Genomic DNA, 226,408 nt, shown 5'->3' on the forward strand with positions numbered 1-226,408 from the left:
GCCGGTCCGGGTGGCCTTGCGCTCGCGTGCGGGCCGCGCGTAGCGTGCACGGGTACCTCGTCGCGAGCAGCGATGTCGGAGCGGCCACCTCACCGGCCGACCTGGCGGCTCGCGGACACGGGGGCTCCCCGCACGGAAGACGGTCCTTTGCGCATCAGCACCGGTACTGCGTCCACGACGCAGACGCTGCCCTCGCACTGACGACCCCCGTGCCCGCCCCCTGAGGGCGAGGTCGGCGCTCCCCTCACCCGGGAGCGCGGTGGTCGGCGTGCGCCGACACCGACACCGGGAGCACCATGCCCTCCACCTCTTTCACCCCGTCCATCGTCCTCACCGACTGCTCGTTCGCCTGGCCCGACGGCGCGGTCGTCCTCGACCGGGTCACCACCGCCTTCGGGCGCGGCCGCACCGGACTCGTCGGAGCCAACGGCGCCGGCAAGTCCACGCTCGTCCGGCTCGTCACCGGCGACCTCCTCCCCACGAGGGGGACCGTCTCGACCACGGGCGCGGTCGACCTGCTGCCGCAGCGCCTCCGTCGCGGGCCGGACGACACCGTCGCCGACCTGCTCGGGGTCCGCGGACGGCTCGACGCCCTGCACGCGATCCTCGGCGGCGACGCCGATCCGCGGCACTTCGACGCGCTCGAGGACGACTGGGACCTCGAGGCCCGGGCGGTCGCCGCGCTGCACGAGGTCGGTCTCGACCTCGACGATCTCCGGCGCCCCGTCGCGACGCTCTCGGGCGGTCAGGCGGTCCTCACCGCCGTGACGGGCGTGCGCCTGCGCGATCGGCCGATCGCCGTGCTCGACGAGCCCACCAACGACCTCGACCGGCGCTCGCGCGGGCTGCTGCTCGACCTCGTCGACCGCTGGCGCGGCACGCTCGTCGTCGTCAGCCACGACCGCGAGCTGCTCGAGCACGTCGACGAGATCGCCGAGCTGCGGGGCGGCGCGCTGCGCACCTCCGGGGGCACGTGGTCGGCTTTCGAGGAGCGCCTCGCCCTCGAGCACGCCGCGGCCGAGCGCGACCTGCGCGACGCCGACCAGGTGCTGCGCGCCGAGAAGCGGCAGCGCATCGAGGCCGAGACCACCATCGCTCGCCGCGCGAAGGCGGGGGCGCGATCGGCGGAGTCGATGCCGAAGATCCTCGCGAACGCCCGGAAGAACAGGGCCGAGGCGACCGCGGGGCGCCTGCGCTCCGGTCACGGAGAGGCGGAGGCGCGCGCCCGCGAGCGCGTCGACGCCGCCTCGCGCGCGGTGCGCGACGACGACGCGGTCCGGGTCGAGCTGCCCGATCCGGGGCTGCCCGCCGGCCGGCGCCTCGCCGAGCTCACGGTGCGCGGGCGCACGACCGTGCTGCAGGGGCCCGAGAGGGTCGCGCTCGTCGGCGCCAACGGCAGCGGGAAGACGACACTGCTCGAGCAGCTGGTCGGCGCTCGGGAGGCGCGCCCACATCCGATCGACGGCACGCGCGCGACCGCGCTGACCGAGCGCATCGGCTGGCTCCCGCAGCGCCGCGACGGGCTGCTCGACGACGACCGCACGGTGCTCGAGCACGTCGCCCGAGCGGCACCCGCCGTGCCCACCGGCGAGCTGCGCAACGCCCTCGCCCGACTCCTCGTGCGGGGCGCGATCGTCGATCGGCGGGCGGCGACGCTCTCGGGAGGCGAGCGCTTCCGGGTGGCTCTCGCCGGCCTGGTGCTCGCGCACCCCGCTCCGCAGCTGCTCGTGCTCGACGAGCCGACCAACGACCTCGACATGGCCACGACCGACCACCTCGTCGACGTGCTCGCCGCCTGGCGGGGCGCTCTCATGGTCGTGAGCCATGACGAGGCGTTCCTGGACCGCCTGGGTCTGCACGCCCGCGTGACGCTCGACCCCGGGTGACGCCTCCGGAACGCCCTCAACTCCTGCGGAGTGAAGGGGGCAGGACCCTGACCGCGTCAGCCCGAGTGGTGCCGCCCGATCGGCAGCACCAGCGGGGTGCGCGAGACCGGGTCCTCGATCACGCGCGACTCCATCCCGAAGACGGCGCGCACCGTCTCGGGCGTCACCACCTCGGCCGGGGTCCCGGAGGCGTACAGCGCGCCGTCGCGCACCGCGAACAGGTGGTCGGCGTAGCGCGCGGCGAGGTTCAGATCGTGCAGGACGATCACGATGGTGGTGCCCCGCGAGCGGTTGAGGTCGGTCAGCAGGTCGAGCACCTCGATCTGGTGCGAGACGTCGAGGTAGGTCGTCGGCTCGTCCAGCAGCAGCACGTCGGTGCGCTGCGCGAGCGCCATCGCGATCCAGACCCGCTGCCGCTGGCCGCCCGAGAGCTCGTCGACCGGCCGGTCCGCGATCTCGAGGGTGCCCGTCGCGCGCAGGGCGTCCTCGACCACGGCGTCGTCGTCGGCGGAGGCGCCCCGGCCGAACCAGCCGCGGTGCGGGTAGCGGCCGCGCGCGACCAGATCCGACACCGCGATCCCCTCGGGCGCGATCGGGGTCTGCGGCAGCAGCCCCACCTGCTGGGCGACCTGACGGGTCGGGAGGCGGTGGATCGCCTGGCCGTCGAGCAGCACGGCTCCCTCGCGCGGCGTGATCAGCCGCGCCATCGCCCGCAGCAGCGTCGACTTGCCGCACGCGTTCGCGCCGACGATGACGCTGATCGCGCCGGTCGGCACGGTCAGCGAGAGCCCGTCGACCACCACCCGCTCGTCGTAGGCGAGGGTGACGGCGTCGACCGCCAGGCTGCGGTGGGTGCCGGCGGGGGCCGCTCGGGGTGCGGTGGGTGCGGTCACAGGGAGCCTCCGGTGCGGTTGCGGCGGGCGAGGAGCCAGAGCAGGAACGGCGCGCCGATGGCGCCCGTGACCACTCCGACGGGGAAGCGGGCGCCGCTGAAGACGAGCCCGGCGACGTACTGCGCGACGAGGTCGGCCGCGAGCACGACGACCACGCCGACGAGGGCGGAGGGGACCAGCAGCGATCGTGCGTCGGGCACGATGCGCCGGGCGATCGGCCCCGAGACGAAGGCGACGAACGCGATCGGCCCGGTGGTGGCGGTCGCGACCGAGACCAGTCCGACTCCGACCGCGAGCAGCGCCAGGCGGCTGCGGCGCACGTCGATGCCGAGCGCGGTCGCCGTCTCGTCGCCGAGCTGCAGCACCGACAGCCGGCCCGCGAGCAGCAGTGCGAGCGGCACGAGCACGAGCATCGAGACCGCGAGTGCGGGCACCCCGTCCCACAGCGCCGTGTTGAGGCTCCCGGTCAGCCAGCGCAGCGACTCCTGGACGTCCTCGAAGTCGGCGCGGGTCTGCACGAACGCGATGACGCTCTGGAACATGGCGGCGACGCCGATCCCGATCAGGATCAGCCGCGCGCCGACGACTCCGCCGTGATCGGCCAGGGAGGCGATCAGCAGCGCCGTCGCGAGGCCGGCGGCGACCGCGATCACCGACACCGTCGTGCCCGAGAGGCCGAAGAAGGCGATGGCGACCACGGCCGCCGCGCTCGCGCCCGAGGTGATGCCGATGATGTCGGGGCTGGCGAGGGCGTTGCGCAGCATCGTCTGGAAGATCACGCCGCCCATCCCGAAGCCGACGCCGACGAGGGCGGCGGTGATCGTCCGCGGCAGGCGCAGGGTCCCGACGGTGAAGGAGGCTCCCGGCACGGTCTCGCCGAGCAGCACGCGCAGCACGTCGAGCGGCGAGTAGACGGTGTTGCCGACGGTGAGCGACACCACGACGAGCACGAGGGCCACGAGCGCGAGCGTCGCGCATCCGATGACCGTGCGGCGCAGCCGCTGCCGGCGCCCGGCGACGATGCCGGGGGTCACGGCGCTCACAGGGCCCGCACCTTCGAGCGGCGCACGATCGCGATGAGCACGGGCGCGCCGATCAGCGCGGTGATGATGCCCACCTCGACATCGCTGGGGCGGGCGACGACGCGGCCGAGGACGTCGGCGACGAGCAGCAGCAGCGCGCCGAGCAGGGCCGAGAAGGGGAGGAGCCAGGCGTGCGAGGGTCCGGTCACGCGGCGCGCGAGGTGCGGGACGATCAGGCCGATGAAGCCGATCGGCCCCGCGACGGCCGTGGCCGCTCCGCAGAGCAGCACCGCGGCGATGCCCGCGACCAGGCGGATGCGGCCGACGCGGCGACCGAGCCCGGTCGCCAGGTCGTCGCCGAGCGCGAGGGCGTCGAGGCCGCGCGCGCTGCCGAGAGCGAGCACCGCGCCCACGGCCAGGAACGGCAGCACCTGGAGGATCCCGGTGGTCTCGGCGCCGCCGACACCGCCGACCTGCCAGAAGCGGAAGCGGTTCAGCGTCGCGTCCTGCGTCAGCAGCACGGCCGTGAGGAGGGAGGTGAGCGCGGCGGCCGTCGCGGCGCCGGCCAGAGCGAGCTTCAGCGGAGTCGCGCCCTCGCGACCCAGGGAGGCGACCGCGTAGACGAACGCGCCGGCCGCAGCCGCGCCGACGAAGGCGAGCCAGATGAACTGCGGGAGCGTCGTCGCTCCGACCGTCGCGATGCCGAGGACGACCGCCATCGAGGCGCCCGCGTTGAGCCCCAGGATCCCCGGATCGGCCAGCGGATTGCGCGTCATCCCCTGCATCACCGCGCCGGCGAGGCCGAGGGAGGCGCCCACCAGCAGCGCGAGCACCGTGCGCGGCACGCGGCCCTGCACCGCCGCGTCGGCGATCGAGTCGGGATCGGGGGCGGTCAGCGCCGGCCAGATCTCGCCCAGCGGGATCTCGCGCGAGCCGTACACGAGCGAGAGGACCATCGCGACGGCCAGCGCCGCGATCACGACGACGAGCGCGAGCGCTCTCGTGCGACCGGCGCCCCGCCCGCGAGTGTCGTCGGAGGCGGGGCGCCGGAGGGGCGTGGAGGTGCCGGCGCTCACGACACCTTGTCGGCGGCGGTGGCGAGGCCCGCGGTGTACTCGTCGAGCACCCACGGGATGCTGAGCAGGTTGGGCGACGAGGTCGCCATCGCCTCGGAGGAGTCGTCGGTCAGCACGTAGACCGAGCCGCGCGCGACGGCGGGGATCTTCGAGAGCAGCGGGTCGGCCTGGAGCGCGGCGAGAGTGGTGTCGTCGCCGTAGACGATGAGCACGTCGGCGTCGAGCTGGTCGGCGTTCTCGGAGCTGAGGGTGCCGCTGAACGCCTCGGAGTCGCCGGTGAGGTCGACGACGCTCGGCGCGAGCTCGAGCCCCAGGTCCTCGACGAACTTCACCCGCGCGTCGTTGGCGGTGTAGTAGGTGAACGAGCTGGCGTCGGTGGGGTCGTACCAGCCGTAGGTGAAGCTCTTGCCGGCGAGCGAGGGGTGCTCGGCGACCGCGGCCTCGATGTCGGCCTCGACGTCGGCGACCTTCGCCTCCGCCTCGTCCTCGAGTCCGAGCGCGGCTCCGTCGAGCTTCGCCGAGTCCTGCCAGGTCGTGCCCCAGGCCAGGCCCGGGTAGGCGACGGTCGGCGCGATCTGCGACAGCGTGTCGTAGTCCTCCTGCGTGATGCCGGAGTAGGCGCCGAGGATCACCGACGGGGTGAGGTCCGAGATGGCCTCGTAGGGGATGCCGTCGGTCTCGTCGAAGAGCGCGGGAGTCTCGTCGCCGGCCGCGTCGAGCGCCTCCTTCGTCCAGGCGAGCAGGCCGTCGCCGTCCTCGTCGCCGTAGGAGGCGCGGGTGAAGCCGACCGGGGTCACGCCGAGCGCGAGGGCGACGTCCTGGTTGGTCCAGCTGATCGCGACGACGCGGTCGGCCGACTCGACGGTGGTCTCGCCGAACGCGTGCTCGACGGTGACGGGGAAGGCGTTGCCGCCGGTGGTGGCGGCGTCGGTCGCACCGGCGTCGGCGCCTCCGGAGCAGGCCGTGAGCAGCAGGGCGGTGAGGCCGAGCGCGGCGGCGGCGGAGAGGCGGAGGGGGGTGCGGGAGGAGGGCACTGGCGATCCTTCGGAGGGGGGACAGGGTTGCGAAGGTTAACCTAACCTAACTTCCTGGACGCGCTCAAGATCAGGCGAGCCTTACCCGCCTCGAGCCTCCAGGAGTTGTCGTACTCGGTGGTCGAGTGCGACAACTCCTGGACTCTCGAACGCGGCAGGGCGCCGCGGCGCGTCAGAGGGCGCGCAGCGCGAGCCGGGGGTGCTGCACAGGAGGGTCACGCCGGGCGTCAGCGGGGCGTGTTCAGGAGGCGGTACCTCCGTTCGCGCTCGAGCAGGTCGGCGCGCTCGCGGCGGAGCGCGGCGACGTCGGCGTGCGTGAGGGGGCGGCGGCGGTCGCGCCGGCTCCACGCCACCAGCGCGACTCCGAGGCGGAGGGCGAGGCGGTCGAGGAGGTCGGTGGTGCGGCGTCGAGGTCGGGCGAGGGTGCTCGCTCCGAGTGCGGTGTTCACGAGGAACTCCTTCTGGCAGGGCGCGCGGGCGCGCCGAAGAGCGCCGGGGTCGGCGCGACGAGGAGCGCGCTCAGAGCGCGCGGAGGCACCGCCGAGGAGGCGGCGCGGAGGACCGGCGAGGGTCCGGAACGGGACGACGGTCCGCGCGGCGAGGCCGCTGGACCGGGAGCTTCTTCGGCGCCGTCACCGTCTGAGCGATGACGAGCGGGAGGCTCGACCGGTCAGTCGGAGAGGGCGCCGGAGAAGCCGGCGGTGGTGAGGTGCGCGATGTGCTCCATGGCCTGGCTCCTTTCGTAGAACGGCTCCGACGACCGTAGCGGCCCGCGAGCTCGTCTGACAAGAGCCGCTTCGGATCGTGGCGGGCTCCTCCGTGCGGGGTCAGGCGCCGCGCTCATCTCCCGGGCCGTCGGCGGCCTCGTGCACGACCTCGTTCGCGAGGGGCGACTCCGGGCCCATCGACCGCTCGAGCTCGTGGGCGAGGGAGGCGAGCTCGGCACCGCCCGCCATCAGGCTCGTCAGCTCGCCGAGGCTGATCTCGCTCTTCTCGAAGTCGCCGAGGCTGGTGCCGCGGTTCAGGAGCAGGAAGCGGTCGCCGACCGGGTAGGCGTGGTGCGGGTTGTGCGTGATGAAGACGACTCCGAGCCCCTGGTCGCGCGAGCGGGCGATGTACTTCAGCACCACGCCGGACTGCTTGACGCCGAGGGCGGCGGTCGGCTCGTCGAGGATGAGCACCCGTGCACCGAAGTGGACCGCCCGGGCGATGGCGACGCACTGGCGCTCGCCGCCCGAGAGGGTGCCGATGGGCTGATCGACGTCGCGCAGGTCGATCCCCATGTCCGCCAGCTCGTTCCGCGTGATGTCGCGCATCGCCTTCACGTCGAGCCTGCGCAGCGGTCCGATCCCCTTCGTGATCTCGGAGCCGAGGAAGAAGTTGCGCCAGACCGGCATCAGCGGCACGACCGCGAGGTCCTGGTAGACCGTCGCGATCCCCGCCTGCAGCGCCGCGCGCGGCGAGGAGAAGGCGACCGGCTCGCCGTCGAGCAGCAGCAGGCCCTCGGAGGGAGCGTGCGCGCCGGCGAGCACCTTGATGAAGGTCGACTTCCCCGCCCCGTTGTCGCCGAGCACGCAGGTGACCTGTCCCGCCTTGACCGTCGTCGACACTCCGGAGAGAGCGTCGACGGCTCCGTAGCTCTTGCCGATGTCGCGGACCTCGATGATCGTCGTGCCGACGGGGGTGCGGGGCGCGGCCGGTCGCCCTGCCGCAGGCCCGCTCGTCGTGTCGGTGCTCATCGCCGGCCTCCTGCCCGTGTCCGGACGAAGTTGTTCAGCAGCACGGCCGCGAGCAGCATGCCGCCGAGGACGGTACGCAGCCAGTCGGTGTCCCACCCCGCGAAGGTGATGCCCTGGAAGACCATGCCGTAGATCAGCGCGCCGAGGGCCGCGCCGATCGCGGAGCCGTAGCCGCCGGTCATCAGGCAGCCGCCGACGACCGCGCAGATGATGTAGATGAACTCCTGGCCGACGCCGGTGTTCGCCTGCACCGTGGAGGTGCGGAAGAGCGAGATCATGCCGACCAGCCACGCGGCGCCGGCGGTGCCCATGAAGAGGCCGATCTTGGTCTTCAGCACGGGCACGCCGATCTGGCGCGCGGAGGTGAGGGCGCCGCCGACGGCGAAGATCCAGTTGCCGGCGCGGGTGCGCAGCAGGATCCAGGTGGCGACGGCCGTGACGACGAACCACCAGAGCACCGAGACGTAGAAGGTGCCGCTGCCGATCGCGAGCGACGAGCCGAACAGCGGCTGGATGCTGTCGTAGGCGGGCACCTTCGTCATGCCCTGGATGGCGACCTGGCCGGTGATGATCTTGGTGACCGCGAGGTCGATGCCGGCGAGGGCGAAGAAGGTGCCGAGGGTCACGATGAAGCTGGGGAGTCCCGTCTTCATCACCAGGACGCCGTTCAGGGCGCCCACTCCGAGGCAGGCGACCAGCGAGACGACGACGGCGACCCAGATGCTGAGCCCGTAGTGGGTGGTCAGGACGCCGACGATCAGGGCCGAGAATCCCGTCATCACTCCGGCCGAGAGGTCGAACTCCCCGCCGATCATCAGCATCGCGACGGCGACGGCCATGACGCCGAAGGTCGAGGCCGACTCGAGCCACACTCCGGCTCCGGCGAGGCTCAGGAACTGCGGCGTGGAGAGCGAGAAGAACACCAGCACGGCGAGGGCCGCGACGAGCGCACCCGTCTCGGGGCGCGCCAGGATCGTGCGGAGCGGACGTCTCTCGAGGCGTGGCCTCGGCGCGATCGTCGCGACGTCTGTGGTCGCCAACAGTGACTCCTCAGGGGAAGGGAGGCGCCGGTGCGCTCGTCGAGCACACCGGCGCCGGGGACTTCTAGCGGGTGCCGTTCGCGGCGAACTCGGCGACCGCCGCCGCGTTCTCCTTCGTGACGAAGGCGGGACCGGAGTACACGGGCTGACCGCCTCCGATGACGTTGCCGTTGGTGCTGTAGAGCGAGAGCGCCGTGATGCCCAGGAAGCCCTGGACGTAGGGCTGCTGGTCGACCGCGAAGACGATCGAGCCGTCCTCGATCGCGCTGACCACGTCCTCCGAGAGGTCGAACGTGCCGACCCGGGCGGAGCTGCCCGACTCCGAGACCGCGCCGACGGCGTCGATCGCGTACTGGCCGCCGAGGGTGAGGACGCCGTCGATGGAGGGGTCGGACTGCAGCTTCGACTTGATCGTCGCCTTCACCTCGGCGTCGTTCGTGCCGTCGACCTGGAGGTTCGACATCGTGCCGCCGAAGGTCGAGGCGGCCGCGTCGCAGCGCTCCTCGAGACCGACGTTGCCCGCCTCCTGGATGACGCAGAGCGCCTTCGTGGCGCCCGCCTCGGCGAGCTTCGTCCCGACCGCCTCGCCGGCGACCGTCTCGCTCTGGCCGATGTGGGTGAGGGCGCCGAACTCTGCGGAGCGCTCGATGCCCGAGTTGATCGTGACCACGGGGATGCCCGCGGCGACGGCCTTCTCGACGCTGTCCTTCACTCCGTCGGGGTTGGCCATCGAGACCACGATCCCGTCGACGCCCTGGGCGACCGCGTTGTCGATCAGCTGCGACTGCCTGGCGGGGTCGGGATCGGCGGTGTAGGTGACGGTCGCTCCGACGTCGGCGCCGGCCGCCTCGGCGCCCGACTTCACGCGGTCCCAGAAGGCGTCGCCCGGTCCGGAGTGGGTGACGACCGCGTACGTGAAGTCACCGCCGGTGGTGGCGGCGGGCTCCTGGCCGGTCCCCGTGCATCCGCTCATCAGGAGTGCGGCCGCGGCGGTGACGCCGAGCCAGGCGAGGAATCGCTTCTTCATGGAGTGTCCCTTCGATGCGGATGCCGTCGTCGATCCTCACATGCGAAGACGGATCACGACGCACTCGGAAGGGAGACGGTGGCGTTCTCCGGGCACTCGGGCGCCCCCTCGTCCAGCAGAGGAGGGCCCCCGTGTCGCCCGCGAGCGACGCCCGCCGTCAGCGCGGCGTGTACCGCACCGGCGGGAACGCCGCCCGCACCAGGGCGCGCAGCGACTCGAGCGACCCCGTCGCCAGGCCCTGCGCCCGGGCCTGCACCAGGATGTTGCCGATCGCCGTCGCCTCGACCGGGCCGGCCAGCACGGTCAGCCCGGTGCGGTCGGCCGTCAGCTGGCAGAGCAGCTCGTTCTGCGAGCCGCCGCCGACGACGTGCACCGCGCTGATCCGCGTGCCCGAGAGCGCGGCGGCCTGCTCGAGCGTCGTCGCGTACGCCTCGGCCAGCGACTCGAGGATCGAGCGCACGAACTCCGCCCGGGTGCGCGGCTGGGCGAGACCGCGCTCGACGCACCACTCCACGATGCGGCCGGGGATGTTGCCGGGCGGCGTGAAGCGCTCGTCGGCCGCGTCGAAGGTCGTGATCGGCCCGCGGATCGCGGCGGCCTCGGCGAGCAGCGACGTCAGGTCGATCCGCTCGCCCGTCTGCTTCTCCCAGGTGCGGATCGACTCCGACAGGAGCCAGAGACCCGACACGTTCTTCAGGAAGCGGACGCGCCCGTCGACGCCGCCCTCGTTGGTGAAGTTGGCGGCCCGACCCTCCAGCGAGACCACCGGCTTCTCGAGTTCGACGCCGACGAGCGACCAGGTCCCGCTCGAGATGTACGCGATGTCGTCGTCGGTCGACGGCACCGCGACGACGGCCGAGGCCGTGTCGTGGGAGCCGACGGCGACGACTCCGAGCCGCGCGGGGGCGCCGAGCTCGGCGGCGACCGCGGGCAGCAGCGGGCCGAGCGCGGAGCCCGGCTCGATCAGCGGCGCGAGGATCTCGTGCGGAAGGTCGAGGCGCGCGAGGAGCTCGTCGTCCCACGCGCGGGTGTCGGGGCGCAGCAGCCCCGTGGTCGAGGCGTTCGTGATCTCGGTCGCGGCCACGCCGGTCAGCCAGTAGCCGATCAGGTCCGGGATCAGCAGGGCGCGATCGGCGAGGGCGAGCGTCTCGCGCTCTGCCGCGAACTGGAACAGCGTGTTGAACGGGAGGTGCTGGAGTCCGTTGCGCCGGTACAGCTCGTCGGCGCCGATGCGGGCGTGCACGTCGGCGACTCCGCGCGCGGTGCGCTCGTCGCGGTAGTGGTACGGCGTGCCGAGCATCCGGCCCTCGCGCAGCAGCGCGTAGTCGACGGCCCAGGAGTCGACGCCGATCGAGACGACGTCGGGCTCCTCGCGCAGGGCGTCGGCGAGGCGGGCGCTCAAGGACCGGTACAGCTCGAGGACGTTCCAGTGCAGGCCCGAGGCCGACGCCTCCGTCACGCGCACCGGCTGGTTCGGGAACCGGGCGATGTGGCGCATCCGCAGCTCGTCGCGCCCGACGTAGCCGAGGATCACCCGGCCGCTGGTCGCGCCGAGGTCGACGGCGGCGACGGCCTTCATCGGAGGAGCCTTCCGGTGTCGGTCATCGCAGGAACGCGGCCGCGACGCCAGCATCGACGGGAACGTGGAGTCCCGTGGTGTGCGAGAAGTCGGACGTGCAGAGGGCGAACACCGCGTTGGCCACGTTCTCGGGGACGACCTCGCGCTTGAGGATGGTGCGCTGGGCGTAGAACCTGCCCAGGTCCTCCTCCTCGATGCCGTAGGTCTTGGCGCGGTTCGCGCCCCAGCCCGACGCGAAGATCCCGGAGCCGCGCACCACGCCGTCGGGGTTGATCCCGTTGACCTTGATGCCGAACTCGCCGAGCTCGGCCGCGAGCAGGCGGACCTGGTGCGCCTGGTCGGCCTTCGTCGCCGAGTAGGCGATGTTGTTGGGGCCGGCGAACACCGAGTTCTTCGACGAGATGTAGATGATGTCGCCGCCGAGCCCTTGATCGACGAGGACCCGGGCGGCCGCCTTCGAGACGAGGAACGAGCCCTTCGCCATCACGTTGTGCTGCAGGTCCCAGTCGGCCTCCGTGGTGTCGAACAGCGACTTCGAGAGCGAGAGACCGGCGTTGTTGACGACCAGGTCGAGCCCGCCGAAGGCGAGCACGGTGGCATCGACCGCGGCCTGCACGGCGGCCTCGTCCGAGACGTTCGCGGCGATGCCCACCGCGACGTCCGTCGAGCCGAGCTCGGCCGCGGCGGCCCGCGCCTTCGCGAGGTCGAGGTCGGCGATGACGACGCAGGCGCCCTCGGCGGCGAGGCGGGTGGCGATGGCCTTGCCGATGCCCGAGGCGGCACCGGTCACGAGTGCGATGCGGGAGGCGAGCGGCTTCGGCTTCGGCATCCGCTGCAGCTTCGCCTCCTCGAGCGCCCAGTACTCGATGCGGAACTTCTCGGCCTCGTCGATCGGCGCGTAGGTCGAGATCGCCTCGGCGCCGCGCATCACGTTGATCGCGTTGACGTAGAACTCGCCGGCCACGCGAGCGGTCTGCTTGTTCGCGCCGTACGAGAACATGCCGACGCCGGGCACCAGCACGACCAGCGGATCGGCGCCGCGGATCGCGGGGCTCTCGGGAGTCGCGTGCGCGTCGTAGTAGGCCTGGTAGTCGGCGCGGTACGCCTCGTGCAGCGCGGGGAGGCGCTCGAGGATCTCGGCGACGGAGGCGGTGGCCGGCAGATCGACGAGGAGCGGCTTCACCTTGGTGCGGAGGAAGTGGTCGGGGCAGGAGGTGCCCAGCGCGGCGAGGCGCGGGTGCTCGGTGCTCGCGAGGAAGTCGAGGACCTCGGGCGAGTCGGTGTAGTGGCCGACCTGGGGCCGGTCGTGCGAGGCGATCGCGCGCAGGTGCGGAGCGAGGGCGGCGGCCTTGGCGCGGCGCTCCTGCTCGGGCAGGGCGGCGAAGCCCTCGAGCGGCGCGCCGAACGGCTCGGGGGCGCCGTGCTCGGCGATGTAGGCCGCCGCGGTCTCGATGATCCGCAGCGAGTTCGCCTCCGCCTCCTCGCTGGTGTCGCCCCACGCGGTGATGCCGTGGCCGCCGAGGATCGCCCCGATGACCCCGGGGTTCGCCTCCTTGATCGCGGCGATGTCGAGGCCGAGCTGGAAGCCGGGTCGGCGCCACGGGACCCAGGCGACGGTTCCGCCGAAGGCCTCGGCGGTGAGGCGCTCGCCGTCGGCGGCCGTCGCGAACGCGATGCCGGAGTCGGGGTGCAGGTGGTCGACGTGCGCCGCGTCGACGAGGCCGTGCATCGCGGTGTCGATCGAGGGGGCGGCTCCGCCCTTGCCGTGCAGTGTGTAGTCGAAGGCGGCGACCATCTCGTCCTCGCGCTCGAGGCCCGGGTAGACGTCGGCGAGCGCGCGGAGGCGGTCGAGCCGCAGCACGGCGAGGCCGGCCTCGGTGAGCGTGCCCAGGTCGCCTCCGGAGCCCTTGACCCAGAGGAGCTCGACGGGCTCACCCGTCACGGGGTCGGTCTCGACGCCCTTCGCGGAGGTGTTGCCGCCCGCGTAGTTCGTGTTCTTCGGGTCGGCGCCGAGGCGGTTCGAGCGGGCGATGAGCTCCGCGGCGGTCGAGGCCATGACTACTCCGTCTGTCTGATCGAAAATGTTAACTGTCACAGAAGCTAACAGGAGCGGCCGAGTGCGTCAACGGGCGTCCGGGCCGCTGGGGCGACGGATCAGCGCAGCTCGACCAGCCCGCGGAACGGCTCGAGGCGCTCGTCGGCGGGATCGAGCTCGGTGACCATCACGCTGATCGCCTCCCAGTCGAGCGCCCGCGCGAGTGCCGAGCGCTCGAGCTTCGACGAGTCGACCAGCAGCACCGTCTCGCTCGACGCGGCCACGAAGACCCGCTTGACCTGCGCCTCCTGCAGCGTGACCTCGCTGGTCCCGGCGGTCGAGACGGCGGAGGCGGAGGTGAAGAAGCGGTCGTAGTGCAGCTCGGCGGCACTCGCGCAGGCGAGCGGGCCGACGAAGCTGTCGGTCTCCTCCTCGAGCTCGCCGCCGATCAGGACGACGCGGCCGCGGGTGGCCCGGGCGCTGGCGTGGTTCTCGAGCGAGTTCGTGGCGATCAGCAGCCCCGGCGACTCCCGGGCGGCGCCGAGGAGGGTGCCCGTGGTCGAGGAGGCGTCGACCGCGATCGCCCCGGACGAGGGCACGAGCGCCACGCTCTTGCGGGCGATCTCGCGCTTCGCCGCGGCTCCGGCGGCGAGGCGCTCGGCGAAGGGGCGCGGGCGCAGCGCGGCGACGGCCCCGCCGCGGACCCGGCTGAGCCGGCCCTCCGCCTCGAGATCGGCGAGATCGCGGCGCACCGTCATGGTCGAGACGTCGAGCTCGGCGGCCGCGTCGTCGAGGCGGATGGCGCCGTCGCGCTCGAGGAGGCCGATCAGCCGAGCGCGCCGCTCCGCGGAGTCCACCGTGGCCATGCCGCTCCCGTCCGCCGGCGCTCGGGCGCCCGCGCCGTCGAGCGTACTGGCGGGGCGGCGGCCGCGCGGGTCGGCCCTCGTCGCGGAGGGCGGGGAGGACGAGCCTCCCCGCCACCGCGCTCACTCGCCCCAGGCGACCTCGAGGTCCATGACCCAGGTGACGCCGAAGCGGTCGCGGACCATGCCGTAGAGCGGCGACCAGGAGGCCGGCCCGAGCGGCACGACGACCGCGGCGCCCTCCGAGAGGGTCGCCCAGTAGCCCTGGAGCTCCTCGGCGTCGGTGCCGCGCACCGAGACGAACACCGGGATCGTGCCCGGCTCGTAGGGCGTGTGCGACGGCACGTCGTACGCCATCACGTGGAAGCCCGCCTCGGAGGCGACCTGGCCCCACATCAGCTGGTCCGCCTCCTCGGGCGCGGTGACGTTGTGCGCGTCGGCGTAGCTCAGCGCGTCGAGCCGGCCGCCGAAGACGGACTGGTAGAAGGCGAGCGCCTCGCGCGCCTGGCCGCGGAAGTTGAGGTGGGTCGTGGTGGTGATGCTCATGTCTGCTCCTCGAATCGCCGGGATCCGTTCCCGGTGAGACCGACTCTCGCCTCAGAAGAGGACAGTCGAGGTCCTCTTCTCGACATAGCATCGGGAGCATGATCCCGGCCTCCTCCCGCATGCTCCAGCTGCTCTCGCTCCTTCAGCTGCGCCGGGTCTGGCCGGGGGAGCTGCTCTCGGAGCGGCTCGGGATCACGCCGCGGACGGTGCGCCGCGATATCGACCGGCTGCGCGAGCTGGGGTACCGGATCCGCGCGATCAAGGGTCCCGACGGCGGCTACCGCCTCGAGGCCGGCTCCGAGCTGCCCCCGCTGCTGTTCGACGACGAGCAGGCGCTGGCGCTCGCGGCCGCGCTGCAGGCGGTGCCCGTCGCGGGGCTCGAGGAGGCGTCGGCGCGGGCCCTCGCGGCCGTGCGGCAGGTGCTGCCCGAGCGGCTCCGGCACCGGCTCGACGCCCTGCGCTTCACGACGGTGGCTCCGGAGGCGCCGGCCGTGGCTCCCGAGGTGCTCGTCGCGGTCACCGCGGCCGTGCGGGCGCGCGAGGTGCTGCGCTTCGACTACGGCTCGGCCGAGGCGCCGCGCCGCGTCGAACCGCACCACCTCGTGTCGCGCGAGGGCCGCTGGTACCTCGTCGGGTGGGACCTCGACCGGGAGGACTGGCGCGTGTTCCGCGTCGACCGGGTGGCGCCCCGGACTCCGCGGGGCGCGCGCTTCACGCGGCGTCGCGTGCCCGGAGGCGGCGTCGCGGCGTTCCTCGACGCCCGGTTCAAGGGCGGCGAGGCCGGCGGCGGCTGGCCGTGCCAGGGGACCGTGACGCTGCGGCTGCCCGTGAGCCGGGTCGAGCCCTTCGCGGGCGACGGGGCGGTCGAGGATCTCGGCGACGACGGCTGCCGTCTCTCGCTCGGGGCGTGGACCTGGGAGGCGCTCGCCGCGTCGTTCGGGCGGTTCGGCGGCGAGATGTCCGCGGCGGAGCCGGCCGAGCTCGCCGAGGCGTTCGGGGTGCTGGCCCGCCGGTTCGACGCGGCGGCCGCGGATCGATGAGGGTCTGAGGCTCCTCCACAGCCCGGATTCCGCGCCCGATCTCCCAAGCTCCATCCAGGCGTGGTCATACTCGGTTGGGACCGGGCGTACGGTTCCCACGCTGCCCTCGACGCAGCCCGCATCGCCCGCTCCGGCGACGGCACTCCGAGATCAGAAACGGGTCCCACCATGTCCTTCCGCACCCCCGGCTCCCGCCGCTCCCGCCGCTCCCTCCTCGCCGGCCTCGCCCTGGCGGGCACGATCCTGGCCGCTCCGGCAGCCGCCGCCGCCTACACGACGTCGTATCCGGAGGGAGGGACCTGGATCCACGGAGTGAGCAGCGGGACGGTGCTGTCGTCGTACCAGCACGGGTCGCGGTGGCACCGGGCCTCTGTCGACAACGGGACGGTGTACCGGTCGTCGTGCCGAGCGCCCTCCGGCACGGCTGCGGTCAGCGCGCCCGCGCGGCCGCTCCAGGTCGACTACGCCTACTACAGCTTCTGCTGAGCCGCCGTTCGTCGGTGGGTGGGGCTCAGGCCCCGCCCACCCCTGCAGCGGGGGAGAGCTGTGAGAAGCAGAAGTGTGGTTCTGGGGTACGTCCTCGCCGTCGTCCTCGCGGCCCTGCTCTCGGTGGTCTTCGTGCGCGCCTTCGACGCACGCGGGCCCGTCTGGAACGGCGGCTGGCAGTTGCGCGTGTCGGGTGAGGCCACTCCAGGACTCCGCGCCGACGAGCTCTACCGCCGGCTCGCGGCTCTGGTGGAGCACCGGGGGATCGACCTGGTCCGCTTCGTCGAGGACTCCGACCATCCGGCGACGGTGCGCCACCTCTTCGTCGCGGGCGACGGCGCTGCTGCCGAGCTGCTGCGCGACGGGTACGGCGCCGTGGACACCTCGCGGACGACCACCGTCGAGCCGCTGCTCGACCTCGGTTCGCTCGATCCTCGAGGGGCGTACCTCGTCGGTGGTGAACGCGACGATGCAGTGGCCGTGCTCGCGGTGATGGAGGCCGAGGGATGGTCGGGCGAGGTCTCGCCGTACGCCTCCGGGATCGACGTCGACACGTACCGGGAGTACGGAGACCTGATGCGGGTGCTCGGCGTCGCGCTCCTCGGGGTCGCCGTCCTGGTCGGCGCGGGCACCCTGCTCCGGAGCCGTGCGCACGGTGTGCAGCGCCTGCACGGCGCAGGATCGATCGGGATCCTCGTCGCGGAGTGGAGGCATCTCGCTCGGCCGGTGATCGCTCTGTCGGTCGGCGGCCTCGCGATGCTGGCGGGTCTGCTGAGCACTCTGAACGGGCTGGCCCAGCTGCCGACGATCGTCGGGCTCTTCGCGCGGCTGCTCGGGCTCCTCCTGCTCACGGCCGTCGTCGCGCACGTCCTGTCGATCGCGCTCACCGACGGCCGTCGAGTGATCGACCAGGTCAAGGGTGAGATCGACGGCTGGTGGGTCCTGGTCGGCGTCTACGCCGTGCGTGTCCCCGCCGTTCTGGTCCTGCTCGCCGTCGTCGCAGCGCTGGGGCAGAGCGCCCGTGTCGCCGACATCGAGAACCGGGGCCGCGAGTTCTGGAGAACGGCCGGCGATGCCGTCACGATCGGGATCCGCGGGTACGGGGGAGAGGACGACTACCGGGCCGCGATCCCGGGCTTCGCCGCTCTCATCGCGGCGGAGGCCTCTGCGGGGCACGTCGTCCTCGTCGAGCAGTCGATGGGGGAGGAGCGCGGTGTGCTCCTCGTCGACGAGGGGTACCTCCGCGCCGTCGAGGTGACGGACGGTGGCGGAGAGCGGATCACCGACGTCCCGGACGGCGCCGTCACCGTTCTGGAGCCCGAGGGCGTCCCGGTCGAGCGGAGCCGAGCAGCGGTCGCTGAGCTCCGTCAGTGGCAGGAGGTGCAATCGGCGGTCTCCCTGCCCTCCCCGGAGACCGTCGATCTTCCCGTCGACGAGCGCACGATCCCCGCCGGCCAGAAGCTCTTCACCTTCCGGACCAGCGACCACGACCCTCTCGCGACCGAGACGATGCTCGAGGATCCGATCGTGATCGTCCTGCCCTCGGTCTCGGTGATCGCCCCCTCGGAGCTCTTCTCAGCGCTCACCCGTGGCGCCGTCGTCTTCACCGATCCCGGGTCGGTCGCGGCGGCGATCGAGGACAGGGGGCTCTCCGAGGTCGTCGCCTTCATCACGCCCGTCGCCTACCAGGCGAACGAGCAGTATCAGCGAGCACTCGGCACCCACTCGATCAATCTGATCGGTCTCGCCGGGAGTGCGGTGGTCGTCCTGCTCACCGGACTCCTTGCGGCGATGGTGCTCGTCGAGAAGGACCGGCGACGTGCCTTCGTCCACCACTTCTCGGGGCTCGGACCGCTGTCCGCGCACCGGACGGGGCTCCTGCTCGAGGGGGTGCTGCTGGCGGCGACGCTCGTGCTCGCAGTCGCGCCGATGTGGTTCCGAGATCCGCGGGACGTGCAGACCGTCCTCGACCTCGGCACGGTCGACACCTCGACCTTCGTCATCGAGCAGACCGCGCTGGCGGTGACGGTGACCGTGCTCAGCGGCGCGCTCCTCGTCGCGTGCCTCGGGCTCGCGCACGTCCGCGCGGCCCGCTCGCGCTCCGTCGACTCCTGACCCCCGACCTCGAAAGGGACACCGTGATCCTCGCCACCGACCTGACCAAGGGCTACGGCCGGCGCTCGCTCTGGAGCGGACTCGACGTGACCGTCGCCTCCGGCAGCACTCTCGCGCTGACCGGAGCGAGCGGCAGCGGCAAATCGACGCTGCTCAACTGCCTCGGGCTGCTCGACGCCCCCGACTCCGGCTCGATCGAGGTCGACGGGGTGGAGATCACGCGGCTGCGCGCGGCCGGCCGGCGGCGCTTCCGGAGGCACAGGCTCGGCTACCTGTTCCAGAGCTACGCCCTCGTCGACACCGCCTCCGTCGAGCAGAACCTCGCGATCGCACTGGGGGAGCGGCGTGGCAGGGCGGGCCGGTTCGACGCCGCACTCGACCGGGTCGGCCTCGGCGGGCGGGGGCGCGAGCGGGTGTCGCGGCTCAGCGGAGGCGAGCAGCAGCGGGTCGCGCTCGCGCGCCTCCTCGTCAAGAGCCCGACCGTCGTCCTCGCCGACGAGCCGACCGGAGCCCTCGACTCCGAGAACGCCGCGACGGTGCTCGACGTGCTCACCGAGCTGGCCGGCCACGGCGCGAGCGTCGTCGTCGCCACCCACGACGACTCGATCGCGAGCTGGTGCGACGCCCGGCTCCACCTCTCGGAACCGGCGCCGGCGTGACTCGCGGGACGGGCGGCGGCGGAGTCGAGGGGTTGCCAAGGGGCCGCAGAAGGGATGGGCTGACAGGACGACAGAGAGAGGTGTCCCATGACGCAGACCTTCCCCGCGTGGTTGCGGGATCAGGAGAAGAGGGACGACGAGGTCGGCGAGTTCGCCCAGACCTTCGCCGGCCGCGACGACCTGCCCGAGCACGGCGGCCGCGCGATCTACGACGGCTACTTCGCGAGCGAGTCGGCCGAGGCGCAGAGCGGCCTCGACCGCGCCTGGATGGAGTTCCAGGCGCACCCCGAGCCGTCCGCGACGTCCGACGAGCCGGAGGGACTCCGATGAGCGACCAGACCCCCAGTCCCGTCGAGGACCCGCTGGACCAGCCGGACAAGCCCTCGCAGGCCGAGGGCGAGGACGAGCTCGACACCCCCGTCGAGGTCCTGCCCGCCGACGGGAAGCCGTCCAAGGCCGAGGGCTGATCCGCCCGCTGGTCGAGGAGCAGTGCCCGGTCCCGGCGGCTGCTCGATCAGCAGGACGGCCCCTCGACCGGGGGCGGCCGGTCGCACGCACCGCCCCCGGTCAGCGGCTCGCCGCCGCCATCAGCTCCCGCGCCTCGGTGCTCTCGGGGTAGAGCGCGAGGACGCGCTCGAGGTCGCGGCGGGCAGGGGCCCGGCGGCCGTCGGCCAGGTGCGTGCTCGCGCGCTCGAACAGCGCCTCGACGCGCAGCTCGACCGGGCGGGCCGTGGTCACGTTCGGCCGCACCACCTGGTCGAACGCGTCGAGCGAGCCCTCGATCAGTCCGAGCTCCCGCAGCGCGATCCCGCGCCGGATCAGCACTGCCGCCGACGCCGCATCGACGTTGACCACGGGCGCCGAGAACTGCGCCACGTCGCTCCATCTCCGCCGCGCCGAGTACAGCGCGGCGAGCGTCGACGCGGCGAGGGTCGACGGCTCGAGCGCCTCGACGGCGGCCGTCGCGCCCGAGGGGTCGTCGGCCGACGCCAGCTCGGCGTAGAGCAGCCGCAGCGCCGTCGCATCGAGCGGCACGTCGACGTCGAGCCCCGCGCTCAGGGGCAGGTGCGCCGTGAGCCCGATCCCGTACCGCCGGAGGAAGGGGTCGGCGGCCGGGTCGTAGCGCGTCCGCACGAGCCAGCCGGCCAACCGGATCGCGCGGTCGTCCTCGGGCCGCGCCAGCGCATCGCGGACGAGCTCGATGACGGCGGCCAGTCGCGAGCCCTCGGGGGAGGCCGCGGTCGCCTCGTGCAGCTCGGCCGCGGGTGCGCCGGTGCGGATCAGGCGGATCAGCGGCGCCTCCCACGGCTGCGCGAGCGCCGAGGGGCGCACGAGCCCCGGGCCGCTCGGCATGGTGAGGGCGGCCGAGAGGCGGGAGCGCGCTCGGCGGTGGGTCAGCGCCGGACCCACGACCGGGCGCAGACGTGCGCCCGAGAGGCTGCGGAACGCCCCGTCCTGCCGGAATCCGACTCCCACTGCACGTCCCCCTGCGCTCGACGGAGAGCACTGGAACGCCCCCCGAAAGCCCGAGTTTAGGGCTTCTCGACGCGCACTTCCCCCCGAAAGGGGCCCGAAAGTCCTGTGCCGTTCCGGGCGGCCGCCGCGGCCCTGCGTCAGACCGAGGTGTACCTCGACGAGTCCGCGGCGCTCCGCTCGACCGCGTCCAGCACCCGCTGCACCTGGAGCGCATCGCCGAACGACGGCGTCGGCTGCCGGCCCTCGGCGATCGCGGTGACGAGGTCGACCACCTGGTGGCTGAAGACGTGCTCGTAGCCGAGTCCGTGGCCGGTCGGCCACCAGTTGCCCGCGTACGGGTGCGAGGGCTCGGTGACCTGGATGCGCCGGAAGCCCTGCGCCTCCTCCGGATCGCGGCCGTCGTAGTACTCGAGCTCGTTCATGCGCTCGAAGTCGAACGCCACCGAGCCGTGCTCGCCGTTGATCTCGATGCGGTTGGCGTTCCGGCGGCCGAGCGCCACCCGCGTCGACTCGAAGACCCCGAGCGCCCCTCCGGCGAAGGTCGCGGTGAACGCGGCGGCGTCATCCACGGTCACCGGGCCGCGCTCGGCTCCCTCCTCGGCGCGACCGCCGAGGCCGGCCTGCTGAGCGAGCACCGGGCGATCGGTGACGAACGTCCGCAGCACCGCCGAGACTCCCGCGATGCTCTGCCCGGTGAGCCACTGCGCCGTGTCGATGCTGTGCGCACCGATGTCGCCGAGCGCGCCGGAGCCCGCCTTCTCCTTGTCGAGCCGCCAGGTCAGCGGGGCCTCGGAGGAGCTCAGCCAGTCCTGCAGGTACTGCGCGCGGACGTGCCGGATCTCGCCGAGCCGACCCTCCTCGACGAAGCGCTTCGCGAGGGCGAGGGCCGGCGTGCGGCGGTAGCTGAAGCCGCACATCGCGAAGGCCTCGGAGGCGTCGGCCGCCGCGGTCATCTCCTCCGCCTCCGGGACCGATCGCGCGAGCGGCTTCTCGCAGAGGACGTGCTTGCCGGCCGCGAGCGCCGCGATGGCGATCTCGGCGTGCTGGTCGCCGGGCGTGCAGATGTCGATGAGGTCGATGTCGTCGCGGGCGATCACCTCGCGCCAGTCGGTCGACGACTCCTCGGCGCCGAAGTTCTGAGCGGCGGCCGACGCCCGGCCCGCGTCGCGCCCGACGACGACGGCCAGCTGCGGCTGCAGCGGGAGCTCGAAGAAGCGCGGAGCGGTCCGCCAGGCCTGCGAGTGGGCGCGGCCCATGAAGGCGTGGCCGATCATCGCGACGCGAAGGCTCGTGGTCATGGTGGTTCTCCGTTCCTCAGGCGCCGGCGGGGACGAGTTCGCCCGTGGTCGTCTGCAGCGGCACGACCTCGGGTCGCTCGGCGGTGCTGACGAGGGTGACGACCGCCTTGTCGTCGCTCGAGCGCAGGATAGCGTCCATGATCTCGAGCACGTGCAGACCCAGGCGGCCGGAGGCGCGGTGCGGCCGGTCCTCCTCGATCGCCTCCGCGATGTCGGCGAGGCCCACTCCGCGGCCCGTGTCGATGTAGCCGGCGGAGTCGGGGACGCTCTGCCAGTCGCCGTCGCGCACGGCGACCTCGACCGCGTCCGAGAACATGTTGGGGTCCGGGACGGCGATGGTCCCCTCCGTGCCGTAGATCTCGAATTTCGGGGCCCGGCTCCTCCACACCTCGAAGCTGACGGTCACGGTCGTGGTGACGCCGTTCGCGTGCTCCAGCAGGGCGCTGATGTGCGTGTCGATCGTCACGGCGATCGGGGTGCCCGCTCGGGGGCCGGACTCGATCGTCCGGGGGCGCGTGGAGCGCGTCGCGAGGCCGGTGACGCGCGCGACGGGACCGAAGAAGTGCACGAGCGCGGTCAGGTAGTAGGGGCCCATGTCGAGCAGGGGACCGCCTCCGGGCTGGTAGTAGAACTCGGGCGCGGGGTGCCAGCGCTCGTGCCCGGGCGCCGTCCACTGCACCTGCGCGGCGATCGGGTCGCCGATCACTCCGGAGTCGAGCGTGCGGCGGGCGGTCTGGATCCCGGTGCCGAGGACGGTGTCGGGCGCGCTGCCGAAGCGGAGCCCCAGCCGCTCGGCGAGGTCGAGCATCGGGGCCGCCCCCGCCGGGTTCAGGCCGAGCGGCTTCTCGGCGAACACGTGCTTGCCGGCCTGGAGCGCGCGCGTGCCGATCTCGACGTGCGCCGCGGGGATCGTGAGGTTGAGCACCGCGTCGACCTCGGGGTCGGTGAGCAGCTCGTCGACCGAGAGGGCGCGCACGCCCTGCTCGGCGGCGACCTCGCGGGCGCGCTCGGTGTTCAGGTCCGCGACCGCGACGAGGCGCAGGCCCGGGAAGGTGGGGAAGTTGGCGAGGTACTGCTCGCTGATCTTCCCGACTCCGACGATTCCGACTCTCAGCGGGAGGCCCACAGCAGTCCCCTTTCGATGATGGTGCGGACGTTGGCGTCCTGGAGGATCTCGACGCGGTGTCCCGGGGTCGAGACGAAGATGCGGCCCTCGCCCCAGAGGCGGGTCCAGATCGCGGGCGAGGTGATCGGGCGGTGCCACGGGTCCCACGGACGGACCGCCTGGGTCGTGGTCGCGAGCACATCGTTGTAGTCGTCGTGCAGCACCCAGTACTGCTCGGTGGTCAGCTCGAAGTCGCCGATGCCCTGCGTGATCGGGTGCTCGGCGGCGGCCGGCGTCATCTCGATGGTGTGCGGCACGTAGTTGTCGGACTGCTCGCCGGTGCGCTCGTCGGGGTGCTTGCCCGGGTGCGAGGCGAATTGGCCGCCGATCAGCTGCAGGTAGTCGGAGTTGTTGCGGTAGGAGTCCGCGATGCCGCCGTGCCAGCCGGCGAGGCCGGTGCCGTTCTCGATCGCGGTGCGCAGCCCCACGAACTCGGGCCACTCGATCGAGGTCATGGTGTTCGACTGCACGATCAGGTCGACGGTGCGGAGGTACTCCTCGTCGGCGTAGACGGCGGTCGACTCCTCGACGCGCACCTCGAAGCCGTTGTCGGCGAGGAAGGGGAGGAAGAGCTCTGTGGCCTCGACGGGCTGGTGTCCGTCCCAGCCGCCGCGGACGACGAGCGCCCTCTTCGCGGGGGAGGTCGGAGTGGGGTCGGTCATCGTCGTCCTTGCTGTGCCGGGCGGATCGCTCCGCGTTCGTCCTCGAACTTGCGCAAGTCACACGGTCGGTGACGGCGCGTCCGCCTAGTCTGCCCCTCTGCGTGCGCGGCGGCAAGCGATCGAAGCATCGCCGACGTGTTCTAGTTGCGCAACTCTCTCTGAGCTACGGTGGGGGGATGGATGGCACCGACGCGACTCCCCGGCCCACGATGGCGCGCATCGCCGAGCTCGCCGCGACCAGTGTGCCGACCGTGTCGAAGGTCCTGAACGGCGGCACCGACGTGTCCGAGGCGACCCGGCTGCGCGTGATGGAGGCGGCTCACGAGCTCGGCTACCGGCGGCGGCCGAAGCTCCGCCCCGCGGTCGAGGATCCCCGGCTCGCGAGCATCGTCGACGTCGTCGTCGGCCATCTCGGCGGCAGCTGGATCGGCCCGGTCCTCGGCGGGATCGAGGAGGAGGCGTCGGCCGCGGGAGTGGACCTCGTCCTCACTCGCGCGCGCCAGGACGGCGACTGGGTGAGCCGGCTCCTGCGCCGCCCGTCCCTCGGCGCGATCGTCGTGCTGGTCGACGTCTCGCCCGCGCAGCTGCACCTGCTGACCACCGCCGACATCCCGGTCGTCGTCGTCGATCCGAGCACCCGGCCGCCGGCCGACGTCGCCAGCATCGGCGCCACGAACTGGGACGGCGGGCGGATGGCGGCCGAGCACCTCCTCGGCCGCGGCCACACCCGCATCGGGATCCTCGGCGGCGCGCGGAGCCAGCTCTACAGCAGCGCGCGGATCGACGGCTTCACCACCGCACTGCGCGCCGCGGGCATCGAGGGGGCGGGCGTCGCGTACTGCGACTGGGACCGCGAGCGGGCCCGCGCGGCCGCCGGGGCGATGCTGCGCGACTCCGCACCGCCGACCGCCTTCTTCGCCTGCTCGGACATCATGGCGCTCGGCGTCTACGAGGCGGCCGACGACGCGGGGCTCCGGATCCCGGCGGATCTGAGCGTGATCGGCTTCGACGACGTGCAGGAGTCGGCGTGGGCGACGCCGCCGATGACGACCGTGCAGCAGCCCATCGCCGAGATGGGCGCGGCGGCGTTCCGGATGCTGCACCAGGCGCACCGGGCGTCGCGGCCGCTGTCCTCGAGTGCGACGCGGCTGGAGCTCGAGACGCGTCTGATCGAGCGCGCGTCGGTGGCGGCGCCCCGGGCCTAGGGTCCGCCGGTGGTCAGGGCTGCGGCAGATGCGGCCGCAGCACCGCCTCGACGAGTCCGAGCTGCCGCGCCGGCTCGGTGACCGATCCGCGGGTCACCCACTCGACCTGCTGACCCGACGAGATCGACAGCAGCAGATCGACGACCGGCTCGAGGGGGGTGCCGGCCGCGAGCTCGCCCGCGGCGACGGCCTCGCGCAGCCGCTCGGCGATCGCGACGCGCCACTCCCCGTCCACGCTCGACACGGTGGAGGCGAGCGAGTCGATCACCGCGACCCGGCCCCAGAACGAGACGACGAGTCGCGCCTCCGCTCGGGTCACCGCGTCGAGCGGGAGGATCTCGGTCATCATCGCGCGCAGCGCCGCCAGGCCCGAGAGTCCGGCCGTGCGCTGGGCGATCCGCTCGTTCGTGCGGCGGAACACGACGTCGAACGCGCCTGAGAGCACGGCGTCGAAGTTCGGGAAGTAGTGCCAGAGCGAGCCGGTGGCGACGCCCAGCTCGGCGGCGATCGCGCGCGAGGTGGCCGCCTCGAGCCCGTCGCGATCGGCGATCCGCAGCAGGGCCTCGACGATCGCACGGCGTCGGGCGTCGTGGTCGACGATCTTCGGCATGACCCCATTGTCGGGGCGCGGAGGAGCAGGCCTCGCCGGTCGCCGACGTTAACGCGACCGTAATCAGACCGAAACGGTTATTGAGCGCTGGCTCAATAACGTTGCGCACGACGCTTCCCGATGCTCCTCCCGGGACGCGCCCCGCTCCTCCCGGCCCCTGTCCGCGCCGGTTCCGCTGCTCCTCCCTCAGCCCTGGAGGCTCCCATGGTCATGCCCGTCGACACCCTCGTCGCCGAACCCGTCCGCCTGCGCGGCTCGCTCGGACCCACCGCGATCGTCTTCATGGTGATCGCCGCCGCCGCCCCGCTCACCGTCGTCGCGGCGAGCCCGATCGGCATGGCGCTCACGAACGGCGGGGGAGTCCCCGCGAACTACCTGATCGCGGGCGTCGTCCTGCTGCTCTTCGCCGTCGGCTTCACGACGATGGCGCACCACATCAAGGACGCCGGCGCCTTCTACTCGTTCATCGGAGCGGGCCTCGGCCGGCTCGTCGGGAGCGGTGCCGCGTTCCTCGCCCTCTTCACCTACCTCGCGATCCAGACCGCGATCTACGCCTTCTTCGGCTTCTCGACCGCGGCGCTCCTCGACTCCCTCGGCCTCGGCGGGATGCCGTGGACGCTCTGGTCGGCGCTGGCGATCGCTGTGGTCGGACTGCTCGGGTACCGCGACATCGACCTCTCGGCGAAGGTGCTCGGCGTGCTGCTCGTGCTCGAGGTCCTCGTGATCGTGGTCCTCGCCGTCGCCGTCCTCGTCCGGGGCGGCAGCGGGACCGAGGGTGTCACGGTCGCCTCCTTCTCGCCCGCCGTCGTCCTCTCGGGCCCGGTCGGGCTCGGCGTGATGATGGCCTTCGGCGGCTACACCGGCTTCGAGTCGACGGCGATCTTCCGCGACGAGGCGCGCGACCCGAAGCGCACGATCCCGCGAGCGACCTACGCCGCGGTGATCGCGATCGGCGTCTTCTACACGCTCGCCACCTGGGCGCTCGTCGTCGCCTGGGGCACGGGCGGCCTCCAGGGGCTCGCGCTCGAGCACACCGGCGATCTGCTGCAGCTCACCGCGACCACCTACGTCGGCTCCTGGCTCGCCCAGGCGATCGCCGTGCTGCTGTGCACGAGCCTGCTCGCCTGCGTCATCTCGTTCCACAACGTGGTCAGCCGCTACCTGCACTCGCTGGGGCGCACCGGCCTCCTCCCCGCCGGTCTCGCCGGCACGCACGCGGCGCACGGGTCTCCGCACCGCGCCTCCGTGGTCGTGACCGTCGTCTCCGTCCTCCTCCTCGTCGTCTGGACCGCGAGCGGCTGGGACCCGCTGCTGCAGGTCTTCACCTGGATCTCCTCCGTCGGCGCGATCGGCATCATCCTGCTCTTCGTGCTGGCCTCGGTCGCGGTGATCGGCTTCTTCGCCCGCACCCGCCTCGACCGCCGCGCCTGGAACACGGTCGTCGCCCCCGTCCTCTCCCTGGTCGGCCTCGTCACCGTGCTCGTGCTCGCCGTCACGAACTTCCCGACCCTCACCGGTTCGACCGACCCGGTGCTCAACACCGCGCTCGCGGGCAGCGCCGTCGTCGCCTTCGCCGTCGGTCTCGCCGTCGCGCTCTGGGTGCGCCGCGCCCGGCCGGCGCGGTGGGCGCTCGTCCGCTTCGACTCCCGCGACGACTCCGCCGCCGATACCGCCGCCGACTCCGCCGCCGACTCCGCGCGGCCCTCCCGCTGACGTCGGTCTCCCGCCGACCCCTCCCGCCGACCCCTCCCTCCTTCCCTCCCTCTCACTCTGGAGCAGATGATGACCTCGACCACCGACACCGCCCTCGCCGTCTGGACGCCCGTTGCGACGCATCCGCTCGACGCCCTGCACCCGGCCGAGATCGACCGGTTCCGGGCGGCGCTCGACGCGGCGGGACTCGTCGGCGAGTCCACCCGCTTCGCCTCGGTGCTGCTCCGCGAGCCGCACAAGAGCGCCGTGCTCGCCTTCGCGCCCGGCGACGCCGTGCCGCGCGAGGTCACCGGTCTGGTCACCGACCTCGCCGCCGGCACCCTCACCCAGGTCGTCGTCGACCTCGTCTCGGGATCCGTCGCGGCCGACCGCCTCGACCCCGCCGTCACCGGCTGGGGGCCCTCGCTGAACGAGGACTTCCCCGCCGCCGACGCGCTGGTCAAGTCGGACCCGCGATGGGTCGACGCGCTGGCCCGCCGCGGAGTCACCGAGCTCGACCGCGTCCGCACCGTCCCGCTCTCGGCCGGGGTCTACGGCTACGAGGACGAGGTCGGCGTGCGCGTCTACCGGGTGCTCGCCTTCTGGCAGGAGTACCCGACGGACTCCGTCTGGGCGCACCCGATCGACGGAGTCGTCGCGCACGTCGACCTGTCGAACGGCCGCGTCCTCCGCGTGGTCGAGACCGACGTGATGCACGTGCCGCAGGAGTCGGGCGACTACCTCGACCCGGCCGTCCGGGGCCCGGAGCGGACGACGCTGAAGCCGATCAGCATCACGCAGCCGGAGGGCGTCTCGTTCGAGCTCGACGGCTCGGTGCTGCGCTGGCAGAACTGGGAGGTGCGGATCGGCTTCAACGGCCGGGAGGGGCTCACGCTGCACCAGCTCTCGTTCGAGGACCAGGGCCGCAAGCGCCCGATCATGTACCGCGGCTCGATCTCGGAGATGGTCGTGCCCTACGGAGACCCGACCCCCACCCACGCCTGGCAGAACTACTTCGACGTCGGCGAGTACCAGTTCGGCCGGCTCGCCAACTCGCTCGAGCTCGGCTGCGACTGCGTCGGCGAGATCAGCTACCTCGACGCGGTCGTGGTCGACGACCTCGGCGCGCCGACCACGATCCGCAACGCGATCTGCATCCACGAGGAGGACGCCGGGATCCTGTGGAAGCACACCGACGACTTCTCGGGCACCAGCGAGACCCGCCGCCAGCGCCGCCTCGTGATCTCGTTCTTCGTCACCGTGGGCAACTACGACTACGGCTTCTACTGGTACCTCTCGCTCGACGGCACCATCGAGCTGGAGAGCAAGGCCACCGGCATCGTCTTCGCCTCCGGCCACCCCGGCGGCGACTACCCGTACGCCTCCGAGCTCGCCCCCGGCCTCGGCGCACCGTTCCACCAGCACCTCTTCTCGGCCCGCCTCGACATGACGGTCGACGGAGTCGCGAACGCGGTCGACGAGATCGAGATCCAGCGGGTGCCGACCGGCCCCGGCAACCCGTGGGGCAACGCGCTCGGCCGCCGGGTCACCCCGCTGGACAGCGAGGCCCGGGCGCAGCGCCTCGCCGACAACGCGGTCGGGCGGGTCTGGAGCGTGCGCTCGACCGAGACGACCAACCGGATGGGGCACGCGCCGGCCTACGTGCTGCACCCCGAGGGCCGGCCCGTCCTCGCCGCGGCCGACGACTCCTCCGCCCGCGCGCGCGCCGGCTTCTCGGCGAAGCACCTGTGGGTGACGCAGTACGACCGCGACGAGATGTGGGCCGCGGGCACGATCGTGAACCAGAACCCGGGCGGCGCGGGCCTGCCCGCCTACGTGCAGGGAGACCGGCCCCTGATCGGCCAGGACCTCGTGCTGTGGCACACCTTCGGCCTCACGCACTTCCCGCGGCTCGAGGACTGGCCGATCATGCCCGTCGACACCGCTGGCTTCGTGCTCAAGCCCGACGGGTTCTTCGACCGCAACCCGACGCTCGACGTGCCGGCCGTGGTGGGATCGGCGCACTGCGCCCCGGAGCACCACGCCGGGCACGACGGTCACGGGCACGGCGGTCACGGGCATGACGGTCACGGGCACGGCGGAGACGCCGGCGCCCACGCCGCGGACTGACCCTGTGCCCCCGCTCCTGACCGCCGCGATGCTCGGGTCGACGCTGCTCGCCGCCTGCTGCACCGTCGCCGACCCGCACCGGCCGGGGCGCGCGCGGATGCGGATCGCGTCGCTCGTCATGCTCGCCGCGATGCTCGACGTCACCCTGATCGGCGCGGTGCTGCCGCTCGTCTGGGCGGTCGCGGTGATCGTCGCGGGAGTGTGGGCGGTGGCCGCCGAGCGGGGCGGCTCCCGGGCCGACGCCGGTCTGCGCGCGCACCGCGGAGTCGCGGCGATCACGATGGGCGCGCTGCTGGTCGGCCACTCGGGAGGCGGCTCCGGTCACGTGCACGCGGCGCTCGACGCGGGCCTCGTCCTCGTCGCGCTGGGCGGAGTCGTCGTGATCGGAGGCGTGCTGCTGACGGTGTCGCGGCTCGGCAGGCGCACCGGGCCGCGCGAGCGCCTCGTCGCCCTCGAGCCCGCACTGATGGCGCTCGCCGTCGGGGCGATGCTCGCGGCGTGAGGGCGGGGCGGCGCTCGAGATCAGGCGACCGTCAGCTCGACCACCGCGTCGGCCAGCCCCTCGGACGACACCCGCACCGTCACCGCGCCCGGCCCCGTGGGCCGCACGATCGCGAGCGCGCGCCCGTCGAACGTCGTCCGGGTCGTCGCGTCGAAGCGCTCGGTCGTCGCCGGCGCGCCGGTGCCGTAGCCCGCGAGCACGCCCGCTCCGTCGACCGCGACCGTGACGGCGCGGTCGTCGCCCGTGATCAGCACCCCGTTCTCGCCGCGCAGCTCGACGGCCACGAACGCGAGGTCCTCGTCGCCCGCGTCGAGCGCCGTGCGGTCGGCCGAGGCGACGAGCCGCGCGGCGCCGGTCGCCGTCCGCAGCGTCGATCGGCCGGTCTCGACGCCTCCGCGCAGGGCGACCGCCGTCAGCGCGCCCGGCCGGTACGTCGTCTCCAGGCTCGCCAGCATCGGCCGCACCCCGCCGACCGCCGCGCGCGCGACCTCGACGTCGTCCAGGAGCAGCACGACCTCGTCCGCATCCGCCGCCACCTCGACGGTCACCGGGGCGCCCTCCGATCCGGGCCAGGTCCACGAGGAGACGGAGTCGCTCCACGCCCACGGCGACTGCATCGTGATCGTGTCGCCGTGGTGCTCGGGGCGCAGCACCGCGATCGCGGGCTCCGCGCGCAGGCCCCAGACGATCTCGCGGTAGTACGAGACCGGGCGCCGGCTGCCGGTGATGTCGAGGTCTCCGCACCAGGCGGTGAGGTACGGGAACTCGCGCTCGAGGGCGCCGTTGGCCGCCGGGTCCTCGGCGTACGAGGTGGCGCCGATGCCGACCTCGCCGAGGTAGTCCCAGCCGGTCCAGGTGAAGTCGCCGATCACGTTCGGGTTCGCGAGCACCAGCGGCCACAGCTCGCCGATCCGCGAGGGGAAGGTCTCGGAGCCGACGATCACCCGGTGCGGGAACGCCTCCGCATCCGCCGCGTAGCGCCCGTCGGCGTAGTTCAGGCCGAGCACGTCGAGCACCGAGCTCGACTCAGCGGTGCGGCGGGTGACCGCGTCGGAGGAGCCGATCGCGCTCATCATGTCGGCGCCCGACTCGCCCATCAGCTCGTTGAGCCCCTGCTCGGCCCGGAGGATGTCGTCCAGCTCGTCGAGGACGGTCAGCGCCGCGTTCACCCCGTTCGTCACCGGCCGGGTCGGGTCGAGGGAGCGGACGTGCTCGGCGAGATCGCGGGCCTGGACGGCTCCGTGCGGGGTGCCGGCCTCGACGATCTCGTTGCCGATCGAGTACATGATCACGCTGGGGTGGTTGTAGTCCTTCGCGACCATCGACTCGAGGTCGGCCCGCCACCACTGCGCGAAGTCGAGCGCGTAGTCGTAGTCGGTCTTGCCGCGCGCCCACATGTCGAACGCCTCGTCCATCACGAGCATCCCGAGGCGGTCGCAGGCGTCGAGCATCGCCGGCGAGGCCGGGTTGTGCGCGGTCCGGAGGGCGTTGAACCCCGCCTCCTTGAGCAGCTCGATGCGCCGGTACTCCGCGCGCGCGATCGACGCCGCACCCAACGGGCCGTTGTCGCTGTGGAGGCAGGCGCCGCGCAGCAGCACCGGCTCGCCGTTGATCCGCAGCCCCTTGCGCGGGTCGACGGTCACCGTGCGGATCCCGTGGACCGTCGTGACCGCCTCCTCGCCGATCGTCGTCGTCGCGGTGTAGAGGTGCGGCGCGTCGACGCTCCAGAGCGCGGGCTGCTGCACGTAGAGGCGCTGGCGGACCACCGCGGTGCGACCGGGGGCGACGGTGACGGGCGTCCGGTCGCTCTCGACCGCGAGCGCTCCGGAGGCGAGGCTCGTCTCGACCGTGCGGTGCGCGGTGACGAGGCCGCGGTTGACCACGCTCGTGGCGACCTCGACGACGGCCTGGTCGTCCTCGACGCGCACCGTGGTGACCCGCACGCCGTCGGGCTCGATGTGCACGGCCTCGTCCACGTGCAGGAGCACCGGCCGGTGCAGCCCGGCGCCCGCGTACCAGCGCGTGTCCTGCCCCGAACGCACCTCGATCCGCAGGGTGTTGGCCGCCCCGAAGCGGAGGAACGGGGTCAGCTCGACGAAGAAGCGCGCGAAGCCGTCGGCCCGGTTGCCGACGAACTCGTCGTTGAGGAAGACCATCGCGTGCCGGAACGCGCCCTGGATCTCGAGCCGGACGACCCGGCCCTCCCACTCGGCGGGCGCCTCGAACGACTTGAGGTAGCTGAAGGCGCCGGCAGGGTAGTAGGCGGCGCTGCCTCCGCCGGGAACGCCGGCCGAGCGCTCGGCGTCGCGCAGGGCGTCGTGCGGGAGCGTGACCGCGACGGAGTCGCCGTCGGCGCCCGTTTGCGCGGCGGCGAACGGTCCGCGAGGGGCCCTGACCGTCCAGTCGGAGGTGAACGGGATGACGGTCATGGCGGATCCGATCGGGGTGCGGGGGTGGCGCGGCGACGAAACGGTTTCTCTGTGTTTCTGCGCTCTGGCAGCCTAGGTGCGGACGGGCGGAGCGGTCAACGACGCCGTTGTGAAACAGTTTCCTCCGCGGCGGGGGTCGGTCTCACGCCCGCAAGTGGCGCGTCTCGAGGCGCGCACCGGTCGTCAGCGCGTGCGGCCCCTCCGCGCGTCGTCCAGTGGCAGCACGACGTGCTCCTGCAGGTGCTGGTAGACGACGGAGGTGCGGACATCCGCGACCTCGCGGCGCTGGGTCAGCTCGTCGATGACGAAGGCGTACAGGTCGTCGTTGTCGCGGACGGCCACGTGGAGGATGAAGTCCTCGTTGCCGGCCGTCACGAACACGCCCACCGTCTCGGCGAGGCCGCCTACCCAGTCGCGGAACGACTCGATGACCTCGCGCGACGGCGGCCGGATGCGGACGGCGATCAGCGCCTGCACGCCGCGACCGATCGAGGCGAGATCGACCGACAGCGTCGCCCGGACGATGACGCCGCGCGCGCGGAGGCTCCTCGTGCGGTCGAGCGCGGTGGTCGGGCTGATCCCGCCGGCGGCGGCGAGGTCGCGGTTCGTCATCCGTGCATCCGACTGCAGAATGCGCAGAATCCGGATGTCGAGCTCGTCCAACGCGGCTCCGCGGGCGTTCCACTGGTCGTTCATACGGACATCCTGCGGTGCGGTTGCTGTGTCGCCTAGCTTTCGGTGCGCACGCCGCACGATTCGAGGAGACCCATGACCGAGCACGCCCACCCCGCCGTCGGCTTCGCGCCCGACGAGATCGACACCTCCGCACCGACGCGCGCCGCGCGGCTCAAGTGGGTCGTCGTCGTCGACGAGGCACTGCCCGCGGGTCGCGCCGTCAACGCCGCGATCTGCGTGAGCGCGGCGACCTCCGCGGGCGTCGCGGGGCTCCTCGGGCCGTCGACGCCCGACGCGTCCGGTGTGACGCACCCGGGCATCCCCTGGGTGGGCTGCACCGTGCTCGCGGCCGATGCGGCGACCCTCCGCGCGATCCGGGCGAAGGCAGTGGCGCACGACGGCACGTTCGTCGCCGACATGCCCGCCGAGGCGCAGGCCATCCGCGTGTACGACGACTACCGGTCCGTCGTGGCGACCATCGAGGAGTTCGACTACCTCGCCGTCAGCCTCGTCGGGCCGAAGAACCGCATCGCCAAGCTCGTGGACCGTCTGCCGCTGCTGCCGTAGGGGCGGTGTGCTTCCTCCACAGGTGCGTCTCGGGCGTGAGTCGTCCGGTTCCGGCGGTGGGGCCGGTCGGGGAGCGGTGATCCCTGCTTCGATTCCCGTATGGATGGAACAGGGTCGGTGGAGGCGCAGCTCGGCGCGGTCGAGTCGCTCACCGAGCTCGCCGCGCGTGCGGGCTTCTCCTCGGCGCAGCTGCTGTTCACGAGGGCCACGGCGCTCCACCTCGCGCGTCGCGCGGCGCTCGAGATCCCGGACGCGTTCGCGCGGGGCGGCCGCTACTCCCGCAGCGAGTCGCAGGAGCTGGTGGAGCGGTCGATCCGTGCAGAGCTGGCGGTCGGGCAGGGGATGACGGAGCGGATGGTGAAGCGGAACCTCGAGCTGGCGCGGCTCCTGTTCGAGGATCTGCCGCTCACGCGTGCCGCGCTCGCGGAGGGGCGGCTGCTGTGGGAGGCGGTCGAGGCCATCTGCGACACCGCCGCCACCCTGCCCGCCGAGGCACGCGGCGAGCTGGATGCGCGCGCGATCGAGGTCGCGCTCACGACGAACCCGGGCCAGCTGCGCCGGGCGGTCGCACGGATGCGCGACGAACTGCACGACGACCCCCTGGCCGCGCGGCACGCCCGCGCCCGCGCCGATCGCGCGGTCTGGGTCGGTCCGAGGATCGACGGCATGGCGACGCTGAGCGCGCTGCTCCCGGCGACCGTCGTGATGGGCGCCTACAGCCGTCTCGACCGCATCGCCCGGGCCCTCCGCGCGGGCGATCGCGACGGCGTCGGCACGGACGACGAGCGCACCGCGGACGAGCGCACGCTCAGCCAACTGCGCGCGGACGCCCTCGCCGATCTGCTCTGCGACGGCGACATCGCGGGCACCACCCCGGCCGGCGACGGCTCGGCGGCCGCTCCGACGTTCGTGCCGGGAGTGCGCGCCGAGGTGCGGTTGACGCTCGCGGCGAGCGCCGCCTCCGGAGCCGACGACGCTCCCGCCGACCTCGACGGCTACGGCTCCATCCCCGCCGACGTCGCGCGCGAACTGGTCGGAGTCGGTGCCTCCTTCACGCGCATCCTCACCGACCCCGACACCGGCCTCGTCGCCTCCGTGGGCCGCACCCACCGTGTCCCGCCGTCGCAGATGCGCCTCCACCTCCAGCTGCGGGACCAGACCTGCCGCTTCCCCGGGTGCACCCGGCCCGCGTCCTCCGCAGAGGCGGATCACACGATCGAGTGGCGCAACGGAGGCGAGACGGCCCTCGACAATCTGGCCTCGCTCTGCACGAGCCACCACCACGTCCGACACGGCGACCGCTGGACCTACGTCCTCCATCCCGACGGGACCGCCGACTGGACCACCCCGACCGGCCGACGCGCGACCACCCGACCGGTCGCGCTCCCCGGACGACCGCCCGCACCACCGCTGCTCGACGATCCACCGCCGCCGTTCTGACGCGCCCGCCCGGCCGAGCGCCCTGAACCCGACCCTTCTCGCCGGAGCATCCCCGTCAATTGATGATCGCGCCCCGCTCGTCGGCGCGTAGGGCCGCCAGCCGCTCGCGCCAGGAGCGCAGAGCCTCCGGAGTCAGCCGCGGCCAGTCGGTGATCTCACCGACGATGAGGAGGGGCTCGGTGCTGCGGTACGACCGGGTCGGGTTGCCCGGGAACTTCTTGTCGGTGACGTTCGGGTCGTCCTCGAACGCCCCGGTGGGCTCGACGGCGAAGACCCGCGGCTCCGCCTCGCCGGGCGCGAGCTCGGCGGCGAGACCCGCGCCGGCGACGACCGCGGTGAAGTAGACGTGGTTCATCACCACCTCGGGCCGGTAGTTCGAGCGGAAGCCGGCCGTGAGGAGATCGCCGATCCGCAGTCCGGCCCTGGTCCCGTGGAAGAACGGGCCGTCGTCGTGCGCTGCGCTCATGGCGACAGCGTAGGGCGGCGACTCCCGCGGGGCCGGCTCGAGATGTCGGGTGGGAGTCAGCTGCGGAAGACCGACCACTCCTTCGCGTCGTAGCGCACCGCTGTGCCCGCGACATCGAGGAGCCAGCCGTCGACGTCCCGCGCCTCCACCTGCCCGATCGCGACCTCCGTCACCCACCCGCTCCGGGTGTTGCGCCACCGGATCAGCTTCACGTGCCGCCCGAGCTCGTCCATCCGACCGTTCCTGTCCGCCATCTGCTCACTCTGCCCGGAGGCGGTGTCGCGAATGCGCTGTTGACAGCGACGGTCCCCGTCCGAAGGGTGTCTCCTACACTCGGACGATGCGCCACGGAATCGTCATCCTCCCGCAGGAGCCATGGACCAGCGCCCGCCGCAAGTGGCAGTCGGCGGAGGGCCTCGGCTTCGACCACGCGTGGACCTATGACCACCTGTCGTGGCGCTCGCTCGCCGACCAGGTCTGGCACGCGACCGTCCCGACGCTGACCGCGGCCGCCGTCGTCACCGAGACCATCCGCCTCGGCACGTTCGTGGCCTCGCCGAACTTCCGTCACCCGGTGCCGTTCGCGAAGGAGCTCGCGACCCTCGACGACATCTCCGGCGGCCGCTTCGTGCTCGGCGTCGGCTCGGGCGGCACCGGCTTCGACGCCGGCGTGCTCGGCCAGCCCGCGTACTCGCCGCGCGAGCGGCACGAGCGCTACGTGGAGTTCGTCTCCGCCATCGACGAGCTGCTGCGCCACGAGACCCCGGGATCCGGAGGCATCGACATCGACGGCGACTGGTTCACGGCCCGCGGCGCCCGGATGGTCGGCGAGCCGGCGCAGCGGCCGCGCCTGCCCTTCGTACTCGCCGCGAACGGCCCGAAGGGGCTCGCGCTGGTGGCCGAGCGCGCCCAGGGCTGGGTCACCACCGGACCCGAGGGGACGACGAGCGAGGAGTGGTGGTCGGCCGTCTCCGCCCTGGGCCGCCGCCTCGACGACGCACTCGAGGCGGTGGACCGCGACCCGCGCTCGCTCGAGCGCCACCTCTCCCTCGACTCCGGTCCGCACTTCTCGCTCGAGAGCGTCGCCCGCTTCGACGAGATGGCCGGGCGGGCCGAGGAGCTCGGCTTCACCGACGTGATCTCGCACTGGCCGCGCGCCGAGGGGATCTACGCGGGCGACGACGACGTGCTCTACGACGTCGCCTCGCGGTTCTAGCGCGATGCGGTTCCGCACCGTCGCGCGACCGGGCACCCTGATCGGTCTGGTCAGCGCGGCGGTGATCGCGCTGCTGTACCTCGCCTCCGTCGTCGGCTGGGCGAGTGACGGCCGCGCGCCGGCGTCAGGCTGGGTGGCGATCACGACCGCCGCGGTGGTCGGCGCGCTCGCGGGCGGAGTCGCCGTCGGCACTCAGCGCAGGCTCGGAGCACCGCGCGTCCTGGCGCCGCTCCTCGCGCCGGTGCTGGTCGCTCTGACCGCGGTCGCGGTCTCGATCGTCGCGATCCCGTTCGATCCCGACGGCACCGCTCGCCTGACCGTCGCCGTCGCGACTCCGTTCGGCATGGTGGCGGTCGCCGTCGCCACCGCCCTCGTCGCCGTCGGCTCCCGATGGCGCGCGATCGGGGCCGTCGCCGCGGCGATCGTCGCGGTCGCGCTGGTCACGGGCCTCGTCGCCGAGTAGTCGGGCTCAGCGCGCCCCGAACTCGCGCAGCTTCGCGATCAGGTCCTCGATCAGCCAGCGGGTGTCGAACGCCTCGCAGACGCGGATCGGGTGCGGGCCGGCGGTCGGCAGCAGGTCGCCGGAGGTCGAGAAGCGCGGGGCGGGGCGCGAGCGCCAGCGGCCGCCCGCCGGGTTCATCACCGCGCCGATCGCGGGGCTGTCGCCGAGCGAGCGGAAGTCGAGCGGACCGTAGTCGATGGTGTCGTTGAAGGCGATGAGCTGGTCGACGAGGTAGTCGGCGAGCGGGCTGGTCCCGCCGAGCCGGGTCCGCAGCTCCGCGTGGCCGATGCCGACCATCGAGTAGACCGGCATCGGGATCTGCCAGAGGGCGACTCCCGAGGCCATGACGACGTTCGCGGCCGCGACGTCGTTGATGAGGTTGAACTCGGGGTGGTACGACGGGATCTCGTCGTAGGGAGGGCCGCCGACCCAGACCACGACGACGTCGCGGGAGGCGATCGAGGGCTCCTCGAGGAGCGCCGAGGCCACGTCGGTCAGCGGGCCGAGCACCGCGATCCACAGGCGGCCGGCGTCGCGGAGGGCCTCGTCGACGATCAGGCGGGAGCCGTCGGAGGGGGCGGCCGTCCGCTCGTCGGGGAGCGGGTCGGCCGAGCCGTCGAGGACCGGCGCCGGGACTCCGGAGAGGCCCACCGTGCGATCGATCTCCCGGCGCGAGGCGTCGCGGCTGCCGGGGCCGCCGAAGTGGGCCGAGACGAGACCGCGGATGTCGAGGGTGGTGGTCAGCAGGGCCTGGACGATCGCGAACTGGTCGTCGGCCTCGTTGGCGGCATCGGTGCTGACGATCAGCCGGTGCGGCCGCGGCGGGGTCATGCCGACTCCCGCTGGACGAGGGTGGTGGCGAGGATCGGCTGGCGGTCGACCTCGCGGCCCTGCACGACGGCGAGCACCGTCTCGGCGGCGACGCGCCCCATGTCCTCGAGCGGCTGCCGGACGGTCGTGAGCGTCGGATCGGAGGTGGTCGCGACCACGACGTCGTCGAAGCCGACGACCGAGACGTCGGCGGGCACGCGGCGGCCCGACGCCTGCAGCACGCGGATCGCGCCGTTGGCCATCAGGTCGGAGGAGGCGAAGACGCCGTCGAGATCGGGGTGGCGCTGCAGGAGGCGCGCCATCGCGGCCGAGCCGCTCTCGAGGGTGAACTCGCCGTGCACGATCGGGCTGTGGTCGATGCCCAGCTCGGAGAGCTCGTCCCGCCAGCCCCGGATGCGGTCGCGCGCCGGCTCCATGTCGTGCGGGCCGGCGATGATGCCCAGGCGGCGCCGCCCCGCGTCGGCCAGGGCGCGCGCGGCCAGCCTGCCGCCTCCGTAGTTGTCGGAGTCGACGACGATCGCGTCGGGCGCGAGCGCGACGCGGGGGCGGCCGACCCAGGCGATCGGGACGGGGGAGTCGACGAGCGCCTGAGCGAGGTGCGTGATCTCGTGCTGCAGGATGATGATCGCTCCGTCGACCGCGCGCGAGCGCAGGAACTTGGGGATGCGGTCGCCGTCGTCGTGATCGGCGGGCAGGAGGACGGGCTGGACCTCGCCGGCGTAGAGCCCCTTGGCGGCGCCCTTCAGCACCGAGGTGAAGAACGTGCCGGTGAGGCTGTCGAGCTCGTTGAACGCGACGATGAGGGCGATCGCTCCCGCCCGGCCGCCGCGGAGCATCCGTGCGGCGCTGTTGGCCTCGTAGCCGAGCTGCTTGGCGGCGTGCTCGACCGCGGCCGACATCCGCACGTCGACGTTCGTGCCGCCCGCGAGAACGCGCGCGGCCGTGGCGCGTGAGACGCCCGCCGCCTGGGCGACGTCCACCAGCGTGGGTCGAGACATGCTGCTTCCTTCTGAACGAGGAGTGCGGGCGAGGCGCGGCGGGGCGCCGTGACCTCGATCTCCAGATTCCCACGGGGAGGACTCCCCGCGGGCCGATCGCGTCCGATTTGCGAAACTTCCCTTGAATACTAGGGGAGATCGATATCTCACGTCGCGGTAACGAGTCGCGTTCGTCGCTTGCATGCGGCTCTCGAGGCGGCTACGGTGGCGCCCAAGAGATCGTTCTCTAGGAGCCCCGGGCTCCGAGGAATTCCAGCAGATCCCCGATGAAGAGGACTTGTCGTGACACGCAGCCTGATGCCCGCAGCAGCTCCTCCGAGCGCACCGCGTCGCCCGCACGCAGCAGTCGACCTCTGATCCTCCGCGGAGTCGGCGCGAACCCGCACCGCCTCCGCCACCTCACCGGCCGGGACCACCCGCTCCCCGCTCCGAGGCCCTCCTCGTCGATCCGTCGATCGACCCGTATTTCCATGCCCCTCATCGCTTCCCGCTCGCTGCTGAGCGGGGCCGCACATCCCGATACATCAAGGAGACACTGCAGTGACGCACACGAACCTCTTCCAGCGCTCGGCCTTCACGCGCCGCGGATTCATCTCGGTCGCCGGTGGCACGCTCGCCGTCGCCACCCTCGCCGCATGCTCGGGCGGCGGCGGCTCGACGAGCGACGACCCGAACGCCGAGGTCGCCTTCTGGTCGTACACCGGCATCAACGCCAAGGACAACGTCGCCGAGTACCTCGCGAAGATGCCCGACGCGAAGGTCAAGCTGACCGAGGTCGGCAGCACCGTCGAGACGGCGACCGCCCTCACCGCCGCGCTCGCCGGCGGCAAGGTCCCCGACCTCGTCATGATCCAGAACGACGACCTGCCCCAGTTCGTCGCCAACCCGGGCAACTTCCTCGACCTCCGCACGCTCGGCGGCGACGACGTCGCCGACGCGTACCTCGACTGGGCTGCGTCCGCCGCGACCGCCGAGGACGGCTCCGTCGTCGCGATCCCGACCGACGTCGGCGGGCTCGGCTTCGCCTACCGCGCCGACCTCTTCGAGCAGGCCGGACTGCCGACCGATCCCGCCGAGGTCGCCGCGATGTGGAGCGACTGGGACGCCTTCATCGCCATGGGCGAGAAGTACACGGCCGCGACCGGCAAGCCGTTCGTCGACAACATCGAGACCAGCGTCTTCTTCTCGACCGTCAACCAGGTCTCCGAGAAGTACTACTCGCCCGACGGCGAGGTCGTCTACGACTCGAACCCGCAGGTCGAGGAGGCGTTCAAGGTCGCCGTCGACACCTACGACGCGGGCATCAGCGCCGGCATCGCCGCCTGGTCCTCCGGCTGGGCTCCCGGCCGCGCGAACGGCGCCTTCGCGGTGACCATCGCCCCGTCGTGGATCCTCTCGGGCATCAAGACCGACGCCCCCGACACCGCGGGCAACTGGCGCGTCGCGAGCGTCCCCGGAGTCGGCGGCAACTGGGGCGGCAGCGTCATCGCGATCCCCGCCCGCGCCGCGAACCCCGAGGCCGCCTGGCAGTACATCAAGACGATGATGTCGGCCGAGGGTCAGACCGACCACTTCTCGCAGTCGGGCACCTTCCCCGCCGCGAAGGACGCCGTGAGCAGCGACACCGTCCGCGCGTACACCGACCCCTTCTTCGGCGACTCGAAGATCGGCGAGGTCATGGCCACCTCGGTCGAGCAGTTCCCCTCCTTCTACAACGGCCCCGACACGACCGCCATCAACGGTGCGCTGCTCAACACGCTCGTCGAGCTGGAGTCGGGCAACGTCACCTCCGACAAGGCGTGGAGCACCGCGCTCGACACGGCCAAGCAGGCCATCGGCGGCTGATCGCCCCACCCACCCGAGTGGCCCGGCGCGACCAGCGCCGGGCCACCTCTTCGACGGAGGTTCCCCACGTGTCAACGGCGACAGCCACAGTCCGACCCGGGCAGCGCAAGCAGCCCAAGGCGCCGATCCAGAAGGCGATGCGGATCCGCAACTCGCTCTCGGAGCAGATCGCGCCCTACGCGTACATCGCGCCCTTCTTCCTCATCTTCATCGTCTTCGGGCTCTTCCCGCTCCTCTTCACGTTCTACGTGTCGCTGTTCGACTGGAACCCGATCGGCGAGCAGACGTTCGTCGGCTTCAAGAACTTCGAGATGCTCTTCCAGGACGGCCGCTTCTGGAACGCCCTGCTGAACACCTTCGGCATCTTCCTCATCTCGACGATCCCGCAGCTGCTCTTCGCGCTGTTCCTGGCGCACCTGCTGAATCACGCGCGACTGCGCTGGGCGAACTTCTTCCGCATGGCGCTGCTGGTGCCCTACATCACCTCCGTCGCCGCGACCGCGATCGTCTTCGCGCAGATCTTCGACAAGAACTTCGGGCTCATCAACTGGGTCCTGAGTCTGTTCGGGCTGCCGTCGGTCAACTTCCTCGCGACGAACTACGGCTCGTGGATCCTGATCTCGGCGATGGTCTTCTGGCGGTGGTTCGGCTACAACACGCTGCTCTACCTGGCCGGCCTGCAGTCGCTGCCGCGCGAGATGTTCGAGGCGGCCTCGGTCGACGGAGCGTCGAGCTGGCAGCAGTTCCGGCACCTCACGATCCCGGCGCTGCGCCCGATCATCGTCTTCACGGTGATCATGTCGACGATCGGCGGTCTGCAGATCTTCACGGAGCCGTTGCTCGCCTCCCCCGAATCGGGGCTCACCTGCGGGGCCGGGCGGCAGTGCCAGACCCTCGCGCTGTTCCTCTACGAGCAGGGCTTCAGCCAGTTCAAGTTCGGCTACGGCTCCGCGATCGGCGTGGTGCTCTTCGTGATCGTCGTCGTCGTCTCGCTGATCAACTTCTACCTCTCCACCCGTACCCGGAAGGCGGCCGTCTGATGTCCGATGTGATCGATCAGGCCGTTCCGCAGGCCCTCGCCCCGACGGTGTCCTCCGCGAAGCCGCCCCGGCGCCGCGGCAAGGGCGGCGGAGTCGGCTGGCCGTCGTACGTGTTCCTCGGCCTCGCCGTGGTCGTCTCGGTGTTCCCGCTCTACTACATGTTCGTCGTCGCGTCCGTGGGAGCCACGGCCGTCACGTCGATCCCGCCGCGCCTGTACCCGGGCACGAACTTCATGGCCGTCGCCGAGAAGGTCTTCGACACGGTGCCGTTCATCGCCTCGCTCGTGAACAGCGCGTTCGTGTCGCTCACGGTCGCCGTCCTCTCGGCGATCCTCTGCGCGATGGCGGGCTTCGCGTTCGCCAAGCTGCAGTTCCCCGGGCGCAACGTCCTGTTCCTCATCGTCCTGCTGACGATGACGGTGCCCGCGCAGCTCAGCGTGATCCCGCAGTACCTGATCGTGTCGTGGCTCGGCTGGGTCGACACGCTGCAGGCGATCATCGTGCCCGGGCTCGCGAGCGCCTTCGGCATCTTCTGGATGCGCCAGCACATGTCGACGACGGTCAGCGACGAGCTGATCCAGGCCGCGCGCATCGATGGTGCGAACTCGTGGCAGCTGTTCTGGCGGATCGCGTTCCCGGTCGTCCGGCCGGCCGCGTTCGTGCTGGGGCTGATCACCTTCACGGCGGTCTGGAACGACTTCATGTGGCCGTTCATCGTGCTGAAGTCGCCGGAGCTCTTCACCGTGCAGATCGCGCTCAAGCAGCTCCAGGCCAACCGCTCGATCGACGTCGCGCTGGCGATGGGCGGATCGTTCATGGCCACGCTGCCGCTGCTGATCGCCTTCTTCTTCGTCGGCCGCCGCATGGTGTCGGGGATCATGGACGGGGCGTTCAAGGGCTGATGCTGCACAACGCCGTCACCACGCCGCCCGGGAGCAGCCCGCCGGGGCTGGGGTGGCGGGACAGCACTCTGCCTCCGGCCGAGCGCGCCCGCCTGCTGACCCTCGAGCTGACGCTCGAGGAGAAGGCCGCCCAGCTCGGCTCGATCTGGCTCACCGACTCCGCCGACGACTTCGCCCCGAAGCTCGAGGGCGGGCCGGAGGTGGCCGCCGACCCGTTCGACGGCGGCCTCGGCCAGCTCACCCGGGTCTTCGGCACCGAGCCGGTCACGGTCGCGGAGGGGGTCCGCCGCCTCCGCGAGCTGCAGGAGCGGGTCGTCCGCTCCCAGCGGCTCGGGATCCCCGCGATCGCGCACGAGGAGTGCCTCACCGGCCTCGCGGCGTACGGCGCCACCGCGTTCCCGACTCCGCTGGCCTGGGCCGCGACGTTCGACGAGGACCTCGTCGGCGAGATGGCGGAGGCGATCGGCTCGGACATGCGCGCCCTCGGCATCCACCAGGGGCTCGCGCCGGTCGTCGACGTGGTGAAGGACTACCGCTGGGGCCGCGTCGAGGAGACGCTCGGCGAGGACCCGTACCTGGTGTCGCAGCTCGGCGCGGCCTACGTGGCCGGGCTCGAGGGCGCCGGGATCATCTCGACGCTCAAGCACTTCGCCGGCTACGCCGCCTCCCGCGGCGCCCGCAACCACGCTCCGGTGAGCATGGGGGCGCGCGAGTTCGCCGACACGGTGCTGCCTCCGTTCGAGGCGGCGCTGCGGCACGGGGGCGCACGCAGCGTCATGACGTCGTACACGGATGTCGACGGGGTGCCGAGCAGCTCGAACCGCCACCTGCTGACGGGCATCCTGCGCGAGCAGTGGGGTTTCGAGGGCACCGTGGTCGCCGACTACTGGGCCGTGCCGTTCCTGCACGCGATGCACCACGTCGCATCCGACACGGCCGACGCGGGGCGCCTCGCGCTGCGGGCGGGCCTCGACGTCGAGCTGCCGACGACGGCCGCGTACGGGCAGCTGCCGCGACTCGTCCGCGAGGGGGTCGTCGACGAGCGCGACCTCGACCGCTCCGTCGAGCGCCACCTCCGCCACAAGTTCGAGGCCGGGCTCCTCGACGGTGCGCCGCTCGTGCCCCCGGGCGCCGAGAGCGTCGACCTCGACAGCCCGCGCAACCGGGCGATCTCGGCGCGGCTGGCCGAGGAGTCGGTGGTGCTGCTGCGCGACGACGACGCCCTCGCGCTGCTCGCCTCCGGGACCGTCGCGGTCGTCGGGCCCGCGGCGGATCAGTTCCGGAGCCTCATCGGCTGCTACGCGTTCCCCAACCACGTGCTCTCCAAGCACCCCGGACACGATCTCGGGATCGAGATCCCGACCCTGCTCACGGCGCTCCGCCAGGAACTCGGCGAGGAGCGGGTGCGCTTCGCGGTCGGCGGCGCGATCACCTCCGACGACGCCTCGGCTCTGCCCGAGGCCCTCTCGGCGGTGCGCGGGAGCGATGTCGCCGTGGTCGTGGTGGGCGACATCGCCGGGCTCTTCGGCGACGGCACCTCGGGCGAGGGCTGCGACGCGGCCGACCTCCGGCTGCCGGGCTCGCAGGAGGCCCTCGTCGAGGCCGTGCTCGAGACGGGAGTGCCGACGATCCTGGTCGTGCTGTCGGGCCGGCCCTACGCCCTGGGCGCGTTCGACGCGGCGCGCGGCGTCGTGCAGGCGTTCTTCCCCGGAGCCGACGGAGCCGCGGCGGTCGCCGGCGTGCTCTCGGGCCGCGTCGCGCCGACGGGGCGGCTGCCGGTGCAGATCCCGCGCCACCCGTCCGCGTCCACGACCTACCTGCAGCCGTCGCTCGGGCGCTCGAACCCCGGCATCTCGGCGCTCGACACCACTCCTCTGCACCCGTTCGGCTTCGGGCTGACCCGCGGCGACATCGTCTACGAGTCGCTCGACGCGCCCGCGACGCTCAGCACCGAGGGGTCGCTCGACGCCGTGGTGACGATCCGCAACGACGCGGAGGCGAGCGTCGAGATCGTGCAGCTGTACATGACGTTCCCGTCGGCGCCGATCGTGCGCCCCGCCGCCCAGCTGCTGGGATACGCGCGCGTGAGAGTCGGCGCGGGCGAGCGGCTGAGCGTGCACTTCCACGTCGACGCCGCGCGACTGGCGGCGACGGGGGAGGACGGCGCGCTCGCCGTCGAGCCGGGACCGCTGCGGCTCGTCGCCGGAGCGTCGGCCGCCGACGCCGCGGCCACCGCCGACGTGCGCATCGTCGGCGATCGGCGTCCGCTCGCGGAACGCGCGCTGCGCACTCCGTGGTCGGTCGTCTCCGAGGGGACCGGGGACGACTGACGCGGCGCCCTCGGGGGAGGGGCTCGGGGGCGCGGCGCCGTGCGGTGCCGCGCCCCCGGTAGCGCCGTCCGGGCGGATCGCAAGGGCCCTGTGCGGCTCGGCGCGCTCACCTAGCGTGAGAAGCACCTCGCCCCGGCGAGGACCATCCTTCGAAGGAGAGACATGCCCGCACTGACCGATACCTTCACCCTGTCCAACGGCGTCGAGATCCCGAGGATCGGCTTCGGCACCTGGCAGATCGAGGACGGACCCGACGCCTACGACGCGGTCACCACGGCCCTCGCGACCGGCTACCGCCACCTCGACACCGCCCGCGGCTACGGCAACGAGGCCAGCGTCGCCCGCGCGCTCCGCGACAGCGGCGTGCCCCGCGACGAGGTCTTCATCACGACCAAGCTGCCCGCCGAGGTCAAGGACTACGAGGGCGCGAAGGCCAGCTTCGAGACGACGATGGCCGCACTCGAGCTCGACTACGTCGACCTCTACCTCATCCACGCGCCGTGGCCGTGGTCGGACATGGGATCGGACCACCGCGACGGCAACATCGCGGCGTGGAAGGCGATGGAGGAGATCTACGAGGCGGGCCGCTCGCGCGCGATCGGCGTCTCGAACTTCGCCGTCGCCGACCTCGAGTCGCTGACCGCCGCGACCGATGTCGTGCCGCACGCGAACCAGATCCGCTGGTTCGTCGGCAACACCCAGGACGAGACGACGGCGTACTGCCGCGAGCGCGGCATCCTCGTCGAGGGCTACTCGCCGCTCGCGACCGGCGGGCTCCTCGAGAACTCCGACATCGCCGGGATCGCCGCCGGCTACGGCAAGTCCGTCGCGCAGCTGTGCATCCGCTACCTGCTCGAGAAGGACGTGCTGCCGCTGCCGAAGTCGACGACGCCCTCGCGCATCGCCGAGAACGCCGACGTCGACTTCACCATCTCACCCGACGACCTCGCGGTCCTCGACGCCCTGGTCGACACGGAGTCCTGAGTCGGAGCTGCTCCACTCCGCAGAAGTTGTCGTACTCGGTGCTCGAGTACGACAACTTCTGCGTTGTGGGCGAGCGGAAGTGGTGAGGGATCAGGAGTCGAAGCGCAGGAGGCGCACGCCGTGGGGCTCCACCTCGAGGGGCACGGCGCCGTCGACGACGTCGAGGGGTGCGCCGCTCCAGACGTCGACCGGGGTGCCGGTCACGCCGAGGTCGGCGAGGTGCGCCCTCAGCGAGGTCCGGGCCGCGCCCAGCCAGAACACGGCGCGCCACTGCGTCGCGCCGCGGGACGCCGCCCAGACGACGAGATCGCCGTCACGCACGATCTCGCGGCTGGAGTCGCTGCCGAGCAGGGCGAGCACGTCGTCGTTCGTGAGCAGCGCGAGGGTGTCGTCCGGAGTGTCGGGCAGGTGACCGCCGAACATCAGTGGTGAGCGCATCAGGCACCAGAGCGTCATCAGCGTGCGCTGCTCGGCCGCGGTGAAGCGCGACAGCCGGTCCTCGCCGACGTGCGCGCGGATCCCGATGCGGCCGAGCGGCAGCATGTCGGCGTCGGCCCAGGCGCCGAGGCGCTGGTGCGGCGCCCAGCGCGCGGCCCGCTGGAACTGCTCGAGCAGCGCCGACCAGTCGTCCCAGAAGTCGTCCGAGATCCGCCAGAGCTGGGCGTTCGCGCGCAGCACCTCGAGGTTCTCGAGGGAGAGCTGCTTGCCGGGCGAGAGGCTCAGCGTCATCGGCCGCCCGGAGGCGTCGATCGCGCGCGAGATCGCGGCGATCTCGTCGGCCTGGATCGGCGGGTAGAGCACGTCGTCGAGCTTGATGAAGTCGACGCCCCAGGCGGCCAGCTGCGCCAGCACGGAGTCGTAGTACTCCTGCGCTCCCGGGGCGCTCATGTCGACGCCGTAGTTGTCGGGGTTCCAGGGGCAGACGTTCCCGCGGTCGGCGATGTCGGCGCAGGTCGCGTCGGAGCCGAGGATCGGGAGGCGCTCTTCGACCGCTCGCCGCGGCACGCCCCGCATCAGGTGCACCCCGAAGCGCAGGCCCAGCGCGTGCACGCGGGCGGCGAGCGCGGTGAAGCCGCCCTCGGCGGCCGACGGGAACCGGCCGACGGCGGGCTGCGGGCGGCCCCACGCGTCGAGCACCGGCTCCGACACCTCCTGGTAGTCGCTCATGCCGGGGTTCGGCTCGTACCACTGGATGTCGACGACGACCGTGTCCCAGCCGTGCGGCAGCAGGTGCTCGGCCAGGTACTCGGCGTTCGCGAGCACCTCGGCCTCGGTGACGGAGGCGCCGAAGCAGTCCCAGCTGTTCCAGCCCATCGGCGGGCGGAGCGCGGTGCGCACGCGGTCGGCCCTCATGCGGAGGCTCCCGGCGCTTCGCGGATCACGAGCGCGGCGATCGACCACGCCGGCACGTCGACCCGCAGCTCGTCCGTCCCGCTCAGCACGGACTCGACGCGGCGCAGCGGCGACGGCTCGAACGCGGCGCCCGCGAGGGGGTCGCCGCCCTCGAGCAGCACGGCGTCGGCGGCCAGCGGGCCGGCGAGTCCGGCGACGCGCGCCGACACCGCGGCGCCGCCTCCGTTGACGATCGTCACGACGGTCTCGGCACCCCGGGCGGTCGCCCCGACCGCCACCTCGCGGTACGGGCGGCGGTCGTCGACGTGGTCGTGCACCAGCACGCCGTCGTGCCGCACGGTGAGGCGGGAGCCGTCGCGCTCGATCTCGATGCGCCGCGGCACACCGGTCTGCACGCCCTCGAAGATGTACGGGCCGTCGACCTCGTCACCGAAGCCGTCGTCGCGTCGCGACAGGATCAGCGAGCGGTTGCGCCAGCTGCCGACGATCACCTCGTGGCTGGTGCCGGAGGCGGGGTCGCCGAGGACGACGTCGAAGCCCTCGACGCCGCCGCGGCGCGTGGCCGTGAAAGCGAGGGAGCGGGTCTCGGGCGGGATCGCGAGGAGCGCCTCCGGGTGCTCGTCGTCGACGACGACATCGGGCAGCGCGACGCCGTCGGCGACGATGCCGGTGAACGCGGTCCGCGCGCCGGGAGATCGCAGCACAGCGGGCCCGAGGCGCGGCTCGGGCTGCTCGCGCCTCGCGTCTCCCGAGACGCTCACCGGCAGCACCCGGTCGCCGCGGTGCGCCGCGAAGAGGGCGTGCACGTCGTAAGCCGCCGAGCCCATCACCTCGTCGTCGGTGAAGTAGACCAGGTCGGGTGTCCACTGGGTCTCGCCGACGCGGGCGAGCAGCGGCGCGTACGACGCCATCCGCACCACGTCGGAGTTGCGCTCGAGGCCGATCATGTAGCCCGCCTCGGCCATCGCCGAGCGCACCGTCGAGCCGCGCGCCGCCCACTCGCCGAGGTACACGGCGGGGCCGGTGCGGTCGGCGGAGTCGTAGCGCTCGTGGTTCTGCCAGTGCCAGCGCGGCGTGCGGTAGCCGTGCTCGTCGACGAGGTCGATGTCGAGGCGGCGGGCGATCTCCCAGCCGGCCTCGAAGTCGCGGCCGAACGGCCACGGACCGGCGGTGCCGATCAGCGCGACCTCGGGATGCGCCTCCTGGAGCGCCTGCGAGATCTGCTCGAACCGCTCGGTGAACTGCGCGTCGATCGTGTCCTCGTTGCCGACGCCGAGCATCCGCAGACCGAACGGAGCCGGGTGCCCCGCCGCCGCGCGCACGGCGCCCCAGCGGGAGTCGACGTCGCCGTTGGCGTACTCGACGAGGTCGAGCACGTCCTGCACGTACTGCGGCATGCGTCCGATCGGGATCGCCTGCGCGCCGCCCGGCGTGTTCTGGCAGCTGACTCCGGCTGCGACGATCGGCAGCGGAGTCGCGCCGAGCGCCTCGCAGAGCAGGAAGTACTCGTGGTACCCGATCGCCATCGACTGGTGGTAGCCCCAGGTGTTCGGCAGCGGGCGGCGCTGCTCGCGCGGGCCGACCGTGGTCTTCCAGTGGTACATGTTGTCGAGCCCGAAGCCGTGGACGAGGCAGCCGCCGGGGAAGCGGACGAACGCCGGCTTCAGCGCGCGGAGGGTCTCGACGAGGTCGGGGCGGAAGAGGACCGGCTCGCCGCTCGCGTCGAGCGGCCGCAGCTCGACGAGGTCGACGTCGACTCCGCTGCCCTCGAGCACGAGGGAGGTGCGGTGGGCGTCGGGGGCCTGCAGGTCGGCCTCGATCACGCGCCATTCGGCGGTGAGCGGCAGATCGACCGCTCCCGCGCCGTCGAGTCGCGCGGAGAGACGGCCCTCCACCGATGCCGCCCGGGCCCGGAGACGCAGGCGCAGCGTCGGTGACGGCACGGGCATCCCGTCGTCGTTGTAGCCGCGGTTGACGAGAACGGCGTCCTCGAGCCGCACGTGCGTGGCGTTGGCCGAGCTGACGCCGTCGGCACTGCGCACCCGCACCTCGCCGGCGTCCACCGACCACGCCGTCAGCGGTCCCCAGCCGGGGCGGTCGGCGGGCCCGGCCTCGAAGTCGCCGTTCTGCACGAGGTCGGCGTTGAGCCCGCCGTCGAGCGCGAAGTTGATGTCCTCGAGGAACAGGCCCCAGAGATCCGGGCTCACCTCGCGACCGGTCGGGGCGCCGACGACGATGTCGATCCCGCTCACGCCAGCACCAGCGAGATCGTCGCGAACGAGTGCGGAGGCAGCGTCACGCGCAGCCCCGTCGCGGTCGTCTCGAAGTCGTCGAACGGCACCGGGCTCACCTCGTCGGCCGCGCCGGGGCGGTTGTGCGCGTCGGGCCGATCGGCGCTGAGGAGGCGGCCGGTCGCGTCGGCGACCGAGCCGCCGCGGAAGTCGAGCGCGATCTCGAGCGGTGCGTCGAGGTCGACGTTCGTGAGCGAGACGAGCACCCGGCCGTCCTTCGTGCTCGCGGAGGCGGAGGCGACCGGGATCGCGCGGCCGTCGACCTCGTGGGTCGGGCCCGAGAGCGTCGTCGGCAGCACGGTGGCCTCGTGGTGCCCCTTGTTCATCTCGAAGACGTGATAGGTCGGCGTCCGCACCATCTCGCCTCCGTCGGGGTCGGTCAGCAGCATCGCCTGCAGCACGTTCACCGTCTGCGCGATGTTGGCCATCGACAGCCGGTCGGCGAAGGAGTGGAACACGTCGAAGTGCCAGGCCGCCACCATCGCGTCGCGGATCGTGTTCTGCTGGAAGAGGAAGCCCGGGTGCGTGCCCGGCTCCACGTCCCACCAGGTGCCCCACTCGTCGAGCACCATGCCGTACGTCTTCTCGGGGTCGTAGACGTCCATCACGGCCGCGTGCGAGCGGAGGAGCTCCTCGATGCCCTGCGCGGCGACGATCGTGCTCCAGTAGGTCTCGGCATCGAAGTCGGTCGCGCTGCCCTTCGCCGACCAGCTGCCGCCGATCGTGTAGTAGTGCACCGAGATCGACTCCCACGGCACGGACGAGAAGGGGTGCCCGCCGATCTCGGGGATCACCTGCATCAGCGTCTCGGTCCACGCGGTGTCGGCTCCGTCGGCCCCCGCGGCGATGCGGTGCAGCGGAGTGTCGTTGCCGCTCTGGCAGAAGGTGCCGAACTGCCGCGCGAGGTCGGCGTAGGCGCCGGCGCGCATGTTGCCGCCGCAGCCCCAGGTCTCGTTGCCGAGCCCCCAGTAGCGGACGGTCCACGGCTCCTCGCGGCCGTTCGCCCGGCGGAGGTCGGCCATCGGGCTCTTCCCCGCGCCGGTGAGGTACTCGACCCAGTCGGCCATCTCCTGCACCGTGCCCGAGCCGATGTTGCCCGAGATGTACGCGTCGGCGCCGAGCAGCTCGCACAGCGCCATGAACTCGTGGGTGCCGAAGGAGTTGTCCTCGGCGACCCCGCCCCAGAGGGTGTTGATGAGTCCGGGGCGCTCGTCGCGCGGGCCGATGCCGTTGGTCCAGTGGTAGCGGTCGGCGAAGCAGCCGCCCGGCCAGCGGAGGTTCGGGATGTCGAGGGCCTTCAGCGCCTCGACGACGTCGAGCCGGATGCCGCCGACGTTCGGCACCGGCGAGTCCTCGCCGACCCAGAAGCCGTCGTAGATGCAGCGCCCCAGGTGCTCGGCGAAGTGGCCGTAGAGGTGCTTGCTGATGGTGGCGCCGGGACGGTCGAGGTCGACGGTGACGGTGGTGTTCACGAAGGACTCCGGTGTGATCGTGGTGGGTGGTGCTCGGGTGTCGTCGGGCTCAGGGGTGTCGTCGGGCTCAGGCGGTGCGGACGAGGCGCAGGACGAGCGCGCGGTCGCCGTGGAACGTGGGCAGCTCGAGGCCGGCCTCGCGCAGGAGGCTCCCCGAGTACGCGGGCGCGTCGTCGCCGCTGTCGAGCGCGGCCGTGCGCTCGAGCCAGCGGGGGCTCAGCCAGCCGGGGCCGAGCGAGCCGGGCCGTGCCGCCTCGATGCGGTAGCGCGCCTCGGGCAGCAGACCGGGGAGGCGGAGGCGGCGCCGCGAGTCCGCGGACAGCGTGGGCGTCATCACGGTGTAGAGCGCCTCCGACCCGTCGACGGCGACGACCCCGCGCAGCGACGGCGCGTCGGGGTCGAGGTCGCCGTCGCCGACGACCCGGCCGGTGGCCAGGAGCGAGCGGTGCTCCTTGAACGACGCGATCCAGGAGGCGAGGACCGTCTCCTCCTCGCCCGTGAGCTCGCGGATGTCCCACTCGATGCCGAAGTGCCCGAGGAAGGCGACCGCGCAGCGCGTGTGCAGATCGCTGGTGCGCCCGGTGACCGAGGAGACCGCGGAGGCGACGTGCGAGCCGAGCATCTCGGGCGGCACCAGCAGGCCCGTCCAGCGCAGCATCCGCACGCGGTCGAGCGGGTCCTGGTTGTCGGAGGTGTGCACCCGGTCGGTGCGCTCGAGGATCCCGAGGTCGACGCGGCCGCCGCCCGAGGCGCAGCTCTCGATCTCGAGCTCGGGGTGCCGCTCGCGCAGCTCGTCGAGGAGCCGGTAGAGCGCGAGGGTCTGCTCGTGCACGGCCGGCGCCCCCGTCGCCGGGTGGCCGGCGTCGATGAGGTCGCGGTTGTGGTCCCACTTGAGGTAGGCCACGTCGAGGTCGGCGACGAGTCCGTCGAGAACGCCGAGGATGTGCGCGTACGCGTCGGGGTTCGTCAGGTCGAGCACCTGCTGGTGGCGCCAGCGCGCGGGCAGCTCGGAGGCGCGGGCGCGGAGGATCCAGTCGGGGTGCGCGCGGGCGAGGTCCGAGTCCTCGTTGATCATCTCGGGCTCGACCCAGAGGCCGAACTCCATGCCGAGCGAGCGCACGTGCTCGGCGAGGGGGCCGAGCCCGTCGGGCCAGGCGACCGGGTCGGGAGTCCAGTCGCCGAGCCCCTTCGTGTCGGAGTCGCGACCGAGGAACCAGCCGTCGTCGAGCACGTACCGCTCGACTCCGAGGGCCGCCGCGCGGTCGGCGAGCTCGGCGAGGGTCGCGAAGTCCTGGTCGAAGTACACCGCCTCCCACACGTTGAGCGTGACCGGGCGCGGACGGCGCGACGAGCGGGAGCGCTCGCGGAGGAACGAGTGGTAGCGGGCGGCGGCCGCGTCGAGCCCCGCGCCGAACGAGCCGTAGACCCAGGGCGACTCGTAGCTCTCGCCGGCCGCGAGCCGCACCTCGCCCGGCAGCAGCAGCTCGCCGCCGCGGAAGGCCAGGAGCCCGTCGGTGCGCTCGACGGCGTGCTCGTGGTCGCCTCCGATGCCGACGTGGCAGAGCCAGACCTCCCCGGAGCCCGCGTCGAACCCGGGGGTGCCGATCGCGACGACGGTGGTCGCGTCGAGTCCGGTCCGCCCCCGGCGCGAGCTGCGCGAGTGCGTGCCCGTGACGATCGGGTGCCGCTGCGGGATCTTCTCGGTGCCCCAGCGGCCCGAGAAGTCGAGCACCTCGCGGGCCCGGGTCGGGATCCGCAGCGCCGGGTCGACGCCGATGACCTCGAGTCGATCGCCGCCGTCGTTGCGCACCGAGACGCGCGTTCGGAGGAGTCCCGAGGCAGTGAGATCGATCTCTAGAATCACCCCGATTCCGTGCTCGGCATCGCTCGCCTCGACCACCGCCCGACCCCCGGGACGCTGCGCGACCGCCCCCTCGGCGAGGGGCGCTCCGTCGACCGAGACCGACGAGACGGACAGTCGCGGCGACCAGGCGGCGCCCGCGCGGTGCACTCGCAGACCCGGCAGTCCACCCCATCCGGAGGTGTGCTCCGGCAGCAGGGAGGGCTCGTAGGGCACGTCGGAAACGCCGTCAATCCCCGTGCGCACCGCCGTTCCCGCGTATTCGATGAGGTCGGCGTCGCTCGCGCGGAGGCTCGGGCCCCAGTGGGCGAGGACGGGCAGCGAGTCTCCTGTCTGGGTGAGGACGGCGGACACGTCGGCACTGACGAGATGGATCACCCGCGAAGAAGGCATACGCACATTCATACCGTCGATCCCCAGCTGAGTACAGTGAGAGATCGATCTCGATCAACGATGAGGAGCTCCCATGACGCTGACCCACCCGGCCCCCTCCGAGACCCGTCTCTCGCGCGGAGTCTTCGACGACCGGCGTCGGCTGAACCGCTCCTACCTGCTCTCGCTGACCGACGAGGGGCTGCTGCAGAACTTCCTCATCGAGGCCGGGATCGGCGACCAGGGCTGGCATCTGCACCCGTCCGAGGACAGCCGGGAGGCCCGCGGCCTCGACCGGCACTGGGGCTGGGAGACTCCCGGATCGCAGCTGCGCGGGCACTTCCTCGGCCATTGGCTCTCGGCCGCCGCCCGCGAGGTCGCGGTCACCGGCGACGCGCTGCTGCGCGCCCGGATCGACTCGGTGCTCGACGGCCTCGAGCGCTGCCAGGAGGAGAACGGCGGAGGCTGGATCTGGGCGATCCCGCGCGGCTACCTCGATCGCCTCGCCACCGGTCGCCCGATCTGGGCGCCGCAGTACGCGATGCACAAGCTGCTGATGGGGCTCGTCGACCTGCACCGCGACCTCGGCGACGAGCGCGCGCTGCGCATGGCCCGGGAGGCGACCACTCCGCTGCTCGAGTGGGTGCGGGGCTTCGACGACGCGCAGTTCCAGCGGATCCTCGAGGTCGAGACCGGCGGGATGCTCGAGGTCTGGGCCGATCTGCTCGAGGCGACCGGCGACCCCGTCTACTCGGAGCTGCTCGAGCGCTACTACCGCCGCTGGCTGTTCGACGGGCTCCTCGAGGGCCGCGACGTGCTGACGAACAAGCACGCCAACACCACGATCCCCGAGGTGCTCGGTGCCGCGCGCGCCCACGAGGTCACGGGCGAGGAGCGCTGGCGGAGGATCGTCGAGGCCTACTGGGAGCAGGCGGTCACCCTCCGCGGCACCTTCTGCACCGGCGGGCAGACCTCGGGCGAGATCTGGACGCCTCCGTTCGAGTTCGCCGCCCGCCGCGGCGAGAAGACGCAGGAGCACTGCGGCGTCTACAACATGATCCGCCTGGCCGACGTGCTGCTGCGCTGGACGGGCGACCTCGCCTACGCCGACTACATCGAGCTCAACCTCTACAACGGGATCCTCGCCCAGCAGAACCCGCGCACCGGCATGGTCGCCTACTTCCTCCCGCTCGAGGGCGGCGCACGCAAGAACTGGGGATCGCCGACCGAGGACTTCTGGTGCTGCCACGGCACCCTGGTGCAGGCGCACACCCGCCACTCCGGGCTGGTCTTCTACCGCGGAGGCGACACCGAGCTGGTCGTCGCCCAGCACATCGACGCGAGCACCCGCGTGCAGACCGCCGCCGGCGAGGCGAGGGTCCGGGTCGAGGTGCTCGACAACGCGGGCTACGTCGGACCCGACTCGAACGCGGGGGAGGCGGGAGACCTGCGGCGCCCCCGGGCGTCGCGGCTGCGCATCGAGGTCGAGGGCGCCCCGCTCACCGTCAGGGTGCGGGTGCCGGAGTGGACCGTCGGCGCACCGGCGCTCGCGGGCTCCGACGCGGCCTCGGTGGTCGACGGCGCTCTCGTCCTCGAGCACGCGGGCGGCGTGACCCGGGTCGACGCGGCGTTCGGCACCGAGGTGCGCGTCGTGCCGATCCCCGACGAGCCCGGCACGGTCGCCTTCGTGGAGGGGCCGGTGGTGCTCGCCGGCCTGGTCGACCACGAGGTGCAGCTGCGCGGCGAGGTCCAGTCCGCCTCCTCGCTGCTCGCCCCCGACAACGAGCGGCAGTGGACCCAGTGGCTCCGCGGCTACCGCACCGTCGGGCAGCCCTCGTCGATCAGGTTCCGGCCCGTGCACGAGATCGTCGACGAGCCGTTCTCGCTCTACTTCCCCGTCTCGACTCGCCCGTGAGGGGCGCCGTCCCGCGTTCGCGGCTCCTGCTGCCGATATTCGCGATGCTCGTGGGCTTCGGCCCGCTCACGATCGACCTGGTCCTGCCCTTCCTCCCGACGCTGCAGACCGATCTCGGCGTCTCGGTGGCGACCGCGCAGCTCGTCGTGACGGGGGCGACCTTCGGCTTCGCCGCCGGCCAGCTCGTCTCGGGGCCTCTGAGCGACGCGGTCGGGCGCAAGTGGCCGCTCGGAGTCTCGGCGGCGCTGCACATCGTGGCGAGCCTGGTCGCGGCGACGACGTCCGACACAGCGGTGCTGCTCTCGGCGCGCTTCGTGCAGGGGGCGGCGTGCACCGCGGCCGGAGTGGTCGTCACCGCGATCGTCCGCGACCTCTACAGCGGCAAGCGGCTGGTGACGATGCTCGCGAACCTCGCGGTGATCGTCTCGGTGTTCCCGATCCTGGTCCCGTCGGTCGGGGCGCAGCTGACCAAGATCATCGACTGGCGCGGGTCGTTCCTCGCCGTCGCCGTCTGGGGAGCGGTGGCGACCGCTGTGGCGCTCGTCGTGCTGCCCGAGACCCTGCCCCCGGAGCGGCGGCACCAGGGCGGCCTGATGCCGTCGCTGCGCAACTCCTTCGGGATGCTGCGCCGACCCCGCGTGATCGCGCTCGCCGCCGCGTCGGCCGCCGGCTGGTCGGTCGGCTTCGCCTACCTCGCGACCGCGCCCTTCCTCTACACGAACGTGTACGAGGTGGGCCCCGATCTCTACGGGCTCCTGTTCCTCGCCACGTCGCTCGTGACGATCGCCGTCGGGCAGACGACGGGCCGGGTGATCGTGCCGCGCTTCGGTCCGCGCTTCGCTATGATCGCCTCCGCGATCGTGACCGCCCTCGGCGCCGTGGTCGTCGCGGGGCTCGCCCTCGCCGGCACCCCGCCGCTGTTCGTCGTGGTCGGCGGGCTGACCTTCGCGCTCGCGGGCCGCTCGCTCGGCTACGCGCCGGTGCAGTACCTGTCGCTGCAGGGCCCGTCGAGCGAGGCGGGCAGCGTCACGGCGATCCTCGGCACGGTCAGCTTCACGGCCGCCGGGCTCGTCATGCCGGTGATGGGCGCGTACGCGGAGGTGTCGCTCCTGCCGTTCGCGATCCTCCTGGTCGTCGCGGCTCTGGTGGAGGGCGCGGTGGCGCTGCTGTTCCGCCCCGGATCGCGGCACTTCGACTCCGGTGGCACACGACTCGACGACGAGAGAGGCTGACATGGCCCCCCTGGCACTGCACTGCGGCGGATACACCCTGCTCTTCCGAGCGGGCGGCATCGAGGTCGAGGCGGGCGGGCGGATCCTCTACGCCAACCCCCGGCCGATGTTCGTGACGGTCAAGACGGCCTTCGCGGTCAGCGAGTTCTCGGACGGCGCGTACTCCGAGGTGGTCGAGACCGGAGGCGCGATCGAGGCCCGGGGCACGATGACCGTGCCGACGGGATCGGTCTTCGCGTTCACCGACGTCTACGAGGCGATCGGCGAGGGGGTGCGGGTGAGCCGCGCGGTCGAGGTGCTCGAGGAGGGGGACGACCTCGGCTTCTCGACCAAGGTGTCGCTGTCGATGCTCGAGTCCGACGCCGTGCGCGACTACGACTGCTTCGCGCCGGGCGTCCGCTACCGGCAGAACGAGTACGCGCCGGGGGAGGATCTCGACGCCGAGTACTTCTGGCGGAGGGAGACGCGCTACGGGCTCCCGCTGTTCGCGATGCAGAACCGGGCGTCCGGAGAGACGGCGACGCTCGCGCGCTGGGCGGCCGACGTGACGCTGCCGACCCCCGACGTCGTCTGGTCCGAGAACATCACCGATCCGCTCTGCACGGTCGGCGCGATCGGCATGAGCCGACCGCAGAGCAGGACGCTGAACTACCTCTACTACGGCTTCGGAGTGCGCAAGCAGCTCGACGTCCGCCCCGCCGGGCTCTCGATCGACTACGTCTACCCGGCGGCCGACGGGCAGCTGCCGCTCGACAACCCCTACGCGGGCCTCGACTACGACGAGGCGCCCCAGAGGTTCCAGCGGATGAACCACCCCGTGACGACCGGCTTCGTGCAGACGTACTCCGTCGCGCTCACCTTCGGCCGCTACGACGGCTTCGCGTCGATGATGCGCGAGGTCTGGCGGGAGGCGTACGCGCGCCTGCGCGACACCCTGTTCGAGGTCGACAACGAGCGCCACTACCGCCACGGGATGGAGATCCTGAACCGGTCGACCCGCGCCTACGGCGACTCCTGGGGCCTGCCCTTCGCCTGCCAGCTGCCCGACCTGGACGTCTCGAGCGTCTCGTTCCAGTTCGGCTTCGTGGGGCAGCAGCCGGGCATCGGCTACCAGCTGATCCGCTACGGCGACAGGGAGGGGGTGCCGGAGGCGTTCGAGAAGGGCGTGGGCGTGATCGACTTCTGGGCCCGGGAGGCGATGACGTCGTCGGGTCTGCCGCAGATGTGCTGGAACCCGACCCTCGGCGGCTTCGAGCCCTACCCCCACTACCTGCGGATGCTCGCGGACGGCGTGGAGGCGGTGCTCGACGCGTACCTCCACCTGCGGGCGACGGGCGACGAGCGGGCGGGCTGGCTCGAGTTCTGCCGGCGCGCGGCCGACTGGCTGGTGCGCGTCCAGAACGACGACGGGAGCTTCCACCGCGCGTACCACGCCGACAGCTCGGTCCGGATGGACTCGAGGTCGAACACGCCCAGCGTGATCCGGTTCCTGGTGCAGTTCCACCTGGTCTCGGGCGACGCGAGGTACCGGGAGGCGGCCATCCGCGCCGGCGAGTGGACGTTCGAGAACAGCCACCGCACCCTCGAGTACCGCGGCGGCACCTGCGACAACGCCGACGTCCAGGACAAGGAGGCGGGCATCTACGCCCTCTTCGGATTCCTCGCCCTCCACGATCTGACCGGCGAGGACCGCTGGCTCGAGGGGGCGACCCGCGCCGCCGACTACACCGAGACGTGGACGTACGCCTGGTCGTTCCCGGTGCGCACGATCTGGCCGAAGCACCCGTTCAACCGCTACTCGATCAGCGGCCAGAGCATCATCACGATCGGCGGCGGCGCCGACGTGTACATGGCCGCGTGCTCCTACTCCTACTACCGGCTGCACCTGCTCACCGGAGACGAGCACTACCTCGACTTCGCCGAGTTCATCCACAAGAACACGCGCCAGTCGACCGACGTCGACGGCAGCATCGGCTACGCGATGCCCGGCCTCGGGCACGAGAGCGGCGACTTCGCGAGCCAGACCCTGCAGAGCCAGTACCACTGGCTGCCCTGGTGCACCTTCGTCGAGGTCGATCCGTCGTCGCGGCTGCGCGACACCTTCGGCGGCTACGAGATCGCGGATGCGCAGCGCCTGCCACCCGAGGAGCGTGCGGCGCGGAACCGCATCTACGACACCTACGGGCGGGCCGGCTGAGCCCGCTCGGGGGCCGGGGGTGCTGCGGGCGCCGGCGCTGCGGTTCCCGCCGGGTCGGCGCCTCCTCGGGTCGCCGAATCGTCCCGTGAGGTCAGTGTGCCCGCAGCGCGTTCACGGGCAGCCGGCTCCCGGCGACCGAGTCGGCCGTATGCGGGAGAGGCTCCCGCCCGCCGGGCTCACCGAAGGGGTCATCGGGCAGTGCAGCGGGTTCGCGACGGAGCAGCCACAGCAGAAGTGCCTTCACTCGCTTCATCTCGGACTCCCTCGGGTCGGCGTTCTCCGACGGTAGCCGACCGTGAGCCCGATCCGGCCGGACGGGTGTGGGGATCGACGGGCGTGCCCCGCACCCGCCGTCACCGCTCGTCCCGGTCCTGTGTCTGCGGGAGCTCGCGCTCGTGCGCGTCGTGACCGTGACGCTCACGAGTGCCGCGGCTCCCACGGCGGCGATCGCCGCGACCACGAACGCCGCGGAGTAGCCGGCGGAGAGGGCGCCGCTGCTGATCGGATCGGGCTCCGCGGCACTGACGGCGACAGCCGTGGCCGTCAGGGCGGCCAGGCCGATCGCGGCGCCGACCTGCTGCGCGGTGTTGACGAGGGAGGAGGCGATGCCGACGACCTCGTGGGGCACCGCGCGCACGGCGGTGAGGGTGAGGACGAGGAAGCTGCCGCCGAGCCCGGCGGCGGTGAGGAGGAGGGCGGGGGCGATGTGGAGGAGGTAGCTGCTCTCCTGGCTGATCCGGGACAGCCAGAAGAGGCCCCCGGCGGCGACGAGCAGGCCTGCGCCGGCGAGGAGCCGGGAGGAGGCGCGCGAGGCGAGGGACGAGCCGACGGCGCTGCCCGCGATGATGCCGATGCTGAACGGGATGAAGGCGAGGCCGGTCCTGAGGGGGTCGTACCCGGCGAGGTTCTGGAGGAAGAGGGTGAGCAGGTAGAAGCCGCCCATGAGCCCGCCGCCGATCACGGCGGTCGCGACGTAGGATCCGGCGCGGTTGCGGTCGGCGAGGATCACGAGGGGGAGCATCGGCGCGCGCGCGAGCCTCTGTCGAGCGAGGAACACGAGGAGCACGACCGCGGCGAGGGCGAGAGCGGCGAGGGTGACGGGCGCGTCCACTCCGGCCTCCCCGGAGTGCGTGACGCCGAAGACGAGGGCGACGAGCCCGGTGGTCGCGGTCACCGCCCCGAGGACGTCGAGCCGGCCGCCCGCGCGACCGCTCTCGGTGAGGGTGCGGGTTCCGGCGAGGACGACGAGGCCGATCGGGAGGTTGACGAGGAACACGGACCGCCAGCCGAGCGTGCTGACGAGGACTCCTCCGAGCAGGAGGCCGCCCGTGATCCCGATGCCCGACACGGCCGCGTAGACCGCGAGCGCCTTGTCGCGCGCCGCGCCGGGGGAGTACGTCGTGGTGATGAGCGCGAGCAGATTCAGTGCGGCGAGCGCCGCCCCCACACCCTGCAGGGCGCGGGCGGCGATCAGTGCCTCCTGGGTTCCCGCGATCCCGGCGACGACCGACGACGCCGTGAAGAGGACGAGCCCGATGCGCAGGACCCGGCGCCGACCGGCGAGGTCGCCGAGCGTTCCGCCGAGCAGGAGCAGGCCTCCGAAGGCGAGGATGTAGGCGTTGATCACCCACGGCAGCGTGCTGCTGCGCATGCCGAGCTCGGCCTGGATGCTGGGCAGGGCGATGTTCGCGATCGTGTCGTCCAGGACCAGCATCAGCTGCGCGCTCGCGATGACGACCAGCGCGGCGCGGGCCCTCTTCGCGTCTGTCGGCGGGGTCGTGGTGGTCGTCATGGCGCTCCTCCGGGATCGGGGTGGTCTCTCTCCACCATACCCCCGGGGGGTATCCGACCGAGTGCGGGAGGAGGAGCGCGGTCAGCCGGGGAGGTCGGCGATCCCGAGCCCCGGCGCGTCGTCACGCCGCCCGCCCCGGAAGGTCACGAGAGGGGCCACATCCGCCCAGCCGAGGCTCTCGTAGAGCCGGCGCCCGCTGACGCTCGCCATGAGGAGGGCGGTCGTCGCGCCGGTCTCCGCAGCCCAGGCGCTGAGACCGGTCATCACGAGGCCGCCGAGGCCGCGGCGACGGAACGAGGGCATCGTCTCGATGCGGTCGAACACGACATCGCCTGCGCGCACCGCCGCCTGCCCGCGAGCGGCGAGCTCGCCCCGCACCTCGATGCGGGCGTGCGCGACCCGGCCGTCCACCTCGATGCGCACGCTCGCGGGCACCTCCGCGGGCACGATGCGCGTGGTCATCATGCCCTCGCCGCTCGTCACGGGATCGAGAGCCGCCACGGCGTCGCGGCTCTGCGCGTCGAGGTCTCCGACGAGAGTCAGCCACACGTCCGGCGCGGTCGTGGCGGCCACCAGACGGCGCAGCTCGGGGAGCGACGGCGCGACGCTGATGTACTCCCGCGAACGGGTCTCGGCCGCGACCTCGACGAGCCACCCGTCGCCGTCACGGCGCCGGAGCATCCGGCGGGAGTCGCACCATCCCTCGACCCACCGTCCTGCCAGAGCTCTCGTCACGACCATCCGGACACGGTAGCGGCAGGCTCGCCGCGCCCGGCCGCACCCTCTCGGAAGGGGTCGCCGCCGGCGCTGTCCAGCCCAGGCGACTCCCTGGAGGGCATCGGCATACTCGGAGGCGGCGACGATCTCGCCACCACCCCCGAGGAGAACCATGCGCACCGTCAACGCCTACGCCGCACCGTCCGCCACCGAGCCGCTCGTCAAGACCACCGTCGACCGCCGCGACGTCGGACCCCGCGATGTCTCGATCGACATCGCCTACTCCGGCGTCTGCCACTCCGACATCCACACCGTCCGCGGCGAGTGGGGCCCCATCCAGTACCCGCAGGTCGTCGGCCACGAGATCGTCGGCCGCGTCACCGAGATCGGCTCCGAGGTCACCAGGCACGCCGTCGGCGACCTCGTCGGCGTCGGCTGCATGGTCAACTCCTGCAAGCAGTGCGAGCAGTGCCTGGCCGGCCAGGAGCAGTACTGCCTCAAGGGCAACATCCAGACCTACGGCGGCACCGACCCGGCCGACGGCACCATCACGCAGGGCGGCTACTCCGAGGCCGTCGTCGTCGACGAGGACTTCGTGCTCCGCGTCCCGGAGTCGCTCGACATCGAGAAGGTCGCGCCGCTGCTCTGCGCCGGCATCACCACCTACTCGCCCCTGCGCCACTGGAACGCCGGCCCCGGCACGAAGGTCGCGGTCGTCGGCATGGGCGGCCTCGGCCACATGGCCGTGAAGATCGCGCACGCCATGGGCGCCGAGGTCACCGTGCTGTCGCAGACGCTCTCGAAGAAGGAGGACGGCCTCCGCCTCGGCGCCGACCGCTACTTCGCGACCAGCGACGAGTCGACCTTCGACGAGCTCGCGAGCTCGTTCGACCTGATCATCAACACCGTCTCGGCCAAGCTCGACATGTCGAAGTACATCGGGCTGCTCGCGATCGACGGCACGCTGGTCAACGTCGGCGCTCCGTCGGAGCCGCTCGAGATCCCCGCGTTCGCGCTCATCCCCGCGCGCCGCAGCTGGGCCGGCTCGATGATCGGCGGCATCGCCGAGACGCAGGAGATGCTCGACTTCTGCGCCGAGCACGGCATCCTGCCCGAGACCGAGCTCATCTCGGCCGACCGGATCAACGAGGCCTACGAGCGCGTGCTGAAGTCGGACGTGCGCTACCGCTTCGTCATCGACGCGGCCACCTTCGCCTGATCCGCCGGTACCGGCGCGCGCCCCGAGAGGGCGTGCACCGGGCCGCCCGGACTCCAGGAGTTGTCGCACTCGACCTCGACTGCGACAACTCCTGGAGTCTCGAGGCCCCCAGGCTCCCGGGCGTCACTCCTCCGGGTCGACCACGAGCCCGACGCCACCGCCACGGCGCTCGGGTTCGGCGACCGCGATCATCCGCCCCGAGGGCTCGACCTCGATGGCCGCCACCGCGCCGATCTCCGCGGCCGAGGTGAACGTGTCGCCCGAGGGCGTCAGCTGCTGCCCGAACGGGGCGAGGTCGTCGGCGTACGCCTCGATGAACGCGGGCTCGGCCGAGGTCGATGCCGTGTTGCGCTGCGATGCCCGGGGCGCCGCGACCGCCTCCGGGAGGGTCATCCCGAGGTCTATGCGGTTGACCAGCGTCTGCAGCACCGTCGTGATGATCGTGGCGCCTCCCGGCGATCCGACGACGAGCTTCACCTCGCCGCCGTCGAGCACGATCGTCGGAGACATCGACGAGCGCGGGCGCTTGCCCGGCTCGATCCGGTTCGGGTCGCCGTCGACGAACACCGTCGAGAAGTCGGTGAGCTCGTTGTTGAGGAGGAAGCCGCGCCCGGGCACGGTCATCGCCGATCCGCCGGTCTGCTCGATCGTCAGCGTGTAGGAGGCGGCGTTGCCCCACTTGTCGACGACGGAGAGGTGGGTGGTCGAGATGTTCTCGGTGTCGGGCTGCTCCTGGGCGACGGCGGTCGAGCAGGCGGATCCGTCGAGGGCACCCGCGGCGACCGGTCGCACGGAGGCCGTCGTCGGGTCGATCGTGCAGTCGCGGGAGTCGGCGAACTCCTGGCTGAGCAGCGTCTCGGTGGGCACGTCGGTGAAGGCCGGGTCGCCGACGAAGGCGCCGCGGTCGGCGAACGCGCGGGCCGAGGCCTCGAGGTAGAGGTGCAGCGCGCTGCCGGTCTCCTCCGCCCCGAGGTCGTGGTTCTCGAGGATGTTGAGCGCCTCGCCCACCGCGATCCCGCCCGAGGAGGAGGGGGCCATGCCGTAGACGTCGAGTCCGCGGTAGGAGACGCGGGTGGGCGCCTGCTCGAGGACGGAGTAGGCGGCGAGGTCGGCCTCGGTCAGGGAGCCGGCCGGTGCGGGGAGGGCGGAGCCGTCGACGATCCGCGGGTTCTGCACCGTGTCGGCGATCTCGGCGGCCAGCGGTCCCTCGTAGAACGCGCTCGGCCCGTGGAGCGCGATGCCGGCCAGGGTCTTCGCGAGATCGGGATTGCGGAAGGTGCTGCCGACCTTCGGCGCGTCCCCGCCGGGGAGGAACAGCTCGGCCGTGTCGGGGAACTCCTGGAACCGCTCGAGGTTGTCGAGCGTCTGGCTGCGGAAGGTCTCGTCGACCGGGAAGCCCGTCGCGGCGAGCGCGATGGACGGCGCCAGCACGACTCCGAGCGGCAGGGTGCCGAAGCGGTCGACCGCGGCGTCCCAGGTCGCGACCGTGCCGGGGACCCCGACCGCGACACCCGAGGACACGAGGTCGGGGGTGAAGGGATACGGGGCGCCCGTCGCCGGGTCGATGAACGCGTCCGAGGCGATGCCGGCCGGTGCGGTCTCGCGCCCGTCGATCGTGCTCACCGCCCCGGTGGCCGCATCGAAGTAGACGAAGTACCCGCCGCCGCCGATGCCGGCGCTGTAGGGCTCGGTCACGCCGAGGGCGGAGGCTGTGGCGACCGCGGCGTCCGCCGCGTTGCCGCCGCGCTTCAGGACCTCGAGCCCGACCCGGCTCGCGTACGCGTCGACCGACGAGACCGCGCCGCCGTCGCCGACCGAGGTCGAGGGCGAGACGACCGGACCGCCGAGCGCGCCGCGGATGTCCTCGGGCGAGAGGTTCGGGAGCCCGGGGATCGTCCTGTCGAGAGCGGTGGCGGGCGCGGCGCCCGCCACCCCGAGAGAGACGACCGCGACCAGCGCGAGCGCGATCCGTCGGAGACCTGATGTCGTGGCCATGGTGTTCCTCCATCGGAACTCGGTGTGGCGCGGAGCGGGTGTCCCCAATCTAGGGGCGTACTCGGTCTGCGGGCTACGGCACCGGGCGCTCCGAGCGGACCGCTCAGACCGCGGTGGGCTCGGCCGGTGCGGGCTCCTCCGTGGTGCGGGAGGCGGTGAGGGACAGCGAGCCGATCGTCGCGATCACGCCGACGAGGGCGGCGACGACCAGGTAGGCGATCCGCTCGCCCGCGAAGAAGCTCTGCACGAGGTCGGAGCTCCACGTGCCCGCCGGGAGGGTCTTCGTGACCAGGGCGGCGATGAGGGTGCCGACGACCGCCGTGCCGAGGCTGGTGCCGAGCTCCTGGGAGGTGTCGTTCAGGGCGGCGCCGATCGAGGTCCGGTTCTCGTCCATCGCCTCGACGAGGGCCACCGCGCAGATCGTCATGATCGTCCGCAGTCCGATCGTGAGGAGGACCATCATGGCGGCGATCGCGAGGTAGCCCTGGTCCACCGCCCAGGCCAGGCCGAGCAGTGCGCCCACCAGCAGCGCGGTGCCGACGAGGCAGGCGAGGCGGTGGCCGAGGCGGGCGGCGAGCTGCTCGGCGATCGGAGTCGCGGCGATCATCGTGACGATGACGGGCAGGTTCGCGAGGCCCGCCTGCATCGCGCTCCAGCCGTACGCGTACTGGAAGTGCAGGATCAGAGCGAACAGGACGCTGGCGAACGCGACGGAGGCGGCGAGCTGCGTGAGTGCGGCGCCGCGGACCGGCCCGGTGCGGAAGATCGCGAGGTCGATCATGGGCGATGCGGCGCGACGCTCCCGGAGGACGAATCCGGCGACGGCGGCGACCGCGCCCAGGGCGCACGCGATCGTGACGGGCGAGAGCCAGCCGGCCTCCACGCCGCTGGTGAGGGTGTAGCAGCCGAGCCCGATCGCGGCGACGGTGAGCACCGCGCCGGGCAGGTCGAGCCGCTCGGAGGTCAGGTCGGCGCGCCGGTCGGCCGGCACTCCGACCCGGACGCCGATCCAGGCGATCAGGGCGATGGGTGCGTTGACGACCAGGAGCCACTGCCAGCTGAACTGGCTGAGGACCGTGCCGCCGAGGATCGGGCCGAGGACGAACCCGGACATGCCGACGATCATGACGATCGTGATCGAGCGCATCCGCAGCTTCTCGTCGTCGAAGAGCCGGAAGATCAGCGACATCGTGACGGGGGCCATGGCCGCGGCGGCGCCGCCGAGCACTGCGCGCAGGGCGATGAGCTGGCCGATGTCGGAGACGAGGACGACGGCGAGGCTGATCAGGCCGAAGGCCGCGAGGCCGGACAGCAGGACGCGGCGCCGGCCGAACCGGTCGGCGGCCGACCCGGCGGTGAGCAGCAGGCCGCCGAAGGTGAGGGAGTAGGCGCCCGTCACCCACTGCAGCCCCGCCGTCCCGCTGTCCAGCGAGCGGCCGATCGTGGGCAGGGCGATCGAGAGCAGGGTGTTGTCGACCATCTCGACGAAGAAGGCCAGGCAGAGGGCGGCCAGCGGGAGGGCCGCGGCGCGCAGCGAGGTGTAGGCCGGAGCCTTGGCGGGGGTGATCGTGAGTGCGCTCATCGCGGACCTCTCTATCGAACACCGTACGACTATCGAACGACGTTCGTCAACATAGAACGGCGTTCGGTAAGATGCAAGACATGGCTGCAGATCGATCGAAGGAGACCGAGCGCCCGGGCCCCACCCGTGCCCGGGGTCGCCAGCGGGCGTCGCACTCGCTCGACACGGTGCTGGGGGAGGCCATCGCGATCCTCGACGAATCGGGCGAGCCTGCTCTGACCTTCCGCGCGCTGGCGGCGAGGCTCGGCGGCGGCGTGGCGAGCATCTACTGGTACGTCGCGAGCCGCGACGAGCTGCTCGACCGGGCGACCGAGGAGGTGATGGGCCGGGTCCTCGAGGACAGCGAAGCGCTCGTCCACGGGCCCGACCCGGTGGCCAACGTGCGCGCCCTCGCCCTCGCGCTGTTCGACGAGTTCGTCCGGCGGCCGTGGTTCGGCCAGTTCATGCTCCGCAACAACGGGCTGCAGCCCAACTCGATGGCGATGTACGAGCGGATCGGCCAGCAGCTCATGAGGCTGGACCTGACGCCGCGGCAGCGCTTCCACGCGGCGTCCTCGATCGTGAGCTACGTCGTCGGCGTCGCCATCGACCTCGCTCAGCCGCCGCCGCCGGAGTTCCTGGAGAGCGGGCTGGACCGGCTGGAGTTCCTGGCGGTGTTCGCGGACCGCTGGCGCGACCTCGACCCCGAGGCGTTCCCCTTCGCCCACCAGGTGGCCGACGAGATGGCCACGCACGACGACCTCGACGTGTTCCGCTCCGGCCTCGATCTGCTGCTGGACGGGCTGCGGCTGCAGGCGGGCCTCGGACCGGCCGGCTGGGTGGTGGCGGGCGACGCAGGAGAACCGGCGCCGACGGACGAGCGGACTGCGCGCGGGCCGTCCGCCTCCGCCTGAGGACTGCGAACAGAGAACTGCTCCCGGCCCTCGTGACGAGGACCGGGAGCAGCGCGACCGGATGAGGGGGGATCACCCGATGTCGCGGTCTTCACGGTAGGAGCGGGCCCTATGGTCCGCCCCTGCACGGTCTCGGTGACTCCCCTGGAGGCCGATCAGTGGTCGAGGGCGAGGTGGAGGGCGAGGAGCGATCTCCCGTAGTCGTTGCCGTTCGGGGTGCGTACATCGGAGTGGATGTGCTGCCGGGAGGGAGTGTCGGCGGCGCCCCAGCCCTGCCCGATGGGGCCCGGCGTCTCGCAGTCGAACTCGATCCAGACGACAGGGGTCGGCGTCGCGGGGCACGTTCTCGTGCGAGTGCCGGGCGGAGCCGGAGGAGGCGGGATCGGTCGGGGGAGTGGGTTCGCTGGTCATGGGACTCACTGTGGGATCGTGCTGCGGAGGGCGGCAAGACGCTCCGGGGCTTCCTTGCGGGCTTCTGGCCCGGCCCACAGGCAGGGCCTCCGGGCGCGCCGCGAGCCCCGATGCCGGGTCGCATCGGGGCGTCGGGCGCAGGGCGCTAGTGAGCGTCCACCCGCGTCGCGGCCGTCTGCTCTCCGTGCGGAGCGGTGGCTGCTCCGTCCGTTCCGGCAGGGGCGGGTTCGTCCGGTTCGGGGTCTCGGAGGTCGCGGGTCTCGGTGCGGAAGATCCGGATGCTCTGGCCGAGGCCGCGAGCGAGTTGGGGGAGCTTCCCTGCGCCGAAGAGCAGGATGATGACGGCCAGGACGATCAGGCCGTGCCAGCCCGTGATGTTGTGCAGCATGAGGGTTCCTTCTCTCCGATCAGTGGTCGAGGGCGAGGTGGAGGGCGAGCAGGGACTTGCCGTAGTCGTTGCCGTTGGGGGTCCGCACGTCGGAGTGGATGTGCTGCGCGGAGACGACGCCGTCCTCGGCGCCGTCTCCACGGCCGACGGGGCCGGGGGTCTCGAAGTCGAACTCGATCCAGATGACCGGCGACTGCACCCGGAAGTAGAAGAGGTCCTCGTCTCCGGTGCCGCCGACCCAGGCGAAGTAGGTCTCGTCGAGGTGCTCGTTCACCTCCGCCATCTTCACGGCGGCGTGTCCGTCGTCCATGTTGCCGACGAACCGGGCGATCAGCGCGATCACCGCCGCCTGGGACGCCGAGCCGAGGTCGGTGAGGACGACGCCCTCGTACGGCTGCACGAGGTTGTCCTTGAAGGCCTCGGCGACGTTGTCGTCGCCCGTCTTCGAGGAGCTCGTGATCGCCGTGCTCTGCTCGCTGCTCGAGAGGGTCTGGATCGTGGTGCGCGCCAGTGCCGTCTCCTCGGTGAAGATCGACACCCCCTCGTACTCGTGGTCGAGTCCGAAGTTCGCGTTCACCGGTTCGGAGCCCATGAACGTCGGAGTCATCACGACCTGGTCGCCGAGGACGAAGTAGTTGATGACGAGGTGGTGGCCGTCGATCTGCCACCCCCACGGATCCGTGCTCGAGGGGGTGCCCATGATCGTGAACCAGTACAGGCCCTCGTTGAACTGCGACTCCGACCCGATCAGGACGCCGGCGTACTCGTTGAGCTTCATGATGTTGCGGCTCGTCTCGAGTCCCTGAGCGCTCAGTCCGGCCTCGAGGATGGCCATCGCGGCGGTCTTCTGGTCGTCGGTCATGTCGCCGAGGCTGAGTCCCTGGCGGGTGTAGCCGTCGACGTTGCTCCACATCCGCCACTCGTCGGTCGTGTAGTCGGTCGGGTCGACGTCGAAGAGGACGGACGCCTTCTGATCGTCCGTCAGCGTCGCGAGCCAGGCCGTCGCTGCGGCGACGACCGCGTCGGTGCTGACGCCGGTCTCGTAGACGCTGAACAGGTCGGGGATCACGGTGCCGTCGGTGGTGAGGCCGACGAACTCCTCCGTGACCCCCTCGCTCATCCCGCCGGCGCCGCCCTCGCCACCGGCTCCCGGGGCGCCGCCCTGTCCGCCGGCGGACGCCGTCGAGGTGGCGGTGGTCGACCCGGTGCTGCAGGCGGCGAGCATCATCGAGAAGGCCGCGGCGCCGGTGGTGGCGAGCACGCCGGTCATGAACCTGCGGCGGTTGAGGCCGCGAGGGGAGTCAGCGCTGTAGAGGCGATGCCCGTCGGCGTCACGGGCGAGGACCTCGGCGTCGTCTGACGCGGACGGAGTGCGGGGGTGCGAATGACCGGGGCGGGGGGTGATGTCGTTCATGAGCACACTGTCCGATGCGCCCGACGGACCCGGCAAGAGACCATCGGAACCGCATCGAATCCTCATAGGAAGCACCAAGGAGACGCGGCCCACGGACCTCGGTCACGGTCATCGGAGGCCCACTGACCGCGCATAGACGGGTCATAGGAACGCTGGCGAGAGTGTGCGCATGAGAGTCAGCCCCACTCCTCCCGGTCTCGCCGTGCCGCTGCATCGCCGCCCGCTCGCCGCCCCGATCGCCGTGATCATCGGACTCCACCTCGTCGGCTGGGCGAGTCTGCTGCTGATCATCGCCCCCCAGCACCTGACCGTCGGCACCGATGCGTCCGGCACCCCCGTCCTCTTCGGTCTCGGGCTCGGCTTCGCGGCCTACGGTCTCGGCATGCGTCACGCGTTCGACGCCGACCACATCGCCGCGATCGACAACACCACCCGCCGCCTCGCCGGCGACGGCAAGCCGGCCGCCACCGTCGGCTTCTGGTTCTCCCTCGGCCACTCCAGCGTCGTCGTCATCCTCTGCGCCCTGCTCGCCCTGGGGGTGAAGAGCCTCAGCGGACAGCTCGATGACGAGGACTCGGCGCTGCACAGCGTCACCAGCGTCGTCGGCCCGACCGTGTCCGGGCTCTTCCTCATCCTCATCGCAGTGCTCAATCTCACCGCCGTCATCGGCATGGTGCGGATCGCTCGCCGACGTGCCGCGACTCCCCACGATCCCGAGAAGCTCGAGCAGCTGCTGCACAGGCGAGGCCTGCTCGCCCGCCTCGTGGACCGCACCGGCGCCGGCATCAGCAGCCCGCGGCGGATGTACCTCGTCGGATTCCTGTTCGGCCTCGGCTTCGACACCGCCACCGAGATCGGACTGCTCGTGCTCGCGGGCACCGCCAGCGCCTACGCGCTCCCCTGGTACGCCATCCTCACTCTGCCGATCCTGTTCACCGCCGGGATGTGCGCCCTCGACACGGCGCAGGGGATCATCATGCGCCGCGCGTACAACTGGGCGGGCGCCGTCCCCCGCCGCGCCCTCGTCTACAACGTCGCCGTCACCACGATCTCCCTCGTCATCGCCTTCGCGATCGGCATCGTCGAGCTCTCGAGCGTCGCGGCGGACCGGTTCTCGCTCGACGGCCCCGTCGGCTGGCTCGGGACCATCGATCTCAGCACCCTCGGCTTCGCCCTCACCGGCATCGTCCTCACCGCCTGGATCGGTCTCCTGCTCGCCCAGCGGGCCGACAGCCGTCGTCGCCGACGCTCGAGCGTCGCGACCGCCGCCGGCCACTGAGGCGATCGGCGGTCCGCCCCGTCAGCGGTGGGCGAGCAGGGCCCGCGCGGCGTGGGTGACCAGCTCGCGGTCCGTGGTGAGGACGAAGTCGTACTCGCCCTCGGCGTGCCGAGCGACGTCGACCTCGCGAGCGGTCAGGGCCGCCGCGTGGTCGGCGGTGAGCACGATCACGTCCCACTCGGCCGCGAGCCGGGCGTCGCGGTCGATCGTCCGGTGGAGCGCTCCGGCGGGCAGGCCGGAGGCGCCGCCGACCGTGAAGACGGTGAGCAGGCAGCCGCCCGCGGCGAGACGCTCGTAGCGGCGCCGCGTCCCCGGCGTCACGTTGGAGTCGTGCTGGAACGTCGCGAGGAGCACGGCGCTGTCGCCACCCGAGTGCGCGCGCTCCTCGAGGAAGGTGCTCACCTGGAGCAGGAGTGCGCGGTCCGCTCGCCGGGCCGGGAGGGCGGTGCTCACGATCTCGAACGGGGTCGCCGCGCGAGCGGAGGACGCCTGCGCCGAGCGCGCGATCCTGGCCCGCCACTCGAGTCGTTCAGCGGGGCTGGTGACGACCCGCGAGGCCGCCTCCGCGGACCCGGGACGGCCGTAGTGCCAGCCCTGCCCGAGGGTGGCGCCGAGGGCGCGGGCGATGAGCTCGTGCCGCTCGGTCTCGATGCCCTCGGCGAGCACGACGGTCTCGTTGCGGCTCGCGTAGTCGGCGACCGCTGTCATGATCCGGGCGGCGTGCACATCGGGCCGCTGCCGGATGAGGCCCATGTCGAGCTTGATCACATCGGGAGCGATCAGCGGCAGCAGCGCGAGCGTCGCGGGCTCCGCGCCGAGGTCGTCGACGGCGATGGCGTGTCCGTGCGCGCGCAGGCGCTCGATGGCGGAGAGCAGTCGGCCGGTGTCCTGCGCGAGCGCCCGCTCCGTGATCTCGATCGTGAGCGGCAGCCCGCTCGTGAGACCGGCCGGCAGCCGCTCGCGCCAGAGCGTCGGCGGCTCCACGTTGACGAACAGCTCGTGAGCGTCCCGGCCGCCCAGCCCGTCCGCTGCCACGACCGCGCGGCTGATGCACTGGTCGTCCATGATCTCGACGGCGCCGCGACGGTACGCGTCGGCGAAAGCGGAGTCGGGCGCGACCGGGCCGGCGGCGTCGGCGAAGCGCGACAGCGCCTCGTGCGCCACGACCCGGCCCGACGCGAGATCGACGATGGGCTGGAAATGCGTGTCGACGACATCGATCAACCCGACAACCATGGGACAAGTATCAGCGACACTCCGCCGGGTCGGGGCCACTGCACGGGATGGGGACGCCGGTGCGGAGGATGTCAGGCTGCCGCCAGGCTGGTCCGGACCGGAATCACTCGTCCGACAGGTCCTTGAAGTAGCGGGCGACGGGCCACCGCTCGAAGCCCTCCGCCTCGTAGGCGCGGCGCGCCGGCTCGTGGCCCGGGTCGTCGCCGGTCTCCACCATCACCATGCTCATGCCGGCGGCCCTCGACCGTTCGAGCGCGTGGGCGAGCAGAGCCCGCCCGACACCCTGCCGTTGCAGGGCCGGTTCGACGGCGAGCACGTACACCTCGCCCATGCTGTCCTCCGGGTGCGTGCGCGTGCACACCCATCCGGCCGCGCGGGAGTCGAGGCGAGCGACGTCGACGTTCCCCGGCTCCCCGTCGAGCACCGCCGCCAGATCGGCGTACTGCCTCGCCCGCCAGCCGTCCGGGTAGAAGGCCCGGTAGACGAACGGCGGCACCGCGTCCTCGGTCAGCGGGAAGACCGGTTCCCACGCCCGCAACGCCAGGGCGAGCAGGTCGTCCCTGTCGTCAGGTGAATAGGGCGCGATCCTCAGCATGTCTCCACGCTATCCGCGCAGTACCGGATCGTTCGTCGGGCTCCAGGTGGTTGCTGTGGGTCACCGGCGATCGGCGGATGTCCTCGGAACGGTCGGCCGGGCCCGCCGGTCCGGTGAGGTCGCGATGCCGGCTCAGGAGGCGGGGACGAGGGCGCTGTCGCGGCGCAGGGCGCGGGCGGCGAGCGCCGTGCACAGAGCGCACGCGGCCGCGGTCACGCCGAGGAGGATCCACATCGGCGCGAACGAGGTCAGTGCCGCGAGGGCCGCCGGGAGGAGGAATCCCGCGTACGTCAGCGAGTAGTAGACCGCCGTGATGCCCGCGAGATCGTGCGGTGTCGCGAGGGCCTGGGCCCTGGCGAGTCCGGAGACCATCGCGAGGCCGTAGCCGGCTCCGAAGACGGGCGCGGCGACGAGCACGATCCACACCTGGTGCGAGGAGGCGGCGGGAATCAGCAGGAGTGCTCCCGCGGCGATGAGGGATCCGCCCACCAGCCCCATGCGTCCGCCGAGGTGCTTCGCGAGGTGGCCCGAGAAGAACTGGGTGACCCAGCCGACACCGAGGGTGATGACCGTCACGAGGGTGGCGAAGCCGACGGTGTAACCCGCGAGGCGGTCGCTCACCAGGCTCGGGCCCACGGAGAACGAGAGGGCCGGCGCCGCGAACACCCAGGGCGCGAGCGGGAGGATGACCCGCAGGAACGTCGGTCGGGCCGGTGGCGGGATGCGCAGATCGCCGAGCAGGCTCGTCACGCCGGGGTCGAATCGTCGGGTCTCGGACGCCTGCAGCAAAACGATCACGGCGACCACGCACGCGGAGATCTGAACGAGGTAGGGCAGCACCGCGGGCCACGGACCCCACTGGGCCAGGGCCCCGCCGATGCCGGCGCCGCCCCCGAAGCCGATCGTGAGCATGCCCGCCGCGCGCCGCGCTCCCGCCGTGGAGCGTCCCTCCGCGATCGAGAGCTCCTTGATCCAGGAGGTGCCGACCACCATCCCGGCCGCGACGCTGAGGCCGCAGATGAAGCGTCCGGCGCCGAGCCCGGCGAAGCTCGAGCTGGAGCTCGCGAGCACGATGCTCCCGAGGATGCCGATGACCAGTCCCGCGATCAGCACCGGCCGCCGTCCGTACCGGTCCGACCAGGCCCCCGAGAGAGCGAACCCGGGGACGATGCCGAACACGTAGGCACCGAGCAGGATGTCGACCTGCACCTGCGAGAAGCCCTCCACCTGCCGGTAGTACTGCATCAGCGGCAGGAAGTGGTTGCCACCCCAGCCGAGGACGATGAGCGCGGGGGCGACGAGGAGCCAGGATCGGGCGCGCGGGGCATCGCTCACGGACTACTCGTGGTCTCCGGCTTGATAGACCTTCCGGAACGCGTCCTTGCGGGCGATCTTCCCGCCGCGGAACTCGTAGATGTCGCAGCCTCGCGTGGTCTGGACTTCTCCGTCAGGGCCGGGTCCGGTGAAGGACCAGGTGGCCGCACCGCGGGACCCGGCGATGATGGGCTCCTCCTCCTCGTGCCGCTCCTGTCCCTTGTCGTGGGCGAGCATGAGCGCGAAGCCCTCCCGCACCTGCTCCCTCCCGGACCAGGTCCGTCCGGGCTCGGGACCGACCGACGCGCCGTAGACGCAGTCGTCGGTGACGTGGCTCATCAGCGCCTCGAGATCGTGGCGGGTCCAGGCATCGCTGAACGCGGCCAGCACCTCGGGCGTCATCTCACTCGTGCTGTTCTCGGTCGAAGAGGAGTCATCCATCGTGAACGTCGATCCTTCGAATCGGTGGACCGTCGTCGGTCGCCCTGCGACCGTGACAGGTGTCCGGCCGCGGTGGCAACGCCCTCAAGCGGCCATGTCCGGAAGCGGGCGGTCGATGCTCGATCGGTGTGCTCGTCGCGGTGCGGACTGCGGCACTCGGTGGCGGTGATCCTCGTCGCGAGCCGACCGGTTCGGCGCCTAGGATCGCGGAATGTCGAGGTGGACGGTGTCGGACCGCGCGCAGGCGCTCCTCCTCGCCCGGCCCTGGATGCTGGCGGCGCTCAGCGGAGTGTTCGTCGCGATGATCGTCGCGCTCGCCGCCGACGCGGGCTGGGATCCGACCGCCGTCATCGGCGGCGGCCGGCGGCACGCTCCGCTGTGGCTGGTGGCGGGCATCGGTCTGCCGTTCTTCGGCACCGGAGTCGTCGTGGGCGTCGTGAAGCAGATCGGACTCGTCCGGAGACGCCGCCGTCCCGTGCCCGACGCGAGTCCGGACCGGACGCACCAGGACGGGCCGGGCTGGCTGAGTCGGCGGGCGGATGACGCGCGCGAGCGGGAGGACGAGGCGCGGCTGCGCCGGTCGCGGGAGTGAGAGGTCGGGGGTCAGCTCCTTGAGCCGGACAGTGCGAGCGCGCCGCCGAGACCGATCATCATGGCGCCGCCCGTGCCGGTGAGAGTCGACATCCGCCGGGGAGAGGAGGCGAACCAGGCGCGCGCCGTGCCCGCGGCGAGGGCCCACACGCTGTCGCAGAGCAGTGCGAGAGCCTGGAAGGTGAGGCCGAGGAGGATCAGCTGCATCCAGACGGGGCCCGCGGCCGGGTCCACGAACTGCGGCAGGACGGCGACGAAGAACGCGATCGTCTTCGGATTCGTCAGCGAGACGACGAACCCTTGGCGCAGGAGAGTCCACGAGGACGCGGGCGCGAGGGGGGTCGTGCCGGCGTGCGCGTGGCGGTGGCGGATCGCCTGGACCCCGAGCCAGACCAGGTAGACGGCGCCCGCGATCTTGAGGACCGTGAAGGCGACGATCGAGGAGGCGATGACAGCACCGACTCCGAACGCGACCGCCAGAACCGCCGGTGTGACTCCGATCGCGTTCCCGATCACGCTCAGCACGCCCGCTCGGCGACCGAAGGCGATCGATCGGCTGATGGTGAAGAGGACACTCGGCCCGGGAACCACGATCAGCGCGACCGAGGCCAGGACGAACGCCGGGAAGTGCTCGGGGAGGGTCATGCCCGAACGGTACCGCTGCGCGGGTCTGCGGGGGGACGGACGATCGGGGGCGGGGGAGTCGCCGCGCGCCCTGCGACCGTGGTCGAACGATGAAGCCGACCGGCACTCCCGAGGGAGCGCCGGTCGGCGAGGGTGCGACTGCCGAGGGTGGGCCGGGTCAGCGCTGGACGAGCGGGATCGCGATGTCGGTGACGTCTGCGCCGAGGGCACCGAGCGAGGTGGCGGTGCCGTCGAGCAGGCCGACCTGGTAGAGCGACCCGTTGACGGCGGCGAGGCCGATCGAGCCGACCGAGCTGCCGTCGCGGAGGACGGAGTAGATGTCGAAGCCCGTCACGCCCGCGGCGTCGACGCCGAGCTTGCCGGTCGGTGCCAGCGATCCCGCGTTCGCGGGGGACTGGATGGCGACCTGGTCGAGAGCCGTGTCGAGGACGAACAGGGTGGTCGCCGTGTCCGGGTCGAGATCGTTGTTGGTGTACGCGGCCCCGTTGACGCCCGTGGCGGTGGCGGGCGCCGCGTAGCTCAGCGCGCCGTCGGCCACCGTCGCCGCGCCGGGGGTGGCGAACGGCTGACGGAGGTTCTGCCCGGTGTCGCTGACGACGCGGAGGGCGTTGGCGGCCGGGTTGAAGTCGACGCCGAAGGTGGTGCCGCTCAGCGCCACGGTGAGCCGGGTGACCTGGGTGGCCACTCCGGTGCTCGCGTTGATGGAGTAGACGCCGGCGCTCGCCGCGTTGTCGCCGACTCCGTAGAGGTTGCCGTCCTGGACCCGGTAGTCGATGCCGACGAGCGCGGTGTCTCCGCCCGTCAGGCCGCTCACGGCGACGCTGCCCGTGATCCTGCCGGGCTTGAGGGGATTGAACTGCACCAGCTCGGTGCCGCCGTCGGCCAGACCGACGACGCGCAGCGTGCCCGCCACCGACCGGGCGGCGCTGACGAGGTTCTTGGCGGCGGCGTTGACCGACGCGCTGCTGGAATCACCGGTCGCGGCGGCGGGAGCGACACTGCTCGCGCCGGCCATCACGGGTGCCACGGCCATCACACCGGCGACGGCGACGGCGGCGATGCCGACTGTGAAGGACTTTCTCATCGTGAACTCCTTGAGACTTCCGGTCGCCGGAGATCGGCGACTCGGAAGGGTGTACTGCCCGGTGCGCCCCCGCGTTCATCCGGGCGCGAGATTCTCTGCCGCCGGTTCGGCCCGACGCTGTCAGTCTCCGCACCGCGCCGACCCCGATGATGGGGCGATGTTCATCCCGACCAGAGCCGCCGGTCTCGAGGCGCTCGACGATTTCGTCGCCCGAGCCGGCAGCGCGTACGCGCGCGATCGCAATCACGACCTCGGACCGTCCCGGGACAACGTGTCCGGGCTCTCCCCGTACCTCCGCCATCGACTGGTGACCGAGCGGGAGGTCGTCGCCGCGGTCCTCGCGCGTCACAGCCTCTCCGCAGCCGAGAAGTTCGTCCAGGAGGTGTTCTGGCGCACCTACTGGAAGGGCTGGCTCGAGCAGAACCCGGAGGTGTGGCGCCGCTACCGCCGCGAGGTCGACGACGTCGCCGCGGGCGGTCTCCCGTCGGGATACGCCGACGCGATCAGCGGGCGGAGCGGGATCGAGGCGATGGACGCGTGGGTGCGCGAGCTCGTCGAGACCGGCTACCTCCACAATCACACGCGCATGTGGTTCGCGAGCATCTGGATCTTCACCCTCGGCCTGCCCTGGCAGCTCGGCGCCGACCTCTTCTACCGGCACCTGCTCGACGGCGACGCCGCGTCGAACACCCTGTCGTGGCGGTGGGTCGCCGGTCTGCAGACCCCGGGGAAGACGTACCTGGCGTCCGCCTCCAACATCGCCCGGTACACGGAGGGCCGCTTCTCGCCGAGCGGCCTCGCCACCACGGCGCCCGCGCTCACCGAGGAGCCGTTCCCTCCCCGGGAGGCGATCGAGCCGGACGACGTCGTCGGGACCATCGGCGCTCGCCCCGGCCTCCTGCTGCACGAGGAGGATCTCGATGCGGGAAGCCTGCTCGCCGAGCAGCCGGGGCTGGCGGAGCGACTCGTCTCGAGCGCGGCGTTCGCCGACGCCCAGGAGCGCTCCCCGTTCGCGGTCTCCGACGCGGTGAGCGCCTTCACGGCAGCCGCCGTCGCCGATGCAGCGGCGAGAGCGGAGGACGGGAGCGGCGGACCGGCGCGAGTGCTGGCCGATGCGCGGCCCGCGACCGTCGTCGACTGGGCGAGGTCCGAGCGGCTCGACACCGTGGTGGTGCCCTACCCGCCGGTCGGTCCGGTTCGCGAGCGACTGGAGACGCTCCGCTCCGCCCTCGCCGGCGAAGGCGTCGCTCTCGTCACCGTGCGCCGCCGCTGGGACAGCACCGCGTGGCCGTCGGCGTCGCGGGGGTTCTTCCCCTTCCGGAAGCGCATCCCGGCGCTGGTGCGTCACCTGGAGGATCCGGCCGACGCCGTCCGGCTGTTCTGAGCCGCCCCGGGCTCAGGTCCCGCTCAGCGCTTCCTCCTCCGCGGTCGAAGACCAGACACTCCATCGCCTCCCTACGGCGCCGGCAGTGAGTCCGACGACCACGTGAAGGTCGGCGTGCTCGCGGGCTCCTTCCTCGCCGCGGTCATCGGTGGGACGATCCTCGCGATCTGCAACCGGCACTACCGCCCTGCCCACAACGACGACGAGAACGTCGCCGTCGCCGAGCCCCTCGCTTGACCCGCGCACCGATCGCGGTGAGGAGCGGGCTCAGCCGATGACCGGGGTCTCCTCCGGATATCGGTAGAGGAGGTTCCTCCGCCTGATCGCCAGCGCTGAGGCGAGGCCGATCGGGCCGATCCGGCCGGCGAACATCAGCGCGGCGAGGATGTACTGCCCGGCTGGTGGCAGCTGCTCGCTCAGCCCGACGCTGAGTCCGCAGGTGGCGAAGGCGGAGATGACCTCGAAGAGGATCCGGTCGAGGGGCTCGTCGCTGACGAGCATGATCGCCGCGGTTCCTCCCAGGACCAGGGTCGCGCCGAGGAACGTGACGCTGATCGCGACGCGGAGGGCACCCTGGGGGAGGGTGCGGCCGAAGATCATCACGTCACGGTCGCCCTTGGCCTCGGCGACGATCGCGAGGAACAGGATCGCGATCGTCGTGACCTTGATCCCGCCGGCGGTCGAGGCCGAGCCACCGCCCACGAACATCAGCGCGTCGGTCGCGAGCAGCGTGATCGGCTCGGACGCCCCAGTGTCGAGGAGGGAGAAGCCGCCCGAGCGCATCATCACGGAAGAGAACAGGGCATGGAGGATCTTCTCGCCCGCACTCATGCCCCCGATGGTCGCGGTGTTGCTCCACTCGAGCACGCCCCAGAGCACGGCGCCGACGACGAGGAGCCCTGTGGTGACGGTCATGGTGAGCTTCGCGTGCAGCGACCAGCGCCGCCAGTGGTGCCGACTCATCATGAGCACCAGGAAGACGGGGAATCCGAAGCTGCCGATGAAGACGCCGATCATGATCGGGATGAGGATGAACAGGTTCCCGTCGAACGCCGCGAGGCCGCCCTCGTTGGCGGCGAAGCCGGCGTTGTTGAACGCCGAGACCGAGTAGAAGACCGCGTGCCAGATCCCGAGCGGCACCGAGTCCTCCGCCAGGACGAACGCCGGCAGCAGCACGGCCGCGAGGGCCGCCTCGATCGCGAGCGTCGTCACCACGACGATGCGCAGCAGCGACTGCACCTCGCCGAGCTTGCTCGTGCCGATGCCCTGCTGGGCGAAGATCCGCGAGCGGACGCCGAAGCTGCGCGTGACCGCGCGCGCCAGCAGCAGCGCGATCGTCACGATGCCCAGACCGCCCGTCTGAACCGCGAGCAGGATCACGAGCTGACCGAAGAACGACCAGTGGGTGGCCGTCTCCACCGAGACGAGGCCGGTGACCGTCACGGCGGAGAAGGCGGTGAAGAGCGCGTCGTGCAGCGGGGTCGCTCGTCCGTCCGCGGCGGAGAACGGCAGGGACAGGAGCACCGTGAAGAGCACGGCGACGGCGAAGAAGATGCCGAGCGCCAGCAGCGCGGGGGAGACGTGCGCGAGCGGGCTGATCGCCATCGCGGCATCGGTGGGGCGGCGGTCCGCTCTGCGCTGTCTCACAGCGGCCCGAGCTCGGAGGACGTGCGGTCGAGGTGACTCGTGGGGGTGGGAATCATGGAGCGTCCTTTGTCAGCGTTTCGGCGGCATGCCGCCGCCGGCCGACCAGACTTCCCGGCGCTCCTTCTGCAGAGTAGCCCTGGTCGGGTCGGTCCTTCTCCTCCGATCGACCCGATCGTCGGGGTCCAGGTCGGGGTGCGGTGGTGGTGCAGGGCAGGCGGGCTTACGGTGGGGCGCATGTGGTTCGACACCTGGTCCGACGTCATCCGTACGCTCGTTCTGGGTGCGGCGTCCTACGTGACGCTGGTCGCGCTGCTGCGGTTCTCGGGGAAGAGGACGCTGAGTCAGCTGAACGCGTTCGACTTCGTGGTGACGGTCGCGCTCGGGTCCACGCTCGCGACGATCCTCCTCAGCAGCGACGTGTCCTGGGCGGAAGGGGCAGCAGCCCTGCTTCTGCTGGCCGGGCTGCAATTCGTCGTGGCCTGGTCGACCGCGCGGTGGCAGCGTTTGCGGGGACTGGTCACGTCCTCCCCGCGGGTGCTTCTGCGCGACGGGGTCCTCGACGCGGTGGCTGTGCGCTCGGTCCGCCTGACGGATGCTGAGGTGCGTCAGGCGGTGCGCTCCAGCGGATCCGGCGACCTGTCCTCGATCGCTGCCGTCGTCCTGGAGACCAACGGAACCCTCAGCGTCATCCCTCGCGTCTCCTTCGGGAACGGCTCCGCGATGGCCGACCTCGACGCCTGAGCCGGCACGCTCCGGGCGGCGTCAGTCAGCGGGTCCTCGAGTGGTGTCCTGGCGCGGCACGTCGCGCGCGGCGGTGCTGCTGCGGAAGTACGCGCCGAGCGAGCCGGCGACCGTGGCGAACACGACGACCGAGTACAGCGCCAGCAGCAGCCGGAGGATCCGCGTGAAGAGCCCCTCTCCCTCGAGTCCCGTGCCCGTGATGGTCGCGAGCGCCGACTGGTGGAGAGCGAGCCGGCGGCAGTCGTTCCGGTCGGTCATCATGCCGGCCGGTAGCGGCGCCGACTAGTCCTCGTCCTGCCGGGCGGGCGGTGTCGGGGGCTGCTCTCGCGTGATGCGGCGCTTCACCGTGCGGAGGAAGTGCGCCGGCTCTCGCTCGGCCGGCTCCTCCACCTCGAGGCCGTAGAACGAGCCGATGTCGCCGACGAACGCGGCACGGCGGGCTTTGTCGTAGGCGCGGATCTCGCGCCGGAAGGCGATCACGGTCGCGACGCACATCAGGATCATCACCACGCTGAACGGCAGCGCCGAGAGGATCGCGGCCGTCTGCAGGGCGTCCAGCCCGCCGGCGAGTAGTAGGGCGATCGCCAGGAGGGAGGTGACGACGGCGAAGAACACCCTGACGCCGTTGCGCGGGTCGGCGGACCCGCCGGTCGCGATCATCGACATCACGAGCGAGCCGGAGTCGGCGGAGGTGACGAAGAACACCCCGATCAGCAGGATCGCGCCGAAGGTCATGACGGTGCCGGCGGGGAGGCCCTGGAGCATCGAGAACAGCGCCGAGTTCGAGTCCACCGCGCCGTCGGCGCCGACGAGGCCGCCGTCGCCGTAGAGCTCGCGGTAGAGGGCCGTGCCGCCAAGGACGCTGAACCAGAGGAACGTCATGATCGTCGGCACCAGCAGCACGCCTGCGACGAACTCGCGGACGGTGCGGCCCTTGGAGACGCGGGCGATGAAGATGCCGACGAAGGGCGCCCACGACATCCACCAGCCCCAGTAGAACGTCGTCCAGGAGGCCTGCCAGGCCTCGCCCTCCTGGCCGGCGAAGGCGCTCACGGTGAAGGTGAGGCCGACGAAGTTCTGCAGGTAGTTGCCCAGCGACTGCACGAACTCGCGCAGCAGGAACTGGGTCGGGCCCGCGAAGAGGACGAAGACCAGCAGTGCCGCGGCGAGCAGGAGGTTGCCCGTGGAGAGCCATTTCATACCCTTGCCGACCCCCGAGATGAGGGAGAGGATCGTCACTCCGGTGATGACGGCGATGACGATGAGCTGGATCGTGAGGGAGGACTCGACCAGTCCCGCGGCTTCCAGGCCCGCCGAGATCTGAGTCACGCCGAGGCCCAGCGAAGTCGCGACTCCGAAGATCGTCCCGACGAGAGCGACGACGTCGATCGCATTGCCCCAGCCTCCGCGCACGCGCTTGCCGAGCAGCGGCTCGAGCGCCCAGCGGATCGACACCGGGCGCTTGCGCCGGTGGATCGCGTAGGCCAGGGCGAGGCCCACGACGACGTAGATGGACCAGGCGTGCACACCCCAGTGCAGGTAGGTCTGGGTCAGGGCGTTCTGCGCGAGCTGCGTCTCGGTTCCGGTCACGCCCGGGCGCGGGCTGGCGAAGTGGTTCAGCGGCTCCGCGACCCCGTAGAAGACGAGACCGATGCCCATTCCGGCCGCGAAGAGCAGAGCGATCCAGGCGAGGAGGGAGAACTCGGGCTCGTCGTCGTCCTTGCCGAGCTTGATGTCGCCGAACCGGCTGACGCCCATCCAGATCGCGAACGCGACGAACACCGCCGCGATCAGCACGTAGTACCAGCTGAAGGTGTTCACGACCGTCGTCTGCAGCGTCGAGAAGACGCTCGTCGCCGCGTCCGGCGCGATGATCGCGAAGGCGACGATCGCCAGCACGATGACGGCGGCGGGCCAGAACACCCAGCGCGCGAGGGAGGGGGAAGCGGTCACGTCCGCGCGGGCCGAGGGTGTGCTCCCCGCGGTAGCGGGGAGGTCGTGCTCAGGCATGGTTCGCCTCTCTCATCACCTGTCACGGCGACGATGGTCGGATGCGCTCGAGGAGCGAGCGGCGAAGGATCAATCGTTCGACTGCGAGGGCGGGGGAGCCGTTAGGGCTCTCAGGGCTCGAAGTGCTCCGCGGCATCGAGGACCCGCAGCACGAGCACCCGCCAGTCGGGATCCTCGGCGATCATCTCGTCCGCGACAGGACCGGTGCGGTACCCCTCCACGCGGAACGGTGAGCCGTCCCCGTCGTTCCGGGTGAGGGCCGCGATGAAGATCCCCTCGGGGGTGAAGACGCTCCAGGAGGAGTCCTCCGGGGCGTATCGCAGGATCGCCGTTCGGCCGTCCTGCTCGAACTCGTACTCCTCGATCCGCGGGGGCGGCTCGGTCGCAGTGGCGGTGTCGTGCTCGTGCTCGGTCATCACAGTCCCATGATCAGAAGGTCTTCCGCCGCGGGTTCTCCTGCGGCGGTGGTGAACAGCAGGAACGCGTCGCGCAGCTGCTCTTGCTCTGCGGAGCTCAGCTCGCTGAGGATCGCGGCGATCCGGCGTCGCCGGCGCTCGGTGACCTCGTCCACGAGCTGCCGTGCCGCGGGAGTGGCGCTGATGAGCACCTCACGCCGATCGGAGCTACCCGGGGATCGCGCGACCCAGCCGCTGCTCTCCAAGCGGTCGACGACCCGGGTGAACGTCGACGGGACGGCCCCCATCGAGTCGGCGAGATCGCGCATCCGCAGCGGCCCCCTCGAGATCAGCAGCACCAGCACGCGGAACTGCGGCAGGGTCACCCTCTCGAGAGCGTCACCGAGGGACCGAGCGATCACACCCAGGAGGGATCGTGACACCCGCAGAGTGGCCTCCGCCGTCTCGTCGCTCACTGTCATCCCGTCACCTCCGGTACGGCCTCATAGTGATTGCAGTCACACAACTATTGCAAAGCTCGAAGCAAACGAGAAGCCGACCAGAATGCAGAACCTCTGTTCCCGGGGCGCGCGGGAGCATGTCTCCCTCCACTGCGGCGGCAGACGAACCCAGCCCTCACCCCCGCTGAAGAGTTCATCAACGGTCGTTCACGAGACGGTCGAGCAGCGCAGCGCCGGCGACGGTGTTGAGCGCTGTGCGCATTTTCGCCTGGAAGCCTTCGGCAGCGCTCGGGCCTCCGGCGTCCACGCACGCCACCGTGCGGCCGGCTCCTCCGAGGTTCTCGGCACGCGGTCGCTGCGCTCCCTCCCATCGCGCCGACAACCTCTCCGCCTCCGCCCTCCAGATTTGCTCTCCCGCCGCCGACCCTGCTCGGCACTACGTGCCTTCCAGACCAGAACGCCGGGAGAGAAGGACGAGCAACCGAGCCAGACCACCCCCGCTGGCTTGACAGATCTGATTGAGAATCACGGCAGCCGCCGTCGCCGATGCAGCGGAGAGAGCGGAGGACGGGAGCGGCCGGCCGGCGCGAGTGCTGGCCGATGCGCGACCCGCGACCGTCGTCGACTGGGCGAGGTCCGAGCGGCTCGACACCGTGGTGGTGCCCTACCCGCCGATCGGTCCGGTTCGCGAGCGACTGGAGACGCTCCGCTCCGCCCTCGCCGACGAAGGCGTCGCGCTCGTCACCGTGCGCCGCCGCTGGGACAGCACCGCGTGGCCGTCTGCGTCGCGGGGGTTCTTCCCGTTCCGCAAGCGCATCCCGGCGCTGGTGCGCCACCTGGAGGATCCGGCCGACGCCGTCCGGCTGTTCTGAACCGCTCCGGGGAGGTCTCGGCGCTCAGGTCCCGCTCAGCGCCTCCTCCTCGGCGGCGACGTTCTTCTGCACGGCGAACTGGGTCCGGTGCAGCTCCTCGTACCGGCCGGCCGCAGCGAGCAGCTCGTCGTGCGTCCCGCGCTCCACGATCGCGCCGTCCTCGATCACGAGGATCAGGTCTGCGCTGCGGATGGTGGAGAGTCGGTGGGCGATCACCATCGCCGTCCGTCCCTCGAGCGCCTCGCTGAGCGCCGCCTGCACGGCGGCCTCCGACGTCGAGTCCAGTGCCGCCGTCGCCTCGTCGAGGATGACGACGCGCGGCTGGGCGAGCAGGAGCCGCGCGATGGTCATCCGCTGGCGCTCGCCGCCGGACAGCCGGTAGCCGCGTTCTCCGACCATGGTGTCGAGCTGGTCCGGCAGCGACCGGATGAGCGGCTCGAGTCGCGCCCGGCGGACGGCGTCCCACACCTCGTCGTCGGACGCCTCCGGCCTCGCGAGGCGCAGGTTGGAGAGGATCGTCTCGTGGAACAGGTGGCCGTCCTGCGTCACCATGCCCAGGGTGTGCCGCAGCGAGGCGAACGTGACGTCGCGGACGTCCGTCCCGGCGAGCCGCACCGCGCCGCTGTCGACGTCGTACAGGCGCGAGAGGAGCTGCGCGATCGTGGACTTGCCGGCGCCGGACGTGCCGACGAGGGCGACGGTCTGCCCCGGCTCGATCCTGAAGGACACGCCGTGGAGCACCTCCTCGCCCCCGCGGGTGTCGAGCGTCGAGACCTCCTCGAGGGAGGCGAGGGACACCTTGTCGGCCGACGGGTAGGCGAAGCGGACGTCGTCGAACTCGACGGACACCGGGCCGTCGGGGACGGTGACGGCGTCGGGCTTCTCCTGGATGAGCGGTTCGAGGTCCAGCACCTCGAAGACGCGCTCGAAGCTCACCACCGCGCTCATGATCTCCACGCGGGCGTTCGCCAGGCTCGTCAGCGGCGCGTAGAGGCGGGTGAGCAGGAGCGCCAGGGTGACCACCTCGCCGGTGTCGAGCCCGCCGCCGAGCGCGAGGGAGCCGCCGAGCCCGTACACGAGCGCGAGGGCGAGAGCGGAGACGAGCATCAGTGCGGTGAAGAAGACGAACTGCAGCATCGTGCTCCGGACCCCGATGTCGCGGACGCGGGCGGCGCGGGTGCGGAACTCCTCGGCCTCCTCCTCGGGCCGGCCGAACAGCTTGACGAGGGTGGCGCCGGGCGCCGAGAAGCGCTCGGTCATCTGCGTGCTCATGGCGGAGTTGTGGTCGGCGGCCTCGCGCCGGAGCGCTGCGAGGCGGCCGCCCATCCGGCGCGCGGGCACCAGGAAGATCGGGAGCATGACCACGGCGAGGACCGTGACGAGCCAGGACGTGCTGAGCATGACGATCAGGGTGAGGATCAGCGCCACGAGGTTCGTGACCACGCCGGACAGCGTGCCGCTGAAGGCCTGCTGGGCGCCGATCACGTCGTTGTTGAGGCGGCTCACGAGGGCGCCTGTCCGGGTGCGGGTGAAGAACGCGATCGGCATCTTCTGCACGTGGTTGAAGACGGCGGTGCGGAGGTCGAGGATCACGCCCTCGCCGATCCGCGCGGAGTACCAGCGCGTCACGAGTGACACGGCGGCGTCCGCCACGGCCACGAGGGCGATGACGACGGCGAGCCACACGATCGTGCCGACCGCGCCCCGGGCGACGATGACGTCGACCACCTGGCCGGCGAGCACCGGCGTCGCGACTGCGAGGAAGGCTCCCGCGATCGACAGGGTGATGAAGACCAGCAGCTGCGACCGGTAGGGCACCGCGAACGTCATGATCCGCCGCACCGACTCCCGCGAGATGCCGCGCTTGCCGTCCCTGACGGTCGAGATCTTGTACAGCGAGCTCCAGGCCGCGCCTTCCATGCTCATTGCGGTTCCTTCCGTGGGCACCAGACCCAACCTAGGGGGCAGGGTGCCGAGCGCGGGGGTCTTGCGCTCGCCTCGACGTCGACCCGCTGGTGGACAGCGCGACTGCGCGCCTCGTCGAACCGGCCGCCGAGCGGTGATCGGTCGACGCCCTGCCGAGCGGTCAAGCCCCTTCTGACCATTGGAGGGCCCTGCCTAGCGTCGAAGGGCGGGCGATGAGGTCCGCACCGACTGCTCCTGGAAAGGTACGACCCGCATGTTCTTCCACCGTCAGGAACTCCAGTTCAAGTCCACTCCCTCCAAGCCCGACGCCGTCTTCGCCCGCCGGTTCCAGGAGGTGCTCGGCGGCCAGTACGGCGAGATCACCGTCGCGATGCAGTACGGCTTCCAGGCCTGGAACGCCCATGAGCCGGGCAAGTAGCGCGACCTGCTCTACGGCATCGGCGCGGAGGAGTTCGGGCACGTCGAGATGATCGCGATCATGATCGCCCAGCTGCTCGAGAACGCCCCCGTCGAGCAGTCCGAGGACGCCATGCGCAAGGATCCGGTCCTCGGCGCGGTCATCGGCGGCACCGACATCCAGGCCGCGATCGTCGCCGGCGCGGGAGTCCGCCCCGTCGACAGCAACGGCAACCCGTGGCAGGGCTCGTACATCACGGCGAGCGGCAACCTGCTGGCGGACTTCACCGCCAACGCGAACGCCGAGATGCAGGGCCGCCTGCAGGTCGCGCGGCTGTACCACATGACCGACGACCACGGCGTGCGCGACCTGCTCTCGTTCCTCCTGGCCCGCGACACGATGCACCAGAACCAGTGGATCGCCGCGGCGGCCGAACTGCGCGCCGAGGGCGCGGAGGACCTGCCGGTTCCCTCGAACTTCCCGCTCTCGAAGGAGGAGCGCTCGGTGTCGTACGAGTACATCAACTTCTCCGACGGCGCGGCCGCGGCCGAGGGCAGCTGGGCCTCCGGACCCACGCCCGACGGCAAGGGCGAGTTCAGCTACCGCACGGCGAGCCCCGACGACGGCGTGCCGATGCCCCCGCCCACTCAGCCTGACGAGCGCTTCTACGGCACCTCGCCGAAGCCGAACCTCGTCGAGAAGGCCGTCGGAGCCGTCAAGGACGCGGTCACCGGCAAGTAGCCGCTCAGGGGCCTCGGTGGCCGCCCGCCTTCGATGGAGGGCGACGCGGCCACCGCCGCCGCGGTGGTGTGCGTCCGCACGGGGACGTGTCCGTGACAGCCCTCACCCCCCGTCGTCCTCCATCGGAAGACGGTCGGTCGGGACCGGTCGGTGACGGACCTGTCGGGCGCTGTACCCGTGCCCGAGTCCGGAGGCGCACTCCGAGCAGGCGGTGCCGCCGCTCGACCCGGCTTCTGCGAGGTGCTCCGCCCGGGGGGCGCGAGCACTCGGTGCAGCGCGCGGCGAGCAGGACCCGGCGTTCAACGGGACGCTGCGGAGGCCTGCTCGGTGGAGGCCGTGACGACATCGACTCCCGCTTCTCTCGCTTCCCAGGCGACGGCGGGAGGGATGTCCGGGAGCGTGACGATGGTGTCGAGGTCTCGGAACGATCCGAAGCGGTGCGCGGCGGTGCGGGTGAACTTGTCGGGTGTCGCGACGAGCATGACGCGTCGGGAGGACTCGATGGCGGCTCTCTTGACCTGCGCGTCGCCCCAGCTCGCGACGGTGAGGCCGGTCTCGGGGTCGGCGGCGCAGGCGCCGAGGATCGCGACGTCGAACCGCATCGCGCGGATCGCTTCTGCTGCGCCGGCTCCGGTGAAGGCGAGGTCGTCGTGCCCGACCGGCCCGCCGGGGACGATGACCTCGTTCCCAGGGGTCCTCGCGAGTGCTGCTGCCGCGTGGAGGGAGAGGGCCATGGCGGTGATGCCCAGGCCCGACAGTTCTTCCGCGACGGCCAGGGCGGTGGTGCCGTTGTCGATGAGGACGCTGTCGCCGGGCGCGATCATGCCGGCCGCCGTCCGCGCGAGCAGGGTCTTCTCGGAGGCGTCCTCGCTGCGCCGGATCGCGAACGGGTACTCGGATCCGCGCGTGGCGACGGGTGCTGCGCCGCCCCGGACGCGTCGGAGCGCGCCCTGCTCGGCCAGTTCGGTCAGGTCGCGGCGGATGCTGATCGCGGAGGCGCCGGTGAGGGTGACGAGCTCGCTGACCGAACGCTCTCCGGAGTCGACCGCGCGGATGATCACTCTCTGACGTTCTGATCGTTGCACGTGATCATTCTAGTTCGTAGCGTGCATCCCATGACGAGGACGAGCAGGACCGGGCTGGCAGCCCCGGCGGGTGTGGGCATCATGTTCGCGAGCAACGGGGCGCTGTTCGCAGCGCTCCTGCCCTGGTATCCGCTGCTCACGCAGCGGCTGGGGCTGAGCGCGGCGGAGTTCGGGATCGTGGTCGCCGCCTTCGCGGTCGGGGCGATCGCCTCCTCCGCGCTGCCTGCCCCACTGATCGCGCGCTTCGGTGCGACGCCGGTGGTCATCGCCGGGACGGCGCTGGTCGGGCTGGCGGTCGCGGGGGCCGCCTGGGCGACGTCGGGGTGGATGCTCGCCGCGGCGATCTTCCTGATCGGGTTCTTCGACGCGATCGTCGACGTCGCGCAGAACCTCGCCGGCATCCGGGTCCAGGAGCTCGCGGGCCGCTCGATCCTCTCCTCCCTGCACGCCTTGTGGAGCCTGGGTGGCGTCGCCAGCGGCGCGATCGCGACCCTCGCTGCCGCGAACGGGATGGACGTCCGGTTCTTCCTCGCGGCGGCCGCCGTCGCGGGCGTCGTCCTGGTGATCGTCGGAGACCGACTCGTGGGCCGCGCGGCCGACGCTCCCGCCGCGGAGACCGGCGGGAGCGCGCGTGGTGGGGGAGCGCGGAAGGTCGTGTTCCTGGCTGCTCTGCCGCTGATCGCGATCGCGATCGGCGGCACGATGCTCGAGGACGTCGCGAACAACTGGGCGGCGATGTCGGCGGTGCGGATCGGCGGGATGCCGGTCGCCCTCGCCGGGCTCGCGTTCACCGTCACGATCGGCAGCCAGTGCATCGGCCGCTTCTCCGGCGACCTCCTCATCGCCCGTTTCGGCCGCGCCGCGGTCGCCCGCGTCGGCGGCTTCCTCATCGCCACCGGCGCGCTGCTCGTCGTGACCACGCACGAGCAGGTCGCGACGCTGCTGCTGGGCCTCGCCCTCGCCGGCTACGGATCCGCGACCCTCGTTCCCAGCGCGATGACCGCCGCCGCCGCGCTCCCCGGCGTCAGCGCCGGAGCGGGTGTCACCCTGGTGAGCTGGCTGATGCGCGTCGGTTTCCTCGTCACCAGCCCCGTCATCGGCGCGCTCACGGATGCGACGAGTCTGCGGTGGGGACTGTGCGTGCTCGTCGTGGTCGGCGTCACCGTCTCGCTCCTCGCCCCGAGCCTCGCCGCCGCCCCGGCGCCCGTCGGCTCATCGCGTCGAGTGGAGACCCGCCGCGACCGTGGACGTCCCGCCGCGCGGTGACCGACCGACGCTCTCCGCAGTGTTCCGGAAGGGGTACTGGACGCGGCACTCGTCAGACGACCGAGGACATCGGGAGAGAGGGTTCAGCCGTCAGGTCCCGCATCCGCCTGGCCCCCGCGCTCGACGTGCCTGTCGGCGGATCCGGCCGCGCATGCCTGACCGCGGCCCGACGACGGACCGCCTACTGCGGCTTCGTCCAGGTGAGCAGGTAGCGCCACATCGGCAGGCGGGCCCACGAGTGCCCGGTCAGGATGCGGTCCGCGCTCCGTCTCACTTCGGTGTAGCTGTGCAGCGGTGCGGAGGTCGCGGCGGTGTGCTCCCAGACGGCGTGACGGCGTTCGTGCGCGCGGTGCTGGATCAGCCCGGCGAGGTCGTAGAGGGCGTCCCGCGGGGTCGAGGAACGGGCGAGGCCGACGATCCCGACGAACCCTCCTGGAGCGGCCAGCTCCGCCAGACGCTCGAGCGTCTGGTCGAGGTCGGGAAGGTGGTGGACGACCGCGACCGCGGTCACGACGTCGAAGGACGCCGGCTCCAGCGGGGCAGTCATCAGATCGCCGTGCACCCAGTTCACCCCGGGGTCCTCCTCGCGGGCCGACTCGAGAACAGTTGCATCAGGATCGAGCCCGGTCACGTCGGGAATGAACTCATGGAGTTCAGCCGCCAGGATCCCGTTGCCCGTTCCGACGTCCAGCGCCGTACGCGCGCCGACCGGCACCGCCTCGAGGAGTCGTCGCTGGTAGTGGAGGTTGTGGTTCCAGCGTTCGGGGTGCCGATGCGTCATCCGTCTACTGTGGCTCCTCCGGAGAGGAGGACGAGCGTCTGCAGGCGGTCATCCACCACCGCGACCGCCGACCTGTCGAGGCCGCAGTGCCGAGCCGTGCCGCGAGGGGATGGTCCGCCGGGCGTTCAGCTTCTGGTCGCGGGCCGGGTGAAGTGGCGCACGCCGTAGATCGCGAGGAGGAGGATCCCGCTCAGCTGCAGCGCGAGCGAGAAGCCGGAGGAGAACTCCTCCGTCGGCCACAGCAGCCTCAGCATCGTCGCGACGAAGATCGCCACGACACCGATGATGGACAGAACTCGACCCTGCATCCCTCGAATATACGGTCCGGTCGGACGGAGGCCGACTCGCCCGCCGCTGACGTCCTGGAAGGGGATCCGTGACCGGCCGCTTCTGCCCTGGAGGGTCACGGAGCTTCCGGTTCCGCTGTTCCGTCGTCCGCGACGAAGATGCAGAACGGATGGCCGGCCGGGTCGGCGAGTACGGAGAGCGCCTCCTCCGAATCGGCGCTCCGATCGTCGACGACCGTGGCGCCCAGTGCGACCGCTCGCGCCCGCTGCTGCTCGAGCTCGTCCGCATCCGCGACGGTGAAGTCGAGGTGCAGCTGCTGGGGCACCGGCCCGTCGGGCCAGGTCGCTCGGGGGAGCTCTCGGGCGGTCTCCGGTGCCCGCGCTCGTCCGGTGTCAGCCGAACGGATCTCGCTGAGGCGCCTCGAGGTCGGCGGTGTCCGGGTAGTCCAGGAAGTCGAGGGGCGGGATGTCCGTCATCTCCTCGTCCCAGGACGGCCGCGCGGGCTGCATGCGGCGCGTCTCCTGCTCGATGTGAGCGATCGCCTCCGCGTCGTCCGGTTCCTCGACCTCGCTGCTGTCGATCGGCACCGACCACAGCTGGCTCGCGGGACCGATGAGCAGGTGGGCGTACGCACGGCCGCCACCCTCGGTCAGGACCGGGACGGAGATGACGTCTGATTTGCCCACGTCGGCGAGGGCTCTGGAGTAGCGGAGGACCGCCTTGCAGGTGAGATCTCCGACGAGCAGGTGTCCGCTTGAGTAGTGCAGCTTTCTCATGCCACCAGGTTTCTCATGCAACGGAAGGCCCTCAAGAGGGTTGCGGCCCGCGCTCATCTCAGTAAGACGATGACCGGGCCATGAGTGTCGTTCGAACTACTTCCTGGCGCCTCTCGACGACGGCTGTGCCTCGGGTGAGTCACCTCTTCGCTTCCCGATCGCGTGGCGAGAGAATCGACGGCATGAGGCGCTGGCTCCGCGATCACGGTCTCCTCCTGGCCAACCTGCTGTTGTTCGTCGTGTTCTTCCTGGGCATGGTCGTGAACGGTTTCCAGGTCTACAACGATGAGAATGCCGCGCACGGCTCGCCGCCCGGTGCCCTCTCCGAGTACCTGACATCGGGCGACTTCGTGGAGGCGACGTTCGAGAACTGGGAGAGCGAGTTCCTCCAGATGGGCTCCTACGTCGTCCTGACCATCTTCTTGTTCCAGCGGGGGTCGTCCGAATCGAAGTCACCCGACGGGCCGTCACCTGAGGATGAGGATCCGCGAACCGTCCCGCCGACCGCGGAGCGTCCCTGGCCCGTTCGGCGCGGTGGGTGGGTGCTGACTCTGTACGAGAACTCCCTGGCATTGTTCTTCCTCGTGCTGTTCGCGGGCTCGTTCGTGCTGCACGGGCTGGGCGGCGCGTCGGCGTACAACTCCGAGCAGATCGAGCACGGGGGAGCGACCGTGACGGCCTGGCAGTACTTCGGCACCGCTCAGTTCTGGTTCGAATCGTTCCAGAACTGGCAGAGCGAGTTCCTCGCCGTCGCCTGCATCGTCTGAGCCTCCGTGTACTTCCGGCAGCGCGGCTCGGCGGAGTCCAAGCCCGTCGCTGAACCGCACAGGGCGACGCCCGACTGAGTGCGGCCAAGTCGGTTCGGGCGACGGGCGACTCCGCCGCTTCGGCGTGGACCCTGTTCACTGACGGGTCGGCCGTCACCTCGTGCGCTGGCCCATCACTGCCAGGATCGTCACCATCGCGATGATGCCCAGGAAGACCGTTCACTCCGCGCGCGAAGCGCTTCCAGTTCCAGCAGGCGCTGCTTCGGCGGACGGCCCGAACCCCACGAGCCCGATGCTCAGGAGCGCGACTCCGAGACCGGACCGCAGCCGGAAGCGGCGCGGGCGGCGCTCGTCCGCGACGGCGCGTGCGATCGCATGCGCTTGCGCTGCGTTCCCCGGATCCGATCCCCACGCAGGCGGTGCAGCTCGACGCACCAGCTCATCGATGTCATCCATGTCGTTCCCCCTCAGTGATTGCCCTTCACTGTGGACATGTCCGGACAGCGCTCTGTCGTAATGCGAAGCCTCAGAGAGTTTCGCGAACCGAGCGCAGAGGATCAGCGAGCCGTGATTCTCGCGCGCAGCACTCGGCACTACATTGCGGGCATGACCCGTCGCACGCTCGGCAACACGTACACGGCCGTCTTCCTGATTGTGGGTGCCGCAATGACCCTCATCGGATCGCTCACCTCAGGGTCAGTGGGCGCCACTGCCGCCGTGGCCTTCGGCGCAGCCGCGGTGACGGCGGGGCTCGTGCTCATCGGCATCCGCTTGACCACGCCCGGCCGCTAACTACGCAAAGAGGCGGATCGAGCAGTCCGAGTCCGGAGCTTGCTCCGATCAACGAGACCGTCTCGGCTCGTCAGCTGGTGATCAAGCCCTCGATACGGTCGGCGGCGGCGGTGATGGTCGACACTGCGGCGAGGGTGAAGAGGCACGCGATGCCCCAGAACCAGGCGCGGCCGGGTGCTCCGGCGCTGCGTCTATCGAACGCGAGCCACCAAGCTCCTACCACCGAGACGCACGCAGCAACGACTGAGCCCAGCGCCATCCGCACGTGATCCTCCGGGCCGGGGGAGGACCACGAGGTTGTCGCGAGCACGATGAGCACCGGCACCACGATCATGCCGAGAGCACCCAGCAGCACCGAGTGGAGGTAGCTGCGCGGAGCGGTACCGCCCGTCGACATGTTGGTGGTCTGCGTTCTTACAGCGGTCATGTCACTTCTCCCATCGTCGCGGGCTTGATCCGCGTTACTTACGGTCGCGATCGACACGCGCGACGATCGCTCGCAGCGCTTCGATCTCGATACGGAGGGCGGCGGCGCCCTGAGGGGTGAGAGCCACCCAGTTCTTCGCCCGTCGCCCGTCGTACCCACGTCGCGTGGTGATGTAGCCGGCGCCGAGCAGGACTTCGAGGTGTCGCCCGAGGTTTCCGTCAGTCAGGTCGAGGGTGGTGCGTAGGAAGCGGAAATCGGCTTCGCCGGCCTCGTGAAGGATGGTCAGAATCGCGAGACGTGTTCGCTGGTGGACCGCATCGTCCAGGGACGCGAACTCGTCGTCCGCCGACCCCTCAGCGAATGGTGGCGCGGACACGTTCCGTCTCCTGCCGCAACACGCGGACACCCATCAGGGTGAGCGCGAGGCCGATGCCCGCGAGCACGGCGTCATCGACGGTCAGCGGGGTGTAGCGGTACGCGTCGATCGGGATCAGCCATCCGGAGGCAGCGTTCTGCAAGAAGCTGTAGCTCAGAAGCGGAGACGCTGCCGCCACCAGTACGCCGGCGATCCACTGAGTGCGGTTCTCGAGCCGCCAGCCGACCACGAACAAGAGGACTCCGACGAGGAAGGCCGGACCCGCGAACATCGTGATCAAGAGAGTCAGAACCGAGACCACGGTCACGATCGCCGCGACGAGCCCGATCCGCTCGCGACCCATCCCCACCCCAGCCCGCGCAGCAGCCGCCTTCAACGCGACCCACAGGGCGATGCTCGTGACGGCAGGAACCAGGTAGCCGACGAAGAACAGCGGCGACCCGGCCAGCGGTACCAGGCCAGCTGCGATGACCCCGACGCCGGAGATGACGAGCGGCAGCGATGACACCCGCCGAGCGGCGCGGACTCGTTTTTCCAAGGGGGTGCGTGTCAACGACATGCCGCTCCGATCACTCTGCGATGTAGAGCAACCTACTCTGCGATGCAGAGTTATCGCTAGGCCGTCCCGTATGGGGATCGCCAACCGGTTCAGCCGGTGGCTCTCGTTCGAGAGTCGGCCTGTGGTGAGCCATGAGGGGTCCGGAACCGAGTGCGGCGCGAGGGTGCTAGCTGCTGGCCGCTCGAAGCGTCTTCACGAGCTCCTGCAGTTCAGTCGCGTGGTCCTGCTTCCACTCGCGGATCGCAGGAGTCGCGAGCGGGTCCGTGTCCTCGGACACGGAGTCGTACCGCACCACGGCCACGTCGAGAACAGTGGCGAACACGTCGTCGTTCGGCTCCATGGAAGTGCCGGCGACACCGACCGTCGCAGTGTGATCAATGCCTACTCCGGAGAGGGCGATCGTCCACACCTGAATCGGACCATCGGGTGTCTGAGTAGCGTCATTGGTTCTCGCGTGGGAGACCTCGATGAGGACAGTGCCTACTGTGCGCTGCATGGCCCGATCGTACTCAGCTGCTCTCTGCGCAGCCGAGCGTCGCGTATGGGGATCGTCCACCGGTCGCCGGAATCAAGTTTGCGTCAGCCACTGCTCCTAGGGCTCTACGTCTCCCAGGTGAACTTGATTGCCCCCGCGTTCTGCGCCGCAGTAGCGACGATGAAAACGATCCCGGCGGTGACTAGTGCAGTGGCTACCAGCCAGAGCCAGCCGCGTGCTCGAGGCCCCGAACGCAAGCGCCACCATCCCTGCGCGCCGCAACCGAGTGCCGCGACACCCACGTACACGACACCTCCCCACCGAGCGAACTCGGTCATTTGAACGCCGAGCAGGGCCCCGCCCCACACGACCACGATCACCACCCCGGCCAAGCCGGCCGAGAGTAGCCACAGAGCAGTCGCAGCAAATTGGCGCCAGTCTTCGGGTACCGGCTCGTTCTCGGGGTGTTCTCGGTGGAACTGCTCGCGGTAGCGCTCGACCGAAGGGAGCAGGTCGCGTACTTGCTGGGGAAGATCAGCGGTGGGGAGTGCGAGGAACTTGGGGAGATCACGGGCGAGCAGGCCGGCTCCTGCTAGCAGGCGCGCGGCGCGGTCGCGCTCGAAGTCTGAAGTCTGACCATCGAGAGCGAGCCCCCATCGCCCGGCCTGGTCGGGTGCGCCGATCTCGCGGTATCTCGTGATCAGAGCGAGTCTCGTGGGCTGTTCCGACGGGAACCGCCGCACGTGAGCGCAGAGGAAGTTGAGGGCGGCTGCGCGGCGACCTTCTCTCCACAGCTCATCGGCTCGCTCGATCGCCGCCGCTCCGTCCACGCGCTCATCGTCGCACCTTCCATCAATCAGGCGAACTGCCGTTCCGTATGAGAATGGTCCAGCGGGCGTCCGGTGGGGGTCGTGGATCGGTACGGTGAAGCATGCTTCCGGTTCCGACTGAGCGCCTTCGATTCCGTCAAATGCGTGAGGAAGACTGGGACGACATGGCCGCCCTTCTCAGCGACCCGGACGTGATGCGTTACTACCCCGCTCCGAAGACGCGAGCTGAGGCGGCGGATTGGATCGCCTGGAACCTCGCCAACTACGCGACGCACGGGTACGGGCTGTGGCTCATCGAGACCCTGGACGGAGCATTCGTCGGTGACTGCGGGCTCACCTGGCAGGAAGTCAACGGAGTCCCAGCGCTTGAAGTCGGGTACCACGTTCGCGCTGCGTTTCAGGGCCGCGGGCTCGCCACCGAAGCAGCGGCCGCATCCCGGGACTTCGCTCGCGATCAACTACAGGCGGCGGCCCTGGTCGCGATCATTCACCCCGACAATCGCGCGTCCGAGCGCGTGGCACAGAAGATCGGGATGACCCGTGCAGCAGACGATCTTGGCGGGCGCATTCCCGTACGGAGAGTCCTGAGCATGCTCCTGGACTGACCGGCGGGGGTCGCCATCCGGGCGTCCGGTATGGGGGTCGCTCAACGCTCCGTTCCGACTCGTCAGCCGCCGCGCGGACCGGCACGCGCACCGGTGTCCCGTATGACCCGCCCGCTGAGAAGCCCGGTGAGGGGGCGGCTATCGGGACACGAGGAAGCCGGACCAGGACGTGCCGTCACCCACTCGCGCCGGCGTCCGCCCCGGTCGTCGGGTTCGCGCACGCGGGCGTGCGGAAGACTGGTCGGATGACAGCGCAAGCGCGAACGCCCGACCCTCGGACCCCGGCAGCGGACGCCCCCGTGCCCGCCCTGCCTCCGACCCTCGCCGATGCGCTCGTGCAGCGCTTCGCAGGGGCTCGACCGACCGCGCCGTCGGCGACGTTCGCCCTCTTCGACCGCGCGGGGGTCCTCCTCCAGCACGGCGTCGGCGAGCACAGCCTCGACGGGCGGTCGCCCGCGCTCGGGACGGTCTACCGGATCGCGTCGATGTCGAAGAGCGTCGAGGCGGCGGCGGTGCTGGTGCTGCGCGATCGCGGGCTCCTCGACCTCGACGACCTCGTGTCGGCGCACGTGCCGGAGTTCGCCGACCCGGTCTACGACGGCGCTGTCGTGCCGGTCACGCTCCGGATGCTCCTGACCAACTGCTCCGGGCTGCCGGAGGACAACGGCTGGGCCGACCACGTGATGGGGATGACGCGCGAGGAGTTCCTCGCCGTCATCGCGCGGGGCCTGACCTTCAGCGAGCGGCCGGGGAGCGGCTACCAGTACTCGAACATCGGCTTCTGGCTGCTCGGGGTCGTCGTCGAGAACCTCACCGGGCAGACGTTCGCCGAGTTCGCGACCCGCACGCTGCTCGAGCCGCTCGGGCTCGAGCGCACGCGCTACGCCGTCACCGACTACGGCCCCGACACCGAGGTCGCGCACGGGTTCAGCACCTACGACGAGGGGGCGACCTGGGTCGAGCGGCCCGTCGTCGGCTCGGGAGCGGGGGCCTGCGCGGCGAGCCTGTTCAGCACGGTCGGCGACATCGCCCGCTGGAGCGCCTGGCTCTCGAGCGCGTTCGACGCCGACTCCGAGGAGGACGCGGTGCTCAGCCGCGCCTCGCGCCGCGAGATGCAGCGGGGCGCGACGGTCATGCCGTCGATCGCCGACCGCCCCGCCGAGAGCGTCCTCGAGGGCACCGCCTACGGGATGGGCCTGGTCATCGAGCACGACGTGCGGTTCGGCGCCATCGCCCAGCACTCGAGCGGCCTGCCCGGCTGGTCGTCGAACATGCGCTGGCACATCGCGTCGGGCCTCGGTGTCGTCGTGTTCGCGAACGCCGACGGCGCGAAGCTCGCCCCCACGGCGGCCGCGCTCCTGCGGACGGCGCTCGAGGAGCTGCAGCCGCCCGCCCGCGAGATCACGCTGCTCCCGTCGACCGTCGACGCCGCCCGGGCGATCGAGGCGGCGATCGACTCCGGCGACCTCACGGAGGCGTCGGCTCTGTTCAGCCCGAACCTGCTCAGCGATGTGCCGGCCGAGGTGCGCGCCCGCCGCCTCGCCGACGTGATCGCCGAGGTGGGCGGTCTCGCGGAGGACCGCGTCCCGCTCGCCGACCGTCTGCTCTGGTGCCTGTCGGCGGCGCACGTGGCGTTCGCGGTGCCCGGTCGGGACGGCGAGCTCGAGTGCCGGATCGAGACGACTCCGACCGTTCCGGCTCTCGTGCAGCGCCTGATCGTCGTGAAGCGCGAGCCGCTGACTCCGCTCTCGCCCGTGACGAGGAGCTACCGGCCGCGTATCCGTCCCTGACGCGGCCGTCTCGGTCAGTCGCCCGTGTGCGCCGTCATCGCGATGGACACGAGGAGGCCGGGCAGGTCCGGCCCGAGACGGGCGACCGCGCGGGCCGGAGGAGCGTCGCTGAAGACGGCGGAGTACGCCTCGTTCATGCCCGCGAAGTCCTCCGGCCGCGCGAGCAGGACCGTGACCATCGTGACGTCGGCCAGCGTGGCCCCGCCCGCGAGCAGAACGGCCTCGCAGTTGAGCAGGGCCCGACGGGTCTGATCCTGGATCGACGGCCCCGCGACCGCGCCGGTCGCCGGATCGATCCCGACCGTCCCCGACACGGCGATCACCGACCCCGCCCGCACCCCCTGGCTGTACAGCGGCGAGCTCGGGGCGTTCTCGGTGCTGATGATGTGCCTGGTCATGGTCGGGAGCGTACGCCCGGTGCGCACGTCGGCGTCCCGCGGTCGGGCTCGGCAGCTGCACGGCGGGAGCGCCTACCCCGACGGCGACCCGATGCTGCGCGACGAGGCGACGCTGGTGCTGCGCCTGGGCAGCCCGCAGGGGGCAGCCCCGGTTTCGTGCAGACGATCACTCCCTACGCCGGCGTCTGGGACGAGGTGCCCAGCGCCGGCTGAGCGGCCTCCCGCCTCCCGGCGCGGCGACGACTCAGGCCGTCGATGAGCGAGAGCAGCTCCTGCATCGACTCGACCACGAGCGGAGTCGGCTCGTCCCCGGGCGACCTGCAGACGAGGGTCGGGGGAGTGGTCGCCACGACGTCGCCCTTCGCCTCGCCGTCCACCCAGACGGTCAGTAGCCGCCCCTCGTCGTTCGGGCCAGGGCTTCCGACGAGGAGCTCGCTCGCGCCGAGGAAGCCGGTGCGCGGGTCCTTCCTCGCGGTGCTGATCCACGACGGGATCCGGTAGCGGTCCGTCGTACCGGCCGGGTCGATCGCCCCCTGACCGGTGGTCTCTACCGCTGCAGTCCGCCTCACCGTGCGTCCTCTCCTTCGAAGCCTCCCGACCAGTGGACGACGTCCCCGCCCGGCCGTCACGAGGGTTGACTTCCCGGCGGGAGCCGGTCGGCATCGGTCCGGCTGTCAGCGGCTCACCGTCGACGGTCGCGCGGACGAGCAGATGACCCGGACGTGGTCGGCGGAGTTCGGGCCGCGCGGAGTCGACGTCGACACCGCGGCTCGCCTCCTGCTCCGTGTGCTCGGGGCGCGCTCACTCCGTCCACTCGAGCTCGACGCGCACGGGCTCGGCGCCGATCCGCAGGCGCCCCGTGTCCACTCCGTCGACCCGCACGGAGGCGGCACGCAGGGCCCGCACGAGCGTCCCCTCCGCCGGTGCCAGCCACTCGGTGCCGGGCACGCGCCGCACTGTCAGCGACGCTCGCCCCGGCTCCCACTCGAGCCGGTCGACGACGAGGCCGCCGCGGGCCCGCAGTCCGGTGACGGAGCCGCGAGGCCAGGAGGCGGGCACCGCGGGCAGCACTGTCAGTGCGTCGCCGGTCGACCCGAGCAGCATCGCCGCGACGAGGCCGGGCAGGCCGCCGCTCGCGTCGAGGTTGAAGATGCGCCCGGCGTCGTGCCGGGTGGTCAGCGTCGGCGACCAGTGCTCGACGGCGAGCCACTCCGCGCACACGAGCGCCGCCTCCGCATCGCCGAGTGCTGCCGCCGCCTGGCCGACCTGGACCAGGCCGAACGCCATCTCCATGCGCCCGGGCGGCGCGGTGGGCGCCTCCGCCCGCCACGCGATCTTGGCGGCGACGGTCGCGGCCGCCGCATCCCGCAGCACGGGCGCCTCGAACGCGGGGTCGGCCTCGTACCAGAGCGGGTAGAGCTGCGACGCGTGCCGGTGCGCGATCTGCTCCGCCCAGGCCGGGTCGAGCCACTCGGCGAGGGTGCCGTCGTCGGCGACGCGGTACGGAGGCAGAGCGCGCACCACCGCGGCCCAGCGCGCGTCGAGCGCGTCGTCGCCCCGCGCGCGGCCGAGCAGGGCGGTGGCCCGCGCGGCGTCGCGGAGGATCGCCACGTCGATGGTGGCGTCGGTCGCGAGCGGGACGCGGGCGCCTCCCGGAGTGTTCTCGGGGGAGTAGGAGGGGACGAGCCGCCGGACGCCGTCGACCACGACCGTGCCGGTCTCGGCGAAGCGCAGCACGCCCTCCGCGAGCTCCCACAGCCGGTCGTCGACGATCGAGCGGTCGCCCGTCGCCGAGACGACGTCGGCGGCGATCCGCAGCACCCAGCCGCCGCAGCCCGCCCAGAACAGGTGCGGGTAGGGCTCCGCGAAGTGATCGGCGCGGCCGTGGGTCGACATGCGCGAGGGGAGGAGCATCCCCTCGGCCCCGTAGACCAGGCGGGCGTTGTCGCGGTAGTCGTCGAGGTGCGGCAGCACCAGCTCGAGGAGGGAGAGCGCGAGCTCCGGGGTGCCGGTCGCGATCATCCCGGCCATCGCGCCGTTCTGCACGTTGCCGTTCAGCGTGTAGTCGGCCGACCAGGCGGGGCGCCAGGTGCCCTGCCAGACGCCCTGCAGGGTCGGCGGCAGCTCACCGGTCGACGCGATGATGTTCGCGCGGCCGCTGAGGTACGCGATCTCGACGACGCGACGGCGGGCGTCGGCGTCGCCGGAGCGCGCGGCGGCCCAGAGGTCCTCGGTGGTGGCGGCGGGCGATCCGGTGTCGGCGGTCGATCCGCCGAGGTCGAGCGTCGACGCGGCGACGAGGGCGCCGTGCGACTCCCGCTGGGTCTCGCGGAGCGACTCCCAGGTCGGGGGAGCGACGGCGGCCAGCGGGCCCGCCAGTGAGACCGCCACTCGGACGAGGCCGGGCTCGTCGGGGCCGCTCGGCACGCTCGCGCGGGTGACGCCTCCGTCGACCCGCCACTCGGCTCCGGAGTCGGCCGTCACGCTCGCGCGGACGGCGTCGGCGCCCTCGCCCGCGTCGGCGACGAGCAGCCCCCGCTCGCCGCCGGTGGCGGTCGCGGTGACCGCCTCGGAGGCGTCGGGCACGCCGGTCTCGAAGGAGGTCGCGTCGCCCGCTCCCAGGCCGAGCTCGACGACGGTGCTCGTCGGGCGGTCGCTCTCGAGGGCCAGCCAGACGGAGGCGGTGCCGCGCGGGGCGATCAGGCGCAGCGCGTGCCGCCCGCCCGAGCCGTCGGTCCACTCCACCGCGACCTCGCCGAGCAGCGGGTCGACCAGGCGTCGGGCCTCGGCGACTCCGCCGGGGGTGCGGACGGTGAGGGTCGCGCACAGGCCGAGCGGGTCGGTCCAGATCAGGCCGTCGTCGTAGCCGCTCGCGCGGGCGCCCGCGGCGAGGGCGGCGCTCGCCGTATCGGCGTCGCCCGCGAGCAGGGCGCGCCGGATCTCGTCGCGGACGCCCGCCAGGTCGGGAGCGTCGGGCCGAGCGTTCACGGGGAGGAACCAGCGCTCGTGCGCGAGGGACACGGTGATCGCATCGGCCGGGCCGTGCGCGACCGCGCCGAGGACGCCGCTGCCGACGATCACGCCCTCCTCCCAGGTCGGGGCGTCGGTGGCGGTGACGAAGGGGGTGGCGGTGCGCGACGGTGCGCAGTCGATCGAGGGGATGATCGTTCCTTCCGAGCAGGGGCCCTGATATGTTGCGAGGAACTTCAAATTACCCCTCGCGGGCCTCGAGCGCGCGGGGAGTCGAGAGCGAGGAACCGCGATGACGCGACCGATCACCCTGTTCACGGGCCAGTGGGCCGACCTCCCCTTCGAGGAGGTGGCGCGACTCGCGGGCGAGTGGGGCTACGACGGCCTCGAGATCGCCTGCTGGGGCGACCACATCGACGTCGCCCGCTGGGACGACGCGGAGTACGTGCAGAGCCGCAGGGACATCCTCGAGAAGAACGGCCTGCAGGTCTGGGCGATCTCGAACCACCTCACCGGCCAGGCCGTCTGCGACGACCCGATCGACGCGCGCCACCGCGACATCCTCAGCGACCGCGTCTGGGGCGACGGCGATCCGGAGGGCGTGCGTCAGCGCGCCGCCCAGGACCTCAAGGACACCGCGCGGTTCGCCGCGGCCCTGGGCGTCACGCAGGTCAACGGGTTCTCGGGCTCCTCGATCTGGAAGGGCGTGGCGATGTTCCCGCCCGCCTCCGACGAGTGGATCGCCGCCGGCTACCAGGACTTCGCCGACCGCTTCCACCCGATCCTCGACGTCTTCGAGGAGGTGGGCGTGCGCTTCGCCCTCGAGGTGCACCCGAGCGAGATCGCCTACGACTACTGGACCGCGAAGCGCACCCTCGAGGCGATCGGGCACCGCGCGTCGTTCGGCTTCAACTTCGACCCGTCGCACTTCGTCTGGCAGCAGCTCGACAGCGTCGCGTTCGTCCTCGACTTCGCCGACCACGTCTTCCACGTGCACGTGAAGGAGTCGATCACGAACCTCGACGGCCGCAACGGCGTGCTGGGCTCGCACCTGCCCTGGGCGAACCCGCGCCGCGGCTGGACCTTCGTCTCGACCGGGCACGGCGCCGTCCCGTGGGAGCCGGTCTTCCGGGCGCTCAACGCGATCGGCTACACCGGGCCGACGAGCGTCGAGTGGGAGGACGCGGGCATGGACCGCCTCGCCGGAGCGCCCGAGGCGCTCGCCTTCGTGCGGAAGCTCAACGCGATCACCCCGCCGGCGGACGCGTTCGACGCGGCGTTCTCGACGTCGCGCTGACGGGCGCCGCACAACTGAGGCCGAGAGCCCGGAACCGCCGAGAACCCGACGGATCCGGGCTTTCGGCCTTACTTGTGCAGACGTTCACCCTGCCGGCCCGCTGGAGCCGGTGGGTCTCGATACGCCCCTGCGGGGCTACTCGACCAGCAGGCTGCTGGTGGCCGCCCTCGGTGCTTCCCGCACATCTGCCCGCTGATCGAGTAGCCCGCGCAGCGGGTGTCTCGAGATCCCCCGTCAGAAGCGGAGGGGCAAGCAGAACGGCCGGCCCCCGCGAGGGGAGCCGGCCGTTCTGCGGTGCAGAGACCTACAGGCCCTGCGAGAGGCGGTAGTACGCCGCGTTCGAGCGGATGTCGGACTCGAAGCCGCGCAGAGTCGTCGACTCGTCGATGACGAGCAGCTCGACGCCGGCGATGCGGGCGAAGTCCTCCCACGCCTCCAGACCGATCTGCGTCGTCATCACCGTGTGGTGCGCGGCACCCGCGGTGATCCACGCCGCGGCGCTGGTGCCGAAGTCGGGGGCGGGCTGCCAGACGGCGCGGCCGACCGGGAGGTGCGGCAGCGTCTGCGGCGGCTCGACGGTGCGCACCTTGTTGGCGACCAGGCGGAAGCGCTCGCGCACGTCGCTCAGCGCGACCACGACGGCATCGCCCGCGTCGGCGGTGAAGACCAGGCGCACCGGGTCCTCGCGGCCGCCGATGCCCAGCGGGTGGATCTCGAGCGACGCGCGCTTCGACGACAGCGACGGCGACACCTCGAGCATGTGCGCGCCGAGGATGAGCTCCTCGCCGGGCGTCATGTCGTAGGTGTAGTCCTCCATCAGGCTGGTGCCGCCGGGGAGGCCGGCGCCCATGACGGCGGCGATGCGGATGAGGACGGCGGTCTTCCAGTCGCCCTCGCCGCCGAAGCCGTAGCCGTCGGCCATCAGGCGCTGCACGGCGAGGCCGGGGAGCTGGCGGAGTCCGCCGAGGTCCTCGAAGCTGTCGGTGAACGCCTCGAAGCCGCCCTCCTCCAGGAACGCGCGCAGGCCGATCTCGATCGCGGCGCCGTAGCGCAGCGACTCGTGGCGCTCGCCGCCGGGGAGCAGCTCGGGCACCACGTCGTAGCTCTCGACGTACTCGGCGACGAGAGCGTCGATCTGCTCGGCGGTCGCGGCGTCGACGCGCTCGACGAGCTCGTTGACACCCCAGGTGTTGACGCTGACGCCGAGACGGATCTCGGCCTCGGTCTTGTCGCCCTCGGTGACGGCGACGTTGCGCATGTTGTCGCCGAAGCGGGCGACCTTCATGCCCTGCGACGCCGACCAGCCGGCGGCCGCGCGTGACCAGACGCCGATCGTCGAGGTCACCTTCGGGTCGCTGGCGTGGCCGACGACCGTCTTCCGCGGCACGCTCATCCGGCTGAGGATGTAGCCGTGCTCGCGGTCGCCGTGCGCGGCCTGGTTGAGGTTCATGAAGTCGAAGTCGATGTCCTGCCACGGCAGGGCGACGTTCGCCTGGGTGTGGAAGTGCAGCAGCGGCTTCGCGAGGGCGTCGAAGCCGTGGATCCACATCTTCGAGGGGCTGAAGGTGTGCATCCACGTGATGACGCCCACGACGGAGTCGTCGGAGTTGGCGTCGATCATCGTGCGGCGGATCGCGTCGGAGCTCTTCAGCACCGGCTTCCACTCGATGGTGACCGGGATCGACGACGACTCGTTCAGCTGCGCGACGACGGCCTGCGACTGCTCGGCGACCTGGCGGAGGGTGTCCTCGCCGTAGAGGTCCTGGCTGCCGGTGAGGAACCAGACGGTGCGGGTGGTGAGGTCGGGAATGATGCTCGTCATGCGAGGGCTCCGGTGGGGTTCTGTCCGTAGACGTTCTGGTAGCGGTCGAACAGGGCGTCGATCGACTCCTGCGGGATGGGGACGAGCTCGCCGCCCTGGCGCGCGAGGTGCACGGTGCGGGCGACGTCCTCGGCCATGACGGCCGCCTTCACGGCGTCCTTCGCGTCCTTGCCGATGGTGAAGACTCCGTGGTTCTGCATCAGGACCGCGCGCGAGCGGTGCCCGGTCAGCGTCGCGACGATGCCGCGGCCGATCGAGTCGTCGCCGATGATCGCGAACGGGCCGATGGGGATCCCGCCGCCGAACTCGTCGGCCATCGCGGTGATGACGCAGGGGATCGCCTCAGCGCGGGCCGCCCAGGCGGTCGCGTAGGTGGAGTGCGTGTGCACCACTCCGCCGACCTCGGGCATCTGCCGGTAGACGTAGGCGTGGGCCGCGGTGTCGCTCGAGGGCCCGCGCTCGCTGCCGAGGCTGCCGGGCACGACGACGCCGTCGAGGTCGCAGAGGATCATGTTCTCGGGGGCGAGATCGTCGTACGAGACGCCGCTCGGCTTGATCACGAACAGGTCGGCTCCGGGCACGCGGCCCGAGATGTTGCCGCCCGTCCAGATGACGAGGCCGTAGCGGACCAGCTCGGCGTGCAGGCGGGCGACGTCCTCGCGGACGCGGCTGATCGCCTCCTCGACGGCGGGATCGAAAGCGGAACTCATGCGGTGTCTCCTTGCGTGGTGAGGGTGTCGACGGCCGTCTGCTCGACGGCGAGTCCGGCGCGGTAGCGCTCGAGGTAGGCGGTGAAGCCCGCGACGTCGGAGGCGTCGGGCGCGACGGTCTCGAACTCCCCGTCGCCGAAGACCGTCCCGGTCAGGTACGCGTCGAGGGTCACGCCGTCGGTCAGGCGGTAGGCGGCGAGCACCGCCATGCCCCACGGGCCGCCCTCGGAGGCGGTCGCGGCGACCGAGACGGGTGCGTCGAGCGCTCCGGCGAGGAAGCGCTGCGCGACTCCGGCGGTGCGGAACATGCCGCCGTGCGCGAACATCTCGTCGATCCGCACGCCCTCGCCGGCGAGCACGCGCATGCCGAGCGCGAGAGTGCCGAACACGCCGTAGAGCTGGGCGCGCATGAAGTTGGCGAGCGTGAGGCGCGAGTCGGGGGTGCGGACGACGAGCGGACGGCCCTCGACGAGACCCGCGATCGGCTCGCCGGCGAGGTGGTTGTAGGCCAGCAGTCCGCCCGCGTCGGCCTCGCCCTCGAGCGCCTCGGCGAAGAGGGTGCCGTAGACGGCGTCGCTGTCGGAGGGTCCGCCCGACGCGGCGGCGAACCGCGAGAAGAGGCTCACCCAGGTCGCGAGCTCGCTCGCGCCGTTGTTGCAGTGCACCATCGCGACGAGATCGCCGGCCGGAGTCGCGACGAGGTCGAGCTCGTGGTGGACGCTCTCGAGGGGGCGCTCGAGCACGACCATCGCGAAGATGCTCGTGCCGGCGCTGACGTTGCCGGTGCGCGGGGCGACCGAGTTGGTCGCGACCATGCCGGTGCCGGCGTCGCCCTCGGGCGGGCAGAACGGGGCGCCGGGCTGCAGCGCGCCGGTGGGGTCGAGCAGCAGAGCGCCCTCGGCGGTGAGCTCGCCCGCGGCGGCGCCGGCGGGGAGCACGGCGGGCAGCAGGTCGCGCAGCGGAGGCAGGGTGCCGGCGACGCGGGCGTCGTAGCGCTCGAGCACGGTCTCGTCGTAGTCGCGGGTCGCGGGGTCGGTCGGGACCATGCCCGACGCGTCGCCGACTCCGAGGACCTTCTCGCCCGTCAGCTGCCAGTGCACGTAGCCGGCCAGGGTGGTGAGGAAGTCGATCCTCTCGACGTGCGGCTCCGAGTCGAGGACCGCCTGGTGCAGGTGCGCGAGCGACCAGCGGAGGGGGATGTTCGCTCCGAACAGCTCGGTCAGCTCGGCCGATGCGGGGCCGGTGCTGGTGTTGCGCCAGGTGCGGAACGGCACGAGCAGCTCGCCCGCCGCGTCGAACGCGAGGTAGCCGTGCATCATCGCCGAGACGCCGAGGGCGCCGACGGAGGTGAGGGTCGCGCCGTGACGCTCCTGTGCGTCGGCGACGAGGTCGGCGTACGCGGCCTGCAGGCCCGCGTGCACGGCGTCGAGCGAGTAGGTCCAGCGCCGGTCGACGAACTGGTTCTCCCACTCGTGGCTGCCGACCGCGAGCACGATAGAGGGATCGGCGGCATCGACGAGACACGCCTTGATCCGGGTGGAGCCGAGCTCGATGCCGAGGGCTGTCGCGCCACTCGAGATCGCCTCGGCGGGGGCGGGCCGTCGCTGGTCCATGGTGCTCCTCGCTCGGGCGATGTGACCGTTCACAAAGCCCCGGGTCAGCCTAGGCGAAAGGCCTCGGGGTCGGCAATGAGCGGGGTGCGGCGAGGAGCGTCTCCCTACGGGCCTGCTGGTCGAGTAGCCGCCGCAGGCGGCGTATCGAGACCCGCCGTCGCCCGAGGATCGGCCGTGTGAGCCGGCCTTCTGATGCTGGTGGGTCTCGATACGCCCCTTCGGGGCTACTCGACCAGCAGGCCGGCGCCCGCCCCTCCGTCTTCAGTGCGCGGCGGTCGACGCCCGCTCGACCAGAACGGGCGGTACGGGCCGGTCGACGGTGACCGTCTCGCCCCGCAGCTCGGCCAGCACCACGCCGATCGTGCGGCGGCCGACCTCGGCGAAGTCCTGGCGGATGGTCGTCAGCGGCGGCTGGTAGTGCGCCGCCTCCGGCACGTCGTCGAAGCCGACGACGCTGAGATCCTCGGGCACACGTACCCCGCGGTCGGCGCACGCGTGCAGCAGGCCGAGCGCCATCTGGTCGTTCCCGGCGACGACGGCGGTCAGGCCGGGGACCTCGTCGAGGAGGCGGAGACCGGCGCGGTAGCCCGACTCGGCGCTCCAGTCGCCGGCGATCACGGCGGCCGGGGCGAGACCGGCCTCGCTCATCCGCTCGGTGAAGCCGTCGAGCCGGGCGTGCGCCTCGACCCAGTGCTGCGGGCCGGCGATGTGCGCGATGCGGGTGTGGCCCTGCGCGAGCAGGTGCTCGGTGGCGAGGCGGGCGCCCGCCGCCTGGTCCACCAGGAGGCGCGGGTCGGCGCCGCGGCCCATCGCCCCGAGCGCGACGAACGGCACGCCGATCGCGAGGCTGTCGATGGCCTCGAGCGCCCGCTCCTGCGGCGCGAGCACCACGATCGCCTCGACCGACTCGCGCTGGAGGTGCGCGAGGCCGTCGGCCAGCGACTCCGCATCGGGCGCGGCGTTGACGACCGGCACCCGGTAGCCGGCGTCGCGGGCGGCCTGCTCGATCGCGGCCATCGCGGTCGCGGTGCCGTAGAAGCTGTGGCTCTCGGCCGCGAGGATGCCGATGAGCCCGGAGCGGCTCGTCGCGAGCGCCCGGGCGGCGGCGCTGGGGCGGAACCCGAGCTCGTCGATCGCCGCGAGCACGCGCTCCCGAGTGCGCGGGCGCAGCTGCGGGCTGTCATTGAGCACGCGCGAGACGGTCTGGTACGAGACGCCCGCCCGGACCGCGACATCGCGGATGGTCGGCTGTCTCGGCATGGGGTCACCGTAGCGGGGTGCCGCGCGCTCTAGGGTCCGCCGAGCCAGTGGTCGATGCGGTGGTGGTCGGGGGTGAAGCCGTGGTCGACTCCCCAGAGCACGGCCTGGGTGCGGCTCTCGGCGCCGATCTTGCCGTAGACGCTGCGGATGTAGGACTTCACGGTGTTGGGGCTGAGGTAGGTGAGCGCCGCCACCTCGGCGTTGCTCTTGCCCTGCGTGATCAGCGCGAGGATCTCGGACTCGCGGTCGGTGATCCCCTCGTGCCGCCCGGGCCAGTCGAGCCCGGGCGCCGCGCCCGCGCGCCGGGGCGGGTCGCTGACCTCGATCGAGCCCGCGCCGACGCGCTCCAGCGCCGCCACCAGCTCGCGGGCCGGCAGGGTCTTCGACAGGTAGCCGTGCACACCCTGCTCGAGGGCATCGGCGATCAGGGCGGGCTGGAAGTTCCAGGTGTAGACGACGACGTGGCGGGCGCGCTCGTTGCGCACCAGCTCGGCGAGCTCGTGGTGGTCCGACTCCGGCTGGGCGAACGAGTCGTAGAGCACGATGTCGATCGTGTCCGAGAGGCCGGCGTTCGCGTCGATCTCGGCGATGAGGATGCGGTCGCGGTAGTGGTCGAACATGTGCGCGAGACCCGTGAGGACGACGTCGTAGTCGTCGACCAGCGCCACGGTGAGGGGCGTGGGTCGGGGCATGCTCGGACGCTACCCCAGACGGCGCGACGGGAGCTACACCCCCAGGGGTGTACCAGCGCTGCCCCCGGGGTGGTTCCGTAGTCATCGGCCCCGCAACCGCCGGGCCGCGAACTGCAGGCCAGCCCTGCGCTACAGGAAGGTGACCACCGTGATCGGTCTCATCATCAGTCTCATCGTCGTCGGCCTCATCGCCGGGGCGCTCGCCCGTCTGATCGTCCCCGGACGCCAGAACATCAGCATCCTCATGACGATCGTGCTGGGCATCATCGGCTCGTTCGTCGGCGGCTTCCTCGGCTTCCTGCTGTTCCAGCGCGACGCCACGGACGGCTTCCTCCAGCCCGCCGGCATCATCGGCTCCGTCATCGGCGCGATCATCGTGCTGCTGATCTACACCCGCTTCGCGGGCCGCTCGACGTCGCGCCGCTGATCGCATCGACGCACGCCAGGCAGGCACCGGTGGGGGTGCCTGCCTGCCAGCCCGCTGGTCGAGTAGCCCCGCAGGGGCGTATCGAGACCCACCTGCGTCAACAGATCGGCCTTCTGGCCTCGCCTGCTGATGCTGGTGGATCTCGATACGCCCGCTTCGCGGGCTACTCGATCAGCAGGCGGGCGGGCGGGCAGGCAGGCAGGCAGGCAGGCAGGCGGGCAGGCGGGTGGGCGGCAGGCAGGCAGCTGGCAGGCAGGCAGGCGGCAGGCGGGCGGCACGTGGCGGGTGGGCGGCACAGGGCGGGCGTCAGCCCGCCGGCCCTGGCACGCCGCAGGTCCCGTCAGCCCGGCAGGCGCGGGGTGCGCGACGGCTCGACGCGGCGGCGGCCGGTCGCCTCGAAGGCGGCCGCGATCGCCAGCAGGCGCGAGTCGTCGTACGCCGCCCCCGCGAAGGTCAGCCCCACCGGCATCCCGATGTCGGCCGCGATGCCCATCGGCACCGTGACCGTCGGGATGCCGAGGTGCCGGATCGCCAGGTTGCCGTTCGCCACCCACACGCCGTTCCGCCAGCCCGCGTCGGCCGACGCCTCGTCCACGTCCATGTCGGCCGCGCCCACGTCCGCCACCGCCGGGAACACCACGGCGTCGAGCCCGAGCCGCACCATCCACTCCTCGAGGTCGAGGCGCCGCGTCTCCTCCAGCCCCCGCAGCCCCGCGGCCAGCTCCGGGATGTCGGCGACGCCCGAGACCGGATGCCGCCGCACCTGCTCCGGGTAGTCGGCGATGTCGTCCTCGAACCCCGTGTACCGGTCGGGCAGCGCCCCCTCCGGAGCGGGGAAGATGCGCGCCCCGTCGACGTCGGCGAGCGTCCGCAGCGCCGGGTCGCCGTTCGCCGCGAGGAAGTCGTCCCACGCCCACGCCGACAGGTCGACGATCTCGCGGCGGAGGAACTCGGCGCTCACGAGTCCGCGCGTCGCGATCGTCGGCGCCCCGGGCCGGTCGCCCTCGTAGTTCGACACCGCGGGGAAGTCGACCTCGACGACGACCGCGCCGGCCGCCTCGAGGTCGCGGCGGGCCGACTCCCAGAGCGCGAGCACCGACTCCCGCGGCGTGATCGCGCGGCCGGTCGGACCGCCGATGCCCGGGTCCGCCGCGGTCCCCGCCTCCGGATCGGTGCCGAGGTACATCCGCGGCACCCCGAGCCGCACGCCGCTCAGAGTCCTTCCGGCGAGGGCCCGGTACGACGCGGGCCGCACCTCCGACGCCCGCGGCAGCCGGATCCACGGCTGCACGCGCCAGAAGTCGCCCCGGCTCTCGGGGTCGTCGGCGACGAGCACCTCGAGCACGGCCAGCAGATCGGCCATCGAGCGCGTGTGCGGCACGACGACGTCCATCGTCGGCACCAGCGGCCAGTTGCCGCGCACCGAGATCACCCCGCGCGAGGGCGTGTAGGCGCAGAGGCCGCTGTTCGAGGCGGGGCCGCGTCCGCTCGACCAGGTCTCCTCGCCGAGGCCGAACGCGGCGAAGCTCGCCGCCGTCGCGGTCCCCGATCCGTTCGACGAGCCGGAAGCGAACGGCGCGGCCAGGAAGTCGGCGTTGTAGGGGCTCTCGGCGCGGCCGTAGAGTCCGCGCTGCATGCCGCCGTTGGCCATCGGAGGCATGTTCGTCAGCCCGAGGCAGATCGCGCCGGCCGCGCGCAGCCGCTCGATGCTGAACGCGTCGCGCTGGGCGACGAGGTCGGCGAACGCGGGGCTGCCCCCCGCGGCGGTGAGGCCCTCGACGAGGTAGCTGTCCTTCGCGGTGTACGGGATGCCGTCGAGCGGGCCCCTCGTGCTGCCCGCCGCGCGGCGGGCGTCGGAGGCGGCGGCCTCCTCGAGCGCGCGGGGATTGCGGACCACGACGGAGTTGAGCGCGGTGGCGGTGCCGGGGGTGTCGTAGGCGTCGATCCGCGCGAGGGAGGCGGTGACCAGCTCGACCGCGGTCGTCGCTCCGCTCGACAGCGCCTGGGCCAGATCGTCGATCGACGCCTCGACGACGTCGATCATGCGCTCACGCTCGGCTGCTGCTGGGTGATGCAGTGCACGCCTCCGCCGCGCGCGAAGATCGGCCGCGCGTCGACTCCGACGACCCGACGACCGGGGTAGGCCTCGGCCAGGATCTCCTGCGCCACCGCGTCGGCGCGCGGCTCGCCGAACGAGCAGGCGATCACCCCGCCGTTGACGACCAGGTGGTTGAGGTAGCTCCAGTCGACGAAGCCCTCCGCGTCGCGGAGCGTCTCGGGCGCCGGGACGTCGATGATCTCGAAGGCGCGCCCCGCGGCGTCGGTCTGCGTCTCGAGCAGGGCGCGGATGTCGCGCATCACCGCGTGGTCGGGGTGCGCCGGATCGTCCTGCCGGTGCAGGAGGAGGCGGCCGGGCGAGGGGATCGTCGCGACGATGTCGACGTGGCCGTTCGTGCCGAAGTCGTCGTAGTCGCGGGTGAGCCCGCGGGGGAGCCAGACCGCGTGCGTCGCGCCGATCGTGCGCTCGAGCTCGGCCTCGACCCGGGCGCGGTCGAGGTAGGGGTTCCGGCGCGGGTCGAGCTGCACCGTCTCGGTGACGAGCACGGTGCCCTCGCCGTCGACGTGGATGCCGCCGCCCTCGTTGACCATCGTCGAGCTGACGAGCTCGCTGCCGGCGGCCGAGCTCGCGAACCGCGCGATCTCGGCCGACTTGCGCCACTCGGACCAGCCCGGGTCGCCCCAGCCGTTGAAGGTCCAGTCGACGGCGCCGAGCACGCCGGGCCGCTCGTCGTCGACGACGAAGGTCGGGCCGGAGTCGCGCATCCAGAACTCGTCGATCGGGGCCTCCAGCAGCTCGATGCCGGTGCCGAGCATCCGGCGCGCCCGCGCGGTCTCGCTCAGGTCGACGACCATCGCGACCGGCTCGAACTCGGCCACGGCGAGGGCGACGGCGCTCCAGGCGGCGTAGCACTCCTCGCGCTCGGTGGCGGTCTCGCCGAGGGAGGGGCCGGCGACCGGGAAGGCCATCCACGTGCGGTCGTGCGGAGCGGTCTCCGCGGGCATGCGCCAGGTCATGGGGCACCGTCCTGCTCGGGTCGTGTCGGGGGAGGTGCGCCGATTATCCCGCGCGGGGCGCGGTGCGTGCCTGCTGATCGAGCCCGCAGCCCGCGCATCGGGCCGATCGAGATCCACCATCGTCCGAAGATGTGGTCGGATGGCTGATCTTCTGGAGTCGGTGGGTCTCGATACGCCCCTGCGGGGCTGCCCGACCAGCATGCTGGCGGCGCGACATCAGCTGAGAAGGGGTCGCCTCCCCTGTCGGGCGAGGCCCCGCCTTCTCAGCTGATGTTGTGCCTGCCTGCTGATCGAGTCTCTGCGGGGCTACTCGACCAGCGGGCTGGCGGCCGGCCGGCCGCTGCTACTCGGCGGGCACCGCGCGGTAGGGCGCCAGCACCGTGCGCGCCGACTCGAGGAGGACGCGCGCCAGCACGTCGCGGTCGGCCGAGCGGAGCGAGGGGTCCATGCCGGCGATCATGAGGCCGCCGCCCGCGACCGCGAGCGCGATGCGCGCCTCCTCGGCCGGATCGGCCCCGATGAGGTGCCGGTTGATGCCCGCGGTCGCCTCGACGAAGGCCGGATCGCGCCAGAGCAGCTGCACGACCGCCGGGTCGCGCTGGATGGCGGCCGCGAACTCGCGGTGCTCGACCGCGAGCCGGACCAGGCCCTCGAGGGTGACGTCGAAGGCGCGGGCCGGAGGGGCCGCGTCGGCCTCGCGCACGAGCTCGGCCATCCGCGTGAAGGCGGGCTCGACGACCGCGAGGACGATCTCGTCCTTCGACGCGAACTGGTGGTAGACGGCCGCCTTGGTGACCCCGAGCTCGTCGGCGATGGTCTGCAGCGAGGTGCCGTTGACTCCGCGCTCACCGAAGAGGCGGAGCGCGGTCTGCAGGAGGCGGGCGCGTGATTCGCCGCGCTTGCCGACCGGTCGAGCCATCGCTCCTCCTCGTTCGCTGACGATCCTAGGCGGCCGTTGTCGAAAGCTAGCCGATCGGCTAGTTTTGCGGCAGATCACGGTTCACCGGAGGACGCGGGCGACGCTCTCGACCCTCCGACCCCCGTCCCCAGGAGGAACCTCATGCTCACCTCGAAGAACACGGTCCAGCAGTGGCTCGACGACGCCGTCGGCGGCCCGATCCTCCGCGGGATCCTCGCTCAGGGCGGCCAGTCGGCCGACGACCTGGCGCCCGCCGCCGGCCTCAGCCTGCAGACCCTCGTCGAGCTCGGCGGCGGGCGATTCCCGCAGGAGCTCGTCGACACCCTCGTGCGGCAGGCGAACGGCGGAGTGATCCCGGAGGAGGAAGCGGAGCCGGCGATCCAGGCGCGCTTCGCCGGCCGCACGGTCGTCGTCACCGGCGCGGGCTCCGGCATCGGCCGGGCGACCGCGCGCCGACTCGTCCGCGAGGGCGCCCGCGTGGTCGCCGTCGACGTGGTGCCGACGGGCATCGACGAGCTGGCAGCCGCCTCTCCCGAGGGCTCGATCGTGACCGTGACCGCCGACATCACCTCGGCCGACGGGATCGCGGCCATCGTCGCCGCGGCGGGCGAGCGGATCGACGGGCTCGCCAACATCGCCGGGATCATGGACGGGATGACGCCCCTCCACGAGGTCGAGGACGCCCTCTGGCGCCGTGTCTTCGCGGTCAATGTCGACGGGACGTTCGCGCTCAGCCGCGCGGTGCTGCCGCTGATGCTGGCGCAGGGCCGCGGCTCCGTCGTCAACGTCGCCTCGGAGGCGTCGCTGCGCGGCAACGCGGCCGGCACCGCCTACACGGCCTCCAAGCACGCGGTGGTGGGCATCACCAAGTCCGCGGCGTTCCTGTACGGCCCCTCCGGCATCCGCACCAACGCGGTCGCCCCCGGCCCGACGGCGACGGCGATCGAGGGCACGATGGCGTCGGAGTTCGGGCGCGAGCGGCTGTCGCCGTTCTTCGCGTTCATCCCGCCGGTCGTCTCGGCCGACACGATGGCCGCCTCGATCACCTGGCTCCTGAGCGACGACTCCGCCAACGTGAACGGGATCGTGCTCGCCTCGGACGGCGGCTGGTCGGTGCAGTAGCCCGCCGGCCGGCGTCCGCCGGGGCGCGGCGAGCCCGAGATCAGAGGTCCCGGGCGAGGACGCGCGCCGCGTCCCGTCCGGCGCGGTTCGCGCCGACCGTCGACTGCGAGGGGCCGAACCCGATCAGGTGCACCCGCGGGTCGGCGTCCACGCGGGTGCCGGTCAGGGTGATCCCGCCGCGGTCGTTGCGCAGCCCGAGCGGATCGAGGTGCGCCAGATCGCCGCGGAACCCTGTGGCCCAGAGGATGTCGTCGACGGGCGTGAGCGTGCCGTCGGCCTCGCGGACGCCGTCGGGCTCGATCGCGGTGAACATCGGCCGTCGCACGAGTGCGCCGCGATCGCGGGCGGCGACCGCGTACGGCGTCCAGGCGAGTCCCGTGTACGACACGACGCTGCCCGCCGGGTTCCCCGCCTCGACGTCGGCGGTGACGCGGGCGATGATGTCGCGGCCCTCCGTCTCGGGCGTGAAGGCGCCGGGGAGGAAGACCGGCTCGCGGCGCGTGTACCAGAGGGTGGTCGCGCCCCGCGAGATCTCCTCGAGCTGCTGGACCGCCGAGATGCCTCCGCCGACGATCGCCACGCGTCGGCCGGCGAAGTCCTCGGCGCGGACGTAGTCGCGGGTGTGCAGCTGACGCCCGCGGAACGAGTCCTGCCCGGGGTAGCGGGGGAGGAGCGGGTTGTTCCAGGTGCCGGTGGCGTTGATCACGGCGCGGGTCGTCCACTCGCCGGCGTCGGTGCGCACGAGGAGGTCACCCTCCGGATCGTCGTCGACGGCCTCGACGCTGCGCACCGTCACCGGGCGGACGATCGGCAGCCCCTCGGCGCGCTCGAAGTCCGCGAAGTACCGCGGCACCGCGGTCCGTGACGGCTCGGCGGGGTCGATCGGAGGCACCGGGAAGCCGGGCAGGTCGAAGATCCCGTTGACGGTCGCCATCCGCAGCGACTCCCAGCGGTGCTGCCACGCGCCCCCGGGTGCCGGGTTCGCATCGAGCATCACCACGGTGCGAGCGGCGGAGTCGTCGGTGAGGGCGCTCGAGAAGCCGCGGCGCATCAGATGGTGACCGGCCGAGAGCCCCGCCTGCCCGGCGCCGATGACGACGACGGTCGCCTGCGTCACCCGAGCTTCCCCGAGCACGCCCCGTCGGGGCCGATGGAGGCGGCGATCTTCGCCGCGATCACCCCGAGCTGCTCCACCTCGTCGCGGGTCAGATGGTCGTACACGAGCCGCCGCACATGGGCGACGTGGCCCGGCGCGGTCGCGACCACCGTGGCCAGGCCCGCGTCGGTCAGCGTGGCGAGGGTCGTCCGGCCGTCCTCGGGATCGGGCCGGCGCTCGACCCAGCCCTGCTCCGAGAGCCGGTTCACGACCTTCGACAACCGCGAGAGCGTGCTGTTGGCGATCCGGGCGAGCTCCCTGAGGCGGATCGTCCGGCCCTCGCTCTCCGACAGGGCGGCGAGCACCCCGTACTCGAAGGTGCTGAGGCCGGCATCGCGCTGCAGCTGCAGGTCGAGGGCGGCGGGGAGCCACATCACCGTCGTCAGCAGGGGGATCCACGACGCCGTCTCCGTGTCGTCGAGCCAGCGCACCCCGTCGTCGTCCATGGCTCCAGCGTACCCGTTTCACTTGACAAGGAAAGTATCGACCCCCACACTCTCACTTGCCGCGGCAAGCGTTCGACGGTCGTCACCCCTCAGGAGCCCCCATGGTCATCGTGTTCTTCGTCCTCGCCGGCCTCGCGGCCGCCGTCTTCCTCGCCGCCGGACTGACGAAGCTGGTCCGGCCGATCCCCGCCCTCAAAGCCGCCGGCATGGGCTGGGTCGACGACGTCCCCGCCCTGTCCGTGCGGCTGATCGCGCTGGCGGAGGTGCTCGGCGCGATCGGACTGATCGTCCCGATGGCCACCGGCATCGCCCCGATCCTGTCGCCGATCGCCGGTCTCGCCCTCGCGGTCGTCATGGTGGGAGCGGTCATCGTGCACGCGCGCCTGAAGGAGCCGCTCGGTCTCCAGATCGGCCTCACGGTCCTCGCGCTGGCCGCCGCCGTCGTCGGGTTCCTCGTCCTCTAGGAGACGTCAGTACAGCGATCGCTGTACAGTCGGAGGCGTGCCCGCGACCCTTCCCGCCACCCTCCCCGTCACCGCGACGCTCACCCACACCGCCGCACTCGCCCGCCTGGGCTCGGCGCTGTCGGATCCGACCCGCGCGAGCATCCTGCTGATGCTGCGCGAGGCGCCGGCGTTCCCCTCCGACCTCGCCGACGCGCTCGACGTCTCGCGGCAGGTGATGTCGAACCACCTCGCGTGCCTGCGCGGCTGCGGCCTGGTCGCGGCGATCCCGGAGGGGCGGCGCACCTGGTACCGCCTCGCCGATGCGCACCTCGCCCCCGCGCTCGACGACCTGCTGCGCGTCGTGCTCTACGTCGACCCCGACTGCTGCGCGGGCGAGGGGTGCACCTGCTCGTGACCGCGCTCACGGACGACCGCCGCACGCTGCTCCGCCGCCGGGTGCGCCTCCTGGTCGCGGCGACCATCGGCTACAACCTCGTCGAGGCCGTCGTCGCCCTGAGCGCGGGCGCCGCGGCGTCCTCGACCGCGCTGATCGGCTTCGGACTCGACTCGGGCATCGAGGTGCTCTCGGCCGCCGCGGTCGCCTGGCAGTTCACGCGGACGGACCCGGAGCGCTACGAGAAGGGCACGCTGCGGGTGATCGCCGTGGCCTTCTTCGCGCTGGCCGCCTACGTCACCGTCTCGTCGGTGCTGGCGCTCGCGGGTGCCCGGGAGGCGGAGCACAGCCCCCTCGGACTCGTCATCACCGCGCTGAGCGTCGTCGTGATGCCGTTCCTGTCGTTCGCCGAGCGCCGCACCGGCCGCGAGCTCGGCTCGGCGAGCGTGGTGGCCGATTCGAAGCAGACCCTGGTCTGCACCTGGCTCTCGGCCGCGGTGCTGATCGGGCTGGTGCTCGACGGCCTGCTCGGCTGGTGGTGGGCCGACCCGGTCGCGGGCCTCGTGATCGTCGTCTTCGCGCTGCGCGAGGGCGTGGAGGCGTGGCGCGGCGACGCGTGCGCCACCTCCGTCGGCATGGTGCTCGAGGAGGACTGAGCCGCGTCTCAGCGCCGTGCGCGATCCTCGGAGGGTGACTCCCGCCGTGCCCGATGCCCTCGTTCCGCTCGCGCTGCGGCTGATCCGCGCGAACCGCACCTTCGTCACGGCCGAGGGTGCCCGGCGGAGGATCCGCGAGGCATCGCTGCGACCGGCCCCCTACGGACCGCCCCCGCGCCTGCGGCCCGGGGTGCGGGTCGACGTCGAGCAGGTCGACGGCTGGCCGGTCTACACGATCCGGCCGCGGCGCGTCCTCGGCGGCGTGGTCTACGCGCACGGCGGCGGCTGGGTCAACGAGATCGCGCCGCAGCACTGGTGGCTCGCGGCGCGGATCGCGGACGAGGTGTCGGTCGCGGTGACGCTCCCCATCTATCCGCTCGTGCCGTTCGGCACCGCGCTCGAGGCGCGCGACGGCGTGCTCGCGCTCGTGCGGCGGAGCCTCGAGCGGCACGGCCCGACCTCGCTCGCGGGCGACTCGGCCGGCGGGCAGATCGCGCTGTCGACCGCGCTCGCCCTCCGCGACGAGGGCACCGTCCTGCCCGGCACCGTGCTCATCTCGCCCGCGCTCGATCTCACCTGGAGCAACCCGCGCATCCCGCTCGTGCAGCCGACCGATCCGTGGCTCGGCACCCCTGGCGGCCGCGTCCTGGCGGACCGCTGGCGCGGCGATCTGGAGCTGGTCGACCCGGTGGTGAGCCCCCTCTTCGGCGACCTCGCCGGGCTCGGACCGCTGACGGTGTTCACCGGCACCCGCGACGTGCTGAACCCCGACGCGCACGTGCTCGCGGGGAGGGCCGCGGAGGCGGGGGTGCCGCTGACGCTGCACGAGGCGGCCGGGCAGCTGCACGTCTATCCGCTGCTGCCCACGCGCGCGGGCCTCGCTGCGCAGCGCGCCGTGGTGGCGGCCCTGCGTCCGCACAACGAAGGCTGAACGCTCCGAACTCCCTATTCCTGGACGATGCGTGACGTTCAGCCTTCGTTGTGCGGGTGATCGGTGCAGGACAGGGTCTCCGCGGAGCGCGGACGAGCAGTTCAGCGGAGCCCGTTCCTGAGGATGAAGGCGTCCAGCGCCGCGCGGTCCGGCAGGAGCACCGAGGGGATGACCGACTCGTCGTGCAGCCGTCGATAGCGCCCCCTGCTCCTCCGCGAGGGCCCGAGGAGGAACCGCAGCATCGCAAGGCTCACCCGGTCGCGGGTCCCCTCCAGGCCGCCGACGCGTTCCTGCCGACTCCACGTGCGGCGGAGGTAGCGGACCACCGTCGCGGTCGTCGTCGACTCGAGTGCGATGAGGCCCGTCGCCCGACCGAGGCGCTCGGGCAGCCAGCGCGAGTAGTTGCCCTCGATCACCCAGCGCTCGCCGGCGACGGCCGCCGCGTGCAGTGCGGCGAACTCGTCGGCTCCTCGCTCGACCCAGTGCGTCCCTGGCAGGTGCCAGTACTGGTCGAGGTGCACCACGGGCATCTTGCGGGCACGGCCGATCGCGGCGGCGAGCGTCGACTTGCCGCTGTTCGAGGGGCCGATGATGCAGAGGCGGTCGCCGAGGTCGTCGAGGTTCATCCATCGATCCTGGCGAGTCACGGGGCGTCCCCGTGGAGTGGGAGGAAGTCTCAGCCCCCCCCCCGCCAGCTGGTCGAGTAGCCCGCAGGGGCGTATCGAGACCCACCACCGCCAGCAGAGGGGGCGTCTGGCCCCGTCTTCTGACGAGGGTGGATCTCGATACACCCGCCTTGCGGGTTACTCGATCAGCGGGCAGGAAACAGGCGGCCGGCCGCAGGGCCTCAGGCGCCCCAGCTCGACTGCGTGCCGCCGACGCGCTCGTCGGCGATCGCCTGCGCGTGGCCCGACGCGGCGTAGGCCGCCATCGGGTCGGCCGGCAGGCCGCGGGAGGAGCGCCACTCGGCCAGCGCCGGGCGCACGTCGGAGTAGAACGCGTCCATGAAGATGCCGTTCGCGCCGAGCACATCGCCGGCGAGCTGCGCCTCCTCGAGGGCAGCGCGGTCGACGAGCAGCGCGCGCGCCGTCATCTCCTGCACGTTCAGCACCGAGCGGATCTGGCCGGGGATCTTGTCCTCGACGTTGTGGCACTGGTCGAGCATGAAGGCGACGGGCGAGTCGGGCCCGTAGCCGCCTCCGCGGACCACCTCGAAGAGGATGCGGAAGAGCTGGAACGGGTCGGCCGCGCCGACGATGAGGTCGTCGTCGGCGTAGAAGCGCGAGTTGAAGTCGAACGAGCCGAGCTTCCCGAGGCGCAGCAGCTGGGCGACGATGAACTCGATGTTGGTGCCGGGCGCGTGGTGGCCGGTGTCGAGGCAGACCAGTGCGCGGTCGCCGAGCGCGGCGACGTGGGCGTAGGAGGTGCCCCAGTCCGGCACATCGGTGTGGTAGAAGGCGGGCTCGAAGAACTTGTACTCGAGCACGAGGCGCTGGGTGGTGCCGAGGCGCTCGTAGATCGCGGCGAGCGAGTCGGCGAGTCGGTCCTGGCGGCCGCGGATGTCCTGCTGGCCCGGGTAGTTCGAGCCGTCCGCCAGCCAGATCTTGAGGTCGCGCGACCCGGTCGCGTCCATGATGTCGATGCACGCGAGGTGGTGGTCGATCGCCTTCTGACGGATCACGGGGTCGGAGTGGGTCAGCGACCCGAACTTGTAGTCGTCGTCCTGGAACGTGTTCGAGTTGATGGTGCCGAGGCTCACTCCGAGCGAGGCGGCGTGGTCGCCCAGCGCCGCGTAGTCGTCGACCCTGTCCCACGGGATGTGCAGCGCGACGCTCGGGGCGAGGCCGGTCAGCTCGTTGACCTTCGCGGCGTCCGCGATCTTCTCCTCGATGGTGCGCGGGGTGCCCGGGGTCGAGAAGACCTTGAAGCGGGTCCCGGAGTTTCCGAACGCCCAGGAGGGCAGCTCGATCGCCTGCTGCTCGAGCTGGCTGAGGATGTCGGGGCTGAGAGCGGTCACGGTGCGGTTCCTTCTGTCTGTGTGGTGGCGAGCTGGTCCTCGAGGTGGAAGACCTCGGTGAGCGGGAGGAAGCCCTCGTCGGGCGCGCCGTCGAGGTCGACGAAGAACTCGGCCATCTCGGCCTGCCAGCGCGCGTTCACCTCGGTCTCGGCCATCGCTGCCTGCGCGTCGGCGAGCGACGGAGTCTCGACGTAGCCGATCAGGAGGCCGTCGTCGCTGACGAACAGCGAGTAGTTGTTCCAGCCGGAGGCCTTCAGCGCCCGGAGCATGTCGGGCCAGACGGCGGCGTGGCGCTCGCGGTACTCGGCGAGCCGCTCGGGCTTCACGCGGAGCTGGAAGCAGGCCCGGGTGAGGGGGGTGTCACTCGTCATCGAGCGGCTCCTTCAGTGCGGAGGTGGCGATCCCAGGGGTGTGAATCGTTTCACCCGGAGCGTAGCGCGCGCCGCAGGAGGCTGTCAAAGCCCGGCGTGCGGGTCGGCCCGCGGCCCGGTGTCATACTTCCGGGACGCCCCGATCCCGAGGAGGAGCCGTGCCGTCCGTGAGCATCCGCGACGTCGCCGCCCGCGCCGGAGTGTCGGTGGGCACCGTGTCGAACGTGCTCAACCGGCCCGAGAAGGTCGGCGACGAGTCGGTCCAGCGCGTGCAGGAGGCGATCGCCGAGCTCGGCTTCGTCCGCAACGACGCGGCGCGGCAGCTCCGGGCCGGCCGCAGCCGCAGCGTCGGGCTCGTCGTGCTCGACGCCGGCAACCCCTTCTTCTCCGAGCTCGCGCGCGGCGCCCAGGCGAGGGCCGCGGAGGCGGGACTCTCAGTGTTGCTCGCGAGTACCGACTCCGACGCCGCCCGCGAGGACTCGTACCTCGACCTCTTCGAGGAGCAGCGCGTCAGCGGGGTCCTCATCTCGCCGCAGGGGGAGGAGTCGGCGCGGCTCGCCCGCCTCCGCGCGCACGGCATCCCCTGCGTGCTCGTGGACCGCGAGTCGAGGGACCCCGCGTTCTCCTCCGTGGCGGTCGACGACATCGCCGGCGGCCGCCTCGCCGTCGAGCACCTGCTGCAGCTCGGCCGCCGCCGCATCGCGGTGATCGGCGGTCCGGAGTCGGTCCGCCAGGTCGCCGATCGGATCTCGGGAGCGCGGCAGGCGGTCGCCGCCGTCGAGGGGGCGACCCTGGAGGAGATCCCGACGGAGGCGCTCTCGGTGCTCGCCGGGCGCGAGGCCGGGCGCGCGATCGCCGAGCGCGACGCCTCCGCCCGCCCCGATGCGGTCTTCTGCGCGAACGACCTGCTCGCGGTCGGCGTGCTGCAGGCGCTGGTGCTGCTCGGCGAGATCCGGGTGCCGGAGGACGTGGCGCTGATCGGCTACGACGACATCGCGTTCGCGACGGCGACGGTCGTGCCGCTGTCGAGCATCCGGCAGCCGAGTGCGCTGATCGGGGCGACGGCCGTCGAGCTGCTGCTCGAGCAGGAGCCGCGCCAGGTCGTCTTCCAGCCCGAGCTCGTCGTCCGCGCCTCCACCTCCGGCTGACCTCGCACCCTGACCCGTTCCGCGAGTCTCCGCTCGGGCGTCCTGCATCATCCGCCCATCGCCCGATCGAGCTGGGACTCGCGGAGTTCCGCCTGCGGCGCGCGACGGCTGGTAGCGTTTATGGGCCGGGTGCAGATATCCGGAGCCACCCCGTCGGAAGTCGTCATGTCACTGCGCTCTCTCCTCCCCGTCGCCGCTCTCGCCGCGTCCGCCCTCCTCCTGAGCGGCTGCACCGCCGCCTCCGACGACACCGCGGGCGGAGGCTCGGCCACCCCGGTCGCCGACGGCACGCTCACCTACGCGTCCGGCGACGCCGAGCCCACCTGCCTCGACCCGCACGTCGGCGGCAACTACCCGCAGGCGCTGCTCGCCACGCAGGTGCTCGAGTCGCTGGTCTCCCGTGACGAGTCGGGCGCGATCACCCCCTGGCTCGCCGAGTCGTGGACCGTCTCGGACGACGCGCTCAGCTACGACTTCACCCTCCGCGAGGGCCTCACCTTCACCGACGGCACGCCGCTGGACGCGGAGGCGGTCGCCGCGAACATCGCGCACCTCCAGGACCCGGCGACCAAGTCGTCGACCGGCTACCTCGCGGTCGCGAAGGTCGCCTCGGTCGAGGCCGTCTCGCCGACGGTCGCGCGCTTCACCCTCAGCGCCCCCGACAGCGCCCTGCTCGAGTCTCTCGCGCAGCCCTGGACCGCCATCGAGTCGCCCGCCGGCATCGCCCGCGGCGAGGAGGCGAACTGCGAGGCGCCCGTCGGCACCGGCCCGTTCACGGTGACGGAGTGGGTCAAGCAGGACCACGTGACCCTCACCCGCAATGACGACTACGACGCGCAGGCCGGCCCGACCGGCGAGGGGCACGACGGTCCCGCCTACCTCTCGAGCATCACCTGGCGCTTCATCCCCGACTCCGCCACGCGCTACGCCGCGCTGCAGGCGGGCGAGGTCGACGTGATCGACAACGCCCAGCCCGACACGCTCGCGTCCGCGACCGACGCCTCCGACCTCGTCGAGATCGACGCGCCCCGCCCCGGCTCGGTGAACCGCCTCGAGCTCAACTCGGGCCAGTCGCCGTTCGACGACGAGAGCGTGCGGGAGGCGTTCATCCGCGCGGTCGGCGTGAACGACGCGATCGACTCCCTCTTCTTCGGCACCGCCGAGCGCTCGTACTCGCCGCTGTCGAGCAGCGAGGCGACCGCCTACTCCGAGCCCTCGCTCTTCGAGGACGCCGGATCCGACGACGAGGTCGCCGCCGCCGAGGACCTCCTCGAGTCGGCCGGCTGGGTCGACTCCGACGGCGACGGGATCCGCGAGAAGGACGGGACGCCGCTCACCCTGCGCCTGCCCGTGAGCACCAACCAGTCGATCCCGGCCGAGCAGTCGCTGTTCGAGCAGATCCAGGCCTCCGCCAAGACCGTCGGCTTCGACGTGCAGATCAGCCTGCTCGACCTCTCGAGCTGGTACGCGGCGCTCGCGGCGAACGAGTACGAGCTGGTGAGCGCGCCGTACACGAAGGTCGGCCCCGACGTGCTGCGCATCCTGTACTCGTCCTCGGGCATCACCCCGGCGCCGAGCGGGTACTTCGCGAACCACGCCCAGGTGTCCGACCCGGCCCTCGACGCCCTGCTGGAGCAGGCGAGCGCGACGACCGACGAGGCCGAGCGCGCCGACCTGTACCAGCAGGCGCAGAAGATCGTGCTCGACGGCTACTGGATCCTGCCGCTGTACGACCAGCAGAACCACTACCTGCACCGCTCGGCCGTGCAGGGCGTCGCCGCCCTGGCGACCGTCTCGACCCCGTGGTTCGCGGACGCCTGGGTCTCGTAATGAGAGCGGGCCGGCGGCCTGCCGCCGGCCCGCTGGTCGAGTAGCCCCGTAGGGGCGTATCGAGACCCACCTGCGTCAGTGGATGCGGTCTGCAGATCTCGCCTGCGGGAGCCGGTGGATCTCGATACGCCCGCTGCGCGGGCTACTCGATCAGCAGGCAAGGGCGGGCATCGATGAGGCAGGGCAAGAGGAGGCACCGCATGATCCGTCGCGTGCTCGTGCGCCTCGGCGGCGCCCTCGTCGTGCTGTGGGCCGTCGCCACGGCGGTCTTCTTCCTCATCCGGCTCATCCCCGGCGACCCGGCGCAGGCGATCCTGGGCGGCCCGGGCTCGCAGGCGTCTCCGGAGGCGCTCGCCGCCGTCCGCGTCGAGTACGGACTCGACCAGCCGCTCCTCGTGCAGTACCTCACGCAGCTCGGCCGCCTCGCCCGCGGTGACCTCGGCACCTCCTACTCCCTCCGCACCCCGGTGGTCGACCTGCTCGGGCAGCAGCTGCCCGGCACCCTGCTGCTGGCCGCCCTCGCCCTCGCCGCTGCGTGGATCCTCGCGCTCGCGACCGCCCTCTGGTCGACCCGCGGCGGGCGGGTCGCCGCCGCGATCGGCGCCGGACTCGAGTTGACGGCCGCCGCCCTGCCGCACTTCTGGCTGGCGACCGTGCTGATCGCGGTCTTCGCGACCGCGCTCCGCTGGCTGCCTCCGGTGAGCACCAACACTCCGAACGGGCTCGTGCTGCCGGCCCTCACCCTCGCGATCCCGCTCGCCGGATTCCTCGGGCAGGTGATGCGCCGCTCCCTGCTCGACGCGCTCGAGTCGCCCTTCGTCCTGGCCGCCCGCGCGCGCGGCGAGGGCGAGCTCGGGATCCGCCTGCGCCACGCCCTGCGCCACGCGGTGCTGCCGGGAGTCTCGCTCTCGGGCTGGGCGTTCGGCTACCTGATCGGCGGAGCCGTCGTCGTCGAGACGATCTTCGCGAGGCCGGGTCTGGGCCGCACCCTGCTCTCGGCGGTGACCGTCCGCGACGTTCCGGTCGTGACGGGCGTCGTGCTCGTCACCGCGCTCGCCTACATCGTCGTGACGCTGGCGACCGACCTCGTGACGCGCCTGGTCGACCCCCGGCTGGCCCGGGAGGCGCGCGCATGAGCGAGCTCGAGCTGCGCGTGCCCCGGAACCGCGCCGGCCGCCTCCGCCCGGGTGAGGTGCTGGCCCTCGTCTTCGTCGCGCTGCTGCTCGCCTCCGCGCTCGCCCCCGGCCTCCTGGCGCCCGCCGATCCGCTCGCGGTCGCGCCGACGGAGGCGTTCGGCCCGCCGTCGCCCGCGCACCTGCTCGGCACCGACGAGTCGGGCCGCGACGTGCTCAGCCGCCTGATCGCCGGTGCCGGCGCCTCCCTCCTGATCGGCGCGAGCGCGACCGCGATCGGGCTCGCGCTCGGCGCGGTGCTCGGAGTGGTCGCCGCGTTCGGCGGGCGGTTCGTCGACGGCGTGATCGGGCGGGTCCTCGAGGTGCTGTTCGCGTTCCCCGCCCTGCTGCTCGCGCTGCTGGTGATCGTGGTCACGGGCCCCGGAGTGGTCCCCGCGACGATCGCGGTCGGCCTCTCGACCGCCCCCGGCTACGCCCGCATCCTGCGCACGCAGCTGCTGGGCATCCGCGACTCCGGATACGTCGAGGCGGCGCGCGTGCTCGGCCACCCGCCGCTGCGGATCCTCGTCGGCACCGTGCTGCCCAACACCTTCGGCCCGTTGGCGGTGCTCGCGACCCTCGGAGTCGGCCAGGCGATCGTCTGGGCATCGGCGCTCAGCTACCTGGGCCTCGGCGCCGAGCCGCCCGCTCCGGAGTGGGGCGCGATGCTGTCGGCCGGCCGCACCTACCTCGCGAGCGCGTGGTGGCTGACGGTGTTCCCGGGGCTCGTGATCGTGCTGACGACGCTCGCGACGACGGTGCTCGGCGGGCGACTGCGGGGTGCGCGGTGAGCGCGGTCGTCGTGGAGGGCCTCCGGGTCGCGTTCGACGGCGTCGAGGTCGTGCACGGCGTCTCGTTCCGCGTCGAGCCCGGCGAGTGCGTCGCGATCGTCGGCGAGTCCGGCTCGGGCAAGAGCGTCACCGCCCGGGCGCTGCTCGGGCTCGGCGGAGGCGCGGTGTCGGGCAGCATCCGGGTGGGCGATCAGGAGGTGGTCGGCGCGGGCGAGCGGGCGCTGCGCCGCCTCCGCGGATCCGCCGTCGGCTTCGTGCCGCAGGACGCCCTGCAGTCGCTCGACCCGCTGCGTCCGATCGGGCGCGAGATCGGAGACGTGCTCCGCCTGCACGCGCGGCTGCTGGCGGCGGAGTCGTCGCGCCGGGTCGCGGAGGCGCTCGCGAGCGTCGGCATGCCCGACCCCGTCGAGCGGATGCGCGACCGCTCGGGCGAGCTGTCGGGCGGCCTCCGCCAGCGCGCCCTGCTCGCCTCCGCCGTCGTGCTCGACCCGCCGCTGCTCGTCGCCGACGAGCCGACGACGGCGCTCGACGTCACCGTGCAGGCGCGCGTGCTCGAGCTGTTCGCCGAGCAGAAGGCGCGCGGCCGGGCGCTGCTGCTGGTGTCGCACGACCTCGCCGTCGTGGCCGGGCTCGCCGACCGCATCCTGGTGCTCGCCGACGGCCGCGTGGTCGAGGAGGGGACCGCCGAGCAGGTGCTGCGCGCGCCGGTCAGCGCCGAGGCGCGCGCCCTCGTCGCCGCGGTCCCGGCCGGGCGTCCGCGCGGGTCCCGGCTCACCGGCCCCGACGCGCCCCTCGCCCCGCCCGCGCCGCCCGGCGAGGTCGTGCTGAGCGCCTCCGGACTCGTCGCGCGCTTCGGCGCCCGGACCGCCGTCGACGGCGTCGACCTCGAGCTGCGGCGCGGCGAGACCCTCGGGCTGGTCGGCGAGTCGGGCTCGGGCAAGAGCACGGTGGCCCGCCTGCTGCTGGCGCTGCGCCGGCCCGACGAGGGGTCGGTCGAGTTCCTGAGCGAGCAGTGGTCGGAGGCGCCCGAGCGCGAGCGCCGCCCCCGACGGCCCCGCATCGGCGCGATCTACCAGGACAGCCTCTCGTCGTTCGATCCGCGCTGGAGCGTGGGCCGCCTCCTGCGCGACGCGGGTGGCCGCGGCGACGGGCCGCACGCCTCCGCGCCCGAGCTGCTGACGAGCGTGGGCCTCTCGCCGGCGCTCGAGCGGCGCTCGCCGCGGACCCTCTCGGGCGGGCAGCGGCAGCGCGTCTCGATCGCCCGCGCCCTGGCCTCGCGCCCCGACGTGCTGATCTGCGACGAGCCGGTGTCGGCGCTCGACGTCTCGGTGCAGGCGCAGATCCTCGACCTGCTCGACGACCTGCAGCGCCGCTACGGACTCGCGCTGCTGCTGATCTCGCACGACCTCGGCGTGATCGCGCACATGAGCGACCGCATCGCGGTGATGCGCGACGGCCGCCTCGTCGAGTCCGGCCCGGCCGCCTCCGTGCTCGGCGCGCCCCGCGAGGAGTACACCCGCCGGCTGCTGGCCGACGCCCCGCGCCTCGACCCGTGACAGCGAGAAGGGCCTCCGGCCCCCGCCGCCGATCGATCCGTCGCAGATGCACCGTGTGGTCGACTCGGACGGTGCATCCGTGACGGATGGGCCGCGTCGGAGACTGCGACGGATCGATCGGGCTCAGCGCAGTCCGCGCACGAACTCGCGGATGTCCGCGACCAGCAGCGCCGGCTCCTCGAGGGCCGCGAAGTGGCCGCCGCGGTCGGGCACGTCGGTCCAGCGCACGATCGTGTGCGCGTCCTCGACGAAGCGCCGGATGCCGATGTCGTGCGCGAAGCAGATCACCGCGGTCGGAACGCCCGAGTCCTCCGGTACGGCGCCCCACTCCGACTCCTGGGCGTAGCCGACGTACGCGGCCGAGCCGGCTGTCGCGGTGAACCAGTACAGCGAGGCGTTCGCGAGCAGGAACTCGAGCCCCACCACGTCCTCCGGCGCCGCCTCGAGCGGATGCGTCCACGCGCGGAACTTGTCGATCATCCACGCCAGCTGCGCGACGGGGGAGTCGCTGAGCAGCTCGCCGACCAGCCCCGGGCGGGTCGACTGGAGCGCGATGTAGCTGAACTCGTTCCGCAGGAAGTCGCCGATCCTCCGCAGCCGGTCCTGCTCGAGCGGAGTGAGCGAGGCGGCGGTCTCGTCGTCGACCTCGGGCACGAAGCCGAGGGTGCCGTTCACGTGCACGCCGATCACGCGGTCGGGCGCGACCCGCGCGACCTCGGGCGCGACTCCGGCGCCGAGATCGCCGCCCTGCACGGCGAACCGGTCGTAGCCGAGCCGCGTCATCAGCTCCGCCCAGGTCTCGGCGATCCGCCGCGTCGTCCAGCCTCCGGAGGTGAGCGGCGCCGAGAAGCCGAAGCCGGGGAGGGAGGGGATCACCACGTCGAACGCGGCGTCGGTCAGCGTCTCGATCAGGCCGAGCAGCTCGAGGAAGGAGCCGGGCCAGCCGTGCGTGAGCAGCAGCGGGACCGCGCCCGGCGCCTCCGATCGCACGTGCACGACGTGGATCGTCTGCCCGTCGATCGCGGTCGTGAACTGCGGTACCGCGTTGAGCCGCTCCTGGTACTCCGCCCAGTCGAAGCCGGCCCAGGCGTCGACGAGCCCGCGGAGGTAGCCGGTCGGGACCCCCGTGTCCCAGCCGTCGCCGGGCAGGGGCTCGGGGAGGCGCGTGCGGCGCAGACGCGCGCGCAGGTCGTCGACGGCGCTCGGCGCGATGTCGACGCGGAAGGGGTGGAGGCTCTCTGCTTCGCTCATGCCTCCACCCTGCTCGCCATTGCGGTCAGGATACGGCCGCGATCGCTGGGACGATGGCACCATGCCCCGCACCACCGGACGCACCCTCGACCTGCTCGGCCTGCTGCAGACCCGCCGCGACTGGAGCGGCGCCGAGCTGTGCGCCCGGCTCGGCGTGAGCGCGCGCACCCTCCGCCGCGACGTCGACGACCTGCGCGGCCTCGGCTACGGCATCGACTCGGTGCCGGGCGTCGGCGGCGGGTACCGGCTCGGGATCGGCGCGTCCGTCCCTCCGCTGGTCCTCTCGACGGAGGAGGCCGTCGCGATCGCGGTCGGGCTGCGGGCGGCCGCGAGCACCACCGTCACCGGGATCGAGGACGCCGCCGCGCGCGCCCTGGTGAAGCTCGAGCAGTCGCTGTCGGCCGAGACCCGCGAGCGGATCACCGCGGTCGAGCGCGCGGTGCTGACCCTCGGCGGCTCCGTCGAGCCGGTCGACCTCGACACCGTGGTCACGATCGCCCGCGCGATCCGGGATGCGCGCAGCCTCCGGATCGACTACACGCGGCACGACGGCGAGGAGGTGCGCCGCACGATCCAGCCGCACCGCATCGTGCACACGGGCTCGCGCTGGTACGTGGTCGCGCGCGACGCCGACCGCGACGCCTGGCGCACGCTGCGTCTCGACCGGCTCGTCCCGCGCCTCCCACTCGCCGAGCCGTTCACGCCGCAGCGGATCCCCGACGACGCGGTGCGCGAGTTCACGAGTCGCAGCATCTCGGTCGCGCCCTATCCCCACCGCTACCGGGTGCGGATGCACGCGCCGGCCGCCCGCGTCTCGGCCCTGTTCGGTCCGGAGGTGGCGCGGGTGACGGTGCTCGATGCGTCCTCGTGCGAGCTCGAGGCGGGGGCGGCCTCGCCGGAGCAGTTCGCGCTCTACATCGGCACGACGGGCATCGGGTTCGACGTGCTCGAGGGCGACGACCTGCGCGCCGCACTCACGGAGATCGGCGAGCGCCTGCTCCGCGCCGCGCTCAGCCCGCGAGGGCGCGCGTCCGCTGCACCGCCCACACCGTGAGCGCGAACCCCAGGACGCTCGCCGCCGCCAGCAGCAGGGCCGTCCAGCCGCCGGACTGCCAGAGCACGCCCGCGAGCGCGGACCCGAGCGCGCCGCCGGCGAAGTTGCCCACGATGTAGACGGTGTTGAGGCGGCTGCGCGCCGCGGGATCGATCGAGAGCATCCGCGTCTGAGCGAGCACCTGCACGGCCTGCAGCCCGATCGAGAAGACGCCCACCGCCACCAGCACCACCACGATCGACGCCGCGCCGATTCCGGCGATCACCAGACCGAGCAGCGCCACGGCGAGGCCCACTCCGAGCGCAGGCAGGGACAGCCCCCGGTCGTACAGGCGCCCGACCCGCTGCGCCGAGATCGCGCCGGCAATGCCGACCAGGCTCACGAGCCCGATCGCCGTCGCCGAGTAGGAGTAGGGGGCGCTGCCGAGGAGGAAGGTCAGGCCCGTCCAGAACAGGGTGAACGCGCACATCGCCGACCCGCCGATCAGCACCGTCACCCGCACGGTGCGACTGCCGGCGACGGTCCGCAGCACCGAGCCGAGCAGGGTCGCGTAGCGCACGCGCTCGCGCGGCGGCAGGGCCGGCAGGCGTCGCGCCATCACGACGGCGAGCACCAGCATCAGCACCGCGGCGCCCGCGAACACGGAGCGCCAGCCGAGCAGATCGGCGACGATCCCGCTGATCGCCCGCGAGATCAGCAGACCGAGCACGAGTCCGGAGGCGACGGTGCCGAGCACGCGACCGCGCTGCTCGTCGCTCGCCAGGTCGCCGGCGAGGGGAGTGAGTAGCTGACCGGCGACGGTCGTCACTCCGATCATCGCGAGGGTCGCGAGCAGCACCGGGAACGCGGGCGCGAGAGCCGTGGCGGCGAGGAACACCGCCGCGAGCACCATCAGCGCGGGGATCATCCGGCGACGGTCCACAGTGTCGCCGAGGGGCACGAGGAAGAAGACCCCGAGCGCGTAGCCGACCTGCGTGACGGTGACCAGCAGTCCCGCGGCGCTCGTCGTGACTCCGAAGGAGTCGCCGATCACCCCGAGCAGGGGCTGCGCCCAGTAGAGGTTGCCGACGGCCGCCCCGCCCGCGATCGCGAAGAGGAGCGTGAGGCCGGGGGACATGCCGGGGCTGGTGCGGGTCGTCACGCGGAGGCGTCCTCCGCGAACACGCGCTGCGCCACGTCGATCGCCGACAGGGCCTTCGGCCAGCCGGCGTAGAAGGCGAGGTGGGTGGCGACCTCCACGATCTCCTCCTCGGTCAGTCCGTTCGCGAGTCCCATCCTGACGTGCGACTCGAGCTGCACGAAATTCCCGCCGGTGACGAGCGAGGCGATCGTGACGAGGCTGCGGTCGCGCTTGACGAGCTCCGGGCGCTCCCAGACGTCGCCGAAGAGCACCTGCTCGGTCAGGTCGACGATCTTCGGCGCGGTCTCGCCGATCGTGGCGCGGAGGGGGCTGGGGGTGACGTCGGCCATGGGGTCCTCTCGTGAGCGGGCGGTGCCGCACGACCAGACAAGTCCTCCCCGCGGGTGCGGGGGAGTGCCTGTCCGGACGTGTTCCGGCAGGGCACCCCTCCGCTCTCCGCGACCCCCGCGTCACTCGTAGCGGAGCGACGTGACCGGGTCGGCGCGCGCCGCGCGGGCCGCGGGGAGCGTCCCCGCGAGGAACGCGATCAGCATCACCACGAGCACCACCAGCAGGATCGACGCCGGGTCGAACGCGATGAGGTTCAGGCCGGGCAGATCGGCCAGCAGCGTCCCCGAGAGCACCCCGCTGATCGCCGTGCCCGCCGCGACGGCGAGGAGGGCGCCGATCGCACTGCCGAGGAACCCGATGAACGCCGCCTCGATGCTGAACAGCGTGAACACCCGTCCGCTGCCCATGCCCATCGCCTTCATCAGGCCGATCTCGCGGGTGCGCTCCTGCACGCTCATCAGCAGGGTGTTGACGATGCCGAAGCTCGCCGCGAGCAGCGCGATGATCGCGAAGGCGTTCAGCACGAGCACGATGCCGTCGACGACCGTCTTGATCGTGCCGAGCTGGTCGGCGACGGTGCTGCCGGTGTAGCCGGCAGCGGCGAGGCGGTCCTTGAGCGCGGTGATCTGCTCGTCGGTTGCGTCGGGTGAGAAGCGGACGCTCGCCTGGGCGTAGCGCTCGACCTGATCGGCCGGCACGCCGATGTTCTGGGTCGCGAAGAGCTCGTCGGTGAGGGCGTCGTTGGGGATCGCGCTCGCTCCGGTGGCCGACGCGACGCTCGCCTCCGCGACTCCGACGACCGTGGCCTCGACCACGTGCTGCGTGCGCTGGGCGTCCGTGATCGCGATCGAGACCGTCGCCCCGACCGCCGAGGCGTCGTCGGCGAAGCCGAGCGGCTCGACGTACGAGACGGGCAGCACCACCTGGTACTCCGCTGACGAGTCGTCGGGGACTTCGCCCGCGGTCAGCTGGATCGTCTGCCCCTCCACGAGGCTGCCGACGCCGATGACGTACTTCGTCCCGTCGCCCTGCTCGATGTAGTCGGCCGAGATCGACTTCACCGCGGTCACCTCGAGCACGCCGTCGATACCCGAGAGGGTGTCGAGGTCGTCGGGAGTGAGGGCGACGACGGTCTGCCCGGGACGGCCGACTCCACCGCTCGCGACGGTGTCGGGGTCGTACTCGGTGGGGCCGGAGTCGAGCCCCGCCTGGTCGTCCGAGGCCTTGGTGACGGTCATCACGTCGGAGGCTCCGACGCCGTTGACGGTGTCGTCGATGTAGGCGTTGATGCCCGTGCCGAGGCCGTTGGTGAGCGTGAGCGTGAAGGCGCCGACGAAGATCGCGAGGATCGTCAGCAGCGTGCGGGTCTTGGAGCGGAAGGTGTTCGAGACCGCGGTCCCGATCAGGTCGACGGTCCTCATGCGGCCACCGCCCCCGAGTCCTCGACGAGCACGCCGTCGCGGATGAGGATCCGCCGGTCGCAGCGGGCCGCCAGCTCCTCGTCGTGGGTCACGACGATCAGGGTGATGCCGTTCTCGCGGTTCAGCGCGAACAGGATGTCCTCCACCACGCCTCCGGTCGCCGTGTCGAGGTTGCCCGTGGGCTCGTCCGCGAAGAGGATGCGCGGGTTGTTCACGAGGGCGCGCGCGATCACGGTCCGCTGCTTCTGCCCGCCCGAGAGGTCGACGGCCCTGCTCCTCGCCTTGCCGTCGAGCTCGAGCTGCTCGAGCGCCGCGAGGCCGCGGCGCTTGCGCTCGGCCCGGCCGACGCCGGCGATCTTCATCGGCAGCACCACGTTGTCGAGCACCGAGGCGTTCGCCGTCAGGAAGAACTGCTGGAACACGAAGCCGAACGTGCGGTTGCGCGTGGTGTTGAGCCGGCGCCCCTTGAGGGTGCGGGTGTCGACGCCCTCCAGCTCGACCACTCCCGACGTCGGCGCGTCCAGGAGCGCCAGCACGTGCATCAGCGTCGACTTGCCCGAGCCGCTCTTGCCGACGATCGCGACGCTCTCGCCCTCGCGGATGTCGAAGCTCACGCCCTTCAGCGCGTCGAAGCGGTTCTGGCCCTTCCCGTAGGACCGGTGGACATCTCTCACCGAGATGATGGGCGTGCTCATGGGTCTCCCTCGCGGCGCGTCCCGGGCCGTCCGGAGCGCCGCCTCCAGGCTCGAGGACCCGCCGCCCCGGCGCGTCCTCCACCCGCGTCGTCCGTGTACCGCGGTCGCGGTAGTCGCGGCACCGCACCCGGGGGACTCGCGGCCGCGACGGCGCCCGGGACAATGGGGCATGGCCATGATCGAGCCCGGGCACCTCCCCGGGCACCGCAGACCCCCGGGGTGGGTCGGCGACGTGATCGCGGCGATCGTCATCGCGGCGCTGGCCCTCGCTCCGTTCCCGGGGCGCGAGTACCGCGCCACGAGCGGCCTCGCCCTCGGGCTGACGCTCACGCCGATCCTGCTCCTCCCGCTGCGGCGCCGCCTGCCGGTCGCCGTGCTCGTCGGCACGGTCGCGCTCTACGGAGCGGCGGCCCTCACCGGCACGCTCTCGCCGGGCATCGTGATCGCGGCGGCCGTGGCCATGTTCGCCGTGGCGAACCGGCGCCCGCGGCGGCTGAGCGTGATCGTGATGATCGCGACGGCCGCCTCGATCCTGCTCCTCAGCCTCCTCGCGGCGACCGTCGGCGCCCTCGATGCGCGGGTGATCCAGTTCGCCGTGATCATCGCCTTCGCGGGCGCCGCGGGCGACGCCACCCGCTCGCGGCGGGAGTACATCGTGGCCGTCACCGAGCGCGCCGAGCGGGCGGAGCAGACCCGCGAGTCGGAGGCGCGGCGCCGGGTGACGGAGGAGCGGCTGCGCATCGCCCGCGACCTGCACGACGCGGTCGCGCACCAGATCTCGGTGATCAGCCTGAACGCCGGAGTCGCCTCCTCGGCACTCGAGACCCGGCCCGACCGGGCCCGCGAGGCTCTCGGCACGATCCGCACCGCTGCGCGCTCGGTGCTCGGCGAGATCGGCGACCTGCTGGAGGTGCTGCGCAGCGACGAGCGCCTCGCCGAGTCGGCCGGCCCGCAGCCCGGCCTCGAGCGCCTCGACGAGCTGGTCGGCCGCTTCGAGGCCGACGGCCTGCAGATCACGCTGCGCACCGAGGGCGACCCCGCCGCGGTGACCGGCGCGGTCGATCTCGTCGCCTACCGCGTGGTGCAGGAGGCGCTCACCAACGCCCACAAGCACGGCGCCGACCACCGCGCCCACGTCCTCCTCGACATCGGCGGCGACCGGGTCGGGATCGTCGTGACCAACCCGGTCCCGGCGGAGGCGGCGCCCGCGCCCCGGGGAGCCGGGCACGGGCTGCTCGGCCTGCGCGAGCGGGTCGCCTCCGTCCGCGGCTCGGTCACGACCGGCCCGGCGCCCGGCGGCTACCGCGTCGCGGCGACGCTGCCACTGCCGCAGCAGCAGCAGCCACCGCCGCAGCACGTGCCGGACGCCTCCCACGCGACCGCCTCCCGTGCGACTCCCTCCCACGCGACTCCCTCCCTCGGATCGGACGGCGACTCATGACCACCGTGCTCGTCGTCGACGACCAGGCGCTCATCCGCCAGGCCGTGTCGGACATCCTCGGAGCCACCTCCGACATCGAGGTGGTCGGCGAGGCGCGGAACGGGCGCGACGCCGTGCAGCTGGCGCGAAGCCTCCGCCCCGATGTCGTGCTGATGGACATCCGGATGCCCGAGCTCGACGGGATCGGCGCCACCGCCGAGATCTGCGCCGACCCGGCCCTCGCCGGCACGCGGGTCCTGATCCTCACCACCTTCGAGGAGGACGAGTACCTCGTCGCCGCCCTGCGCTCCGGAGCCAGCGGCTTCCTCGGCAAGGGCGCCGAGCCGGAGGAGATCGCCGCGGCCGTCCGCGCCGTCCACGCGGGCGACAGCCTGCTCTCTCCGGCCGCCACCCGCAGCCTCATCACCCGGTACGTCCTCGCGCCGTCGACGACGCTGATCGTGCCGCCCGAGTTCGAGCACCTCACCGAGCGCGAGCGCGAGGTGCTGCTCCTGGTGGCGCGCGGGCGCTCGAACCAGGAGATCGCGCAGGAGCTGTTCATCTCGCCGCACACCGCGAAGACCCACGTGAACCGCACGATGACCAAGCTCGGCGCCCACGACCGCGCGCAGCTGGTGATCCTGGCGTACGAGAGCGGGCTGCTGGCGCCGGGCGCCCCCTGAGGCGCAGCCGGTGGAAGGCCCTACAGGCCGATGTCCACCGGCGCGCCCTCGCCCGTCTCGCCGGCCGAGTCGTTCATCGTCGCGTAGACCCCCGTCGGCACGCTGGGCAGCAGCGCGACCGAGCGCGCGACCGCCGCGAGCTCCGCCTCCGTGCCGCCCGTGACGAAGAAGAGGTACTCGGGCTCGCCGTCGGCGTTCGCCCACTCCTCGCCGCTGTCGTACTCCTCGACCGGCCCCTCGAGCTCGGCGAGCAGCGTCTCGATCTCGTCGATCCACGGGAACAGGTACTCGTCGTCGTCGGCCTGCTCCGGCGCTCCGGGCTCGCGGGTCAGGGGCACGTGGATCTCGAGGAACGTCTCGCTCATCCTGCGACCGTACCGCGCCCGAGAGGTGTCCCAGCAGGGCCTCCCGCGCCGCCGCGCCGCGATCGAGCATGGAGGCACCATCCGCCCCGAGAGGACACCGTGAACATCGAGCCCGCCGCCCCCACCACCAAGAACCCGCCCGAGCAGTTCGCCGGCGACGTCTGGGTCGAGCCGATCGCCGTGCCGCACGGCCCCGAGCAGCGCGCCACCGACGCCAGGGTCCGCTTCGCGCCCGGCGCCCGCACGGCCTGGCACTCGCACGCGCGCGGCCAGTACCTGCACGTGACCGCCGGAGTCGCGCGTTTCGGCGGACGCGACGGCACCGTCGTCGAGGTCCGCGCGGGCCAGACCCTCTACACCCCGCCCGGGGAGGAGCACTGGCACGCCTCCGCCCCCGGTGTCTTCATGGAGCACCTCGCGATCCTCGAGAGCGCCGAGGATCCCGCGCTCACCACCACCTGGCGCGAGCACATCACCGACGCCGAGTACGAGGGCCGCTGACATCCCCCCCGGGAACCGGTTCTCGCCGGGACACCGCGTCGGACGCGGGATCCGGCCGAGAACTGGTTCCCTCGGGAGTGTGACAGCCCCGACCCCCAGGAGGACCCCGTGACCGACGCCGACGCCATCCCCGAGCTCGAGCAGCAGGAGCGCGAGCTCGTGCTCGACGCCTTCGACCACGGCACCGCCTGGGAGCTCGGCTCCCGCATCACCGGGCTCGCCCGCGGAGCCGCCGTCGCCGTCGACATCCGCCGCCCCGGCCTGATCCTCTTCCGCGCCGCGCTGCCCGGCAGCACCCCCGATCAGGAGTCGTGGCTCGCCCGCAAGTCGGCCGTCGTGCTGCGCCTGGAGTCGAGCAGCGCCCTCGCCGCGGCCCGCTTCGCCGCCGCCGGGGGCGACCCCTCGACCGGCGGCTGGCTCGGCCCCGACTACGCCCTCACCGGCGGCTCGTTCCCGATCCGGGTGCGCGGCGTCGGAGTCGTGGCCGCCGCCACCGTCTCGGGCCTCGCGTCGATGGACGACCACGACCTCGTGGTCCGCGGCCTGCGCGAGCAGCTCGGACGCTGAGCCGAGGTCGCCCCGTCTCGCAGGTCGCGCGGGTCGCCCGGAGGGAGGACGATCTCACCGGAGTCCCGATCGAGCAGCGCGTGCGCGGACGGATCCCGGGTGACGGGCACGCCCCCGGCCGCGGCTCGCGGAGTCCTCGCCTGAAGGGACGCCTCGTCTCGTCCGTTCGGACGAAATGTCCTCGAGAACGCGCCGGCCGGAGTGATCGGGCCGTTAGCGTCGGGGCATGCCCGGACTGTCGCGCCGCCTCCCGCCGCAGCTCATCGACGTCGTGCTCGCGCTCGCCTTCGCCGGGTTCTGGCTGTCGGCGGAGGCGGGTCGCCTCGCCTACGAGGGCGGTCCGGTCCGAGCCGCGCTGATCGTCCTGATCGCCGTGGTCGTCGGAACGAGCGGCGCGGCGCCCGCGCTCGGCCTCCTGACGGCCGCGGCGGTCACCGCTCTCGCTCTCCTGGGCGCCGACGCCGGGCTCAGCGGGGCGTGGCCGCTCGTCGCCGGGCTCGTCTACGCCGCCGCCCGGTCCGCGACTCGCCCGCAGGTGCGAGTCCGCGCGGTGCTGGCCGTCGCCCTCCCCGCCGCGGCAGCGGCTCTCGCCTTCCGGGCGGAGGGACCGGCTCCCGCCGCGGCCCTCGCCGGCCTCGTCGCCCTCGGGCTCGCCGGCGGACTCCTCGTCCGGCTCCTGCGCGAGCGCGCACGACTCCTCGCCGAGCAGCGCGCGCTCGAGCGGAACCTCGAGGACGCCGGTCGCGAGCTGTCGCTCATCGCCGAGCGCACGCGCATCGCGCGCGACGTGCACGACATCATGGCGCAGTCCCTCTCCATCGTCCTCGCGCAGGCGGACGGAGCCGTGAGGCTCGTCAGGACCCGGCCGGATCGCGCGGAGTCATCGTTCGCGGTGATCTCCGACGTCGCCCGCACGTCGCTCGTCGAGGTGCGGATGCTCATCGAGTCGATCGGTCCCAGCGCGGTCACCCTCGACCAGCCGACCCTCGAGAACCTCCCGCAGCTGCTGAAGCGGTTCGACGCCGCCGGTCTCGTCGTGGGCTTCTGCGAGAGCGGCGAGCCCCTCACCCTCTCCGACGGCCAGCAGCTCGCCGTCTACCGCATCGTGCAGGAGGCGCTCACCAACGCTCTCCGCCACAGCGGCGACCACCCCAACGCGTTCCTCCGCCTCCTCTGGGACGGCACCGCGCTGCTGCTCGAGATCACCTCCCGCGGACACCCCGGCCGCGAGCCCTCGATCGGTTCCGGGATGGGGATCGTCGGCATGAAGGAGCGCGCCGAGCTCGCCGGCGGCTGGCTCACGGCCGAGGACGCCGACGGCGGAGAGACCTTCATCGTCACCGCCTCCATCCCCGCGCCGCCTCGCGGGGCCGGCGCGTGATCCGGGTCGCGGTCGCCGACGACCACCTGCTCTTCTGCTCGGGGCTGCAGATGCTCATCGACGCCGAGCCCGATCTCGACTTCGCGGGAGCCGCCGTCGACGGAGCGGCGGCCGTCGCGCTCGCGGTCCGCGAGAACCCCGACGTCTTCCTCCTCGACATCCGGATGCCCGTCCTCGACGGGATCTCCGCCGCGCGGCAGATCACGCAGCACCCCGGCACCGGCACTCGCGTGATCGTCCTCACCACCCATCAGCACGACAGCGCGATCGCCGAGTCCCTCGCCGCGGGAGCCGTCGGCTTCCTGATGAAGGACGCCTCCACCGATCTGCTCCTCGGCACCGTCCGGGCCGTCGCCGCAGGCCGCACCGTCGTCGCCGGCGCCGGCGATCGAGCCCCGCTCCACGACTACGTGTCGAACGCCCCCGCCGCCGCTCCGGACGTGCTCGCTGCTCTCTCCCCGAAGGAGCGCGAGATCTTCGCCTCCGCCGCGCAGGGCCGCAGCATCGCCGAGATGGCCGCCGAGGCCCACCTCAGCGAGTCCACCGTCAAGAGCCACGTCTCGAGCATCCTCAGCAAGCTCGGTCTCGCCTCGCGCCTCCAGCTCGTCGCGTTCGCCCACCGGCACGGGCTCGCCTGAGGAGCGGCGCGAGCTACCCCTGCACGAACGAGGCCGCCCGCGCCCGCGTCCGCAGCCGGTACACGCTGGTGGTCGCGGTGATGAACAGGTCGGTCCCGTCCGGTCCGCCGAAGCAGACGTTCGACACGACCTCCGGCACGGGCGCGAAGAAGACCTCTGCGCCGGCCGACGTGAACACGTGCACGCCGTCCCCGGCGGACGACCAGACGCGCCCGTCCTCGTCGACGGCGATGCCGTCCGGCGCACCCCGGTCGATCTCCGCGAAGAGCCGGCCGTCGCGGGCGGCGGTGCCGCGGCCGACGACTCCGTAGGCGCGGATCCAGTGGCCGGGGCCGTCGCCGTTGACGCGTGCGGTGTTGGTCACGTAGACCGTCCCGCCGTCCGGCGAGAACGCGATGCCGTTCGGCTGCACCATGTCGGTGATCATCGGCGAGATCCCGTCCTCGGCCGACCAGCGGAAGACCCAGCGGGCTCCGTACTCGAGCTCGCCCGGGTGGCCCTCGCGCGGCTGGCTGATGCCGTAGTCGGGGTCGGTGAACCAGTAGGAGCCGTCGGGCGCCAGTGCGACGTCGTTCGGCGAGTTCAGCCGTCCGCCGTCCCAGCCCGCCACGAGCTCCTCGAGGGTGCCGTCCGGCCGCTCGCGCTCGAGGCGGCGGCGCCCGTGCGAGCACTGCACGACGCTCCCGTCGGCGTCCAGGAGGCGGCCGTTGGTGAACTCCACGCCCTCGCGGTGCACCGACGTCTCCCCGGTGGCGCCGTCCCACTGCAGGATCCGGTCGTTCGGGATGTCGCTCCAGCGCAGACGCCCCTCGGCGGGGATCCAGAGCGGACCCTCGCTCCAGACGGCTCCCGTGGCCAGCCTCTCGAGCGCTCCGTCACCGTGAAGCAGTGCCATCGGCTCCGCCCTTCCTCTCGTCGTCGAGTCCGCGGAGCAGCGCCCGCTGCGTCCAGTCTGCCGTGGTCCGGCTCCTACGCGGTGGAGCCCGCGATGCGCGGGAGCAGCCGCTGGATCGCCGTCGCGGCGGCCCCGCGGGCCCACTCGATCAGCCCGCCGTCGTCGACCAGCAGCATCGGAGCCCGGGCGTCCGGGTCGCGCGTCGCCGCGATCGCCGCGTCGACGAGGGAGGTCTGCTCCGAGTACAGCGCCACGCCCTCGCCCGCGAGGATCACCGTGTCGACCATCGCCAGGTTCGCGATCGCCGAGATCATCGTCCCGAGCGCCCGCGCCGAGTCGCCGAGGATCCGCGCGGCCGCCGCGTCGCCGCTCGCGGCCAGAGCCAGGCCCTCCACCAGCGTCAGGGAGCGGCCGGAGGCGACGAAGAGCTGGCGCTCGATCGATCCGAGCGTGAGCATCGCCGTCGAGCAGCCGCGGTGGCCCGTCTCGCACACCGGCCCGCCCGGGTCGAGCGGGAAGTGCCCGCCGAGCCCGAGTCCCGCGGCCGGAGGCGCGACCACGCGGTCGTGCACGACCAGTCCGTAGCCCACTCCGGCCCCCATCGTCAGCACCGCGAAGTGCGAGAGCCCGCGTCCGCGCCCGAACCAGTGCTCGGCGGCGGTCAGCGCCACCACGTCGTTCTCGAGCGCCACCGGCAGGCCGAGCGCCTCCGAGACGGGGCCCGCCAGGTCGACGTCGCGCCAGCCGAGGAAGGGCGCGCGGCTCACCCGCCCCGCCGCGTCGACGCTGCCGCCGATCGTGATGCCGAGTCCCGCGAATCCGGAGGCGCCGCCCAGCTCCTCGACGACCGCCACGATCGCGTCGATCACGTCGCGCGGCGCCGTGCCGCCGAGGTCGCGGACGATCTCGAGGTCGGACTGCGCGCGCAGGTCGGTGCGGACCGCGAGCACCTGCGTGCCGGTGACCTTGACGCCCGCGAAGCGCAGCGCCTCCGGTCGGATGTCGAGCGGGCGCGCCGGGCGGCCGATGCCGGTGCTCTGCTCGGCGCCCTCGACGAAGAGCCCGCCCTCGATGAATGGCCGCGCCAGGCGGGTGAGGCTGGCGGGGGAGAGGCCGAGGCGGCGGCCGAGGGCGCCGCGCGAGATGGGGCCGTGGATGAGGACCTCGCGGGCGAGCAGCTCCGCCGAGGTGCCGGTGCCGTCCTCGGCCGCGATGGTGTCCGTCATGTCCGGCGCCCTTCTTTCCCTATCGGTACGAACCTAGTCGCCGCCTGCTCTCCAGCACTCCCGATCGCGCACGGCGATCGCTCTTGACACCCGCGTTACTTCTGCCGTAGAAAGAACGCATGCAGCGCAGCACCGACGCCACGGCACCCGCAGGGGCCCTCCGATCCGCCGAATCCTCCCTGTTCCACCTCCGCAGCGGAGGCACGAGCGTCGTCGTCGACGCCCGCTCGGTCACCTTCCCCGCGATCGTGCACTGGGGCCGCGACCTCGGTGATCTTTCCGCTCCTGAACTATCGGCGCTCGCCGACGCCGCCGTCCCGCAGCGCGTCTCGGGCGGGCTCGACGCCCCCGCCCCCTTCTCCCTCGTCGCGGTCGAGGCCGACGGCTGGCAGCACGCCCCCACCCTCGAGGGCACGCACGAGCGCGCCACCAGCACCGAGCGCTTCGTCGTCGAGGCGCTCGAGAGCGTCGACCAGTCCCTCCGCGTCACCGCCACCGGCGCCGGTCTGCGGGTCTGCATCGACCTCGAGCTCGACACCGCGGGCCTGCTCACCCAGCGCGCCCGCGTCGAGAACCTCGCCGAGCGCCCCTTCCGCCTCGAGCGCCTCGAGCTCGGCTTCCCCCTGCCCGCCACGGCGCGCGAGATCCTCGACACCACCGGCCACCACCTCCGCGAGCGCCACCCGCAGCGGCACACCCTCACCATCGGCGAGCACGTCCGCTCCACCCGCCGCGGCCGGCCCGGCGCCGATGCGACCCTCCTGCTCGCGGTCGGCACCCCCGGCTTCGGCTGGGAGCGCGGGCTCGTGCACGGCGTGCACCTCGGCTGGAGCGGCAACGCCGCCGTCCGCGCCGAGCGCACGCCGGAGGGCGTCTCCCTCCTGGCCGCGGGCGAGCTGCTGCGCCCCGCCGAGCTCGAGCTGGCCCCGGGCGAGAGCTACGAGACCCCGGTCGCCTACGGCTCCTGGGGCGACGGGCTCACCGCTCTGCAATCCCGCTTCCACGCGGCGGTGCGCGCCCGCGCTCAGCACCCGGCGACGGCGCGGCCCGTCACGCTCAACACCTGGGAGGCCGTCTACTTCGATCACGACCTCGCACGCCTCACCGCCCTCGCCGAGCGCGCCGCGCGGATCGGCGTCGAGCGCTTCGTCCTCGACGACGGCTGGTTCCTCGGCCGCCGCGACGACACCACGGGTCTCGGCGACTGGAGCGTCGACCCCGCCGTCTGGCCCCAGGGGCTCTCGCCGATCATCGACGTCGTCACCGGACTCGGGATGCAGTTCGGCCTCTGGGTCGAGCCCGAGATGATCAGCCCCGACTCCGAGCTGGCGCGGGCGCATCCGGAGTGGATCCTCGGCCCCGCCGGGCACCTCCCGCCGTCGGGCCGGCAGCAGCAGGTCCTCGACCTCTCGCAGCAGGGCGCCTACGACCACGTGCTCGGCGCCCTCGACGCGCTGCTGGTGGAGTACCCGATCCCGTACCTCAAGTGGGACCACAACCGCGACCTGGTCGAGGCCGTCTCGTCGGCGACCGGCCGCGCGGCGGTGCACGAGAACGTGCTCGCCCTCTACCGCCTGCTCGACGAGCTGCGCGCCCGGCACCCCGGCCTCGAGATCGAGGCCTGCGCCTCCGGGGGCGCCAGGGTCGACCTCGGGATCCTCGCCCGCACCGACCGCATCTGGACCAGCGACTGCATCGACCCGCTCGAGCGGCAGACGATCCAGCCGTACACGCAGCTGGTCGTGCCGCCCGAACTGATGGGGCAGCACATCGGAGGCCCGCAGTCGCACTCGACGAAGCGCGCGCACTCGCTCGCCTTCCGCGCCGGCGCGGCCTTCGCGGGCCACCTCGGCATCGAGTGGGACATCTCCGATCTCGACCCCGCCGTCGAGGAGGAGCTGACCCGCTGGGTCGCGTTCCACCGCGAGCACCGGGCGATGCTGCACACCGGAACGGCCGTGCGAGCCGACCTCGCCGACACCGCTGCCGCGCTCTCCGGAGTCGTCGCCGCAGACCGGCGATCGGCCCTCTTCACCTTCGCGCAGCTGCGCACGGGTGAGAGCTACCCGCCCGGGCGCATGACCTTCCCCGGCCTCGATCCCGACACCGCCTACTCCGTCCGTCTCGCCCCCGTCACCTCGCCGCTCGGCGGCCCCGGCCAGTCGGGCCTCGGCTGGACCGAGCGCGAGACCGTCCTGCCCGGCCGCGTCCTCGCCTCCGTCGGCCTGCAGGCCCCCGTCCTCGATCCCGAGCAGCTCGTCGTGCTCGCCCTGACGGCGGTCTGACCCGCCCGACCCGCCGCCTGCCGGTCGCACCCCGCGACCTGCAGGCTGCTCCGCCCTGCCCTCACATCCCCCCAGCGCAAGGAGGCGCCACCATGTCAGCACGCCCCGCACCACCTCCCGGGTTCTCCCGGAGGCTCTTCCTCTCGGTCCCGCTCGCCGCCGCGTCCGCCGCCGCGCTCGCCTCCTGCGCCTCGCCCGGCGCCGACGGCGTCACCACGCTCGACTTCTTCCAGTTCAAGGCGGAGGCGGTCGAGGACTTCGCCCGCATCATCCGCGACTTCGAGGCCGCCAACCCCGACATCCGCGTGATCGCGAACAACGTGCCCGACCCCGACACGGCCATCCGCACGCTGCTCGTCAAGGACAAGGTGCCCGACGTGCTCACCCTCAACGGCAGCGGCTACTACGCCGACCTCGCCGAGGCGGGGGTGTTCCACGACTTCACCGGCGACGAGCTCGTCGACCGGGTGAACCCCGCCGCGCTCGAGATCCTCGCCGACCTCGGCTCGTTCAACGGCGAGGAGGTGAACGCCCTCGCCTTCGCGAACAACGCCGACGGCATCCTCTACAACCGCACGATCTTCGCCGAGAACGGCATCGAGGTCCCGACGACCTGGACCGAGCTGATCGCGGTCTGCGACGCTCTCGTGGCCGCGGGCGTCACTCCGTTCTACGGGGCCCTGCTCGACAACTGGACCGGCGCGCCCGCCTTCAACGCGATCGGCGGCCAGCTGCAGCCCGAGGGCTTCTTCGACGCGATGCGCGAGGAGGGAGCGTCGCTCGGCGCCGACTCCCCGGTCTCGTTCTCGAAGGACTACGCCACCACCATGGAGCGGCTCGGCCAGATCTTCTCGTACACGCAGGAGGGCGCCTTCGGCCGCGGCTACGACGACGGCAACCAGGCGTTCGCCGCGGGCGAGGCGGCCATGTACCCGCAAGGGATCTGGGCGATCAACCCCGTCCGCACCAACAACCCCGGCATCGACCTCGGAGTGTTCCCCTACCCCGTCCTCGACGACCCGGCCGAGACGCGGGTCACCTCGGGTGTCGACGTCGCTCTGGCGATCGGCCGCGGCACGCCGAAGCTCGAGGCGGCCCGCCGCTTCGTCGACTACCTGCTCACCCCCGGGGTCGTCGAGCCCTACGTCGAGAGCCAGGCCGCGTTCTCGCCGCTCGTCGACGCGGCGCCCAACTCCGACCCGACCCTCGCCGAGCTGCAGCCGTACTTCGAGGAGGGCCGCCTGATCGGCTTCGTCGACCACCAGATCCCCGCGAGCATCCCGCTCAACCCCACCCTCCAGGCGTTCCTCGCCGACGGGGACGCCGACGCGGCGCTCCGGACCCTCGACAGTGAGTGGCGCAAGGTCGCGGCACGCACGACCAGGAAGTGATGAGGCCATGACCACGACCACGACAGCCGCCGCGCAGACGGTGGCGGCGACGCCTCCCGAGACGCCCCGCAAGCGGCGCACCATCGGGCGCACCTCGAAGACCTTCTACTGGATGACGATCCCCGCCGTCCTGCTCTTCTTCGTGCTGCACACCGTCCCGGTGCTCACCGGCGTCTTCTTCAGCTTCACGAACTACGCCGGCTACGGCTCGTGGGATCTGATCGGCGTCTCCAACTACCTCGCCCTGCTGCAGGACGACCGGGTCTGGAAGGCCTACGGCTTCACCTTCGGCTTCGCGATCGTCTCGACGATCCTGGTCAACGTGATCTCGCTGGCGATCGCGATCGCCCTGAACGCGAGGATCAGGTTCCAGACGGCCTTCCGCGGGATCTTCTTCATCCCCTACGTGCTGTCGACGCTGGTCATCGGCTACGTGTTCCAGTACCTCTTCGCCAACTCGCTCCCGCAGATCCTGGGCGCGATCCCGGTGATCGGCGAGAACATCCTCGCGAACCCGGACTGGGCCTGGGTCGCGATCGTCGTGCTGGCGGTCTGGCAGGCCTCGGCCTTCTCGATCATCATCTACCTCGCGGGACTGCAGACCATCCCGGGCGAGCTCTACGAGGCGACGTCGCTCGACGGAGCGACCACGTGGCGGCAGTTCACCTCGATCACGTTCCCGCTGATCGCGTCGTTCTTCACCATCAACATGGTCATCTCGATGAAGAACTTCCTGCAGGTCTTCGACCACATCATCGCGCTGACCAACGGCGGCCCCGGCACGTCGACGGAGTCGATCACGCTGCTCATCTACCGCGGCGGCTTCCAGGGCGGCGAGTACGCCTACCAGACGGCCAACGCCGTCCTCTACTTCCTCATCATCATCGCGGTCTCGCTGATCCAGTTCCGGGTCCTCAGCCGCAGAGAGGCGTCGTTCTGATGACTTCGACCATCACTCCCACCACCGCCATCGCCCTGGGTGAGCCGCAGGACGGGAGGCGCCCGCGCCGCCCCTCCCGCGACACCTACCGGATCAACTGGTGGGCGACCGCCCTGATCGCGGTCTGCTCGCTCACGATCCTCCTGCCGCTCTACTTCGCCGTGGTGACGGCGCTGAAGACACCCGATCAGCTCGGCGGCACCGGCTTCGAGCTGCCGACCTCGATCTCGTGGGAGAACTTCTCGGCGGCGTGGACGGCCACCCGCTTCCCGCAGGCGTTCGTGAACACGGCGCTGATCACCGTCGGCGCGGTCGGGCTGACCCTCTTCTCGAACTCGATGGTCGCCTACGCGGTGGCCCGCAACCTCGACAAGCCGTTCTTCAAGGGCGTCTACTTCTACCTGCTCGCCGCGGTCTTCGTGCCCTTCCCGATCATCATGCTGCCGGTGGTGAAGGAGACGGCGCTGCTCGGCCTCGACAACCAGGTCGGCCTGATCCTGCTCTACGCGGTGTTCGGGCTGTCGATCAACACCTTCATCTACACGGCGTTCATCCGCTCGATCCCGATCGAGCTCGAGGAGGCGGCGCGCACCGACGGGGCCTCGACCTGGCGCACCTACTGGCAGGTGATCTTCCCGCTGCTCGGACCGATGAACGCGACGGTCGGGATCCTCACCTGCGTCTGGGCGTGGAACGACTTCATCCTGCCGCTCGTGGTGCTGTCGGATCCCTCCGCCCGCACGCTGCCGCTCGCCGAGTACGTCTTCCAGGGGCAGTTCAACACGAACTACACCGTCGCCTTCGCGTCGTACCTGATGGCGATGGCGCCGCTGCTGATCGTGTACCTCTTCGCCCAGCGCTGGGTCGTGAGCGGCGTGATGCGCGGCTCGATCAAGTAGGGCGTCGAGGGAACCCCGGGCCGTCGAGACCGCCGTTACGGGCGGGCCACCTCGACGGTCCGGGGTTCCCTCGGTGGTTCACGCCGCGGGCCGCAGGGTGCGCAGGAGGGGGAGGCAGAGCAGGAGGGCGACCGCCGGCAGCAGGAAGGCGGGGCCGAGGGACGGGCCCGACGCGATCACGCCGAGGACGACGGCGCCCGCGACGGCGCCGGCGTAGTTGAACAGGTTGACGCGCGCGATCACCTCGTCGCTGCGCGCGGGGAGGATCGCGCCGGCGGCGCTGAAGGCGAGCGGCACGAGCGCCCCGGTCGCGAGCCCCGCGACCGCGAAGCCGATGATCGCCCCGGCGGCGGAGGGGACGGCCGCGACCGCGATCAGCCCGAGCACGCCCGCGGCGAGGGCGAGCGCCGCCAGCCGCTGCCTCCCGAGCCGCGACTCGAGCGGGTCGGTCGCGAGCCGGGTGAGCAGGATCGCGCCCTGGTAGGCCGCGTAGCCGAGCGGAGCGATCGCCGCCGCGACCCCGAGCCCGGTCTGAAGGTACGCCGTGCTCCAGGTCGAGACGGCGGAGTCGAGCAGGAACGCCACCAGGACGATCATCCCGACCGCGACGAGCCGACCGCGCGGAAGGACCGCCCGGTCGGCGACGCCCGCGCTGCGCGCCGCTCGCGCCGGGTCGAGCCAGAGCACCCCGACGGCCAGGACCGCGACATCGACCACGGCCGCGACCACGAGCGCGCCGGTCACCGCGCCGCTCGAGGCGAGGAACGCCGACATGCACAGCGCGCCGACGATGGCCGCCGCCGTGTACGCGGCGTAGAAGCGGCCCATCAGCGCCCGCCCGCTCGAGCGCTCGTGCAGCACGCCCTGCATGTTCTGCGCGGCGTCGAGCATGCCGAGGCCGACTCCGTAGAGCACGATCGAGCCGAGGAACACCGGGAAGACCGATGCCGAGGCGATGCCGAGGATCGTGACGGCCTGCGCGAGCAGCGCGAGGCACATCGCCGCCCGGCTGCCCCACCGGACCGCGACCAGATCGGCGAGCAGCGAGCCGATGGCCGCGGCGATGCAGGTGCCGAGGACGATCAGGGCGACGACCGTCGCGTCGAGCTGCCAGCGGGCGGCGGAGGAGGGGAGCGAGGTCATGATCGCCGCGTAGCCGAGCCCCTGGGCGGCGAATCCGGCGCCGACGGCGAGGCCGCGCCGATCGGTCCTGCGGGTGGCGGGCGTGCGGGTGAGGACGGACACGGGCGGCTCCTCGAGGGGTTCGCAGAGTTGGACCGGTGTCCAACTCGGGACAAGAGAAGCCCAGGAGGAGGCTGCGGGCAAGCGGCACGAGAAGTCTTCATCCGCTCGAAACGCGGCCGAAACGGCGGGCGCGCGAGGCTGCCCGGACCTCTTGACTCGTGCCCGCCGAGCGGCTTTACTCGACGGAGTTGGACGAGCGTCCAACTTCACGGAGGGACTCCATGCCGCACCACCGCCCCCTCGCCGTCGTCACCGGCGCCAGCTCCGGACTCGGCCGCGGGTTCGCCCTCCGGTACGCGGAGCGCGGCCACGACCTCGTGATCGTCGCCCGTCGCCGCGACCGCCTCGAGGCGCTCGCGCTCGACATCGAGCACCGGTTCGGAGGAGTCGTCACCGTCGTGGCCGCCGATCTCTCCGACCCCGCCGCCCCCGCGGCGCTCCTTGCGGAGCTGCGCGAGAAGGGGCTCCGCGCCGATGTGCTCGTCAACTGCGCCGGCTTCGGCACAGCGGGGCCCTTCGCCGAGGAGGACCCCGCGCGCCTCGCCGACGAGATCCTCGTCGACGTGCTCGCCCCAGCACTGCTGGCGCGGCTCCTCCTCCCCGACCTGCTCGCCTCCTCCCGCGGCACCCTGCTGATGGTCTCGAGCACCGCCTCCTTCCAGCCGCTACCGGGAGCCGCCGCGTACGGCGCCTGCAAGGCCTTCGTCACCTCGCTCACCGCGGCGATCTGGCAGGAGACGCGGGGGAGCGGACTGCGCGTGCTGGCGCTGTGCCCCGGGCCGATCGAGACGGAGTTCTTCGAGGCGGCGGGGTCCGACACGTTCAAGATCGGCACGGTCGACACCGTCGACGCGGTCCTCGACGCGACCTTCCGCCACCTCGACCGGAGCACGGAGCCGGTGCTGACGATCGGACTCGGCAACCGGGTCCGCGCGCTCGGCGCGAAGCTCGCCCCGCGCCGGATGATCCTGGCCGTCGGAGCCCGGCTCACGGGGGCGCACTGATGCGCCGCATCCCCGTCACCCAGCGGCGGGCCGAGCTCGTCGACGCCGCCATCCGCGTCATCGCCCGCGACGGACTCGCCGCCGCCACCACGCGCGCGATCGTCGCCGAGGCAGGCATGCCCCTCGGCGCGTTCCACTACTCCTTCGCCTCGCGCGACGAGCTCGTCTCGGCGGTGATCGAGCAGGTGACCGACAGCGAGCGGCTCGCCGCGATCCTGCACGCCGACCACGTCGACGCGCAGCACCCCGCCGACATCGCCACGGTGCTGACCGACGGACTCGAGGGCTACCTCGCGCTGCTCGAGAGCGCGCCCAGCGGCGAGCTGGCCCTGCTCGAGGTCGCGCTCTACGCCGTCCGGCACGACCCCGACGCGGTGCGCGCGCAGTGGGCGGTCTACCGGGCCGCGTCGGAGGAGGCCCTCGCCTACGCCGCCGGGATCGCGGGAGTCCGCTGGACCCGCCCCGTCGCCGAGCTCGCCCACTCCCTGACCCGCTCGCTCGACGGCCTCACCCTCACCTGGCTCGCCGACCGCGACTCCGACGCCGCGCGCGCCTACATCGCCTTCACCGCGACAGCCTTCGCGGCGCTGACCACACCCGCCGCGGATCCCGCCACCCCGAGCCCCGGAGGACACGATGCTGACCGAACTCGATGACCGCGTCCTCGCCGCGATCAACCTCCACGCGGTCCTCGGCGCGCTGCCCCGCCTCGTCGAGCTGTCGCCGGAGGCCGCTCGCGCCCTCGCCCCGGTGCGGACGCCGACCACCCTCACCCTGATCGCCCCCGGCGGCCTGCGCGCGAGCTACACCTTCACCTCCACCTCGATCCGCCGCGGCGGGGGAGCGCCCGGCCCGACGCTGCTGTTCTCCTCCGCGAGGCACCTCAACGCCGTCATCGCCGGCACCGCGCAGCCGATCCCGCTGGCGGGTCCGCGCGGCATCCGCTTCCTCACCGGCGTCTTCACGCCGATCAGCGCGCTGCTCGGCGAGGCGCTGGGGTCCGAGGACCCCGTGATCACCGAGCGCACCACGCTGCTCACGCTCGAGGTGGTCGCCTCCGCCCTGACCGTGGTCGCGAACGGCGACCGGGCGGGGAGGGTCTCGGCGGAGCACATGGCCGACGGCGATCTCGACATCGAGGTCGGCGACGACCTGCGCTACCGCATCCGCGTGAGCGGGCACCGCCTCTCGCGCCGGAGCGACCCGGTCGGCGGCCCGCGCGCCGCCCTGCGCTTCCGCGACCTCGGCGTCGCCGGCGACGTGCTCTCGGGCCGCGAGACCGCGCTGGCCTGCGTGGGCGACGGCCGCGTCACGATGCGCGGCTACATCCCCCTGATCGACAACACCAATCGACTCCTCGACCGCGTCGGGGCCTACCTCGGAGCATCATGACCCTCGCCACGGTCCCCTTCACCCACCCGCGCAGCCAGGAGGCGTTCGCCCGCGCCTCCCGGGTCATCCCCGGCGGCGTCCCCGGCCACCTCGGCCCGGCGGGCGGAGGCATGATCCCGCGGTCGGCCTATCCGCTCTTCTCCGAACGGGCCGAGGGCACGCGCTTCTGGGACCTCGACGGGCACGAGTACCTCGACTACATGTGCGGCTACGGGCCCAACGTGCTCGGCTACGTCGACCCCGAGGTGACCGCGGCCGCGACCGCGCAGACCGCGCGCGAAGACGTGGTGTCGCTCCCGTCGACCGTGATGATCGACTTCGCCGAGCTGCTCGTCGACCAGGTGGCGAGCGCCGACTGGGCCTTCTTCGCGAAGAACGGCGGAGACGTCACCACGCTCGCGATCATGACCGCGCGGGCGGCGACGGGTCGCCGGCGCATCGTGATGATCTCGGGCTACTACCACGGCGTCGACCCGTGGTCGCAGAAGCTCGACTACCCCGGAGTGCTGCCGCAGGACGTCGAGGGCAACCTCGAGATCCCGTGGAACGACCTCGCCGCCGTGCGCGCCGTCTTCACCGAGCACCGGGGCGAGATCGCCGCGCTGATCGGCCAGCCGTACATGCACGGCAACTTCGCCGACAACGTGCTGCCCGACGAGGGCTACTGGCCGGCGGTGCGCCGCCTCTGCGACGAGTTCGGGGTCGTCCTGATCATCGACGACGTCCGCGCCGGCTTCCGTCTCGACCTGGCCGGCAGCGACCACTACTACGGCTTCGAGGCCGACCTGATCTGCTTCTGCAAGGCGATCGCGAACGGCTACAACGTCTCGGCGCTCTGCGGCCGCGAGAGCCTGCGCGCGACGGTCGGCAGCATCACCTACACCGGCAGCTACTGGATGAGCGCGGTCCCGTTCGCCGCGGGCATCGCGACCCAGCGCAGGCTCGTCGAGCTCGACGCCCCCCGGCTCTTCCGCGAGCTCGGGGTGGAGCTGACGACCGGACTGGTCGATGTCGCGGCCTCGCACGGCCACACCCTGATCACCTCCGGCGAGCCGGCGCTGTTCTACCTGCGCCTCGTCGACGACGGCTCGCTGATGCTGCACCAGCAGTGGATCGCGGAGTGCGTGCGGCGCGGCGTCTTCTTCAGCTCGCACCACAACCACTTCCTGAACGCGGCGCTCACCTCGGCCGACATCGCGCAGACGCTCGACGTGGCCGACGAGGCGTTCCGCGCGCTGGGCTGACGGCGCGCTGCATCACGTCCCCCGCCGTCGTCGTCCGCCGATGCCTCTGCGTCATCCCGGTGCCGTCGACGACGGCCCGACGATCCGGCGGGGATCCGATCGCCGGCCGGGCACGTAGGCACCCCAGTTCAGGGGTGAGACACGCCGTTCGCGCGCTTATGTCATCGGACTGATCACGAGGATCCGAGCCCTCGAGAGCCTCGCTGTCGCTAGGTTGCGTCGCAGAGAGAGTCCCGTCCGCAGAGACTCTCGAACGACTACTCGGGGGCCACCGCATGACTCTGCACGACCGCATCCGCCGCTACCTCGGGTGGGAGCCCGCCGATCGACCTGCGCCGTCCCGGAGCAGATCGAGCCCTGTGCGTCGGATCGCAGGGGTCGCTGCGCTCGCAGTGCTGATGGGCGGCGGTCTTCTGGCGCCGACCGCGTCGGCCGAGACTGCCGCGGTCGAGACCGGGACGATCGTCGGAAGAGTGACGGATTCGGCGGGTGCCCCGCTGGCGGGAATCGCCGTGCAGACCGTCTCCGGACCGGGAAACCTCCGATACGGGACCACGAACACCGACGGTCGCTACGAGCTCGTTCTGGTGGAGGTCGGGGCTCATCAGGTCCAGTTCTCCGTCTACGGGGTCTATCCCTACCAGCGCTGGGGCTCGAGCCCTATCGATCTGGACGACGGCGCCGAGGTCGCCGTCACCGCCGGAAGCGCGGCCAGCGCGGACTGGACGATGATCGAGTACGAGTACGCCACCGGCCACGTCCGCGCCGTCGACCGCTACGGGAACACGGAGTCGCCACGAGTTCCCGTCGAGGTGACCGCCGGCGAGTGCTACGGCGAGAACATGTGTCCCGGAACGGGCTTCGCGGTCGCTCCGGCGGCAGATGGGAGCTATTCCCTCCCGCTCGCACCGGGGAACACCTACGTCGTCGGCTTCCGACAGCAGACCACCGGATTCTCGGCCACCTACCGGGACGAGTGGTGGCGCAACGCCTCCACGCCGGCCGAAGGAAGGCGACTCCCAATCACCGCAGGGTCTTCGCCCTCCGGCATCGATGGCACCCTCCGCCCGCTCGACTACCTCCCGCAGCTCTTCGTCGACGTCCCCGAGGCGCACGTCTTCTACGGTCCGATTCAATGGATGGGCGATGAGAAGATCTCGACGGGCTACCCCGCGGCGGGAGGTGGCACGGAGTACCAGCCCGAGGGCGTCGTGACCCGTGAGGCGATGGCGGCCTTCCTCTACCGGTACTCCGGAGAGGCCTTCACTCCGCCGGCCACCCCGTCCTTCACCGATGTTCCGACGAATCACACGTTCTATCGCGAGATCGAGTGGATGAAGGCGGAGAAGATCTCGACAGGCAACGCCGACGGCACCTACGCGCCGAAGGATCCGGTCAGCAGGCAGGCGATGGCGGCGTTCCTCTCCCGCATGTCGGGCGAGCCGCCGGTGAGTCCCGCGACCCCGTCCTTCTCGGACGTGGGACCTGCCAACCCGTTCTACTCGCAGATCGAGTGGATGAAATCGGACGGCATCTCCACCGGCAACGCCGACGGGACCTACCACCCGCTCGAGGATGTCTCGCGGCAGGCCATGGCCGCCTTCCTGTTCCGCTACGACCGTCGCGCCCCGTAGTCGCGGCGACCTGAATCGGGTCGGGTGGGTGGAGCACGACCGATCGTGATCCACCCGCCTCAGCCGATACTCGAGCAGTGCGGAGAGACCTGGCGTCACTGCACGCCGGGCGGATCCACCGCCAGCACGCGGTCGTCCTCGCCGCCCGGCGCTCCCCGGCCGTCGGTGTTGCTCGTGACGATCCAGAGCGTGCCGTCCGGAGCCGCGACCGCATCGCGCAGGCGCCCGTACTCGCCGATCGCGTAGTCGCTCTGCGTCGACGGATCCGCGACCGGCACCGCCCGCAGCACCTCTCCGCGGAGGTTCGCGAGGTAGAGGACGTCGTCGATCGCGACCATGCCGCTCGGGCTGGCCGCATCCGGGTTCCACTGCTGCACGGGGTCGACGAACCCGTCGTCCTCGGCGATCCCCTCGACGACCGGCCAGCCGTAGTTCGCTCCCGGAGTGATCACGTTCAGCTCGTCCCAGGTGTCCTGCCCGAACTCGCTCGCGAACAGGGTCCCGTCCGACGCCCAGGCGAGTCCCTGCGGATTGCGGTGGCCCGAGCTGTAGACCAGCGAGCCCGGGTACGGATTGTCGGCGGGCGCCTCCCCGTCGAGGGTCATCCGCAGGATCTTCCCCGACAGCGAGTCGAGGTCCTGCGCCGCCTCGCGCTGCCCGGCGTCGCCGACGGTGGCGTAGAGCATCCCGTCGGGCCCGATCGCGAGCCGCCCGCCGTCGTGGTTCCGCGCGGCGGGGACGCCGTCGAGGATCGTCTCCGGCGCACCGAGCTCGAGCGCGCCCGGCTCGCCCGAGACGTCGAAGCGCTGGATGCGGTTGCCGTCGGGCCCGGTCGAGTACGCGAAGAGGGTCCGCCCGTCGACGGCGAGACCGAGGAGCCCGCTCTCGCCCTCGGCGACCACTCCGTCCACGGAGCCGATCTCCCGCGTCCCGCCGTCGTCGGCGACCTCGAGGATGCGCCCGCTGTCGCGCTCGCTGACCACCGCCGTGCCGTCGACGAAGGCCACCGACCACGGCGCCTCGAGATCCTGCGCGACCGTGCGGACCTCGCCGTCCCCCTCGGCGAGCAGGCTGCTGGGCGGTGGTGCGGCGGTGCAGGAGGCGAGCAGGCCGCCGAGCGCGAAAGTCGCGGCCACGAGGCCGGCGCGGGTCATGGTGCGGGTCATCGGGAGTCCCTCCGATCGCGATGGCCTCCGAGCCTCCCACCCGAATCTTCGAGCCCTCTCAGCAAGGCGCGAGCCCGGCGCGATGCCTGACTGCTCGCCTCGCCTGCTCGCCTGCTCGCCTGCTCGCCTCGCCCGCTCGCCTGCTCGCCTCGCCCGCTCGCCTGCTCGCCTCGCCCGCTCGCCTGCTCGCCTCGCCCGCTCGCGCGCTCGCCCGCCTCCTGCTGGTCGAGTAGCCGCGGAGCGGCGTATCGAGACCCACCACCGCCGGCAGGAGTGCTCACAGACTTCCCCTTCGGACGCGACACGGCCCGGGCGCACCGGTGCGCGTCCTCCACAGGCGCGGTCCGGGGGTGGGTTCTCCCGTTCGAGCATCGGAGCCGGTTCCGTGTCGGAGGTCCCTGATTCAATATCCGTATGGAGAGAACGGGTGCGGAAGCAGCGGTGGTGGTGACGCCTGACACGGTCAGGACGCTCACCGACATCGCTGTGCGCTCGGACGTCACCTCGTCTCGCGCGCAGCTCACCAGAGCCACCGCCGTGTACGCGGCGTACCGGGCGGCACGGCTGATCCCGGAGGCGTTCGTGCGCGGCGGCAGTCTCGGCCGCAGCGAGTCCCGCGAGCTGTTCGAGCGGTCGATCCGCGCCGACCTCGCGGTCTCGATGCGGACCACGGAGCGGAGGCTGTCGCGCATCCTCGAGCACGGGCAGCTGCTGAACGAAGACCTCCCACACACCCGCGCTGCCCTCGCGGACGGCATCATCCTGTGGGAGGCGAGCCAGGTGATCTGCGACACCGCGAGCACCCTGCCCCGGTCATCGCGGGCCGTCTTCGACGAGCGCGCCGCCGAGATCGCACTCACCGCGAACCCGACGCAACTCCAGCGGGCGGTCGCTCGGATGCGGGATCAGCTGCACGACAAACCCCTCGCCGCACGGCACGTGCGCGCTCGCGCGGACCGGGGCGTGTGGGTGAGTCCCGAGATCGACGGGATGGCCACCCTCGGCGCGCTCCTGCCGGCCGAGGTCGCGATGGGCGCGTTCCACCGCATCGACCGCATCGCCCGGACCCTCCGGGAGGGCAGCGCCGACGCCCCGGGCGACGAGCGGACCCTCGCTCAGCTGCGCGCCGACGCCCTCGCCGACCTGCTCTGCGACGGAGACGTCGCCGGCACCACCCCGGCCGGAAACGGCCCGACGGCCTCGCCGACGTTCGTTCCGGGGGTGCGCGCCGAAGTGCGGCTGACGCTCGCCGCGAGCACCGCCTCCGGAGCCGACGACGCCCCGGCCGATCTCGACGGCTACGGACTCGTCCCCGCCGACGTCGCGCGGGAGCTCGTCGGCGTCGGAGCGTCCTTCACGCGGATCCTGACCGACCCGGACACGGGAGCCGTCGCCTCCGTGGGTCGCACCCACCGCGTCCCACCCCCGCGGATGCGCCTCCACCTGCAGCTGCGCGACCAGACCTGCCGCTTCCCCGGTTGCACCCGACCCGCCTCCACCAGCGAGGCCGACCACACGATCGAGTGGCGCAACGGCGGCGACACCGCCCTCGCCAACCTCGCTTCCCTCTGCACCGGGCACCATCACGTGCGCCACGGTGACCGGTGGACCTACGTCCTTCATCCCGATGGGACCGCCCACTGGACCACCCCCACCGGACGCCGCATCACCACCCGACCACCGACACTCCTTGCACGACCACCCGACCCGCCTCCACGACCCCGCTTCGATGACACGCCGCCACCGCCCCGAGATCCGGATGGCGGGTGACCGGGCGTCGTCTCGCGGGGCGAACCGATCGGCGAGCCCGGATCGACGCGCAGAGACCCGACACGAGCGCCCCGCCTCCGAGTTCCCCCGACCTCCACCACGTGTCGGAGGTGCGGCGTAGCGTTGCCGAGGTGACGAGTCCAGCGATCAACACCCTCGGCCAGCTGCGCGCCTCCGGCCACGTGCAGAAGAGCCTCCGCACCGAGATCCGCGAGAACCTGCTCGACGCCCTGCGCGAGGGGCGCGACCCGTGGCCCGGGCTGCACGGCTTCTCCGAGACCGTGATCCCGCAGGTCGAGCGCGCGGTCCTCGCCGGCCACGACATCGTCCTGCTGGGCGAGCGCGGCCAGGGCAAGACCCGCCTCCTGCGCACGCTCAACGGCCTGCTCGACGAGTGGACGCCCGTCATCGACGGCTCCGAGCTCGGGGAGCACCCCTACGAGCCCATCACCTCGATCAGCCGCCGCCGGGCCGCCGAGCTGGGCGACGAGCTGCCCGTCGCGTGGCGCAGCCGCGAGGAGCGGTACGTCGAGAAGCTGGCCACGCCCGACACGAGCGTCGCCGACCTCATCGGCGACGTCGACCCGATGAAGGTGGCCGAGGGCCGCAGCCTCGGCGACCCCGAGACCATCCACTTCGGCCTCATCCCGCGCAGCCACCGCGGCATCGTGGCGATCAACGAGCTGCCCGACCTCGCTGAGCGCATCCAGGTCGCGATGCTCAACGTGATGGAGGAGCGCGACATCCAGATCCGCGGCTACGTCCTCCGCCTCCCGCTCGACGTCCTCGTCGTCGCCAGCGCGAACCCCGAGGACTACACGAACCGCGGCCGCATCATCACGCCGCTGAAGGACCGCTTCGGCGCCGAGATCCGCACGCACTACCCCGCGGCGCTCGCCGACGAGATCGCGGTGATCCGCCAGGAGGCGGAGCTCGTCGCGATCGTGCCCGACGCGCTCATCGAGATCCTCGCCCGCTTCACCCGCGCGCTGCGCGAGTCGAGCTCGGTCGATCAGCGCAGCGGCGTGAGCGCCCGCTTCGCCATCGCCGGCGCCGAGACCATCGCCGCCGCCGCCCTGCACCGCGCGACCCGCCGCGGGGAGGACGAGGCGGTCGCCCGCCCGATCGACCTCGAGACCGCGGTCGACGTGCTCGGCGGCAAGATCGAGTTCGAGTCGGGCGAGGAGGGCCGCGAGGAGGAGATCCTCGACCACCTCCTCCGCCAGGCCACCGCCGAGACGGTGCGTGCGCACCTGCGCGGCATCGACCTCGGCCCGCTCGTCGACGCCGTCGAGAACGGCAGCATGATCACGACCGGCGAGCAGGTGACGGCGCAGGAGTTCCTCGCCGGGCTCCCGATGCTCGGCGAGGCGACCGTCTACGACGAGATCGCCGAGCGCCTCGACGCCACGGGCGACGGCCGCATCGCCGGAGCGATCGAGCTGGCTCTCGAGGGTCTCTACCTCTCGCGCCGCCTCAGCAAGGAGACCGGCGGAGGCGAGGCCGTCTATGGCTGAGCGGTGCCGCGGGATCCGGGGCCGTCGTGGCTAGGGGCAACCGGAGGCTGCACCGCGACGCGCGGTACGCGAAGTACGCGGGCGGTCCCGACCCGCTGGCCCCGCCCGTCGATCTCGCCGAGGCGCTCGACGCGATCGGCCAGGACGTCATGGCCGGCACGTCGCCCGAGCGTGCGATGCGCGAGTTCCTCCGCCGCGGCTCCCGCGACGGCCAGGGCCTCGACGATCTCGCCGCGCGCGTCGCGGAGCGGCGCCGCGACCTCGCCCGGAAGCACAACCTCGACGGCACGCTCCGCGAGATCCGCGAGCTGCTCGACCGCGCCGTCCTCGCCGAGCGCAAGCAGCTCGCCCGCGACACGCAGATGGACGACGCCGACCGCACTCTCGCCGAGCTGCAGCTCGACAGCCTCCCGCCGAGCCCCGCCGCCGCCGTCTCGGAGCTGTCCGAGTACCGCTGGCAGAGCCCCGAGGCGCGCGCCGACTTCGAGAAGATCCGCGAGCTGCTCGGCAGGGAGATGCTCGACCAGCGCTTCGAGGGCATGAAGCAGGCCCTCGAGAACGCGAGCGACGCCGACCGCGCCGCCATCGACGCCATGCTCCGCGACCTCAACGAGCTGCTCGAGGCGCACGCCCGGGGCGAGGACACCCCCGAGCAGTTCGACGCGTTCATGGCGCAGCACGGCGAGTACTTCCCCGAGGCCCCGGAGTCGGTCGACGAGCTGATCGACGCCCTCGCGGCGCGAGCGGCCGCGGCGCAGCGGATGCGCAACTCGATGACCCAGGAGCAGCGCGACGAGCTCGACGCTCTCGCTCAGCAGGCGTTCGGCACCCCCGAGCTGATGCAGTCCCTCGGCCGGCTCGACGAGACCCTCCGGGGCCTGCGTCCCGGCGAGGACTGGGGCGGATCCGAGCGGATGGACGGCGAGCAGGGCCTCGGTCTCGGCGACGGCACCGGCGTGTTCCAGGAGCTCGCCGACCTCGACGCGCTCGCCGACCAGCTCGCGCAGCCGTCCGAGCGGTCGAGCCTCGACGACCTCGACCTCGACCTCCTCGCCCGCCGCCTCGGCGACGACGCCGCGGTCGACGCGCAGACGCTGAAGCGGCTCGAGAAGGCGCTGCGCGACTCCGGAACGATGCGCCGCGGCTCCGACGGTCGGCTCACGCTGACGCCCAAGGCGATGCGGCAGCTCGGCAAGGCGCTGCTGCGCGACATCGCCGACACGATGTCGGGCCGCCAGGGCGCGCGCAACCTCCGTCGCGCCGGCGCCGCGGGCGATCGCTCCGGTGCCACCCGCGCATGGGAGTTCGGCGACACCGAGGCCTGGGACGTCACCAGGACGGTCACGAACGCGCTGACCCGCACCGCCGGCGACGGCCGCCCGACGGGCTCCGGAGTCCGGATCGAGATCGGCGACGTCGAGGTGCAGGAGACGGAGGCGCGCACCCAGGCCAGTGTCGCGCTCCTCGTCGACACCTCGTTCTCGATGGCGATGGACGGCCGCTGGGTGCCGATGAAGCGCACGGCACTCGCCCTGCACACGCTGATCTCGAGCCGGTTCCGCGGCGACGACCTGCAGCTCATCGCCTTCGGCCGGCAGGCCGAGGTGATGGACGTCGAGCGGCTCGTCGGCCTCGACGCCGAGTGGGAGAAGGGCACCAACCTGCACCACGCCCTGCTGCTCGCCAACCGGCACTTCCGCAAGCACCCGAACGCGCAGCCGATCCTCCTGATCGTCACCGACGGCGAGCCGACCGCGCACCTCGAGCCCGACGGCGGGATCTTCTTCGACTACCCGCCCGACCCGGTGACCATCGCCGTCTCGGTCCGCGAGCTCGACGCCTCCGTCCGCCTGGGTGCGCACACCACGTTCTTCCGCCTCGGCGACGATCCGGGGCTCGCGCGGTTCATCGACTCCCTCGCCCGCCGCATCGGCGGCACGGTCGTGAACCCCGAGTCGGACGACCTCGGCGCGGCCGTCGTCTCCTCCTACCTCGGCGCGCGCGGAGCCGCTCCCGGCAGCGGCCCCCTCGGCGACGAGCTCTTCGGCCGCGGCTGGAGCTTCTGAGCGGCGCCCCGGCTCAGAACAGCGGCCACGGCACCGCGGGCATGCCGCCGCGCGGTGCCGGGAAGCGCGCGGAGGAGCGGAGGCGGTCGCACCGCTTCGCGAACGCCGCGATCTCCTCCGGGGTCAGCAGCTCGCCGAGAGCCGCGCCCAGCGCGCCGTCGATCTCGGCGCGGAGGCGTCCCAGCGCGGCGATCTCGTCGGCCGTCAGCGGCTCGCCGACCCACCCCCAGAGCACCGTCCGCAGCTTGTGCTCGGCGTGGAACGTCAGCCCGTGGTCGACGCCGAAGCGGTGACCGCCGGGCATCTCGAGCACGTGCCCGCCCTTGCGGTCGGCGTTGTTGACGACCACGTCGAAGACGGCCATCCGCCGCAGCGGCACGGAGTCCTCGTGCACGAGCGAGATGTCGCGGTCGTTCTCGTCGCTGCCGTCGAGCACGTGCCGCCAGCCCTCGGGCACCGCGGCGGCCGGCACCAGGTCGACCGCGTCCTGCTCGGGGTCGATGTCCTGCCACAGCTGCACCATGCCGACGCCCAGCGGCCCCTCGCGCAGCCAGGTGCGGGGCACCACGTTCCAGCCCAGGGCCTCGGAGGCGAGGTACGCGGCCCGCTCCCGCCCCGCGAGCTCCCCGTCGGGGAAGTCCCAGAGCGGCTTCTCACCGGCCACCGGCTTGTAGACGACGGAGGTGTCGCCGATCTGCGCGAGGAACGTCGCGTTCGAGGCGGTCGTGATCCGGCCGGTGAGCTCCAGCTCGCCGTCGAGCAGGTCGGAGTCCTCGCTCACGGGCACACGGTGGTGCTCATGCCAGCGGGCAGTCGTGTCCGTCGGGGTCCATCGGGTCGCCGCAGCGCGGGCACAGCGGGCGGCCGGCGCCGACGACCTCGAGGGTCCGCTTGGCGAAGGCGCGCGCCGTGCCGACGGGGATCCGCACCTGCAGCACCTCGGTCGGCTCGGACTCCTCCTCGTCGGTGGCGTCGTCGTCGATCGGGTACGCCTCGATGAGGATCTGCGCGGTCGCCGGGTCCCAGCCGAGGCTGATGCCGCCGACGCGGAACTCGGGCTCGACGGGCTGCTCGAGCGGGTCGTTGTCGACGAGTTCCGGAGGCGTCCCCGCGGGCACGCTCACCGGGTTGCCCTCGGCGGCCATCAGCTGGTCGAGGATCTCGTCGATCTTCTCGGCGAGCAGAGCGGACTGCTGCTTCTCGAGGCCGACGCTGACGACGCGGGGGCCGGTCTTGGCCTGGAGGTAGAAGGAGCGCGAGCCGGGGGAGCCGACGGTTCCGACGACGACGCGGTCGGGCCAGTCGAACCCGTGGACGATCGGAGGCATGACCCCAGTCTAGGAGCCGTCGGCTGGCACCCGCCCGGGTGCGCGCTACTCGTGCCCCGCGCCTCCGCCGACCGGCGCGTCGGCCGCGGGGGCCGCCGCACGCAGCCACGCCAGGTCGCCCGCCTCGGTGTTCGTCGCCACGACCTCGGGCCGCCCGGTGCCGTAGCGGATGATCGACACCGAGGCCGGCCCGACGGTGATCCTCTGGAAGAGGTCGAGGTGCATCCCGAGCGCGTCGGCGAGGACCGCCTTGATCGTGTCGCCGTGGCTGACGGCCGCCCACACCGCTCCGGGGCCGTGCTCCGCGGCGATCGCGGCGTCGTGCCTCCTGATCGCGCCGACCGCGCGGGCCTGCATCGCGGCGAGCCCCTCACCTCCGGGGAACACGACGGCCGACGGCTGGTTCTGCACGAGCGACCAGAGCGGCTCCTCGGCCAGCTCGCGCAGCGCCCTGCCCTGCCACTGCCCGTAGTCGCACTCGGTGATGCCCTTCTCGATCGACGTCGCGGGCGAGCCGGTCTGCCGGTCGAGGAGGAAGCGCGTCGTCTGCCGGCAGCGCTCCAGCGGGCTCGAGACGATCGAGGCCAGCGGCACCGCGGCGAGCCGCTCGCCGGTGCGCGCCGCCTGCTGCCGTCCGACGTCGTCGAGCCGGACGCCGGCGGTGCGCCCCGCGAGGATCCCGGCGGTGTTGGCCGTGGTGCGCCCGTGCCGGACGAGGAGGAGGGTGGGCATCGCCCCAGCCTAGACAGCGCACCTCCTCCCTCGGGTGGATGCCCGCGCGCACCCCTCCGCCTACCGTGGAGGGAGCGGCCGCCCACCGCGGCCCATCACGTGCACGCACCACTCTGCACACGAAGGGACACCCATGGATGCGACGCCTTCCGGCACCGAGCCGATCAGCGCAGCGCAGGACACTCCCGCCACGCCCGAGTGGGCGGCTCCGGAGGCGACGGGCCGCCAGGACGAGATCGCCCTGCGCATCCGCGGCCTGCGCAAGCGCTTCGGCGACAAGGAGGCGGTCGGAGGCATCGACCTCGACGTGCCCGCCGGCTCGTTCTTCGGCCTCGTCGGCCCGAACGGCGCGGGCAAGACGACGACCCTCTCGATGGCCACAGCGCTCCTCCGGCCCGACGCGGGCACCGTCACCATCCACGACGTCGACGTCTGGAAGGACACCCTCGAGGCCAAGCGCCTGATCGGCGTGCTGGCCGACGGCGTGAAGCTCTTCGACCGCCTCACCGGCCTCCAGCTGATCACCTACTACGGCCTGCTCTGCGGGATCGCGCGCCCGACCGTGCTCGAGCGCGCGAACGACCTGCTGGCGCTGCTCGGCCTCGAGCCGTCCGACCGCACGCTCGTCGTCGACTACTCCGCGGGCATGACCAAGAAGATCGCGCTGGCCTGCGCCCTGGTGCGCGCCCCGCGCCTCCTGGTGCTCGACGAGCCGTTCGAGTCGGTCGATCCGGTGTCGGCGGCGAACATCCGCGACATCCTCACCGGCTTCGTCGCCTCCGGCGGCACCGTCATCGTGTCGAGCCACTCGATGGATCTCGTCGAGCGGATGTGCGACCGCGTCGCCGTCATCGCCGACGGCCGCGTCGTCGCCTCCGGGACCCTCGAGGAGGTCCGCGCCGGATCGAGCCTCGAGGAGCGCTTCGTCGAGCTCGTCGGCGGCCGCACCCACCAGGAGGGCCCGGCATGGTTGCGCATCTCCTGACCCTCCGTCTCCTGCTGCTGCGCAACGCCCTCACCCGCAACGTCTGGCAGCTGGTCGGCGTCGTCTTCGGGGCGCTCTACGCGGTCGTGGCGCTCGGGCTCGTGGTGGTGGCGCTCGTCTCGCTCGGCGCCTCCGACCCCGCGTTCGCGAACGTCGCGCTGACCCTCGGCGGCTCGGTGCTGCTGCTGGGCTGGGTGCTCGGGCCGATCTTCGTGTCGGGGTCCGACCAGAGCCTCGACCTGGCGACCCTCGCCACCTTCCCGATCCCGCTGCGCACGCTGATGCTGGGCCTGGCCGCGGCGGGAGTCGTCGGGATCCCCGGGATCGTCACCTCGCTCGGCGCCCTCGCGTCCGCCGCGGCCTGGTGGAGCAACCCGATCGGCATCGTCCCGGGGCTGGTCTGCGCCGTGATCGGCGTCGCGACCTGCGTGGTCGCCTCCCGGCTGATCGGGGCGCTGACCACGGGGCTCGGCTCGAGCCGCCGCTACCGCGAGGTGATCGGCGGCGTCGTGCTCGTCGTGGTGATCCTCCTCGGACCGCTGATCATCGGCATCACGGGCGTCGTCAGCGAGGGTCTGGACGTGCTCCCCGTGATCGCCTCGGCCCTCGGCTGGTCGCCGCTCGGAGCGATCTGGGCGGTGCCCGGCTCGATCGTCGCGGGCGACGGGCTCGCCGCGCTCGCGCGCTTCGCGATCGGAGTCGCCACGCTCGCCGTGGTCACCTGGGCCTGGTCGCGGGCACTGCGCCACGCGCTGTCGGAGCCGGCCGCGTCGACCTCGCGCGCCGCCTCCGGATCGGTGGGCATCGGCCTGTTCGGGCGCTTCCCCGGCACGCCGACCGGCGCGGTCGCCGCCCGAGCGCTGGGCTACTGGTGGCGCGATCCGCGCTACAGCCGCGGCCTCCTCGTCATCCCGGCCGTGGTGGTGCTGGCCGTCTTCTACAGCGCGATCGGCGGAGGCGGCGACACCCTCGTGGTCCTCTCCTCCCTCTTCATCGGACTGATCTTCGGCGTGACCCTCTGCGCCGACGTGTCGTACGACGGCACGGCCTGGGCGGCCCACGTGAGCTCGGGAGTGACGGGGGCGGCCGACCGCGCCGGCCGCGTCATCGCCGCCGCGATCGTCGGGGTGCCCGCGGTGCTGATCGTCGGCATCGGCACCTGCCTCTACGTGCGCGAGCCCGAGCTGATCCCCGCGGTGCTCGGGATGTCGCTCGCGCTGGTGCTGAGCGGGTTCGGGGTCTCGAGCGTCGCCTCCGCCCTGATCGTGTATCCCGTGCCCGCGCCGGGCGACAGCCCGCTCAAGACGCCGCCGGGCTCGGGGATGATCTCGAGCGTCGTGATGCTCGCCTGCATGACGGCGACGGCGGCACTCTCGCTGCCGTCCCTCGTGCTCGGAGTGGTCTCGCTCGTCGTCGGGAGCACGGAGTTCGGAGTCTGGTCGCTGGCCGCCGCGATCGTGCTCGGCTCGGTGCTCGCGCTGGTCGGCGTCCGCGTGGGCGGCCGCATCCTCGATCGCCGCGCCCCCGAGCTCTTCGCGGCCCTCGTCAAGGTCGGCTGAGGTCGCACCCGCGGTTCTCCCTCGGCGAGAGCGCGAGAGTTGTCGTACTCGACCCCCGAGTGCGACAACTCCTGCGTTCTCGCGGAGGATGGGGGCATGCGCAGCGTCGAACTCCTCCTGGATGCGGAGTCGGAGGCGCGGATCAGGGCGCAGTGGCAGGCCCTCGAAGCCGCCGGCATCCCGAGCCTCTCGCTGCACACGTCCGCCAGCAACCGGCCGCACGTCACGCTCGTCGCCGGCCCGGGGCTCGCCGCGCCGGAGCCCGGGTCGCTCGGGCCGCTGCCGGCGAGCGTCGAGCTCTCCGCCGTCCTCCTCTTCCCGCACGCCGGCCGCTACGTGCTGGCCTGGGGCGTCACCCGCTCGCCTGCGCTCGACGCCCTGCACGCCCGCGCCACCCGGCTCGTCCCGGGCGGCGTGCCCACCTCGCTCCCGGAGGCGTGGGCCCCGCACGTGAGCGTCTCGCGCCGCCTCCGCCCCGAGCTGCTCGCCGAGGCCGTGCCGCTGATGGGCGAGCCGTTCGCCATGGGGTTCTCGAGCGTGCGCTTCTGGGACGGCGACGCGAAGACCGTCACCGAGCTCTGAGCGCCGCTCCTCCCCAGCCCGCGCCCTGAGCGTCCGTCCACAGAACGGGCGGCTCCCGAAGCCGCGTCGGAGGCGGCCGGTAGAGTTCCACGGGTGACCGAGCCGACCGCGACAACCCTCCCGAGCATCGACGCGCCCCCCGCGAGCGGAGCCGCCGGGGCGTCGTCCGAGGCCGGATCGTCCGAGGCGCAGGCGATCCTCGAGAAGGTGTTCGGCTACGGCTCGTTCCGCGGCGAGCAGCAGGCCATCGTCGAGCAGGTCATCGGCGGAGGCGACGCGGTCGTCCTCATGCCCACCGGCGGCGGCAAGTCGCTCTGCTACCAGATCCCCTCGATCGTGCGGCCCGGCACCGGCGTCGTCGTCTCGCCGCTGATCGCCCTGATGCAGGACCAGGTCGACGCCCTGCGCGCGAACGGCGTCGCGGCCGAGTTCCTCAACTCCACGCAGGACGCGGGCGAGCGCGCCCGGGTCGAGCGCGCCTACCTCGACGGAGAGCTCGATCTGCTCTACGTCGCGCCCGAGCGCCTCGGCAACGAGGGCATGAAGCAGTTCCTCGCCCGCGGGCGCATCGCGCTGTTCGCCATCGACGAGGCGCACTGCGTGAGCCAGTGGGGCCACGACTTCCGCCCCGACTACCTCGCCCTCGGCGAACTGGCCGAGCGCTGGCCCGACGTGCCGCGCATCGCCCTCACCGCCACGGCCACCGAGGCGACCCACCGCGAGATCACCACGCGCCTGCACATGGGCTCGGCCCGGCACTTCGTCTCGAGCTTCGACCGGCCGAACATCCAGTACCGGATCGTCAACAAGGTCGAGCCGCGCAAGCAGCTCATCGACTTCCTCCGCCGCGAGCACGCGCACGACGCGGGCATCGTCTACGCGCTCTCACGCAAGAGCGTGGAGGCGACGGCCGAGGCCCTGCGCACCGCCGGCTTCGACGCGGTCGCGTACCACGCCGGTCTCGACGCGCGGGTGCGGGCAGCGGCGCAGTCGCGCTTCCTCCGCGAGGAGGGCGTCATCGTCTGCGCGACCATCGCGTTCGGCATGGGCATCGACAAGCCCGACGTGCGCTTCGTCGCGCACATCGACCTCCCGAAGTCGGTGGAGGGCTACTACCAGGAGACGGGGCGCGCCGGCCGCGACGGCCTGCCCTCGACCGCCTGGCTCGCCTACGGCCTGCAGGACGTCGTGCAGCAGCGCCGCATGATCGACGAGTCGCCGGGCGATCTCGCGCACCGTCGGCGGATGTCGGCGCACCTCGACGCGATGCTGGCGCTCTCCGAGACGGTCCAGTGCCGCCGGGTGAACCTGCTCGCCTACTTCGGCCAGGAGAGCACCGCCTGCGGCAACTGCGACACCTGCCTCGAGCCGCCCGCCAGCTGGGACGGCACGGTCGCCGCGCAGAAGTTCCTCTCGACGGTCGTGCGCCTGAAGCGCGAGCGCAACCAGCAGTTCGGCGCGGGCCACATCATCGACATCCTCCGCGGCAAGACCACGCCGCGCACCACCCAGCACAAGCACGACGGCCTCTCGACCTGGGGCATCGGCGTCGACCTGAGCGACACCCAGTGGCGCGGAGTCGCGCGTCAGCTGCTCGCGCAGGGCCTGCTCGGCGTCAACGACGACGGATTCGGCACCCTGGTGATCACGCCCGCCTCCGCCTCCGTGCTGGGCGGCGAGCGGAAGGTGGAGCTGCGGCAGGAGCCGGAGAAGCCGGCGCGCTCCAGCGGATCGTCGCGCTCCGGCCGGTCGACCGTGTCCGAGCTCTCGAGCGAGGCGCAGCCGCTGTTCGAGCGCCTCCGCGAGTGGCGGGCCGCGCAGGCCCGCGCGCAGTCGGTGCCGGCGTACATCGTCTTCAACGATGCGACCCTCCGCGAGATCGCGACGGCCGAGCCGGCCACGATGGACGCGCTGAGCATCATCGGCGGCGTCGGCCAGAAGAAGTTGATCACCTACGGCGACGCCGTGCTCGCCGTCGTCGCGGGCGAGACGCCCGAGATCGCCGAGCCCGATGCGAGCCAGGAGGCGCCCGCGCCGCGCCGCGCGGCACCGTCGCGCTCGAGTGCGTCGCGGCCTTCCGCCTCCGCCAGGCCCTCGTTCGGTGCCGACAAGGCGGGCCCGCCCGTCACCTCGGCCGCGCCCGAGGACGACTGGGTGCCGCCGGACGAGCCCGACTGGGAGCCCGGCTGGGACAGCTACTGATCCCGTGAGCTGCTGAGCCCGCCCGGCGTCAGCTCCCCGAGCCGACCGTGGCGAGCCACATCCCGAGCAGGGTGAAGCCGAACGACAGCACGAGCCCCGCGATCGGCACCCAGAACGCGATCCGGCGGACGACGAGCAGCACGATCGAGACGACGACGGCGGCGAGGAACGGCAGCCAGACCCCGCCCGCCGCCACCAGCACGCCCCAGCCGATCAGATCGGTCCGGCAGTCGTTGCCGCCCATGCAGGCGTCGCTCGCCATCGCGAGGAAGAGTCCGAAGTAGGACAGCAGCAGCGTGCACCCGCCCGCCCCGAGCAGCAGCACGATCGTCAGCACCAGATCCCAGACCCGCACGGGTCGTCGAGTGCGTGCCGCGGTCCACGGAGCCGGGGCGCCGGTCGGCGGCGCGAAGCGCGGAGCCGGGTGGCCGGAGGGCTCGGCACGCGGGGGAGGGGGCGGAGGCAGCGGCGGCTCGCTCATGTCCCGAGCCTAATGACGCACCGACCGGTCCGCCTGGCCGGACCCGCCTGGCCGGACCCGACAACGGGCCGACGGCTCCGCCCGGCCGCCTTTGTCGCCCCGCGACGGATCGTTTCCGCGATCCGGGAAGCCGATCTAGCGTGCAGAGCACCGCCTCCCGATGATCGTCGGCCAGGGATCGACTCCTCGATCCGACGACGACTCGCGGGCGGGCCGAACCGACGACGGTCGAAGGGATCCTCCAGTCATGGTCACCACCGCTCCCCGCCCCCGCTCCGCCAGCGACGCCGCCGACAAGGCCGCCACCGGTCGCACCCGGGCGCGGCGCTCGAAGGCCGGCGCGATCGCCCCGACCCCGCCCGTCGACTCCCTCGGCTCCGAGGTCGACGCCCGCCTCGACGCGGACGGCGCGCCGAGCGTCGACGTCGCCGCGCTCGGCGAGGTGCTCCTGGGTGCGTGGCGCGAGCAGCGGCTCGCCTCGCGCGCCCTCACCGCCCGCGAGGAGCTGCACCGCGTCGACGGCCTGACGATGGCGGAGCACCGGGCGAACGTCACGCGCCAGATGCACGTCCTCGCCAAGGAGGGCGGCGTGCACCGCGCGTTCCCGGCCGATCTCGGCGGCGAGGCCGACCATGGCGGCAACATCGCCGGCTTCGAGGAGCTGGTCACCGCCGATCCGTCGCTGCAGATCAAGTCGGGCGTGCAGTGGGGGCTCTTCGGCGCCGCCGTGCTGCACCTCGGCACCCGCCCGCACCACGAGAAGTGGCTGCCCGGCATCATGAGCCTCGAGATCCCGGGCGCCTTCGCGATGACCGAGACGGGTCACGGCTCCGACGTCGCCTCGATCGCCACCACCGCGACCTTCGACGAGGAGGCGGGCGACTTCGTCCTGCACACCCCGTTCCGCGCGGCCTGGAAGGACTACCTCGGCAACGCCGCCGTCGACGGGCGCGCCGCGGTCGTCTTCGCGCAGCTCGTGACCCGGGGCGTGAACCACGGCGTGCACGCCTTCTTCGTGCCGCTCCGCGACGAGGAGGGCGCGTTCCTCCCGGGCGTCGGCGGCGAGGACGACGGGCTCAAGGGCGGACTCAACGGCATCGACAACGGCCGCCTGCACTTCGACCAGGTCCGCGTGCCGCGCGAGAACCTGCTCGACCGCTACGGCAGCGTCGCGGCCGACGGCGCCTACTCCTCGCCGATCGCGAGCCCCGGCCGCCGCTTCTTCACCATGCTGGGGACTCTGGTGCAGGGGCGCGTGTCGCTCGACGGCGCCTCCGTCGCCGCCGCGCGCATCGCGCTGACGATCGCCGTCACCTACGGCGACCAGCGCCGCCAGTTCACCGGGGGCGGCGACCGCGAGGAGGTGCTGCTCGACTACCAGCGCCACCAGCGCCGCCTGCTGCCGCGCCTGGCCACGACCTACGCCGCCGGCTTCGCGCACGACAAGCTGCTGAAGGCCTTCGACGACGTCTTCTCGGGCGCGAACGACACGGACGAGTCGCGGCAGGATCTCGAGACGCTCGCCGCGGGCCTCAAGGCGCTGTCGACGTGGCACGCGCTCGACACCCTGCAGGAGGCGCGCGAGGCCTGCGGTGGCGCCGGCTTCCTCGCCGAGAACCGCCTCACGCAGCTCCGGGCCGATCTCGACGTCTACGCGACGTTCGAGGGCGACAACACCGTGTTGCTCCAGCTCGTCGCGAAGCGGCTGCTCACCGACGTGGGCCGGCGCTTCAAGAACGCGCAGCCCGGCGTGCTCGCCCGCTACGCCGTCGAGCAGGTGGCGGAGGCGACCGTCAACAACTCGGGGCTTCGCCGCCTCGCCCAGGTGGTCGCCGACCGCGGGTCGACCGCCCGCTCGGTCGGGCAGCTCCGCGAGGAGCAGCGCGAACTGCTGACCGACCGCGTCGAGAGCATGGTCTCGGGCATCGCCTCGCGCCTGCGCTCCGCGTCGAAGCTGCCGGCCGACGAGGCCGCCCGGCTGTTCAACGCGCACCAGAGCGAGCTCATCGAGGCCGCGCGGGCGCACGCCGAGCTGCTGCAGTGGGAGGCGTTCACCGAGGCGCTCGCCACGATCGAGGACGAGGGGACCCGCACGGTCCTCACCTGGCTCCGCGACCTGTTCGGGCTGGGCCTCGTCGAGAAGCACCTCGACTGGTACCTCATCCACGGCCGCCTGTCGTCGCAGCGCGCGCTCGCCGTCACCTCGTACATCGACCGGCTGCTGGCGCGGATCCGCCCGCACGCCGGCGATCTGGTCGCGGCGTTCGGCTACGGCCCCGAGCACGTCCGCGCGGCGATCGCGACGGGCGCCGAGGCGACCCGCCAGGAGGAGGCGCACGCCTACTTCGAGGCGGCTCGCGCGGCCGGCACCCTCCCGACCCCCGAGAAGGCGCCCCGCCACTGACCGGACTCACGAGGCGTCTCGCGGAGGAGGTCAGCGCTTCAGGTAGGCCAGCGCGGCGTCGCGCTCGGCGCGCAGCTCGAGCACGGACTCGTCGATCTTGGCGCGCGAGTACGCGTCGATCTCGAGGCCCTCGACGATCCGCCACTCGCCGTCGACCGAGCGGACGGGGAACGACGAGATCAGCCCCTCCTCGACCCCGTAGGAGCCGTCGGACTCGACCGCGGCCGACGTCCACTCGGTGCCCGTCACCCAGTCGTGGACGTGGTCGATCGCGGCGGAGGCGGCGGACGCGGCCGACGACGCCCCGCGCACCTCGATGATCTCAGCGCCGCGCTTGGCGACGCGCGGCTCGAACTCGCGGTGCAGCCACTCGGCGTCGACCAGCTCGGTCACCGGCCGGCCGTCGACGCTCGCGTGCGTGACGTCCGGGTACTGCGACGCCGAGTGGTTGCCCCAGATCGTCACGCCGGCGATCGAGTCGACGGGGGCGCCGAGCTTCGCCGCGAGCTGCGCGACGGCGCGGTTGTGGTCGAGGCGTGTCATCGCGGTGAAGCGGCCGGCGGGGATGTCCGGTGCACTCGCGCGGGCGATCCAGGCGTTGGTGTTGGCGGGGTTGCCCACCACGAGCACGCGGACGTCGTCGGCGGCGTGCGCGTTCAGCGCGGCTCCCTGCGGGCCGAAGATGCCGGCGTTGGCGGCGAGGAGGTCGGCGCGCTCCATCCCGGCGCTGCGCGGACGCGCGCCGACCAGCAGGGCGACGCTCGCGCCGTCGAACGCGGCGGCCGGGTCGTCGGTCGCCTCGATGCCGCGCAGGAGTCCGAAGGCGCCGTCCTGCAGCTCGAGCGCCGTGCCGGCGGCCGAGCGGAGGCCCGCGGGGATCTCGAGGAGGTTCAGCCGCACCGGCACGTCCGGGCCGAGGAGCTGACCCGAGGCGATGCGGAACAGGAGCGCGTAGCCGATCGCGCCTCCCGCTCCCGTGACGGTGACGGTGACCGGACTGCGCTGCTGAGTGCCCATGGCGCCGACGCTAGACCGCGGTCCTGCATGCCCGGTCCGAGTCGGGCACCGCCTGATCCGCGGGGGGTGCGGTCGAGGCGCGCAGCACCAGCCGGTTGCGCAGCAGCAGGTGCTCGGTGCCGAGCGTCCCGCCGCCGATCAGCGTCATCAGGGCGCGCGCCGCCGAGCGGCCGACGCGGTGCAGGGGCTGCCGGACCGTCGTGAGGGGCGGCACGATCCGCGCGGCGTCGGGCACGTCGTCGAAGCCGACGACCGAGAGCCGCTCCGGAACCGCGACGCCGAGCTCGCGGGCCACCTCGACGACGGCGATCGCCGACGCGTCGTTGGCGGCGAACACCGCGGTGGGCGGGTCGGCGAGTGCGAGGAACGCGCGGGCCGGCTCGAGCGACGCGTCGTGCCGGTAGTGGCCGACGCCGACCAGCTCGGGGTCGAACGGGATCCCGGCCTCGGCGAGCGCCCGGCGGTAGCCCGCCTCGCGCAGGTGCGCCGACTCGAGGTCGGGGCGGCCGCCGAGCAGGGCGATCCGGCGGTGGCCGAGCTCGACGAGGTGCCGGACCGCGAGCACCGCGCCTCCGAACTCGTCCGCACCGACCGAGGGCAGCTCGGTCTGCGCGATCAGCGGCCCGATCACGACGAGCGGGAGGTCGGGTGAGGAGATCACGGAGGAGGGGGTCACCGCGATCACGCCCTCGACGCGCGCGTCGCGGAAGCGCTGGAGGGAGTCGCGCTCCCAGCCGATCGTGTCGTGGTGGCTCGCCCCGGTGCTCGCGAGCAGATCGAAGCGGGTGCCGCGCAGCGCGGCCGCGACTCCCTTGAGCACCTCCGCGCTGAACGGCTCGAAATCGCAGATCAGGACGCCGATGAGGCCTGGGCCCTCGCGCGTCGCCGCATCGACGGCCGCGTCGTCGCGGACCTTCGCTCGTGGAGCCATGCGGAGGCCATCACCCTTCCGGCGGGCGCTCGGAAGGGCCGCTCCGCCCTGCGCCGGGAATCGAATCGCATCCTTGCAATCGAAAATGTTCCCGGTAACATTGCGGCAAGACTAACTGAGTTTCTCCTCAGCAGTCGAGTGCGATACGTGACGGAGCAGCCTCCCTCTCCTCAGTGCTGACGGGGATCGAGAGCTGCGGCGAGCGACAGGACGCTGTGGAAGCGGCTGCGCAGGCGCCTCTCCGCCGTCACCCGCGCGCCTTTCGACACCCGTCGCGCCAGGTGCCCTCGAGGCACTCCTCCGCGCGTCCATTCCGCAGCAGCGGAGCCGCTCGCCGAGCGCCGCTCCGCGCTCGATCTGATCGGCGACGACGCCGATCGAGGAGGTCCGACCACCCATGAACACGACATCCCCGTCCACGACATCCCCCTCCTGGCTCCTCCGCTCGGCAGCGGCGCTCGCCGGCTGCCTGGTGCTCACCGGAGTCGCCGCCGGCGCGGCCATCGCCGACACGGAGTACGGCGACGAAGGCGTCGACGTCTCCGTCGAGATCAGCCCGATCGATCAGCCCGGCGTGCTCGCGATGACCGTCGCCGGCACCTCCGCGGCGCTGACCGAGACCGGGTCGACCGAGACCGTCCGGCAGTTCACCGGCGCGCTCCCCGCGGTCACCGTGACCGACACCCGCGCGGCGGACGAGATCCCCGAGGGAGCCGGCTGGTACGTGCTCGGCTCGGCGACCGACTTCACCGGCGCCGACGGCCAGGAGCCCATCGGCGCCGACCACCTCGGCTGGACCCCCGAGCTCGTCGACGGCGGGGACTCGGGTCTCGTGGCCGAGGGCGACCAGGTCGACACCGTCCTCGACGAGGGCCCCGACGCCGTCGGCCTCGTCGACCAGGAGCTGCTCGCTCTCGCGGTCGACTCCGCCGCCATCGCGGAGGAGGGCTCGTGGACGGTCACGGCCGGCCTGACCCTGAAGACCGAGGCCGACGTCGCTCCCGGCGCCTACTCCTCCGTGCTCACGCTCTCCCTCTTCGAATGACGACGACGACCCGGGGCGCCGGAGTGAGGGCGCTCGCCGTGACCGCCGTCGGAGCCCTGCTCTCGGCCGGGCTGATCGCCTCGGCGGCACCCGCCGTCGCGGCCGAGCCGTGGTCGCCGCGCCCCTCGTACACCTCGACCGACAGAGGGGACGGCACCTACTCGGTGCCGCTGCTCAACGCGGATGTGCCCGACGTCAGCGTCGAGCGCGTGCCCGCGTCCGAGAACGACGAGGGCCGCGACGTCTACTACATGATCTCGACGACGATGCACCTGAGCCCGGGCGCCCCGATCATGAAGTCCTACGACCTCGTCAACTGGGAGATCGTGAACTACGTCTTCGACCGGCTCGAGATCGGCGACCGGTTCTCGCTGCGCAACGGTCAGAACTCCTACGGCAACGGCCAGTGGGCGTCCTCGCTGAGGTACCACGACGGCCGCTACTACGTGGTGTTCAACACCAACAACCTGGGCGGCTCGTACCTCTACTCGACCGACGACATCGAGAACGGAGCGTGGACCCGCGTGGCTCTGGGGCGCGCGTTCCACGATCCGTCGCTCTTCTTCGACGACGCCGACGGAGGCACGCCCTACATCTTCTACGGCTCCGGCTCGACGAGCGCGGTGAAGCTCAGCGCCGATCTCACCACCGTGGTCGCCGAGTACCCGAACATCCTCCGCACGTCCGACTACCCGGGAGCGTCCTACCTCGGCGGACTGTTCGAGGGAGCGCAGGTGCAGTACATCGACGGGCAGTACTACATCGTGATCATCACCTGGCCCTCCGGTCAGGGCCGCCAGGTCGCGCTGTTCCGCTCGTCGGAGCTGCTCGGACGCTACGCGACCGCGGACGGCAGCAACCCCTACGAGGGCAGAGGAGTCCTGAACTCCAGCGGTTTCGCGCAGGGGAGCCTCGTGCCCATCGCCCGCGAGGACGGCACGACCGACTGGCACGGCATGTTCTTCCGCGACAGCTTCCCGACCGGCCGCATCCCCGGGCTGATCCCGGCGACGTGGAAGGACGGCTGGCCCACCTTCGGCACCGACGGCTCGGTGCCGGTGGGCGGCAGCTTCCCGAAGCCGATCGCGCTCAGCCCCGAGGAGCAGCTCTTCGAGAGCCAGAAGAGCCTCGTCGTCTCGGACGACTTCGACAACGACGCGGCGGCGAAGGCCTACCAGGACGAGGAGTGGACGATCCCGGCGGCGCCGAGCATCGACCCGTCGCTGATCGGCGTCGAGCTCCTGCAGAACCCGGGCGCGGAGTCGGGGACGGCGCCCTGGGCGGGCCAGTTCGGTGCGACGCTGACCGCCGACACGAGCGATCCCGCCTCCGGCGCGGCTGCGCTGCGCGTGAGCGGTCGGACCCTCAACGGCTCGGGACCGAACCAGATCCTCGCCGGCAGGCTCCAGCCCGGAGTGACGTACACGGTCTCGGCCAAGGTGAAGTACACCGCCGGCCCCGCCTCGGTGCGCTTCAACCTCTGCGCCGACTTCGGCTCCGGCCCGCAGACGATGGTCTTCGCGACCGTCCCGCAGGGTCAGTGGACGACGATCACCGGGACCTACACGGTGCCGCAGAACGCGAACGTCTCGAACGTGAAGTTCGCGGTCGAGACCCCGTGGGGCAACCCGCAGCCGGCGTCCTCGAGCGTCGAGTACCTGCTCGACGACGTCTCGATGATCGGCTCCGCGCCGACGACCGAGCTGCCGAGCGCGGCCGAGATCGAGCCCAACGGCTCCCGCCTCGATGCGGCCTGGCAGTGGAACCACGCCCCCGACAACCGCTACTGGTCGCTGACCGACCGGGACGGCTGGCTCCGGCTGACGAACGGCAAGGTGGTGACGGGGAAGTACCTGCACTCGAAGCTGTCGAACTCGCCCGAGCTGACGTGGCTCGAGGAGGCGCGCAACACGCTCTCGCAGCGCATCGTCGCTCCGCAGCAGTCGGCCGAGGCGGCACTGGACGTGTCCGGGATGAAGGACGGGGACGTCGCCGGCCTCGCGGCCTACAACCGCGGCTTCTCGTACGTCGCGGTCAAGCGCGTCGACGGAGTGAGCACGGTCGGAGTCGTGAACCGCAGCCAGCCGTTCGCGCAGACGTTCGACCAGGCCGCCGTCGAGTCGTTCCTGCCGGGGACGACCGCGACCCTGCCCGACGCCGCCGAGGTGCACCTCAAGGCCGACCTCGAGCTGAACGCGCCCGCCGGGCAGCTCTGGACCACCTTCTCGTACAGCCTCGACGGCCTCACCTGGACGAGGCTCGGCGACCGCGTCGGCCCGCAGACGCTCGACGGGACGCTGACCCACTTCATGGGACACCGTCTCGGCCTGTTCAGCTACGCCACGCAGACCACCGGCGGCCACGTCGACGTCGACAGCTTCCTGCTGAGCGACACGCTCTCGTCGGAGGGGAAGGCGCTCGACCGCACGCAGCTCGACGCGGCGATCGAGCACGCCGCGACCCTCCGCGAGGCCGACTACCCGGCCGACGCCTGGACCGCGATGCGGACCGCGCTCGCGAAGGCCGCCGCGGTCACCACCGCCGGCACGCAGAACCAGCTCGACGCCCCCGAGCGCGCGCTCAGCTACCAGCTGGCACGCCTCGGGACGCTGCGAGCGGCGCCCTCGCTCGACGTGACCGCGGAGGCGACCACCCGCTGCATCGCCGGCAGGGTCGTCCTCACCGTGAAGGCGACCAACCGCGACCAGGTGCCCGTCGCTCTCGAGATGACGAGCGCCTCCGGCACGAAGTCGTTCGCCTCGGTGGCCCCCGGCAGGAACGCGAGCCACGCGTTCAGCACCCGGGCGACGAGCGTGCCGGCCGGCGAGGTGACGGTCACCGCGACCGCCACGGTCGACGGCGCACCGGTGACGACCACCGTCCGCGCCGCCCACCCGGCGGCGACCTGCGGGTGATCCTCGCGGGCGCCCGGCCCTCGCGGCCGGTCGCCCGCGACCCCAGACCCGTCGCCGGCGCTCGTCGCCGACGACGATCCACAGCAAGACGCGATCAAGGAGGATTCGTGAGAACTCAACGAGAAGCCGCGCCGAAGGGCCGGCTGCGCGTGAGGCTGCTGGCCACAGCGGCCCTGACAGCACTACTGGTGGCGCCGTTCGCCGCCCAGACCTCGATGGCCGCCGAGCAGGAGCTCATCGTCAACGGCGGCTTCGAGAACGGCGTGGCGAACTGGTTCGTCAACAACGGCAACGCCGCCGACTCCGGCACCCTCGCCACGACGACCGACGCGAAGACCGGCGCGAGCGCCGCTCTCGTGACCGCCCGCACGACGACCGGCTCCGGCGCCATGCAGGACCTGACCGGCAAGGTCTCTGCCGGGCAGACCTACCAGGTGAAGGCGCAGATCAAGTACGAGAACGCGGCCGGACCCGCGACCAAGCAGTTCTTCGCCACGATGCACTACGGCGGAGGCACCTACACGAACCTCGCGAGCGTCACCGCGACGAAGGGCCAGTGGGCGTCGCTCAGCGGCTCGTTCACGATCCCCGCGGGGCAGAGCGTCGCGACCGCGCGCCTCTTCTTCGAGACGCCGTGGACCGCGACTCCGTCGGCCGCGCCCGACACCCACCTGATGGACTACAAGCTCGACGACGTCTCGCTCGTCGGTGCGGCGCCGCCCGCGGCCCCGTCGAAGACCATCGAGGTCGTCGGCAAGCTGCCGGGCGACCACAACCCGCTCATCGGCTGGAAGTTCGGGGCCGACGGCTTCGGCTTCGTCGAGAACGGCCGCGTGTACATGTACATGACGAACGACACCCAGGGCTACGCGCCCGACCCGGTGACGGGCGTCTCTCCGCAGATCAACTACGGGAGCATCAACCAGATCACGGTGATCTCCTCCGACGATCTCGTGAACTGGACCGACCACGGCGAGATCCAGGTCGCCGGCTCCACGGGTGTCGCGCCCTTCACGGGCAACTCGTGGGCGCCCGGCATGGCCAAGAAGACCGTGAACGGAGTGGACAAGTACTTCCTCTACTACGCCAACGGCGGCGGCTCCAGCAACGTGATCACCGGTGACTCGCCGGTCGGCCCGTGGACCAGCCAGCGCACCAGCACGCTGATCAACGACACCACCCCCGGTGCCGACGTCGCGTGGAAGTTCGACCCGGCGCCGCTCGTCGACGACGACGGACGCAACTACCTGTTCTTCGGCGGCGGGCCCGCCTCGACCGCGCTCCCCGCGGCTGAGCGCTTCAACAACCCGAAGAACATCCGCGTGATCGAGCTCGGCGACGACATGATCTCGACCGAGGGAACGGCCGCGGTGGTCGACGCTCCGGTGGCGTTCGAGGCGGCCCAGGTCTTCGAGCGCGAGGGCAAGTACTACCTCTCGTACTCGTCGCACTTCGGCGGCAACGACTTCGGCGGCAACCAGACCCGCGTGCCCGGCTACCCGGGCGGCGGCGAGATCGGCTACATGATCTCGGACGACCCGATGTCGTGGCCCAAGGAGACCTACGCCGGCGTGATGTTCCCCAACCAGAGCCGCTTCTTCGGAGCCGGCACCGGCGGCAACAACCACCAGTCGGTCTTCGAGCTCGGCGGCAAGTACTACTTCACGTACCACGCCCCCACGCTCAACAAGCGGATCAACGGCGACACCACGCAGGGCTACCGCAGCCCGCACATCCAGGAGCTGCAGTTCAACGCTGACGGCACCGTGCAGCAGGTCGTCGGCGACTACGCCGGAGTGGACCAGGTGAAGGACTTCGATCCGTTCCGCACCGTCCCGGCCGAGACCATCGGCTGGAGCAAGGGCATCGCGACCGCACCGCTCGGCACGCCCACCGCGGGCGCGACGCAGAACCTGGTGCTGCGCGACCTCGACAACGGCGACTGGACCGCGCTGTCCTCGGTCGACTTCGGCGACACGGGAGCGGCGACGTTCTCGGCCCGCGCGAAGGCCCTCCAGGCCGGCGGCACCCTCACGGTGCGCCTCGACTCCGAGACCGGACCCGTCGCGGGCACGGTCGCGGTGAACGGCGCCACCGGCGAGTGGGCCGACGTGAGCACCGCGCTCACCGGAGCCACCGGAGTGCACGACGTGTACTTCAGCTACTCCGGCCCGACCGGCGACCTGTTCGAGCTCGACACCTTCGCCTTCACCGAGGGCGAGGCCGCTCCGGCGCTCGATGTCACCGCGACCGCCACCACCCGCTGCATCGCGGGTAAGGCGATCATCACCGCGCAGGCGACCAACGGCAGCGACACCGCCGCCGCCGTGACGATGACGACGGCCTACGGCACCAAGACCTACCCCTCGGTCGCCGCCGGCAAGACCGTGTCGCACGCCTTCACGACGCGCCAGGCGGATCTGCCCGCCGGGTCGGTCACGGTCGGCGCCACGGCCACGATCGACGGCTCGCCCGTCTCGACGGAGGTGAGCGCACCGTACGCGGCACGCCCGTGCAGCTGATCCGCTGATCGGCTGAGGGAGCGCCCTCGACCCTCCGGGGCCGGGGGCGCTCCTGCGTGCGGGGTCCGCTCAGGGGGAGCCCTCCGGGAGCCGCTGCCTCACGAGGAGCGCCCGGGGCGGCGCGTCCGACGATCGGCGGCTCGGAGCCACAGCCCGCCCGCGAGCGCGAGAGCACCGAGGAGGGCGAGACCCGGGAGGCCGTCCACCCCCGTGGCGGCGAGACCGTCGCCCCTCGTCGAACGCTCGCCCGCTCCCGCTCCCACTCCCGCTCCCGCGGAGGAGCCGTCGGTGCTGTCGTCGGGGACGCCCGAGGCGGGTCCGGCACCCGGCCCGCTCCCGAGGGGCGGGCCGTCGTCGGCGACGACCGTCAGCGTGCCGTCGACGTAGTGGACCTCGTAGTCGGGATGCTCGAAGCCGCGGCACTGCACCGCCTCCGGGTAGACGCCCGGCGGGGTCTCGGGCGTGACGTCGACCGTGCAGACCGGGTCGAGGCCGAGCGACGCGAGGGTGTCCGAGTCGATGAGGGGGGAGTACTCGGGAGTGACGACGGGCGGCTCCGACCCCGCGACCATCTCCACATCGGGCCCGAGCACCTCCAGGTACGCCGGATCGATGATCAGCCTCGTGCTCCGCGAGACGTAGCGACCCTCGGAGGGGGTCTCGCCGGAGGCGTTGTAGACGAGGACCCGGTAGAAGGTGCCGTCGTTGCTCATGCGGGTGTTCAGCCGGTACGTGGACGACTGCGCGAGCGGGAGAGGTGTGAAGGTCCGGTCGTCGACCGACGAGTACCACTGGTACCGCACGTCGGGGCTGCCGCTCGCGTCGACGTGCAGGGTCCGGTAGGAGCCCGCAGTGACGCGAGTGGAGCTTCCCCAGTACTCCTGCACGCGGGGCGCGACCTTCTCGACCCCGATGATCTGGGTCGCCCTCTCGGCGGGCGGGAAGAACGCTCGTCCCGCCTGGTCGGCGTGGACGGCGCACTCGCCGGAGAAGGGGAGGTCGATGGTCGCGGTGAACTCCACCCGGCCGTCCTCGCTCACGGTGCACCACGGGCTGTCCGGGTCGGTGGAGAACACGACCGGCTCGCCCGACGCGCCACCGGAGGCGTCCACGTCGTACGCCTCGCCGACCCGCCCCGGAGTCGGCGGCTCCGACTCGAAGCGGATCTCCTGGGTCACCGCGTCGACGGTGAGGGTGGCGGGTCGGTAGTCGATGTCGTAGCGCGGCGAGCTCTGACCCGAGCACTCGACGGGGTACGTGCCGGGCGGCAGCTCGCGATCGGCGGAGGGGCGGGAGTCGCAGCGCAGATCGCCGCGGAGGGAGTCGGGGCCGTCCCCCAGCCGGAAGCCCTCGTCACCGGTCCCGTAGTCGGCCTCGAACGCGGGGGCGTCGGTGCCGTAGTCCATCCGCGCGTCTCGGGCGGTCACGGTGAGCGGAGCCGGGAGCACGGTGAGCTCGGCGGTGTCGGAGGAGCTCTCCCCGAAGACGCTGACGGCGACGGCGCGGAACCGGGTGCCCGTGTCGGTGCGGGTCGGCGGCTGGTACCGGGGGCCGGTGGCCCCCGCGATGTCCTCGAAGGGCGAGCCTGCTCCCGCCGACCGCTGCCACCGGAGCGAGGTGCGGGGTCCGTCCGCGATCTCGACCGAGAGGGCGGCCGGGGTGTCTCCGTAGGTGATGACGGACGACTCCGGCTGGGTGGTGAAGACCGGGGCGCCTGCCGGGCGCACGACGACGAGCACGTCGGCCGTGCTCGGCCGGACGTCCTCGGTGCGCGAGGAGGAGCCCGAGTACGCGGCGGTGACGCGGACCGCCCCGGTCTGCGGGAAGCTCGCCGCCGCAGTGGCGCGGCCGTCGACGACCGGCACTCGGGCGATCGCCGACGGCGCCTCCGACCCGTCCGTCGGCGCGCTCGTGAACGTCAGCTCGCCCCCCTCGACCGGGCGGCCGTCGCCCCGGGTCACCGTGGCGCTCAGGCCGACGTCGTCGCCGGCGTAGGGAGTCGACGGAGAGGCCTCGACCACCGTCGTCGTCGGCACGACGGCCGCGACCTCGACGGACTGGGCGGCGGAGGCGCTGCTCGAGAGGAACCCGACGCGCTCGGCGTCCCCGCCCGGATAGCGCACCTGCACGCTGAGCTCGCCGGCGGGCCGGACGCCGAGAGGGATCTCCGCCGTGCCGTTCGAGAGGGTCCCGGTCAGCACGTCGCCGCCCGTGCGGAGCTCGACCGCGCCCACGGGCACGGGTCCGCCGTCGACGCCGGTCACGCGGACGATCGCGACGAGCTCGTCGGACACGTAGGCGGGGGACGGGGCGATCGTCACCGTCGTGACCGTCGGGTAGAGCGGGACGACCTCCACGTTCGGACCGTCCTGATCGGTGCTGCCGTTGCGCAGCGTGCCCGAGCGCTGCTGGTCGGTCGGCGGGTTCGGCGAGATGTAGGGCGGGAGGTAGTTCGCCCCGCCGCCGCCGCCTCCCGAGCCGCCGTTGGTGCCGCCACCGCCGCCTCCGCCCCCGTAGAGGCCGCCTCCGCCGCCGCCCGCGTACGCGGAGACGATGGCGGCGGTGCCCGCCCGGCCGCCGGCGAGGTAGGTGCCCGGAGCGCCGGCGGTGCCGGAGTCGAAGAATCCGCTGTAGCCGGCCGCACCGCCGGCGCCGCCGCCCGAGGGGGTCCCGGAGGTGCCGCCGGCCCCGTCGCGGGCGTCGTTGGCGCCTCCGTCGCCGCCCTTGGACCCCGGTGCACCGCCGGAGCCGCCGGTGGAGCCGGAGGAGTGGTCGCCGGCGTCGCCGCCGCCCCCGCCGCCCCCGGCGACCGCCAGGAAAGCGTCCTTCGGGAACGCGGACGCGGGGCTGCCGCCGCCCGGGCAGTAGGGCGCGGGGTCGATCGTCGAGACGAAGGAGCCGTTGCCGCCGCTCCCCGAGTAGGTCCGGGAACCCCCGGGGAGCAGCGTCGATCCGCCGGCCAGCCAGAGGCGCTGACCGGGGAGCACCTGCACGACCGCCTCGGTGACGCCGGCGGCTCCTGCGGATCCGGGAGCGGGCCTCCTGGCGGTGTCGACTCCCGCCTGGCCCTTCTGGCCGATCACGAGCATCCGCGCGAAGTGCACTCCGGCCGGGATGTCGACGACCGCGGTCGCGCAGAGGGCGTCGGGCTCGGCCGTCGGCTCGTCCGCCTGCGCCGCCGGGGCGAGCGCCACCGCGGCGACGAGACCGAGGATCAGCGCTCCCGAGAGCACGGCGGCGGTCGGTCTCGGGAAGCGGGGACGCGTTCGGTTCACGGTGCAGGCTCTCAGCCCGGTGGGCCGGGCGCACGCCCCCCGTTAAGGCTCGGAGTCAGTGACCGCGCGCGATCCACTCCTCGCGGTGCGGCGCCTCCGCCCCGATCGTCGTCGACTGCCCGTGCCCCGTGAGGACGACGGTCTCGGCGGGCAGCGAGAGCAGCCGGTCGGTGATCGACTCGATGATCGTCGGGAAGTCGCTGTACGAGCGGCCGGTGGCGCCCGGTCCGCCCTGGAAGAGGGTGTCGCCGGTGAAGACCGTGCCGAGGTCGGCGGCGACGAAGCAGACGGCGCCCGGCGAGTGGCCCGGGGTGTGCCGCACCTCGAGGTCGATGCCGGCGACCGGCACGACCTGCCCGTCGACGAGGCCGCCGGTCGGCGCGGTGTCCGGGTAGACGGCGTCCCAGAGCACCCGGTCGCCCTCGTGCAGCAGCACCGGTGCCCCGGTCGCCGCGCGCACCGCCGCGACGGCGTCGATGTGGTCGTCGTGCGCGTGGGTCAGCAGGACGGCCAGGAGCGTGCGGTCGCCGACGGCCGCGAGGATCGCGTCGGCGTCGTGGGCGGCGTCGATGACCACGCACTCGGAGTCGTCGCCGACGATCCAGACGTTGTTGTCGACGTCCCAGGTGCCGCCGTCGAGGCTGAACGTGCCGCTGGTGACGAGGTTCTCGATGCGGGCGGCCATCAAAGCACCACCACCGAGCGCAGCACGTCGCCGCCGGCCATCGTCGCGAAGGCCTGCTCGACGTCGGTGATGCCGATCCGCTCGGTCACGAACTCGTCGAGCGGCAGCCGGCCCTGGAGGTAGAGGTCGGTGAGCATCGGGAAGTCGCGCTCGGGCAGGCAGTCGCCGTACCAGCTCGACTTCAGCGAGCCACCGCGGCCGAAGACGTCGAGGAGGGGGATCTCGAGCAGCATCTCGGGAGTGGGAACGCCCACCAGCACGACGGTGCCGGCGAGGTCGCGGGCGTAGAACGCCTGGCGCCACGTCTCCGGCCGGCCGACGGCGTCGATCACCACGTCGGCGCCGAACCCGTTCGTGAGCTCCTGCACCGCGGAGACGACGCCCGCCTCGTCGAGTCCGCTCGAGTCGATCACGTGGGTGGCGCCGAGCCTCTTCGCGGCGACGAGCTTCTTGGGGTCGCGGTCGACGGCGATGACGGTGCTCGCCCCGGCGAGCGCCGAGCCGACGACGGCGGCCGTGCCGACGCCTCCGCAGCCGATCACCGCGACGGAGTCGCCGCGGCCGACGTTCCCCGTGTTCATCGCCGCGCCCAGCCCGGCCATGATGCCGCAGCCGAGCAGGCCCACCGCGGCGGGGTCCGCCTCCGGATCGACCTTCGTGCACTGCTTGGCGTGCACGAGCGTCTTCTCGGCGAACGCGCCGATCCCGAGCGCGGGGCTGAGCTCGGTGCCGTCGACGAGGGTCATCCTCTGCGTCGCGTTGAAGGTGTTGAAGCAGTACCAGGGCTCGGCGCGGACGCAGGCGCGGCACTCGCCGCAGACCGCGCGCCAGTTGAGCACGACGAAGTCGCCGACCGCCACGTTGGTGACGCCCTCGCCGATCGCGCTGACCCGTCCGGCGGCCTCGTGGCCGAGGAGGAACGGGAAGTCGTCGCTGATCCCGCCCTCGCGGTAGTGGAAGTCGGTGTGGCACACGCCGCACGTCTCGATGTCGACGACGGCCTCGCCGGGTCCGGGGTCGGGGACGACGATGTCGACGAGCTCGACGGGAGCCCCCTTCGACCGGGCGATGACGCCGCTCACAGTGGTGGGCATGGGGGCTCCTTCGGCGGGGCGGGTGGTGCGGGGATCCGCTCCACAGTACCGACCGGGGGCGGGGACCAGGGCAGCCTCCCCTCGCTGGCGCTGCCGTGCCCGCAGTGCTTGCATGGCGCCATGACCTCCGTGTCCGCACCACCTCCAGGGGCCCATCCCGACGAGCCGCACGACACCTCGGTCTCGGGCCGCCTCAACTGGCTGCGGGCCGGCGTGCTCGGCGCCAACGACGGCATCGTCTCGGTCGCCTCCCTCGTCGTCGGAGTCGCGGGGGCGACCGCGGCGACCCCGGCCATCCTCACGGCCGGTGCCGCGGGACTCATCGGCGGCGCGATCTCGATGGCGCTCGGCGAGTACGTCTCGGTCAGCAGCCAGAGCGACAGCCAGCGCGCGCTGATCGCGAAGGAGCGCCGCGAGCTCGCGGAGGAGCCGGAGGCGGAGCTCGCCGAGCTGGCGGGGCTGTACGAGGCGAAGGGCCTCACTCCCGACACCGCGCGCCGGGTCGCCTCGGAGCTGACCGCTCACGACGCCCTCTCGGCGCACCTCGAGACCGAGCTCGGCCTCCGCGAGGACGGTGTGGCGAGCCCGCTCGCCGCCGCCGGGGCCTCCGCCCTCGCCTTCACGGCCGGAGCGCTGCTGCCGCTGCTGGCGATCCTGCTGCCGCCCGCGTCGATCCGTGTCCCGATCACGTTCGCCGTCGTCCTGCTCGCCCTCGCGATCACCGGCTACCTCAGCGCCCGGATCGGCGGCAGCCCGCCCGCACGGCCGACGATCCGCGTCGTCGTGGGAGGCGCGCTGGCGCTCGCCGCGACGTTCGCGATCGGCTCACTGCTGGGCACGACGGGCGTGGTCTGATGCCCCACGTCCTCCTGGTCGAGGACGACCCCGAGATGGGCGTGCTCGTGCAGCGGGGTCTCCGCGAGGAGGGGTACGAGGTGACCCTCGTCGACAACGGCGTCGACGCGCTGATCGCCTTCGCGAACGAGCGGCTCGACGTCGCGGTCATCGACGTGATGCTGCCGCGGATGAGCGGCTTCGAGGTGTGCCGGCGTATCCGCGACACGGGCAGTGCTCTGCCTGTCGTCCTGATCACCGCCCGCGACGCCGTCGAGGACCGCATCTTCGGCCTCGACTCCGGCGCCGACGACTACGTGACCAAGCCGTTCCACTTCGGCGAGCTCAGCGCCCGGATCCGCGCCCAGGTGCGCCGCCTCGCCAGCACTCCGCAGCCCGTCGTGCACGCGGGAGACGTCCGGCTCGACGCTCTCGCCGTGCGCGCGACCGTGCGCGATCGGCCCTTCGCGCTGAGCGTCAAGGAGTTCACCCTGCTGCGCCTGCTCGCCGTGCACCTCGGCGAGACGCTCTCGCGCCCCGCGATCCTCGACGAGGTGTGGGGCTCGGCCGAGAACTTCGAGCCGACCATCGTCGACCAGTACGTGAGCTATCTGCGCAAGAAGCTCGACGTCGCCGAGGCGGGCCTTCGGATCGTCACGGTGCGCGGCGCCGGCTACCGGCTCGAGACCCTCTGATGCCGGCGCTGCGCTCCCTCTCCATCCGCGCCCGGATCACGCTGGGGAGCGTGGTGGTCGCGCTGCTCGCCGCGATCGTGCTCGCGCTGGTGCTGCAGGGGCAGTTCGTCAGCATCGTGCGCCAGTCGGAGGCGACCCTCGCCGAGGCGGATCTCGCCGCCTACGAGAGCGACCTGCGCACCAATCCGACCGAGACTCCTGACCAGCCGACCTCGGGGATCCTCGTCTCCCTCAGGGCGCCCGACGGGGACGTGCCGGTCGACACGATGCCGCACGACATCCACGAGGTGATCGAGCGCGCTCCGGGGTCGGACGATGTCCGCGTGATCGAGACCGACGAGGACGTCCGCTTCACGCTCGTGTCGCGCACCCTCGACACGAGTGCCGGCACCTGGGAGCTGTGGGCCGCTCGCAGCGGAGCCGCCGGAGACCTGACGGTGCAGGCTCTCGACCGCACCCTGCTCGTCGGCGCGGGGCTCCTCGTGGTCGTCTTCGGCTCCTCGGCCTGGCTGCTGACGACAGTGGCGCTGCGCCCCGTGGCCCGGATGCGGCGCACCGCGCAGTCGCTCAGCGACCGTCCCGGTGGCGACCAGCTGCCCGTCGGACCGGCGCGCGATGAGCTCTCCGATCTGGCGGCGACCCTCAACGACTTCATCGTGCGGATGCGCGACACGGCCCAGCGCGAGCGCGAGATGGTCTCGGCGGCGAGTCACGAGCTGCGCACGCCCCTGGCCGTCGCGATCACGCAGCTCGAGCTCGCGCACCGCCACTTCGGCGATGCGGCGGCCCTCGAGCGCGAGATCCGGGCGGCCGAGGGCTCGATGGGACGGCTCTCGGCGCTCGCCGACAACCTGCTCGAGCTCTCGCGTCTGGATGCCGGGGCGTCGACGCCTGTCTCCTCCACCGCGGCCCAGCTCGAGACCGAGGTGATGGCCGCCGTCGACCGGATGCGACTGATGGCCGGGCCCGACGGCCCCGACGTCGAGCTGGCCACCGGGATCGAGCATCCCGACGCCCGCTACCCGCTCTCGGCGACCGCTGTCGGCCGGATCCTCGACAACCTCGGGGCGAACGCGCTCGCCGCGACCCCGCCCGACGGGCGGATCGAGCTCGGCGTGCGCCAGGAGGGGCGCACCGCCGTCGTCACGGTCGTCGACACCGGCAGGGGCATGCCCGAGTCGTTCGTCCCGCGTGCCTTCGAACGGTTCTCGCGCCCCGACGAGGCCCGGGCGGCGAGCGACGGGGGCAGCGGTCTCGGCCTCGCGCTGGTGCAGGCCCTCATCAGCGACGCCTCCGGCTCGGTGACGATCGCGAACCGGCCGGGCGGTGGCGTCGTCGTGACCGCGACGCTGCCCGAGCAGCTGAACGTGTGAGCCCTCGAACACTCCGCCCCCGGTTTCTCCGGGCCTGCGTCGAGGCGCCGCCGCGACGGTGGAGGCGCATGATCCTGAACCGCTGATCACGCCCGACCCGAAGGGACGTCGAGATGAGCACCGCGACCCCGCACCGCACCGGCGCAGCACCGTCCGTCCTGCCCGCGCGCCCCGACCGACTCCGCGCCTACCGCTCGAGGATGCGCGCCGCCGACGCCCTGGTCGCCGCCGCGTGGACCTCGGTGGCACTCGCCGTCTCGCTCCTGCTCGCCTCCGGAGGCCTCGCGAGCGTCAGGGACCTCCCCTCGGCGGTCAGTGCGTCGGGCATCGTCGCGGGGCTCGTCGGCACCGACCTGCTCCTGGTCATGCTCGTGCTGGCCGCGCGCGTCCCGTGGATCGACCGCACCTTCGGCCAGGACGCCGCGATGGCCCTGCACCGGCGGCTCGGCAAGCCGGCCCTGTACCTGATCCTCGGCCACGGCCTTCTGCTCACTCTCGGCTACGCGCTCACCGACGGCGTCTCGCTGTGGCAGGAGACCCTCTCGCTCTCCTCGGGCACCGACATGCTCCTCGCGCTCCTCGCGACGACGCTGCTCGTGCTCGTGGTGGTCACCTCTCTCGTCGCGGTGCGCCGGCGCTTCGCCTATGAGGCGTGGCACGCGATCCACCTGCTCAGCTACGCGGCCGTGCTCGTCGCGGTGCCGCACCAGCTGTCGGCGGGACAGGTCCTCGCGGAGGGCTCCGGCCAGCGGGTCTACTGGATCGCCCTCTACGCGCTCGCGTTCGGCTCTGTCGCCTGGTTCCGCTTCGCCCGGCCCGTGGTGCTGACCCTCCGCCACCGCATCACGGTGGAGTCGGTCGAGACGATCGCCCCCGGCGTGTTCTCGCTCCATCTCGCCGGGCGCGATCTGCGCCGCCTCGGTGCGACCGGCGGGCAGTACGCGATCTGGCGGTTCTGGAGCCGCGGAACCTGGTGGCACGCCCACCCCGTCTCGTTCTCGGCCGTCCCGACCGACGATCACGCACGGATCACCGTCCGCGAGCTCGGAGCGGGAACCTCGCGCCTCTCGCGCCTGCGCCCGGGGACGAGCGTCTCGATCGAGGGCCCCTACGGAGTCTTCACCGAGGTCGCCCGCACGGCGCCGAAGCTCGCGATCGTCGCCGCCGGCATCGGGGTCACTCCCGCCCGTGCTCTGCTCGAGCACGCGGAGCTCGAGCCGGGAGAGGCGACGGTGCTGCTCCGCGCGACCGATGACACGCAGACCTACCTGTGGGACGAGATGCAGCGGCTCGTGCGCGCGAGCGGCGGGCAGCTCTTCGGCATGGTCGGCGCGCGTCCCGCCGGGACGGCCACCTGGATGTCGGCCGAGTCGGTCGCGCGCGGGGTCACCCTCTCCTCGGCGATCCCCTCGCTGCTCGAGGCCGACCTCTTCGTCTGCGGGCCGTCGGCCTGGGCCGACCTCGTGATCCGCGATGCACGCCTCGCCGGACTGCCCGAACGGCAGATCCACGTGGAGAGGTTCGACTGGTGAGGGCCCGCGCTGCTCTCGCGAGCGTCCTCGCCTCCACCGCCGTGCTGATCGGCGGGTGGGAGCTGGGGACGGCGGGGACCACCGATGCGCCGGTCGCGGCACAGCCCACGGCTCCGACCACGCCCGCGCCGGCGTCGTCTGCGGCGCCGTCTGCTTCCGCTGCGCCGTCCGCTTCCGCTGCGCCGTCTGCTTCCGCTGCGCCGTCTGCTTCCGCTGCGCCGTCCGCTTCCGCTGCGCCGGCGGCACCGTCGTCCGCGGCCGACGGCACCTACACCGGCACCTCCGAGTCGACCCGCTTCGGCTCCGTGCAGGTGCAGATCACCGTCTCGGGAGGCTCGATCACCGACGTCACCGCGCTGCACCTCACCGACAGGGACGGCCGCTCGGTCTCGATCTCGAACAGGGCCGCGCCGATCCTCCGCTCGGAGGTGCTCGCCGCGCAGTCGGCGGACGTGCAGTCGGTGAGCGGGGCCACCTACACGAGCGACGCCTATGTCGGCTCGCTGCAGTCGGCGATCGATCAGGCCGGCCTGTGATCCGCACGTTCGACACCATGGGCACGGTGGCCTCCCTCCGTGCCCCGGAGAGCGCGCCGGCCGCGGCGATCGAGGCGGTCTTCGATGCTCTCGAACGGCGGTTCAGCCTCTACCTCCCGCAGTCCGAGGCGAGCCGCATCGCCCGCGGCGAGCTCGCCCTCCCCGCTGCGAGCGTGGCGATGCGGGAGGCGTACGCCGAGGCGCTCGCCTGGCGCACGGCGACCGACGGCGCCTTCACCCCGCACCGCCCCGACGGCGTCGTCGACCTGTCCGGCACGATCAAGGCGCAGGCGATCCGCGCCGCCGGCCGCCTCCTCGACTCCGCGGGCTGCACCGACTGGCTGCTCGCGGTCGGCGGGGACGTCCTCGGTCGGGGCGGTGCCGGAGGCGGACCCTGGTCGGTCGGCATCGTCGACCCCGCCGACCGCACCGGACTGCTGTGCGCGGTGCCGCTCTCCGCGGAGCTCCGCGCGGTCGCCACCTCCGGGACCGCCGAGCGCGGCGAGCACGTCTGGCGTCGCCCGACCGAGCCCTGTGCCGCGACCTTCCGGCAGGTGAGCGTCGTCGCTCCCGACATCCTCACCGCCGACGTCCTCGCGACGGCGGTCCTCGCCGGCGGCCGCCCGAGCCTCGACTCCGCTCTGGAGCGCTACGACATCGACGTGCTGGCCTGCACGACCGAGGGTGGGCTGGTGGTCTCGGATCGCCTCCGCGGGATCGTGTCCGTGGTCTGAGCCGACCCGCGGACGGCAGGCGCAGCCGCTGCCGCGGGTTACCGTGGTGCGTGGCTCCTCGATCCCGCGCCGTCCCGGCCCTCGCGCTCGCCGCTCTGCTCGCCGTGACGGCGGGGTGCGCTGCGACCGCGCAGGAGCCGCCCGCCGACTGCGTCGTGCGCCCCGCGGCCGAGATCGTCCCCGAGCAGGGAGCGCTGTTCGGGGTGAACCTCGACTGGGGATCGCAGACGATCGAGGAGTACTCGCGCGAGCTGGGGCAGCGTCCGGCGGTCGCCGTCGCGTTCGCCGACGTCCCGTTCACCGACGCGGAGCGCGACGAGGTGCGGTCGGCCGCTGCCCAGCTGCGGGTGAGCGGCGGCACGCTCCTGCTCACCCTCGAGTCGATCGACGGGCTCGCGGCGGTCACGGACGACGTGGCGGCCGACATCGCGGAGCTGGCGGCCTCGGTCAACGCGACCGGCGTCCCGGTGGTCATCCGCTTCGCGCACGAGATGAACGGCTCCTGGTACGCGTGGGGACAGCAGCCCGCCGCCTATGTCGAGACCTTCCGGAGGGTCGCCGCCGCGGTCCACGCCGGTGCGCCCGGTGCCGCGATGATGTGGGCGCCGAACAACGCCGACGGCTACCCGTTCGAGGGCGGAGTCGCCGCCGCAGAGCCGGGGACGGCCGACTTCGCCCTGCTCGACACGACCGGCGACGGCGTGCTCAGCCTCGACGACGATCCCTACGCGCCGTACTACCCGGGCGACGACGCCGTCGACTGGGTCGGCATGTCGCTCTACCACTGGGGGTCGGCCCACCCGTGGGGCGAGAACGAGATGCCGGAGGAGGGCAAGTTCGCCGCCCAGCTCACCGGCACGTACGACGGCGCGGCCGGCGACGAGACCGCGGCTCCCGACTTCTACCAGACCTACGGAGTCGAGCACGGCAAGCCGGTGGCCGTCCCCGAGACGGCGGCGCTCGTGGTGCCCCGCGGTGATCCGGAGGGGGAGCTCGCGATCAAGCGGGCCTGGTGGCAGCAGGTGCTCTCGGCCGAGACCGCGGCCCGCTTCCCGGAGCTGAAGATGATCAACTGGTTCGAGTGGGAGAAGTTCGAGCCCGAGGTCCAGGACGAGGTGTCCTGGTCGGTGGTCGAGGATCAGGAGACGCGGCGCGCGTTCCGGGCGGACCTCCCCGACGGGCTGGTCTACTCCGACCTCTCCTCCCGGTGCACGGGAGCTCCCGTCGCCGGCTGATCCCGCGCGCCCGACGCCTCCCCCGTCCGGGGTACGCCAAAGCTGAGCGCTCCGGCGACGGGCCGGGGGGCTGTGGAGCGACCGATACGTTCGGTGGGTGCGGGGGCGCTGTGGATGTCCCTCGCAGCCGCTGATCGTTCTCGAAGGGGTCTCCATGGTCGACGCCGTCTCGGATCCGCGTCCGGCAGCCCTCTTGGCACGGGAGATCACGGGGTCCGATGCCGAGGAGCGCTTCGATCGGATCACCCGGATGGCGCGCGACCTGTTCGGCGTCCCGATGGCCGAGATCCACTTCCTCGACGACAGCACGCTGTTCACGAAGTCGCCGCAGACCCCCGGCTGGCCGCTCGAGTACCCCCGCGCGGGCACCTTCTGCGACGCGACGCTGCAGAAGCGCTCGATGCTCGTCATCCCCGATCTCGGTGCGGACCCGGTGTGGGCGGAGAGCGCCCACGTCGCCGGGGCGCCCTACGTGCGCTTCTACGCCGGGCGCCCCCTCAGCATCGACGACGGCCGCCAGCTCGGGACGATCTGCCTGCTGGACGTCGTGCCGCGCGAGCTCACCGCCGACCAGCAGGTCCTGCTCGACGAGTTCGGGAGCTGGGTCGAGCGCGAGCTGCGCGACTCCGCCGAGCGCGACCGGGCGGCGGAGGTGCAGGCTCTGCTGCTCCCTCCGGCGCTCGAGCACCCGGAGGGCTACCTGCTCGCCGGCGTGTCCGTCCCGCGTCAGCAGGTCGCGGGCGACTACTACGACTGGTCGGTGGGAGACGGCTTCGTCGACATCACGGTGGCCGATGTGATGGGCAAGGGCACGGCCGCGGCGATCGTCGCGGCGAGCATCCGCTCGGCCTTCCTCGCCCGCACCGGCGAGATCCCGGCGCGCGCCGTCGCGGGCGCGAACCGCCAGCTGCTGCGCGACTTCACCGCGACCGGCACCTTCGCGACCCTCTTCCACTGCCGTCTCGAGACCGGGACCGGCCGCCTCGACTTCGTCGACGCCGGCCACGGACTCTCGATCGTGCTGCGCGCCGACGGCTCCTTCCAGCGACTCGCGTCGCTGGGGCTGCCGCTGGGCATCGCCGAGGACGGCGGGTGGATGACCCAGTCGGTCGAGCTCCGCCCGGGCGATGCACTCGTGTCGTTCACCGACGGCGTCCTCGACCTCTACGACGGGACTCTCGACTCGCTGGCCGAGGTCACCGCGCTCGCCCGCGCCGCTCGGAGCTCGGAGGAGTTCCTGGGCGCCGTCCGCACCCTCGCGGTCGGCGCGAAGGCCCCGGACGACGTCACTGTCCTCGTGGTGAGCCGGTCGTGAGGCGGGGCCTGCCCGGTCTGCTCGCCCGCGCCCGCGGGACGGCCGCCCTCGCCGTGCTCGCGGCGGCCGTGCTGCTGGCGGGTCCCGCCGTCGCCTCGACCGCCGACGACTCCGCCTTCTCGCCCCCGGCCGGCGCGTACCTCGGGGCGAGCCTCGACTGGAGCAGCGACAGCGCCGCCGAGCAGGCCGATCGCCTCGGCCGCCCGGCGGCGCTCCTCGAGCACGTCGCCTCCGTGCCGGTGACCGAGGCCGAGGTCGGCTACCTCGCGCAGTTCCTGCGCCAGGCCGAGGCGGAGGGGGCGCTCGCCGCCGTCACGCTCCGCCCGGTCGGCGGGCTCGACGGCTTCGACCGTGAGGAGGCCGAGGCGGCGGTCGACGCGCTCTCCCGCGCCCGCGACGGCCGGGAACTCCCGCTGTTCGTCCGCTTCGCGCCGGAGATGAACGCGAGCTGGACGGCCTGGGGCTTCGCGCCCGACGAGTACACCGCCGCCTTCCGCGTCTTCGCCGAGGTGCTGCACTCCGATCTGCCCGACGCCGTCGCGGTGTGGTCGCCCGCCGCCGGAGAGTCGTACCCCTTCTCGAGCGGCGGCGCGACCGGCGACCCGGCGCTCGACACCGACGGCAGCGGACCCCTCGACGGGGGAGACGACCCCTACGGCCCCTACTACCCGGGCGACGACGCGGTCGACTGGGTCGGTCTGTCGGCCTACCACGACCCCAGCGGCGGCGGGGCTCCCACGAACGCGATCGCCGCCGAGGGTGCTCTGGAGGCGGACCTCGACGGAGAGGGCGACCTCGCGTTCTACCAGCGGTTCGCGGCGAGCACCGGGACGCCGATGATGCTCGAGACCGCCGCCTTCTACAGCCCGGGAGCGGGTGGACCGGGCGAGCTGGAGATCAAGCAGGACTGGTGGCGGCAGGTGATCACCGCCACCTCGGGTGACGAGCACCCGCTGATCGACGTGGTGCTGTGGCGCGACTCCTCCTCGGCCAGGGCCGTCGTCGGCGAGGTCGTCATCGACTGGTCCCTGACGGGCTCCGATGCCGTCGCGAGGGCGTTCGCCGCCGACGCCGAGCAGAGCGAGCTCGTCTTCGGCCCGGTCTACACCCCGTCCACGTCCTCGTCCGCGGCGCCGTCCGGGGGAGGGACGATCACCGGCGCGGCGGCCTGGATCCTGGTCGCGGGGGTCCTCGCCGCGGCGATCGCGCTGACCGCCTGGGGGCTGCTCCGCGGTCGGAGCGGCCGGCTCGCCTACGACGGACCCCCGAACCGCGACCTCCGGATCGACTACCTCCGCGGAGTCGCGATCGTCTTCGTCGTCATCAACCACATCGCTCTCGTCTCGGTCTGGCAGAACCTCACGCAGGAGGCCATCGGGATGGTCTCGGGCGCCGAGCTGTTCGTCCTGCTCTCGGGCGGCGTGCTCGGGATGGTGCACCGGCCGAAGGTCCTCGGGGGCGGGCTCGGCGAGGTCACCCTCCGCACCGGGGCGCGGGCGTGGAAGCTCTACGTCACCGCGCTCGTGGTCGTGGTCCTCGTCGGTCTCGTGAGCCTCGTCGGATTCGTCGACTCCACTCCGGCGACCACCTACGTCGACGAGGGGACGGGAGCCGCGGGCAGCGAGGCCACGGGCCGCGTCTACGACCTCTACGCCGGTATCGGCAGCCTCCTGCGCTACCCCGTCGATCCGTCGATCGTCCTCGATCTGGCACTGCTCCGCCTCGGGCCCTGGCAGGTCAACGTCCTCGGTCTGTACGTGGTGATGCTCGCGATCGCCCCGCTGATCCTCTGGGCGCTGTCGCGCGGTCGGTGGGCGCTCGTGCTCCTGGTCAGCTGGGCCGTCTACGTGCTGCAGGCGGTCCTGAACCTGAGGGTGCTGCCCTCGCAGTTCGAGGACTCGTTCCCCCTGCTGACCTGGCAGGCGCTGTTCGTCACGGGCATGGTCGCGGGCTTCCACCGGCGGGAGATCCTGGCGTGGTTCGCGACTCGCGCCGGCCGGGTCCTCCTCGGAGTCGCCGTGGTGGCCACCGTGCTGCTGGCGGTCTTCTCGTGGAACAACCCCTACCTCTCCAGCCCCCTCGACGTCCGGCTGGGGCTGGTCCCCGCGAACACCTTCTCGGACGTCTACTCCGCCGCCTTCGAGCGCACCTCGCTCGATCCCGGTCGCGTGGTCAACGTGCTGCTCGTGGTCGTCACCGCCTACGCGGCGCTCAGCGTGCTCTGGCGGCCCGCTCACCGCCTCCTCGGCTGGTTCTTCGTCCCGCTGGGCCAGGCGACGCTCTACGTGTTCGTCATGCACGTCCTGTTCGTCCTGATCGTGGCGAACGTCCCGCTGCTTCGCGAAGGGAGCACCGTGATCAACTCGCTCGCCTACCTCGTCGTCCTCGGCCTGCTCTGGGTCATGGTGCGGACCCGGTTCCTCTTCCGGATCGTGCCCCGATGAGCGCCGGAACGGCGGTCGGCACGAGGCCCGGCACCGAGAGCACCCTCACCTCGCCCGGCCGCATGCTGCTGCTGCGCATCGTCGTGGTGCTGACGATCGTGCTCGGCGTGAACTACGTCGGCTGGCGATGGCTCTTCTCGCTCAACTGGGACGCGTGGTGGATCGCGGTCCCGCTCGTCGCGGCCGAGACCTACAGTCTCATCGACGTCTGCCTCTTCGGGATGACCATGTGGCGGGCGAGGGGGCGGGCGGCGCCGCCTCCGCCTCCCGAGGACGCCACGGTCGACATCTTCATCACGACCTACAACGAGCCGATCGACCTGGTGATGACCACGGCGCTCGCGGCGCAGGCGGTGCGGTTCCCGCACGCGACGTGGGTGCTCGACGACGGCGACCGCGCCGAGATGCGCGCCGCGGCCGAGGGCGCGGGCCTGGGCTACATCACGCGCTCGGCCGAGTGGGAGGACCGCCCGCGGCACGCGAAGGCCGGCAACCTCAACAACGCGCTCGAGCAGACCACGGGCGAGTTCCTCCTCATCCTCGACGCCGATCAGATCCCCCGCCCCGAGATCCTCGACAACACCCTCGGCTACTTCCGCGACGACGAGGTGGCGCTCGTCCAGACGCCGCAGGTGTTCTCGAACGTCGCGACCGGCGATCCGCTCGGGAGCCAGGCGCCCCTCTTCTACGGTCCGATCCAGCAGGGCAAGGACGGCTGGAACGCCGCGTTCTTCTGCGGGTCCAACGCCGTGCTGCGGCGGGAGGCCCTGATGCAGCTCGGCATCGCCGGCTACGTCCGCGAGCTCGATCGGAGCATCGCGTCGGCCCTTCGCACCGCGGCTCGCGCCGTGAGCCGGGCACGGTCGCACCCGGCCGCCGCCGACCCCGCCGTCCGCGCGGCGCTCGACGACGTCGGTGCCGCGATCACGGAGGCGCGGACCGCCATCGCCGGCGGCGCGCCGATCGCCTCGGTCACCTACGACCTGCACCGCCGCGTCGACGCCGCCGGCTACTCGCTCGTCGCCTCCGACGTGGCCGGCCTCGAGGAGGACCTCGCCGAGATCCGGGCGCTGGCCCGAGCCTCGGGCGGCGGCGGATCCTCGGTCGACACGGTCGTCGACATCGAGCAGATCGTCCAGACCCTCTCGGATCGCGAGCTCTCGCCGCTGAACGCCCTCGAGTCGGTGCAGGCGGTGCTGCAGAGCATCGCGGTCGACCGGCCGGGCGAAGCCCAGCCGATCATGCCGCTCGCGACGATCTCGGTCACCGAGGACATGGCGACCTGCATGCGCCTGCACGGCCTGGGCTGGAGGAGCGTCTACCACCACGAGCTCCTCGCGGACGGCCTGGCCCCGGAGGACGCGGGGACGATGCTCACCCAGCGGCTCCGCTGGGCGCAGGGCACGATGCAGGTGTTCCTCCGCGAGAACCCCCTGCTGCAGAAGGCGCTCAGCGTCCCGCAGCGGCTGATGTACTTCGCGACGATGTGGAGCTACATCAGCGGCTACGCGGCGGTGGTCTACTTCGCCGCGCCCATCGTCTTCCTGGTGCTCGGGATCCTGCCGGTCGCCTCCGACGCGGTCGACTTCTTCATCCGTTTCATCCCGTTCATGATCGTGAACCAGCTCCTCTTCCTGGTCGCCGCGAAGGGCACTCCGACCTGGAGGGGGCAGCAGTACAGCCTCGCCCTGTTCCCGGTCTGGATCGAGGCCTGCACGACCGCGGTCAACAACGTGATCCTGAGGATCCCGCTCGGCTTCGCCGTCACCCCGAAGACGCGGCAGGAGTCGACGGGGATCCCGTGGCGCCTGATCAGGATCCAGCTCGTGGTGATGGTCCTGCTCGTCCTCGCGATCGTGACAGGCTGCCTCCACCTGTTCCTCAACGGCGCGGAGCCGATCGGCACGGGGGTGAACATCGCCTGGGCGGTGTTCGATCTCGTGGTGCTGAGCGTGCTGTTCCGCGCCGTCGCCTACCAGGGCTTCGAGCCCGCCCGCATCGAGAAGGAGACCGCATGACGTTCACCACCGAGACCATCGAGCCGGGGATCACCGTCGTCCACGGCGAGGGCAAGCTGAACATGGTGGCGGCTCCGGAGCTGCGCGACATCGTGAAGCGCTCGATCGACGAGGGGCGCTCGCGCCTCGTGGTCGATCTGAGCGCCGTGTCGTTCCTCGACTCCTCCGGTCTGGGCGCTCTCGTCGGCTGCCTGAAGAGCACCCGCCAGGCGGGAGGGGACCTGCGCATCGCGGCCCCCAGCAAGCAGGTCTCGATGGTGCTGAAGCTCTCGAACCTCGACCGGGTCCTCGCGCAGTTCGACAGCCCTCTGGACGCCTACCGTGACTGAGCGCAGCCTGCTCTTCAGGACTCCGCCGGACACCGTCGACGTCGTGCACACCGCTCTCGAGTCCCTCTGGGACGAGCGGCCGGACATCGACGAGATGGACCGGATGATGTTCGAGACGGCCCTCATCGAGCTGACCGCGAACGTGATCCAGCACGGGTCGTCCTCGACCACGATCATCTGCCGGCTCGAGATCGTCGCCGATGAGCTGCAGCTGCGCGCCGAGCTCGTCGACACGGCCGACCCGCCCGGGATCGACACCGGGCCGCGGGAGATGCCGGACGAGTTCGCGGAGTCGGGCCGGGGCATCGCGTTCATCCAGGCGCTCGTGACCGCGTTCGACTACGAGCGCGCGGAGGGCCGCAACGTCTGGACCCTGAGCAAGGACCGTTCGCCGAGCGGGTCGTGATGCGCTCAGCGATCCGCTCGCGACTGCCCACCCGCGTCCCCGCCTCCCGTGTCACCGCGGCGGCGATCGGACTCGACGAGCACTCGCCCCTGGTCAAGCAGATCCCGGTGGCGTTCCTCTTCGCGGTCGCCGTGGCCCTCAGCCTCCTCCTCCCGACGATCGCGGTGACCGATCCGGCCGCCCTCGTGCTCGCCGCGGTCGCGATGACCGGAGCGACCGCCCTCGCCGCGGTCCTGCCGCGGATCGACCCGGGAGCGCGCGTCGTCCTCGTCGTCCCGGTGCTGGACTTCCTCGTCGTGGGGGTGCTCCGGTACGCCACCGGCGAGAGCGCCTCGATCTTCGCCTCCCTCGCGATCCTCCCGACCGTCTGGGTGGCGGCCTCTCCGGGGCGCCGCAGCGTCGCGCTCGCCTTCGCCGGCATCTGCGCGGGGCTCGTGGTGCCGTTCCTGCTCGGCTCGACGCTCGAGGAGAATCCGAACGAGCTGACCCGCGGACTGTTCTCGGCCGTCGCCTTCGGCCTCGCCGGAGCGGTGGTCAACGAGCTCGCCCGTCTCGCCCGGGCGCACGTGGAGGACGTCCGCGCGAGGGAGCGGATCACCCTCCTGGAGCTCGACCAGGCGGCCCTCGTGCAGCAGGCGCTGCTGCCCAAGACCGACACCGGCGCCGCGGGGTACGACTTCGCCGGCGTCTGCCTCCCCTCGAAGGCCGTGGGCGGCGACTTCTTCGACTGGTACCCCGTCTCCGGAGGCACCGCGTTCACCCTGGGCGACGTGATGGGCAAGGGGGTCGGCGCGGGGATCATCGCCGCGACGGTCCGCGCGGTGATCCGCAGCGCCCGCGGCCACGACGACCTCGCTGTCCCGCTGGACCGCGCCGCCGACGCGCTCTCCTCCGATCTCAGCGACACCGCCTCGTTCGCGACGCTCTTCCACGCCCGCCTCGAGCACGACAGCGGTGGGATCCGCTACGTCGACGCGGGGCACGGGCTCACCCTGCACGTGCGGGCCGACGGCTCCTGGGCGCGACTCGCGGCGCTGAACCTGCCGGTCGGCATCGGGAGCGAGGAGGTGTGGAGCGTCTCCCGCGTGGTGCTCGAGCCGGGCGACTCGCTCATCAGCTGCAGCGACGGCATCCTCGATCTCTACGACGGGACGGTGGAGTCGATGGGGCACGTCGCCCGGATCGTCGCCCGGTCCTCCGACTCCGCCGACGTCGTCTCCCGCCTGAGGGCGCTCACCGAGGCGTCCCTCGAGCGGGAGGACGATGTGACGGCGCTGGTCGTGCGGCGCCTTCCCGCCTGAGGGCCCGTCGACCCGCGGACTCGGTGGCGGGCCGCGGATCTCCCCGCTCGAGCGCCTGATCGTCAGTAGTGTGCGGCCTATGCGCACTCTGTACCCCGAGATCGAGCCCTTCGACAGCGGGATGCTCGACGTCGGCGACGGTCACGAGCTCTACTGGGAGGTCTCGGGCAACCCCGAGGGCAAGCCGGTCGTGTTCCTCCACGGCGGTCCCGGCGCGGGCACCTCGCCGGCCCACCGCCGCCTCTTCGATCCGGAGAAGTACCGCATCGTCCTCTTCGACCAGCGGATGTGCGGACGCTCCACGCCTCACGCCAGCGAGCCCGGGGCCGACCTCTCCACCACCACGACCTGGTACCTCGTCGCCGACATCGAGAAGCTGCGCGAGCACCTCGGAGTCGACCGCTGGCAGGTCTTCGGCGGCTCCTGGGGCTCGACCCTCGCCCTCGCCTACGCCGAGACGCACCCCGAGCGCGTCACCGAGATCGTCCTGCGCGGGATCTTCACCCTGCGCCGGGCCGAGCTCGAGTGGTTCTACGAGGGCGGCGCCGCGGCGGTCTACCCCGACCTCTGGGAGGCGTACACCGCCGTCGTCCCCGCCTCGGAGCGCGGCAGCCTCATCGAGGCGTACTACCGCCTCCTGCACGACGAGGACCCGGCCGTGCACGGGCCGGCCGGTGTCGCGTGGACCACCTGGGAGGCGTCCACCATCTCGCTCCTGCCGCGTCCCGAGATGGTCGAGGCCTGGTCCGACCCCGCCTACGCGCTGGCCTTCGCGCGCATCGAGAACCACTTCTTCGTGCACCACGGCTGGCTGGAGGAGGGGCAGCTGATCCGCGACGTCGGCGTGCTGCGGAACGTGCCCGCCGTCATCGTCCAGGGCCGCTACGACATGTGCACCCCCGCGTTCACCGCCTGGGACCTGCACACCGCCTGGCCCGAGGCCGACTTCCGCCTCATCCCGGACGCCGGTCACGCGTTCGACGAGCCCGGCATCCTCGACGCCCTGATCGAGGCCACCGACCGCTTCGCCTCCTGACCCGCGCGGCGCCGGGCGATGCGCGCCCGGGCCGCCGCCGCGGGCCGACGCGACTACCCTGATCAGATGCCCGCCGACGACGCCTCCGAGATGGCCACCTGGCCCACGGGTCGCCTGCTCTCGACGGCGTCCCGGATGGTCGAGCACGCCTGGCACGGCGCGCTCGCCGAGATCGGGCTGACGCACGCCGGGCTCATCGTGCTGCACTTCCTCCAGGCCGGACCGACCGCGCAGAAGGAGCTGGCCGCCGCCGCGCACGTCGAGGTGCAGACCATGTCGCGCACCATCGAGCGCCTCGAGCGCGAGGGCCACGTCGCGCGCCACAGCGACCCGGCCGACCGCCGGCGCCAGCTGGTCTCGCTGACCCCGAAGGGCGCGGAGGCGTGGCACCGCGCCCACCGCCTCGAGGTCGACATGTTCCCGGGCAGTCTCGAGCACGGCCCGCTGCGGGAGGCGCTGCTCGACATCATCCGCGACGCGAGCGAGTCCCGCTGGGGCTGACCCCCTCCGCAAGCCCCCTCGCGAGCCTCGCCGTCGCCAGTACCGTGACCGCATGACCTTCAACGACGACTCCCAGCTCAGCGGCGGCAAGGTGCGGCGGCGCGGCCGCACGACGGGCATCGCGGTCGGAGGCGGCGCGGGCGTGGTCATCGTCCTCGCGCTCCTCTCGCAGCTGCTCGGCGTCGACCTGTCGGGGCTGGCCGGGCTCGCGGGCGGCGGAGGCGGCACCTCGCCCGAGCAGATCACCAGCACCGCGGTCGCCTGCGACAGCGGCGCCGACGCGAACGCGCAGGTCGACTGCCGGCTCGAGGGCGCCGCGGAGTCGCTGGACCGCTACTGGGGCACCGCGACCGGCGCGCTCGGTGTCGGCTACACGACTCCGGCGGGCGTGATCGTCTTCGAGGACCAGACCCAGACCGGCTGCGGAGGCGCGACCGCCGCGGTCGGTCCCTTCTACTGCCCGCCGGACCAGACGATCTACCTCGACACCGACTTCTTCGACGAGCTGCGGACCCGCTTCGACACGTCGGGCGGCTCGCTCGCGCAGATGTACATCCTGGCTCACGAGTGGGGGCACCACATCCAGAACCTGACCGGCGCGATGGAGTCGGCCGACCGCTCGGGGACCGGCCCCGACTCCGACTCGGTGCGCCTCGAGCTGCAGGCCGACTGCTTCGCCGGAGCGTGGGTCGGCGACGCGTCGACCGTGCCCGACGAGACGGGAACGCCGTACCTCAAGCCGGTGACGACCCAGGAGTACCAGGACGCGCTGGGAGCGGCGGCGGCGGTCGGCGACGACCGCATCCAGGAGCAGGCGACGGGGACCGTCGACCCCGAGGGCTGGACCCACGGCTCGGCCGAGCAGCGTCAGCGCTGGTTCCAGGCCGGCTTCGAGGGCGACGCCACGAGCTGCGACACCTTCGCGGCCGCGCAGCTCTAGGCCCGCGCTCGATCCGGATCGCGCGCTGTCACGACACCGAGTCGGCCGGCTCCGTCATGTACCACTCCGTGAACGAGCGCGCCCGCCCGTCCTCGGCGAACCGGACGACCCACAGATTCAGGTAGGTCGCGTCGCCCGGGTAGATGGTCCGCGCCTCCACCACGGCGGTCTCCTCGGTCAGCGCGACGAGCCCCCAGGCGAACGTCGGGTCGCTCGGCTCCTCCTCCGCCCGCCACCACTCGACGATCGCGTCGCGCGGAGTGATCGCGTCGCGGTACGGCGCCGTGAAGTACTCGGCGTCCTCGGTGAACAGCGCGGCGATGTCCTGCGGGTCGTCGCTCGCCCAGGCCCGCTCGTAGGCGGCGATCCAGCTCTCGATGTCGATCATCCGCCCATCCTGCGCCTGCTCGGCCGGAGTCGGAAGCGCCGCCGAGGGAAGGATCCCGACCGTCGCTCGGTTCGATACCGCAGCCGGCCGATGCAAAGCTTGGCGATACGACTCGCTACCGAAGGACCTCTGTGCCCGACCGCCGCTCCCTCACCCGCTCTCCCGACCCCCGCCTGATCACCGCCGTCCTCGCCTTCGCCGGCATGAGCGCCTCGTTCATGCAGACCCTGGTCGTGCCGATCCAGTCGGAGCTGCCGACCCTCCTCGGCGCCGACCGCAGCGAGACGGCCTGGGTGATCACGGCGACGCTGCTCAGCGCGTGCATCCTCACGCCGGTCTCGGGCCGGCTCGGCGACCTCTACGGCAAGCGGCGGATGGCGATCGCCGCGCTCGTGGTCCTCGTGATCGGCTCCGTCGTCTGCGCCTTCGCGGGCGACGTCTGGACCCTCGTCGTCGGGCGTGCGCTGCAGGGCGCCGTGATGGGCGTCATCCCGCTCGGCATCTCGATCCTCCGCGACACGCTGCACCGCGACCGCCTGCCCGGCGCCATCGCGCTGGTCAGCGCCACGCTCGGCATCGGCGGCGCGCTCGGCCTCCCGCTCAGCGCCCTCGTCGCGCAGAACCTCGACTGGCACGTCCTGTTCTGGATGTCGGCGGCGCTCGGCGTCCTCGACATCGTCCTCGTCCTCCTCGTCGTGCCGGTGTCGACGCTGCGCGCGCCCGGCAGCTTCGACGTGGTCGGCACGATCGGGCTCGCCCTCGGCTTGAGCGGCATCCTGATCGCCGTCTCGCGCGGCAACGACGCGGGCTGGACGAGCCCGGCGATCCTCGGCTCCGGCCTGGGCGGCATCGTGATCCTGCTGGTCTGGGGCTGGTACGAGCTACGGCAGTCGAGCCCGCTCGTCGACCTGCGGGTGGCCGCGCGGCCCGCCGTGCTGTTCACGAACCTCGCCTCCGTGGCGGTCGGCTTCGCCTTCTTCGGCGCGCAGATCACGCTCCCGCAGATGCTCGAGCTGCCGCTCGCCTCGGGAGCCGGCTTCGGCCTCAGCCTGATCGTGGCGAGCCTCGTCCTCGCCCCCTCCGGGCTCGCGATGATGGCGACGTCCCCGGTCGCCGCGCGTCTCTCCGCGCAGTCGGGGCCCCGCATCGTGCTGGTCTCGGGCGCCGCCCTGATCGCGGTGTCGTATCTGCTGGTGCTCCCGTTCGGCACCGAGGTGTGGCAGATCCTGGTGATCAACGCGCTGATCGGCGTCGGCCTCGGCCTCGCCTACGCCGCGATGCCCACCCTGATCATGCACGCCGTCCCCGCCTCTGAGACGGCGGCGGCCAACGGCCTCAACTCCCTGATGCGCACCCTCGGCACGACCCTGTCGTCGGCCGTGACGGCCGCGGTGCTCGCCCAGCTGACGGTCTCGGTCGGCGCGATCGACGTCCCGAGCTCCGACGGCTTCCGCACCACGTTCGTGATCGGCGCCGTCGGCGCGGTCGTCGCCGTGGTGCTCGGGCTGCTCATCCCGAAGGTCTCGCGGCCGGAGGCGCGCCCCGCGCTGCCCTGAGGCTCACCCCAACGGTGTGCGGCCTACTCGCCGTCCTCGGCGAGCATCCGCTCGATCTGCAGCTCGCGGAGCCGCGCCGTCGTCAGCTGGTTCTCGCGCGCGGCGATCATGAGCCGGCACAGCAGCACCGCCAGCACGATCAGGACCACCGCGACGACGACCACGAAGGCGATGTACAGGACGAAGACGAGGTCGAATCCGGTCACCATCGTCCGACCCTACTGACGCCCCGTCCCGCGGTCGTCCCCCGCCCGGCGGAGCGCGGACCCGTCACACATCCGGCTCGCGAGATCTCTTTCGGCTCGCTGATTCCGCAGGTTTCGACGCGCCGAATCGGTTTCTGCGAGCCGAGGGTGGTCCGGTGGCGCCCTCCTCCGACCTCGGGCTCGTCGATCCGGGTCTGGCTCGCTGATTCGGCGGGTTTCGGCGAGCCGAGCCGGTTTCTGCGAGCCGGAGGTGGTCCGGTGGCGCCCTCCTCCGACCTCCGGCTCGTCGATTCAGGTTCGGCTCGCTGATTCCGCGGGTTTCGACGAGCCGAACCGGTTTCTGCGAGCCGGAGGTCGTCCGGTGGCGCCCTCCTCCGGGCTCCGGCTCGTCGATCCGGGTTCGGCTCGCTGAATCCGCGCAGTCCGGCGAGCCGAACCGGTTTCTGCGAGCCGAACGAGCCCGCCTGCGCCGACTCGCGCGGCCCGCCCGCGCTCTCCTACTCTGGGCAGAAGGCGCCCTGTCGCCGGGGGAGCGGGGGCGCGATGCAGGTCGAGCGGGTCGTGTCGCGCGCGCAGTACGACGACTTCAGCCTCCTGCCCGGCCGCCTGCACCCGCGCTCCCTCACGGTGCCGCTGCCCGACTCCGTGCTGAAGTCGTGGTGGCGCGGGTCACGGCTGCGCCCGGCCGGAGTCGAGCTGCTCCTCGCGCGCGATCGCGGCGGCCGCGTGGTCGGCCGCACCACCGTGCACTCCGATCCGCGCCTCGACGCCCGGGTCGGCGCGCGCACCCTGCTGTTCGGGGCCACCGACTTCGCCGACGCCGAGGCGGCCGCCGCGCTGTTCGCCGCGATCCGCGAGCGCGCCGGCGGCTACGAGCAGATCCTCGGTCCGATGTCCCTCCTGCCCAACGAGGGCGGCGGAGTGATCACGAGCGAGTTCTCGCAGCGCGGCTTCCTCCGCGTGCTGTGGAACCCGTCGAGCTACCCCGGCGTCTACGAGGCCGCGGGCTTCGAGCGGATCTGGGAGGGCGACACCTGGAGCGTGCCGACCGTGCCGCGGCGCGCGGGCGACCCGCTCGGCCCGGTCGCCCCGGAGGAGTGGGCCGCGGCGGGCCTGCGCCCCGGCCGACTCACCGCCGCCGGCACCGACGCCACGCGCGCCGAGATGCTCGGCGTCCTCAACCGCGCCGGAGCGGCGTCGCCGTTCGCGACCGAGGTGACGGCGGGCGAGCTCAACCGCGGATCCATCGGCGTCGCGGCGCTCGCCGCGCTCCTGGACCCGGACATCCTGCGCCTCGCCACCGACGAGGCGACCGGCCGCCTGGTGGGCTTCGCGCTCGCCGTGCCCGACTACAGCCGCTTCCTCCAGAGCACGCGGGGCCGGGTCGGCGTGCTCGATCAGCTGCAGGCGGTGCTGACCCGCTCCCGGTTCCGTCAGGAGGCGGTGCTGCAGATGCAGTGCACCGATCCGGTCGACCAGGGGCGCGGAGTCGGCACCCTGCTCGGCCGCGATCTGCAGGCGCACCTGGCCCAGCGCGGCTACCGGCGGCTCCGCATCCCCTACATCGCCCGCGACGGGGTCGCCGCGCGCGCGCAGCTCGAGCACTTCGGCGGCGTGCCGGTGCACGGCGTCACCTTCTACCGCAGCGCCGTCTCCTGAGGCACCCTCAGCGGCAGGCGGAGGCGACCGCCACCGCGTCCGCGCCCGGCTCGCCGTAGGGCTCCGTGCCCGAGCCGTCCGCGAAGCCGAGCGACAGCGCCCAGGCCGTCGCCCACTTCTCGTCGTCGCCCTCGAACGGAGCCGCGCGGTACAGCTCGTAGCAGCCGTCCTTCGAGGTGATGGCGTGGCCGACCTCGTGCGCGACCAGCCCCTGCGTCCAGTCCGCGTCCCAGTTGCGCTGGATGCTCTCGGTCAGCCGGATCGTCGCGGGAGCCCCCTCCTCGAGCGTCCAGGTCGCGAGCCCGGCGCCGCTGTCGAGCTCGCCGTAGGCCACTCCGTCGATCTCGATGCTCTCCTCCCACGTCACATCGAGCGGAACGCCTCCCGCGATCGAGTCCGCGAAGTCGAGCACCTCCTGCTTCCGCGGCCAGTCGGCGGCGGCGCGCTCGGCGAGGCCGTCGGCCTGCGACTGCTGCAGGTCGGCGACCCGGGCGAGGTAGGCGCGCAGGAGCGCGGGCTGCGACAGATCGACGGGCTCGTCGGATCCGCCGTAGCCGTAGAGGGCCTTCTCGACGAGCCAGCGCGCCTCGTGGGTCGCCGCGGTGCTCGACTCGGCGAGGGCGGTGCCGACGGCGGCCGTCGCGACGGCGAAGTCGGCGGAGGCGGTGCGCGCCGCTCCGAGCAGCGGCCGGATCCGCGCCGTCTGCTCCCGCTGCTCGGCCGCGTCGGCCTCGAGCGCCTCCGACTGCGCGTCGAACCCGTCGGCCGCGCCGAAGCGCTCCTCGGTCCCCTCCGGATCGGCGGGCGCCCGCACCGCCGCGCGCTCGCCGACGGGCACATCGTCGGCCGCGTCCACGACCGCGTCGATCGCGCCGAGGTAGGCGTCGCGACTCGCGGCGTCGACGGCGGCCGGGTCCGCCTCGGCGGCCGCGCTGCGGACACCGCTCGTCTCCGCCACGACCGCCGCCTCGAGCGCGTCCCACTCCGCGACCGCGGCATCGTGGTCCTGCGCGGTCTCGACGAGCCGCGAGCCCGCCTCCTCGAAGCGCTGCTCGGCGATCGCGCCGCGGACGACGACGGTCGTCACCGTCCCGGTGACCGCCAGGGCGAGCACGACGCCGACGGAGATCCCCCGGCGCGCGCCGCGCGACAGCGGCCGCCGGGGCGGCCGACCGGGGGAGAGGGTCGCGGGATCGGGCGGCGGGAACGAGCCGGTCGCGGCTCCCGGGGCGGCTGTGCTCACGCGCCCAGTATCGCCGAGCGCCGCACGCCGGCCGCACGGAGCGTCACGCGGCACTCACATCCGGCGCTTATGCGAGCGCGCGTAGGGTGTCCGACTGTGGATCCCCGCCCCTCAGACGTCGCCGTGCCCCCGCTGACGGACGCCGTCGCGCAGGCGCTCGACGCGACGACCGTCGCCGAGATCCGGGCGCTCCGCGACGACTTCGCGCGCTTCATGCTGCAGTACAAGTTCGGGATGGACGAGATCGTCACGAAGGTGTCGATCCTGCAGGAGGAGTTCCGCGAGCTGCAGGAGTACAACCCGATCGAGCACGTGACCAGCCGCCTCAAGTCGGCCGACAGCCTCATCGAGAAGATCGAGCGCAAGGGCTGCGAGACCACGTTCGAGGGCATCGCGGGCGCCATCACCGACATCGCGGGTGTGCGGATCACCTGCAGCTTCGTCTCGGACGTCTACCGCGTCTTCGAGCTGCTCACCTCGCAGTCCGACGTGACCGTCCTCGAGGTGAAGGACTACATCGCCGAGCCGAAGGAGAACGGGTACAAGAGCCTGCACGCGATCGTCGAGGTGCCGGTGTTCCTCTCGGGAGGCTCGGTGGACGTCTGCGTCGAGGTGCAGTTCCGCACCATCGCGATGGACTTCTGGGCGAGCCTCGAGCACAAGATCTACTACAAGTACGACCGCCAGGTGCCGCAGGAGCTGCTCGACGGCCTGGCCGACGCCGCGCGCACCGCCGCGAGCCTCGACGCCGACATGGAGCGCCTGCACCGCCAGGTCCGCGGCGAGCTCCCGCTGCAGAGCTCCGGGGCGCCGCGCGCGGTCGACGTCTGACCCGCGGCCTCAGCTCAGCGCGGTCACCAGCACCAGCAGCAGCACGGCCGTCCCGTTCAGGGTCGCGTGCGAGACGATCGCCGCGCCGAGCCGCCCCGTCACCGTCGAGATCCAGCCGTGCGCCAGCCCGGCGATCACGGTCGTCGCACCGAGGGTGACGACCGTCGCCGGGTTCACCATCTGGTGCCCGTGCAGCAGCGCGAAGACGAGAGTCGACGCGATGACGCTGAACACCGCCGCCCAGATCCGGCGGCCGCGGGTCGGAGGCGCCGCGTCGGCCGGCCGGCGGAGCATCCGGTTGCGCACGGCCCGCATCACGACGCCTCGGCAGAGGATCTCCTCGACGACGGGCGCGACGACGACGGGGATGACGACCGAGCTGAGCACGAACCACAGCGGGTCCGGCTCGAGGTCGAGGTTCGACTGCGCGTCCGCCAGGTACGGCGAGAACACCAGCAGCACGGCGACGATCGCGAGCCGCACGCCGATCCCGAGGCCGATGCCGATCGGGATGTCGACCCAGCGGAACCGCAGCCCGTAGTCGGCGGCGAGCGACCCCAGCCCGCGCAGCCTCGAGGCCGCGATCGGCACGATCAGCCCGACCAGGTAGCTCCCGAAGGCGCCCGCGAAGAGCAGCCCGGGGGAGTAGGGCAGCACGCCGAACCCGAACAGCAGGATGAGCGCCGCGAGCGGCAGCACGATCCCGACGATCGTGAGCACCGCGGTCGGCAGGCCCCAGCGCACCCGCGGATCGGGCGCGTAGAGCAGAGAGGAGTAGGGGGCGGGTCCGGCCGGCAGCTCCGATGCGCTCGGCGGCGCCCAGCCGCGGGTCGCGGGATCCGGAGGATCGAGGGCGATCGTCGACGGGTCGGGCGGCGGGAAGGCGGCGGAGTCCATGGCCGGATCAGCCTACGCACGCGACCTGGGCGAACAGGTCGGGGGCACGAACGAGAGAAACCCCCGCCATGTAGAAGCTAGGCGAGGGTTTCCGTGGCTCCGACGGGCGTCGATCCCGTGACCTCACGATTTTCAGTCGTGCGCTCTACCAACTGAGCTACAGAGCCGTGCGACGCGTCGCCGCTGAAGACCTGACGTCTTCGTGAAAAGGCCCTTCCTCTCGGAAGGGCCTCTCTGCGACCCTGACGGGACTTGAACCCGCGACCTCCGCCGTGACAGGGCGGCACGCTAACCAGCTGCGCTACAGGGCCTCGTTGCGAAGACAAGCATACTGCCTTCGAGGCTATTCGATTTCCACGCCCCGACCCTCGCGGTTCGGTGCACTTGCCGGTAGTCCTGACGGTCGATCGTGCTGACCGCCGGTCCCATCGTGACCCCAACGGGATTCGAACCCGTGCTGCCGCCGTGAAAGGGCGGTGTCCTAGGCCACTAAACGATGGGGCCGGGAGCTCGCGGGGCGACCCTGCGGCCGACCCCCCATGACTACCGACACGCAAGCATAGGGACACCGGGCCGGATATGCAAAATCGAACGTTTCGAGCGTGTGAACAACCCCGTCCGGGGCAGGGGCTGCTCTAGGCGCGCCGGTACGGCCTTGGCTAGGGTTGGTCGGAATTGCCATCCTCGCGCGACGGAGCCGCACCGTCGGAGGGGAGGCTCCGCCGACACTCCAGAGGTCCCATGCTCCACTCGCCGCGCCGTTCTCGTCCCGCACGGACCTCCGGCGCGCCGCGGCTCGGCCGCCTCCGCGGCGCGGCACTGGCCTCCGCCGTGCTCGCGCTCGTCGCCGGTCTCCTCGTCGCGTCGCCCGCCCAGGCCGTCGAGTACCCGACCTGGGAGGACGTCGAGGCGGCCAAGGGCGACACCGCCGCCGCCGCGCAGCAGGTCGAGAACATCACCTCCCTGATCGCGGGACTCCAGGACGAGGTCCAGGCCGCCCAGGAGCTCGCGCAGCAGCGCGGCGCCGAGTACTTCACGGCGCAGGAGGCGTTCGACCAGGCCGCCGACCGCGCCACCGAGCTCGACGCGCAGGCCACCGCCAGCGCCGACGAGGCCGACGCGGCGTCGCAGCAGGCGGGACTGCTCGCCGCGCAGCTCTACCGCACGACCGGCACCGACCTCTCGGTCAACATCTTCCTCGACGGGCAGGACGGCGAGGCCGACGACCTGCTCTCGAAGATCGGCAACATGTCGAAGCTCGTCGAGCGCTCGAACGCGATCTACGAGCAGGCGAGCACCTCGCGCAACACCGCCTCCTCCCTCGGCGATCAGGCGAAGGTGGCGCAGAGCGAGCGCGAGACCCTGCGGATCGCCGCCGAGAGCGCACTGGCCGAGGCCACGTCGGCGCAGGCGGCGTCGGAGTCGGCCCTCGCCGAGCAGCAGGAGCAGAGCATCGTGCTCGAGGAGCAGCTCGCCGCGCTGCAGGACACGGAGTCGCGCACCGTCGCCGAGTACCAGGCGGGTGTCGCGGCCCGCGAGGCCGAGCGCCAGCGCAAGCTCGCCGAGGAGGCGGCGGCCCGCCAGGCGGCCGCCGAGGTCTACCGCCAGGCGCAGGCCGCCGCCGCGGCAGCGCGACCGAGCTCCGGCAGCGGCTACAGCGCCCCGGCGCCGTCCGCCGGCGGCGGCTCGACCGCGGTCAACGACTCCGGCTGGGTCCGCCCCGCCGCGGGTCGCATCACGGGCACCTTCGGCCCGCGCGGCACGATCTCGACCGGCGGCGGCTCCACCAGCAGCTCGCACCGCGGCACCGACATCGCCGGCGGCTGCGGCATCCCGATCTACGCGGCGCACAGCGGGACCGTCTCCTACGCGGGCCCGAACGGCACGTACGGCAACTGGATCCTGCTCGAGCACGGCGACGGCATCAGCACCGGCTACGCCCACATCGTCGCGGGCGGCATCTACGTGAGCGTCGGCCAGCGGGTCGAGGCCGGCCAGCAGATCGCCGCTGTCGGCTCGACCGGCGCCTCCACCGGCTGCCACCTGCACTACGAGACCCGCGTCAACGGCGTCGCCGTCGACGCTCAGCCCTTCATGGCCGCACGAGGAGTCACTCTTGGTTGACGCGAAGACGACCGCCCGCAGCTTCACCCCGGCTCCCCGGGAGCGCGCCTGGAAGGGCAGGCTGCCGCTGGCCGTCTCGGCGGCCTTCGCGGTGACCGCGGTGACCGCCTCCCTGGGGCTCACGCCCGCCTCCGCCGACGACCCGAGCTACCCCTCGTGGGACGACGTGCAGAACGCCAAGACCGATGAGGCGACGAAGCAGGCCGAGATCGACTCGATCACGGGTCTGATCGCCGGGCTGCAGACCCAGGTCGACGACGCCTCCGTCGTCGCGATGAAGAAGGCCGAGGCGTGGCGTCAGGCGTCGGAGGCGCTGGCCGCCGCCGCGCAGACCGTCGACGAGCTCGAGGCCCAGGCCGCCGCCGCGTCGACCAAGGCCCAGACCTCGCGGATGCGCGCGGGCCTCCTGGCCGCGCACCTCTCGCGCGCCGCGGGCGGCGACCTCTCGATGAGCCTCGTCGCGAGCGGCGAGAACGCCGGCGACCTGCTCTACCAGCTCGGCGCGATGTCGCAGCTGACCGAGCAGTCGCAGAAGGTCTACGCCGACGCGCTCGCCGACAAGCAGAACGCCGAGTCGCTGGGCGAGCAGGCCGACGTCGCCGTCGTCGAGCACCAGAAGCTGTCGGACGCCGCCGACGAGGCGCGCTCGGTCGCCGACGCGGCCGCCGCCTCCGCTCAGTCCGCGCTCGCCGCCCAGGAGGCGAAGTCGTCGGAGCTGATCGCCCAGCTCGCGCTCCTCAAGGACTCGACGGTCGAGATCGAGACCGCCTACCTCGAGGGCGAGCAGCAGCGTCGGTCCGCGGCGGCCGCGGCCGCGGCGGCCGCTCAGGCCCAGGCCGAGGCCGAGGCGGCGCAGGAGGCGGCGCAGCCGGCCCAGGCCGCGCCCGCCCAGCCCGCTCCCGCGGCTCAGCAGCCGGCCCCCGCGGCGCAGCAGCCCGTCGCCCCGGCGGCGCCCGCGGCTCCGGCGGCCCCCGCCGCGCCCGTGGTCCAGCAGCCGGCGCCGGCTCCCGCTCCTGCGGCACCGCAGCCCGCCCCGGCCGCCCCCGCGCCGACTCCGGTCTCGAACACCAACACCGTCGAGACCGCGATCAACTACGCGATGGCCCAGCTCGGCGAGCGCTACGTGCTCGGCGGCATGGGACCGGACGTCTGGGACTGCTCCGGTCTCACCAAGCAGTCGTACGCCTCGGCCGGCGTCTACATCGGCACGCACTCGGCGACGAACCAGTACAACACCATGGCGAACGAGGGCAAGCTCGTCCCCTACAGCCAGCGCCAGCGCGGCGACCTGATCTTCTGGTCGGACTACCCCGGCGACTACTACCACGTCGCGATCTACCTCGGCGGCGACCAGATCATCGAGGCGCCGAACCCGAACTCGCCCGTGCGCGTCCACTCCATCTGGGGCAGCCCCACCGGCATGGTCGGCCGCCCGGCGTCCTGACCGGCCCCAACGACGAAGGGGACCCGCGCGAGCGGGTCCCCTTCTGTCGTCGGCCGGTCGGGGTCAGTGACCCTCTTCGGCCAGCTTCTTGATGCCGTCCTGGACGATCTGCTCCGCCTCGGCGGCGTCGCCCCAGCCCTCGACCTTGACCCACTTGTTCGGCTCGAGGTCCTTGTAGCGCTCGAAGAAGTGCTTGATCTCGTTCTTGGTCTGCTCGGGCACGTCCGCGATGTCCTGGATGTGCTGCCAGCGCGGGTCCTTCGCGGGGACCACGACGACCTTCGCGTCGGAGCCGGCCTCGTCGCTCATGTTGAGGACGCCGACCGGGCGCACCGAGACGCCGACACCGGGGAACACGGGGTACTCGAGCAGCACCAGCGCGTCGACGGGGTCGCCGTCGAGGCCGAGCGTGTTCTCGAAGTAGCCGTAGTCCGTCGGGTAGACGAAGGAGGTGAACAGCACGCGGTCGAGGTAGACGCGGCCGGTCTCGTGGTCGACCTCGTACTTGTTGCGGCTGCCCTTGGGGATCTCTACGACGACGTCGTATGCGGCCATGTTCGCTCCTTGAGTCGGTGGCGCCGTGAGCGGCGCATCGGCGGATCGGACCCGCCTCCCGAGCACTCGCTCGGGCGGCCGGATCGCTGGCATTACGTTACTTGATGTGCCCGATCGCCCCCGTCTGACTCCCGCCGTCGCCGACCTGCGCCGCGCCGTCCGCGCGAGCCTCGACGGACTCGAGGCCGGAGCGCTCGTGCTGGTCGCGCTGAGCGGGGGAGCCGACTCGCTGGCGCTCGCCTCCGCCGTCGCCTTCGAGGCCCCCCGCGGCGGGCGGCGGGCCGGTGCGGTCGTCGTCGATCACGGTCTTCAGGAGGCGTCGGCCGCGGTCGCGGGACGCGCGGCCGAGCAGGCGCGCGCGCTGGGGCTCTCGCCGGTGCTCCGCGAGGTGGTCTCCGTGTCGGCGGCCTCGGGGGAGGGGGGCCCGGAGGCGGCCGCCCGCACCGCGCGGTACCGCGCCTTCGACGACGCGCTGGTGGCCACGGGCGCCGCCGCGATCCTCCTCGGGCACACCCTCGACGACCAGGCCGAGACGGTGCTGCTCGGGCTGGCGCGGGGAGCCGGTGCGGCGAGCCTGCACGGGATGGCCGCGGTCAGCGGACCGCTGCGGCGACCGCTCCTGGGCCTCGGCCGCGACACCACTCGGGCCGCGTGCGTCGACGCCGGTCTCGAGTTCTGGGAGGACCCCCACAACGACGACCCCCGCTACTCGCGCGTCCGCGTGCGCCGCAGCGTGCTCCCCGTGCTCGAGGACGAGCTCGGCCCGGGCATCGCGGAGGCGCTCGCCCGCACCGCGGAGCAGCTGCGCGAGGACGGCGACGCGCTCGACGCGATGGCCCTCGACTGGGCGCTCGAGCTCGTCGGACAGAACGACGACGGTCACGTCACCGTCGACGCCCGCGGTCTCGCGGCCGACCCGCCGGCGCTGCGCCAGCGCATCATCCGCCTCGTCGTCGCCAACGAGTTCGGAGTCTCGCTCTCGCGCGCGCAGACCCTCGCCGTCGCCGCCCTGGTCACCGACTGGCACGGCCAGCGGGGGGTCGACCTGCCGGGCGTCGTCGCGACCCGCTCCGGGCCCGACCTCGTCTTCGCACCCACCCGCTGACCCGGCGCACCCGTAGAGTGTCCGGGTGGAAGCAGCCGACATCGCCGATGACATCACCGAGGTCCTCTACACCGAGGCCGAGATCCATGAGCGGATCCGCGATCTCGCCCGTGCGATCGAGCGCGACTACGCCGGCGAGAACCTCCTCATCGTCGGAGTCCTGCGCGGCGCCGTGATGGTGATGGCCGATCTCGCCCGTGAGCTCAAGCTCGACATCGTGATGGACTGGATGGCCGTCTCCTCCTACGGCAGCAGCACGAAGTCCTCGGGTGTGGTGCGCATCTTGAAGGACCTCGACACCGACATCACCGACCGCAAGGTCCTGATCGTCGAGGACATCATCGACTCCGGTCTCACGCTCTCGTGGCTGCAGGGCAACCTGCGCAGCAGAGGGGCGGAGTCGGTCGAGATCTGCGCCCTCTTCCGCAAGCCCCGCGCCGCGAAGGTCGAGGTCGACGTGGCCTACGTCGGGTTCGACATCCCCAACGACTTCGTCATCGGCTACGGCCTCGACTACGCCGAGCGCTACCGCAATCTGCGCGATGTCGCGATCCTCGCTCCCCACGTCTACGAGTAGCCGCCGCGCCGACACCGCCCAGCGGAGCCTCCAGCGCTTCTTCGGCGTGCCGGTGCTCGGCTACCACATGAGCTACCCGACCTCGTTCCGCGCCGATCTCGAGTTCAACTACTGGTGGCTCGCGCACGCGATCGACGCGGCCGTCGACGCCTTCGAGCGCACGGGAGACGGCGAGCACCTCGAGCGGGCCGCGCGGGTGCACCGCGCGATCCGCCTCCGCAACGGCGGACGGCTCGTCAACGGCTACTTCGACGACATGATGTGGCTCGGAGGCGCGCTCGCGCGGCTCGGCGAGGCGGCGAACGAGCCGAGGTGGCTGGACCGCGCCGACCGGCTCTGGCGCTTCGCGGCCGACCGCGGCTGGAACCTCCGCCACGGCGCGAGCCTCGCCTGGCGACGACGGCAGCTCGACTACAAGAACGCCCCGGCGAACGGGCCGTTCGCGATCCTCGGCGCCCGGCTGGAGCGCCTCCGCCCCGACGGGCGCGAGGAGCTCTCGCGGGCGGCCTTCGACTGGATGCACGTGCGCCTGCGCGACGCGCGCACCGGGTTCGTCGCGGACGGCATCGGGCGCGAGGGCGGCTCGGCGCGCGACGACTGGGCGTTCAGCTACAACCACGGCGTGTACATCGGAGCGGCCCTCGCGCTGCACCGTCTGCGCCCCGACGTCCGCCTCGTCGCGCACGCGGCGCTCACCGCCGACGACCTGCTCACCCGCCTCGCTCCCGAGGGCGTGCTCGTCGACCAGGGCACGGGAGACGGCGCCCTGTTCGGAGGCATCGCCTACCGTCACCTGGTCGACCTCGCCACGACCGACGGAGTCGCCCCCGCGACCGCCGAGCGCCTCCGCCGCTTCGTCGCCGGCAGCGTCGACGCCCTCTGGAGCACGAGCGAGCGCGACGGGCTGCTGCTCGCGGGCCCGCGCTGGGACGCGCCTCCGCGCCTGCCCGCGACCCTCTCGGCGCAGCTCGGCGCCGTGCTCGCGACGGAGGCGGCGGCCGCCCTCGCCGCGCGCGCCAGACTGGGGGCGTGAGAGCCGAGAGAGCACGCCCCGGGCGCACCGTCGCCGTCGTCGTCAATCCGAGCAAGTTCGACGACGTGGGCGCGGCCGAGGATCTGGTCGCCACCGTCGCCCGCCGCCTCGGCTGGGACGAGCCGCTCTGGTTCGAGACGAGCGTCGAGGACCCCGGAGTCTCGGCCGCCCGCGCGGCGCTCGACGCCGGCGCCGACGTGGTCTGCGCGATGGGAGGGGACGGCACGGTCCGCGCGGTCGCCTCCGTCCTCCGCGGCACCGGGGTGCCGTACGGGCTCCTGCCCAGCGGCACCGGCAACCTGCTCGCCCGCAACTTCGGGCTCCCGCTCGGCTCGCTCGCCGAGGCGGTCGAGATCGCCCTGCTCGGGCAGGACCGCGCGATCGACGTCGGCACCGCCGTGTTCGACGACGGCGAGGAGCGGGTCTTCATGGTGATGGGCGGGGTCGGGCTCGACGCCGAGATCATGGACAAGACCGACGACGAGCTGAAGAAGAAGGTCGGCTGGGGCGCCTACGTCGCGGCGGGCGCGCCGGCGATGTTCAAGGCGGGCTTCGAGGCGACGATCACGATCGACGGCGAGCCGGAGCCGCCGACGCGGTGCCTGATGGTGCTCGCCTGCAACTGCAGCTCGGTGGTGGCCAACATCGAGCTCGCGGCCGGTGCCGTGCTCGACGACGGCGATCTCGAGCTCGTGCTGCTGCGTCGCCGCTTCGGTCTGGCCCTCGATGTGGCGACCGGGAACCGCAACGGCCTCGCGTCGCTGCGCCAGTGGCCGGGCCGCGAGTTCGGCTTCGCGCTCGATCAGCCCGTGCTGGCCGAGCTGGACGGCGATCCGGTGGGTCGCACCACGGCGGGCCGCTTCGGCGTCGATCCGGGCGCGCTCCTCGTGCGCCTGCCGGTGCCGACACCGAAGAGCCCGGGTCTCACTCCGCACGACTCGGTGATCATCGACACCACGTCGATCGCGACGATCATCCCCGGGGAGGAGCCGGTCTGACGCTTGCGCCTCTTACTTTACGGTTGTAAGTTACTTACGAACGTAAGAGACGGGGCGCTGCCTCGACTCCCGAGGAGAAGAGGACGTCGTGACCGATCCGCGACTCACCCGCTCGCGCGAGCTGCTGACCGCGGCGATCACCAGCGCGCTCGACCACCCGGGCGACGCGCAGCCCTCGATCACCGAGCTCTGCGCCGAGGCGGGCGTCAGCCGGCCCACGTTCTACCAGCACTTCGGAGACGTCTCCTCGCTGATCGAGGCCGCCGCCGTCGAGCGCATGCACGCGCTCTTCGGCTCGGTGACCCCGGTGTCCTCGGCCGAGGAGTGGGAGCCCGCCGTGCCGCGGGTCGTCCACGGGCTGCTCGACGGGCTGCTCGTCCACGCCGACTTCTACCGACGGGTGCTCACCGGAGGGACCGCCCGCGCGGTCCAGGAGTCGGTCGTGGCGTTCCTCGCCCAGCGGCTCCTCACGTTCTCGCCCCTGGCCGAGCGCGAGTCCGCCGCAGGCGACCACGCCCGCGTCGAGCGCTTCGCGACCTTCCTCGCGGCCGGCACCACCTGGCTCGTCGTCGGCTGGCTGCTCGAGGGCGACTCGCGCCGCCCCGTCGCCGCCGCCGCGACCGACATCGCCGAGCTCCTCGTCACCGGAGTCGCCTCGCAGCGGCTCGCCGCTCTCCACTCCACCTCCGCGAAGTAGAAGGACCATGCCCACCTCCGCCCTCCGCCGCGCCCTCGGGCGCGTGCAGCCCCGCCTCGTCGTCGTCTTCGCCGCGATCGCCCTCATCCCCCTGATCTACGCGGGGCTGCTGACCTCGGCGAACCTCGATCCGACGCACACCCTCGACACCGTCCCGGCCGCGATCGTCGACGAGGACACCGGTGCCACCGCCGCCGACGGCTCGGCGCTCGCCCTGGGCGACTCCGTGACCGACGAGCTGCTGTCGAGCACCTCCTCCTCGAACTTCGCGTGGACCCGGCTCGACGCCGACGAGGCCGCGAGCGAGCTCGCCTCGGGCGCCGTGTACGCCGTGCTGACGATCCCCGCCGACTTCTCCTCGAACGTGGCGTCCCTCGGCGGCGACGACCCGGCGGCCGCGAGCGTCGCGAAGCTCTCGATCGAGACCGACGACGGCGCGAACCTCATCGTCGGGAACATCGCCTCGACGATCGGCTCGACCGTCACCGCGACCGTCGAGCAGGAGGTCGGCGAGAGCTACCTGAAGAACGTCTACCTCGGCTTCACCGACGTCCACGACAGCCTCGAGCAGGCGGCCGACGGAGCATCGCAGCTGGCGGACGGCTCCGCCCGGGCCGCCGACGGCTCCTCCGAGCTGGTCGTCGGGCTCACCCAGCTGCAGGACGGCACGGCGCAGCTCGCGTCGGGCGCCGGGACGCTCGCCTCGGGTGCCGGCTCGGCCTCCTCCGGAGCCGCGACCCTCGCCTCCGGGCTGCAGCAGCTCGCCGACAAGACCGCGCAGCTGCCCGCGCAGGCCGCCGCGCTGAACGACGGAGCGACCTCGGTCGCCGCGGGCGCGCAGACGCTCGACACCGGCGCCGCGGGCCTGGCGACCGGGGCCTCGAGCCTCGCCGGGTCGACTCCCGCCCTCGCGTCGGGCGCCGCCGATGCGGCGACCGGCGCGCAGGCGCTGCAGACCGGTGCCGCGTCGGTGGCGGACGGGGCGGCGAAGGCGCTCGCCGGTGCCGGTTCGCTCGCCGACGGAGCGTCGGCGCTCGCCTCGAGCACCCCGACCCTCGCCTCCGGTGCCGCGACCGTCGACACGGGCCTGCAGTCGCTGATCGCCCGGTACGGCACCCTCACCGACGCCGAGCGCCTCGCACTGCTCACGCAGCTCGAGACCGGCGCGGCGACCGTCTCGACCGGCGCGACCGGAGTCGATCGGGGCGCGCAGACGCTCTCGACCGGGGCGACCGCCCTCGTCGGCGACTCGGCGTCCGGCCTCACCGCGCTCGACGCGGGCGCCTCCTCCGTCTCGTCCGGCGCGACCGACCTGGCCTCCGGCACGCAGAAGGTCGCCACCGGAGCCGCCCAGGTCGACTCCGGCGCGCAGTCGCTCTCGAGCGGCGCGCAGACCCTCGCGACCGGAGCCGCCTCCCTCGACACCGGCGCCGCGCAGCTCGCGGGCGGTGTGGGCACCCTGGCCGGGAGCGTCGGTCCGCTCACGACGGGCATCGCCGACGCCTCGACGGGTGCGAACGCGCTCGCCTCCGGAACCGCCTCGCTCGCGACCGGGGCCGACTCGCTCGCCGACGGAGCCGCCTCCGCCGCCGACGGCACGGCGACCGCCACCGCCGGATCCGAGACGCTCGACAGCGGCATCGACTCCCTCGCCGCCGGATCGCAGACCCTCACCGACGAGCTGGCCGACGGCGCCGACCAGGTGCCGACCTACACCGACAGCCAGGCGGAGTCGCTCAGCACCGTCGCCGCCGCGCCCGTCGCCCTCGACAAGGAGCGGCTGAACGAGGTGCCGCAGTACGGCTACGGACTCGCGCCGTACTTCCTCTCGCTCGCGCTCTGGGTGGGCGCGCTCGCCTTCTACCTGATGAGCGCTCCGCTCAGCGAGCGGCTGCTCGCGGCCCGCCGCCCGGCCTGGGTGATCGCTCTGCGGAGCTACCTGCCGGGTGCGCTGATGGCGGTCGCCCAGGGCGTGCTCGCCGCGCTGGTCATCCGCTTCGGAGTCGGCGTCGAGGCCGCGGACCTGCCCGGCCTGATCGGCATCGCGGTGCTCACGAGCCTGACCTTCGTCGCGATCAACCAGGCGCTCATCTCGCTCCTGGACGCTCCCGGCCGGTTCGTCGCCCTGCTCCTGATGGTGCTGCAGCTCTCCTCCGCGGGCGGCACGTACCCGATCGAGACCGCGCCCGCCTTCTTCCAGGCGATCCACGGAGCGCTGCCGCTGACCTACACGGTCGAGGCGTTCCGCTCCCTGATCGCCGGCGGCAGCATCGGAGTCGCGAACGCCGTCCTCGTCCTCTCGCTCTGGCTCCTCGCCGCCCTCGGCGTCACCGTCCTGGCCGCCGCCCGCCGCCGGCGCGGCCCGACCCCCACCCTCCGCGACCCGGAGCCCCTCCTCGAGACCGCGTGACCCTCGCTGCGTCGAGGGAACCCCGGTTCGTCGAGGCCGCCCCGGCGGGCGGGCTCCCTCGACGGTCCGGGGTTCCCTCGACGCCGAGCCCGACGCGCCGCCTCCTGACGCCGATGGGTCTCGATACGCCCCTGCGGGGCTACTCGACCAGCAGGGGCTGCCCCTCCTCGCTGGTCGAGTGGCCCGCGAGCAGGGGCGCCCCCCCCCCCTTGCTGATCGAGTAGCCGGCGCAGCCGGCGTATCGAGATCCACTCCCGTCAGCAGGCGGGGTGTGCAGTCCCTAGTCCTGACGCCGGTGGGTCTCGATACGCCCCTACGGGGCTACTCGACCAGCAGGCAGGCGACAGCCCGACGCAGGACGCTCTGCGGATCGCGACCATCTCACGGAGCCGACCGCGGGTTCCGATGCGGCACAGCCGCATCCGAACCCATGGGCACCTTTCGGCCCACGGCGAACGCGTGGGCGGCGTTCAGAGTGCGGGAGGTAGCCTGGCACTCACATTTCCTCGTCAGAAAGGTGCCGGGTGTCGCACCCGCAACATTCATGAACGTCAAGCGCATCTTCCGGGGTCCCATTCTCTACGTCGTCCTCGCGATCGTGGCGGTCTGGATCGGCTCCTCGCTGATCACGATGTCCGGGTTCCGGCAGGTCAGCACGCAGGAGGGCCTCGAGCTCCTCCAGGACGGCAAGGTCGCCTCGGCGAAGATCGTGGACGGAGAGCAGCGCGTCGATCTGACGCTGAGCCAGGCCGACGGCGACAACGGCACGCAGGTGCAGTTCTACTACGTGGCCCCGCGCGGCACCGAGGTCGTGGACGCCATCAGCTCCGCGACCCTGGCCGACGGCTACGACGACGAGGTGCCGCAGACCAACTGGTTCCTGTCGGCTCTCGGCTTCCTCCTCCCGGTCCTCCTGATCGGCGCGTTCTTCTGGCTGATGCTCTCGGGCATGCAGGGCGGCGGCAACCGCGTCATGCAGTTCGGCAAGTCGAAGGCGAAGCTGGTCTCGAAGGAGTCGCCCAAGGTCACGTTCGGCGACGTCGCCGGCGCCGACGAGGCGATCGAGGAGCTGCACGAGATCAAGGAGTTCCTCAAGGAGCCCGCGAAGTTCCAGGCCGTCGGCGCGCGGATCCCGAAGGGCGTCCTGCTCTACGGCCCTCCCGGCACCGGCAAGACGCTGCTGGCCCGCGCTGTCGCGGGGGAGGCGGGCGTGCCCTTCTACTCGATCTCCGGTTCGGACTTCGTCGAGATGTTCGTCGGTGTCGGTGCGAGCCGCGTCCGCGACCTGTTCCAGCAGGCCAAGGAGAACTCGCCGGCCATCATCTTCGTCGACGAGATCGACGCCGTCGGCCGCCACCGCGGTGCGGGCATGGGCGGCGGTCACGACGAGCGAGAGCAGACCCTCAACCAGCTCCTGGTCGAGATGGACGGCTTCGACGTCAAGACCAACGTCATCCTGATCGCGGCGACGAACCGCCCCGACATCCTCGACCCCGCGCTGCTGCGCCCGGGGCGCTTCGACCGCCAGATCGGCGTCGACGCCCCCGACCTGCTCGGCCGCAAGCGGATCCTCGAGGTGCACGGCCGCGGCAAGCCGCTCGCGGGGGGCGTCGACCTCGAGGTCGTCGCCCGCAAGACCCCGGGCTTCACCGGTGCCGATCTCGCGAACGTGCTCAACGAGGCCGCGCTGCTGACCGCCCGCTCCAACGCGCAGCTGATCGACAACCGCGCCCTCGACGAGGCCATCGACCGCGTCATCGCCGGCCCGCAGCGCCGCACCCGCGTCATGCGCGACAAGGAGAAGCTGATCACCGCCTATCACGAGGGCGGGCACGCTCTCGCCGCGGCGGCCATGCGGCACACCGACCCGGTCACCAAGGTCACGATCCTCCCGCGCGGTCGCGCCCTCGGCTACACGATGGTGCTGCCGCTCGAGGACAAGTACTCGACGACCCGCAACGAGCTCCTCGACCAGCTCGCGTACGCCATGGGCGGCCGCGTCGCCGAGGAGATCGTCTTCCACGACCCCACCACCGGAGCGTCGAACGACATCGAGAAGGCGACCGCGATCGCCCGCAAGATGGTCACCGAGTACGGCATGTCCTCGGACATCGGCTCGGTGAAGCTCGGGTCGTCCTCGGGCGAGATGTTCCTCGGCCGCGACATGGGCCACCAGCGCGACTACTCGGAGCAGATCGCCGAGAAGGTCGACGCCGAGACGCGCCAGCTGATCGAGCAGGCGCACGACGAGGCGTGGCAGGTCATCAACGCCAACCGCGACATCCTCGACCGCCTCGCGACCGAGCTGCTCGAGAAGGAGACCCTCGACCACGACCAGCTGGCCGAGATCTTCAAGGACGTGCGCAAGATCGACGAGCGCCCGCAGTGGCTCTCGAGCGACAAGCGTCCGCTCTCGGACCTGCCGCCCATCGCGGTGCCGGTCGCGAAGGCTCCGATCGACGCGGGAGTGACCGACGGAGGAGTCACCTCCGACGCCGGCGAGATCGCCCCCCAGCGCCCGCCGCTGATCAACCCCCGCCCCGCGACGGCCTGACTCCGGTGCCCGTCGACAAGGCGCGCATCGAGGCGGCCGTCGTCGAGCTGCTCGCGGCGATCGGGGAGGACCCGGGTCGCGAGGGGCTCGCCTCGACCCCGAAGCGCTTCGCCGAGGCGTACGCCGAGTTCTTCGGCGAGTTCGAGCTCGACCCCGCCTCGCACCTCGACGAGACCTTCGCGGTCGTCGAGGGCGGGCGGGCCGAGCAGCAGACCGTGATCGTGCGCGACCTGTCGTTCCGCTCGGTCTGCGAGCACCACCTCCTGCCGTTCGTCGGCGTCGCCCACATCGCCTACCGGGCTGGCGACCGCGTGATCGGCCTGGGCAAGCTGCCGCGGATCGTCGAGACGATCGCCTCGCGCCCGCAGCTGCAGGAGCGGCTGACGGAGCAGGTCGCCGACGTCATCGACTCCGGGCTCTCCCCGGAGGGCGTGCTCGTGGTCGTCGACGCCGAGCACGGCTGCGTCCGGATGCGCGGCGCGCGCCAGACGTCGAGCTCGACCGTCACCGTCGCCGCCCGCGGCACCCTCGCCGAACCCGCCGCCCGCGCCGAGATCATCGCGCTGATCGGCGCCGCTCGGGGGGAGTGACGTGCTCCCCTCCGCGACGGATCTCGCTCCCGTCGGCCGCGCCGCGCTCCTCGGGATCCTCAACGTCACTCCCGACTCCTTCAGCGACGGCGGGCGCTGGCTCTCCGTCGACGACGCCGTGCGGCACGGCCTGGCGATGACCGCCTCCGACGGCTCCGGGCCCGGCTCGTTCGGCGCCGACCTCGTCGACGTCGGCGGCGAGTCCACCCGCCCCGGTGCTCCCCGCGTCGACGCCCGTGCCGAGCAGACCCGCGTCCTGCCGGTGATCCGCGCCCTCGCGGCCGAGGGGGTGCGCGTCAGCATCGACACGATGAGCGCGGCGACGGCCGAGGCGGCGCTCGACGCGGGCGCCGTGGTCGTCAACGACGTCTCGGGCGGGCTCGCCGACCCGGCGATGCTGCCCCTGGTCGCCGAGCGCGGCGCGGTCTACATCGCGATGCACTGGCGCGGCCACAGCGCCGGCATGACGTCGCTCGCGACCTACGGCGATGTCGTCGCGGAGGTGCGCGGCGAGCTGGAGCGCCGCGTCGACGCGGTCCGCGCGGCCGGGATCGGCGACGACCGCCTCATCCTCGACCCGGGTCTGGGCTTCGCCAAGAACGCCGAGCACGACTGGGCCCTGCTGGCGCACCTCGACGCGATCACGGCGCTCGGCCATCCCGTGCTCGTCGGCCACTCGCGCAAGCGCTTCCTCGCGCCCTTCGCCGCTCCCGGAGCGCCGGCGGCCGAGCGGGACGAGGTGACGGCGATGCTCAGCCTCGTCGCGGCCGACCGCGGCGCGTGGGGAGTCCGCGTGCACGACGTCCGCTCGAGCGCGCACGCCCTCGCCCTCGCCTCACGACTCGGACAGGAGCGACGCCGATGATCGACCCCGCCTCCCTCGCCGTCCGCGACTCGATCACGCTGACGGGGCTGCGCGTGCGCGCGCACCACGGTGTCTTCGACTTCGAGCGCGAGAACGGCCAGGACTTCGTCATCGACGCGACCGTCTGGCTCGACACCGTCCCGGCGGCCGACGGCGACGCGCTCGCCGAGACGGTGCACTACGGCGAGCTCGCGATCGCGCTCGCCGACGCCGTGACACGCGATCCGGTGGACCTGATCGAGACGGTCGCCGAGCGGCTCGCGCAGGTGGCGCTCGGCTTCGCCGCGGCCGAGGTCGTGCGGATCACGGTGCACAAGCCGGACGCGCCCATCCCGCTGCCCTTCGGCGACGTCGCCGTGCAGATCACGAGGAGCCGCCCGTGAGACCGCGACCCGAGCGGATCCGCCCGGAGCGCCACGTCGTCCTCGCGCTCGGCAGCAACCTCGGCGACCGGCTCGCCCACCTCTCCGAGGCCGTCCGCGCGCTCGCGACGACTCCCGGGCTGCGCGTGCGGGCCGTCTCGAAGGTCGTCGAGTCGCCGGCCTGGAAGCTCGACGGCGTCGACCTCGACGCGCCCGCCTACTTCAACGCGGTCGTCACCGCCTCGACGACCCTCGAGCCCGACGACCTGCTCGCGGCGACCTCCGCGATCGAGCTCTCGGGCGGACGCCTCCGCGGCGCCGACGAGCAGCGCTGGGGCGACCGCACCCTCGACATCGACATCATCGCGATGGGAGGCGTCGTCCGCGACGACCCGCACCTCACGCTGCCCCACCCGCGCGCCGGCGAGCGCGCCTTCGTGCTCGAACCGTGGCTCGACGTGGAGCCGTCGGCCGTGCTGCCCGGCGCCGGCCCGATCTCGGGCCTCCGGGCCCTGGCGACCGACCGCGTCGTCGACCGGCCCGAGACGATAGCTTGGCCCCGCGGCGCCTCCCCTCGGAGCGCCCCGACGAGCACCGCCCCCGGAAGCCCCGATCCCGAGAGCAGCACTCCGTGACCCGCACCCGCATCAGCACCCTCCTCGGCCTCGGCCTGGCCGGCGCCGTGGCCGGCTTCCTCCTCGATCTGGCGATCGCCTCCGCGGGGCGGCCCGTCCTGATCCCGCCGCTGACGGTGCCGCTCACCCTCGTGGCCGTCGCCGCCCTCGTGCTGGGCTTCGCCATCCCGATCCACCGGGCGACGAAGGGGACGCTCCGCCGCCGGATCGACCCGTTCCGCGCGATGAGGGTCGTCGTGCTCGCCAAGGCCTCGAGCCACGTCGGCGCGCTCCTGCTCGGAGCCTCCGGCGGCATCCTCGTCTACCTGCTGAGCCGGGCGGTCGTCCCTTCGCTAGGCTCCGTGTGGCAGGACGTCGCCACCATCGTGGGCTCCGTCGTCCTGCTGGTGGCCGGCCTGGTCGCCGAGCACCTGTGCACCATTCCGCCGAGTGACGACGACGATCCCGCCGTCGGCGAGGTGAACCACGCCTGACGCCGACTCCGCTCGCGCGCGGGCAGGGAGGACGTCTCTGTGACCGGAGAATCGGAGCCGCGAGCCGCTTCCGGAGAGCGCCGCAGCCGTCGCGAGGCGGTCGCGGACGGGAGCCGGCGGCTCGACGTGCAGGGCCCGTGGCGTCGGGTGTCGCCGAAGTACGTGGCCGTCGAGATCGTCTCGGCCGTGATCTCGAGCGTCGTCCTGCTCGCGGTGCCGGCGGTGCTCTGGCTGGTCGGCGTCGAGTGGGCCTGGATCCTCCTGGTCGCCGCCGCCACGCTCGCGGTGACCCTCCTGATCGTCGCGCCCCGTCGCGCCCGCGCCTACGGCTACCTCCTCCGCGACGACGACCTGCTGTTCCGCCGCGGCATCATGTTCCAGCGCTTCGTCTCGGTGCCCTACGGCCGGATGCAGCTCATCGACGTCAACCGCGGGCCGCTCGCCCGCGCGCTCGGCCTCGCCGATCTGCGCTTCGTCACGGCAGCCGCCGCCACGGGCGTCAGCATCCCGGGTCTCGTCGCCGGCGAGGCGGAGGAGCTGCGCGACCGGCTCGTCGCGCTCGCCGAGTCGCGCCGGGCCGGCCTGTGAGCGACGCCTCCGCAGCCCCCGTCCGCGGCATCGAGACCGACCTCGCCGACGGGGAGTGGCACCGCCTGCACCCGGCGACGCCCGTGCTCAAGGGCGGGATCGGCCTCCTGGTCGTCATCGGCATCGTCGTCACCAACCTCCGCGAGCGACTCGTGGAGCTCTTCCTCCCGGGCCCTGGCGGGTACGCGAGCGGCGACCCCGTCGACGAGCTGCTTCGCCGCGGACTCGTGGGCTGGGCGCTGCTCGCCGTCGCCGTCGGGCTCGCCGTGGCCGTCTTCGCGTTCTGGCTCTCGTGGCGGATGCACACCTTCCGCATCACGGACGAGGTCGTCGAGGTGCGCTCGGGCGTGCTCTTCCGCACCAACCGCCGGGCGCGGCTCGACCGCATCCAGGGCATCGCCGTGCAGCGCCCCCTCTTCGCCCGGCTCTTCGGAGCGGCCAAGCTCGAGGTGAGCGTGGCCGGCCAGGACGCCAACGTGCAGCTCTCGTACCTCGGCTCGCGCCTGGTCGACGCGCTCCGCCGCGACATCCTCCGCCTCGCCTCCGGGGTGCGCGAGCGCGAGGCCGTGGCGGCCGGCGACGCTCCGGCCGGCGGCTTCCTCTCGCGGCGGATCGAGGAGTTCGCCGACCTCGAGGACGACGGGACGCCCCCGGAGTCGGTCGTCTCGATCCCGCCCGGGCGCCTGCTGGGCTCGCTGGTGTTCAGCGGCTTCACCGTGTTCCTGGCCGTGTCGGTGGTCGCCGTCGTCCTCGTCTCCGTCTACGGGTCGCCGTACGTCCTCTTCGCGATCCTGCCGGGCCTGATCGGCTCGGGCAGCTACTACGTCCGCCAGTTCGTGCGGTCGCTGCGCTACTCGATCGCGGGCACCCCCGACGGCGTCCGCGTCGGCTACGGCGTGCTCTCGACCAGCAGCGACACCCTGCCTCCGGGGCGCATCCACGCCGTCGAGATCACGCAGCCCCTGCTCTGGCGGCCGTTCGGCTGGTGGCAGGTCAAGATCGACCGGGCCGGGCACGGAGCCTCCCGGGGCGCCAACGGCGAGCCGAACACGACGATCCTGCCCGTCGGCGATCTCGTCGCCGTCGAGCGGGTGCTCGCGCTGCTGCTCCCCGGCTCGTCCGAGGGGGCGGAGGCGACCCCGGTCGGCGACGCGCTGCGCCTGCGCGACGCCCCCGGCTTCACCCGGGCGCCGCTCGCCGCCGCCTGGCTGCGGCCGCTCTCGTGGCGGCGGACCGGCTACCGGCTCGCCGCCGACGTCGTGGTCATCCGCAGTGGAGCGGTCTGGCGGAGGGTCGCCGTGGTCCCGCTCGCGCGGATGCAGAGCGTCGGCGTGCAGCAGGGTCCGCTCCAGCGGATGCTCGGTGTCGCGTCGGCGCGGGTGCACACGGTCGCCGGGCCGGTGACGCCGATGGTCCCGGTGATGAGCGTCGCCGACGGCCGCGTGTTCTTCGACGAGCTCGCGCGCGCGGGTGTCGACGCGGCGGGGCGCGACGAGAGCCACCTGTGGGGGCGGCGCGCCGCCTCCGCTCGCGCCGACGAGTGGCCCGCTCCGCTGGATCGCACCGCCTGGCCCGCGCCCACCGGCGCACCCGAACCGGAGGGACCTCCGCATGCCTGACACCCGACGAGACGGACGCCTCGGAGTCGGCGTCATCGGAGCGGGCCCCGTCGGCCCCGTGCTCGGTGCCGCCCTCGCGGGCGCCGGCCACGCCGTGATCGGCGTCGCGACCACCAGCGAGAGCGGCCGCGAGCGGGCCGACGCGCTGCTGCCGGGCGTGCCCGTGCTCGCCGTGCCCGACCTGGTCGAGCGGAGCGAGCTGGTCGTCATCGCGGTTCCCGGAGGCGAGATCGGTGCTCTCGTCGCGGGCCTCGCCGCGATCGGCGCCTGGCAGGCCGGCCAGCTCGTCCTGCACACCGCGCCCGAGCACGGGTACGGCGTGCTGGCCCCGGCACTCTCCTCCGGAGCCATCCCGCTCGCGGTGCACCCGGCGATGGCCTTCAGCGGCACGAGCCTCGACCTCGCCCGCCTCTCCGAGACGTACTTCGCCGTGACGGCGCCCGGCCCGGTGCTCCCCATCGCGCAGGCGCTGGTCGTCGAGATGGGCGGCGAGCCGGTGACGGTGGCGGAGTCGGACCGCGCGGCCTACGCGGAGGCCGTCTCCACCGCCACCACCTTCTCGACCGCGATCGTCGAGCAGGCCGCGGGCCTGCTCGCCGGCATCGGCGTCGAGAAGCCGGGCTTCTTCCTCTCGAGCCTCGTCCGCTCCTCCGTCGACGACGCCCTGCGCCGCGCGGCGCACTGACCCCGGCCGAGCACCCGCCGCTCGAGCGGAGGGTGCGCGCCGCCGCCGGTAGGGTTCTCGGGTGATCAGCACCATCGAACGCATCGACGCCGTCCGCGAGCGGCTGCGGGCCGAGCGTCGCGCGGGCCGCAGCATCGCCCTCGTCCCCACCATGGGTGCCCTGCACGACGGTCACCTCGCCCTCGTCGACCGCGCCCGCGAGATCGCGGACGTCGTGGTCGTGTCGATCTTCGTGAATCCGCTGCAGTTCGGTCCCTCGGAGGACCTCGACCGCTACCCGCGCGACCTCGCGGCCGACCTCGC

206 protein-coding genes, 3 tRNA genes and 2 pseudogenes (1 of these 211 only partly in view) are annotated in these 226,408 nt (G+C 72.5%); 113 read left to right on the plus strand and 98 right to left on the minus strand.

What is annotated here, in order from left to right:
* The first annotated feature begins 296 nt into the window (after positions 1-296).
* Positions 297-1,886, plus strand: coding sequence for an ATP-binding cassette domain-containing protein (locus tag GSU68_RS01815; protein WP_159905422.1), 1,590 nt, complete (start codon positions 297-299; stop codon positions 1,884-1,886).
* 56 nt (positions 1,887-1,942) lie between these two features.
* Here GSU68_RS01815 and GSU68_RS01820 read toward each other — a convergent pair whose 3' ends face one another.
* The 12 genes from GSU68_RS01820 to GSU68_RS01875 form a co-directional block, all read right to left on the minus strand.
* Positions 1,943-2,728: an ABC transporter ATP-binding protein gene (locus GSU68_RS01820; RefSeq protein ID WP_208544681.1), complete on the minus strand. Its 786-nt coding sequence runs from the start codon at positions 2,726-2,728 to the stop codon at positions 1,943-1,945.
* Positions 2,729-2,775: 47 nt separating this feature from the next.
* The gene (locus GSU68_RS01825) at positions 2,776-3,822 is read right to left on the minus strand and encodes an iron chelate uptake ABC transporter family permease subunit (protein WP_159905424.1); all 1,047 of its coding nucleotides are present in this window, start codon (positions 3,820-3,822) and stop codon (positions 2,776-2,778) included.
* Positions 3,819-4,757, minus strand: a complete 939-nt coding sequence (locus GSU68_RS01830) for an iron chelate uptake ABC transporter family permease subunit (RefSeq protein ID WP_159910078.1) — start codon at positions 4,755-4,757, stop codon at positions 3,819-3,821. The genes GSU68_RS01825 and GSU68_RS01830 overlap by 4 nt, the downstream gene beginning before the upstream one ends.
* Positions 4,758-4,873: 116 nt before the next feature.
* Entirely contained in the window at positions 4,874-5,911 is a 1,038-nt protein-coding gene (locus tag GSU68_RS01835; RefSeq protein ID WP_159905425.1) for an iron-siderophore ABC transporter substrate-binding protein, read from the minus strand.
* 227 nt (positions 5,912-6,138) lie between these two features.
* Positions 6,139-6,360, minus strand: a complete 222-nt coding sequence (locus tag GSU68_RS01840) for a hypothetical protein (RefSeq protein WP_159905426.1) — start codon at positions 6,358-6,360, stop codon at positions 6,139-6,141.
* A gap of 378 nt (positions 6,361-6,738) precedes the next feature.
* The gene (locus GSU68_RS01845) at positions 6,739-7,650 is read right to left on the minus strand and encodes an ATP-binding cassette domain-containing protein (RefSeq protein ID WP_159905427.1); all 912 of its coding nucleotides are present in this window, start codon (positions 7,648-7,650) and stop codon (positions 6,739-6,741) included.
* Entirely contained in the window at positions 7,647-8,690 is a 1,044-nt protein-coding gene (locus GSU68_RS01850; RefSeq protein WP_159905428.1) for an ABC transporter permease, read from the minus strand. Before GSU68_RS01850 ends, GSU68_RS01845 begins: the two co-directional genes overlap by 4 nt.
* 64 nt (positions 8,691-8,754) lie before the next feature.
* The gene (locus GSU68_RS01855) at positions 8,755-9,717 is read right to left on the minus strand and encodes a sugar ABC transporter substrate-binding protein (protein WP_159905429.1); all 963 of its coding nucleotides are present in this window, start codon (positions 9,715-9,717) and stop codon (positions 8,755-8,757) included.
* A gap of 157 nt (positions 9,718-9,874) precedes the next feature.
* Positions 9,875-11,296 carry a rhamnulokinase family protein gene (locus GSU68_RS01860; RefSeq protein ID WP_159905430.1) on the minus strand — a complete coding sequence of 474 codons (1,422 nt, stop codon included), beginning with the start codon at positions 11,294-11,296 and terminating at the stop codon, positions 9,875-9,877.
* A gap of 22 nt (positions 11,297-11,318) precedes the next feature.
* Positions 11,319-13,352 carry a bifunctional aldolase/short-chain dehydrogenase gene (locus GSU68_RS01865; protein WP_159905431.1) on the minus strand — a complete coding sequence of 678 codons (2,034 nt, stop codon included), beginning with the start codon at positions 13,350-13,352 and terminating at the stop codon, positions 11,319-11,321.
* 98 nt (positions 13,353-13,450) lie between these two features.
* Positions 13,451-14,197 carry a DeoR/GlpR family DNA-binding transcription regulator gene (locus GSU68_RS01870; RefSeq protein WP_159905432.1) on the minus strand — a complete coding sequence of 249 codons (747 nt, stop codon included), beginning with the start codon at positions 14,195-14,197 and terminating at the stop codon, positions 13,451-13,453.
* Positions 14,198-14,317: 120 nt separating this feature from the next.
* Positions 14,318-14,740, minus strand: a complete 423-nt coding sequence (locus GSU68_RS01875; protein WP_159905433.1) for a VOC family protein — start codon at positions 14,738-14,740, stop codon at positions 14,318-14,320.
* 98 nt (positions 14,741-14,838) lie between these two features.
* Between GSU68_RS01875 and GSU68_RS01880 the strand changes: the two genes are divergently transcribed.
* From GSU68_RS01880 to GSU68_RS01905, 6 genes are all read left to right on the plus strand, one after another.
* The gene (locus GSU68_RS01880; RefSeq protein WP_159905434.1) at positions 14,839-15,780 is read left to right on the plus strand and encodes a WYL domain-containing protein; all 942 of its coding nucleotides are present in this window, start codon (positions 14,839-14,841) and stop codon (positions 15,778-15,780) included.
* Positions 15,781-15,948: 168 nt separating this feature from the next.
* Positions 15,949-16,266 carry a lactococcin 972 family bacteriocin gene (locus tag GSU68_RS01885; RefSeq protein ID WP_159905435.1) on the plus strand — a complete coding sequence of 106 codons (318 nt, stop codon included), beginning with the start codon at positions 15,949-15,951 and terminating at the stop codon, positions 16,264-16,266.
* Positions 16,267-16,341: 75 nt separating this feature from the next.
* A complete protein-coding gene (locus GSU68_RS01890) occupies positions 16,342-18,381 on the plus strand; it encodes a hypothetical protein (protein WP_159905436.1) in 2,040 nt (679 codons plus the stop codon).
* Between the two features lie 23 nt (positions 18,382-18,404).
* Complete coding sequence (locus GSU68_RS01895; RefSeq protein ID WP_159905437.1) at positions 18,405-19,040, plus strand: ATP-binding cassette domain-containing protein; 636 nt, start codon at positions 18,405-18,407, stop codon at positions 19,038-19,040.
* An 87-nt stretch (positions 19,041-19,127) separates the two neighbouring features.
* Entirely contained in the window at positions 19,128-19,370 is a 243-nt protein-coding gene (locus GSU68_RS01900; RefSeq protein ID WP_159905438.1) for a hypothetical protein, read from the plus strand.
* The gene (locus GSU68_RS01905; RefSeq protein ID WP_159905439.1) at positions 19,367-19,507 is read left to right on the plus strand and encodes a hypothetical protein; all 141 of its coding nucleotides are present in this window, start codon (positions 19,367-19,369) and stop codon (positions 19,505-19,507) included. Before GSU68_RS01900 ends, GSU68_RS01905 begins: the two co-directional genes overlap by 4 nt.
* Before the next feature lie 100 nt (positions 19,508-19,607).
* Here GSU68_RS01905 and GSU68_RS01910 read toward each other — a convergent pair whose 3' ends face one another.
* From GSU68_RS01910 to GSU68_RS01925, 4 genes are all read right to left on the minus strand, one after another.
* Positions 19,608-20,516, minus strand: a complete 909-nt coding sequence (locus GSU68_RS01910) for a hypothetical protein (RefSeq protein WP_159905440.1) — start codon at positions 20,514-20,516, stop codon at positions 19,608-19,610.
* A gap of 137 nt (positions 20,517-20,653) precedes the next feature.
* The gene (locus tag GSU68_RS01915) at positions 20,654-21,814 is read right to left on the minus strand and encodes a Gfo/Idh/MocA family oxidoreductase (RefSeq protein WP_159905441.1); all 1,161 of its coding nucleotides are present in this window, start codon (positions 21,812-21,814) and stop codon (positions 20,654-20,656) included.
* Between the two features lie 16 nt (positions 21,815-21,830).
* Positions 21,831-22,940: a Gfo/Idh/MocA family oxidoreductase gene (locus GSU68_RS01920; protein WP_159905442.1), complete on the minus strand. Its 1,110-nt coding sequence runs from the start codon at positions 22,938-22,940 to the stop codon at positions 21,831-21,833.
* On the minus strand, positions 22,925-23,641 hold the full coding sequence (locus tag GSU68_RS01925) for a ThuA domain-containing protein (RefSeq protein ID WP_159905443.1): 717 nt from the start codon (positions 23,639-23,641) through the stop codon (positions 22,925-22,927). The genes GSU68_RS01920 and GSU68_RS01925 overlap by 16 nt, the downstream gene beginning before the upstream one ends.
* A 176-nt stretch (positions 23,642-23,817) precedes the next feature.
* On the opposite strand from GSU68_RS01925, the gene GSU68_RS01930 reads away from it, so the two are divergent.
* Entirely contained in the window at positions 23,818-24,846 is a 1,029-nt protein-coding gene (locus tag GSU68_RS01930) for a LacI family DNA-binding transcriptional regulator (RefSeq protein ID WP_159905444.1), read from the plus strand.
* Positions 24,847-24,859: 13 nt separating this feature from the next.
* On the opposite strand, the gene GSU68_RS01935 is transcribed toward GSU68_RS01930, so the two are convergent.
* Positions 24,860-25,456, minus strand: coding sequence for a TetR family transcriptional regulator C-terminal domain-containing protein (locus GSU68_RS01935; RefSeq protein ID WP_159905445.1), 597 nt, complete (start codon positions 25,454-25,456; stop codon positions 24,860-24,862).
* Between the two features lie 210 nt (positions 25,457-25,666).
* Here GSU68_RS01935 and GSU68_RS01940 point away from each other — a divergent pair, with 210 nt between their 5' ends.
* The 3 genes from GSU68_RS01940 to GSU68_RS01950 all read left to right on the plus strand — a co-directional run bounded on the left by GSU68_RS01940 (position 25,667) and on the right by GSU68_RS01950 (position 29,780).
* Complete coding sequence (locus tag GSU68_RS01940) at positions 25,667-27,169, plus strand: APC family permease (RefSeq protein ID WP_244259359.1); 1,503 nt, start codon at positions 25,667-25,669, stop codon at positions 27,167-27,169.
* Positions 27,170-27,238: 69 nt separating this feature from the next.
* Positions 27,239-29,278, plus strand: coding sequence for a primary-amine oxidase (locus GSU68_RS01945; RefSeq protein WP_208544629.1), 2,040 nt, complete (start codon positions 27,239-27,241; stop codon positions 29,276-29,278).
* A 4-nt stretch (positions 29,279-29,282) separates the two neighbouring features.
* Positions 29,283-29,780, plus strand: coding sequence for a hypothetical protein (locus tag GSU68_RS01950; protein ID WP_159905448.1), 498 nt, complete (start codon positions 29,283-29,285; stop codon positions 29,778-29,780).
* A gap of 20 nt (positions 29,781-29,800) precedes the next feature.
* Here the strand turns inward: GSU68_RS01950 and GSU68_RS01955 are convergent, their stop codons facing one another.
* Positions 29,801-32,209 (minus strand): glycoside hydrolase family 2 TIM barrel-domain containing protein, encoded by a 2,409-nt coding sequence (locus tag GSU68_RS01955; RefSeq protein WP_159905449.1) that lies wholly within the window; start codon positions 32,207-32,209, stop codon positions 29,801-29,803.
* A gap of 183 nt (positions 32,210-32,392) precedes the next feature.
* Positions 32,393-32,905, minus strand: a complete 513-nt coding sequence (locus GSU68_RS01960) for an Lrp/AsnC family transcriptional regulator (protein ID WP_244259360.1) — start codon at positions 32,903-32,905, stop codon at positions 32,393-32,395.
* 72 nt (positions 32,906-32,977) lie between these two features.
* On the opposite strand from GSU68_RS01960, the gene GSU68_RS01965 reads away from it, so the two are divergent.
* Positions 32,978-33,451: a DUF2000 domain-containing protein gene (locus GSU68_RS01965; RefSeq protein WP_159905450.1), complete on the plus strand. Its 474-nt coding sequence runs from the start codon at positions 32,978-32,980 to the stop codon at positions 33,449-33,451.
* A gap of 99 nt (positions 33,452-33,550) precedes the next feature.
* Entirely contained in the window at positions 33,551-34,891 is a 1,341-nt protein-coding gene (locus tag GSU68_RS01970; RefSeq protein WP_159905451.1) for an HNH endonuclease signature motif containing protein, read from the plus strand.
* Positions 34,892-34,946: 55 nt separating this feature from the next.
* Here GSU68_RS01970 and arr read toward each other — a convergent pair whose 3' ends face one another.
* Together arr and GSU68_RS01980 are read right to left on the minus strand one after the other, a co-directional pair.
* Positions 34,947-35,357: an NAD(+)--rifampin ADP-ribosyltransferase gene (arr, locus tag GSU68_RS01975; protein WP_159905452.1), complete on the minus strand. Its 411-nt coding sequence runs from the start codon at positions 35,355-35,357 to the stop codon at positions 34,947-34,949.
* 56 nt (positions 35,358-35,413) lie between these two features.
* Positions 35,414-35,611 (minus strand): hypothetical protein, encoded by a 198-nt coding sequence (locus GSU68_RS01980; protein WP_159905453.1) that lies wholly within the window; start codon positions 35,609-35,611, stop codon positions 35,414-35,416.
* Positions 35,612-35,697: 86 nt separating this feature from the next.
* Here GSU68_RS01980 and GSU68_RS01985 point away from each other — a divergent pair, with 86 nt between their 5' ends.
* Together GSU68_RS01985 and GSU68_RS01990 are read left to right on the plus strand one after the other, a co-directional pair.
* On the plus strand, positions 35,698-36,573 hold the full coding sequence (locus tag GSU68_RS01985) for an LLM class flavin-dependent oxidoreductase (RefSeq protein WP_159905454.1): 876 nt from the start codon (positions 35,698-35,700) through the stop codon (positions 36,571-36,573).
* 4 nt (positions 36,574-36,577) lie between these two features.
* Positions 36,578-37,036: a hypothetical protein gene (locus tag GSU68_RS01990; protein ID WP_159905455.1), complete on the plus strand. Its 459-nt coding sequence runs from the start codon at positions 36,578-36,580 to the stop codon at positions 37,034-37,036.
* A gap of 6 nt (positions 37,037-37,042) precedes the next feature.
* On the opposite strand, the gene GSU68_RS01995 is transcribed toward GSU68_RS01990, so the two are convergent.
* Positions 37,043-37,906, minus strand: a complete 864-nt coding sequence (locus GSU68_RS01995; protein ID WP_159905456.1) for a nucleoside hydrolase — start codon at positions 37,904-37,906, stop codon at positions 37,043-37,045.
* Positions 37,903-38,904, minus strand: a complete 1,002-nt coding sequence (locus tag GSU68_RS02000; RefSeq protein ID WP_159905457.1) for a LacI family DNA-binding transcriptional regulator — start codon at positions 38,902-38,904, stop codon at positions 37,903-37,905. Before GSU68_RS02000 ends, GSU68_RS01995 begins: the two co-directional genes overlap by 4 nt.
* A 540-nt stretch (positions 38,905-39,444) precedes the next feature.
* Here GSU68_RS02000 and GSU68_RS02005 point away from each other — a divergent pair.
* From GSU68_RS02005 to GSU68_RS02025, 5 genes are all read left to right on the plus strand, one after another.
* On the plus strand, positions 39,445-40,749 hold the full coding sequence (locus GSU68_RS02005; protein ID WP_159905458.1) for an extracellular solute-binding protein: 1,305 nt from the start codon (positions 39,445-39,447) through the stop codon (positions 40,747-40,749).
* Positions 40,750-40,817: 68 nt separating this feature from the next.
* Entirely contained in the window at positions 40,818-41,789 is a 972-nt protein-coding gene (locus GSU68_RS02010) for a sugar ABC transporter permease (RefSeq protein ID WP_244259361.1), read from the plus strand.
* Complete coding sequence (locus GSU68_RS02015; RefSeq protein WP_159905459.1) at positions 41,789-42,691, plus strand: carbohydrate ABC transporter permease; 903 nt, start codon at positions 41,789-41,791, stop codon at positions 42,689-42,691. The genes GSU68_RS02010 and GSU68_RS02015 overlap by 1 nt, the downstream gene beginning before the upstream one ends.
* Positions 42,691-45,021: a glycoside hydrolase family 3 N-terminal domain-containing protein gene (locus tag GSU68_RS02020; RefSeq protein WP_159905460.1), complete on the plus strand. Its 2,331-nt coding sequence runs from the start codon at positions 42,691-42,693 to the stop codon at positions 45,019-45,021. Before GSU68_RS02015 ends, GSU68_RS02020 begins: the two co-directional genes overlap by 1 nt.
* 162 nt (positions 45,022-45,183) lie before the next feature.
* The gene (locus tag GSU68_RS02025) at positions 45,184-46,005 is read left to right on the plus strand and encodes an aldo/keto reductase (protein WP_159905461.1); all 822 of its coding nucleotides are present in this window, start codon (positions 45,184-45,186) and stop codon (positions 46,003-46,005) included.
* Between the two features lie 90 nt (positions 46,006-46,095).
* Here the strand turns inward: GSU68_RS02025 and GSU68_RS02030 are convergent, their stop codons facing one another.
* From GSU68_RS02030 to GSU68_RS02045, 4 genes are all read right to left on the minus strand, one after another.
* Positions 46,096-47,358, minus strand: coding sequence for a glycoside hydrolase family 27 protein (locus GSU68_RS02030; RefSeq protein WP_244259362.1), 1,263 nt, complete (start codon positions 47,356-47,358; stop codon positions 46,096-46,098).
* The gene (locus tag GSU68_RS02035) at positions 47,355-49,610 is read right to left on the minus strand and encodes an alpha-L-arabinofuranosidase C-terminal domain-containing protein (RefSeq protein WP_159905462.1); all 2,256 of its coding nucleotides are present in this window, start codon (positions 49,608-49,610) and stop codon (positions 47,355-47,357) included. The genes GSU68_RS02030 and GSU68_RS02035 overlap by 4 nt, the downstream gene beginning before the upstream one ends.
* Complete coding sequence (locus GSU68_RS02040) at positions 49,607-51,121, minus strand: alpha-L-arabinofuranosidase C-terminal domain-containing protein (RefSeq protein WP_159905463.1); 1,515 nt, start codon at positions 51,119-51,121, stop codon at positions 49,607-49,609. Before GSU68_RS02040 ends, GSU68_RS02035 begins: the two co-directional genes overlap by 4 nt.
* Before the next feature lie 67 nt (positions 51,122-51,188).
* On the minus strand, positions 51,189-53,336 hold the full coding sequence (locus GSU68_RS02045) for an alpha-galactosidase (protein WP_208544630.1): 2,148 nt from the start codon (positions 53,334-53,336) through the stop codon (positions 51,189-51,191).
* Between the two features lie 112 nt (positions 53,337-53,448).
* Here GSU68_RS02045 and GSU68_RS02050 point away from each other — a divergent pair, with 112 nt between their 5' ends.
* Genes GSU68_RS02050 through GSU68_RS02060 form a run of 3 tightly spaced genes read left to right on the plus strand, consistent with a single transcriptional unit; the run spans position 53,449 to position 58,698 of the window.
* On the plus strand, positions 53,449-55,269 hold the full coding sequence (locus tag GSU68_RS02050; protein WP_159905465.1) for a beta-L-arabinofuranosidase domain-containing protein: 1,821 nt from the start codon (positions 53,449-53,451) through the stop codon (positions 55,267-55,269).
* Entirely contained in the window at positions 55,266-56,501 is a 1,236-nt protein-coding gene (locus tag GSU68_RS02055; protein ID WP_159905466.1) for an MFS transporter, read from the plus strand. Before GSU68_RS02050 ends, GSU68_RS02055 begins: the two co-directional genes overlap by 4 nt.
* A gap of 1 nt (position 56,502) precedes the next feature.
* Positions 56,503-58,698, plus strand: coding sequence for a hypothetical protein (locus GSU68_RS02060; RefSeq protein ID WP_208544631.1), 2,196 nt, complete (start codon positions 56,503-56,505; stop codon positions 58,696-58,698).
* A gap of 91 nt (positions 58,699-58,789) precedes the next feature.
* On the opposite strand, the gene GSU68_RS02065 is transcribed toward GSU68_RS02060, so the two are convergent.
* Both GSU68_RS02065 and GSU68_RS02070 read right to left on the minus strand, forming a co-directional pair.
* Entirely contained in the window at positions 58,790-60,490 is a 1,701-nt protein-coding gene (locus tag GSU68_RS02065) for an MFS transporter (protein WP_159905467.1), read from the minus strand.
* Positions 60,491-60,571: 81 nt separating this feature from the next.
* A complete protein-coding gene (locus tag GSU68_RS02070; protein ID WP_159905468.1) occupies positions 60,572-61,231 on the minus strand; it encodes a GNAT family N-acetyltransferase in 660 nt (219 codons plus the stop codon).
* A 148-nt stretch (positions 61,232-61,379) separates the two neighbouring features.
* On the opposite strand from GSU68_RS02070, the gene GSU68_RS02075 reads away from it, so the two are divergent.
* Positions 61,380-62,426, plus strand: a complete 1,047-nt coding sequence (locus GSU68_RS02075) for an NAD(P)-dependent alcohol dehydrogenase (protein WP_159905469.1) — start codon at positions 61,380-61,382, stop codon at positions 62,424-62,426.
* Positions 62,427-62,549: 123 nt separating this feature from the next.
* Here GSU68_RS02075 and ggt read toward each other — a convergent pair whose 3' ends face one another.
* Positions 62,550-64,421 carry a gamma-glutamyltransferase gene (gene ggt, locus GSU68_RS02080; protein WP_159905470.1) on the minus strand — a complete coding sequence of 624 codons (1,872 nt, stop codon included), beginning with the start codon at positions 64,419-64,421 and terminating at the stop codon, positions 62,550-62,552.
* A gap of 103 nt (positions 64,422-64,524) precedes the next feature.
* Positions 64,525-66,003 (minus strand): MFS transporter, encoded by a 1,479-nt coding sequence (locus tag GSU68_RS02085; RefSeq protein WP_159905471.1) that lies wholly within the window; start codon positions 66,001-66,003, stop codon positions 64,525-64,527.
* Positions 66,004-66,083: 80 nt separating this feature from the next.
* On the opposite strand from GSU68_RS02085, the gene GSU68_RS02090 reads away from it, so the two are divergent.
* Entirely contained in the window at positions 66,084-66,896 is an 813-nt protein-coding gene (locus GSU68_RS02090) for a TetR/AcrR family transcriptional regulator C-terminal domain-containing protein (protein WP_159905472.1), read from the plus strand.
* A 556-nt stretch (positions 66,897-67,452) separates the two neighbouring features.
* On the opposite strand, the gene tatA is transcribed toward GSU68_RS02090, so the two are convergent.
* Entirely contained in the window at positions 67,453-67,695 is a 243-nt protein-coding gene (gene tatA, locus GSU68_RS20020) for a twin-arginine translocase TatA/TatE family subunit (protein ID WP_159905473.1), read from the minus strand.
* A gap of 19 nt (positions 67,696-67,714) precedes the next feature.
* Positions 67,715-69,109, minus strand: a complete 1,395-nt coding sequence (locus tag GSU68_RS02100; protein ID WP_159905474.1) for a DUF3500 domain-containing protein — start codon at positions 69,107-69,109, stop codon at positions 67,715-67,717.
* A gap of 169 nt (positions 69,110-69,278) precedes the next feature.
* Between GSU68_RS02100 and GSU68_RS02105 the strand changes: the two genes are divergently transcribed.
* Positions 69,279-70,388, plus strand: coding sequence for a HoxN/HupN/NixA family nickel/cobalt transporter (locus GSU68_RS02105; protein ID WP_159905475.1), 1,110 nt, complete (start codon positions 69,279-69,281; stop codon positions 70,386-70,388).
* Between the two features lie 21 nt (positions 70,389-70,409).
* Here GSU68_RS02105 and GSU68_RS02110 read toward each other — a convergent pair whose 3' ends face one another.
* The 4 genes from GSU68_RS02110 to GSU68_RS02125 all read right to left on the minus strand — a co-directional run bounded on the left by GSU68_RS02110 (position 70,410) and on the right by GSU68_RS02125 (position 73,974).
* Positions 70,410-71,624, minus strand: coding sequence for an EAL domain-containing protein (locus tag GSU68_RS02110; protein ID WP_159905476.1), 1,215 nt, complete (start codon positions 71,622-71,624; stop codon positions 70,410-70,412).
* A 103-nt stretch (positions 71,625-71,727) separates the two neighbouring features.
* Entirely contained in the window at positions 71,728-72,219 is a 492-nt protein-coding gene (locus tag GSU68_RS02115) for a GNAT family N-acetyltransferase (protein ID WP_159905477.1), read from the minus strand.
* A gap of 132 nt (positions 72,220-72,351) precedes the next feature.
* Entirely contained in the window at positions 72,352-73,554 is a 1,203-nt protein-coding gene (locus GSU68_RS02120) for an MFS transporter (protein WP_159905478.1), read from the minus strand.
* Between the two features lie 3 nt (positions 73,555-73,557).
* Positions 73,558-73,974, minus strand: coding sequence for a nuclear transport factor 2 family protein (locus GSU68_RS02125; RefSeq protein WP_208544632.1), 417 nt, complete (start codon positions 73,972-73,974; stop codon positions 73,558-73,560).
* Between the two features lie 211 nt (positions 73,975-74,185).
* Between GSU68_RS02125 and GSU68_RS02130 the strand changes: the two genes are divergently transcribed.
* Positions 74,186-74,566 carry a hypothetical protein gene (locus GSU68_RS02130; protein WP_159905479.1) on the plus strand — a complete coding sequence of 127 codons (381 nt, stop codon included), beginning with the start codon at positions 74,186-74,188 and terminating at the stop codon, positions 74,564-74,566.
* 11 nt (positions 74,567-74,577) lie between these two features.
* Here GSU68_RS02130 and GSU68_RS02135 read toward each other — a convergent pair whose 3' ends face one another.
* A complete protein-coding gene (locus GSU68_RS02135; RefSeq protein ID WP_159905480.1) occupies positions 74,578-75,210 on the minus strand; it encodes a LysE family translocator in 633 nt (210 codons plus the stop codon).
* 157 nt (positions 75,211-75,367) lie between these two features.
* Positions 75,368-76,294 carry a DUF4394 domain-containing protein gene (locus GSU68_RS02140; RefSeq protein WP_208544633.1) on the minus strand — a complete coding sequence of 309 codons (927 nt, stop codon included), beginning with the start codon at positions 76,292-76,294 and terminating at the stop codon, positions 75,368-75,370.
* Positions 76,295-76,451: 157 nt separating this feature from the next.
* On the opposite strand from GSU68_RS02140, the gene GSU68_RS02145 reads away from it, so the two are divergent.
* Both GSU68_RS02145 and GSU68_RS20025 read left to right on the plus strand, forming a co-directional pair.
* A complete protein-coding gene (locus GSU68_RS02145; protein WP_159905481.1) occupies positions 76,452-77,678 on the plus strand; it encodes an FAD-binding domain-containing protein in 1,227 nt (408 codons plus the stop codon).
* A 102-nt stretch (positions 77,679-77,780) separates the two neighbouring features.
* Entirely contained in the window at positions 77,781-77,915 is a 135-nt protein-coding gene (locus GSU68_RS20025) for a hypothetical protein (protein ID WP_279631049.1), read from the plus strand.
* A gap of 30 nt (positions 77,916-77,945) precedes the next feature.
* Here GSU68_RS20025 and GSU68_RS02150 read toward each other — a convergent pair whose 3' ends face one another.
* Positions 77,946-79,283: a potassium transporter TrkG gene (locus GSU68_RS02150; protein WP_159905482.1), complete on the minus strand. Its 1,338-nt coding sequence runs from the start codon at positions 79,281-79,283 to the stop codon at positions 77,946-77,948.
* A 276-nt stretch (positions 79,284-79,559) separates the two neighbouring features.
* Between GSU68_RS02150 and GSU68_RS02155 the strand changes: the two genes are divergently transcribed.
* Positions 79,560-80,066, plus strand: coding sequence for a YetF domain-containing protein (locus tag GSU68_RS02155; RefSeq protein ID WP_159905483.1), 507 nt, complete (start codon positions 79,560-79,562; stop codon positions 80,064-80,066).
* Positions 80,067-80,087: 21 nt separating this feature from the next.
* On the opposite strand, the gene GSU68_RS02160 is transcribed toward GSU68_RS02155, so the two are convergent.
* From GSU68_RS02160 to GSU68_RS02175, 4 genes are all read right to left on the minus strand, one after another.
* The gene (locus GSU68_RS02160; protein WP_159905484.1) at positions 80,088-80,327 is read right to left on the minus strand and encodes a hypothetical protein; all 240 of its coding nucleotides are present in this window, start codon (positions 80,325-80,327) and stop codon (positions 80,088-80,090) included.
* A gap of 21 nt (positions 80,328-80,348) precedes the next feature.
* Positions 80,349-82,076 (minus strand): BCCT family transporter, encoded by a 1,728-nt coding sequence (locus GSU68_RS02165; RefSeq protein WP_159905485.1) that lies wholly within the window; start codon positions 82,074-82,076, stop codon positions 80,349-80,351.
* Between the two features lie 110 nt (positions 82,077-82,186).
* Entirely contained in the window at positions 82,187-82,495 is a 309-nt protein-coding gene (locus GSU68_RS02170; protein WP_159905486.1) for a hypothetical protein, read from the minus strand.
* The gene (locus GSU68_RS02175; RefSeq protein WP_159905487.1) at positions 82,492-82,953 is read right to left on the minus strand and encodes a MarR family transcriptional regulator; all 462 of its coding nucleotides are present in this window, start codon (positions 82,951-82,953) and stop codon (positions 82,492-82,494) included. The genes GSU68_RS02170 and GSU68_RS02175 overlap by 4 nt, the downstream gene beginning before the upstream one ends.
* Positions 82,954-83,450: 497 nt before the next feature.
* On the opposite strand from GSU68_RS02175, the gene GSU68_RS02180 reads away from it, so the two are divergent.
* Positions 83,451-83,804 carry a hypothetical protein gene (locus tag GSU68_RS02180; protein ID WP_208544634.1) on the plus strand — a complete coding sequence of 118 codons (354 nt, stop codon included), beginning with the start codon at positions 83,451-83,453 and terminating at the stop codon, positions 83,802-83,804.
* Between the two features lie 24 nt (positions 83,805-83,828).
* On the opposite strand, the gene GSU68_RS02185 is transcribed toward GSU68_RS02180, so the two are convergent.
* On the minus strand, positions 83,829-85,730 hold the full coding sequence (locus GSU68_RS02185; RefSeq protein WP_159905488.1) for an ABC transporter ATP-binding protein: 1,902 nt from the start codon (positions 85,728-85,730) through the stop codon (positions 83,829-83,831).
* A 253-nt stretch (positions 85,731-85,983) separates the two neighbouring features.
* Between GSU68_RS02185 and GSU68_RS02190 the strand changes: the two are divergent.
* Positions 85,984-86,868: pseudogene (locus GSU68_RS02190) on the plus strand (manganese catalase family protein).
* 299 nt (positions 86,869-87,167) lie between these two features.
* On the opposite strand, the gene GSU68_RS02195 reads toward GSU68_RS02190, so the two are convergent.
* Positions 87,168-87,953 (minus strand): DeoR/GlpR family DNA-binding transcription regulator, encoded by a 786-nt coding sequence (locus tag GSU68_RS02195; protein ID WP_159905489.1) that lies wholly within the window; start codon positions 87,951-87,953, stop codon positions 87,168-87,170.
* Between the two features lie 30 nt (positions 87,954-87,983).
* Here GSU68_RS02195 and GSU68_RS02200 point away from each other — a divergent pair, with 30 nt between their 5' ends.
* Positions 87,984-89,219 (plus strand): MFS transporter, encoded by a 1,236-nt coding sequence (locus GSU68_RS02200; RefSeq protein ID WP_208544635.1) that lies wholly within the window; start codon positions 87,984-87,986, stop codon positions 89,217-89,219.
* Between the two features lie 181 nt (positions 89,220-89,400).
* Here GSU68_RS02200 and GSU68_RS02205 read toward each other — a convergent pair whose 3' ends face one another.
* From GSU68_RS02205 to GSU68_RS02220, 4 genes are all read right to left on the minus strand, one after another.
* Complete coding sequence (locus tag GSU68_RS02205) at positions 89,401-90,000, minus strand: class I SAM-dependent methyltransferase (RefSeq protein WP_159905490.1); 600 nt, start codon at positions 89,998-90,000, stop codon at positions 89,401-89,403.
* Between the two features lie 125 nt (positions 90,001-90,125).
* On the minus strand, positions 90,126-90,308 hold the full coding sequence (locus GSU68_RS02210) for a hypothetical protein (protein ID WP_159905491.1): 183 nt from the start codon (positions 90,306-90,308) through the stop codon (positions 90,126-90,128).
* A gap of 95 nt (positions 90,309-90,403) precedes the next feature.
* Entirely contained in the window at positions 90,404-90,694 is a 291-nt protein-coding gene (locus GSU68_RS02215) for a VOC family protein (RefSeq protein WP_159910085.1), read from the minus strand.
* A complete protein-coding gene (locus tag GSU68_RS02220; protein WP_159905492.1) occupies positions 90,681-91,064 on the minus strand; it encodes a hypothetical protein in 384 nt (127 codons plus the stop codon). The genes GSU68_RS02215 and GSU68_RS02220 overlap by 14 nt, the downstream gene beginning before the upstream one ends.
* Positions 91,065-91,246: 182 nt before the next feature.
* Between GSU68_RS02220 and GSU68_RS02225 the strand changes: the two are divergent.
* Both GSU68_RS02225 and GSU68_RS02230 read left to right on the plus strand, forming a co-directional pair.
* Positions 91,247-91,909: pseudogene (locus GSU68_RS02225) on the plus strand (DUF6766 family protein).
* 528 nt (positions 91,910-92,437) lie between these two features.
* Positions 92,438-92,623, plus strand: coding sequence for a hypothetical protein (locus tag GSU68_RS02230; RefSeq protein WP_159905493.1), 186 nt, complete (start codon positions 92,438-92,440; stop codon positions 92,621-92,623).
* A 70-nt stretch (positions 92,624-92,693) separates the two neighbouring features.
* On the opposite strand, the gene GSU68_RS02235 is transcribed toward GSU68_RS02230, so the two are convergent.
* The 5 genes from GSU68_RS02235 to GSU68_RS02255 all read right to left on the minus strand — a co-directional run bounded on the left by GSU68_RS02235 (position 92,694) and on the right by GSU68_RS02255 (position 95,290).
* Positions 92,694-93,050 (minus strand): hypothetical protein, encoded by a 357-nt coding sequence (locus GSU68_RS02235; RefSeq protein ID WP_159905494.1) that lies wholly within the window; start codon positions 93,048-93,050, stop codon positions 92,694-92,696.
* Between the two features lie 34 nt (positions 93,051-93,084).
* On the minus strand, positions 93,085-93,426 hold the full coding sequence (locus GSU68_RS02240; protein WP_159905495.1) for a transcriptional regulator: 342 nt from the start codon (positions 93,424-93,426) through the stop codon (positions 93,085-93,087).
* Entirely contained in the window at positions 93,404-93,985 is a 582-nt protein-coding gene (locus GSU68_RS02245) for a hypothetical protein (RefSeq protein WP_159905496.1), read from the minus strand. Before GSU68_RS02245 ends, GSU68_RS02240 begins: the two co-directional genes overlap by 23 nt.
* A gap of 166 nt (positions 93,986-94,151) precedes the next feature.
* Positions 94,152-94,481: a hypothetical protein gene (locus GSU68_RS02250; RefSeq protein ID WP_159905497.1), complete on the minus strand. Its 330-nt coding sequence runs from the start codon at positions 94,479-94,481 to the stop codon at positions 94,152-94,154.
* A 104-nt stretch (positions 94,482-94,585) separates the two neighbouring features.
* Entirely contained in the window at positions 94,586-95,290 is a 705-nt protein-coding gene (locus GSU68_RS02255; protein ID WP_159905498.1) for a hypothetical protein, read from the minus strand.
* A 101-nt stretch (positions 95,291-95,391) separates the two neighbouring features.
* On the opposite strand from GSU68_RS02255, the gene GSU68_RS02260 reads away from it, so the two are divergent.
* Positions 95,392-95,895 carry a GNAT family N-acetyltransferase gene (locus GSU68_RS02260; RefSeq protein ID WP_159905499.1) on the plus strand — a complete coding sequence of 168 codons (504 nt, stop codon included), beginning with the start codon at positions 95,392-95,394 and terminating at the stop codon, positions 95,893-95,895.
* Between the two features lie 245 nt (positions 95,896-96,140).
* Positions 96,141-97,685, plus strand: a complete 1,545-nt coding sequence (locus tag GSU68_RS02265) for a serine hydrolase domain-containing protein (protein WP_159905500.1) — start codon at positions 96,141-96,143, stop codon at positions 97,683-97,685.
* Between the two features lie 14 nt (positions 97,686-97,699).
* On the opposite strand, the gene GSU68_RS02270 is transcribed toward GSU68_RS02265, so the two are convergent.
* The 3 genes from GSU68_RS02270 to GSU68_RS02280 form a co-directional block, all read right to left on the minus strand.
* Positions 97,700-98,083 (minus strand): Rid family hydrolase, encoded by a 384-nt coding sequence (locus GSU68_RS02270; protein ID WP_159905501.1) that lies wholly within the window; start codon positions 98,081-98,083, stop codon positions 97,700-97,702.
* A 173-nt stretch (positions 98,084-98,256) separates the two neighbouring features.
* On the minus strand, positions 98,257-98,652 hold the full coding sequence (locus GSU68_RS02275) for a hypothetical protein (protein WP_159905502.1): 396 nt from the start codon (positions 98,650-98,652) through the stop codon (positions 98,257-98,259).
* A 232-nt stretch (positions 98,653-98,884) separates the two neighbouring features.
* Complete coding sequence (locus tag GSU68_RS02280; protein WP_159905503.1) at positions 98,885-101,293, minus strand: glycoside hydrolase family 95-like protein; 2,409 nt, start codon at positions 101,291-101,293, stop codon at positions 98,885-98,887.
* A gap of 52 nt (positions 101,294-101,345) precedes the next feature.
* Between GSU68_RS02280 and GSU68_RS02285 the strand changes: the two genes are divergently transcribed.
* Positions 101,346-102,350 (plus strand): sugar phosphate isomerase/epimerase family protein, encoded by a 1,005-nt coding sequence (locus tag GSU68_RS02285; protein ID WP_159905504.1) that lies wholly within the window; start codon positions 101,346-101,348, stop codon positions 102,348-102,350.
* A gap of 304 nt (positions 102,351-102,654) precedes the next feature.
* Here the strand turns inward: GSU68_RS02285 and araA are convergent, their stop codons facing one another.
* The 5 genes from araA to GSU68_RS02310 all read right to left on the minus strand — a co-directional run bounded on the left by araA (position 102,655) and on the right by GSU68_RS02310 (position 108,447).
* Positions 102,655-104,172, minus strand: a complete 1,518-nt coding sequence (gene araA, locus GSU68_RS02290) for an L-arabinose isomerase (RefSeq protein WP_159905505.1) — start codon at positions 104,170-104,172, stop codon at positions 102,655-102,657.
* Positions 104,169-104,882, minus strand: a complete 714-nt coding sequence (locus GSU68_RS02295) for an L-ribulose-5-phosphate 4-epimerase (protein WP_159905506.1) — start codon at positions 104,880-104,882, stop codon at positions 104,169-104,171. Before GSU68_RS02295 ends, araA begins: the two co-directional genes overlap by 4 nt.
* Positions 104,879-106,495 (minus strand): FGGY-family carbohydrate kinase, encoded by a 1,617-nt coding sequence (locus tag GSU68_RS02300; protein WP_159905507.1) that lies wholly within the window; start codon positions 106,493-106,495, stop codon positions 104,879-104,881. The genes GSU68_RS02295 and GSU68_RS02300 overlap by 4 nt, the downstream gene beginning before the upstream one ends.
* A gap of 261 nt (positions 106,496-106,756) precedes the next feature.
* Positions 106,757-107,755: a LacI family DNA-binding transcriptional regulator gene (locus GSU68_RS02305; protein WP_159905508.1), complete on the minus strand. Its 999-nt coding sequence runs from the start codon at positions 107,753-107,755 to the stop codon at positions 106,757-106,759.
* A gap of 29 nt (positions 107,756-107,784) precedes the next feature.
* Positions 107,785-108,447, minus strand: coding sequence for a response regulator transcription factor (locus GSU68_RS02310; RefSeq protein ID WP_159905509.1), 663 nt, complete (start codon positions 108,445-108,447; stop codon positions 107,785-107,787).
* Between the two features lie 148 nt (positions 108,448-108,595).
* Here GSU68_RS02310 and GSU68_RS02315 point away from each other — a divergent pair, with 148 nt between their 5' ends.
* Positions 108,596-108,874 (plus strand): GlsB/YeaQ/YmgE family stress response membrane protein, encoded by a 279-nt coding sequence (locus GSU68_RS02315; protein ID WP_159905510.1) that lies wholly within the window; start codon positions 108,596-108,598, stop codon positions 108,872-108,874.
* Between the two features lie 340 nt (positions 108,875-109,214).
* On the opposite strand, the gene GSU68_RS02320 is transcribed toward GSU68_RS02315, so the two are convergent.
* The 3 genes from GSU68_RS02320 to GSU68_RS02330 form a co-directional block, all read right to left on the minus strand.
* Positions 109,215-110,918 carry an amidase gene (locus GSU68_RS02320; RefSeq protein ID WP_159905511.1) on the minus strand — a complete coding sequence of 568 codons (1,704 nt, stop codon included), beginning with the start codon at positions 110,916-110,918 and terminating at the stop codon, positions 109,215-109,217.
* On the minus strand, positions 110,915-111,949 hold the full coding sequence (locus GSU68_RS02325; RefSeq protein WP_159905512.1) for an agmatine deiminase family protein: 1,035 nt from the start codon (positions 111,947-111,949) through the stop codon (positions 110,915-110,917). The genes GSU68_RS02320 and GSU68_RS02325 overlap by 4 nt, the downstream gene beginning before the upstream one ends.
* A gap of 343 nt (positions 111,950-112,292) precedes the next feature.
* Entirely contained in the window at positions 112,293-112,868 is a 576-nt protein-coding gene (locus tag GSU68_RS02330) for a TetR/AcrR family transcriptional regulator (RefSeq protein WP_159905513.1), read from the minus strand.
* A gap of 141 nt (positions 112,869-113,009) precedes the next feature.
* Between GSU68_RS02330 and GSU68_RS02335 the strand changes: the two genes are divergently transcribed.
* Entirely contained in the window at positions 113,010-113,990 is a 981-nt protein-coding gene (locus GSU68_RS02335) for an SDR family oxidoreductase (protein ID WP_159905514.1), read from the plus strand.
* A 40-nt stretch (positions 113,991-114,030) separates the two neighbouring features.
* Here the strand turns inward: GSU68_RS02335 and GSU68_RS02340 are convergent, their stop codons facing one another.
* Both GSU68_RS02340 and GSU68_RS02345 read right to left on the minus strand, forming a co-directional pair.
* Positions 114,031-115,107 carry an NAD(P)-binding domain-containing protein gene (locus tag GSU68_RS02340; protein WP_159905515.1) on the minus strand — a complete coding sequence of 359 codons (1,077 nt, stop codon included), beginning with the start codon at positions 115,105-115,107 and terminating at the stop codon, positions 114,031-114,033.
* Entirely contained in the window at positions 115,104-115,592 is a 489-nt protein-coding gene (locus GSU68_RS02345) for a MarR family transcriptional regulator (protein WP_159905516.1), read from the minus strand. The genes GSU68_RS02340 and GSU68_RS02345 overlap by 4 nt, the downstream gene beginning before the upstream one ends.
* 101 nt (positions 115,593-115,693) lie before the next feature.
* On the opposite strand from GSU68_RS02345, the gene GSU68_RS02350 reads away from it, so the two are divergent.
* Genes GSU68_RS02350 through GSU68_RS02365 form a run of 4 tightly spaced genes read left to right on the plus strand, consistent with a single transcriptional unit; the run spans position 115,694 to position 118,019 of the window.
* Positions 115,694-116,056 (plus strand): DoxX family protein, encoded by a 363-nt coding sequence (locus GSU68_RS02350; protein WP_159905517.1) that lies wholly within the window; start codon positions 115,694-115,696, stop codon positions 116,054-116,056.
* Between the two features lie 37 nt (positions 116,057-116,093).
* On the plus strand, positions 116,094-116,453 hold the full coding sequence (locus tag GSU68_RS02355) for a metalloregulator ArsR/SmtB family transcription factor (RefSeq protein ID WP_159905518.1): 360 nt from the start codon (positions 116,094-116,096) through the stop codon (positions 116,451-116,453).
* Positions 116,450-117,088 carry a cation transporter gene (locus tag GSU68_RS02360; RefSeq protein ID WP_159905519.1) on the plus strand — a complete coding sequence of 213 codons (639 nt, stop codon included), beginning with the start codon at positions 116,450-116,452 and terminating at the stop codon, positions 117,086-117,088. Before GSU68_RS02355 ends, GSU68_RS02360 begins: the two co-directional genes overlap by 4 nt.
* 34 nt (positions 117,089-117,122) lie before the next feature.
* Complete coding sequence (locus GSU68_RS02365; protein ID WP_159905520.1) at positions 117,123-118,019, plus strand: alpha/beta hydrolase fold domain-containing protein; 897 nt, start codon at positions 117,123-117,125, stop codon at positions 118,017-118,019.
* Positions 118,020-118,120: 101 nt separating this feature from the next.
* Here the strand turns inward: GSU68_RS02365 and GSU68_RS02370 are convergent, their stop codons facing one another.
* The 3 genes from GSU68_RS02370 to GSU68_RS02380 form a co-directional block, all read right to left on the minus strand.
* Positions 118,121-118,645 carry an AAA family ATPase gene (locus GSU68_RS02370; RefSeq protein ID WP_159905521.1) on the minus strand — a complete coding sequence of 175 codons (525 nt, stop codon included), beginning with the start codon at positions 118,643-118,645 and terminating at the stop codon, positions 118,121-118,123.
* A gap of 221 nt (positions 118,646-118,866) precedes the next feature.
* Positions 118,867-120,036 (minus strand): L-rhamnose isomerase, encoded by a 1,170-nt coding sequence (gene rhaI, locus GSU68_RS02375; RefSeq protein ID WP_159905522.1) that lies wholly within the window; start codon positions 120,034-120,036, stop codon positions 118,867-118,869.
* Positions 120,033-120,407, minus strand: a complete 375-nt coding sequence (locus GSU68_RS02380) for an L-rhamnose mutarotase (RefSeq protein WP_159905523.1) — start codon at positions 120,405-120,407, stop codon at positions 120,033-120,035. The genes rhaI and GSU68_RS02380 overlap by 4 nt, the downstream gene beginning before the upstream one ends.
* A gap of 158 nt (positions 120,408-120,565) precedes the next feature.
* Between GSU68_RS02380 and GSU68_RS02385 the strand changes: the two genes are divergently transcribed.
* The 5 genes from GSU68_RS02385 to GSU68_RS02405 all read left to right on the plus strand — a co-directional run bounded on the left by GSU68_RS02385 (position 120,566) and on the right by GSU68_RS02405 (position 126,904).
* Positions 120,566-121,555 (plus strand): LacI family DNA-binding transcriptional regulator, encoded by a 990-nt coding sequence (locus GSU68_RS02385; RefSeq protein ID WP_208544637.1) that lies wholly within the window; start codon positions 120,566-120,568, stop codon positions 121,553-121,555.
* A gap of 165 nt (positions 121,556-121,720) precedes the next feature.
* Positions 121,721-123,385: an ABC transporter substrate-binding protein gene (locus GSU68_RS02390; RefSeq protein WP_159905525.1), complete on the plus strand. Its 1,665-nt coding sequence runs from the start codon at positions 121,721-121,723 to the stop codon at positions 123,383-123,385.
* Between the two features lie 200 nt (positions 123,386-123,585).
* Positions 123,586-124,521 (plus strand): ABC transporter permease, encoded by a 936-nt coding sequence (locus GSU68_RS02395; protein ID WP_348272512.1) that lies wholly within the window; start codon positions 123,586-123,588, stop codon positions 124,519-124,521.
* A complete protein-coding gene (locus GSU68_RS02400; protein WP_159905527.1) occupies positions 124,518-125,348 on the plus strand; it encodes an ABC transporter permease in 831 nt (276 codons plus the stop codon). Before GSU68_RS02395 ends, GSU68_RS02400 begins: the two co-directional genes overlap by 4 nt.
* Positions 125,345-126,904: an ABC transporter ATP-binding protein gene (locus GSU68_RS02405; RefSeq protein ID WP_159905528.1), complete on the plus strand. Its 1,560-nt coding sequence runs from the start codon at positions 125,345-125,347 to the stop codon at positions 126,902-126,904. Before GSU68_RS02400 ends, GSU68_RS02405 begins: the two co-directional genes overlap by 4 nt.
* A 123-nt stretch (positions 126,905-127,027) precedes the next feature.
* Here the strand turns inward: GSU68_RS02405 and GSU68_RS02410 are convergent, their stop codons facing one another.
* Positions 127,028-128,155, minus strand: coding sequence for an epoxide hydrolase family protein (locus GSU68_RS02410; RefSeq protein ID WP_159905529.1), 1,128 nt, complete (start codon positions 128,153-128,155; stop codon positions 127,028-127,030).
* 61 nt (positions 128,156-128,216) lie between these two features.
* On the opposite strand from GSU68_RS02410, the gene GSU68_RS02415 reads away from it, so the two are divergent.
* Positions 128,217-129,209, plus strand: coding sequence for a YafY family protein (locus GSU68_RS02415; protein ID WP_159905530.1), 993 nt, complete (start codon positions 128,217-128,219; stop codon positions 129,207-129,209).
* Here the strand turns inward: GSU68_RS02415 and GSU68_RS02420 are convergent.
* The 4 genes from GSU68_RS02420 to GSU68_RS02435 form a co-directional block, all read right to left on the minus strand.
* The gene (locus GSU68_RS02420; RefSeq protein WP_244259363.1) at positions 129,166-130,350 is read right to left on the minus strand and encodes an MFS transporter; all 1,185 of its coding nucleotides are present in this window, start codon (positions 130,348-130,350) and stop codon (positions 129,166-129,168) included. The genes GSU68_RS02415 and GSU68_RS02420 overlap by 44 nt on opposite strands.
* On the minus strand, positions 130,347-130,679 hold the full coding sequence (locus GSU68_RS02425; protein WP_159905531.1) for a carboxymuconolactone decarboxylase family protein: 333 nt from the start codon (positions 130,677-130,679) through the stop codon (positions 130,347-130,349). Before GSU68_RS02425 ends, GSU68_RS02420 begins: the two co-directional genes overlap by 4 nt.
* 120 nt (positions 130,680-130,799) lie before the next feature.
* Positions 130,800-132,101, minus strand: a complete 1,302-nt coding sequence (locus tag GSU68_RS02430) for an ABC transporter permease (protein ID WP_159905532.1) — start codon at positions 132,099-132,101, stop codon at positions 130,800-130,802.
* Positions 132,098-132,796: an ABC transporter ATP-binding protein gene (locus GSU68_RS02435; RefSeq protein ID WP_159905533.1), complete on the minus strand. Its 699-nt coding sequence runs from the start codon at positions 132,794-132,796 to the stop codon at positions 132,098-132,100. The genes GSU68_RS02430 and GSU68_RS02435 overlap by 4 nt, the downstream gene beginning before the upstream one ends.
* A gap of 169 nt (positions 132,797-132,965) precedes the next feature.
* Here GSU68_RS02435 and GSU68_RS02440 point away from each other — a divergent pair, with 169 nt between their 5' ends.
* Both GSU68_RS02440 and GSU68_RS02445 read left to right on the plus strand, forming a co-directional pair.
* The gene (locus tag GSU68_RS02440; protein WP_244259364.1) at positions 132,966-134,237 is read left to right on the plus strand and encodes a histidine kinase; all 1,272 of its coding nucleotides are present in this window, start codon (positions 132,966-132,968) and stop codon (positions 134,235-134,237) included.
* Complete coding sequence (locus GSU68_RS02445; protein ID WP_159905534.1) at positions 134,234-134,899, plus strand: response regulator transcription factor; 666 nt, start codon at positions 134,234-134,236, stop codon at positions 134,897-134,899. The genes GSU68_RS02440 and GSU68_RS02445 overlap by 4 nt, the downstream gene beginning before the upstream one ends.
* 20 nt (positions 134,900-134,919) lie before the next feature.
* Here GSU68_RS02445 and GSU68_RS02450 read toward each other — a convergent pair whose 3' ends face one another.
* Positions 134,920-135,264, minus strand: a complete 345-nt coding sequence (locus GSU68_RS02450) for a hypothetical protein (RefSeq protein ID WP_159905535.1) — start codon at positions 135,262-135,264, stop codon at positions 134,920-134,922.
* A 99-nt stretch (positions 135,265-135,363) separates the two neighbouring features.
* Here GSU68_RS02450 and GSU68_RS02455 point away from each other — a divergent pair, with 99 nt between their 5' ends.
* The 4 genes from GSU68_RS02455 (at position 135,364) to GSU68_RS02470 (ending at position 138,351) form a co-directional block, all read left to right on the plus strand.
* The gene (locus tag GSU68_RS02455; protein WP_159905536.1) at positions 135,364-135,765 is read left to right on the plus strand and encodes a cupin domain-containing protein; all 402 of its coding nucleotides are present in this window, start codon (positions 135,364-135,366) and stop codon (positions 135,763-135,765) included.
* Positions 135,766-135,873: 108 nt separating this feature from the next.
* Positions 135,874-136,332: a heme-degrading domain-containing protein gene (locus tag GSU68_RS02460; RefSeq protein WP_159905537.1), complete on the plus strand. Its 459-nt coding sequence runs from the start codon at positions 135,874-135,876 to the stop codon at positions 136,330-136,332.
* 226 nt (positions 136,333-136,558) lie between these two features.
* A complete protein-coding gene (locus GSU68_RS02465; RefSeq protein WP_159905538.1) occupies positions 136,559-137,713 on the plus strand; it encodes a histidine kinase in 1,155 nt (384 codons plus the stop codon).
* Positions 137,710-138,351: a response regulator transcription factor gene (locus tag GSU68_RS02470; RefSeq protein WP_159905539.1), complete on the plus strand. Its 642-nt coding sequence runs from the start codon at positions 137,710-137,712 to the stop codon at positions 138,349-138,351. Before GSU68_RS02465 ends, GSU68_RS02470 begins: the two co-directional genes overlap by 4 nt.
* Before the next feature lie 13 nt (positions 138,352-138,364).
* Here GSU68_RS02470 and GSU68_RS02475 read toward each other — a convergent pair whose 3' ends face one another.
* Together GSU68_RS02475 and GSU68_RS02480 are read right to left on the minus strand one after the other, a co-directional pair.
* On the minus strand, positions 138,365-139,246 hold the full coding sequence (locus tag GSU68_RS02475) for an SMP-30/gluconolactonase/LRE family protein (RefSeq protein WP_159905540.1): 882 nt from the start codon (positions 139,244-139,246) through the stop codon (positions 138,365-138,367).
* Between the two features lie 74 nt (positions 139,247-139,320).
* Positions 139,321-140,472 carry an ROK family protein gene (locus GSU68_RS02480; protein ID WP_159905541.1) on the minus strand — a complete coding sequence of 384 codons (1,152 nt, stop codon included), beginning with the start codon at positions 140,470-140,472 and terminating at the stop codon, positions 139,321-139,323.
* A 119-nt stretch (positions 140,473-140,591) separates the two neighbouring features.
* On the opposite strand from GSU68_RS02480, the gene GSU68_RS02485 reads away from it, so the two are divergent.
* The 4 genes from GSU68_RS02485 to GSU68_RS02500 all read left to right on the plus strand — a co-directional run bounded on the left by GSU68_RS02485 (position 140,592) and on the right by GSU68_RS02500 (position 145,987).
* Positions 140,592-142,757 carry an alpha-galactosidase gene (locus GSU68_RS02485; RefSeq protein WP_159905542.1) on the plus strand — a complete coding sequence of 722 codons (2,166 nt, stop codon included), beginning with the start codon at positions 140,592-140,594 and terminating at the stop codon, positions 142,755-142,757.
* A gap of 92 nt (positions 142,758-142,849) precedes the next feature.
* Positions 142,850-144,148: an extracellular solute-binding protein gene (locus tag GSU68_RS02490; RefSeq protein ID WP_159905543.1), complete on the plus strand. Its 1,299-nt coding sequence runs from the start codon at positions 142,850-142,852 to the stop codon at positions 144,146-144,148.
* Positions 144,149-144,155: 7 nt separating this feature from the next.
* The gene (locus GSU68_RS02495) at positions 144,156-145,088 is read left to right on the plus strand and encodes a sugar ABC transporter permease (RefSeq protein WP_159905544.1); all 933 of its coding nucleotides are present in this window, start codon (positions 144,156-144,158) and stop codon (positions 145,086-145,088) included.
* Positions 145,088-145,987, plus strand: coding sequence for a carbohydrate ABC transporter permease (locus tag GSU68_RS02500; protein WP_159905545.1), 900 nt, complete (start codon positions 145,088-145,090; stop codon positions 145,985-145,987). The genes GSU68_RS02495 and GSU68_RS02500 overlap by 1 nt, the downstream gene beginning before the upstream one ends.
* A 78-nt stretch (positions 145,988-146,065) precedes the next feature.
* Here the strand turns inward: GSU68_RS02500 and GSU68_RS02505 are convergent, their stop codons facing one another.
* Positions 146,066-147,232: an MFS transporter gene (locus tag GSU68_RS02505; RefSeq protein WP_159905546.1), complete on the minus strand. Its 1,167-nt coding sequence runs from the start codon at positions 147,230-147,232 to the stop codon at positions 146,066-146,068.
* Between the two features lie 221 nt (positions 147,233-147,453).
* Here GSU68_RS02505 and GSU68_RS02510 point away from each other — a divergent pair, with 221 nt between their 5' ends.
* The 5 genes from GSU68_RS02510 (at position 147,454) to GSU68_RS02530 (ending at position 152,506) form a co-directional block, all read left to right on the plus strand.
* On the plus strand, positions 147,454-148,236 hold the full coding sequence (locus tag GSU68_RS02510) for an SDR family NAD(P)-dependent oxidoreductase (protein WP_159905547.1): 783 nt from the start codon (positions 147,454-147,456) through the stop codon (positions 148,234-148,236).
* Positions 148,236-148,892: a TetR family transcriptional regulator gene (locus GSU68_RS02515; protein WP_159905548.1), complete on the plus strand. Its 657-nt coding sequence runs from the start codon at positions 148,236-148,238 to the stop codon at positions 148,890-148,892. Before GSU68_RS02510 ends, GSU68_RS02515 begins: the two co-directional genes overlap by 1 nt.
* Positions 148,873-149,628: a hypothetical protein gene (locus GSU68_RS02520; protein ID WP_159905549.1), complete on the plus strand. Its 756-nt coding sequence runs from the start codon at positions 148,873-148,875 to the stop codon at positions 149,626-149,628. The genes GSU68_RS02515 and GSU68_RS02520 overlap by 20 nt, the downstream gene beginning before the upstream one ends.
* Complete coding sequence (locus GSU68_RS02525) at positions 149,625-150,872, plus strand: aminotransferase class III-fold pyridoxal phosphate-dependent enzyme (protein WP_159905550.1); 1,248 nt, start codon at positions 149,625-149,627, stop codon at positions 150,870-150,872. The genes GSU68_RS02520 and GSU68_RS02525 overlap by 4 nt, the downstream gene beginning before the upstream one ends.
* Before the next feature lie 359 nt (positions 150,873-151,231).
* Positions 151,232-152,506 (plus strand): S-layer homology domain-containing protein, encoded by a 1,275-nt coding sequence (locus GSU68_RS02530; protein WP_159905551.1) that lies wholly within the window; start codon positions 151,232-151,234, stop codon positions 152,504-152,506.
* 95 nt (positions 152,507-152,601) lie between these two features.
* On the opposite strand, the gene GSU68_RS02535 is transcribed toward GSU68_RS02530, so the two are convergent.
* Complete coding sequence (locus tag GSU68_RS02535) at positions 152,602-153,672, minus strand: PQQ-dependent sugar dehydrogenase (RefSeq protein WP_159905552.1); 1,071 nt, start codon at positions 153,670-153,672, stop codon at positions 152,602-152,604.
* A 447-nt stretch (positions 153,673-154,119) separates the two neighbouring features.
* On the opposite strand from GSU68_RS02535, the gene GSU68_RS02540 reads away from it, so the two are divergent.
* From GSU68_RS02540 to GSU68_RS02550, 3 genes are all read left to right on the plus strand, one after another.
* The gene (locus GSU68_RS02540) at positions 154,120-155,442 is read left to right on the plus strand and encodes an HNH endonuclease signature motif containing protein (RefSeq protein ID WP_159905553.1); all 1,323 of its coding nucleotides are present in this window, start codon (positions 154,120-154,122) and stop codon (positions 155,440-155,442) included.
* A 131-nt stretch (positions 155,443-155,573) separates the two neighbouring features.
* On the plus strand, positions 155,574-156,959 hold the full coding sequence (locus GSU68_RS02545; protein WP_159905554.1) for a magnesium chelatase: 1,386 nt from the start codon (positions 155,574-155,576) through the stop codon (positions 156,957-156,959).
* Between the two features lie 26 nt (positions 156,960-156,985).
* Positions 156,986-159,025, plus strand: a complete 2,040-nt coding sequence (locus GSU68_RS02550; protein ID WP_159905555.1) for a VWA domain-containing protein — start codon at positions 156,986-156,988, stop codon at positions 159,023-159,025.
* 13 nt (positions 159,026-159,038) lie between these two features.
* On the opposite strand, the gene GSU68_RS02555 is transcribed toward GSU68_RS02550, so the two are convergent.
* Genes GSU68_RS02555 through GSU68_RS02565 form a run of 3 tightly spaced genes read right to left on the minus strand, consistent with a single transcriptional unit; the run spans position 159,039 to position 161,085 of the window.
* Positions 159,039-159,806, minus strand: a complete 768-nt coding sequence (locus GSU68_RS02555; RefSeq protein WP_159905556.1) for an SCO1664 family protein — start codon at positions 159,804-159,806, stop codon at positions 159,039-159,041.
* Between the two features lie 16 nt (positions 159,807-159,822).
* Positions 159,823-160,353 carry a DUF3090 domain-containing protein gene (locus GSU68_RS02560; protein ID WP_159905557.1) on the minus strand — a complete coding sequence of 177 codons (531 nt, stop codon included), beginning with the start codon at positions 160,351-160,353 and terminating at the stop codon, positions 159,823-159,825.
* Positions 160,354-160,398: 45 nt separating this feature from the next.
* The gene (locus GSU68_RS02565; protein WP_159905558.1) at positions 160,399-161,085 is read right to left on the minus strand and encodes a histidine phosphatase family protein; all 687 of its coding nucleotides are present in this window, start codon (positions 161,083-161,085) and stop codon (positions 160,399-160,401) included.
* 133 nt (positions 161,086-161,218) lie between these two features.
* On the opposite strand from GSU68_RS02565, the gene GSU68_RS02570 reads away from it, so the two are divergent.
* The 4 genes from GSU68_RS02570 (at position 161,219) to recQ (ending at position 166,413) form a co-directional block, all read left to right on the plus strand.
* Complete coding sequence (locus GSU68_RS02570) at positions 161,219-162,070, plus strand: ABC transporter ATP-binding protein (RefSeq protein ID WP_159905559.1); 852 nt, start codon at positions 161,219-161,221, stop codon at positions 162,068-162,070.
* Entirely contained in the window at positions 162,052-163,629 is a 1,578-nt protein-coding gene (locus GSU68_RS02575) for a transporter (RefSeq protein WP_159905560.1), read from the plus strand. Before GSU68_RS02570 ends, GSU68_RS02575 begins: the two co-directional genes overlap by 19 nt.
* 96 nt (positions 163,630-163,725) lie before the next feature.
* Positions 163,726-164,211 carry a 2'-5' RNA ligase family protein gene (locus tag GSU68_RS02580; protein ID WP_159905561.1) on the plus strand — a complete coding sequence of 162 codons (486 nt, stop codon included), beginning with the start codon at positions 163,726-163,728 and terminating at the stop codon, positions 164,209-164,211.
* A 195-nt stretch (positions 164,212-164,406) separates the two neighbouring features.
* A complete protein-coding gene (gene recQ / locus GSU68_RS02585) occupies positions 164,407-166,413 on the plus strand; it encodes a DNA helicase RecQ (protein WP_244259445.1) in 2,007 nt (668 codons plus the stop codon).
* A 28-nt stretch (positions 166,414-166,441) separates the two neighbouring features.
* Here the strand turns inward: recQ and GSU68_RS02590 are convergent, their stop codons facing one another.
* Positions 166,442-166,894: a DUF6264 family protein gene (locus tag GSU68_RS02590; protein ID WP_159905563.1), complete on the minus strand. Its 453-nt coding sequence runs from the start codon at positions 166,892-166,894 to the stop codon at positions 166,442-166,444.
* 247 nt (positions 166,895-167,141) lie between these two features.
* Here GSU68_RS02590 and GSU68_RS02595 point away from each other — a divergent pair, with 247 nt between their 5' ends.
* Entirely contained in the window at positions 167,142-169,298 is a 2,157-nt protein-coding gene (locus GSU68_RS02595) for an acyl-CoA dehydrogenase (protein WP_159905564.1), read from the plus strand.
* Between the two features lie 30 nt (positions 169,299-169,328).
* Here the strand turns inward: GSU68_RS02595 and GSU68_RS02600 are convergent, their stop codons facing one another.
* Positions 169,329-170,315, minus strand: a complete 987-nt coding sequence (locus GSU68_RS02600; RefSeq protein WP_159905565.1) for a malate dehydrogenase — start codon at positions 170,313-170,315, stop codon at positions 169,329-169,331.
* Between the two features lie 10 nt (positions 170,316-170,325).
* On the minus strand, positions 170,326-171,246 hold the full coding sequence (locus tag GSU68_RS02605) for a substrate-binding domain-containing protein (RefSeq protein ID WP_159905566.1): 921 nt from the start codon (positions 171,244-171,246) through the stop codon (positions 170,326-170,328).
* A 397-nt stretch (positions 171,247-171,643) separates the two neighbouring features.
* Here GSU68_RS02605 and GSU68_RS02610 point away from each other — a divergent pair, with 397 nt between their 5' ends.
* The 3 genes from GSU68_RS02610 (at position 171,644) to GSU68_RS02620 (ending at position 177,728) form a co-directional block, all read left to right on the plus strand.
* Positions 171,644-172,291 carry a hypothetical protein gene (locus GSU68_RS02610; protein ID WP_159905567.1) on the plus strand — a complete coding sequence of 216 codons (648 nt, stop codon included), beginning with the start codon at positions 171,644-171,646 and terminating at the stop codon, positions 172,289-172,291.
* The gene (locus GSU68_RS02615) at positions 172,288-175,206 is read left to right on the plus strand and encodes a family 43 glycosylhydrolase (RefSeq protein WP_159905568.1); all 2,919 of its coding nucleotides are present in this window, start codon (positions 172,288-172,290) and stop codon (positions 175,204-175,206) included. Before GSU68_RS02610 ends, GSU68_RS02615 begins: the two co-directional genes overlap by 4 nt.
* A gap of 107 nt (positions 175,207-175,313) precedes the next feature.
* Positions 175,314-177,728 carry a family 43 glycosylhydrolase gene (locus tag GSU68_RS02620; RefSeq protein ID WP_208544638.1) on the plus strand — a complete coding sequence of 805 codons (2,415 nt, stop codon included), beginning with the start codon at positions 175,314-175,316 and terminating at the stop codon, positions 177,726-177,728.
* A gap of 98 nt (positions 177,729-177,826) precedes the next feature.
* Here GSU68_RS02620 and GSU68_RS20030 read toward each other — a convergent pair whose 3' ends face one another.
* The 3 genes from GSU68_RS20030 to GSU68_RS02635 are packed head-to-tail and all read right to left on the minus strand — an operon-like array spanning position 177,827 to position 182,782.
* Positions 177,827-181,003: an MBG domain-containing protein gene (locus GSU68_RS20030; protein ID WP_159905569.1), complete on the minus strand. Its 3,177-nt coding sequence runs from the start codon at positions 181,001-181,003 to the stop codon at positions 177,827-177,829.
* Positions 181,004-181,058: 55 nt separating this feature from the next.
* Complete coding sequence (locus GSU68_RS02630; protein WP_159905570.1) at positions 181,059-181,688, minus strand: MBL fold metallo-hydrolase; 630 nt, start codon at positions 181,686-181,688, stop codon at positions 181,059-181,061.
* Entirely contained in the window at positions 181,688-182,782 is a 1,095-nt protein-coding gene (locus tag GSU68_RS02635; RefSeq protein WP_159905571.1) for an S-(hydroxymethyl)mycothiol dehydrogenase, read from the minus strand. Before GSU68_RS02635 ends, GSU68_RS02630 begins: the two co-directional genes overlap by 1 nt.
* 120 nt (positions 182,783-182,902) lie before the next feature.
* Here GSU68_RS02635 and GSU68_RS02640 point away from each other — a divergent pair, with 120 nt between their 5' ends.
* The 16 genes from GSU68_RS02640 to GSU68_RS02715 all read left to right on the plus strand — a co-directional run bounded on the left by GSU68_RS02640 (position 182,903) and on the right by GSU68_RS02715 (position 200,011).
* Complete coding sequence (locus tag GSU68_RS02640) at positions 182,903-183,637, plus strand: VIT1/CCC1 transporter family protein (RefSeq protein ID WP_159905572.1); 735 nt, start codon at positions 182,903-182,905, stop codon at positions 183,635-183,637.
* Positions 183,637-184,311 carry a response regulator transcription factor gene (locus GSU68_RS02645; protein ID WP_159905573.1) on the plus strand — a complete coding sequence of 225 codons (675 nt, stop codon included), beginning with the start codon at positions 183,637-183,639 and terminating at the stop codon, positions 184,309-184,311. The genes GSU68_RS02640 and GSU68_RS02645 overlap by 1 nt, the downstream gene beginning before the upstream one ends.
* Positions 184,311-185,684 (plus strand): HAMP domain-containing sensor histidine kinase, encoded by a 1,374-nt coding sequence (locus GSU68_RS02650; protein WP_159905574.1) that lies wholly within the window; start codon positions 184,311-184,313, stop codon positions 185,682-185,684. Before GSU68_RS02645 ends, GSU68_RS02650 begins: the two co-directional genes overlap by 1 nt.
* A 113-nt stretch (positions 185,685-185,797) precedes the next feature.
* Positions 185,798-187,216 (plus strand): ferric reductase-like transmembrane domain-containing protein, encoded by a 1,419-nt coding sequence (locus tag GSU68_RS02655; RefSeq protein WP_159905575.1) that lies wholly within the window; start codon positions 185,798-185,800, stop codon positions 187,214-187,216.
* Complete coding sequence (locus GSU68_RS02660) at positions 187,213-187,752, plus strand: FMN-binding protein (RefSeq protein WP_159905576.1); 540 nt, start codon at positions 187,213-187,215, stop codon at positions 187,750-187,752. The genes GSU68_RS02655 and GSU68_RS02660 overlap by 4 nt, the downstream gene beginning before the upstream one ends.
* The gene (locus GSU68_RS02665; protein WP_244259365.1) at positions 187,749-188,486 is read left to right on the plus strand and encodes an FAD:protein FMN transferase; all 738 of its coding nucleotides are present in this window, start codon (positions 187,749-187,751) and stop codon (positions 188,484-188,486) included. Before GSU68_RS02660 ends, GSU68_RS02665 begins: the two co-directional genes overlap by 4 nt.
* Positions 188,487-188,536: 50 nt before the next feature.
* Positions 188,537-189,721, plus strand: coding sequence for a glycosyl hydrolase (locus GSU68_RS02670; protein ID WP_244259366.1), 1,185 nt, complete (start codon positions 188,537-188,539; stop codon positions 189,719-189,721).
* A 154-nt stretch (positions 189,722-189,875) separates the two neighbouring features.
* On the plus strand, positions 189,876-191,036 hold the full coding sequence (locus tag GSU68_RS02675; RefSeq protein ID WP_159905577.1) for a SpoIIE family protein phosphatase: 1,161 nt from the start codon (positions 189,876-189,878) through the stop codon (positions 191,034-191,036).
* Positions 191,033-193,480, plus strand: coding sequence for an OpgC domain-containing protein (gene opgC / locus GSU68_RS02680; protein ID WP_159905578.1), 2,448 nt, complete (start codon positions 191,033-191,035; stop codon positions 193,478-193,480). Before GSU68_RS02675 ends, opgC begins: the two co-directional genes overlap by 4 nt.
* Before the next feature lie 62 nt (positions 193,481-193,542).
* A complete protein-coding gene (locus GSU68_RS02685) occupies positions 193,543-195,498 on the plus strand; it encodes a glycosyltransferase family 2 protein (protein WP_159910091.1) in 1,956 nt (651 codons plus the stop codon).
* Positions 195,495-195,827 (plus strand): STAS domain-containing protein, encoded by a 333-nt coding sequence (locus GSU68_RS02690; protein ID WP_159905579.1) that lies wholly within the window; start codon positions 195,495-195,497, stop codon positions 195,825-195,827. The genes GSU68_RS02685 and GSU68_RS02690 overlap by 4 nt, the downstream gene beginning before the upstream one ends.
* Positions 195,820-196,233: an ATP-binding protein gene (locus GSU68_RS02695; protein ID WP_159905580.1), complete on the plus strand. Its 414-nt coding sequence runs from the start codon at positions 195,820-195,822 to the stop codon at positions 196,231-196,233. The genes GSU68_RS02690 and GSU68_RS02695 overlap by 8 nt, the downstream gene beginning before the upstream one ends.
* Entirely contained in the window at positions 196,233-197,534 is a 1,302-nt protein-coding gene (locus tag GSU68_RS02700) for a SpoIIE family protein phosphatase (RefSeq protein ID WP_159905581.1), read from the plus strand. Before GSU68_RS02695 ends, GSU68_RS02700 begins: the two co-directional genes overlap by 1 nt.
* A gap of 79 nt (positions 197,535-197,613) precedes the next feature.
* Positions 197,614-198,570, plus strand: coding sequence for a prolyl aminopeptidase (gene pip, locus GSU68_RS02705; protein WP_159905582.1), 957 nt, complete (start codon positions 197,614-197,616; stop codon positions 198,568-198,570).
* A gap of 66 nt (positions 198,571-198,636) precedes the next feature.
* The gene (locus GSU68_RS02710) at positions 198,637-199,071 is read left to right on the plus strand and encodes a MarR family transcriptional regulator (RefSeq protein WP_159905583.1); all 435 of its coding nucleotides are present in this window, start codon (positions 198,637-198,639) and stop codon (positions 199,069-199,071) included.
* Positions 199,072-199,123: 52 nt separating this feature from the next.
* Complete coding sequence (locus GSU68_RS02715) at positions 199,124-200,011, plus strand: neutral zinc metallopeptidase (protein ID WP_159905584.1); 888 nt, start codon at positions 199,124-199,126, stop codon at positions 200,009-200,011.
* A gap of 28 nt (positions 200,012-200,039) precedes the next feature.
* On the opposite strand, the gene GSU68_RS02720 is transcribed toward GSU68_RS02715, so the two are convergent.
* Positions 200,040-200,399 (minus strand): nuclear transport factor 2 family protein, encoded by a 360-nt coding sequence (locus tag GSU68_RS02720; protein WP_159905585.1) that lies wholly within the window; start codon positions 200,397-200,399, stop codon positions 200,040-200,042.
* A gap of 131 nt (positions 200,400-200,530) precedes the next feature.
* On the opposite strand from GSU68_RS02720, the gene GSU68_RS02725 reads away from it, so the two are divergent.
* A complete protein-coding gene (locus tag GSU68_RS02725; protein WP_244259367.1) occupies positions 200,531-201,955 on the plus strand; it encodes an MFS transporter in 1,425 nt (474 codons plus the stop codon).
* Positions 201,956-201,978: 23 nt separating this feature from the next.
* Here GSU68_RS02725 and GSU68_RS02730 read toward each other — a convergent pair whose 3' ends face one another.
* Entirely contained in the window at positions 201,979-202,164 is a 186-nt protein-coding gene (locus GSU68_RS02730) for a hypothetical protein (RefSeq protein ID WP_159905586.1), read from the minus strand.
* A gap of 540 nt (positions 202,165-202,704) precedes the next feature.
* Here GSU68_RS02730 and GSU68_RS02735 point away from each other — a divergent pair.
* Complete coding sequence (locus GSU68_RS02735; RefSeq protein ID WP_159905587.1) at positions 202,705-203,820, plus strand: hypothetical protein; 1,116 nt, start codon at positions 202,705-202,707, stop codon at positions 203,818-203,820.
* Positions 203,821-203,827: 7 nt separating this feature from the next.
* Here the strand turns inward: GSU68_RS02735 and GSU68_RS02740 are convergent, their stop codons facing one another.
* Positions 203,828-205,063, minus strand: a complete 1,236-nt coding sequence (locus GSU68_RS02740) for a hypothetical protein (RefSeq protein WP_159905588.1) — start codon at positions 205,061-205,063, stop codon at positions 203,828-203,830.
* 213 nt (positions 205,064-205,276) lie between these two features.
* Between GSU68_RS02740 and GSU68_RS02745 the strand changes: the two genes are divergently transcribed.
* Positions 205,277-205,894 (plus strand): GTP pyrophosphokinase family protein, encoded by a 618-nt coding sequence (locus tag GSU68_RS02745; protein ID WP_244259447.1) that lies wholly within the window; start codon positions 205,277-205,279, stop codon positions 205,892-205,894.
* Between the two features lie 9 nt (positions 205,895-205,903).
* Here the strand turns inward: GSU68_RS02745 and GSU68_RS02750 are convergent, their stop codons facing one another.
* From GSU68_RS02750 to GSU68_RS02765, 4 genes are all read right to left on the minus strand, one after another.
* Positions 205,904-206,791 carry a CPBP family intramembrane glutamic endopeptidase gene (locus GSU68_RS02750; protein WP_159905590.1) on the minus strand — a complete coding sequence of 296 codons (888 nt, stop codon included), beginning with the start codon at positions 206,789-206,791 and terminating at the stop codon, positions 205,904-205,906.
* Positions 206,792-206,885: 94 nt separating this feature from the next.
* Positions 206,886-206,958, minus strand: a tRNA-Phe gene (locus GSU68_RS02755).
* Between the two features lie 70 nt (positions 206,959-207,028).
* A tRNA-Asp gene (locus tag GSU68_RS02760) sits at positions 207,029-207,102 on the minus strand.
* A gap of 120 nt (positions 207,103-207,222) precedes the next feature.
* A tRNA-Glu gene (locus GSU68_RS02765) sits at positions 207,223-207,295 on the minus strand.
* A gap of 237 nt (positions 207,296-207,532) precedes the next feature.
* On the opposite strand from GSU68_RS02765, the gene GSU68_RS02770 reads away from it, so the two are divergent.
* Together GSU68_RS02770 and GSU68_RS02775 are read left to right on the plus strand one after the other, a co-directional pair.
* Complete coding sequence (locus GSU68_RS02770) at positions 207,533-208,915, plus strand: M23 family metallopeptidase (RefSeq protein WP_159905591.1); 1,383 nt, start codon at positions 207,533-207,535, stop codon at positions 208,913-208,915.
* Positions 208,908-210,359 (plus strand): C40 family peptidase, encoded by a 1,452-nt coding sequence (locus GSU68_RS02775; protein ID WP_244259368.1) that lies wholly within the window; start codon positions 208,908-208,910, stop codon positions 210,357-210,359. The genes GSU68_RS02770 and GSU68_RS02775 overlap by 8 nt, the downstream gene beginning before the upstream one ends.
* 63 nt (positions 210,360-210,422) lie before the next feature.
* On the opposite strand, the gene ppa is transcribed toward GSU68_RS02775, so the two are convergent.
* A complete protein-coding gene (gene ppa / locus GSU68_RS02780; RefSeq protein WP_159905592.1) occupies positions 210,423-210,914 on the minus strand; it encodes an inorganic diphosphatase in 492 nt (163 codons plus the stop codon).
* Positions 210,915-211,020: 106 nt separating this feature from the next.
* Here ppa and tilS point away from each other — a divergent pair, with 106 nt between their 5' ends.
* The 16 genes from tilS to panC form a co-directional block, all read left to right on the plus strand.
* The gene (tilS, locus tag GSU68_RS02785) at positions 211,021-212,019 is read left to right on the plus strand and encodes a tRNA lysidine(34) synthetase TilS (RefSeq protein WP_159905593.1); all 999 of its coding nucleotides are present in this window, start codon (positions 211,021-211,023) and stop codon (positions 212,017-212,019) included.
* Between the two features lie 25 nt (positions 212,020-212,044).
* Positions 212,045-212,596, plus strand: coding sequence for a hypoxanthine phosphoribosyltransferase (gene hpt / locus GSU68_RS02790; RefSeq protein ID WP_159905594.1), 552 nt, complete (start codon positions 212,045-212,047; stop codon positions 212,594-212,596).
* 67 nt (positions 212,597-212,663) lie between these two features.
* Complete coding sequence (locus tag GSU68_RS02795; protein ID WP_159905595.1) at positions 212,664-213,629, plus strand: glycoside hydrolase family 76 protein; 966 nt, start codon at positions 212,664-212,666, stop codon at positions 213,627-213,629.
* Positions 213,626-214,627 (plus strand): diacylglycerol kinase family protein, encoded by a 1,002-nt coding sequence (locus tag GSU68_RS02800; RefSeq protein WP_159905596.1) that lies wholly within the window; start codon positions 213,626-213,628, stop codon positions 214,625-214,627. The genes GSU68_RS02795 and GSU68_RS02800 overlap by 4 nt, the downstream gene beginning before the upstream one ends.
* Positions 214,628-214,715: 88 nt before the next feature.
* Entirely contained in the window at positions 214,716-215,324 is a 609-nt protein-coding gene (locus tag GSU68_RS02805) for a TetR/AcrR family transcriptional regulator (RefSeq protein WP_159905597.1), read from the plus strand.
* 7 nt (positions 215,325-215,331) lie between these two features.
* Positions 215,332-217,734 (plus strand): YhgE/Pip domain-containing protein, encoded by a 2,403-nt coding sequence (locus tag GSU68_RS02810; protein ID WP_159905598.1) that lies wholly within the window; start codon positions 215,332-215,334, stop codon positions 217,732-217,734.
* Positions 217,735-218,278: 544 nt separating this feature from the next.
* Positions 218,279-220,288, plus strand: a complete 2,010-nt coding sequence (gene ftsH / locus GSU68_RS02815) for an ATP-dependent zinc metalloprotease FtsH (RefSeq protein ID WP_159905599.1) — start codon at positions 218,279-218,281, stop codon at positions 220,286-220,288.
* Between the two features lie 5 nt (positions 220,289-220,293).
* The gene (gene folE / locus GSU68_RS02820) at positions 220,294-220,878 is read left to right on the plus strand and encodes a GTP cyclohydrolase I (RefSeq protein ID WP_159905600.1); all 585 of its coding nucleotides are present in this window, start codon (positions 220,294-220,296) and stop codon (positions 220,876-220,878) included.
* A gap of 1 nt (position 220,879) precedes the next feature.
* Positions 220,880-221,743 carry a dihydropteroate synthase gene (gene folP, locus GSU68_RS02825; RefSeq protein ID WP_159905601.1) on the plus strand — a complete coding sequence of 288 codons (864 nt, stop codon included), beginning with the start codon at positions 220,880-220,882 and terminating at the stop codon, positions 221,741-221,743.
* Positions 221,740-222,126, plus strand: coding sequence for a dihydroneopterin aldolase (gene folB, locus GSU68_RS02830; protein ID WP_159905602.1), 387 nt, complete (start codon positions 221,740-221,742; stop codon positions 222,124-222,126). The genes folP and folB overlap by 4 nt, the downstream gene beginning before the upstream one ends.
* Positions 222,123-222,740, plus strand: a complete 618-nt coding sequence (folK, locus tag GSU68_RS02835) for a 2-amino-4-hydroxy-6-hydroxymethyldihydropteridine diphosphokinase (protein ID WP_159905603.1) — start codon at positions 222,123-222,125, stop codon at positions 222,738-222,740. Before folB ends, folK begins: the two co-directional genes overlap by 4 nt.
* Positions 222,737-223,213 (plus strand): DUF3180 domain-containing protein, encoded by a 477-nt coding sequence (locus GSU68_RS02840; protein ID WP_159905604.1) that lies wholly within the window; start codon positions 222,737-222,739, stop codon positions 223,211-223,213. Before folK ends, GSU68_RS02840 begins: the two co-directional genes overlap by 4 nt.
* Before the next feature lie 39 nt (positions 223,214-223,252).
* Positions 223,253-223,801, plus strand: a complete 549-nt coding sequence (locus GSU68_RS02845) for a PH domain-containing protein (protein WP_159905605.1) — start codon at positions 223,253-223,255, stop codon at positions 223,799-223,801.
* Complete coding sequence (locus tag GSU68_RS02850) at positions 223,798-225,420, plus strand: PH domain-containing protein (RefSeq protein ID WP_159905606.1); 1,623 nt, start codon at positions 223,798-223,800, stop codon at positions 225,418-225,420. The genes GSU68_RS02845 and GSU68_RS02850 overlap by 4 nt, the downstream gene beginning before the upstream one ends.
* On the plus strand, positions 225,413-226,105 hold the full coding sequence (locus GSU68_RS02855; protein WP_159905607.1) for a DUF2520 domain-containing protein: 693 nt from the start codon (positions 225,413-225,415) through the stop codon (positions 226,103-226,105). The genes GSU68_RS02850 and GSU68_RS02855 overlap by 8 nt, the downstream gene beginning before the upstream one ends.
* A gap of 61 nt (positions 226,106-226,166) precedes the next feature.
* A protein-coding gene (panC, locus tag GSU68_RS02860) for a pantoate--beta-alanine ligase (RefSeq protein ID WP_159905608.1) crosses the window boundary here: on the plus strand, positions 226,167-226,408 show its start. Its footprint extends 607 nt past the window's final position; 242 of the gene's 849 nt are visible here — the first part of the coding sequence; its start codon is at positions 226,167-226,169; its stop codon lies off the right edge, out of view.

The organism is Rathayibacter sp. VKM Ac-2759 (genome assembly GCF_009834225.1).
In the GTDB taxonomy this organism is placed as follows: domain Bacteria; phylum Actinomycetota; class Actinomycetes; order Actinomycetales; family Microbacteriaceae; genus Rathayibacter.

Excerpts from the sequence above, each read along its gene's own strand:
- GSU68_RS01815 (WP_159905422.1), top strand. The coding sequence starts at position 297 with ATGCCCTCCACCTCTTTCACCCCGTCCATCGTCCTCACCGACTGCTCG.
- GSU68_RS01830 (WP_159910078.1), bottom strand. The coding sequence starts at position 4,757 with ATGGTCCTCTCGCTCGTGTACGGCTCGCGCGAGATCCCGCTGGGCGAG.
- GSU68_RS01845 (WP_159905427.1), bottom strand. The coding sequence starts at position 7,650 with ATGAGCACCGACACGACGAGCGGGCCTGCGGCAGGGCGACCGGCCGCG.
- GSU68_RS01855 (WP_159905429.1), bottom strand. The coding sequence starts at position 9,717 with ATGAAGAAGCGATTCCTCGCCTGGCTCGGCGTCACCGCCGCGGCCGCA.
- GSU68_RS01860 (WP_159905430.1), bottom strand. The coding sequence starts at position 11,296 with ATGAAGGCCGTCGCCGCCGTCGACCTCGGCGCGACCAGCGGCCGGGTG.
- GSU68_RS01865 (WP_159905431.1), bottom strand. The coding sequence starts at position 13,352 with ATGGCCTCGACCGCCGCGGAGCTCATCGCCCGCTCGAACCGCCTCGGC.
- GSU68_RS01870 (WP_159905432.1), bottom strand. The coding sequence starts at position 14,197 with ATGGCCACGGTGGACTCCGCGGAGCGGCGCGCTCGGCTGATCGGCCTC.
- GSU68_RS01875 (WP_159905433.1), bottom strand. The coding sequence starts at position 14,740 with ATGAGCATCACCACCACGACCCACCTCAACTTCCGCGGCCAGGCGCGC.
- GSU68_RS01880 (WP_159905434.1), top strand. The coding sequence starts at position 14,839 with ATGATCCCGGCCTCCTCCCGCATGCTCCAGCTGCTCTCGCTCCTTCAG.
- GSU68_RS01885 (WP_159905435.1), top strand. The coding sequence starts at position 15,949 with ATGTCCTTCCGCACCCCCGGCTCCCGCCGCTCCCGCCGCTCCCTCCTC.
- GSU68_RS01900 (WP_159905438.1), top strand. The coding sequence starts at position 19,128 with ATGACGCAGACCTTCCCCGCGTGGTTGCGGGATCAGGAGAAGAGGGAC.
- GSU68_RS01905 (WP_159905439.1), top strand. The coding sequence starts at position 19,367 with ATGAGCGACCAGACCCCCAGTCCCGTCGAGGACCCGCTGGACCAGCCG.
- GSU68_RS01915 (WP_159905441.1), bottom strand. The coding sequence starts at position 21,814 with ATGACCACGAGCCTTCGCGTCGCGATGATCGGCCACGCCTTCATGGGC.
- GSU68_RS01925 (WP_159905443.1), bottom strand. The coding sequence starts at position 23,641 with ATGACCGACCCCACTCCGACCTCCCCCGCGAAGAGGGCGCTCGTCGTC.
- GSU68_RS01930 (WP_159905444.1), top strand. The coding sequence starts at position 23,818 with ATGGATGGCACCGACGCGACTCCCCGGCCCACGATGGCGCGCATCGCC.
- GSU68_RS01935 (WP_159905445.1), bottom strand. The coding sequence starts at position 25,456 with ATGCCGAAGATCGTCGACCACGACGCCCGACGCCGTGCGATCGTCGAG.
- GSU68_RS01940 (WP_244259359.1), top strand. The coding sequence starts at position 25,667 with ATGCCCGTCGACACCCTCGTCGCCGAACCCGTCCGCCTGCGCGGCTCG.
- GSU68_RS01945 (WP_208544629.1), top strand. The coding sequence starts at position 27,239 with ATGACCTCGACCACCGACACCGCCCTCGCCGTCTGGACGCCCGTTGCG.
- GSU68_RS01955 (WP_159905449.1), bottom strand. The coding sequence starts at position 32,209 with ATGACCGTCATCCCGTTCACCTCCGACTGGACGGTCAGGGCCCCTCGC.
- GSU68_RS01960 (WP_244259360.1), bottom strand. The coding sequence starts at position 32,905 with ATGAACGACCAGTGGAACGCCCGCGGAGCCGCGTTGGACGAGCTCGAC.
- GSU68_RS01965 (WP_159905450.1), top strand. The coding sequence starts at position 32,978 with ATGACCGAGCACGCCCACCCCGCCGTCGGCTTCGCGCCCGACGAGATC.
- GSU68_RS01970 (WP_159905451.1), top strand. The coding sequence starts at position 33,551 with ATGGATGGAACAGGGTCGGTGGAGGCGCAGCTCGGCGCGGTCGAGTCG.
- arr (WP_159905452.1), bottom strand. The coding sequence starts at position 35,357 with ATGAGCGCAGCGCACGACGACGGCCCGTTCTTCCACGGGACCAGGGCC.
- GSU68_RS01980 (WP_159905453.1), bottom strand. The coding sequence starts at position 35,611 with ATGGCGGACAGGAACGGTCGGATGGACGAGCTCGGGCGGCACGTGAAG.
- GSU68_RS01985 (WP_159905454.1), top strand. The coding sequence starts at position 35,698 with ATGCGCCACGGAATCGTCATCCTCCCGCAGGAGCCATGGACCAGCGCC.
- GSU68_RS01990 (WP_159905455.1), top strand. The coding sequence starts at position 36,578 with ATGCGGTTCCGCACCGTCGCGCGACCGGGCACCCTGATCGGTCTGGTC.
- GSU68_RS01995 (WP_159905456.1), bottom strand. The coding sequence starts at position 37,906 with ATGACCCCGCCGCGGCCGCACCGGCTGATCGTCAGCACCGATGCCGCC.
- GSU68_RS02000 (WP_159905457.1), bottom strand. The coding sequence starts at position 38,904 with ATGTCTCGACCCACGCTGGTGGACGTCGCCCAGGCGGCGGGCGTCTCA.
- GSU68_RS02015 (WP_159905459.1), top strand. The coding sequence starts at position 41,789 with ATGTCCGATGTGATCGATCAGGCCGTTCCGCAGGCCCTCGCCCCGACG.
- GSU68_RS02020 (WP_159905460.1), top strand. The coding sequence starts at position 42,691 with ATGCTGCACAACGCCGTCACCACGCCGCCCGGGAGCAGCCCGCCGGGG.
- GSU68_RS02025 (WP_159905461.1), top strand. The coding sequence starts at position 45,184 with ATGCCCGCACTGACCGATACCTTCACCCTGTCCAACGGCGTCGAGATC.
- GSU68_RS02030 (WP_244259362.1), bottom strand. The coding sequence starts at position 47,358 with ATGAGGGCCGACCGCGTGCGCACCGCGCTCCGCCCGCCGATGGGCTGG.
- GSU68_RS02050 (WP_159905465.1), top strand. The coding sequence starts at position 53,449 with ATGACGCTGACCCACCCGGCCCCCTCCGAGACCCGTCTCTCGCGCGGA.
- GSU68_RS02060 (WP_208544631.1), top strand. The coding sequence starts at position 56,503 with ATGGCCCCCCTGGCACTGCACTGCGGCGGATACACCCTGCTCTTCCGA.
- GSU68_RS02065 (WP_159905467.1), bottom strand. The coding sequence starts at position 60,490 with ATGACGACCACCACGACCCCGCCGACAGACGCGAAGAGGGCCCGCGCC.
- GSU68_RS02070 (WP_159905468.1), bottom strand. The coding sequence starts at position 61,231 with ATGGTCGTGACGAGAGCTCTGGCAGGACGGTGGGTCGAGGGATGGTGC.
- GSU68_RS02075 (WP_159905469.1), top strand. The coding sequence starts at position 61,380 with ATGCGCACCGTCAACGCCTACGCCGCACCGTCCGCCACCGAGCCGCTC.
- ggt (WP_159905470.1), bottom strand. The coding sequence starts at position 64,421 with ATGGCCACGACATCAGGTCTCCGACGGATCGCGCTCGCGCTGGTCGCG.
- GSU68_RS02085 (WP_159905471.1), bottom strand. The coding sequence starts at position 66,003 with ATGAGCGCACTCACGATCACCCCCGCCAAGGCTCCGGCCTACACCTCG.
- GSU68_RS02090 (WP_159905472.1), top strand. The coding sequence starts at position 66,084 with ATGGCTGCAGATCGATCGAAGGAGACCGAGCGCCCGGGCCCCACCCGT.
- tatA (WP_159905473.1), bottom strand. The coding sequence starts at position 67,695 with ATGCTGCACAACATCACGGGCTGGCACGGCCTGATCGTCCTGGCCGTC.
- GSU68_RS02100 (WP_159905474.1), bottom strand. The coding sequence starts at position 69,109 with ATGAACGACATCACCCCCCGCCCCGGTCATTCGCACCCCCGCACTCCG.
- GSU68_RS02105 (WP_159905475.1), top strand. The coding sequence starts at position 69,279 with ATGAGAGTCAGCCCCACTCCTCCCGGTCTCGCCGTGCCGCTGCATCGC.
- GSU68_RS02110 (WP_159905476.1), bottom strand. The coding sequence starts at position 71,624 with ATGGTTGTCGGGTTGATCGATGTCGTCGACACGCATTTCCAGCCCATC.
- GSU68_RS02115 (WP_159905477.1), bottom strand. The coding sequence starts at position 72,219 with ATGCTGAGGATCGCGCCCTATTCACCTGACGACAGGGACGACCTGCTC.
- GSU68_RS02125 (WP_208544632.1), bottom strand. The coding sequence starts at position 73,974 with ATGGATGACTCCTCTTCGACCGAGAACAGCACGAGTGAGATGACGCCC.
- GSU68_RS02130 (WP_159905479.1), top strand. The coding sequence starts at position 74,186 with ATGTCGAGGTGGACGGTGTCGGACCGCGCGCAGGCGCTCCTCCTCGCC.
- GSU68_RS02135 (WP_159905480.1), bottom strand. The coding sequence starts at position 75,210 with ATGACCCTCCCCGAGCACTTCCCGGCGTTCGTCCTGGCCTCGGTCGCG.
- GSU68_RS02140 (WP_208544633.1), bottom strand. The coding sequence starts at position 76,294 with ATGAGAAAGTCCTTCACAGTCGGCATCGCCGCCGTCGCCGTCGCCGGT.
- GSU68_RS02145 (WP_159905481.1), top strand. The coding sequence starts at position 76,452 with ATGTTCATCCCGACCAGAGCCGCCGGTCTCGAGGCGCTCGACGATTTC.
- GSU68_RS02150 (WP_159905482.1), bottom strand. The coding sequence starts at position 79,283 with ATGGCGATCAGCCCGCTCGCGCACGTCTCCCCCGCGCTGCTGGCGCTC.
- GSU68_RS02155 (WP_159905483.1), top strand. The coding sequence starts at position 79,560 with ATGTGGTTCGACACCTGGTCCGACGTCATCCGTACGCTCGTTCTGGGT.
- GSU68_RS02160 (WP_159905484.1), bottom strand. The coding sequence starts at position 80,327 with ATGATGACCGACCGGAACGACTGCCGCCGGCTCGCTCTCCACCAGTCG.
- GSU68_RS02165 (WP_159905485.1), bottom strand. The coding sequence starts at position 82,076 with ATGCCTGAGCACGACCTCCCCGCTACCGCGGGGAGCACACCCTCGGCC.
- GSU68_RS02175 (WP_159905487.1), bottom strand. The coding sequence starts at position 82,953 with ATGACAGTGAGCGACGAGACGGCGGAGGCCACTCTGCGGGTGTCACGA.
- GSU68_RS02185 (WP_159905488.1), bottom strand. The coding sequence starts at position 85,730 with ATGAGCATGGAAGGCGCGGCCTGGAGCTCGCTGTACAAGATCTCGACC.
- GSU68_RS02200 (WP_208544635.1), top strand. The coding sequence starts at position 87,984 with ATGACGAGGACGAGCAGGACCGGGCTGGCAGCCCCGGCGGGTGTGGGC.
- GSU68_RS02205 (WP_159905490.1), bottom strand. The coding sequence starts at position 90,000 with ATGACGCATCGGCACCCCGAACGCTGGAACCACAACCTCCACTACCAG.
- GSU68_RS02210 (WP_159905491.1), bottom strand. The coding sequence starts at position 90,308 with ATGCAGGGTCGAGTTCTGTCCATCATCGGTGTCGTGGCGATCTTCGTC.
- GSU68_RS02220 (WP_159905492.1), bottom strand. The coding sequence starts at position 91,064 with ATGAGAAAGCTGCACTACTCAAGCGGACACCTGCTCGTCGGAGATCTC.
- GSU68_RS02230 (WP_159905493.1), top strand. The coding sequence starts at position 92,438 with ATGACCCGTCGCACGCTCGGCAACACGTACACGGCCGTCTTCCTGATT.
- GSU68_RS02235 (WP_159905494.1), bottom strand. The coding sequence starts at position 93,050 with ATGACCGCTGTAAGAACGCAGACCACCAACATGTCGACGGGCGGTACC.
- GSU68_RS02245 (WP_159905496.1), bottom strand. The coding sequence starts at position 93,985 with ATGTCGTTGACACGCACCCCCTTGGAAAAACGAGTCCGCGCCGCTCGG.
- GSU68_RS02250 (WP_159905497.1), bottom strand. The coding sequence starts at position 94,481 with ATGCAGCGCACAGTAGGCACTGTCCTCATCGAGGTCTCCCACGCGAGA.
- GSU68_RS02260 (WP_159905499.1), top strand. The coding sequence starts at position 95,392 with ATGCTTCCGGTTCCGACTGAGCGCCTTCGATTCCGTCAAATGCGTGAG.
- GSU68_RS02265 (WP_159905500.1), top strand. The coding sequence starts at position 96,141 with ATGACAGCGCAAGCGCGAACGCCCGACCCTCGGACCCCGGCAGCGGAC.
- GSU68_RS02270 (WP_159905501.1), bottom strand. The coding sequence starts at position 98,083 with ATGACCAGGCACATCATCAGCACCGAGAACGCCCCGAGCTCGCCGCTG.
- GSU68_RS02285 (WP_159905504.1), top strand. The coding sequence starts at position 101,346 with ATGACGCGACCGATCACCCTGTTCACGGGCCAGTGGGCCGACCTCCCC.
- araA (WP_159905505.1), bottom strand. The coding sequence starts at position 104,172 with ATGACGAGCATCATTCCCGACCTCACCACCCGCACCGTCTGGTTCCTC.
- GSU68_RS02295 (WP_159905506.1), bottom strand. The coding sequence starts at position 104,882 with ATGAGTTCCGCTTTCGATCCCGCCGTCGAGGAGGCGATCAGCCGCGTC.
- GSU68_RS02300 (WP_159905507.1), bottom strand. The coding sequence starts at position 106,495 with ATGGACCAGCGACGGCCCGCCCCCGCCGAGGCGATCTCGAGTGGCGCG.
- GSU68_RS02305 (WP_159905508.1), bottom strand. The coding sequence starts at position 107,755 with ATGCCGAGACAGCCGACCATCCGCGATGTCGCGGTCCGGGCGGGCGTC.
- GSU68_RS02310 (WP_159905509.1), bottom strand. The coding sequence starts at position 108,447 with ATGCCCCGACCCACGCCCCTCACCGTGGCGCTGGTCGACGACTACGAC.
- GSU68_RS02320 (WP_159905511.1), bottom strand. The coding sequence starts at position 110,918 with ATGATCGACGTCGTCGAGGCGTCGATCGACGATCTGGCCCAGGCGCTG.
- GSU68_RS02325 (WP_159905512.1), bottom strand. The coding sequence starts at position 111,949 with ATGACCTGGCGCATGCCCGCGGAGACCGCTCCGCACGACCGCACGTGG.
- GSU68_RS02330 (WP_159905513.1), bottom strand. The coding sequence starts at position 112,868 with ATGGCTCGACCGGTCGGCAAGCGCGGCGAATCACGCGCCCGCCTCCTG.
- GSU68_RS02335 (WP_159905514.1), top strand. The coding sequence starts at position 113,010 with ATGCTCACCTCGAAGAACACGGTCCAGCAGTGGCTCGACGACGCCGTC.
- GSU68_RS02345 (WP_159905516.1), bottom strand. The coding sequence starts at position 115,592 with ATGGACGACGACGGGGTGCGCTGGCTCGACGACACGGAGACGGCGTCG.
- GSU68_RS02350 (WP_159905517.1), top strand. The coding sequence starts at position 115,694 with ATGGTCATCGTGTTCTTCGTCCTCGCCGGCCTCGCGGCCGCCGTCTTC.
- GSU68_RS02370 (WP_159905521.1), bottom strand. The coding sequence starts at position 118,645 with ATGAACCTCGACGACCTCGGCGACCGCCTCTGCATCATCGGCCCCTCG.
- GSU68_RS02380 (WP_159905523.1), bottom strand. The coding sequence starts at position 120,407 with ATGACGAGTGACACCCCCCTCACCCGGGCCTGCTTCCAGCTCCGCGTG.
- GSU68_RS02390 (WP_159905525.1), top strand. The coding sequence starts at position 121,721 with ATGTCACTGCGCTCTCTCCTCCCCGTCGCCGCTCTCGCCGCGTCCGCC.
- GSU68_RS02395 (WP_348272512.1), top strand. The coding sequence starts at position 123,586 with ATGATCCGTCGCGTGCTCGTGCGCCTCGGCGGCGCCCTCGTCGTGCTG.
- GSU68_RS02400 (WP_159905527.1), top strand. The coding sequence starts at position 124,518 with ATGAGCGAGCTCGAGCTGCGCGTGCCCCGGAACCGCGCCGGCCGCCTC.
- GSU68_RS02410 (WP_159905529.1), bottom strand. The coding sequence starts at position 128,155 with ATGAGCGAAGCAGAGAGCCTCCACCCCTTCCGCGTCGACATCGCGCCG.
- GSU68_RS02415 (WP_159905530.1), top strand. The coding sequence starts at position 128,217 with ATGCCCCGCACCACCGGACGCACCCTCGACCTGCTCGGCCTGCTGCAG.
- GSU68_RS02425 (WP_159905531.1), bottom strand. The coding sequence starts at position 130,679 with ATGGCCGACGTCACCCCCAGCCCCCTCCGCGCCACGATCGGCGAGACC.
- GSU68_RS02430 (WP_159905532.1), bottom strand. The coding sequence starts at position 132,101 with ATGAGGACCGTCGACCTGATCGGGACCGCGGTCTCGAACACCTTCCGC.
- GSU68_RS02435 (WP_159905533.1), bottom strand. The coding sequence starts at position 132,796 with ATGAGCACGCCCATCATCTCGGTGAGAGATGTCCACCGGTCCTACGGG.
- GSU68_RS02440 (WP_244259364.1), top strand. The coding sequence starts at position 132,966 with ATGGCCATGATCGAGCCCGGGCACCTCCCCGGGCACCGCAGACCCCCG.
- GSU68_RS02445 (WP_159905534.1), top strand. The coding sequence starts at position 134,234 with ATGACCACCGTGCTCGTCGTCGACGACCAGGCGCTCATCCGCCAGGCC.
- GSU68_RS02450 (WP_159905535.1), bottom strand. The coding sequence starts at position 135,264 with ATGAGCGAGACGTTCCTCGAGATCCACGTGCCCCTGACCCGCGAGCCC.
- GSU68_RS02465 (WP_159905538.1), top strand. The coding sequence starts at position 136,559 with ATGCCCGGACTGTCGCGCCGCCTCCCGCCGCAGCTCATCGACGTCGTG.
- GSU68_RS02475 (WP_159905540.1), bottom strand. The coding sequence starts at position 139,246 with ATGGCACTGCTTCACGGTGACGGAGCGCTCGAGAGGCTGGCCACGGGA.
- GSU68_RS02480 (WP_159905541.1), bottom strand. The coding sequence starts at position 140,472 with ATGACGGACACCATCGCGGCCGAGGACGGCACCGGCACCTCGGCGGAG.
- GSU68_RS02485 (WP_159905542.1), top strand. The coding sequence starts at position 140,592 with ATGCAGCGCAGCACCGACGCCACGGCACCCGCAGGGGCCCTCCGATCC.
- GSU68_RS02490 (WP_159905543.1), top strand. The coding sequence starts at position 142,850 with ATGTCAGCACGCCCCGCACCACCTCCCGGGTTCTCCCGGAGGCTCTTC.
- GSU68_RS02495 (WP_159905544.1), top strand. The coding sequence starts at position 144,156 with ATGACCACGACCACGACAGCCGCCGCGCAGACGGTGGCGGCGACGCCT.
- GSU68_RS02500 (WP_159905545.1), top strand. The coding sequence starts at position 145,088 with ATGACTTCGACCATCACTCCCACCACCGCCATCGCCCTGGGTGAGCCG.
- GSU68_RS02510 (WP_159905547.1), top strand. The coding sequence starts at position 147,454 with ATGCCGCACCACCGCCCCCTCGCCGTCGTCACCGGCGCCAGCTCCGGA.
- GSU68_RS02515 (WP_159905548.1), top strand. The coding sequence starts at position 148,236 with ATGCGCCGCATCCCCGTCACCCAGCGGCGGGCCGAGCTCGTCGACGCC.
- GSU68_RS02520 (WP_159905549.1), top strand. The coding sequence starts at position 148,873 with ATGCTGACCGAACTCGATGACCGCGTCCTCGCCGCGATCAACCTCCAC.
- GSU68_RS02525 (WP_159905550.1), top strand. The coding sequence starts at position 149,625 with ATGACCCTCGCCACGGTCCCCTTCACCCACCCGCGCAGCCAGGAGGCG.
- GSU68_RS02535 (WP_159905552.1), bottom strand. The coding sequence starts at position 153,672 with ATGACCCGCACCATGACCCGCGCCGGCCTCGTGGCCGCGACTTTCGCG.
- GSU68_RS02560 (WP_159905557.1), bottom strand. The coding sequence starts at position 160,353 with ATGCCTCCGATCGTCCACGGGTTCGACTGGCCCGACCGCGTCGTCGTC.
- GSU68_RS02565 (WP_159905558.1), bottom strand. The coding sequence starts at position 161,085 with ATGCCCACCCTCCTCCTCGTCCGGCACGGGCGCACCACGGCCAACACC.
- GSU68_RS02570 (WP_159905559.1), top strand. The coding sequence starts at position 161,219 with ATGGATGCGACGCCTTCCGGCACCGAGCCGATCAGCGCAGCGCAGGAC.
- GSU68_RS02575 (WP_159905560.1), top strand. The coding sequence starts at position 162,052 with ATGGTTGCGCATCTCCTGACCCTCCGTCTCCTGCTGCTGCGCAACGCC.
- GSU68_RS02580 (WP_159905561.1), top strand. The coding sequence starts at position 163,726 with ATGCGCAGCGTCGAACTCCTCCTGGATGCGGAGTCGGAGGCGCGGATC.
- GSU68_RS02590 (WP_159905563.1), bottom strand. The coding sequence starts at position 166,894 with ATGAGCGAGCCGCCGCTGCCTCCGCCCCCTCCCCCGCGTGCCGAGCCC.
- GSU68_RS02595 (WP_159905564.1), top strand. The coding sequence starts at position 167,142 with ATGGTCACCACCGCTCCCCGCCCCCGCTCCGCCAGCGACGCCGCCGAC.
- GSU68_RS02600 (WP_159905565.1), bottom strand. The coding sequence starts at position 170,315 with ATGGGCACTCAGCAGCGCAGTCCGGTCACCGTCACCGTCACGGGAGCG.
- GSU68_RS02605 (WP_159905566.1), bottom strand. The coding sequence starts at position 171,246 with ATGGCTCCACGAGCGAAGGTCCGCGACGACGCGGCCGTCGATGCGGCG.
- GSU68_RS02610 (WP_159905567.1), top strand. The coding sequence starts at position 171,644 with ATGAACACGACATCCCCGTCCACGACATCCCCCTCCTGGCTCCTCCGC.
- GSU68_RS02615 (WP_159905568.1), top strand. The coding sequence starts at position 172,288 with ATGACGACGACGACCCGGGGCGCCGGAGTGAGGGCGCTCGCCGTGACC.
- GSU68_RS02630 (WP_159905570.1), bottom strand. The coding sequence starts at position 181,688 with ATGGCCGCCCGCATCGAGAACCTCGTCACCAGCGGCACGTTCAGCCTC.
- GSU68_RS02635 (WP_159905571.1), bottom strand. The coding sequence starts at position 182,782 with ATGCCCACCACTGTGAGCGGCGTCATCGCCCGGTCGAAGGGGGCTCCC.
- GSU68_RS02640 (WP_159905572.1), top strand. The coding sequence starts at position 182,903 with ATGACCTCCGTGTCCGCACCACCTCCAGGGGCCCATCCCGACGAGCCG.
- GSU68_RS02645 (WP_159905573.1), top strand. The coding sequence starts at position 183,637 with ATGCCCCACGTCCTCCTGGTCGAGGACGACCCCGAGATGGGCGTGCTC.
- GSU68_RS02650 (WP_159905574.1), top strand. The coding sequence starts at position 184,311 with ATGCCGGCGCTGCGCTCCCTCTCCATCCGCGCCCGGATCACGCTGGGG.
- GSU68_RS02655 (WP_159905575.1), top strand. The coding sequence starts at position 185,798 with ATGAGCACCGCGACCCCGCACCGCACCGGCGCAGCACCGTCCGTCCTG.
- GSU68_RS02675 (WP_159905577.1), top strand. The coding sequence starts at position 189,876 with ATGGTCGACGCCGTCTCGGATCCGCGTCCGGCAGCCCTCTTGGCACGG.
- GSU68_RS02685 (WP_159910091.1), top strand. The coding sequence starts at position 193,543 with ATGCTGCTGCTGCGCATCGTCGTGGTGCTGACGATCGTGCTCGGCGTG.
- GSU68_RS02690 (WP_159905579.1), top strand. The coding sequence starts at position 195,495 with ATGACGTTCACCACCGAGACCATCGAGCCGGGGATCACCGTCGTCCAC.
- GSU68_RS02700 (WP_159905581.1), top strand. The coding sequence starts at position 196,233 with ATGCGCTCAGCGATCCGCTCGCGACTGCCCACCCGCGTCCCCGCCTCC.
- pip (WP_159905582.1), top strand. The coding sequence starts at position 197,614 with ATGCGCACTCTGTACCCCGAGATCGAGCCCTTCGACAGCGGGATGCTC.
- GSU68_RS02710 (WP_159905583.1), top strand. The coding sequence starts at position 198,637 with ATGCCCGCCGACGACGCCTCCGAGATGGCCACCTGGCCCACGGGTCGC.
- GSU68_RS02715 (WP_159905584.1), top strand. The coding sequence starts at position 199,124 with ATGACCTTCAACGACGACTCCCAGCTCAGCGGCGGCAAGGTGCGGCGG.
- GSU68_RS02720 (WP_159905585.1), bottom strand. The coding sequence starts at position 200,399 with ATGATCGACATCGAGAGCTGGATCGCCGCCTACGAGCGGGCCTGGGCG.
- GSU68_RS02730 (WP_159905586.1), bottom strand. The coding sequence starts at position 202,164 with ATGGTGACCGGATTCGACCTCGTCTTCGTCCTGTACATCGCCTTCGTG.
- GSU68_RS02735 (WP_159905587.1), top strand. The coding sequence starts at position 202,705 with ATGCAGGTCGAGCGGGTCGTGTCGCGCGCGCAGTACGACGACTTCAGC.
- GSU68_RS02745 (WP_244259447.1), top strand. The coding sequence starts at position 205,277 with ATGCTGCAGTACAAGTTCGGGATGGACGAGATCGTCACGAAGGTGTCG.
- GSU68_RS02750 (WP_159905590.1), bottom strand. The coding sequence starts at position 206,791 with ATGGACTCCGCCGCCTTCCCGCCGCCCGACCCGTCGACGATCGCCCTC.
- GSU68_RS02770 (WP_159905591.1), top strand. The coding sequence starts at position 207,533 with ATGCTCCACTCGCCGCGCCGTTCTCGTCCCGCACGGACCTCCGGCGCG.
- ppa (WP_159905592.1), bottom strand. The coding sequence starts at position 210,914 with ATGGCCGCATACGACGTCGTCGTAGAGATCCCCAAGGGCAGCCGCAAC.
- GSU68_RS02795 (WP_159905595.1), top strand. The coding sequence starts at position 212,664 with ATGAGCTACCCGACCTCGTTCCGCGCCGATCTCGAGTTCAACTACTGG.
- GSU68_RS02810 (WP_159905598.1), top strand. The coding sequence starts at position 215,332 with ATGCCCACCTCCGCCCTCCGCCGCGCCCTCGGGCGCGTGCAGCCCCGC.
- ftsH (WP_159905599.1), top strand. The coding sequence starts at position 218,279 with ATGAACGTCAAGCGCATCTTCCGGGGTCCCATTCTCTACGTCGTCCTC.
- folB (WP_159905602.1), top strand. The coding sequence starts at position 221,740 with ATGATCGACCCCGCCTCCCTCGCCGTCCGCGACTCGATCACGCTGACG.
- GSU68_RS02855 (WP_159905607.1), top strand. The coding sequence starts at position 225,413 with ATGCCTGACACCCGACGAGACGGACGCCTCGGAGTCGGCGTCATCGGA.